Origin of the sequence: Erythrobacter sp. (genome assembly GCF_040217515.1) — a bacterium.
GTDB lineage: Bacteria > Pseudomonadota > Alphaproteobacteria > Sphingomonadales > Sphingomonadaceae > Erythrobacter.
On record NZ_JAVJPT010000005.1, the window covers coordinates 53882 to 276158 of the forward strand.

221 protein-coding genes, 2 tRNA genes and 1 other RNA gene (2 of these 224 cut by a window edge) are annotated in these 222277 nt (G+C 65.3%); 121 read left to right on the forward strand and 103 right to left on the reverse strand.

Features of this window, described 5'->3' with window-relative positions:
- Positions 1 to 306, forward strand: partial view of an ABC transporter permease gene (locus RIB52_RS06190; protein WP_350174765.1) — the 3' end only. It extends 513 nt beyond the left edge of the window; the window shows 306 of its 819 coding nt (coding positions 514-819); the start codon falls outside the window, past its left edge; the stop codon is at positions 304 to 306.
- Between the two features lie 100 nt (positions 307 to 406).
- On the opposite strand, the gene hspQ is transcribed toward RIB52_RS06190, so the two are convergent.
- Positions 407 to 787: a heat shock protein HspQ gene (gene hspQ / locus RIB52_RS06195; RefSeq protein ID WP_350174023.1), complete on the reverse strand. Its 381-nt coding sequence runs from the start codon at positions 785 to 787 to the stop codon at positions 407 to 409.
- 229 nt (positions 788 to 1016) lie between these two features.
- Here hspQ and RIB52_RS06200 point away from each other — a divergent pair.
- A tRNA-Ser gene (locus RIB52_RS06200) sits at positions 1017 to 1106 on the forward strand.
- A gap of 363 nt (positions 1107 to 1469) precedes the next feature.
- On the opposite strand, the gene RIB52_RS06205 is transcribed toward RIB52_RS06200, so the two are convergent.
- Both RIB52_RS06205 and RIB52_RS06210 read right to left on the reverse strand, forming a co-directional pair.
- Positions 1470 to 2807, reverse strand: coding sequence for an HlyD family type I secretion periplasmic adaptor subunit (locus tag RIB52_RS06205; protein ID WP_350174025.1), 1338 nt, complete (start codon positions 2805 to 2807; stop codon positions 1470 to 1472).
- Positions 2804 to 4522, reverse strand: coding sequence for a type I secretion system permease/ATPase (locus RIB52_RS06210; protein ID WP_350174027.1), 1719 nt, complete (start codon positions 4520 to 4522; stop codon positions 2804 to 2806). The genes RIB52_RS06205 and RIB52_RS06210 overlap by 4 nt, the downstream gene beginning before the upstream one ends.
- Before the next feature lie 927 nt (positions 4523 to 5449).
- Between RIB52_RS06210 and RIB52_RS06215 the strand changes: the two genes are divergently transcribed.
- Positions 5450 to 8824, forward strand: a complete 3375-nt coding sequence (locus RIB52_RS06215; protein WP_350174029.1) for a TonB-dependent receptor domain-containing protein — start codon at positions 5450 to 5452, stop codon at positions 8822 to 8824.
- Between the two features lie 110 nt (positions 8825 to 8934).
- On the opposite strand, the gene RIB52_RS06220 is transcribed toward RIB52_RS06215, so the two are convergent.
- The 4 genes from RIB52_RS06220 to RIB52_RS06235 form a co-directional block, all read right to left on the reverse strand.
- Positions 8935 to 11532 carry a M14 family metallopeptidase gene (locus RIB52_RS06220; protein ID WP_350174031.1) on the reverse strand — a complete coding sequence of 866 codons (2598 nt, stop codon included), beginning with the start codon at positions 11530 to 11532 and terminating at the stop codon, positions 8935 to 8937.
- 159 nt (positions 11533 to 11691) lie between these two features.
- The gene (locus RIB52_RS06225; RefSeq protein ID WP_350174033.1) at positions 11692 to 12924 is read right to left on the reverse strand and encodes a beta-propeller fold lactonase family protein; all 1233 of its coding nucleotides are present in this window, start codon (positions 12922 to 12924) and stop codon (positions 11692 to 11694) included.
- A 24-nt stretch (positions 12925 to 12948) separates the two neighbouring features.
- Positions 12949 to 14082 carry a pyridoxal phosphate-dependent aminotransferase gene (locus RIB52_RS06230; RefSeq protein WP_350174035.1) on the reverse strand — a complete coding sequence of 378 codons (1134 nt, stop codon included), beginning with the start codon at positions 14080 to 14082 and terminating at the stop codon, positions 12949 to 12951.
- A gap of 24 nt (positions 14083 to 14106) precedes the next feature.
- Complete coding sequence (locus RIB52_RS06235) at positions 14107 to 14925, reverse strand: sulfite exporter TauE/SafE family protein (RefSeq protein WP_350174037.1); 819 nt, start codon at positions 14923 to 14925, stop codon at positions 14107 to 14109.
- A gap of 128 nt (positions 14926 to 15053) precedes the next feature.
- On the opposite strand from RIB52_RS06235, the gene RIB52_RS06240 reads away from it, so the two are divergent.
- On the forward strand, positions 15054 to 15431 hold the full coding sequence (locus tag RIB52_RS06240; protein WP_350174039.1) for a thiol-disulfide oxidoreductase DCC family protein: 378 nt from the start codon (positions 15054 to 15056) through the stop codon (positions 15429 to 15431).
- 77 nt (positions 15432 to 15508) lie between these two features.
- Positions 15509 to 16675 (forward strand): alpha-hydroxy-acid oxidizing protein, encoded by a 1167-nt coding sequence (locus tag RIB52_RS06245; protein WP_350174041.1) that lies wholly within the window; start codon positions 15509 to 15511, stop codon positions 16673 to 16675.
- A gap of 387 nt (positions 16676 to 17062) precedes the next feature.
- Here RIB52_RS06245 and RIB52_RS06250 read toward each other — a convergent pair whose 3' ends face one another.
- Entirely contained in the window at positions 17063 to 18514 is a 1452-nt protein-coding gene (locus RIB52_RS06250) for an NAD-dependent succinate-semialdehyde dehydrogenase (RefSeq protein ID WP_350174043.1), read from the reverse strand.
- Positions 18515 to 18651: 137 nt separating this feature from the next.
- Between RIB52_RS06250 and ald the strand changes: the two genes are divergently transcribed.
- From ald to fghA, 3 genes are read left to right on the forward strand one after another with little or no spacing between them, the layout of a single operon-like run.
- A complete protein-coding gene (gene ald / locus RIB52_RS06255) occupies positions 18652 to 19734 on the forward strand; it encodes an alanine dehydrogenase (protein ID WP_350174045.1) in 1083 nt (360 codons plus the stop codon).
- Between the two features lie 22 nt (positions 19735 to 19756).
- The gene (locus RIB52_RS06260; RefSeq protein WP_350174047.1) at positions 19757 to 20863 is read left to right on the forward strand and encodes an S-(hydroxymethyl)glutathione dehydrogenase/class III alcohol dehydrogenase; all 1107 of its coding nucleotides are present in this window, start codon (positions 19757 to 19759) and stop codon (positions 20861 to 20863) included.
- Positions 20863 to 21699: an S-formylglutathione hydrolase gene (gene fghA, locus RIB52_RS06265; protein WP_350174049.1), complete on the forward strand. Its 837-nt coding sequence runs from the start codon at positions 20863 to 20865 to the stop codon at positions 21697 to 21699. The genes RIB52_RS06260 and fghA overlap by 1 nt, the downstream gene beginning before the upstream one ends.
- A gap of 10 nt (positions 21700 to 21709) precedes the next feature.
- Here the strand turns inward: fghA and RIB52_RS06270 are convergent, their stop codons facing one another.
- The 10 genes from RIB52_RS06270 to tsaD all read right to left on the reverse strand — a co-directional run bounded on the left by RIB52_RS06270 (position 21710) and on the right by tsaD (position 31745).
- Complete coding sequence (locus RIB52_RS06270; protein WP_350174051.1) at positions 21710 to 22720, reverse strand: fumarylacetoacetate hydrolase family protein; 1011 nt, start codon at positions 22718 to 22720, stop codon at positions 21710 to 21712.
- The gene (gene maiA, locus RIB52_RS06275; protein WP_350174053.1) at positions 22717 to 23364 is read right to left on the reverse strand and encodes a maleylacetoacetate isomerase; all 648 of its coding nucleotides are present in this window, start codon (positions 23362 to 23364) and stop codon (positions 22717 to 22719) included. The genes RIB52_RS06270 and maiA overlap by 4 nt, the downstream gene beginning before the upstream one ends.
- A 10-nt stretch (positions 23365 to 23374) precedes the next feature.
- Positions 23375 to 24604, reverse strand: coding sequence for an acyl-CoA dehydrogenase (locus RIB52_RS06280; protein WP_350174055.1), 1230 nt, complete (start codon positions 24602 to 24604; stop codon positions 23375 to 23377).
- Between the two features lie 87 nt (positions 24605 to 24691).
- Complete coding sequence (locus RIB52_RS06285) at positions 24692 to 25021, reverse strand: phage tail protein (RefSeq protein WP_350174057.1); 330 nt, start codon at positions 25019 to 25021, stop codon at positions 24692 to 24694.
- A gap of 74 nt (positions 25022 to 25095) precedes the next feature.
- A complete protein-coding gene (locus RIB52_RS06290) occupies positions 25096 to 25455 on the reverse strand; it encodes a response regulator (protein ID WP_350174059.1) in 360 nt (119 codons plus the stop codon).
- An 86-nt stretch (positions 25456 to 25541) separates the two neighbouring features.
- Complete coding sequence (locus RIB52_RS06295) at positions 25542 to 26156, reverse strand: helix-hairpin-helix domain-containing protein (RefSeq protein ID WP_350174061.1); 615 nt, start codon at positions 26154 to 26156, stop codon at positions 25542 to 25544.
- A 128-nt stretch (positions 26157 to 26284) separates the two neighbouring features.
- Positions 26285 to 27979: a vWA domain-containing protein gene (locus RIB52_RS06300; protein ID WP_350174063.1), complete on the reverse strand. Its 1695-nt coding sequence runs from the start codon at positions 27977 to 27979 to the stop codon at positions 26285 to 26287.
- Positions 27980 to 28120: 141 nt separating this feature from the next.
- The gene (locus RIB52_RS06305; protein WP_350174065.1) at positions 28121 to 29656 is read right to left on the reverse strand and encodes a lipopolysaccharide biosynthesis protein; all 1536 of its coding nucleotides are present in this window, start codon (positions 29654 to 29656) and stop codon (positions 28121 to 28123) included.
- A complete protein-coding gene (locus RIB52_RS06310) occupies positions 29656 to 30654 on the reverse strand; it encodes an NAD(P)H-dependent glycerol-3-phosphate dehydrogenase (protein ID WP_350174067.1) in 999 nt (332 codons plus the stop codon). The genes RIB52_RS06305 and RIB52_RS06310 overlap by 1 nt, the downstream gene beginning before the upstream one ends.
- Complete coding sequence (gene tsaD / locus RIB52_RS06315) at positions 30651 to 31745, reverse strand: tRNA (adenosine(37)-N6)-threonylcarbamoyltransferase complex transferase subunit TsaD (RefSeq protein ID WP_350174069.1); 1095 nt, start codon at positions 31743 to 31745, stop codon at positions 30651 to 30653. The genes RIB52_RS06310 and tsaD overlap by 4 nt, the downstream gene beginning before the upstream one ends.
- 44 nt (positions 31746 to 31789) lie before the next feature.
- Here tsaD and hemC point away from each other — a divergent pair, with 44 nt between their 5' ends.
- The 3 genes from hemC (at position 31790) to RIB52_RS06330 (ending at position 34476) form a co-directional block, all read left to right on the forward strand.
- Positions 31790 to 32755 carry a hydroxymethylbilane synthase gene (gene hemC / locus RIB52_RS06320; protein WP_350174071.1) on the forward strand — a complete coding sequence of 322 codons (966 nt, stop codon included), beginning with the start codon at positions 31790 to 31792 and terminating at the stop codon, positions 32753 to 32755.
- Entirely contained in the window at positions 32752 to 33429 is a 678-nt protein-coding gene (locus RIB52_RS06325) for a uroporphyrinogen-III synthase (protein ID WP_350174073.1), read from the forward strand. The genes hemC and RIB52_RS06325 overlap by 4 nt, the downstream gene beginning before the upstream one ends.
- Positions 33430 to 33525: 96 nt before the next feature.
- Positions 33526 to 34476, forward strand: a complete 951-nt coding sequence (locus RIB52_RS06330) for a hypothetical protein (RefSeq protein ID WP_350174075.1) — start codon at positions 33526 to 33528, stop codon at positions 34474 to 34476.
- Positions 34477 to 34488: 12 nt separating this feature from the next.
- Here the strand turns inward: RIB52_RS06330 and RIB52_RS06335 are convergent, their stop codons facing one another.
- The gene (locus RIB52_RS06335; protein WP_350174077.1) at positions 34489 to 35712 is read right to left on the reverse strand and encodes an FAD-dependent monooxygenase; all 1224 of its coding nucleotides are present in this window, start codon (positions 35710 to 35712) and stop codon (positions 34489 to 34491) included.
- A 114-nt stretch (positions 35713 to 35826) separates the two neighbouring features.
- Between RIB52_RS06335 and RIB52_RS06340 the strand changes: the two genes are divergently transcribed.
- Positions 35827 to 37947 carry a protein-disulfide reductase DsbD family protein gene (locus RIB52_RS06340; RefSeq protein WP_350174079.1) on the forward strand — a complete coding sequence of 707 codons (2121 nt, stop codon included), beginning with the start codon at positions 35827 to 35829 and terminating at the stop codon, positions 37945 to 37947.
- Here the strand turns inward: RIB52_RS06340 and RIB52_RS06345 are convergent.
- The 5 genes from RIB52_RS06345 to uvrB all read right to left on the reverse strand — a co-directional run bounded on the left by RIB52_RS06345 (position 37889) and on the right by uvrB (position 42818).
- On the reverse strand, positions 37889 to 38383 hold the full coding sequence (locus RIB52_RS06345; RefSeq protein WP_350174081.1) for a hypothetical protein: 495 nt from the start codon (positions 38381 to 38383) through the stop codon (positions 37889 to 37891). The genes RIB52_RS06340 and RIB52_RS06345 overlap by 59 nt on opposite strands.
- A gap of 23 nt (positions 38384 to 38406) precedes the next feature.
- Complete coding sequence (locus tag RIB52_RS06350; protein ID WP_350174083.1) at positions 38407 to 39921, reverse strand: S10 family peptidase; 1515 nt, start codon at positions 39919 to 39921, stop codon at positions 38407 to 38409.
- Between the two features lie 33 nt (positions 39922 to 39954).
- On the reverse strand, positions 39955 to 40275 hold the full coding sequence (locus tag RIB52_RS06355; protein WP_350174085.1) for a HigA family addiction module antitoxin: 321 nt from the start codon (positions 40273 to 40275) through the stop codon (positions 39955 to 39957).
- Positions 40247 to 40531: a type II toxin-antitoxin system RelE/ParE family toxin gene (locus RIB52_RS06360; protein ID WP_350174087.1), complete on the reverse strand. Its 285-nt coding sequence runs from the start codon at positions 40529 to 40531 to the stop codon at positions 40247 to 40249. The genes RIB52_RS06355 and RIB52_RS06360 overlap by 29 nt, the downstream gene beginning before the upstream one ends.
- A gap of 91 nt (positions 40532 to 40622) precedes the next feature.
- Positions 40623 to 42818, reverse strand: a complete 2196-nt coding sequence (gene uvrB / locus RIB52_RS06365) for an excinuclease ABC subunit UvrB (RefSeq protein ID WP_350174089.1) — start codon at positions 42816 to 42818, stop codon at positions 40623 to 40625.
- Positions 42819 to 42923: 105 nt separating this feature from the next.
- Here uvrB and RIB52_RS06370 point away from each other — a divergent pair, with 105 nt between their 5' ends.
- The 8 genes from RIB52_RS06370 to RIB52_RS06405 all read left to right on the forward strand — a co-directional run bounded on the left by RIB52_RS06370 (position 42924) and on the right by RIB52_RS06405 (position 49955).
- On the forward strand, positions 42924 to 43433 hold the full coding sequence (locus RIB52_RS06370; RefSeq protein ID WP_350174091.1) for a DUF3617 domain-containing protein: 510 nt from the start codon (positions 42924 to 42926) through the stop codon (positions 43431 to 43433).
- Positions 43434 to 43465: 32 nt separating this feature from the next.
- The gene (locus RIB52_RS06375) at positions 43466 to 44029 is read left to right on the forward strand and encodes a DUF3617 domain-containing protein (RefSeq protein WP_350174093.1); all 564 of its coding nucleotides are present in this window, start codon (positions 43466 to 43468) and stop codon (positions 44027 to 44029) included.
- Positions 44030 to 44116: 87 nt separating this feature from the next.
- A complete protein-coding gene (locus RIB52_RS06380) occupies positions 44117 to 44971 on the forward strand; it encodes an esterase/lipase family protein (RefSeq protein ID WP_350174095.1) in 855 nt (284 codons plus the stop codon).
- Positions 44972 to 45080: 109 nt separating this feature from the next.
- The gene (locus RIB52_RS06385; RefSeq protein WP_350174097.1) at positions 45081 to 46532 is read left to right on the forward strand and encodes a circularly permuted type 2 ATP-grasp protein; all 1452 of its coding nucleotides are present in this window, start codon (positions 45081 to 45083) and stop codon (positions 46530 to 46532) included.
- A 28-nt stretch (positions 46533 to 46560) separates the two neighbouring features.
- On the forward strand, positions 46561 to 47505 hold the full coding sequence (locus tag RIB52_RS06390) for an alpha-E domain-containing protein (RefSeq protein ID WP_350174099.1): 945 nt from the start codon (positions 46561 to 46563) through the stop codon (positions 47503 to 47505).
- Between the two features lie 9 nt (positions 47506 to 47514).
- Positions 47515 to 48336: a transglutaminase family protein gene (locus RIB52_RS06395; protein WP_350174101.1), complete on the forward strand. Its 822-nt coding sequence runs from the start codon at positions 47515 to 47517 to the stop codon at positions 48334 to 48336.
- Positions 48337 to 48394: 58 nt separating this feature from the next.
- Positions 48395 to 49165, forward strand: a complete 771-nt coding sequence (locus RIB52_RS06400) for a proteasome-type protease (RefSeq protein ID WP_350174103.1) — start codon at positions 48395 to 48397, stop codon at positions 49163 to 49165.
- A 169-nt stretch (positions 49166 to 49334) separates the two neighbouring features.
- The gene (locus RIB52_RS06405; RefSeq protein WP_350174105.1) at positions 49335 to 49955 is read left to right on the forward strand and encodes a response regulator transcription factor; all 621 of its coding nucleotides are present in this window, start codon (positions 49335 to 49337) and stop codon (positions 49953 to 49955) included.
- 348 nt (positions 49956 to 50303) lie between these two features.
- Here the strand turns inward: RIB52_RS06405 and RIB52_RS06410 are convergent, their stop codons facing one another.
- From RIB52_RS06410 to putP, 3 genes are all read right to left on the reverse strand, one after another.
- Positions 50304 to 51095, reverse strand: a complete 792-nt coding sequence (locus RIB52_RS06410) for an extensin family protein (RefSeq protein WP_502879485.1) — start codon at positions 51093 to 51095, stop codon at positions 50304 to 50306.
- Between the two features lie 110 nt (positions 51096 to 51205).
- Positions 51206 to 51595 (reverse strand): VOC family protein, encoded by a 390-nt coding sequence (locus RIB52_RS06415; protein WP_350174109.1) that lies wholly within the window; start codon positions 51593 to 51595, stop codon positions 51206 to 51208.
- 95 nt (positions 51596 to 51690) lie between these two features.
- Complete coding sequence (gene putP / locus RIB52_RS06420; RefSeq protein WP_350174111.1) at positions 51691 to 53178, reverse strand: sodium/proline symporter PutP; 1488 nt, start codon at positions 53176 to 53178, stop codon at positions 51691 to 51693.
- 226 nt (positions 53179 to 53404) lie between these two features.
- Between putP and RIB52_RS06425 the strand changes: the two genes are divergently transcribed.
- Positions 53405 to 53797: a hypothetical protein gene (locus RIB52_RS06425; RefSeq protein ID WP_350174113.1), complete on the forward strand. Its 393-nt coding sequence runs from the start codon at positions 53405 to 53407 to the stop codon at positions 53795 to 53797.
- Positions 53798 to 53806: 9 nt separating this feature from the next.
- Here the strand turns inward: RIB52_RS06425 and typA are convergent, their stop codons facing one another.
- Positions 53807 to 55663, reverse strand: a complete 1857-nt coding sequence (typA, locus tag RIB52_RS06430) for a translational GTPase TypA (protein ID WP_350174115.1) — start codon at positions 55661 to 55663, stop codon at positions 53807 to 53809.
- Positions 55664 to 55984: 321 nt separating this feature from the next.
- Here typA and RIB52_RS06435 point away from each other — a divergent pair, with 321 nt between their 5' ends.
- Both RIB52_RS06435 and RIB52_RS06440 read left to right on the forward strand, forming a co-directional pair.
- On the forward strand, positions 55985 to 58618 hold the full coding sequence (locus RIB52_RS06435) for a TonB-dependent receptor (protein WP_350174117.1): 2634 nt from the start codon (positions 55985 to 55987) through the stop codon (positions 58616 to 58618).
- A gap of 158 nt (positions 58619 to 58776) precedes the next feature.
- Complete coding sequence (locus RIB52_RS06440) at positions 58777 to 59223, forward strand: RDD family protein (RefSeq protein WP_350174119.1); 447 nt, start codon at positions 58777 to 58779, stop codon at positions 59221 to 59223.
- Positions 59224 to 59226: 3 nt separating this feature from the next.
- On the opposite strand, the gene RIB52_RS06445 is transcribed toward RIB52_RS06440, so the two are convergent.
- Together RIB52_RS06445 and RIB52_RS06450 are read right to left on the reverse strand one after the other, a co-directional pair.
- Positions 59227 to 61764: an ABC transporter permease gene (locus RIB52_RS06445; protein WP_350174121.1), complete on the reverse strand. Its 2538-nt coding sequence runs from the start codon at positions 61762 to 61764 to the stop codon at positions 59227 to 59229.
- Positions 61761 to 62471: an ABC transporter ATP-binding protein gene (locus tag RIB52_RS06450; protein ID WP_350174123.1), complete on the reverse strand. Its 711-nt coding sequence runs from the start codon at positions 62469 to 62471 to the stop codon at positions 61761 to 61763. Before RIB52_RS06450 ends, RIB52_RS06445 begins: the two co-directional genes overlap by 4 nt.
- Positions 62472 to 62527: 56 nt before the next feature.
- Here RIB52_RS06450 and RIB52_RS06455 point away from each other — a divergent pair, with 56 nt between their 5' ends.
- On the forward strand, positions 62528 to 63265 hold the full coding sequence (locus tag RIB52_RS06455; protein WP_350174125.1) for an arylesterase: 738 nt from the start codon (positions 62528 to 62530) through the stop codon (positions 63263 to 63265).
- A 10-nt stretch (positions 63266 to 63275) separates the two neighbouring features.
- Here the strand turns inward: RIB52_RS06455 and recF are convergent, their stop codons facing one another.
- Complete coding sequence (gene recF / locus RIB52_RS06460) at positions 63276 to 64376, reverse strand: DNA replication/repair protein RecF (RefSeq protein WP_350174127.1); 1101 nt, start codon at positions 64374 to 64376, stop codon at positions 63276 to 63278.
- A gap of 238 nt (positions 64377 to 64614) precedes the next feature.
- Between recF and RIB52_RS06465 the strand changes: the two genes are divergently transcribed.
- The 3 genes from RIB52_RS06465 (at position 64615) to RIB52_RS06475 (ending at position 65281) form a co-directional block, all read left to right on the forward strand.
- Entirely contained in the window at positions 64615 to 64725 is a 111-nt protein-coding gene (locus RIB52_RS06465; RefSeq protein WP_350174129.1) for an enoyl-CoA hydratase, read from the forward strand.
- Positions 64726 to 64763: 38 nt separating this feature from the next.
- Positions 64764 to 64874 carry an enoyl-CoA hydratase gene (locus RIB52_RS06470; protein WP_350174131.1) on the forward strand — a complete coding sequence of 37 codons (111 nt, stop codon included), beginning with the start codon at positions 64764 to 64766 and terminating at the stop codon, positions 64872 to 64874.
- A gap of 197 nt (positions 64875 to 65071) precedes the next feature.
- The gene (locus RIB52_RS06475; RefSeq protein ID WP_350174133.1) at positions 65072 to 65281 is read left to right on the forward strand and encodes a PspC domain-containing protein; all 210 of its coding nucleotides are present in this window, start codon (positions 65072 to 65074) and stop codon (positions 65279 to 65281) included.
- Positions 65282 to 65392: 111 nt separating this feature from the next.
- On the opposite strand, the gene RIB52_RS06480 is transcribed toward RIB52_RS06475, so the two are convergent.
- Genes RIB52_RS06480 through RIB52_RS06505 form a run of 6 tightly spaced genes read right to left on the reverse strand, consistent with a single transcriptional unit; the run spans position 65393 to position 69515 of the window.
- Positions 65393 to 66175: an SDR family oxidoreductase gene (locus RIB52_RS06480; RefSeq protein WP_350174135.1), complete on the reverse strand. Its 783-nt coding sequence runs from the start codon at positions 66173 to 66175 to the stop codon at positions 65393 to 65395.
- Complete coding sequence (locus tag RIB52_RS06485) at positions 66172 to 66768, reverse strand: NUDIX hydrolase (RefSeq protein WP_350174137.1); 597 nt, start codon at positions 66766 to 66768, stop codon at positions 66172 to 66174. The genes RIB52_RS06480 and RIB52_RS06485 overlap by 4 nt, the downstream gene beginning before the upstream one ends.
- 11 nt (positions 66769 to 66779) lie before the next feature.
- Complete coding sequence (locus RIB52_RS06490; RefSeq protein WP_350174139.1) at positions 66780 to 67454, reverse strand: TPM domain-containing protein; 675 nt, start codon at positions 67452 to 67454, stop codon at positions 66780 to 66782.
- 4 nt (positions 67455 to 67458) lie between these two features.
- Entirely contained in the window at positions 67459 to 68328 is an 870-nt protein-coding gene (locus RIB52_RS06495) for a TPM domain-containing protein (protein ID WP_350174141.1), read from the reverse strand.
- The gene (locus RIB52_RS06500) at positions 68325 to 68885 is read right to left on the reverse strand and encodes a TPM domain-containing protein (RefSeq protein WP_350174143.1); all 561 of its coding nucleotides are present in this window, start codon (positions 68883 to 68885) and stop codon (positions 68325 to 68327) included. The genes RIB52_RS06495 and RIB52_RS06500 overlap by 4 nt, the downstream gene beginning before the upstream one ends.
- A 27-nt stretch (positions 68886 to 68912) precedes the next feature.
- Positions 68913 to 69515 (reverse strand): LemA family protein, encoded by a 603-nt coding sequence (locus RIB52_RS06505; protein ID WP_350174145.1) that lies wholly within the window; start codon positions 69513 to 69515, stop codon positions 68913 to 68915.
- Positions 69516 to 69642: 127 nt separating this feature from the next.
- On the opposite strand from RIB52_RS06505, the gene ssrA reads away from it, so the two are divergent.
- From ssrA to RIB52_RS06520, 3 genes are all read left to right on the forward strand, one after another.
- Positions 69643 to 69985: a transfer-messenger RNA gene (ssrA, locus tag RIB52_RS06510) on the forward strand.
- A 76-nt stretch (positions 69986 to 70061) separates the two neighbouring features.
- Positions 70062 to 70769, forward strand: coding sequence for a hypothetical protein (locus RIB52_RS06515; protein WP_350174147.1), 708 nt, complete (start codon positions 70062 to 70064; stop codon positions 70767 to 70769).
- 95 nt (positions 70770 to 70864) lie between these two features.
- The gene (locus tag RIB52_RS06520; protein ID WP_350174149.1) at positions 70865 to 71173 is read left to right on the forward strand and encodes a hypothetical protein; all 309 of its coding nucleotides are present in this window, start codon (positions 70865 to 70867) and stop codon (positions 71171 to 71173) included.
- Between the two features lie 123 nt (positions 71174 to 71296).
- Here the strand turns inward: RIB52_RS06520 and RIB52_RS06525 are convergent, their stop codons facing one another.
- The 4 genes from RIB52_RS06525 to RIB52_RS06540 form a co-directional block, all read right to left on the reverse strand.
- Entirely contained in the window at positions 71297 to 71566 is a 270-nt protein-coding gene (locus RIB52_RS06525) for a hypothetical protein (protein ID WP_350174150.1), read from the reverse strand.
- 130 nt (positions 71567 to 71696) lie between these two features.
- Positions 71697 to 72950, reverse strand: coding sequence for an N-succinylarginine dihydrolase (locus tag RIB52_RS06530; protein ID WP_350174151.1), 1254 nt, complete (start codon positions 72948 to 72950; stop codon positions 71697 to 71699).
- Positions 72947 to 73975, reverse strand: coding sequence for an arginine N-succinyltransferase (locus RIB52_RS06535; RefSeq protein ID WP_350174152.1), 1029 nt, complete (start codon positions 73973 to 73975; stop codon positions 72947 to 72949). The genes RIB52_RS06530 and RIB52_RS06535 overlap by 4 nt, the downstream gene beginning before the upstream one ends.
- On the reverse strand, positions 73972 to 75195 hold the full coding sequence (locus RIB52_RS06540; protein ID WP_502879487.1) for a hydrolase: 1224 nt from the start codon (positions 75193 to 75195) through the stop codon (positions 73972 to 73974). The genes RIB52_RS06535 and RIB52_RS06540 overlap by 4 nt, the downstream gene beginning before the upstream one ends.
- Positions 75196 to 75336: 141 nt before the next feature.
- Between RIB52_RS06540 and RIB52_RS06545 the strand changes: the two genes are divergently transcribed.
- The 4 genes from RIB52_RS06545 to RIB52_RS06560 all read left to right on the forward strand — a co-directional run bounded on the left by RIB52_RS06545 (position 75337) and on the right by RIB52_RS06560 (position 79628).
- Positions 75337 to 77433, forward strand: a complete 2097-nt coding sequence (locus RIB52_RS06545) for a malate synthase G (protein ID WP_350174153.1) — start codon at positions 75337 to 75339, stop codon at positions 77431 to 77433.
- A gap of 82 nt (positions 77434 to 77515) precedes the next feature.
- Positions 77516 to 78232 (forward strand): tetratricopeptide repeat protein, encoded by a 717-nt coding sequence (locus RIB52_RS06550; protein ID WP_350174154.1) that lies wholly within the window; start codon positions 77516 to 77518, stop codon positions 78230 to 78232.
- Between the two features lie 133 nt (positions 78233 to 78365).
- Entirely contained in the window at positions 78366 to 79082 is a 717-nt protein-coding gene (locus RIB52_RS06555) for a tetratricopeptide repeat protein (RefSeq protein WP_350174155.1), read from the forward strand.
- Between the two features lie 108 nt (positions 79083 to 79190).
- Positions 79191 to 79628 (forward strand): ion channel, encoded by a 438-nt coding sequence (locus RIB52_RS06560; RefSeq protein WP_350174156.1) that lies wholly within the window; start codon positions 79191 to 79193, stop codon positions 79626 to 79628.
- Here RIB52_RS06560 and rsmA read toward each other — a convergent pair.
- The 4 genes from rsmA to RIB52_RS06580 all read right to left on the reverse strand — a co-directional run bounded on the left by rsmA (position 79618) and on the right by RIB52_RS06580 (position 85386).
- Complete coding sequence (rsmA, locus tag RIB52_RS06565) at positions 79618 to 80442, reverse strand: 16S rRNA (adenine(1518)-N(6)/adenine(1519)-N(6))-dimethyltransferase RsmA (protein ID WP_350174157.1); 825 nt, start codon at positions 80440 to 80442, stop codon at positions 79618 to 79620. The genes RIB52_RS06560 and rsmA overlap by 11 nt on opposite strands.
- Complete coding sequence (gene pdxA, locus RIB52_RS06570) at positions 80439 to 81461, reverse strand: 4-hydroxythreonine-4-phosphate dehydrogenase PdxA (RefSeq protein ID WP_350174159.1); 1023 nt, start codon at positions 81459 to 81461, stop codon at positions 80439 to 80441. Before pdxA ends, rsmA begins: the two co-directional genes overlap by 4 nt.
- Positions 81462 to 81465: 4 nt before the next feature.
- Positions 81466 to 82806, reverse strand: coding sequence for a peptidylprolyl isomerase (locus RIB52_RS06575; protein WP_350174161.1), 1341 nt, complete (start codon positions 82804 to 82806; stop codon positions 81466 to 81468).
- Between the two features lie 204 nt (positions 82807 to 83010).
- Positions 83011 to 85386, reverse strand: coding sequence for an LPS-assembly protein LptD (locus tag RIB52_RS06580; protein WP_350174163.1), 2376 nt, complete (start codon positions 85384 to 85386; stop codon positions 83011 to 83013).
- Positions 85387 to 85577: 191 nt separating this feature from the next.
- On the opposite strand from RIB52_RS06580, the gene RIB52_RS06585 reads away from it, so the two are divergent.
- From RIB52_RS06585 to ndk, 5 genes are all read left to right on the forward strand, one after another.
- Complete coding sequence (locus RIB52_RS06585) at positions 85578 to 87038, forward strand: leucyl aminopeptidase (RefSeq protein WP_350174165.1); 1461 nt, start codon at positions 85578 to 85580, stop codon at positions 87036 to 87038.
- Between the two features lie 12 nt (positions 87039 to 87050).
- Positions 87051 to 87218, forward strand: coding sequence for a DUF2256 domain-containing protein (locus tag RIB52_RS06590; RefSeq protein ID WP_350174167.1), 168 nt, complete (start codon positions 87051 to 87053; stop codon positions 87216 to 87218).
- Complete coding sequence (locus tag RIB52_RS06595) at positions 87215 to 87649, forward strand: DNA polymerase III subunit chi (protein WP_350174169.1); 435 nt, start codon at positions 87215 to 87217, stop codon at positions 87647 to 87649. Before RIB52_RS06590 ends, RIB52_RS06595 begins: the two co-directional genes overlap by 4 nt.
- A 67-nt stretch (positions 87650 to 87716) precedes the next feature.
- The gene (locus RIB52_RS06600; protein WP_350174171.1) at positions 87717 to 88226 is read left to right on the forward strand and encodes a hypothetical protein; all 510 of its coding nucleotides are present in this window, start codon (positions 87717 to 87719) and stop codon (positions 88224 to 88226) included.
- 154 nt (positions 88227 to 88380) lie between these two features.
- The gene (ndk, locus tag RIB52_RS06605; protein ID WP_350174173.1) at positions 88381 to 88803 is read left to right on the forward strand and encodes a nucleoside-diphosphate kinase; all 423 of its coding nucleotides are present in this window, start codon (positions 88381 to 88383) and stop codon (positions 88801 to 88803) included.
- 60 nt (positions 88804 to 88863) lie between these two features.
- Here ndk and RIB52_RS06610 read toward each other — a convergent pair whose 3' ends face one another.
- The 3 genes from RIB52_RS06610 to purM are packed head-to-tail and all read right to left on the reverse strand — an operon-like array spanning position 88864 to position 92157.
- Positions 88864 to 90078, reverse strand: coding sequence for a sulfotransferase (locus RIB52_RS06610; protein WP_350174175.1), 1215 nt, complete (start codon positions 90076 to 90078; stop codon positions 88864 to 88866).
- On the reverse strand, positions 90078 to 91055 hold the full coding sequence (gene purN / locus RIB52_RS06615) for a phosphoribosylglycinamide formyltransferase (RefSeq protein ID WP_350174177.1): 978 nt from the start codon (positions 91053 to 91055) through the stop codon (positions 90078 to 90080). Before purN ends, RIB52_RS06610 begins: the two co-directional genes overlap by 1 nt.
- Positions 91048 to 92157: a phosphoribosylformylglycinamidine cyclo-ligase gene (purM, locus tag RIB52_RS06620; RefSeq protein ID WP_350174179.1), complete on the reverse strand. Its 1110-nt coding sequence runs from the start codon at positions 92155 to 92157 to the stop codon at positions 91048 to 91050. The genes purN and purM overlap by 8 nt, the downstream gene beginning before the upstream one ends.
- A gap of 111 nt (positions 92158 to 92268) precedes the next feature.
- On the opposite strand from purM, the gene RIB52_RS06625 reads away from it, so the two are divergent.
- From RIB52_RS06625 to RIB52_RS06640, 4 genes are all read left to right on the forward strand, one after another.
- Positions 92269 to 93555: a heavy-metal-associated domain-containing protein gene (locus tag RIB52_RS06625; protein ID WP_350174181.1), complete on the forward strand. Its 1287-nt coding sequence runs from the start codon at positions 92269 to 92271 to the stop codon at positions 93553 to 93555.
- A 16-nt stretch (positions 93556 to 93571) separates the two neighbouring features.
- On the forward strand, positions 93572 to 94213 hold the full coding sequence (locus RIB52_RS06630; protein ID WP_350174183.1) for an HdaA/DnaA family protein: 642 nt from the start codon (positions 93572 to 93574) through the stop codon (positions 94211 to 94213).
- 67 nt (positions 94214 to 94280) lie between these two features.
- A complete protein-coding gene (gene epsC / locus RIB52_RS06635; RefSeq protein WP_350174185.1) occupies positions 94281 to 95012 on the forward strand; it encodes a serine O-acetyltransferase EpsC in 732 nt (243 codons plus the stop codon).
- Positions 95012 to 95380 (forward strand): DUF2794 domain-containing protein, encoded by a 369-nt coding sequence (locus RIB52_RS06640; RefSeq protein ID WP_350174187.1) that lies wholly within the window; start codon positions 95012 to 95014, stop codon positions 95378 to 95380. Before epsC ends, RIB52_RS06640 begins: the two co-directional genes overlap by 1 nt.
- 307 nt (positions 95381 to 95687) lie before the next feature.
- Here the strand turns inward: RIB52_RS06640 and RIB52_RS06645 are convergent, their stop codons facing one another.
- The gene (locus RIB52_RS06645; RefSeq protein WP_350174189.1) at positions 95688 to 96773 is read right to left on the reverse strand and encodes a helix-turn-helix transcriptional regulator; all 1086 of its coding nucleotides are present in this window, start codon (positions 96771 to 96773) and stop codon (positions 95688 to 95690) included.
- 204 nt (positions 96774 to 96977) lie between these two features.
- On the opposite strand from RIB52_RS06645, the gene RIB52_RS06650 reads away from it, so the two are divergent.
- From RIB52_RS06650 to RIB52_RS06675, 6 genes are all read left to right on the forward strand, one after another.
- Positions 96978 to 97763 (forward strand): hypothetical protein, encoded by a 786-nt coding sequence (locus tag RIB52_RS06650; protein ID WP_350174191.1) that lies wholly within the window; start codon positions 96978 to 96980, stop codon positions 97761 to 97763.
- 139 nt (positions 97764 to 97902) lie between these two features.
- Positions 97903 to 98520 carry a hypothetical protein gene (locus tag RIB52_RS06655; RefSeq protein WP_350174193.1) on the forward strand — a complete coding sequence of 206 codons (618 nt, stop codon included), beginning with the start codon at positions 97903 to 97905 and terminating at the stop codon, positions 98518 to 98520.
- A gap of 29 nt (positions 98521 to 98549) precedes the next feature.
- Positions 98550 to 98972 (forward strand): hypothetical protein, encoded by a 423-nt coding sequence (locus RIB52_RS06660; RefSeq protein ID WP_350174195.1) that lies wholly within the window; start codon positions 98550 to 98552, stop codon positions 98970 to 98972.
- A gap of 16 nt (positions 98973 to 98988) precedes the next feature.
- Positions 98989 to 99300, forward strand: a complete 312-nt coding sequence (locus RIB52_RS06665) for a hypothetical protein (protein WP_350174197.1) — start codon at positions 98989 to 98991, stop codon at positions 99298 to 99300.
- Positions 99297 to 99743: an META domain-containing protein gene (locus RIB52_RS06670; RefSeq protein ID WP_350174199.1), complete on the forward strand. Its 447-nt coding sequence runs from the start codon at positions 99297 to 99299 to the stop codon at positions 99741 to 99743. Before RIB52_RS06665 ends, RIB52_RS06670 begins: the two co-directional genes overlap by 4 nt.
- Before the next feature lie 45 nt (positions 99744 to 99788).
- A complete protein-coding gene (locus RIB52_RS06675) occupies positions 99789 to 100499 on the forward strand; it encodes a hypothetical protein (RefSeq protein WP_350174201.1) in 711 nt (236 codons plus the stop codon).
- A gap of 57 nt (positions 100500 to 100556) precedes the next feature.
- On the opposite strand, the gene RIB52_RS06680 is transcribed toward RIB52_RS06675, so the two are convergent.
- On the reverse strand, positions 100557 to 100793 hold the full coding sequence (locus RIB52_RS06680) for a hypothetical protein (protein ID WP_350174203.1): 237 nt from the start codon (positions 100791 to 100793) through the stop codon (positions 100557 to 100559).
- Between the two features lie 103 nt (positions 100794 to 100896).
- Between RIB52_RS06680 and RIB52_RS06685 the strand changes: the two genes are divergently transcribed.
- Entirely contained in the window at positions 100897 to 102309 is a 1413-nt protein-coding gene (locus tag RIB52_RS06685) for a mechanosensitive ion channel family protein (RefSeq protein ID WP_350174205.1), read from the forward strand.
- Positions 102309 to 102824, forward strand: a complete 516-nt coding sequence (locus RIB52_RS06690) for a hypothetical protein (protein ID WP_350174207.1) — start codon at positions 102309 to 102311, stop codon at positions 102822 to 102824. Before RIB52_RS06685 ends, RIB52_RS06690 begins: the two co-directional genes overlap by 1 nt.
- 10 nt (positions 102825 to 102834) lie before the next feature.
- Here RIB52_RS06690 and RIB52_RS06695 read toward each other — a convergent pair whose 3' ends face one another.
- From RIB52_RS06695 to RIB52_RS06705, 3 genes are all read right to left on the reverse strand, one after another.
- Positions 102835 to 104196 (reverse strand): MFS transporter, encoded by a 1362-nt coding sequence (locus RIB52_RS06695; RefSeq protein WP_350174209.1) that lies wholly within the window; start codon positions 104194 to 104196, stop codon positions 102835 to 102837.
- A gap of 456 nt (positions 104197 to 104652) precedes the next feature.
- On the reverse strand, positions 104653 to 105582 hold the full coding sequence (locus RIB52_RS06700) for an SDR family NAD(P)-dependent oxidoreductase (RefSeq protein ID WP_350174211.1): 930 nt from the start codon (positions 105580 to 105582) through the stop codon (positions 104653 to 104655).
- Between the two features lie 151 nt (positions 105583 to 105733).
- Positions 105734 to 106438 (reverse strand): HAD hydrolase-like protein, encoded by a 705-nt coding sequence (locus RIB52_RS06705; RefSeq protein ID WP_350174213.1) that lies wholly within the window; start codon positions 106436 to 106438, stop codon positions 105734 to 105736.
- An 88-nt stretch (positions 106439 to 106526) separates the two neighbouring features.
- Between RIB52_RS06705 and glmU the strand changes: the two genes are divergently transcribed.
- From glmU to RIB52_RS06725, 4 genes are read left to right on the forward strand one after another with little or no spacing between them, the layout of a single operon-like run.
- On the forward strand, positions 106527 to 107888 hold the full coding sequence (glmU, locus tag RIB52_RS06710) for a bifunctional UDP-N-acetylglucosamine diphosphorylase/glucosamine-1-phosphate N-acetyltransferase GlmU (RefSeq protein ID WP_350174215.1): 1362 nt from the start codon (positions 106527 to 106529) through the stop codon (positions 107886 to 107888).
- 3 nt (positions 107889 to 107891) lie between these two features.
- The gene (locus RIB52_RS06715; protein WP_350174217.1) at positions 107892 to 108257 is read left to right on the forward strand and encodes a VOC family protein; all 366 of its coding nucleotides are present in this window, start codon (positions 107892 to 107894) and stop codon (positions 108255 to 108257) included.
- Entirely contained in the window at positions 108254 to 108529 is a 276-nt protein-coding gene (locus RIB52_RS06720; RefSeq protein WP_350174219.1) for an HNH endonuclease, read from the forward strand. Before RIB52_RS06715 ends, RIB52_RS06720 begins: the two co-directional genes overlap by 4 nt.
- Before the next feature lie 43 nt (positions 108530 to 108572).
- The gene (locus RIB52_RS06725) at positions 108573 to 109223 is read left to right on the forward strand and encodes an SOUL family heme-binding protein (protein ID WP_350174221.1); all 651 of its coding nucleotides are present in this window, start codon (positions 108573 to 108575) and stop codon (positions 109221 to 109223) included.
- Positions 109224 to 109272: 49 nt separating this feature from the next.
- On the opposite strand, the gene RIB52_RS06730 is transcribed toward RIB52_RS06725, so the two are convergent.
- The 7 genes from RIB52_RS06730 to RIB52_RS06760 form a co-directional block, all read right to left on the reverse strand.
- Entirely contained in the window at positions 109273 to 111402 is a 2130-nt protein-coding gene (locus RIB52_RS06730; protein ID WP_350174223.1) for a prolyl oligopeptidase family serine peptidase, read from the reverse strand.
- Positions 111403 to 111569: 167 nt separating this feature from the next.
- Positions 111570 to 111827 (reverse strand): ATP synthase F1 subunit epsilon, encoded by a 258-nt coding sequence (locus tag RIB52_RS06735; RefSeq protein ID WP_350174225.1) that lies wholly within the window; start codon positions 111825 to 111827, stop codon positions 111570 to 111572.
- A gap of 5 nt (positions 111828 to 111832) precedes the next feature.
- On the reverse strand, positions 111833 to 113290 hold the full coding sequence (gene atpD / locus RIB52_RS06740; RefSeq protein WP_350174227.1) for a F0F1 ATP synthase subunit beta: 1458 nt from the start codon (positions 113288 to 113290) through the stop codon (positions 111833 to 111835).
- A 23-nt stretch (positions 113291 to 113313) separates the two neighbouring features.
- On the reverse strand, positions 113314 to 113715 hold the full coding sequence (locus RIB52_RS06745; RefSeq protein WP_350174229.1) for a hypothetical protein: 402 nt from the start codon (positions 113713 to 113715) through the stop codon (positions 113314 to 113316).
- Complete coding sequence (locus tag RIB52_RS06750; RefSeq protein ID WP_350174231.1) at positions 113715 to 114584, reverse strand: F0F1 ATP synthase subunit gamma; 870 nt, start codon at positions 114582 to 114584, stop codon at positions 113715 to 113717. The genes RIB52_RS06745 and RIB52_RS06750 overlap by 1 nt, the downstream gene beginning before the upstream one ends.
- Positions 114585 to 114596: 12 nt before the next feature.
- Positions 114597 to 116141 carry a F0F1 ATP synthase subunit alpha gene (atpA, locus tag RIB52_RS06755; protein ID WP_350174233.1) on the reverse strand — a complete coding sequence of 515 codons (1545 nt, stop codon included), beginning with the start codon at positions 116139 to 116141 and terminating at the stop codon, positions 114597 to 114599.
- A 36-nt stretch (positions 116142 to 116177) separates the two neighbouring features.
- Positions 116178 to 116732 (reverse strand): F0F1 ATP synthase subunit delta, encoded by a 555-nt coding sequence (locus RIB52_RS06760; RefSeq protein WP_350174235.1) that lies wholly within the window; start codon positions 116730 to 116732, stop codon positions 116178 to 116180.
- A 212-nt stretch (positions 116733 to 116944) separates the two neighbouring features.
- On the opposite strand from RIB52_RS06760, the gene RIB52_RS06765 reads away from it, so the two are divergent.
- Positions 116945 to 117766, forward strand: a complete 822-nt coding sequence (locus tag RIB52_RS06765) for a TauD/TfdA dioxygenase family protein (protein WP_350174237.1) — start codon at positions 116945 to 116947, stop codon at positions 117764 to 117766.
- A 131-nt stretch (positions 117767 to 117897) separates the two neighbouring features.
- Here RIB52_RS06765 and RIB52_RS06770 read toward each other — a convergent pair whose 3' ends face one another.
- On the reverse strand, positions 117898 to 119538 hold the full coding sequence (locus tag RIB52_RS06770) for a trypsin-like peptidase domain-containing protein (RefSeq protein WP_350174239.1): 1641 nt from the start codon (positions 119536 to 119538) through the stop codon (positions 117898 to 117900).
- 100 nt (positions 119539 to 119638) lie between these two features.
- Positions 119639 to 121348 (reverse strand): hypothetical protein, encoded by a 1710-nt coding sequence (locus tag RIB52_RS06775; protein ID WP_350174241.1) that lies wholly within the window; start codon positions 121346 to 121348, stop codon positions 119639 to 119641.
- Positions 121349 to 121557: 209 nt separating this feature from the next.
- Here RIB52_RS06775 and RIB52_RS06780 point away from each other — a divergent pair, with 209 nt between their 5' ends.
- The gene (locus RIB52_RS06780; protein WP_502879488.1) at positions 121558 to 122082 is read left to right on the forward strand and encodes a methylated-DNA--[protein]-cysteine S-methyltransferase; all 525 of its coding nucleotides are present in this window, start codon (positions 121558 to 121560) and stop codon (positions 122080 to 122082) included.
- A 97-nt stretch (positions 122083 to 122179) separates the two neighbouring features.
- Here RIB52_RS06780 and RIB52_RS06785 read toward each other — a convergent pair whose 3' ends face one another.
- From RIB52_RS06785 to RIB52_RS06820, 8 genes are all read right to left on the reverse strand, one after another.
- Positions 122180 to 122746 carry a DUF4142 domain-containing protein gene (locus tag RIB52_RS06785; RefSeq protein ID WP_350174243.1) on the reverse strand — a complete coding sequence of 189 codons (567 nt, stop codon included), beginning with the start codon at positions 122744 to 122746 and terminating at the stop codon, positions 122180 to 122182.
- A 161-nt stretch (positions 122747 to 122907) separates the two neighbouring features.
- Positions 122908 to 123825 carry a CHAD domain-containing protein gene (locus RIB52_RS06790; protein ID WP_350174245.1) on the reverse strand — a complete coding sequence of 306 codons (918 nt, stop codon included), beginning with the start codon at positions 123823 to 123825 and terminating at the stop codon, positions 122908 to 122910.
- Between the two features lie 65 nt (positions 123826 to 123890).
- On the reverse strand, positions 123891 to 124610 hold the full coding sequence (locus RIB52_RS06795) for a glutathione S-transferase family protein (RefSeq protein ID WP_350174247.1): 720 nt from the start codon (positions 124608 to 124610) through the stop codon (positions 123891 to 123893).
- Positions 124611 to 124755: 145 nt separating this feature from the next.
- The gene (locus RIB52_RS06800; RefSeq protein ID WP_350174249.1) at positions 124756 to 125592 is read right to left on the reverse strand and encodes a hypothetical protein; all 837 of its coding nucleotides are present in this window, start codon (positions 125590 to 125592) and stop codon (positions 124756 to 124758) included.
- A gap of 307 nt (positions 125593 to 125899) precedes the next feature.
- Entirely contained in the window at positions 125900 to 127468 is a 1569-nt protein-coding gene (locus tag RIB52_RS06805) for a cryptochrome/photolyase family protein (protein ID WP_350174251.1), read from the reverse strand.
- 61 nt (positions 127469 to 127529) lie between these two features.
- The gene (locus RIB52_RS06810) at positions 127530 to 129032 is read right to left on the reverse strand and encodes a tetratricopeptide repeat protein (RefSeq protein WP_350174253.1); all 1503 of its coding nucleotides are present in this window, start codon (positions 129030 to 129032) and stop codon (positions 127530 to 127532) included.
- Between the two features lie 39 nt (positions 129033 to 129071).
- Positions 129072 to 131240: a primosomal protein N' gene (locus RIB52_RS06815; RefSeq protein ID WP_350174255.1), complete on the reverse strand. Its 2169-nt coding sequence runs from the start codon at positions 131238 to 131240 to the stop codon at positions 129072 to 129074.
- A gap of 213 nt (positions 131241 to 131453) precedes the next feature.
- Positions 131454 to 132128, reverse strand: coding sequence for a DUF2490 domain-containing protein (locus RIB52_RS06820; protein WP_350174257.1), 675 nt, complete (start codon positions 132126 to 132128; stop codon positions 131454 to 131456).
- Positions 132129 to 132211: 83 nt separating this feature from the next.
- On the opposite strand from RIB52_RS06820, the gene fsa reads away from it, so the two are divergent.
- Genes fsa through RIB52_RS06845 form a run of 5 tightly spaced genes read left to right on the forward strand, consistent with a single transcriptional unit; the run spans position 132212 to position 136046 of the window.
- Positions 132212 to 132865, forward strand: coding sequence for a fructose-6-phosphate aldolase (gene fsa / locus RIB52_RS06825; RefSeq protein ID WP_350174259.1), 654 nt, complete (start codon positions 132212 to 132214; stop codon positions 132863 to 132865).
- Between the two features lie 22 nt (positions 132866 to 132887).
- A complete protein-coding gene (cobT, locus tag RIB52_RS06830; protein ID WP_350174261.1) occupies positions 132888 to 134741 on the forward strand; it encodes a cobaltochelatase subunit CobT in 1854 nt (617 codons plus the stop codon).
- Positions 134738 to 135022 (forward strand): hypothetical protein, encoded by a 285-nt coding sequence (locus RIB52_RS06835; protein WP_350174263.1) that lies wholly within the window; start codon positions 134738 to 134740, stop codon positions 135020 to 135022. Before cobT ends, RIB52_RS06835 begins: the two co-directional genes overlap by 4 nt.
- Positions 135019 to 135369: a hypothetical protein gene (locus RIB52_RS06840; RefSeq protein ID WP_350174265.1), complete on the forward strand. Its 351-nt coding sequence runs from the start codon at positions 135019 to 135021 to the stop codon at positions 135367 to 135369. The genes RIB52_RS06835 and RIB52_RS06840 overlap by 4 nt, the downstream gene beginning before the upstream one ends.
- A complete protein-coding gene (locus tag RIB52_RS06845) occupies positions 135366 to 136046 on the forward strand; it encodes a nitroreductase (RefSeq protein WP_350174267.1) in 681 nt (226 codons plus the stop codon). Before RIB52_RS06840 ends, RIB52_RS06845 begins: the two co-directional genes overlap by 4 nt.
- Here RIB52_RS06845 and RIB52_RS06850 read toward each other — a convergent pair.
- Positions 136043 to 136657 (reverse strand): DUF998 domain-containing protein, encoded by a 615-nt coding sequence (locus RIB52_RS06850; protein WP_350174269.1) that lies wholly within the window; start codon positions 136655 to 136657, stop codon positions 136043 to 136045. The genes RIB52_RS06845 and RIB52_RS06850 overlap by 4 nt on opposite strands.
- Positions 136658 to 136747: 90 nt before the next feature.
- Here RIB52_RS06850 and cysS point away from each other — a divergent pair, with 90 nt between their 5' ends.
- From cysS to RIB52_RS06870, 4 genes are all read left to right on the forward strand, one after another.
- Positions 136748 to 138208 carry a cysteine--tRNA ligase gene (gene cysS, locus RIB52_RS06855; RefSeq protein ID WP_350174271.1) on the forward strand — a complete coding sequence of 487 codons (1461 nt, stop codon included), beginning with the start codon at positions 136748 to 136750 and terminating at the stop codon, positions 138206 to 138208.
- Positions 138209 to 138210: 2 nt separating this feature from the next.
- The gene (locus tag RIB52_RS06860; protein WP_502879495.1) at positions 138211 to 139158 is read left to right on the forward strand and encodes a D-2-hydroxyacid dehydrogenase; all 948 of its coding nucleotides are present in this window, start codon (positions 138211 to 138213) and stop codon (positions 139156 to 139158) included.
- 129 nt (positions 139159 to 139287) lie between these two features.
- A complete protein-coding gene (locus RIB52_RS06865; protein ID WP_350174275.1) occupies positions 139288 to 140970 on the forward strand; it encodes an acetolactate synthase large subunit in 1683 nt (560 codons plus the stop codon).
- A gap of 23 nt (positions 140971 to 140993) precedes the next feature.
- Positions 140994 to 142436 carry an aldehyde dehydrogenase family protein gene (locus RIB52_RS06870; RefSeq protein WP_350174277.1) on the forward strand — a complete coding sequence of 481 codons (1443 nt, stop codon included), beginning with the start codon at positions 140994 to 140996 and terminating at the stop codon, positions 142434 to 142436.
- Between the two features lie 125 nt (positions 142437 to 142561).
- Here RIB52_RS06870 and RIB52_RS06875 read toward each other — a convergent pair whose 3' ends face one another.
- Together RIB52_RS06875 and RIB52_RS06880 are read right to left on the reverse strand one after the other, a co-directional pair.
- Positions 142562 to 142966, reverse strand: coding sequence for a VHS/ENTH/ANTH domain-containing protein (locus tag RIB52_RS06875; RefSeq protein ID WP_350174279.1), 405 nt, complete (start codon positions 142964 to 142966; stop codon positions 142562 to 142564).
- A complete protein-coding gene (locus RIB52_RS06880) occupies positions 142960 to 143208 on the reverse strand; it encodes a hypothetical protein (protein ID WP_350174281.1) in 249 nt (82 codons plus the stop codon). The genes RIB52_RS06875 and RIB52_RS06880 overlap by 7 nt, the downstream gene beginning before the upstream one ends.
- Positions 143209 to 143332: 124 nt before the next feature.
- Between RIB52_RS06880 and RIB52_RS06885 the strand changes: the two genes are divergently transcribed.
- From RIB52_RS06885 to RIB52_RS06895, 3 genes are all read left to right on the forward strand, one after another.
- Positions 143333 to 143998: a S24 family peptidase gene (locus RIB52_RS06885; RefSeq protein WP_350174283.1), complete on the forward strand. Its 666-nt coding sequence runs from the start codon at positions 143333 to 143335 to the stop codon at positions 143996 to 143998.
- 45 nt (positions 143999 to 144043) lie between these two features.
- On the forward strand, positions 144044 to 144808 hold the full coding sequence (locus RIB52_RS06890; protein WP_350174285.1) for a hypothetical protein: 765 nt from the start codon (positions 144044 to 144046) through the stop codon (positions 144806 to 144808).
- A gap of 128 nt (positions 144809 to 144936) precedes the next feature.
- Positions 144937 to 145578 (forward strand): MBL fold metallo-hydrolase, encoded by a 642-nt coding sequence (locus RIB52_RS06895; protein ID WP_502879496.1) that lies wholly within the window; start codon positions 144937 to 144939, stop codon positions 145576 to 145578.
- 124 nt (positions 145579 to 145702) lie between these two features.
- On the opposite strand, the gene RIB52_RS06900 is transcribed toward RIB52_RS06895, so the two are convergent.
- Positions 145703 to 146098, reverse strand: a complete 396-nt coding sequence (locus RIB52_RS06900) for an MAPEG family protein (protein ID WP_350174289.1) — start codon at positions 146096 to 146098, stop codon at positions 145703 to 145705.
- A gap of 220 nt (positions 146099 to 146318) precedes the next feature.
- Here RIB52_RS06900 and rpmF point away from each other — a divergent pair, with 220 nt between their 5' ends.
- The 5 genes from rpmF to RIB52_RS06925 all read left to right on the forward strand — a co-directional run bounded on the left by rpmF (position 146319) and on the right by RIB52_RS06925 (position 149448).
- Positions 146319 to 146501 (forward strand): 50S ribosomal protein L32, encoded by a 183-nt coding sequence (gene rpmF / locus RIB52_RS06905; RefSeq protein ID WP_350174291.1) that lies wholly within the window; start codon positions 146319 to 146321, stop codon positions 146499 to 146501.
- 27 nt (positions 146502 to 146528) lie between these two features.
- The gene (gene plsX, locus RIB52_RS06910) at positions 146529 to 147638 is read left to right on the forward strand and encodes a phosphate acyltransferase PlsX (protein ID WP_350174293.1); all 1110 of its coding nucleotides are present in this window, start codon (positions 146529 to 146531) and stop codon (positions 147636 to 147638) included.
- Positions 147635 to 148606, forward strand: a complete 972-nt coding sequence (locus RIB52_RS06915; protein WP_350174295.1) for a beta-ketoacyl-ACP synthase III — start codon at positions 147635 to 147637, stop codon at positions 148604 to 148606. Before plsX ends, RIB52_RS06915 begins: the two co-directional genes overlap by 4 nt.
- Before the next feature lie 105 nt (positions 148607 to 148711).
- A complete protein-coding gene (locus tag RIB52_RS06920) occupies positions 148712 to 149014 on the forward strand; it encodes an integration host factor subunit alpha (protein ID WP_350174297.1) in 303 nt (100 codons plus the stop codon).
- A 5-nt stretch (positions 149015 to 149019) separates the two neighbouring features.
- Positions 149020 to 149448, forward strand: coding sequence for a MerR family transcriptional regulator (locus RIB52_RS06925; protein WP_350174299.1), 429 nt, complete (start codon positions 149020 to 149022; stop codon positions 149446 to 149448).
- Between the two features lie 36 nt (positions 149449 to 149484).
- Here the strand turns inward: RIB52_RS06925 and RIB52_RS06930 are convergent, their stop codons facing one another.
- The 4 genes from RIB52_RS06930 to RIB52_RS06945 all read right to left on the reverse strand — a co-directional run bounded on the left by RIB52_RS06930 (position 149485) and on the right by RIB52_RS06945 (position 155114).
- Positions 149485 to 152907, reverse strand: a complete 3423-nt coding sequence (locus RIB52_RS06930) for an AAA family ATPase (RefSeq protein WP_350174301.1) — start codon at positions 152905 to 152907, stop codon at positions 149485 to 149487.
- A 12-nt stretch (positions 152908 to 152919) separates the two neighbouring features.
- Entirely contained in the window at positions 152920 to 153681 is a 762-nt protein-coding gene (locus RIB52_RS06935; protein WP_350174303.1) for a thioredoxin domain-containing protein, read from the reverse strand.
- 114 nt (positions 153682 to 153795) lie between these two features.
- Positions 153796 to 154548 carry a thioredoxin domain-containing protein gene (locus tag RIB52_RS06940; protein WP_350174305.1) on the reverse strand — a complete coding sequence of 251 codons (753 nt, stop codon included), beginning with the start codon at positions 154546 to 154548 and terminating at the stop codon, positions 153796 to 153798.
- Positions 154545 to 155114, reverse strand: a complete 570-nt coding sequence (locus RIB52_RS06945; RefSeq protein WP_502879490.1) for a DUF721 domain-containing protein — start codon at positions 155112 to 155114, stop codon at positions 154545 to 154547. The genes RIB52_RS06940 and RIB52_RS06945 overlap by 4 nt, the downstream gene beginning before the upstream one ends.
- Positions 155115 to 155128: 14 nt before the next feature.
- Here RIB52_RS06945 and RIB52_RS06950 point away from each other — a divergent pair, with 14 nt between their 5' ends.
- Entirely contained in the window at positions 155129 to 156181 is a 1053-nt protein-coding gene (locus tag RIB52_RS06950; RefSeq protein WP_350174307.1) for an A/G-specific adenine glycosylase, read from the forward strand.
- Here RIB52_RS06950 and RIB52_RS06955 read toward each other — a convergent pair.
- Positions 156178 to 156399 (reverse strand): hypothetical protein, encoded by a 222-nt coding sequence (locus RIB52_RS06955; RefSeq protein WP_350174309.1) that lies wholly within the window; start codon positions 156397 to 156399, stop codon positions 156178 to 156180. The genes RIB52_RS06950 and RIB52_RS06955 overlap by 4 nt on opposite strands.
- A gap of 121 nt (positions 156400 to 156520) precedes the next feature.
- On the opposite strand from RIB52_RS06955, the gene RIB52_RS06960 reads away from it, so the two are divergent.
- The 3 genes from RIB52_RS06960 to RIB52_RS06970 are packed head-to-tail and all read left to right on the forward strand — an operon-like array spanning position 156521 to position 159419.
- Positions 156521 to 157837, forward strand: coding sequence for a serine hydrolase domain-containing protein (locus RIB52_RS06960; RefSeq protein ID WP_350174311.1), 1317 nt, complete (start codon positions 156521 to 156523; stop codon positions 157835 to 157837).
- Positions 157837 to 158739 (forward strand): NAD(+) diphosphatase, encoded by a 903-nt coding sequence (gene nudC, locus RIB52_RS06965; protein WP_350174313.1) that lies wholly within the window; start codon positions 157837 to 157839, stop codon positions 158737 to 158739. The genes RIB52_RS06960 and nudC overlap by 1 nt, the downstream gene beginning before the upstream one ends.
- A complete protein-coding gene (locus RIB52_RS06970; protein ID WP_350174315.1) occupies positions 158736 to 159419 on the forward strand; it encodes a DsbA family oxidoreductase in 684 nt (227 codons plus the stop codon). The genes nudC and RIB52_RS06970 overlap by 4 nt, the downstream gene beginning before the upstream one ends.
- Here RIB52_RS06970 and RIB52_RS06975 read toward each other — a convergent pair.
- Entirely contained in the window at positions 159416 to 159811 is a 396-nt protein-coding gene (locus RIB52_RS06975) for a DUF6640 family protein (protein ID WP_350174317.1), read from the reverse strand. The genes RIB52_RS06970 and RIB52_RS06975 overlap by 4 nt on opposite strands.
- A gap of 37 nt (positions 159812 to 159848) precedes the next feature.
- A complete protein-coding gene (locus RIB52_RS06980) occupies positions 159849 to 160097 on the reverse strand; it encodes a hypothetical protein (RefSeq protein ID WP_350174319.1) in 249 nt (82 codons plus the stop codon).
- A gap of 183 nt (positions 160098 to 160280) precedes the next feature.
- Between RIB52_RS06980 and RIB52_RS06985 the strand changes: the two genes are divergently transcribed.
- On the forward strand, positions 160281 to 160952 hold the full coding sequence (locus RIB52_RS06985) for an HdeD family acid-resistance protein (protein WP_350174321.1): 672 nt from the start codon (positions 160281 to 160283) through the stop codon (positions 160950 to 160952).
- Here RIB52_RS06985 and RIB52_RS06990 read toward each other — a convergent pair.
- The 3 genes from RIB52_RS06990 to mgtE are packed head-to-tail and all read right to left on the reverse strand — an operon-like array spanning position 160949 to position 163628.
- On the reverse strand, positions 160949 to 161338 hold the full coding sequence (locus RIB52_RS06990) for a DUF1489 family protein (protein WP_350174323.1): 390 nt from the start codon (positions 161336 to 161338) through the stop codon (positions 160949 to 160951). The two genes, RIB52_RS06985 and RIB52_RS06990, sit on opposite strands and share 4 nt — an antisense overlap.
- Positions 161339 to 161369: 31 nt before the next feature.
- Positions 161370 to 162125: a glucose 1-dehydrogenase gene (locus RIB52_RS06995; protein WP_350174325.1), complete on the reverse strand. Its 756-nt coding sequence runs from the start codon at positions 162123 to 162125 to the stop codon at positions 161370 to 161372.
- 33 nt (positions 162126 to 162158) lie between these two features.
- Positions 162159 to 163628, reverse strand: a complete 1470-nt coding sequence (mgtE, locus tag RIB52_RS07000; RefSeq protein ID WP_350174327.1) for a magnesium transporter — start codon at positions 163626 to 163628, stop codon at positions 162159 to 162161.
- A gap of 114 nt (positions 163629 to 163742) precedes the next feature.
- On the opposite strand from mgtE, the gene RIB52_RS07005 reads away from it, so the two are divergent.
- The 6 genes from RIB52_RS07005 (at position 163743) to RIB52_RS07030 (ending at position 168116) form a co-directional block, all read left to right on the forward strand.
- A complete protein-coding gene (locus tag RIB52_RS07005; RefSeq protein ID WP_350174329.1) occupies positions 163743 to 164207 on the forward strand; it encodes a peptidylprolyl isomerase in 465 nt (154 codons plus the stop codon).
- A gap of 107 nt (positions 164208 to 164314) precedes the next feature.
- On the forward strand, positions 164315 to 165664 hold the full coding sequence (gene miaB / locus RIB52_RS07010; RefSeq protein WP_350174331.1) for a tRNA (N6-isopentenyl adenosine(37)-C2)-methylthiotransferase MiaB: 1350 nt from the start codon (positions 164315 to 164317) through the stop codon (positions 165662 to 165664).
- 205 nt (positions 165665 to 165869) lie between these two features.
- Positions 165870 to 166901: a PhoH family protein gene (locus RIB52_RS07015; RefSeq protein ID WP_350174333.1), complete on the forward strand. Its 1032-nt coding sequence runs from the start codon at positions 165870 to 165872 to the stop codon at positions 166899 to 166901.
- A 383-nt stretch (positions 166902 to 167284) separates the two neighbouring features.
- Entirely contained in the window at positions 167285 to 167569 is a 285-nt protein-coding gene (locus tag RIB52_RS07020; RefSeq protein ID WP_350174334.1) for a GIY-YIG nuclease family protein, read from the forward strand.
- Between the two features lie 142 nt (positions 167570 to 167711).
- On the forward strand, positions 167712 to 167930 hold the full coding sequence (locus RIB52_RS07025) for an rRNA maturation RNAse YbeY (protein ID WP_350174336.1): 219 nt from the start codon (positions 167712 to 167714) through the stop codon (positions 167928 to 167930).
- 39 nt (positions 167931 to 167969) lie between these two features.
- The gene (locus RIB52_RS07030) at positions 167970 to 168116 is read left to right on the forward strand and encodes a hypothetical protein (RefSeq protein WP_350174338.1); all 147 of its coding nucleotides are present in this window, start codon (positions 167970 to 167972) and stop codon (positions 168114 to 168116) included.
- 222 nt (positions 168117 to 168338) lie between these two features.
- Here the strand turns inward: RIB52_RS07030 and RIB52_RS07035 are convergent, their stop codons facing one another.
- On the reverse strand, positions 168339 to 169229 hold the full coding sequence (locus RIB52_RS07035; RefSeq protein ID WP_350174340.1) for a hypothetical protein: 891 nt from the start codon (positions 169227 to 169229) through the stop codon (positions 168339 to 168341).
- A gap of 460 nt (positions 169230 to 169689) precedes the next feature.
- Here RIB52_RS07035 and RIB52_RS07040 point away from each other — a divergent pair, with 460 nt between their 5' ends.
- The 8 genes from RIB52_RS07040 to RIB52_RS07075 all read left to right on the forward strand — a co-directional run bounded on the left by RIB52_RS07040 (position 169690) and on the right by RIB52_RS07075 (position 177871).
- On the forward strand, positions 169690 to 170754 hold the full coding sequence (locus RIB52_RS07040) for an AraC family transcriptional regulator (protein WP_350174342.1): 1065 nt from the start codon (positions 169690 to 169692) through the stop codon (positions 170752 to 170754).
- A 134-nt stretch (positions 170755 to 170888) separates the two neighbouring features.
- Positions 170889 to 172676, forward strand: coding sequence for an arylsulfatase (locus RIB52_RS07045; protein WP_350174344.1), 1788 nt, complete (start codon positions 170889 to 170891; stop codon positions 172674 to 172676).
- Positions 172677 to 172722: 46 nt separating this feature from the next.
- Complete coding sequence (locus RIB52_RS07050; protein WP_350174346.1) at positions 172723 to 173556, forward strand: type 1 glutamine amidotransferase domain-containing protein; 834 nt, start codon at positions 172723 to 172725, stop codon at positions 173554 to 173556.
- Between the two features lie 29 nt (positions 173557 to 173585).
- Complete coding sequence (locus RIB52_RS07055) at positions 173586 to 174095, forward strand: hypothetical protein (RefSeq protein WP_350174348.1); 510 nt, start codon at positions 173586 to 173588, stop codon at positions 174093 to 174095.
- 13 nt (positions 174096 to 174108) lie between these two features.
- Positions 174109 to 175014: a formylglycine-generating enzyme family protein gene (locus tag RIB52_RS07060; protein WP_350174350.1), complete on the forward strand. Its 906-nt coding sequence runs from the start codon at positions 174109 to 174111 to the stop codon at positions 175012 to 175014.
- Positions 175015 to 175415: 401 nt separating this feature from the next.
- Entirely contained in the window at positions 175416 to 175913 is a 498-nt protein-coding gene (gene ybeY, locus RIB52_RS07065) for an rRNA maturation RNase YbeY (RefSeq protein ID WP_350174352.1), read from the forward strand.
- Positions 175914 to 175933: 20 nt separating this feature from the next.
- Positions 175934 to 176893, forward strand: a complete 960-nt coding sequence (locus RIB52_RS07070) for a hemolysin family protein (RefSeq protein WP_350174354.1) — start codon at positions 175934 to 175936, stop codon at positions 176891 to 176893.
- A 93-nt stretch (positions 176894 to 176986) separates the two neighbouring features.
- Positions 176987 to 177871 (forward strand): LysR substrate-binding domain-containing protein, encoded by an 885-nt coding sequence (locus RIB52_RS07075; protein ID WP_350174356.1) that lies wholly within the window; start codon positions 176987 to 176989, stop codon positions 177869 to 177871.
- Positions 177872 to 177888: 17 nt separating this feature from the next.
- Here RIB52_RS07075 and RIB52_RS07080 read toward each other — a convergent pair whose 3' ends face one another.
- From RIB52_RS07080 to RIB52_RS07110, 7 genes are all read right to left on the reverse strand, one after another.
- Positions 177889 to 178815 carry a lysophospholipid acyltransferase family protein gene (locus RIB52_RS07080; protein WP_350174358.1) on the reverse strand — a complete coding sequence of 309 codons (927 nt, stop codon included), beginning with the start codon at positions 178813 to 178815 and terminating at the stop codon, positions 177889 to 177891.
- Positions 178808 to 179230 (reverse strand): Fur family transcriptional regulator, encoded by a 423-nt coding sequence (locus tag RIB52_RS07085; protein ID WP_350174360.1) that lies wholly within the window; start codon positions 179228 to 179230, stop codon positions 178808 to 178810. The genes RIB52_RS07080 and RIB52_RS07085 overlap by 8 nt, the downstream gene beginning before the upstream one ends.
- 181 nt (positions 179231 to 179411) lie before the next feature.
- A complete protein-coding gene (locus RIB52_RS07090; RefSeq protein ID WP_350174362.1) occupies positions 179412 to 179849 on the reverse strand; it encodes a Ros/MucR family transcriptional regulator in 438 nt (145 codons plus the stop codon).
- 126 nt (positions 179850 to 179975) lie between these two features.
- Positions 179976 to 180482: a GNAT family N-acetyltransferase gene (locus RIB52_RS07095; RefSeq protein WP_350174364.1), complete on the reverse strand. Its 507-nt coding sequence runs from the start codon at positions 180480 to 180482 to the stop codon at positions 179976 to 179978.
- Positions 180479 to 181153: a tRNA (adenosine(37)-N6)-threonylcarbamoyltransferase complex dimerization subunit type 1 TsaB gene (tsaB, locus tag RIB52_RS07100; protein ID WP_350174366.1), complete on the reverse strand. Its 675-nt coding sequence runs from the start codon at positions 181151 to 181153 to the stop codon at positions 180479 to 180481. Before tsaB ends, RIB52_RS07095 begins: the two co-directional genes overlap by 4 nt.
- A gap of 63 nt (positions 181154 to 181216) precedes the next feature.
- Complete coding sequence (locus RIB52_RS07105) at positions 181217 to 181825, reverse strand: malonic semialdehyde reductase (protein WP_350174368.1); 609 nt, start codon at positions 181823 to 181825, stop codon at positions 181217 to 181219.
- Between the two features lie 29 nt (positions 181826 to 181854).
- The gene (locus RIB52_RS07110) at positions 181855 to 182433 is read right to left on the reverse strand and encodes a NifU family protein (RefSeq protein WP_350174370.1); all 579 of its coding nucleotides are present in this window, start codon (positions 182431 to 182433) and stop codon (positions 181855 to 181857) included.
- A gap of 116 nt (positions 182434 to 182549) precedes the next feature.
- On the opposite strand from RIB52_RS07110, the gene RIB52_RS07115 reads away from it, so the two are divergent.
- The 7 genes from RIB52_RS07115 to RIB52_RS07145 all read left to right on the forward strand — a co-directional run bounded on the left by RIB52_RS07115 (position 182550) and on the right by RIB52_RS07145 (position 191599).
- Positions 182550 to 185588, forward strand: a complete 3039-nt coding sequence (locus RIB52_RS07115; RefSeq protein ID WP_350174372.1) for a M16 family metallopeptidase — start codon at positions 182550 to 182552, stop codon at positions 185586 to 185588.
- A gap of 112 nt (positions 185589 to 185700) precedes the next feature.
- Positions 185701 to 187086: a class II 3-deoxy-7-phosphoheptulonate synthase gene (locus RIB52_RS07120; protein ID WP_350174771.1), complete on the forward strand. Its 1386-nt coding sequence runs from the start codon at positions 185701 to 185703 to the stop codon at positions 187084 to 187086.
- 64 nt (positions 187087 to 187150) lie between these two features.
- Complete coding sequence (locus tag RIB52_RS07125; protein ID WP_350174374.1) at positions 187151 to 187336, forward strand: hypothetical protein; 186 nt, start codon at positions 187151 to 187153, stop codon at positions 187334 to 187336.
- 168 nt (positions 187337 to 187504) lie between these two features.
- The gene (egtB, locus tag RIB52_RS07130) at positions 187505 to 188773 is read left to right on the forward strand and encodes an ergothioneine biosynthesis protein EgtB (protein ID WP_350174773.1); all 1269 of its coding nucleotides are present in this window, start codon (positions 187505 to 187507) and stop codon (positions 188771 to 188773) included.
- Between the two features lie 3 nt (positions 188774 to 188776).
- On the forward strand, positions 188777 to 189763 hold the full coding sequence (gene egtD, locus RIB52_RS07135) for an L-histidine N(alpha)-methyltransferase (protein ID WP_350174376.1): 987 nt from the start codon (positions 188777 to 188779) through the stop codon (positions 189761 to 189763).
- A 40-nt stretch (positions 189764 to 189803) separates the two neighbouring features.
- Positions 189804 to 190757, forward strand: a complete 954-nt coding sequence (locus tag RIB52_RS07140) for an NAD(P)/FAD-dependent oxidoreductase (protein WP_350174378.1) — start codon at positions 189804 to 189806, stop codon at positions 190755 to 190757.
- A gap of 77 nt (positions 190758 to 190834) precedes the next feature.
- Positions 190835 to 191599, forward strand: a complete 765-nt coding sequence (locus RIB52_RS07145) for an SDR family NAD(P)-dependent oxidoreductase (RefSeq protein ID WP_350174380.1) — start codon at positions 190835 to 190837, stop codon at positions 191597 to 191599.
- A 64-nt stretch (positions 191600 to 191663) separates the two neighbouring features.
- Here the strand turns inward: RIB52_RS07145 and RIB52_RS07150 are convergent.
- Both RIB52_RS07150 and yghU read right to left on the reverse strand, forming a co-directional pair.
- Positions 191664 to 191738, reverse strand: a tRNA-Gln gene (locus RIB52_RS07150).
- A 49-nt stretch (positions 191739 to 191787) separates the two neighbouring features.
- The gene (gene yghU, locus RIB52_RS07155; protein WP_350174382.1) at positions 191788 to 192654 is read right to left on the reverse strand and encodes a glutathione-dependent disulfide-bond oxidoreductase; all 867 of its coding nucleotides are present in this window, start codon (positions 192652 to 192654) and stop codon (positions 191788 to 191790) included.
- 165 nt (positions 192655 to 192819) lie between these two features.
- Here yghU and RIB52_RS07160 point away from each other — a divergent pair, with 165 nt between their 5' ends.
- From RIB52_RS07160 to RIB52_RS07170, 3 genes are all read left to right on the forward strand, one after another.
- Positions 192820 to 194898 carry an NAD(+) synthase gene (locus RIB52_RS07160; RefSeq protein WP_350174384.1) on the forward strand — a complete coding sequence of 693 codons (2079 nt, stop codon included), beginning with the start codon at positions 192820 to 192822 and terminating at the stop codon, positions 194896 to 194898.
- Between the two features lie 33 nt (positions 194899 to 194931).
- Positions 194932 to 195804: a DMT family transporter gene (locus tag RIB52_RS07165; protein ID WP_350174386.1), complete on the forward strand. Its 873-nt coding sequence runs from the start codon at positions 194932 to 194934 to the stop codon at positions 195802 to 195804.
- A 95-nt stretch (positions 195805 to 195899) separates the two neighbouring features.
- Positions 195900 to 197273, forward strand: coding sequence for an MFS transporter (locus tag RIB52_RS07170; protein WP_350174388.1), 1374 nt, complete (start codon positions 195900 to 195902; stop codon positions 197271 to 197273).
- Between the two features lie 3 nt (positions 197274 to 197276).
- Here the strand turns inward: RIB52_RS07170 and RIB52_RS07175 are convergent, their stop codons facing one another.
- A complete protein-coding gene (locus RIB52_RS07175; protein ID WP_350174390.1) occupies positions 197277 to 197870 on the reverse strand; it encodes an FMN-dependent NADH-azoreductase in 594 nt (197 codons plus the stop codon).
- A 56-nt stretch (positions 197871 to 197926) separates the two neighbouring features.
- Positions 197927 to 198628, reverse strand: coding sequence for a pirin family protein (locus tag RIB52_RS07180; RefSeq protein WP_350174392.1), 702 nt, complete (start codon positions 198626 to 198628; stop codon positions 197927 to 197929).
- A gap of 130 nt (positions 198629 to 198758) precedes the next feature.
- On the opposite strand from RIB52_RS07180, the gene RIB52_RS07185 reads away from it, so the two are divergent.
- On the forward strand, positions 198759 to 199667 hold the full coding sequence (locus tag RIB52_RS07185; RefSeq protein ID WP_350174394.1) for a LysR family transcriptional regulator: 909 nt from the start codon (positions 198759 to 198761) through the stop codon (positions 199665 to 199667).
- On the opposite strand, the gene RIB52_RS07190 is transcribed toward RIB52_RS07185, so the two are convergent.
- From RIB52_RS07190 to RIB52_RS07200, 3 genes are all read right to left on the reverse strand, one after another.
- Entirely contained in the window at positions 199664 to 200044 is a 381-nt protein-coding gene (locus RIB52_RS07190) for an STAS/SEC14 domain-containing protein (RefSeq protein WP_350174396.1), read from the reverse strand. The genes RIB52_RS07185 and RIB52_RS07190 overlap by 4 nt on opposite strands.
- Positions 200045 to 200239: 195 nt before the next feature.
- The gene (locus tag RIB52_RS07195; RefSeq protein ID WP_350174398.1) at positions 200240 to 201319 is read right to left on the reverse strand and encodes a branched-chain amino acid aminotransferase; all 1080 of its coding nucleotides are present in this window, start codon (positions 201317 to 201319) and stop codon (positions 200240 to 200242) included.
- Between the two features lie 788 nt (positions 201320 to 202107).
- Positions 202108 to 202680, reverse strand: a complete 573-nt coding sequence (locus RIB52_RS07200) for a hypothetical protein (protein ID WP_350174400.1) — start codon at positions 202678 to 202680, stop codon at positions 202108 to 202110.
- A 34-nt stretch (positions 202681 to 202714) separates the two neighbouring features.
- Here RIB52_RS07200 and RIB52_RS07205 point away from each other — a divergent pair, with 34 nt between their 5' ends.
- A complete protein-coding gene (locus RIB52_RS07205) occupies positions 202715 to 203479 on the forward strand; it encodes a TlyA family RNA methyltransferase (RefSeq protein WP_350174402.1) in 765 nt (254 codons plus the stop codon).
- Between the two features lie 115 nt (positions 203480 to 203594).
- On the opposite strand, the gene RIB52_RS07210 is transcribed toward RIB52_RS07205, so the two are convergent.
- A complete protein-coding gene (locus tag RIB52_RS07210; protein ID WP_350174404.1) occupies positions 203595 to 203849 on the reverse strand; it encodes a hypothetical protein in 255 nt (84 codons plus the stop codon).
- A gap of 410 nt (positions 203850 to 204259) precedes the next feature.
- Between RIB52_RS07210 and RIB52_RS07215 the strand changes: the two genes are divergently transcribed.
- Genes RIB52_RS07215 through RIB52_RS07235 form a run of 5 tightly spaced genes read left to right on the forward strand, consistent with a single transcriptional unit; the run spans position 204260 to position 207929 of the window.
- Positions 204260 to 204808 carry a TspO/MBR family protein gene (locus tag RIB52_RS07215; protein WP_350174406.1) on the forward strand — a complete coding sequence of 183 codons (549 nt, stop codon included), beginning with the start codon at positions 204260 to 204262 and terminating at the stop codon, positions 204806 to 204808.
- A 45-nt stretch (positions 204809 to 204853) separates the two neighbouring features.
- Entirely contained in the window at positions 204854 to 205105 is a 252-nt protein-coding gene (locus tag RIB52_RS07220) for an accessory factor UbiK family protein (RefSeq protein ID WP_350174408.1), read from the forward strand.
- Positions 205106 to 205126: 21 nt separating this feature from the next.
- Positions 205127 to 205741 carry a DNA repair protein RecO gene (gene recO, locus RIB52_RS07225; RefSeq protein ID WP_350174410.1) on the forward strand — a complete coding sequence of 205 codons (615 nt, stop codon included), beginning with the start codon at positions 205127 to 205129 and terminating at the stop codon, positions 205739 to 205741.
- 9 nt (positions 205742 to 205750) lie between these two features.
- Positions 205751 to 206809: a 3-isopropylmalate dehydrogenase gene (gene leuB, locus RIB52_RS07230; RefSeq protein ID WP_350174412.1), complete on the forward strand. Its 1059-nt coding sequence runs from the start codon at positions 205751 to 205753 to the stop codon at positions 206807 to 206809.
- 31 nt (positions 206810 to 206840) lie between these two features.
- Complete coding sequence (locus RIB52_RS07235) at positions 206841 to 207929, forward strand: glycosyltransferase family 2 protein (protein ID WP_350174414.1); 1089 nt, start codon at positions 206841 to 206843, stop codon at positions 207927 to 207929.
- A gap of 123 nt (positions 207930 to 208052) precedes the next feature.
- On the opposite strand, the gene RIB52_RS07240 is transcribed toward RIB52_RS07235, so the two are convergent.
- Positions 208053 to 209396 (reverse strand): phospholipid carrier-dependent glycosyltransferase, encoded by a 1344-nt coding sequence (locus RIB52_RS07240; RefSeq protein WP_350174416.1) that lies wholly within the window; start codon positions 209394 to 209396, stop codon positions 208053 to 208055.
- A gap of 110 nt (positions 209397 to 209506) precedes the next feature.
- Between RIB52_RS07240 and metZ the strand changes: the two genes are divergently transcribed.
- The 6 genes from metZ to RIB52_RS07270 all read left to right on the forward strand — a co-directional run bounded on the left by metZ (position 209507) and on the right by RIB52_RS07270 (position 215375).
- The gene (gene metZ, locus RIB52_RS07245) at positions 209507 to 210724 is read left to right on the forward strand and encodes an O-succinylhomoserine sulfhydrylase (RefSeq protein WP_350174418.1); all 1218 of its coding nucleotides are present in this window, start codon (positions 209507 to 209509) and stop codon (positions 210722 to 210724) included.
- Between the two features lie 349 nt (positions 210725 to 211073).
- On the forward strand, positions 211074 to 212588 hold the full coding sequence (locus RIB52_RS07250) for a SulP family inorganic anion transporter (RefSeq protein WP_350174775.1): 1515 nt from the start codon (positions 211074 to 211076) through the stop codon (positions 212586 to 212588).
- Between the two features lie 121 nt (positions 212589 to 212709).
- Positions 212710 to 213327, forward strand: a complete 618-nt coding sequence (locus RIB52_RS07255; RefSeq protein ID WP_350174420.1) for a 2-hydroxychromene-2-carboxylate isomerase — start codon at positions 212710 to 212712, stop codon at positions 213325 to 213327.
- Between the two features lie 140 nt (positions 213328 to 213467).
- Entirely contained in the window at positions 213468 to 213881 is a 414-nt protein-coding gene (gene apaG / locus RIB52_RS07260) for a Co2+/Mg2+ efflux facilitator ApaG/CorD (protein WP_350174422.1), read from the forward strand.
- 139 nt (positions 213882 to 214020) lie between these two features.
- Complete coding sequence (locus tag RIB52_RS07265) at positions 214021 to 214821, forward strand: LysR family transcriptional regulator (protein ID WP_350174424.1); 801 nt, start codon at positions 214021 to 214023, stop codon at positions 214819 to 214821.
- Complete coding sequence (locus tag RIB52_RS07270) at positions 214818 to 215375, forward strand: GNAT family N-acetyltransferase (protein ID WP_350174427.1); 558 nt, start codon at positions 214818 to 214820, stop codon at positions 215373 to 215375. Before RIB52_RS07265 ends, RIB52_RS07270 begins: the two co-directional genes overlap by 4 nt.
- A gap of 20 nt (positions 215376 to 215395) precedes the next feature.
- On the opposite strand, the gene RIB52_RS07275 is transcribed toward RIB52_RS07270, so the two are convergent.
- On the reverse strand, positions 215396 to 217105 hold the full coding sequence (locus RIB52_RS07275) for a hypothetical protein (protein WP_350174429.1): 1710 nt from the start codon (positions 217103 to 217105) through the stop codon (positions 215396 to 215398).
- 535 nt (positions 217106 to 217640) lie between these two features.
- Here RIB52_RS07275 and RIB52_RS07280 point away from each other — a divergent pair.
- The gene (locus tag RIB52_RS07280; RefSeq protein ID WP_350174431.1) at positions 217641 to 218234 is read left to right on the forward strand and encodes a PilZ domain-containing protein; all 594 of its coding nucleotides are present in this window, start codon (positions 217641 to 217643) and stop codon (positions 218232 to 218234) included.
- A 31-nt stretch (positions 218235 to 218265) separates the two neighbouring features.
- On the opposite strand, the gene RIB52_RS07285 is transcribed toward RIB52_RS07280, so the two are convergent.
- Positions 218266 to 218985 (reverse strand): hypothetical protein, encoded by a 720-nt coding sequence (locus tag RIB52_RS07285; protein WP_350174433.1) that lies wholly within the window; start codon positions 218983 to 218985, stop codon positions 218266 to 218268.
- Positions 218986 to 219067: 82 nt separating this feature from the next.
- On the opposite strand from RIB52_RS07285, the gene RIB52_RS07290 reads away from it, so the two are divergent.
- The 4 genes from RIB52_RS07290 to fusA all read left to right on the forward strand — a co-directional run.
- Positions 219068 to 220324, forward strand: coding sequence for a tetratricopeptide repeat protein (locus RIB52_RS07290; protein WP_350174435.1), 1257 nt, complete (start codon positions 219068 to 219070; stop codon positions 220322 to 220324).
- Between the two features lie 658 nt (positions 220325 to 220982).
- Positions 220983 to 221354, forward strand: coding sequence for a 30S ribosomal protein S12 (gene rpsL, locus RIB52_RS07295; RefSeq protein WP_350174437.1), 372 nt, complete (start codon positions 220983 to 220985; stop codon positions 221352 to 221354).
- Positions 221355 to 221503: 149 nt separating this feature from the next.
- Positions 221504 to 221974 (forward strand): 30S ribosomal protein S7, encoded by a 471-nt coding sequence (rpsG, locus tag RIB52_RS07300; RefSeq protein ID WP_350174439.1) that lies wholly within the window; start codon positions 221504 to 221506, stop codon positions 221972 to 221974.
- A 160-nt stretch (positions 221975 to 222134) separates the two neighbouring features.
- Positions 222135 to 222277, forward strand: the start of a protein-coding gene (gene fusA / locus RIB52_RS07305; protein ID WP_350174441.1) for an elongation factor G. Its footprint extends 1951 nt past the window's final position; only the first 143 of its 2094 coding nucleotides appear in the window; the start codon lies at positions 222135 to 222137; its stop codon lies off the right edge, out of view.

Here is a 222277-nt window from a genome sequence, read left to right on the forward strand (position 1 = left end):
ACCTCGATCTGGGCTGAGAAGTTCGATCACAATGCCGCGATCACCAACTTCGTCATCGCTCCGCTCTCTTTGCTGTCCGGGACATTTTACGTGATCGACAACCTCGCGCCCGCATTCCAGGCGGTGAGCCGGGCCAATCCGTTTTTCTACGTTATCTCGGGCTTTCGCTACGGCTTTCTGGGCGAAAGTGATATTGGATCGGCGACCCAAGTGGTGTGGGCGGCGGTCGGCATGGGGGTGTTCAACGTGGTGCTCGCCTTGATCGTCTACACGATCCTGAGGTCCGGCTGGAAGCTGAAAAGCTAGGCCAAGGTCGCAGTGACGGGCTGAATATGGCAGCAGACTTGCTTACGCGTCCGCTGCGCCGAACGCCCGAAGACATTGCGGGGCGCAAACGCCGCCAATTTCAATGGGTCAGCGAGCGCCGCATCCGATAGCGACCGTCCTCGAAACTTTCGAACAATTGCGGGACTGTCGGATGGTCGATCGGCCCGCCTTTCGCATCGCCCACAAGATTGCCTTGGCTGACATAGGCGACATAGCTCGACTCGTCATTTTCGGCGAGGAGATGGTAGAACGGCTGATCACGGTCGGGACGAATGTCCTCCGGAATCGACTGATACCATTCCTCGCTATTGGCGAAAACCGGATCGATATCGAAGATCACTCCGCGAAAGCTGAACAGGCGGTGGCGGACCACATCGCCGATGCCGAAGCGGGTGCGGGTTTCAAGCGGGGCGTAGATCGTGCGCCCCGCCTGCGTCGAAAAGAACTGAGCACGTTCCATAGTGAGCAGGATATGGGTCCTTCGTCTGCCATGGCAAGGCGCGGTGCTGCGGCAGGCGCGAGATATGCCCGAATTTTGTCTGCGATCGGGACTTGGCAAGTGCCGGGCCATGGGGTAACGGGCCCGCTCCCGGCCAGCCCGCCGAAGCGTTGGACCGACGCGGAGGGATGGCCAGGGCTCGGTCGCCAGTCGCAGGAGCCAGCCGCTCTCGGCGTCCGCAACAGCCGTCGGAGAGGTGCCGGAGTGGTCGAACGGGGCGGTCTCGAAAACCGTTGTGCCTTCACAGGTACCGAGGGTTCGAATCCCTCCCTCTCCGCCAGCTACCCCCAGCACGAATGTGTGCTTCCTTGGGGCATGCCGAAGACGGCGGAACCGGCGGCTTTGCGTAGGGCGATCGCCCGACTAAACGGGGAACAGCGCTGCGGGAGATGTTCACCGAGTACACCGCGCGAGTGCCCGTACCCGATCCCTTCGCACCACAGGACCCGTAAGACAAACCGGACGACGGCCCCTCCCGCCGGATCCGCCGCAGCGGAGCGGAACTCGTTGTCCTCGCGTGAAAAAGGGCATTGCAGGCAAGAGGCGCAAGACCGTCCCGAAACACGTCAGGGGCGGAAAGGAAAAAGCATCCTTGCGCCCCGGCATTTCGAACAGGCCATGGCGTGGAGTGCCACTCTCCCGTTCAATCGCGAAAAGCGCGCTGAAACTGATCGACCAGCGGCTTTGTCACGTAAGACAGAATCGAACGGCTTCCAGTCTCGATGAAGAGTTCCGCCGGCATCCCAGATACGAGTTCTTTGCCCTCGGAAAGCCTGGGGCTCTGCCGGTTTATCGCCACTCTCACTCGAAAGAGCCGTGCTCCCGTGTTTTCTTCGGTCACGGGGTCAGCCGATACGAAGATCACTTTGCCTGTCAGTTCGGGCGTGGTCGCCTGATTGAACGCGGAAAGCCTGATTCGGACTGGCTGCCCCACCTCTACCCGGTCGATGTCGGTCGGAAGCACTAGGCCGTTGAACACTAGCCGATCTTCCCGAGGCACGATCTGCAATATCGTCTCGGCTGGTTGGACGACTTCACCAATCGCGCTGAAGGCAAGCTTGTCCACCGTTCCGGCATAGGACGAGCGTATCTCCGAACGACTGAACTTGTCCTTCGCACTGGCGCTGGCAACACGTTGCTCATTGATCGCGGATTCGACCCTTGCCAGATCTGCACTCGCCCGCGTCCGGGCCGTCTGGCCGACCTGTATGCGCTTCTCCTGTGCCTCTGCGATCCCGGCATTCGCTCTCGCGATACTGGCCCGCAGCGAACCGATAGAGCCATCGAGATCGATCGCTGTGCGCTCCATTTCGTTCAGTCGGCGGATCGTCACATAACCTTGCCCGTGCAGCTCGCGGACCATTTCAAGCTCTGGTTGGATCAGCCTTTGCTGCGCTTCGAGTGAGCCGATTTGTGCCCGGTAGCCGTCAATCTGGCGGTTCAGCTGATTGACCCTCTCATCAAGCTGCAAGCGCAAGTTGGACTGTTCCGCTCGGTTCAATTCGAAACGGCGCGCTTCGTTACGAATTGCCTCGCGCGCATCATCGCTTCTGTCGTTGAGCAGCTCTGCGGGAAAGCGAATGGCTCCAAGGTCGGCGACTTCCGCGGAGAGCCTCGCGCGCTGCGCGAGCAATTGTGCCAGGGAACGTTCGGAAAACTCGGCATTGACCGAACTCACCTGCGCATCCAGCCGAATGAGCAGGTCGCCTTTCTCCACCCTGTCGCCATCGGCGACGAGGATTTCCTCGATGACGCCGCCCGTCGGGTGGGCGATCCGTTTGATCCGTGTCTCGGGTGCGATCTCCGCAGTCGCAATCACGGCGCCCCCTATCGGCACGAGGAAGGCGCCGAACAGCACCAGACCCGCCAGAATGGCCGCCGCCGTTATCGCAAGGCGTGCTCGCCCCCGAGCGCTCTCATCATAGCTTTCGGCCAGAGCAAGTGGCTCCGCAGGAATGGCAATCGGCTGATGTGAATTCATGAACCTGCCCCTGCCGCGTCAGCACTAGGCAAAGCGGTGATTTGGGCGAGAATCGGATCGCGATCCCCAAATGCCGCCATGCGACCGTTCCGAAGCACCATCACCCTGTTTACCTGGCGCAGAGCCGATGGCCGATGCGCCACGATGGCCGTGATCGCGCCGCGTTCCCGCAAGCCCTTTATCGCCGTGTCGAGCGCCGCCTCGCCTTCGGAGTCGAGGTTGGAATTGGGTTCATCCAGAACAACCATGAATGGGTTTCCATAAAGCGCACGCGCCAATCCGATGCGTTGTCGTTGACCAGCCGAAAGCTGAGTACCGCCGACACCGATCATGGTGTCGTATCCGCTCTCGAGGGCGAGGACTATTTCGTGCACACCAGCTGACCTTGCAGCCGCGATGACCTTGTCAGATGGCATGATCGGATCGAAGCGCGCAATATTCTGCGCGATGGTACCATCGAACAGCTCGACATTTTGCGGCAGGTATCCGAGATGCTGGCCGATATTTTCGGGCGACCATTGATCGAGTCGAGCGCCGTCGAGCCGAACACTTCCGGCATATGGCGACCATAGCCCGATGAGCCCCCGCACCAGTGTCGTCTTGCCAGACGCGCTAGGGCCGATGATACCCACGGCATCGCCTGCCTGAAGTCGGAATGACACGCCTTCAATGACCGGGACTTCGGTTCCGGGCGGGGCAACAGCGAGGGCCTCGACATTCAAATGTTCGCTGGGTGGCGGCAATTGCGTGGTGTGGGGAGCCCGGTCGGGGACTGCGGATAGCAGCCGATCCAGCCTCGCCCAACCTTGGCGCGCAAGTGTGAATGATCCCCAGTGTGCGATGGCCTGGTCGATCGGCGCGAGCGCGCGCGCGGCCAGAATGGATGCTGCGAAAACTATGCCGCCACTTGCTTCTCCCGCAAGATACAGGAGCGCCCCGACGGAGAGAACAAGGCTCTGCAGAAAAAGGCGGAAGATCCGACTAATGCCGCTGATAAGTCCGCTCGTGCGTGCAACGTCGTGCTGTGCGGTATTGAGTTGGGCGTTGGCCGCTTGCCAACGCTCCATCATGCTTGGGCCCATGCCCAATGCATTGATGACTTCCATATGACGCTGCAAATCCATGGCCAGCTTCGATCGTGAAGCGCGTGACCGGCTGAGCTGCTGGCTCGGCTCGGAGGTCATCCGGTCGTTCAGATAGGTGAGCGACACGAGGATCAGGGCACCGACCAGAGCCGTCACGCCGAGCCATATGTGCAGGAGAGACAGCAGGCCTATGAAGAGCAGGAGCCAGGGCAGATCCATCAATGCTCCGGGCCCGGGCGAACTAAGGAAGCTCCTGACGCTGTCCAGATCACGCATGGGAGTCAGGCCGTCATTGCGTTCCTCACCGGCCTCGAGCGCGAGCCTCGAAATCAGTCTGTATACCTGACCTGTCATCCGGGCATCGAACGCCGCTGCCACATCGCCGAGAAGTCGGACCCGCAAAAGATCGAACAAGCCCTGAAAGACATAAACCACGATGACCATGGCGAAGAGGCCGAACAGGGTTGCCGTATTGCCGCTCGGCATAACGGAGTCGTAGATCAGCAGCATGTAGATCGGGCCGCCGAGCAGCAACACGTTGAGGATAGCGCTGAGAAACGCGACCGTCATGAGCGCGGATTGCGACTTCTTCAATGCGTCGCGAAGTTCAAGGCTGCCTGATTCTTGCATGCTCGAATTGGGTGCTAGCAGTTTGCGGGTACGGCGCGAGTCCCGAAGGCCCTTGGCTCCGTGTTGGTCCAGGGATTGTCCGAAATTGCGAGATCGTGGTCCGGGCCAAGACCGGCGGGCACCCGGGGGCCTCAGTCTGCACTTACCCGCTTATCGGGCTCCCCGTTTCCTCAGGAAAGTCGGACCATCGGTCCGGGTACGCGGCCTTGGCAATCGCCTCTGCCTCGTTCTGCGCACTGATGGTGTGCTCTTGCGAACCCCCCCGTCTTCTTCATGTCGCCCATTTTCGCCGGGACCGCCCGCCGAACGAACGTGTCCAACGCTAGGTGACACCCTCGTCGATAGCAATACGAGGCATCTTAAACACGAGGTACCGTGTGGGCGCGTCGCGACACGTGGTATCGGCCAAAGCCTCAGATTTCCGCCACGCGCCAGCGGCGCACTCGGCCAGTGTTGAAACGCGACGCATCTTGCATGTTGCATGCTCGCGCAGGCGCAGGCGCAAGCGCGGTAGCGGCTCTCTGAAGCAGGACCGTTGCTGTCAACTGTTCGGCTTGTGAACGCCAGAGTGGTGCCGCAGCAGCCCGTTGTTTTTCTCAAAGCATAAACATCGCCCAAGCGTTCTTTTCCAACGTTGAAGACGAGCTGCAGTGCTGGAAAGCGCTAGTCTTGGCAACCTCCGGGCGATGGGGCCAAGGCAGTCTGCCGACGCTTGGAACCTATCCGGGATTAAAGGTTGCAAGTGGCGCATTACCGCGCCCTCGCGGGTGCAGCAACATCGCCATCGGTGCGCGCAAAGCCAAGGCTGGCAAAATTGCAACAATCTTACGCGGATGATGTCTCCGGCATTACGATCTGGTGAAACGTTCTTGACACGCTTCGAGCCCGCATCAATCCTGACGCAGTGCAGCAAAGACAGGGGCAGCCATGACATTCACGAAGCTTTCTTCTCACGCTCTTCTCCTCGCCGCAGCGAGCGCGCTCCCGCAGGCGGCGCTCGCGCAGCAGGCTCCCGACAGCGATGGGCAATCCGACGATCAGGTCTCGATGGATGGCGCGATCGTTGTCACCGGCTCGCGCATCGCGACCGATTCCACCACTTCGCTGGCGAGCCCCGTGCAGGTCATCACCGCCGAACAGTTCAGGAATTCGGGCGAGATCAACGTCGCCCAGACCCTTCGCGAGATCCCGGCGCTGCAGGGCTCGGACCCTGCAACCCTGTCGAGCGCACAGGACCTTGCGCTGACCGGGGCGAGCACTCTCAACCTGCGCCAGCTCGGCACCAACCGGACCCTCGTGCTGCAGGACGGGCGCCGCCATGTCCCGGGCATCGCCGGAACCGCGACAGTCGATGTCGGGTCGATCCCGCAGGCGCTGATCGGCAGCGTCGAGGTGCTCACCGGCGGCGCATCGGCGGTCTATGGCGCGGATGCGGTGTCGGGCGTGGTCAACTATGTCATGCGCACGGGCCGGGATTTCGACGGGCTCGAATATCGGCTGCAGACCGGGATCAGCGATGAAGGCGATGCGGAGGAATTCTACGGCTCGGTCGCGGGCGGCGGGACATTCCAGGACGGGCGCGGCAGCGCGGTCTTCGCTGTCGAGTATAGCCATTCGACCGCGGTCCTGAACGGAGACAGGCCGAATTTCGCAGGCCCCGGCTTTTCGTCGCTCAACCCGAGCAACCCGTTCCTCAACGACATCCTCGGGCTCGATCCGAATGCGGAGCAAGCTTTCGTTCCCGACCGCAGGCTCCCGGTTTCCAGCGCCGGCTCGACCATCGCCGTCGATCCGACGCCGTTCGCCTTCCCGTTCGGCCAGCTCCTCTCCTTCGTCAACAATTTCAACCCGGCGACCGATACCGTGCCGAACATTCCGGGCACCGACATTCCGGTGCTGCAAGTGATCGACGAGAACGGCAATGTGCGGGCCTTCAACCCCGGCATTTCGACCGGCGCCTTCAATGCGAGCGGGGGGGACGGCATTTTCATCCAGGGAACCGCACCCGGACTGACTCTCATTCCCGAGCTTACCCAGGTGACCGCAGCGGCCGGCTTCGATTACGAGATCACGCCCACGCTCACATTCTTCGCGGATGCGAAGTTCTCATACACCGAGACATCCGACGTGTCGGGCATTCCGTTCTCCGACGACATCCCGATTGCGCTCGACAACCCGTTCCTTCCGACGGCAATCCAGAACCAAATTCCGGTTCTCGACGCGCTCTTGCCCGGCGAGACGCCCAGCATTTTCGTAGCGCGCGACAATGTCGGCTCGGAAACCAATTCGGGGACCAGCCTCGAGCGTTCGACCATCCGAGCGACCGGCGGGCTGCGCTGGGAAGCGCCCGACAGCAATGTCTCCTTCGAGGCTTTCTATGCTTGGGGCCGGACCGAAGTCGACGACACGTTCCGCAATGCACGGATCAATGACCGCTATTTTACCGCGATCGATGCCGTCGCCCTGACCGAAGCGGATCTCGACGGCACAAATCCGAATGTCGCGTTTGGCCCGGGCGGCGTGGGCACGCTCAATGCAATCCGCAACGGCGAGGACATCGAGATCACGCCGGGCACCGCGCAGGTCGGCGATATCGTCTGCCGCTCGGAGCTGACCGGGCTTCCGGCTCCGGCTTCGCAATTCGTCGGTGGTCCGCCGCTGTTTGCGCCCGGGACGACAATCAACGGGGTCGATGTCGGCGGGCTCACCCGATCCGTTACCTTCCAGGTCGGCGACGGCTCCTGCGCACCGATCAACATTCTCGGGCCCAACTCGATCGGCGGGGCCGGCGCAGACTTCGCTTTCATCGACCTGCTCGACAACACCGTGATCGAGCAGCAGCAATTCCTCGCCGTCCTTTCGGGCGATACGGGCCATTTCTTCGAACTGCCCGGCGGCCCGATCGGCTTTGCGGCGGGTTTCGAATATCGCCGCGACGAATCGCAGTTCACACGCGCCAACTTTTTCTCGATCGAACCCAATGTCGTCACGAACAACAGTGTGCCGCTGTTCGATTCGCCGACCGACGGGCAGGGGATCAGCGTGTATGAAGGCTTCGGCGAAATCCGCCTGCCGCTGCTCGCGGACATGCCCTTCGTCAACCTTTTGGAAGTGACCGCCTCGGGCCGTATCTCCGACTACAACACGATCGGCACGACTGAGACCTATTCGTTCGGTGCGATCTATTCGCCGGTCGAATGGCTGACCTTCCGCGGCACCTATTCGCGCGCGGTGCGGGCGCCCAATATCGGTGAGCTCTTCGCGCCGCAGGGCGCCGCGTTCATCGGCGTGGATGCCGACCCGTGCGATGACGGCAATATCAACAACGGAAGCTCCAACCGGCCCGACAACTGCCAGCAATTCGTCGCTCCGGGCTTCGATTCGTCCGACTTCCTGACGGCATTTGTCACCGGGACCACGGGCGGCAACCCCAACCTGAACGAGGAGACGTCGGACAGCTTCACGATTGGCGGCATCTTCCAGCCGCGGGGAATTCTCGGCGGCGCGCTGGATGGGCTCACGCTGATCGTGGACTATTACGACATCGAGATCGAGGATGCTGTTGGCAGCCTCACCGGTGCCGCCATCGCCGCAGCTTGCGTGGATCTTCCCTCAATCGACAACCAGTTCTGCGACGCGATCCAGCGCGATCCGAACAATGGCGGTGCGATCTCGGGGTTCACTTCGGGCAATATCAACCTCGCCGTGCTCCGGGCGCGGGGTATCGACTTCGAAGCGCGTTACCGCTTCGACGCGCCCTTCGGCGGGAATCGCGACTGGGGCTTCTTCGAGCTGCGGGCCGCGGGCACGCGTTTCCTTGAAAGGTTCACCGAAAGCGATCCCGTGATCGGCCAGACGATCGCGGACGAACCCGATCCGCTCCAGCAGGAATTGCTGATCGCCGACCAGGCCACCGTGAGCGACCTGCTCGGCGTGATCGGCAACCCGGAGTGGATCGTCAATTTCGGGGTCAACTGGACGATGGATCGGCTGAGCATCGGCTGGCGCGGCCGCTTCGAGGATTCCGCGCTCCAGTTTTCGAACGCGGACGCGACCGACGTCGAGATCGTCGATGGGGCGGTCGTCGTCTCGCCGAACGAAGGGCTGGCCGACCCGTCGCAGCTCACCACCGGCACCGGTTTCGAGCAGGACATAAATGTCAGCTATCGGATCACCGACGACATCGAGGTCTTCGGCGGTATCAACAACCTGTTCGACGTCGAGCCCTTCCTCGGCAGCCTCGCGCGTCCGGTCAGCCCGCGCGGACGGTTCTTCTTCCTCGGCGTGTCGGGGAATTTCTGAGCCGGGCTAGCGCTCACGCAGACGCACGAAAAGGGCGCGAGCGGATATTCCGCCCGCGCCCTTTTTCCTGCCTGCAAGCCAGCCTTGGCCGGACGATAATCGTGCGATGGTCAGCGCATGCGCGATGGAGCGACCAGCACCGCATTTGCGATCAACAGGTCGAGCCCGTCGAGATAGGCCCTCGTCGAAGGATCATAGGCGAACCCGATCGTCAGCCCGTCTCCGCTCGGCTGAGCCATCAGGTAGGGCTTGAAGGCGAGCTGCCGACGGTTCTCCTCCCACACATAGCCGCTGGCGATCAGGCTGTCGGCCGCGGCGAAACGCAGGACATTGGTTCCTTCGTCGCGGTCCAGAGGGGTGAAAATCCGCGAACCACTCGCCAGCACCACGGCACCGTCATCGTAGCCTGCCGAGAGGAAATTCTCCGTGTCGGCGACCGTGTTGAGCAGGGCGCCCGGTAGCGTATCCGGCAGCGCCTCCTGGTCGGCGATGACGTCCCGATAGGCTTCTTCGTCCGCAATCTCGACCGCTTGGGCGAGGCTGCTGTCCGTTTCCTCCTCGTCCTTTTCATCCTGCGGAGCGCGCCCGAGAGCGGCCTCGCGCTTGATCGAGAGCAGCGGGTCATCCCCGCCCGCTAAGGCACCCAGGCTGCCCTCGATGGCGACCAGCACCCCGCCGCGCTCTACGAACTCCGCGAGAGTGCCGAGCCCGCTGTCACCGAGCTGTTCGCGCGGAGAGCCATCGGGGATCACGACCACGTCGTAATCGGCAAGATCGGCGCGGGCCAAGCGGTCCGTCCGGATCGGCACGACCGGAAGGCCGAGGCGTCGCTCGAGCACGAAGCGCATCGCCCCGGCGCTGAGCTGGGAAATCCCCTCGTCCCACGCGAGCGCGACCCTGGGGAGGGTCAGCCGGACGAAGGCATCGCTGCCGAGATTGGGGCCATCCTCGACCCAGCTGTCGCCGAGCGCGACTGTTTCGGCTCCGGATTGGCTGGCCAGCACGCGCAGTCGCTGCATCTTTTCCGGAGTATTGTTCGCCGCCGGGAAGATCACCGTTCCGCGCGGGAAAATGCGGCCGCCCTTGGTGAAGGCCTCGTCGGTGATCCGCGCTTCGATCCCTTCGCGCAGGGCGAGCGCGACGAGGCGTGCCTGGCCACTATCGGTCCACGGCACGGCGACTGCGAAATCGCCCGATCCGCTGGTGAGCGCAGTTATCGGCGCGCTACCTGCCAGCGCTTCTCCGGGCACGGCAGCGTTGCACAATTCGGCGCTGACACCGGACATCAGCGCAACGGACCAGGCGGTCACGTCGTATAGTTCATGCGGCAGGTCTTTCGCGCGCCGCCGTTCCTGTTCGGCAATGAACCCGCGCGGCAGTTCGGTATCGCGGTCAAGCAGGCTGCGCACGAGCTTGGCAGCGGGCTGTGCCTGCGGAACCGCGATGTAGCCTTGGGGATAAGAGCGCCCGCATGCAGTCGCCGGGCCGGACCGGCGGAGCACTTCTATGCCCTGCGCGGCGAGCCGTCGCCCGAGGCTTTCCGCATTCCAGCGGCGGCTTGCGAGGTCGATGACATAGGCCCCGTCCCCGGCCTTTCCGCGCGTATTCGCAGCGCGGTAGGCAGCATAGTCGGCAAGGAAGCGATCGGAGTTCATCGCTACCGCTTCCGCTGTCGAGAGGCTGGCGACGAAGTGATTGCGTACCGCATCGGCATAGCTCAGCACGGTCCCGTCGCGGCGCTCCCAAACGAGGCCGCGCGGCGATCCCTGCTCGTAGGTCATGCCGATCGCACCCTGATGGGTGTTCCAGGTGTCGCCGTAGCCAGGATAGAACAGGTCATAGACCTCGCGGGTGAAATAAGGCTCGCCCATCCGGTCGAAATATCCCGCATTGTTGCGGCCGATGAGTTCGTAGAGCCGCAATTGTTCGGGCGTGATGTTGGGATTTACCGGGTCGGCGGCGGGGGCGAAGAAATAGGTGTCGTCGCCGCTCATTTCGTGCAGGTCGACGACGACGACCGGGTTCCATTCCCCGATCGCTGCGACCTTCCCGCGCGTCTCCGGCTGGCTCAGCGTGAACCAGTCGCGATTGAGGTCGAACATGTAGTGATTGACCCTGCCGCTCGGCCAGGTTTCATCGTGCTCCGCCGCCTGCCGATCGCCGATCGGCACCGTACCGAGCGCATCGCGGAAATGGTGGACGAACCGTGCGCGGCCATCCGGGTTCTGGACGGGATCGATGATCACCACCGTCTCGGACATGATCCTTTCCGCGCGCTCATCGGCCTTGGCGGCGAGCAGGTGATAGGCGGTCATCAGCGCCGCATCGGTCGAGGACACCTCGTTTCCGTGCACGCTATAGGCGAGCCAGGTGACGGGCAGCGCGTCGCCATTGCTTGGCCGACCGGCAGCGATATTGGCCATGTCCGCCCGGATGGCTTCTATCCGTGCCATATTTTGCGGCGCCGTCAGCACCAAATAGTGGAGCGGCCGACCCTGCCAGCTTGTCGCATAACGGACGAGCCGTGCTCGCTCCGGCGCAGCCTCGACCAAGGCCTTCAGATAGCTTTCGGTCTCTTCGGGCGAGGTGATCCTGCGTCCCGGCTCGTGCCCGACGATCTCGCTCAGGGTGGGAATGGCAGGGTCGAACTCCGCCTCGAGGAAGGACTGGGCGAGCGCGCTCCCGCCGATTGCGAAGCTGCAGAGCATAGCTGTGCATGCCGCGGCAACGCGGCGCCAAATCACGACCATTTTCTTGTCCCCGATTGTCCTCTTCGAATGCTCAAGCGTTCGAATAAACGTCTCCGCAGGTCAAGTGGGCCGGTCAGGTCTGCCCCAATTCGCGCACACTGGCACGGCGCGCGCGGATCATTCCTCATAGCCCTCGAAGACGAAGCGCTGGACGCGGCGGCCGGTGTTCACCTCGCTCGTGTAGACGTTCCCCTCGCTGTCGACATCGACACTGTGGAGCCAGATGAATTGCCCGGGATAGCGGCCGTTGCGACCAAACCAGCCGACGATCTCGTGATCCGCGCGGGTCAGGATCCAGACTCGCCCATTCATCATGTCGGCGACATAGACATAGGTGCCGTCCGGGCTGAAGGCGACATCGCTCGCGGTGCGGGTTCCTCCGGTTTCGGGCGCGATCACGACATTCTCTAGGAATTCGATCCCGTCGGGGCCTTCGCGGAAGACCTGCACCCGGTTGTTGCGGCGGTCGCAGACATAGACGGTGTCCTCCGGCCCGCGCACCACACAATGGACCATCGGCTCGAAATCCCCGGCTTGCGGGTCCGGCCCGCCCTCGGCGGTGCTTGTGGCCATCGACTGGTCGAAAGCTCCGCCGCGCGTGCCCGAGCCCGGTTCTGTCCCATAGGCGCCCCAGAGTTGTTCGAAGGATAGGTCCTCGCTCGCGAATGCGATCACTCGGGTGTTGGTGTAGCCGTCTGCGACCAGAACGCTCTTGCCGTCGTGCGCTATGTCGGCTGGATTACCGAGATAGGTCTCGGACAGGTTTCCTTTAGTCACCTGCCGCCGTCCGATCTGGCGGATGAATTCGCCGTCCTGCGTGAAATTGAGCACGACGTGATCGCCGTTACCGTTACCGCCGATCCAGACCGTGCCCGCCTCATCGACGTAGAGGCCGTGGACATTGGCGGGCCACTGTTCGTCGCCTTCTTCGACCCGGTCACGTCCTTCGCCGGTAAAGGCACTTTCGCCGGGCGCAAGGGCTGGACCGCCCCAACTGCGCAGGAGATTGCCGTCGCTGTCGAACTGGAGGACGTGCGGCGGCGCCTTGCAACAGGCGGCGGTCAGCGGCGGATCGTTCTCCCGACCGATTTCGGTCGGGTTGAGCGAATTGGGCCGCGTGAGGATCCAGATCGTGTCGTCGCTCGCTACCGCAAGGCCCGGAACCTGTCCCAGGATCAGGTCGCCGGGCAGTTTCGGCCAGCTCGCATCCACTTTGAAGGTGGGAAGCGGGACACCCTCCTTCACCCGCCCGTTTTCCACCTCGACCATTGCATCGGGGCCCGATCGTGCGGCGATGGCGCCGGGCATAAGGGCGAGAGCGCCTGCTAGCGCGATAATGGCTGCTTTCATCTTGTCCTCTTCCCGCGGGCGCATCTATCCGCTCATTTGCCCGATAATCTCCGGCAGGGCCTGCGCATAGCGTTCGACATCTTCCAGCCTGCCGGTGCTGACCCGCGACCATTGCTTCCACGGGCCGTAGGCACCCCTTATGCGCACGCCGCGCTGCTCCATTGCGGTGCGCACCGTATCGGCATCGGGGACCTTCACATAGACGAAATTGGTCTGCGAGGGCAGTGCGGTTAGCCCGGCTTTGCTGACCGCATCTAGGATCATTGCGCGCCCTTCCAGCACCTTGGCGCGCGAATCCGCGAGAAAACCAGTGTCATTATAGCTGGCGATCGCCGCGGCGACACCAGCGACATTTCCGCCGAAGCTCATCAGGTAGCCGCGGATGAGGTCGGCGTTTTCCTCAGTAGTGACCGCATAGCCGACCCGCATCCCGGCCATGCCGTAGATCTTGGAGAAGGTCCGGCACACGATCACGTCGCGTCCGGACCGGGCGAGGTCGATGAGCGTGTTGTCGCCCGGCGCGTCGGTCAGCTCGTTATATGCCTCGTCCACCAGCAGCGTGGCCGTGGGCGTTACGGTGTCGGCGAAGGCCCGCATTTCGGCCGAAGGTATGAGCATGCCGGTCGGGTTGTTGGGATTGCAGACCTGCACCAGCGCAATGCTGTCATCGAGCCTTGCGGTCATGGCGGCGAGGTCCACGCCCATGTCGGAGCCCAGCGATACGCGCACCGCCTCGACCCCCTGCCGCTCGCCGTAGCGCACGGTCGTGTCCCAGAACAGGTCCGGGCACAGCACCTTGCCTTTCGCCCCCCAGGCCAGCGCGATTGCGCACAGGATCTCGGTCGAGCCGCTGCCCAGGACGACCTGGCGCGGGCTCACCCGATGACGCTCGGCGATCATGTCGGCCAGTCGGCCTAGCCCGCGATCGGCGTAATAGCAGCCCATCCGCGCGCTTTCGGCGACGGCCCTGAGCGCCGAGGGGGCCGGGCCATAGGGATTTTCGTTGCGGCTTAGCAGCGCTTCGCCCCCGACCGGTCCGAAATCGCTCGCCGCCGTGGGTGCTGCAGCGGCCAGCGGAGACAGCGCCCCTCCTGCGAGCGGTGCGATTCCGGCCGACAGGCCCGCGCCGACGAGAAACGATCTTCGGTTGCTGTGCATGTCCACTGCTCCTTTGTTCGGGCTTTAGTATTTCGCGATCATCGTCGTCCCGACGAGGATGAGGTAAATGCCGAAAACCCGCCGCAGCAGGGCGGGCGAAAGCAGGTGCGCGGTCGCAACACCCAGCGGGGCGAACACGACCGAGGTCAGCACGATTACGAAAGCGGTGGGCAGGTTGACATAGCCGATCGAGCCCCAGGGCAGCCCTTGCTCGCCCATGCCGATCAGGAGAAATCCTATGCTGGCCGGGACCGCGATGATCGCGCCCATTCCCGCTGCCGTCCCGATCGCGCGGTGGATCGGCGTTCCGCACATGGTCATGGTGAGCGTGGCGATGGTCCCCCCGCCGATCCCCAGAAGCGCCGAGATTGCGCCCAGCGATCCGGCAAGGCCCAGCCGTGCAGCGCCGCCCGGCATGGCCGACAGAACGGGTTCCTCGCCGCGCTTGGGCAGCAGGAAATAGACCGCGAAACCGAGCACGCCGAGGCCGAAGATCACCGCCAGCGTCGCGCCGGAAATTCGGTCCGCGATCAGTGACCCCGCAACCGTGCCGAGCACAACCCAGGGCGCCCAGCTTTTCAGGATCGCGAAATCGACCGATCCGCGACGCGCATGGCTCTGGGTCGAACGGGCCGAGGTAAAGATGATGGTGGCGAGGCTCGTTCCCACCGCGATGTGCGGGACCTGATCGGCGCCGACCCCTAGCAGCGGCAGGATGAAGACGAGCGCCGGCACGACCACGAAGCCCCCGCCGATGCCGAAAAGCCCGGCGGCGAAACCGGCTCCCGCCCCAACGGCGAGAAGCACCGGGATGGCAAATGTCAGGGATGCAGCGTCGCCCACAGGATCTTTTGTAACGTGTATCCCCGCCCTGCCAAGCGAATTGTTGCAGCGCAGCACGGCTTGGTCTTGCGATCGGTTCCCCTCGGGGCCGCGTCGGAACGCGAGGCGCGAACTAGCATTTGTTAGCCATGAACAAGCTCAAGGGTTCCTCGACAATAGCGAAAGTCACCGTCTGGTATGACGGCGCATGCCCGCTCTGTCTGCGCGAGATCGCGCTGATGCGGCGGCTCGACAGGCGCCGTGCGATCCGCTTCGTCGACGTGTCCGAACATGGCGAGCCGGACTCGTGCCCGATCGACCGGGCAACGTTGCTCGAACGCTTCCACGCCTCTGAGGACGGCAGGCTCCTCGAAGGTGCGGCCGCCTTTGCCGCGATGTGGCGCGCTATTCCGCTGCTTCGCCCGCTCGGCCTCGCAGCGCGCTGGTCGCCGGTCCTGCGCATTCTCGAGGTCGGCTATCGCCGGTTTCTCAAGATCCGCCCGCGGCTCCAGCGCTTCTTTGCGTGAAGCGCGAATTGGCTCTTGCCCCGCGCCTTGCCTTGCTCTGAAGCGTGCGCGAGAGAGATAGGAGGAGAGGAGCCGCGATGAGCTATTTCGGCGCGATGCAGAACGAGATCTACAATGCCGGGTTGAAAGGCATCCTGCCCGATTACCCGGTCGATTTCGCCACGCTGGAAAAACGCGCGCACGAGGCGATGGGGTCAAGCCTGACCAATTACGTAGCGGGCGGTTGCGGCGACGAACACACGCAGGACCAGAATGCGGCGGCCTTTCATCATTGGGGCATGGTTCCGCGCATGATGGTCGATTGTTCGACCCGCGACCTTTCTGTCGAGCTGTTCGGGCAGACTTACGACACGCCGCTTTTCATGGCCCCGATCGGCCTCAACGGCGAAGCCTCGCAAGATCGCCACGGCGACATGGCCGCCGCGCGCGCCTCTGCCATGACGGGCGTGCCCTTTTGCGCCTCGACGCTGGCCAACGACCCGCTCGAGGACGTGAAGCAGGCCTGTGGCGAAACGCCCGCATGGTTCCAGCTTTATACGCCGCGCAACCGCGAGCTCGCCGAAAGCCTTATCCACCGGGCCGAGGAGGCGGGCTATTGCGCGCTCGTCGTCACTCTCGATACCTGGGTGACAGGCTGGCGACCGCGCGATCTCAATGCGTCGAATTTTCCCCAGCTGCGCGGCAAGGTGCTGCAGAACTACTTTACCGATCCGGTTTTCCGTTCGCTTTTGGCCAAGCCGCCCGAGGAGGATCCGGCAGCAGCGATCTTCACCTGGGCTGCGACTTTCGGTCAGGTGCTGACCTGGGACGACATGGAATGGTTCAAGTCGGTCACGGACCTGCCTATCATCCTCAAGGGCATCAACCATCCCGAAGATGCACGGCGTGCGGTCGATACCGGAGCGGATGCAGTCTATTGCTCCAACCATGGCGGGCGGCAGGCCAATGGCGGGATCGCGACGATCGACCTGCTCGCCGACGTGGTGGAGGCGGCGGGCGATATCCCGGTCCTGTTCGATTCGGGCGTGCGATCCGGAACCGACGCGGTCAAGGCGCTGGCGCTGGGGGCGAAGGCGGTCGGGGTCGGGCGTCCCTACACCTATGGCCTTGCGCTCGGCGGGGCGGACGGCGCGGCCTGGGTGCTGCGCACGATCCTGGCAGAGGCGGACCTGCTGATGGCGGTCAACGGCTATCCCACGCTTGCCGACGTGCGCGACGCGGGCGCGATACGGACCGATCGCTGAGTTTTTTGCTGCACCTGCTCATAGGGGTGGCAGGGCAAAAATATCGCACGGCCCAGAAATTACGAAACTAAGGGGAACTGCGGGCTTGACGCAAGGCGAAAAAGTTTCGCCAGCGGGTCAATTCCGACTCAAATTTCCACAGATTCGGTGTTAGTGTGCATTTGCTAACAATTTGCGAATCGGGGACGCAAAGATGGAAAGACCGACGATCTGGTCCAGCGGTCCGGATGCCATGGGCCGCACTGTCTGCACGCATGACGAACTGGGCCGCCGGGCCCATTATGGCCGAATTCAGCCGATGGAAGATTCGGGTCCGCTGCGCTCAATCCTGTCGCGGTTCATTTCCCTTTCCTGATCTGGTCGACTGGGATGTAAGGCTGCGACATCTTACTCGCCTGATTTCGCGACGGTGACCAGCTTGGTTTCGGTATAACCGAGATAGCCTTCAACGCCGCTTTCCGAGCCGAACCCGCTGTCGCCCGTCCCTCCGAACGGGGTTTCGGGCGACCCTACAGCGAAATGATTGATCGCGACCATTCCGGCCCGCAGTTCTCGCCCCAGGTAATGGCTCTCATCGAGCGAGGCGGTGAAGGCATAGGCTGCCAGACCGTAGCGCAGCGAGTTGGCGATGCGCACCGCATCCTCGATGTCGTGATAGGGCATGATCCCTGCGACGGGGCCGAAGGGCTCTTCCACCATCAAGCGGCTGTCCAATGATGGCGCAGCGATCACGGTCGGCTCGAAAAAATGCCCCGGCCCCTCGATCGGCTTGCCCCCGGTGACGATTTCGCCCTTCTTTCCGCCGAGCGAAGCCATCAATTCCTGCATCGCCGCGACCCGACCGCCATGGGCGAGGGGGCCCATATCAATAGTGTCGTCGTTGCTGGCATCGCCGACCTTGAGCTTGCTCGAGCGCTCGGCGAATTCGGCGACGAACCTATCGTAGACCCCGCGTGCGACGAGGAAGCGCGTGGGCGAGACGCAGACCTGCCCGGCATTGCGGAACTTGGTTGCCGCGCAAACCGCGACAGTGCGCTCGAAATCGGCGCTTTCGCCGATCACGACCGGCGCGTGGCCGCCCAGTTCGGGGGTGAAGCGTTTCATCCCCTGCGCCGCGAGCGCGCCGAGCCGCTTGCCCACCGCAGTGGAACCGGTGAAGCTCACCTTGCGGGTGACCGGCGATGCTATGAGATGCTCGGAAATCATCGCAGGGTCGCCATAGACGAGGTTCAGCACGCCTTCGGGCAGGCCTGCATCGACAAAGCATTCGACCAGCATCTGCGCGCTTGCGGGCGTGGTCTCGGCGGGCTTGAGGATCGCGCTGCATCCGGCCGCCAGCGCCCCGCCGATCTTCTTGGCCGGCAGGTTGATCGGAAAATTCCACGGGGTGAGCAGCACGGCTGGGCCCACCGGCTCTTGCGTTACGCGTTGTTCGAGAATGGCATGGCTGCGCGCCGGCACGATCCGCCCGCCCTGCCGCTTGGCTTCCTCGGCGAGAAAGTCGATAAGGTCCGCTGCCCCGGTGGTTTCGGCCATCGCCTGCCCGTGCGGCTTGCCCATTTCGAGTGTCACTACGCGCGCGATGCTTTCGGCCCGTTCGCGCAGCAGGTCGGCGGCGCGGCGAATGACACGGAAGCGCTCGATCGCGGGGGTCCGGCGCCACACTGGAAAACCATTCTCGGAGGCCTCGAGAGCGGCGTCGAGCTGCTCTGTCGAGGCTTTGGGCGCATGGCCGATCGCCTTTTCGGTGGCGGGATTGACCACAGGTATTGCGCCTTCGCCGCCGTCGGCGATCCACTCGCCGCCGATCAGCATGCGGACTTGGGGATAGGTGGTCATGCGGGTCTCCTTCGCGCGTTTCGTCTCATCCCGGCCCCTTTCAAACCCGGCGGCGCTTTGCAACCAAACTCGTTACGATTGTAACTTTGTTGCGCCTCTTCTAGCGGGAGCGGACAACTCATCCCCAGGAGCGAATCATGCTTGTCGGCGTGCCAAAGGAAATCAAGAATCACGAATACCGTGTTGGGCTGACCCCGGAGGCGGCGCGCGAATACATGGCCGCAGGCCATTCGGTTGTGGTCGAAGCGGGCGCGGGAACGGGCATCAGCCAGGACGACGAGGCCTACCGTGCCGCGGGCGCCGAAATCGTCGAAACGGCGGAGGAGGTCTTTGCCCGCGCCGACATGATCGTGAAGGTCAAGGAACCGCAGCCGAACGAATGGGTGCAGCTGCGCGAAGGGCAGATCCTCTACACCTACCTCCACCTCGCCCCCGATCCCGAGCAGGCGAAGGGGCTGATGGAAGCGGGCGTGTCGGCCATCGCCTATGAGACCGTCACCGGGCCGGGCGGCGGCCTGCCGCTGCTCGCCCCGATGAGCGAGGTCGCAGGCCGTCTCTCGATTGAGGCAGGGGCCCATGCGCTGCGGGCGAACAATGGCGGGCGCGGCACGCTGTTGGGCGGTGTTCCCGGCGTGCTTCCGGCCAAGGTCGTCGTGCTCGGCGGCGGCGTCGTCGGTACGCAGGCGGCGCGTATGGCGGTGGGTCTCGGCGCGAATGTCGAGATATTCGATCGATCGATCCCGCGCCTGCGCCAGCTCGACGAGATGTTTCAGGGCCGTGTCTCTACTCGTTTTTCGACCACCGGCACAATCGAGCAGGCCATATGCGATGCCGACATGGTCGTGGGTGCCGTTCTCATCCCAGGTGCAAGCGCGCCGCATCTCGTCACCCGCGACATGCTCGGCCTGATGAAGAACCGCTCGGTTCTTGTCGATGTGGCGATCGACCAGGGCGGCTGTTTCGAAACCAGCCACGCTACCACGCACGAGAACCCGACTTACGAGGTCGACGGGATCATCCATTACTGTGTCGCCAACATGCCGGGCGCTGTGCCGCTCACCTCGAGCTATGCGCTTGGTAACGCGACGCTGCCTTTCGGGCTTGCCCTTGCAGGCAAGGGCATTGCGGCGTGCGAGGAGGACCCGCACCTTGCGCCCGGCCTCAATGTGCATCAGGGCCGGATCGTGAACCGGGCCGTGGCGGAGAGCCTCGGCTTCTGAACTCAGAACGGAGACACGCCCCATGAAGACCAGAGCCGCCGTCGCCTTCGAACCGAAAAAGCCGCTCGAGATCGTCGAGCTCGACCTAGAGGGGCCGAAAGCGGGCGAGGTGCTGGTCGAGATCATGGCGACCGGCATCTGCCACACCGATGCCTACACGCTCGACGGGCTCGACAGCGAGGGCATCTTCCCCAGCATTCTCGGTCATGAGGGCGCAGGCATCGTGCGCGAAGTCGGCGCGGGGGTGACCAGCGTCGTCCCGGGCGATCACGTGATCCCGCTCTACACGCCCGAATGCCGCCAGTGCAAAATGTGCCTGTCGGGCAAGACCAACCTGTGCAGCGCGATCCGCACGACGCAGGGCAAGGGGTTGATGCCGGACGGAACATCGCGCTTCAGCTACCGGGGCGAGACGATCTACCACTACATGGGCTGTTCGACCTTCTCGAACTTCACCGTCCTGCCCGATATCGCGGTCGCGAAGATCCGCGAGGACGCGCCTTTCGAAACCAGCTGCTATGTCGGCTGCGGGGTCACGACGGGCGTGGGCGCGGTGGTCAACACGGCCAAGGTCGAGCCGGGTGACAATGTCGTCGTCTTCGGGCTCGGCGGGATCGGCCTCAACGTCATGCAGGGGGCGAAGATGGCGGGCGCGGACCGGATCGTCGGCGTCGACATAAACCCGGCCAAGCGCGAATGGGGCGAGAAGTTCGGCATGACGGACTTCGTCGATGCACGCGAGACGAAGGACGTGGTCACCCATATCGTCGAAATGCTCGACGGGGGCGCGGACTACTCCTTCGACTGCACCGGCAATGTCGAGGTGATGCGGCAGGCCTTGGAATGCTGCCATAAGGGCTGGGGCACCTCGATCATCATAGGCGTCGCCGAAGCGGGCAAGGAAATCGCGACCCGGCCCTTCCAGCTCGTCACCGGGCGCAACTGGCGCGGCACGGCTTTCGGCGGGGCGAAGGGCCGCACCGACGTGCCCAAGATCGTCGACTGGTACATGAACGGGAAGATCGCCATCGACCCGATGATCACCCACACCTTGAGCCTCGATGAGATCAACAAGGGCTTCGACCTGATGCATTCGGGCGAGAGCATCCGCAGCGTGGTGGTCTATTGATGGAGACGGTTTCCGAAAGCCGCAGCCATGGCGGCACGCAGGGTGTCTACACCCACGCCTCGCGCGAGACGGGCTGCGAGATGACCTTCGCCGTGTTCGTCCCGCCCCATGCGCCGGGCGAGACACTGCCGGTGCTATGGTATCTCTCGGGTCTTACCTGCACCCATGCGAATGTCATGGAAAAGGGTGAATACCGCGCCGCTTGCGCCGAGCACGGCGTGATCCTCGTCGCGCCCGACACCTCCCCGCGCGGCGAGCACGTGCCCGATGCGGCGGACGAATACGACTTCGGCAAGGGCGCAGGATTCTATCTCGATGCGACGCGCGAGCCGTGGGCGAAGCATTACCGGATGCGCTCCTATCTCGAGCGCGAACTGCCGGAACTCATCGCCGCGAATTTCCCTGCCGATATGGAGCGGCAGTCCATCACCGGCCATTCGATGGGCGGCCATGGCGCGCTCACCATGGCGCTGCGCGATCCCGCACGGTTCCGTTCGGTCAGCGCCTTCAGCCCGATCGTCGCGCCGTCACTTGTGCCGTGGGGCGAGAAGGCGTTCTCGCGCTATCTCGGCGAGGACCGGGCGGCGTGGCGCGAATACGATGCGGTCGCGCTGATCGAGGACGGTGCGCGCCATGACCACCTCCTCGTCGATCAGGGAACCGCCGACAATTTCCTCGAGGAGCAACTCCAGACGCACCGCCTTTCCGAGGCCTGCGAAGCCGCCGGGATGCGCGCGACGATCCGGATGCAGGAGGGTTACGACCACTCCTACTTTTTTGTCTCGACCTTCATGGCCGAGCACGTCGCCTTCCACGCCGAGCGGCTCAAGGCCTAGGCCTGCCCGCTCAGGCCTGCACGACTTCCTGCTCGATCGCGCCGAAGATCGAGTGATTGTCCGCATCGCGCATCTCCACCCGCACCGTGTCGCCCGGCGCCATGAAGCGGGTCGACGGCTCGCCGTCGCGGATCGTCTCGATCATGCGGATTTCCGCGATGCACGAATAGCCTAGGCCGCCGTCGGCGACCGGCTTTCCGGGGCCGCCGTCGGGATCGCGGTTCGAGATCGTGCCAGACCCGATGATCGAGCCCGCGCACAGCGAGCGCGTCTTCGCCGCGTGCGCTACCAGCTGCGCCATGTTGAAAGTCGCATCGACCCCGACCTCGGCCCGGCCGAAAGGCTCGCCGTTGTAATCGACCATCAGCGGCAGGTGGACGAGGCTGTCCTTCCAGGCTTCGCCCAGCTCGTCGGGCGTGACCGCAACGGGAGAGAAGGCGCTCGCCGGCTTGGACTGGAAGAAACCGAACCCCTTGGCGAGTTCGCCGGGGATGAGGCCTCGCAGGGACACGTCGTTGACCAGCATGACCAGCTTGATGTGGCCCGCCGCTTCCTCGTGGGAAACGCCCATAGGCACATCGTCTACGATCACGGCGACCTCGCCTTCCATGTCGCAGCCCCAGGCCACATCGCCCAAGGGAATGTCGCCGCGCGGGGGAAGGAAACCGTCCGAACCACCTTGGTACATCAGCGGGTCGTGATAGAAGCTTTCCGGCACTTCCGCCCCGCGCGCTTTGCGCACCAGTTCGACATGGTTGATATAGGCGCTGCCATCGGCCCATTGATAGGCGCGCGGCAGGGGCGAATGGGCGTCGCGTTCGTGGAAGCGTTCGCACGGCACCGCCTCGTGCTCGACATCGCGGGCGAGCACTTCCAGTTTCGGCGCGATCTCGGGCCAGTTGTCGAGCGCATATTGCAGCGTGGGGGCGATGTTGTCGGCGGCGCAGCAGCGGGTGAGGTCCTTCGAGACCACGACCAGCCTGCCGTCGCGTGTGCCGTCCTTGAGGGTTGCGACTTTCATGGTGTCTCCCTTTGCGGGTTGTCGCTCTGGTTGTCGGGGTGCGCGCGTCGGAACGGTTCGAGCGCGAGACAGGCCGCCTCGATCCGGGTCATGCGGGGGCTGGCGGACAGGTCGTAGTCGAACCGGCGCGCGTTGTAGAGCTGCGGGACAAGCACGGTCTCGAAAAGGCCGGGCGCATCGAACAGGAAATCGCCGGTGGCAAGCTGTTCGAGCCGTCGCTCGAGCGGGAGCAGAGTGCGCGCGAGCCAGTGGCGATACCACTCCCCGATCTCGCCTTGCGACTTGCCGAATTCCTCCTTGAGGTATTTGAGCACCGGCAGGTTCAGCGGCGCGTGCAGTTCGGTCGCGATCGCATAGGCCAGTTCGCGCGCGGTGTAACGCTCCTCGATATCAGCGGGCAGCAGCGGCTTTTCGGGATAGGCTTCGTCGAGCCATTCGATCAGCGCCATCGACTGCGCGCGGTCACGCCCGTCCGCCTCCAGCATCGGAACCGAACCGAAAGGGTTGCGGCTGGTAAAAGCCGCGCCCTTCTGCGCGCTTTCGAGAAGGTTTACCGGCACGTTCTCATAAGCGAGCGCTTTCAGTTCGAGCGCGATGCGCAGGCGATAGCTGGTCGAGCTGCGGTAGTAACCGTGGAGCTTCATGCCGCCCGGATCAGGCAAAGGCCGGGATGCCCGTGATCGCCCGGCCGAGGATCAGCGCGTGGACATCATGCGTGCCCTCATAGGTATTGACCGTCTCGAGATTCACCGCGTGGCGGATCACCTGATATTCTTCCGAAATGCCGTTGCCGCCATGCATGTCGCGCGCCATCCGCGCGATGTCGAGCGCCTTGCCGACATTGTTGCGCTTGACGATCGATATCATGTCCGGGCTGAAGCGGTGCTCGTCCATCAGTCGCCCGACGCGCAAGGACGCCTGAAGGCCCAGCGCGATATCGCTCATCATGTCGGCGAGCTTCTTCTGGAACAGCTGCGTCGCGGCCAGCGGTCGGCCGAACTGGTGCCGGTCGAGGCCATACTGACGGGCGGCGTGGAGGCAGAATTCTGCCGCTCCAAGCGCGCCCCACGAAATGCCGTAGCGCGCGCGGTTGAGGCAGCCGAACGGGCCCTTGAGCCCTTCGACATTGGGAAGAAGTCCATCGGCGGGCAGCTTCACTTCGTCCATCACGATCATGCCGGTGGTCGAGGCGCGCAGGGAAATCTTGCCTTCGATCTTGGGCGCAGAGAGGCCCTCCATGCCTTTCTCGAGGACGAAGCCGCGGATCGCACCGCCATGCTCTTCTGATTTGGCCCAGACGACGAAGACATCGGCAAACGGCGAGTTCGAAATCCAGGTCTTCGAGCCGGAGATCACGTAGCCATCGCCGTTTTTCCTGGCGAGTGTCTTCATGCCCGCCGGGTCCGAGCCCGCATCGGGTTCGGTCAGGCCGAAACAGCCGATCAGCTCGCCGCTGGCAAGGCCGGGGAGGTACTTGCGGCGCTGCTCTTCCGAGCCGTAGGCATAGATCGGGTGCATCACGAGGCTCGACTGCACGCTCGCCATCGAGCGATAACCGCTGTCCACGCGCTCGGTTTCGCGCGCGATCAGGCCATAGGCGACATAGGAGGCGCCCGCGCCGCCATATTCCTGAGGGATGGTTGCTCCGAGGAGCCCCGCTTCGCCCATCATCGGAAAGAGTTCGGGTGCATCCACTTCATTGCGGAACGCCTCGATCACGCGCGGCTGCAATTGCCCCTGCGCAAAGCCCTCTGCCGCATCGCGGATCATCCGCTCTTCCTCGGTCAACTGGCTTTCGAGGTCGAACGGGTCCTCCCAGTTGAAGGGGACGATGCCGCTTGCGGGTTTCGCAGGTGCCTGTTTATCGGGGGCGGGGCCGTGCATCTGGTTGCTCCTGAAACTTTTTCGCTTCTCTTGCAGGTGTCGCGGCCCGTCGCAAGTGCGCGCTCTCGACGCGCCCGTGCGCACCGCTCAACGCCGTGAGGGATAGATTCCCGCGACCACTACGCAGTACCGGATCGCCTCGCCCTGGGCCGGCTTGAGGCGCTCTGTCAGGTCAGGCAGTGCAAAGGTTTTCCGCCCATCGCCGCCATACTTCGTGCCGAGCAGCGAAAAAAGCGCGGTGTTTTGCGAGATCGCAAGCAGCCGTCCGTCGGCGGGCAGTGTGCCGCTTGGGCAAAAATTGCCCGCGACCGTGATGACCTGGCCGATATAGTATTCCTGCGCGCTGGCGGGCACCGCGGGCAGGGTGGATGCTGCAAAAGCGATCGCGCCGGTGAAAGCGGTGAGTGCCTTGTTCATGTCATTTTCCTCATGATCGGACCGGATCACTGGCGCGATCGAGAGGAAAGATCAATCGCTCGATGCGCCTTTCCTCAGGCGGCGGCGCCGAGCGCGTCGTTTACGGCCTCGATCACGTCTGCGGGCGGGCAGGGTTTTTCGAGAGTGCGCGCACCTGGGAAGCGGTTGGCGATTTCCTCGCGCGTGTGCAGCCCGGAATGGAAGATGATCGGCACGCCCTGTTCGGCGAGCTTGTCGGCGAATTCGAAAACCATACCGTCGTTCAGCTGGACGTCGAGAATGGCAAGGTCGGGTCGTTCCTTCTGGAAAGCGAACATTGCCGTAGAGATCCCGGCATGGGGACCTTCCACGCGGTAGCCCGCTTCCTCGACCGTGTCGCGCAGGTCGAAGGCGACGATCATCTCGTCTTCGGCGACGAGAATGCTCTGCGTCATGGGTTATCCTCCTATTATCGCGTGCGAGTGTAACACGGATCGCTCCGCGATGCAGGAGGGAGGCAATACGGAGGCTTTCGCGCCGGTCAGGCACCGCGTCCGAATTTGGCTTCGAAGGCGTCCTTGTCCCCTGAAACCAGCAGCTTGGCCTGTTCGACCCATTGGTCGCGGCGAATGCGGCCCTTGAACCGGCCGAGCTGCGAATCGATCCGGTCGATCTCGGCCTCGTCCCAGGCGGCGATCTGGTCGAATCGCGTGATTCCAAGCTCATTGAGCAAGCCCACGAGCTTTGGACCGACGCCCTTGATCCGCGAGAGGTCGTCGACTTCGACGCCTTGGGGGGTAGGGGCGGGGGACGAGACGTCCTGCGGTCGGGCCTCGGGTACCGGTTCGCCGACGGTCGGCGCGACGCTCACTCCGGCTTCGGCATCGGCGCTTTCGCCGGCGGTCGCGATCGCGTGGGCATTGGCGCTCGCCGACGTTTCGCCGAGCGTTTTCTCGACGGCGCGCGGGGAACTGATCAGGGCCTCGTTGCGGCGGGGCTTGCCTGTATCCTCGCCGGGCACTTCGCCCTGTCCGCGGTCATCGGAGCCGACCACCCTGGTTTTCTTGTTGGCGCGCATGAACAGCATGATCGCGATGACAAGGAAAACGAGGCCGATCAGGATCAGCGGCAGGGCGGAGGCAAAGCTATCGGACATGGGGGGTGTTCTTTCCTTCTCGCGCGGCGGAATCGCCTTTCACGGAAGCCCTTAGCAGCGCTTGCCTCTCCTGCCCAAGGGGGGCGGTGCAAGCCCGCTTGCGCCGCAGTCAAGCGCAGCTAGCGCCCTCAGCCGCCCTTCATAGCATCGGCGAGCTCGGTCAGCTTGAGGAATTCCTGCCGCCAGTAATCGTCCTGTTCACCGGCCAGCGCGCGCGTATCGGCGAAAGAAAAGCCGTTCATCAGCGTGTCGCCCCGCAGCAACTGGCCGAACGCCGCGACCGAGGAAGCGAAGGCGAAATCGCCCGACGGCGCGCGGGCCGAGCGGAAGGCGTCGCTCATCACCACAGCGTCGATGAGCCTGGAGGTGTCGCCATCCGGCAGCTTGTAGCGCAGCTTGACGTGCGCGGCCTCGGCCATGCGCAGCTTCGCCTCGCTCGCCGGGCGGTCTTCATAGCGTCGGGGTGCGATCCACCCTTTCGCGCCCGTCGGCACGACTTCGTAGATTGCGGTAACCTGGTGCCCCGCGCCGATATCGCCCGCATCCACGCGATCATTGTCGAAGTCCTCTTCGCGCAGGATACGGTTTTCGTAGCCCACGAGGCGATACTGGCTGATCACGGCGGGATTGAATTCGACCTGGATCTTGACGTCCTTGGCGATGGTGAAAAGCGTCGAGGTCATCTCGTCGCCGAGCACCTTCCTCGCCTCCAGCGCGTTGTCGATATAGGCGTAGTTGCCGTTCCCGTGATTGGCGATCTGCTCCATCAACGCCTCGTTGTAATTGCCTGTGCCGAAGCCGAGCGTCGTCAGCGTGATCCCGGAATCGCGCTTCGCCTCGATCATCTCGACAAGCGCCTCGCGGTTCGAGATACCGACATTGAAATCGCCGTCAGTGGCGAGGATCACGCGATTGACGCCCCCTTCGATGAAATTGTCTTCGGCCAGGTTGTAGGCGAGTTGCAGACCTGCACCGCCCGCGGTCGAGCCGCCTGCCGAGAGGCTGTCCAGCGCGCGCCGGATCTTCGCCGTGTCATTGGTCGGCTCGAGCACTAGCCCTGCCGCGCCCGCATAGACGACGATAGAGACGCGGTCGTCCTCGCCGAGCTCTCCAGCTAGCCCCGACAATGCCGTTTTCACCAAGGGTAGCTTGTCGGGCCGGTTCATCGAGCCCGAGACATCCATCAGGAAGACGAGATTGGCGGCCGGGCGTTCGTCGCGGGCGATATCGTAGCCGCGAAGGCCGATCCGCATGAGGTAGGTGTCCTCATTCCATGGCGTGCGCGCGACATCGGTAGTGACGCTGAAAGGCACCTCGCGGCTTTCGGGACGCGGATAGTCGTAACGGAAATAATTGATCATCTCCTCGGTCCGCACCGCCGCCTTGGGCGGCATCATGCCGGTGGTGAGGAAGCGCCGCGCATTGGCATAGGCGCCAGTATCGACATCGACAGAGAAGGTAGAGACCGGCTCTGTGCCCACCAGCCTGACTGGAGAGACTTCCTCGCCTTCGTACTGCTCGCGCCCCGGATCGGTCGCGACTCGCACCGGCGGCACATAGGTCGCATCCGGATTGGACCTGAGCGCTCCGGTCCGGTTTCGCGAGCCGGTGACCGTGACCAATTCCTGTGCCGCGATGGGCGGGGACGGCGGCGGCGGAGGAGGAGGGGGAGGAGGGGGAGGAGGAGGCGGTGGCGGAGCGCCTTCGGCCGTCCGGTCGGCAGCGCTGTCACCGGTGCTCGCGATCTCGCCACCCTGATTTGCGGCACAGCCCGCGAGTGCAGTCGCCAGAACAAACGCGCCCGTCAGCTTCGCGTATTTCATCGAGAAAATCTCCCCGTCTCCAATTCCGGCCCACATGAGGCCGCCAGGGCCGTGAATAGTGACTGAACGCGTCGTCAGCGAGGCTCGTCTCGCACGGCGTAGCGGGGATATCGCGGCGCGCCGTCAGGCCGCTTCGCCTTCTCACGCAGGGGTCGCGTTACGGCGAAAGATCACCTTGTCTTCTTCGTCGAAACCGCGCTTCCAGACCACGAAACCGTAGACGGCGAGAATCGCCGGGATGCCGAAGACGAGCTCGGTCCATTCAGGCAGCAGGGTGAAGGCGAACCCTACCACTACCGCAGGCGCTGCGGCATGAACGAGTGCCCAACGCCAGTTCGTTACGGGCGCCTTGAGAAGCCTTTTGAGCACTATCGCTTTCACGAGGCTGGACGTGGCGAGCGCCAGCACAAGAGCCAGCGCCGCGCCTGCCGCCTTGAAGCCTTCGTCGAGTCCGAGTGCATTTGCCGCGAGAATGAAACCGATCGTCAGCGCGGCCTGCAGGCCGATCACAGCGATCGATATGGCGAGATTGCGCTTCTTTGCGATATAGACCAGCACGCTTTCGGAGACGACCGCCATAGAGGCGGCCACCTCTGCGGCGAGGAGCAGCGCCAGCGCGCCCGTACCCCCGACGATGGCTGGCCCGCCAAGCCCCATCACCGCTTCGCCCGGAATACCGAGCGCCAGCGCGATTCCCACCTGTAGCGCGATGATCCAGAACCCCACCTGCCGCACCTGGGCCGCGATGGCGACGTAATTTCCGGTCTTCAGGTTCTTGGTGATGACGGGTGAGAGGATCGGCTCGAAACTCGTTTTCAGCTTTTGCGGCAGGCTCGCGATCTGTTGGGCGAAGAAGTAGATGCCGACGGCGGCCGAGGATGTGAACAGGCCAAGCAGGAAGACATCGAGCAGCCGCGTGCCGCGCTCGATCACATCCGCGCCTACCAGCGGCAAGGCGCGGCTCGTCATCTTGGCGAGATAGCGCGGCCGCGGCCGCCAGCCATTCGGCAAACCATAGGTGCGCAGGAACGACCATAGCGCCGTGGCGAGCGCGGCATAGATCGAGGCAAGGAAGGCCATAGCCAGTCCCGCCTCGCTGATCGCGGCGACATAGAAGAAACCGACCGCCGCGAGTGATCGGGTCCAAGGCTCGACGATCGCCCGGGCGCGCACCGTGGTCGCGATGTCGTATTTGTATGCCTGTGCCGCGAGCAGGATCTCGGTCAGCGCGAAAGCGGGAATTGCGGCGATCATCCAGATATCGAGCGCGCTGTTCGTGCCGTTGGGAAACATCACCTCCGGGAACAGCAACAGCACGCCGCAGATCACTGCCGAGACCAGCAGCGAGGCGAACATCCCGTCGAACACCAGATTGACCGCGCTCACCCCTTCCTCGTCCGCACCCTCGCTCAGCCGCTGGGCGAGGCCGCGCTTTTCGCCCAATGCGCAGACCAGCGCGACGATCTCGACAATGACGAAGGCCGAGGCGAAGCGCCCCATGTCTTCGACCCCGTAAAGGCGGTATCCCAAGAACAGGAACGGGATGCCGCCAAGCGCGCGGATCACGAAGCCCAGCGTGTTGGTCCGGCCGCCCTTGGCGAGCGTGGCAAGATCGTCGGTTCCCGTTACGTCGGGAGTCGCCGAGGATGCGCGTCGAACGGGGGGCGTGTCGCTCACTACCCGTGTTCCCGTTCGGACTTGAGCGGGCGGGCGAGCAGCTGCGCCACGATATCGCGCGGCGGTTCGCCATCGAGTATAGCGTTGACTGCGGCGACGATCGGCATGGCGATGCCTTGAACTTCGGCCAGGCCCGCTAGCACCGGGGCGGTGAAGGCCCCTTCCGCCACCGTGGTGCGGTCGGACATCAGATCTGCGGCACTCTGCCCTTCGCCAAGCGCCATGCCGAGCGAGAAATTGCGGCTTGAGGTCGAGGAACAGGTAAGCACGAGGTCGCCGAGGCCGCACAGGCCCGCAAGCGTTTCGGGCCGCGCGCCAAGCGCCTCGCCGAAGCGCAGCATCTCGGCATAGCCCCGCGCGATCAGCGCCGCGCGCGCATTCTGACCGAGGCCCAGCCCGTCGACGAGGCCGCAGGCGATGGCGAGCACGTTCTTGATCGCCCCGCCGATTTCCGCGCCAGTCACGTCATCGGAGTAATAGGGTCGGAAGGTCGGCCTGGCGATGGCGGGCATAAGCCGTTTCCATTGCTTCTCGCCCGCCGAACAGGCGAGCGTCACGGCGGTCGGCAGCCCGGCGGCGACCTCGTTCGCGAAGGTCGGGCCGGAAAGGACGGCGATCCGGCTCTGGGGGCAGGCTTCGCGGGCGACGTCGTTCATCAGCCGGCCGCTGCCCGCCTCGATCCCCTTCGAACACAGGACGAGATCGCGCGGGTCCTCGGACAGAGAGCCGAGCACTGTGCCGAGGACCTGTGCCGGCGTCACGGCAAGGACGATCCCGACCCCCGAAAGGTCCGCGAGATTGCCGGTCGCGCGGATGCCGGGAGAGAGCTCGACGCCCTTCAGGAACATGGGATTGGCGCGGCTTTCGTTGATCGCCGCGACCACTTCGCTCTCGTAGGCCCAGATCAGGACGTCGCGTCCGTCGCTTGCGACCAGCTGGGCGAGCGCGGTGCCCCATGCGCCCGCACCGATCACCGCGATATCGGGTTTGGCGCTCACGCTTTCACTCCCGCTCCGCGCACTGCTTCGGCCTGCGGATCGAGTGGCCAGCGCGGGCGCGCCTTGATGTCGAGCGGATCGCCTGCGTCCTTGCCATCCCTAGAAAGCCGCTCACAACCGGCCCAGGCGATCATCGCGGCATTGTCCGTGCAGAGCGCCAGCGGCGGGGCGACAAAGCGCATCGAATGGCGCGCGGACAGCGCCTCGAGCGCACCGCGCACCGCCTCGTTGGCTGCGACCCCGCCCGCTACGACGAGCGATGGTATCGCATCTATCCGACCCAATGCGTGTTCAAGCCGGTCGACAAGGCACTCGACAGCGGCTTGCTGAAACGCGGCGGCAATGTCCTCGGGCGCATGCTCGCCGCTTTCATGGGCGCGCAGGACCGCGCTCTTGAGGCCGGCAAAGGAGAAATGCGGTTCTTTCGAGCCCGCAAGCGGTCGCGGCAGGCGCAAGGCCTGTGGATCGCCCTCACGCGCGAGGCGCTCGACCGCAGGCCCGCCGGGATAGCCTAACCCGAGGATTTTCGCGGTCTTGTCGAAGGCTTCGCCCAGCGCATCGTCGATCGTCGTCGCAAGGCGGCGGTAGCGCCCGACCCCCTCGACCGCGAGAATCTGGCAATGCCCGCCCGAGACGAGCAGCAGGAGATAGGGAAAATCGAGCCCCGGATCGGCAAGACGCGGCGAGAGCGCGTGGCCTTCTAAATGGTTGACCGCCAGCAGCGGCTTGCCCGAGGCCATTGCGAGCGCCTTGCCACTGACGAGGCCCACCATCACCCCGCCGATCAGTCCCGGTCCGGCGGTCGCGGCGATCGCGTCCACCTCGGCGAGGTCGAGGCCCGCATCGGCCAGCACCGCCTCGGTCATGGGCGCGATCCGGTCGGCGTGGGCGCGCGCGGCTATTTCGGGCACGACACCGCCATAGGGCGCGTGCTCGGCCTGCTGGCTTGCAATGCGCTCGGAAAGTATCGTTCGGTCCGCCGTGACCAGCGCGACCGCCGTCTCGTCGCAGCTCGATTCGATGCCCAGCACGACAGGGCGCACTACCGGGCGCGCGGGTGGGCGTTTCGCCGTGGTGGAGGCATTGCTCATGGCACTTTCACTTAAGCCTTGTCGGGGCTAGAGCAAGCGCAGCCATGAGCCATTCACCGCAAGACAGCGCTTCCAGCCCTTATCGTATCCGCCTCGGCACGCGCGAATCCCCCCTCGCCATGGCCCAGGCCCACGAAACCCGTGCGCGGCTGTGCGCTGCGCATGGCTGGGACGAAAGCGAGGTCGAGATCGTCCCCGTCGTCGCCAGCGGCGACAAGGTTCTCGACCGTCCGCTCGCCGAGATCGGCGGCAAGGCCCTCTGGACAAAGGAGCTCGATGCCTGGCTCGGCGAGGGGCGGATCGACGCGGCGGTCCATTCGGCCAAGGATGTCGAGACGATCCGGCCAGACGCGTTTCATTTCGCCGCCTTCCTTCCGCGCGCGGACCGGCGCGATTGCATCGTCGGTGCGAAGAGCATTGCTGCGATCCCGAATGGCGCGATCGTCGGCACGAGCGCGCCGCGCCGCGCCTCGCAGCTTCTCAACCTGCGCCCCGATTGCCGGGTCGTGACTTTTCGCGGCAATGTCGCGACGCGGCTTGGCAAACTCGAGGCGGGCGAAGCCGACGTGACCTTCCTTGCTGCCGCCGGGCTAGAGCGGCTCGGGCAAAGCGCGGTCGGCCACGCACTCGAGATCGATGAGTGGGTCCCGGCCGCCGCACAGGGCGTGATCGCGATCGAATGCCGCGCCGATGCGCCCAAGGTGACGGCCATGCTGGCCGCAATCGACCACGCTTCGACACGCGCGGAACTCGAGGCCGAGCGTGCGCTGCTCGCAGCGCTGGGCGGCACCTGCCATTCGCCGGTCGCGGTTTTGTGCGTTGCGCAGAAGGGCAGCGATGACAATATGCTGGCCATGCGCGCCGTTCTCTTCAGTCCTGACGGAGGCGAACGGGTGGAGGGGACGGCTCGCTTCGCAGCGGGTGATCATGGTGTCGTTGCCGCGCTCGCCGATGACCTGCTCGCCAGGGCAAGCGGCGCTATCACCGAGCATTTCCGCCCGGGCGAATGATCCGGCAGGTGATCGCCGTGCGGCCCGAACCGGGGCTGGCCGCCACGCTGACCCGGGCGAGGGAGATGGGAATCGAGGCGGCGGGCGCGCCCCTGTTCGAAGTGCGGCCGCGCGACTGGGCCGCGCCCGATCCCCGCGATTTCGATGCCCTGCTGGTCGGTAGCGCCAATGCCTTCGTCCATGGCGGCGGACAGCTTTCCCTCTTCGCCGACAAGCCCGTGCATGTCGTAGGCGGTAAGACCGCCGAGGCCGCGCGCGCCGCCGGTTTTGCCGTGGCGACCACGGGCACGGGTGGGTTGCAATCCGTGCTCGGGGCGATCGCACCCCCAGCTAAGCTTCTGAGGGTCGCAGGAGCGACGCATGTCCCGCTGGAACCGCCCGAAGGTGTTTCGATCCGCACCGTCATCGCCTATGAAAGCGTCGCCCAGCCGCTCGCTGCGCATCTGGCGGCGTCGCTCGCGCAAGGAGGGCTTGTTCTCCTCCATTCGGGCGAGGCGGCGCGGCATTTCGCCGCCGAATGCGACCGGCTGGAGCTTTTGCGCAATCGCATCGCACTCGCCGCGCTGGCCCCTCGCATTGCCGAGGCGGCAGGCGAGGATTGGCGTGCGGTCCATGTCGCGAGCGAACCTTCCGATGCTGCGCTCCTCGATCTGGTGCGCTCGTTGGTGAGATGACATATGCGGATCACGGGTGCATAGGATGCATCAAACCTGCGCGGATGTGTAAGCGTCGGGCCGGCGCAGCGCACCGGGCGCGAGGGATCGGGTAGAATGGAAACGAAATACGGGAGCCGCCGCAAGTCCTCGCCCACCAGGAGCATCCTGCTGGGCGCGCTAGCGGCCTTCATTCTTGGCGCGCTGCTGTCGGGTTATGTCGTTTGGTACAATGTTGAAACCGCGCGGGAACGGATCGAGCGTGCGACCAGCGTCCCGCCCGAACCGGTCGAACAAGGTGGCGGCGAAGTTTCCTCGAGTCCGTTGCCAGCCGTCTCGCTCTCACCCAGTCCGAGCCCGCTTGCCGAGGCGATAGAGAGCGAGGATGCCGAGCGCGCGGTCGAGGCGGTAACCCGCGTCGCCGAGCAGCAGGGCGGGATCGAACAGCGCCTCGCTGCCGCCGAGCAACGCCTCACCCGGCTCGACCTTCAGGCGCAGGCGGCGGCCGGCAACGCTGCCCGGGCCGAGGCGCTGCTGATCGCCTTCGCGACTCGACGCCTGGTCGAGCGCGGCGATGAACTTGGCTATCTTGCCGACCAGCTGCGGCTGCGTTTCGGCGACGATCGTCCCAATGCCGTCAACACGATCATCACCTTCTCGCGCCGCGAGCAGCCGATCCGCCTTGACACGCTGATCGCCCGGCTCGACGGGCTGGGACCGCAATTGCGCAACAGCGCCGAGGGTCCGTCTTGGGAGCGGTTCCGGCGCGAATTGGCCCAGCTTTTCGTGATCCGCCGCGAAAGCACGCCTTCGCCCCAGCCCTTGCGGCGGCTCGAACGGGCGCGCTGGGCGCTCGAACAGGGGCGCATCGACAGCGCGATCGAGGAAGTGCGGGGCATGCCCGGGGCAGCCGGCGCCGAGGCGTGGATCCAGGATGCAGGGCGTTATCGTGACGTCATGATCGCCTTGGAAAACATCGAAAGCGCGGCGGTGCTGGACCAGCGTGGCCTTCGCGACCGCGAAGGCAATGGGGTCAACGAGCCGGGTCCGATTGGTGGAAGCGAATAGGCTCGCTTCCCGCTAGGCGCGCAAGAGTTGGGGAAGATCCCCCGAAACGCCGCGCGCTTCGTCCATGAAAAAGGTCTTCAGCGCCGGTGTGCGCTGGACGGCCGACATGCCGAGCCGACGCACAGCCGAGGCGGCAGCACCCGGCACTCCGAATAGCCTGGTGAGCCCATCGGTGGCGAGAGCGACCATGAAACTGTCGAGCCCGCGCCAATTCTCATAGCGCTTGAGCAATTGCGCATCGCCCGGATCGAGCCCGATCGCCGCGCCGTCCGCGAGCACTTCGACCAGCGCGCCGACATCGCGCAGGCCGAGATTCAGACCCTGGCCCGCGATCGGGTGAATCCCGTGCGCCGCATCCCCGACCAGCGCGAGCCGCTCGTCCGTGATCTTGGCCGTATGGTGGAAGCCCAGCGGCCAGCTCGACCGTGCGCCCACCGAAAGAACCTTGCCGAGCACACCGCCCATGCGCTTCTCCACCTCGGCAAGGAAGGCGCGGTCGCCGAGCTTCATCACGCCCCGGCCGTCCTCCTCCGATACGGTCCACACCAGCGATGAGCGATGCGTGCCGTCGGCATCGTCCTGCATCGGCAGAAGCGCAAAGGGACCGGCGGGGTAGAAGATCTCCCAGGCCACATTGTCATGCGGCCTTTCGTGGGTGAGCCCGGCGATGATCGCGCGGTGATGATAGTCCCACTTGGCGATCGTGATGCCCGCCTGTTCGCGGGTCGGTGAACCGCGGCCTTCGGCGGCCACCAGCAAGCGACCCTTCATGATGCGACCGTCGGTCAGGACGGCGGCGACACCGAATGCGTCGCGCTGCCGATCCGTCACTTCGGCCTTGGCGACCCAGTTGATCAGCGGTTCGGCGGCTGCCGCTTCGAACAGGGCGAGACGCAGGCGGCGATTGGGGAACATACGGCCCAGAGTGCCTTCATGGGGCTCGGGCTGGAAATCGAGCCGTCCCGGCCGATTCTGGTCGGTCACCGCTATCGAGGAGATGTCGCAGGCGAATTGCTCCAAGCCTTCGGCAATGCCGATATTCTCGAACAGATGCCAGCTCGCGGTCGAGATTGCGGTCGCCCGGTCGTCGAAGCCCTCGGCGGTGAGTTCAGCCGGATCGGCGCGGTCGACGACATGGCTTGACATGCCTTTCTTTGCTGCGGCGAGCGCCAGCGTCATCCCGACAAGGCCCCCGCCGAGGATCAGAAGGTCGCGGGTTTCGTCGTCTGCGCTCATCTCTTGCTCACCTGCAATCCGGTTCGGGTTCGGCCATTTGTCTTTGCGACGCAGGCATCCTATCTGGCCCGCACACGCCCCTCGTTTAGGGGTTTCAGGCGCATTGAGGCAAGATTGTTCGCTGCACCCCGTATTGCCGCTGCTGCATGGCTGAAGGCGCTCGCCGCGCTGTCGCTCGCCCTGTGCGCGGTGGTGGCGGCGGCGCAGGAGGAGCCTCTGGCCGAGCCGCGCTTTGGCGATGAGAACATCGCGGTCGACCTCTTCGCCGAGGGCGCGCCCGAGCCGGGCGAGGAATGGATGCTGGCGCTGCGCTTCACCCCCAGCGCGCCCGAGTGGCACGGCTACTGGCGCAATCCGGGCGATGCGGGGCAGGGGATGACGCTGGAGTTCGACCTGCCCCAGGGCTGGGAAGCTAGCGAGCCGCTCTATCCCGTGCCCGAGACGCTGGTGGTCGGCGGGCTGATGAACCACATCTACGAAGGGCGCTATGCCGTGCTCGTCCCGGTGCGCGTGCCCGAGGATGCCGCGGCCCCCCGACTGCCCGAGGTCCGGGTGCGGGTCGAATACCTTGCCTGCACCGACCGGGTCTGCGTGCCTCAGGACGCGGGTGTCACGGCGCGCCCCGGCGGCGATTTCGCGCGCTGGCGGGCTGAGGTCGCGCCGTTGCTCGACGCGCGGGCGCGCTTCGAGGTCGCGGGCGAGACGCTGCGCCTCGCGATTCCACTGCCCGCCTCGGTCGACCTGCCCGGGCCGCACGTCTTCATCGACAATGAACGCCTCGTCGACTACGCCGCGCCGCAGGTCTTCCGCCGCAAGGGCGACCTGCTGACCGCCGAAATCCCGCTTGACCAATACCGCGACGGCGATCCCCGAAGCGTCTCCGGCATAATCGCATTCGGCGGCGGTGCGGGTGTCCGTTTCGAGGCCGATCCGGGCGCGGTCCCGGTGGGCGGCGAAGTGATTGCCGGACCTGCCGCAGCCGCGACCCCGCCCCTCTGGACGCTCGCGCTCGGCGCGCTGGTCGGCGGGCTCATCCTCAACATCATGCCCTGTGTCTTTCCGATCCTCAGTCTCAAGGCGCTGAACCTAGCCCGTGCGGGCGAGAGCGAAACGGCGGCTCGGATCGAGGGAGTGGCCTATACAGCGGGAGTCGTGCTCGCCTGCGTCGGTCTGGGGGCGATCATGCTCGCCCTGCGCGCGGCGGGGGAGCAGGTCGGCTGGGCCTTTCAGTTGCAGGAGCCGGGCGTGGTCGTCGCGCTGCTGCTCCTCGCGAGCATCATCACGGCCAATTTCGCCGGCGTCTTCGAACTGCCGAGCATTTCCACAGGGCACGGCGCGCGGCGTGGCGCGGGCGGGGCTTTCGCGACCGGTCTCCTCGCCGCCTTCGCCGCGACACCCTGCACCGGGCCGTTCATGGCGGCGGCATTGGGCGCTGCGCTGCTGCTGCCCGCACCGCTCGCACTGCTGCTCTTCGCCATGCTGGGGCTCGGCCTGGCGCTCCCTTTCCTCCTGCTCGGCTTCATCCCCGCTTTGCGCCGCCGCCTGCCAAAGCCGGGTGCATGGATGGAGCGCTTTCGCCGGATCATGGCAATCCCGATGGGCCTGACTGCGCTCGCGCTGGTGTGGCTGACGGTGCAACTGGGCGGGCGCGGGTTCGGCCTGTTCGCGCTCGTGACCGTTTTCGGTGTCGTGCTTGCCTTGTGGATCGTGGGCCGCTTGCAGCAGGCGGGCAAGATGGCCTGGCCCGCTTTCGGACTAGTCGCTTCGCCCTTCCTCGTCTTCGGTGCCTTCGCGCTTCCGGCGGGCTACGAGCCGCGCGGTGATCGCATGGCCGAAAGCCTGCTCGACCCTGTACCCTTCTCGCGCGCTGCCCTGGCCGAGGCGCGCGCCACGGACAGGCCGGTCTTCGTTTGGTTCACCGCCGACTGGTGCGTCACCTGCAAGGTCAACGAAAGCGTGGCGATCGAGCGCGAGGCGACGAAGGAGGCTTTCGAGACAGCGGGAGTGGTGCCCATTGTCGGCGACTGGACCGTGCGCGATGAGGCGATCACGCGGTTCCTATCCGAGCGCGGCGCAGCGGGCGTGCCGCTCTACCTGTGGTACGAGCCGGGTTCTTCCGAGCCGGAAAAATTGCCACAGGTTCTCGGTCCCGACAGCCTCGTCGAGCGCGCGGCGATTAGCCGACAATCGAGCGACATCGCTCGATCAGTTCCATTGGCAGTGGGCTCGGATTGATTTCAACCGTGCCAGCGCCGGGCAATGTCGCGATCAGGCGCCGCGGGCCGGCAAGCGGTTCCCATTCCTCGCTTTTCGCGTCATGCGTGCCCTGCCAGATGTGGCGCTTTCCGACCTCGACCGCATCGACCGGAAGCCGTCCGGCATGGCCGTTACCGACCAGCGCCAGCATTGCCTGGGCCCCTTCGTCGGCCAGGCTGAAACGGCTGACAGAGAGCGTGCCCCGCTCCGTATCGCAGGCGAGGGAGATCAGCGCAGCTTCGCCCGGAACGCCGTAGACAATCCGCTTCTGTGCCCTCGCACTGTTCGCCCAAAGCGCCCCCTCGGTTCCGGGAGAAGGCAGCGGCCTGGAGGCAAAGGCGGGCTCCACCTCTGGCACCGCCCGCGTCAGCGTCTCGTCGGTCGGCGGCGGTTTGCAGGCGACAAGTGCCGCCACCAGGCAGAGAGCAAAAGCGACCTTCATCGTGCACGGATGAAGGCGCGCAGGTCCTGCGACAGCTTGCCGCGATCTTCGTTGCGCACATACATCATGTGGCCAGCATCGTAATATCGAAAGGTCAGCCTATCCTGCGGGATACCGGGGCGTCCGAGCGAATATTCCGCACCGAAGAAGGGCGTTGCGAAATCGTACCAGCCTTGTGCGTTGAACAGGCGCAATTCGCTGTTCTGGCGCATCGCCCGGCCGATAAAGGGGGCGACATTGAGATAGGCGTTGCGGCCCTGGCCAGCGAGGTTCCAGTCCCACTGACGCCCCGGATCGCGGCCGATCGAATTGTATTGCCGGTCTGTCTCGAAACCGAGCGTTTCGCGCGCCCAGGCATTGATCGCGGCGGTGTACCCACCATCGATCCCGTAAAAGCTCGGGTCGTTATCGGGATATTCGCCGGCATTATCGTAATCCTCGCCCGTGTAGCGCGCATCGAGCCGGCCTATGGTGAGCCCGCGGTCGCGCAGCAGCTCCTTGTAAAAACGCTGGCTTGTCACGCGCAGGTTCGCCTGTTCGAGATATTCTTCCGAAAGCCCTGTCAGACGCGACAGTTCGGCCCGGACCGCGGCACGCTCGGCCTGCGGCAGGTCCTGCCCCTTGAGCAGGGCAGTGGCGTAGGGCCCGATGGCGAATGCCCTCGCTTCTTCGGCGATTGCCTCGACCGATTCAGCCTCGGCCTTGCCGTGGTAATAGGCCGCCGTCGCCATGTTTGGCAGGGTGACGAGATAGGCCATCTCGTTGCCCGGCGTCGGCTCGCGCATGGCGAAATCGAGGATGGTGGAAATCAGGATCAGGCCGTTCAAACCGACATCGTTGTAGGTCCCGCCTTCGAGTTCATCGACCACCATGGCGGTGCGGGTCGTGCCGTAGCTTTCGCCGCCGAGATATTTGGGGCTGTTCCAGCGGCCATTGTCATTGATCCAGCGGCGGATCACCTCGGCCACGGCGCGCGCGTCCTGCCTCAGACCGTAATACTTTTCGGGGTCCGTGCCCTTGGTGAGATAGGAAAAGCCGGTGCCCGGCGGGTCGATGAAGACGAGGTCGGCGACGTCGAGCAGGCTGTCGGGGTTGTCGACAATCGGATAGGGCGGTGCGCCATCATCGCGCGCGTCCGAAGGGATCGCGACACGCTTCGGCCCGAACGCTCCCATCTGCAGCCAGACCGAACCCGAACCCGGCCCGCCATTGTAGAGGAAGAACACCGGGCGCGAGGGGTCCGCCGGGTCCTTCACATAGGAGGTGGTGACGATCACCGCTTCGGGCTTGCCTTCGTCCGATTTGAGGACCGTCTCTCGAATCGTCGCGGTGTAGTCGATCCGCTGCCCGCCGAAAGTGCCCGACAGCTTGCGCGTCTTGACCTGCGGGTCGATCTGGACGGGGTCGGATTTGGCGCTGCCTTTGTCCTGCGCGGCGAGGGGAGCGGCCATGGGAGCGGAAAGCGCGATAAGCGAGGCGGCGGCGAGCGCGCCGATCAGTCTGGTGGTCATGGGGCGGGGAGTGGCAGGAAAATTGATGCAGGGTCAAGCCGCGCGAGGCGTGATCCTGTCGAGTTCGCCATTGAGGGCGCGCTTGGCTGTGCGCAGTTCGGCGCTGGTCTGAAGACGCAGGAAAAACCCTTCGGACGTGCGGAAATAGCGCGAGAGGCGCAGGTCCATTTCGCCGTCGATCCGCGTCTCGCCGTCGATCATGGCCTGCAGGCGCGCAGGTTCGACCGCGATGGCATCGGCCAAAGCGGTGGTATCGAGCTCCAGTGGCTCCATGAACTCTGAGAGCAGCACTTCGCCCGCATCGGGTATGGGCAGCCAGTCCGGGCTAGTCGTAGTGGTTTGTGATCTCGACATCGTAGGCGTTTCCGTCGCTCCAGACGAAACATATACGCCATTTCATATTAATTGAAACCGAATGCTGCCCCGCGCGGTCGTTCCTGAGGTCATGCAGGCGATTGCTGGGAGGATGTTTCAGGTCGTCGAGTGTCTCTGCGGCATCGATCATGGCAAGCTTTGTGATTGCGCGTGACTGAATATCAGCAGGCAACTTGCGGCTCCGCCGACCGGACCAGATGCTTTCGGTTTCCTTGTCGGCGAAGGTAATGATCATGGCTGCCTCACGGTGGTGTCCGGCGAATCGCTAGCAGATGCGATGCCGGATCATCCAACCCTGGGCTGCGGACGTCGTCCGCTTCGTTGTCTCAAGGCTTCCCACCCATGCGTTTCGCCCTGATCTTGCCGTAGCGCGTCTTCCTCGTCCCCGGCTTGCCCTCGTTCGAGCGGCCAACGCGCGGCGCTTTCTTTTCCTCGTCGGGCAGGCCCAGCTCGTCGGCTTCGAGGCGGCGGATTTCGTCGCGCAGGCGGCCGGCTTCCTCGAATTCGAGGTTCGCGGCGGCATTGCGCATGCGCTTTTCGAGGTCCTCGATGTAGCTGCGCAAATTGTGCCCGACGAGGTTGTTGCGCTCTTCGTCGCCGGTTTCCACCACCACGCCATCTTGAGAGGCCGTGTCGGCGACGATGTCCGCGATCTGGCGCTTGATCGTCTGCGGGGTGATGCCGTGCTCCTCGTTGAAGGCTTCCTGCTTGGCCCGCCTGCGATCGGTTTCGGCCATGGCGCGTTCCATGCTGCCGGTGATGCGGTCGGCATAGAGGATCACGCGCCCGTCCACGTTGCGCGCGGCACGGCCGATGGTCTGCACCAGCGAGGTTTCCGATCGCAGGAAGCCCTCCTTGTCCGCATCGAGAATGCACACCAGCCCGCATTCGGGAATGTCCAGCCCCTCGCGCAGCAGGTTGATGCCGACCAGCACGTCATAGACCCCCATGCGAAGGTCGCGGATCAGCTCGATGCGCTCCAGCGTCTCGACATCGGAATGCATGTAGCGGACCTTGACGCCCGCCTCGTGCATGAATTCGGTGAGATCCTCGGCCATGCGCTTGGTCAGCGTGGTGACGAGCGTGCGATAGCCTTTCTCGGCGGTCTTGCGGCATTCCTCGATGCAGTCTTGAACCTGGTCCTCTACGGGTCTGATATCGACCGGCGGATCGATCAGGCCGGTCGGGCGGATAACCTGTTCGGCGAAGACGCCGCCGGTCTGCTCCATCTCCCAAGGACCGGGCGTGGCGGAAACGGCGAAGGTCTGCGGGCGCATCGCGTCCCATTCGTTGAAGCGAAGCGGGCGGTTGTCGATGCAGGACGGCAGGCGGAAGCCGTATTCGGCCAGCGTCAGCTTGCGCCGGTGGTCCCCGCGCGCCATCGCGCCGATCTGCGGCACCGTCTGGTGGCTTTCATCGACGAACAGCAGCGCGTTCTCGGGCAGATATTCGAACAGGGTGGGCGGCGGCTCGCCGGGCATGCGACCGGTGAGGAATCGGGAATAGTTCTCGATCCCGTTGCACGATCCGGTGGCCTGGATCATTTCGAGATCGAAATTGGTGCGCTGTTCCAGACGTTGGTGTTCGAGCAACTTGCCCTCGGCTTCCAGCTCCTTGAGCCGTTCGGCAAGTTCGAAGCGGATCGCCTCCGTCGCCTGCTTCATCGTCGGCCCCGGCGTGACATAGTGCGAATTGGCATAAACGCGCACCTTGTCGAGGCTGGCCCCCTTCTTGCCGGTGAGCGGATCGAACTCGCTGATCTCCTCGATCTCGTCGCCGAAGAAGCTCACGCGCCACGCGGTGTCTTCGTAGTGCGAGGGGAAGATTTCGAGACTGTCCCCGCGCACCCGGAAAGAGCCGCGTGTGAAAGCGGCATCGTTGCGCTTGTATTGCAGCGAGACGAGCTTGCGAATGAGCTCGCGCTGGTCGACCGTTTCTTCCTTCTTGATGTCGAATATCATTGCCGAATAGGTTTCGACCGAACCGATCCCGTAGAGGCATGAAACGCTCGCGACGATCACCACGTCGTCGCGTTCGAGCAGGGCGCGGGTTGCCGAGTGGCGCATCCGGTCGATCGCCTCGTTGATGGTCGATTCCTTGTGTATATAGGTGGCCGAGCGCGGAACGTGGGCTTCGGGCTGGTAGTAATCGTAATAGCTGACGAAATACTCGACCGCGTTTTCGGGAAAGAAGCTCTTGAATTCGCCATAGAGCTGGGCCGCCAGGATCTTGTTCGGGGCGAGGATCAGCGCGGGTCGCTGCAATTCCTCGATCACTTTCGCCATGGTGAAGGTCTTGCCCGACCCCGTCACGCCCAGCAGCACCTGCGTCTTGTCGCCCGCGCTCGCGCCTTCGACGAGTTCGCGGATCGCCGTCGGCTGGTCCCCCGCCGGTTCGTAGTCCGAAACGAGCTTGAATTTTTTTCCCGGCATCGACTTTTCGGGCCGGGCGGGGCGGTGCGGGGTGAAGTCCTCGCCGGTTTCGGGTTCCTCGAGGCCTCTGCGGATGACAAGCTGGCTCATGCCCGCGATATGCGGAGCGCGAGGCAGGTTGTGAAGTGGCTTGCATGCTTCTAGCCTTCGCCATCGAGCAATAAGCGCGTCGAACCCCGGCGCAATCGAGGGGGTATGAAAAAGATGAATGTCAGCAGCTTCGCCCTTGTCGCCGCCGGACTCGGACTGGCCGGTGCGATGGCTTTTTCAGACGGGCTTCTTGCGCAAGTCGACCCACCGGAAATGCGGCCCGAGACCGGCAAATACAGCGCCGACATAACCGTGCAGTCCGTCGATATCCCCGGAGCTCCGCCGCAAATGGCAGGCATGATGACACGAATGATGAGCCGACAGACGACCTATTGCCTGACCGAAGAGGATGTCGAGGAAGGCTATCGCGCCATTACGCGCCGCTCGCAGGGCGATGCCGGCGAGGACTGCACCTATGACCGCTTCAGCATGGAAGGCGGCGAACTGGACGCACAAATGAGCTGTCGCGTCGACGGCCGAACCATGACCATGACGATGGAGGGCAATGGCACGCCGACCTCGTCGGATATCGCGATGACGATGAGCGGGGACATGGGGGTCGGACCCGGAACGATCCGGATGCGCGTGCGTCACAAGCGGGTTGGCCCCTGTTGAGCCGGCCCGACAGCTCCTGGGAGGATGGAACAATGAAAAAACTTGTTTTTGCAGCCGCCGTCTCGGCATTGCTCGCAGCTTGCGGCGGAGAAACGCCGGACGGCGCCGACGACATTGCGACCGGAGATGAGGCGGGGGGCGACGAACTCAGCCTGGGTGAAGTCGCCGATCGTGCGCGCGCAGGCACGGTAAGGCCCCGGCCGGGCCAGTATCGCTCGCAGGTCGAACTGGTTGATCTCGACATACCCGGCGCACCTCCGCAGGCGGCGGAGATGATGCGCTCCAGCATGGCGCGCACGAGCGAATTCTGCCTCACGGAAGAAGATGTCGAGGATGGCTACCGCCAGCTTGCAAGCCAGCCGCAGGGAGACAATTGCAGCTTCTCGAAATTCGATGTCGATGACGGTGAAATCGATGCGGCGATGCGCTGCACCAATCCCGGCGGCGGCACGGTCGACATCACGATGCAGGGCACGGGGCGCGAGACCTCCTCCGAATTCACCATGAAAATGTCCGGCGATCTCGGAGGCACTGGAGAAGGTTCGATGACCATGAAGCAGACCAGCGAGCGGATCGGCGACTGTCCGGCGGGCTGAAGCGGCCCAGTCGTACCGCACACGCTTGTCGGCGCGCGAAACCAAAAGCTTCACCGTGCATTCAGTCGGGGGAGGTATTACGGTTGCATGACATCGAACGCCATTCTTGACGGCCTGAGCCGGATTGCCGCGCGCGCGACAGGCGGCGAAGCGAAGGACGACGGAGCCAGGAACGGTGGCGAGCATCGCGAGTGGCGGCTGACCTTCCCGGAAGGCGAGCTGTCGCGCCGGATTGCGCTTGCGCGGGGGGACTATCCCGAAGAGGAGCATGGCAAGCCCCCGCTGGCCCGGCTGGCCGGAGAACTCGATATCCTCGCCGAGCCGGTGCGGCGAAGTTTGCGGACGATCGAGGTCGATCCTTGCAACCGGCCCCGTACGGTGATGATCATGCCCGGCTTCGCGACGGCTCCGCGCCGGATGCGTTTCATGGCGCAGCATCTCGAGCGCGCCGGGCACACGGCGAAACGCTGGGGCCTTGGCTTCAACTGGGGTCCGAACGAAGCGAAACTCGAACGGTTGGAGCAGCGCCTGCTGGAGCTTAATCGCCGCGCGGGCGAACCGGTCGTTCTGCTCGGCTGGAGCCTGGGCGGGCTTTTCGCGCGCGAATTGGCGAAGCGCCAGCCGGATGCCGTGGCGAAAGTCATCACCATGGGATCGCCCTTTTCGGGAAGCCCGCGCGCCAACAATATGTGGCGCATTTACCAATTCATCACCGGACACAGGGTCGACCAGCCCCCGATCGACGTCGATCTTGCCGTTAAGCCACCCGTCGAGACGGTGGCAATCTGGAGTCCCAATGACGGCGCGATAGCCCCGCGCAGCGCAGCGGGATACCCGGGCGAGCGCGACAGGGCTATCGCCTTGCGCTGCACCCATATGGGTTACACCTATTCGCCCGAGGCGATCCGCGCCGTGCTCGCCGAGCTGCGTCGCCCCAATTGATCGGGTCCCCGCTTACTCCCTTTCTTTTTCCTCGCCGCCGGTTACACTGCCGTTTGACGGGCACAACATTCTTGCGTCCCGCCCGATCAATACGCAACCCGGGGAGCGAATGACGGCGAAGTCGCAGCAACAATCCGTCAATTTTGACGAGATGCACGATGCCGAGGGAAACACCCGCGAAGCCTATCGCTCCTATTGCGACTGGTTCGATGGGCAGGAACAGGCTTCGCTGCGCCGAAAGGACAAGGAAGCGGACGACACCTTTCGCCGCACGGGCATAACTTTCAACGTCTATGGGGAGGACGAGGCGGAGGAACGCCTGATTCCCTTCGACATCGTGCCGCGCATCATCACCGCGGGCGAATGGCGCCGTCTCAGCCGCGGGATCGAGCAACGGGTCCGGGCGCTCAATTCTTTTCTGTACGACATGTATCACCGCCAGGAGATCGTGCGCGCGGGGAGAGTGCCGGAGCGCCTTTTCCGCCATAATGACGCCTGGCTCGCCCACATGGTCGGTTTCACCCCGCCGGGTGGCATCTACACCCATATCGTGGGGATCGACCTCGTGCGCACAGGACCTGACCAGTTCTATGTGCTGGAGGATAACGCGCGCACCCCTTCGGGCGTCTCCTACATGCTTGAGAACCGCGAAACGATGATGGCGATGTTCCCCGACCTGTTCAGTCAGGTTCCGGTGGAGGCGGTATCCGATTATCCGCGCCGTCTCGCCCGCAGTCTGGCCGCTTGCGCCCCGCAAGGGCAGGCCAGCGGGGACGGCGGCAAGCCGACGGTCGCGGTGCTTACCCCCGGCATTTTCAACTCGGCCTATTTCGAACACGCCTTCCTCGCCGACCAGATGGGCGCGGAACTGGTCGAGGGCAGCGACCTGCGGGTGGTCGAGGGCAAGGTGCAGATGCGCACCACGCGCGGCTACAAGCCGATCGACGTGCTCTACCGCCGGGTCGACGACGACTATCTCGACCCGCTCACTTTCAATCCCGACAGCGTGCTGGGCGTGCCCGGGATCATGGATGTCTACCGCGCGGGCGGCATCACCATCGCCAATGCACCCGGCGCGGGGATCTGCGACGACAAGGCGATCTATTCCTTCATGCCCGACATCGTCGAATTCTACACCGGCGAGAAACCGCTCCTGCCCAATGTCGAGACGTGGCGCTGCGCCGATCGCGAAAGTCTCGCCTATGTGCTGGACAATCTTGACGAACTGGTGGTGAAGGAGGTTCACGGCTCGGGCGGTTACGGGATGCTGATCGGTCCGACCGCGACCAAGAAAGAGCTTGCAGAATTCCGCAAGAAGCTGGCAGCCGCGCCCCAAAACTATATCGCCCAGCCGACGCTTTCGCTTTCGACCTGTCCGGTCTTCACCCGTACGGGCCTCGCCCCGCGCCATGTGGATTTGAGGCCTTTCGTTCTGGTCAGCCCGAACGGGATCGAAATCACACCCGGCGGTCTCACCCGCGTTGCGTTGAAGAAGGGATCGCTCGTAGTCAATTCCTCGCAAGGGGGCGGCACCAAGGATACGTGGGTGCTGAAGGACTGATGGCGTTGTCGGTGGGAGATATGCACTGATGCTCGGCCGGATGGCGAACGCTTCCTTCTGGATGTTCCGCTATCTCGAGCGGGCCGAGAACACTGCACGCCTGCTCGAAGCGGCCCTGCGCATGGCTTTGACGAAGGATCTCGCCACCGCTGAAGAGGAATGGCGCTCGGTTATCGCTACGCTCGGCCTGACGGTGCTCTACGAGGCCGAGCATGACACCTATGACGGGCCGCGAGTGTGGAACTTCGTCCTGCGAGACCGCGCCAACCCTGCCAGCGTGCGGGCCATGTTCGCGGCGGTGCGCAACAATGCGCGCGCGGCGCGGACCTGTATCTCGAGCGAGGTCTGGGAAGCGGTCAACGAGAGCTGGATGGAACTCGATCGTCTGCTTGCCCGCCCGGTCGGCCAGGGCGTGCTGGGCAATATCGTAACGATAGTCCGTCGCGCCGGCGCACAGGTCCACGGCGCGGTCGACGGCTCGATGTTGAGGAGCGAAGGTTTCCACTTCGCCCGCGCGGGGACTTTTGTCGAACGCGGGGAATCGACCGCGCGTATTCTCGACATGAAATATTTCCTGCTGCTCCCCTCGCTATCCTACGTCGGATCGAGGCTTGATTCCGGGCAGTGGGACCAGGTCCTGCGTTCGGTCGCGGGTGCGCGCGCCTACAGTTGGCTCAACGCCGGCAATATCGACTCGCGCGGCATTGTTGAATTTCTCGTTCTCGACGAGCGGTTCCCGCGCAGCCTTGCCTTCAGCCGCATGGCTCTGCGACGCACGCTTTCCGCGCTCGCCCGGATGCACGGACGCGAGGGGACCAGCGACGCGCTGATGGCCGAGGCCGAAGCGCGCATCGGCGCGCTTACGGTCGACGATATTTTCGAGCAGGGGCTGCACGAATTCCTCGTCGACTTCATAGAGCGCAATGCCGCCATCGCCGAGGCGATCGTCGACGACTACCGATTTCTTGCCTAGGGTCCATCCATGCGCCTATCGATCCGGCACACGACCCATTATTCCTTCGCCCAGCCGGTGGTGCATGCCCTCCAGCGTCTGCGGCTCACGCCGAAGGAGACACAGGGCCAGCAGGTAATCCACTGGGACATGGAGTACGATCACGCGCACCCCGAATTCCAGTATGACGACCAGAACTTCAACCATGTCACCCTTGTCGCAGTCGAACCGGGGGCGAGCGAGGTCATGGTTACCTGTCATGGCACGGTGGAGACCAGCGATCACGCCGGGGTCATCGGCCATCACGCCGGGCACCTGCCGCTTTGGAGCTTCATCGGTCAGACACGGCTGACGCAGCCTGGTCCGAAGGCACGCGCCCTGGTCCGGGACCTGCCCTCTCCCGAGGACGAGGGGAGGCTGCCATTCCTTCATGCCCTGTCCAGCAAGATCCGCGACGAGATCGCCTACCAGACCGGGGCCACCACCGTGATGACCAGCGCCGAGCAGGCGGTCGCGCATGGATATGGCGTTTGCCAGGACCATGCCCATATCTTCATCGGTGCGGCGCGCGCGGCGGAGATTCCGGCGCGCTATGTTAGCGGATACCTGATGATGAACGACCGGGTCGAACAGGACGCGACCCATGCCTGGGCCGAGGCATATGTCGACGGGCTGGGCTGGGTCGGCTTCGACATTTCGAACGGCATCAGCCCCGATCCGCGCTATGTCCGCGTCGCCACGGGGCGCGATTACCGCGACGCCGCGCCGGTCACCGGGATCAGCTTCGGCTCGACGGAGGAATTGCTGACGGTCAATGTCGCGGTCGAGCAGCAGCGTCAGGATGAGCAGTAGAGACACGGCTCGCAATCTGCGCTACCGGCCTGCGCCGGTGACACGGAGATCTCCTTGAATGACCTATTGCGTCGGCATGATGCTCGAACGCGGACTGGTCCTGATGAGCGACACCCGCACCAATTCGGGTGTCGATAACATCTCGACCTTTCGCAAGATGTTTCACTGGCAGGTCCCGGGCGAGCGCATGATCGCGGTCATGTGCGCGGGAAATCTCGCCACCACCCAGGCCGTCATCAGCCAGCTCGAGGAACGTACGAAGGAGCCGGACGAGCGCGAGAACACGCTGATCCGCGGACGCACCATGTTCAACGTGGCGACCGAGATCGGGCGGCTGCTGCGCTCCACCATCGAGGACGCGCAGCGCAGCAATGGCGAGGCGGGCAAGGGGCGCTTCACGGCATCGATGATCCTTGCCGGGCAGATCAGCGGCATGAAGCCGCGCCTGTTCTTGATCTATCCCGAAGGCAATTTCATCGAAGCGAGCTGGGACACACCCTTTTTCCAGATCGGGGAAACCAAGTATGGTCGCCCGATCCTGATCCGTGGTTACGGACGCGACATGCGCTTCGAGGATGCGGTCAAGCTGCTGATGGTGAGCTTCGATTCGACCATCAAGGCGAATCTCTCGGTCGGGCTGCCGCTCGACCTGCTGGTGATCGGCAAGGATGAGTTTGCCCCCTTGCACGAACACCGCGTGACGGGCGAGGATGCCTTTTTCGAGACGATCTCGTCGAGCTGGGGCGCATCGCTTCGATCCGCGCTCGATGCGTTGCCGTCCTACAGCTTCGATTCGCAGGGCTCCGAAGCCGGCCCGCAGGGCCCCTAAGGGCGTTTGCGAAGGGGCTGCGTTCACCATGATCGAGCGTAATCGTATTCGTTTCGGAGCAATCGCGGGGCGGCTTTGCATGGTTTAGGCATGTGGTTAACCCGGTATTGCTCCGTATCGGGGTAAGTCCTGCGTGAAATGCTCGGCTGTCTGGTCAATCACAATGGCCATGACACGCAAAGCATCGCTCCACTTCATCGACTCCTCCAGCCGCCACCGCGCCGAACTGGCCCGGGTCGGGTTTTCGCTCGGCCACCATTCGGAAGTCTACGGCGACATGTCGGAGCTTTCCGTGCACCCGCCGCGCGAAGGGATCATCATCGCCCGCGACACAGCCGAAGAGGGCGGGGTGGCGATGATCCTCGAACGATTGAGCCGACTCGGTATCTGGCTGCCCTTGATTGCGGTCGATGTGCATCCAAGGCCAGGCCGCATCGTCGAGGCGATCAAGGCTGGGGCGCTGGACTATCTCTCGCTTCCTCTCGACCCTGAACGTTTCGCCCGCTGCCTTACCCGGATCGAGAAGGAGGCCGAACTGTTCGGAGCCCAACGACGCCGCATGATCGAAGCACGCGATCGCATCGCCAGCCTCTCGCAGCGCGAACGTGAAGTTCTCGACTGGCTGGCCGAGGGGTCGAGCAACAAGGTCATCGCCCGCGAGCTCGACATCAGTCCGCGGACTGTCGAAATTCACCGGGCCAACATGATGAGCAAGCTTGGCGCGCGCCATGCCGCCGAGGCCGTGCGCCTGAAGCTCGAGGCGAAACTGGAGCCACGCATCCAGGCCTGACGGTTCGCATCGTGCCTGTCTCGTTGCCTCCCCCTTGCGGGCGAGGCAGGCGAGGGATCGGGGGCACCGTGCAGTCCCCCGGGCTGCCTCGCTGGGATCGGTCGACTACCCCGACGCTTGCCTGGCATCAACCTGCCGAGAGAAGAGGCACCCAGTTTGCGCTAGGCGGTTTGCATTAACGGGTGTGAGCGCTGCCCTATATCTCGCATTTGGCGCCTCGTGTCCGGCCCGGGTTAAGATCGAAAGGGCGCACATATGAAGTCCGCCCGTAGAAACACCTACGAAATTGCAGGAGGTGTGCTTGCCGCAGTTGCTGAACGACATCGCGTACAGGCAGTACGCCGGTGATCAGCGGCAGAACCGAGGGCCGGTGCCTTCCAGGTGGAAGTGATCGCGATGCGCGGCATTGTATTGGGGGCCGAGCACAGTGCCAAAGCGCTTGCAGGCGCTGCGATGGACGACGCGCAGGAATTCCCGCTCTGCCGCTGTCCCGTCGTTCCAATCGCCCGAGAGCGTGATGCGCCTGCCGTCTTCAAGCACGAATCCCGAGACGTCGATCGCTTCCGCCCGTGCGTGGGCCGAGCGGCGGTCGGTGCCCGCGACATTGCGGCAGGCATAGCTTCCCATGGTCTCGATGCGCATCAACGGGCTTCCGAGGATCTGGCGCGCGGCTCGGTCGACCCCGAAGCGTGCCCAGTCAGTGAAGGCCTTGGCCGTACCGCATTTCACCGGTCCGAGATTGCTGATCCCGAACATGCCGTCATCGCCGGACAGCGCCGATAGCCGGACCGTGCCGAGCTTGTTGCATCCAGGGGCCGCGTAAGTGTCGGGCAGCGGTTCGAAGCGAGCGCCGCTCGCACCGAGGTCGGCAATGCAGTTCGCGACTGGACCTGATGACCGGTAACCACGAGGAGCCGAAGCAAGCCTGTTGGCGGGCCGGGTGATGGGGGGAGGGCTGGTGGCCGACGATGCGCTGACTGCGGCACCGGGTGCGACCCCGGCCGGGGCAGGAATCACCGATCCGCAACTCGCCAGCGCAAGAGCGGCAAGCGGTGCCGATGCAAACCTGAAAAGGGTTAGCTTCCGTTTCATGATTAAGGGGTTTTGCCGAGCCTCGCTTAACGCAGCGGGAATCGGCATACCTAATCCGGGCTTAACCCTGTTTTCGGCTCACAAATCCGCCTTGCTATCGGGACGGACTGGGTGATGAACGCTTCGCGCCTGCGGGGTGGTGCCATTTCCTCGCCCGCTCAGGGCAGCTCATCTACGACCTGTTCCCATAGCTCGATCTTCACGCCGTTGGGGTCGAGGATCCAGGCAAACTTGCCATAGCCTTCGTCTGCGGTGTCGAGCACCTCGACCTTCGCCTGTCGGAGCTTTTCCACGAAGCCATCGAGGTCATGAACGCGCAGATTGATCATGAAGCCATGCTGGCCCGGCTCGATGTAGCTCGCATCCTCGAAATGGCTGATAAGCGAATAGGGATGCATCTTCGGTTCGGCCTCCCAGGCGAATTGCGGACCATAGGGGCCTTCGATGCCGAGCACCTCGCGATACCATGCGCGTGTCGCCGCCGGATCCCTAGCTATGTAGAATACGCCGCCGAGGCCCGTCACCCGCGGCTCTTCGACGTCGCTCATCCGCTCCTCCCGATTCGTGCCGGACGCGAGAGTGAAGGAGGCCGCGCAGTTTGGGAAGAGTCCTGTCCCGTCCGTGTTGCTCCCCTGTCGGCAGGCTATTCTGCCGGCGCCTGTGCCCGGGTCGCGGCGCTCTGGGTGGTTGCCTTGCTCACAACCACGATGGCGATCCATGCCGCGATGAATCCGGGCACGATCTCATAGAGCCCTTCGCCGCCCAGGAAGCTGGAATTCCACTCGAGCGCGATCCATGCACCCGCGACCAACGCCCCCGAGACCAGCCCTGCAACCGCGCCCGCCCCTGTCATCCCACGCCAGGTCAAGGCGAGGATGATGAGCGGGCCGAAGGCTGCACCGAAGCCTGCCCAGGCATTTGCCACCAAGCCGAGCACCTCGCTGGTCGGATCGCTGCCGATGATGATCGCGGCGATGGCGACCAGCGCGACGCAGATGCGCCCGACATTCACCGCCTCGCGCTCGCTCGCGTTCTTGCGCAGGAAAAGGCGGTAGAAATCCTCGGTCAGCGAAGAGGACGAGACGAGCAGTTGCGAGGAAATCGTGCTCATGATCGCCGCAAGAAGAGCGGCGAAGAGGAAACCGGTGATTGCGGGGTGGAAAAGCAGATCGGCCAGGACGATGAAAATCGTCTCGGGATCATCGACCACCAGCCCGTTGCGCTCCGCATAAGCGCGTCCCGCTAGCCCCATGCCAAGCGCTCCGGCGAGCGAGATCGCCATCCAGGAAAGGCCGACATTGCGCGCTGTCTTGACCTTTTCGACCGTGTCGATCGCCATGAAGCGCACGATGATGTGAGGTTGCCCGAAATAGCCCAGGCCCCAGGTCACCGCACTGATGAAGCCGAGAAAGGTGAGCCCTTCCGTGAGGCTCAGGAATCCCTCGACCGGCACGTCGCCGAGCGATCCTCCCGCATCGCCGCCGCTGCCGAACATCACGACCAGCGGCATGATGACAAGCGCGACCATCATGATCACGCCCTGGACGAAATCGGTCAGGCTGACCGCGAGAAATCCCCCGATCATGGTATAGGCAAGCACGATGCCGGCGGTGATCACGATGCCGAGCATGTAATCGCTCATGCCTACATCCGGCAGAAGGCCGGCGAAGGCGGTCTCGAACAGTTTGCCCCCGCCCACCAGCCCGGCGGCGGTGTAGACGGTGAAGAACACGACGATGACGATCGCCGAAACGACGCGCAATGTCGTGCCCTGGTCGGGAAAGCGATTGGCGAGGAATTGCGGGATCGTCAGGGCGTTGCCATAACTCTCTGTCTGCTCGCGCAGGCGCGGGGCTACGATGATCCAGTTCGCCACCGCGCCGAGGAACAGCCCGATCCCGATCCACGCCTCGACCAGCCCGGCCGCATAGAGCGCGCCGGGAAGGCCGAGCAGCAGCCAACCCGACATGTCGGATGCTCCGGCGGACAACGCCGCGACGGCGGGCGGCAGGTTGCGCCCGGCTAGCAGGTAGCCTTCGGAGTCCTCGGTCGACTTTTTCCAGGCGTAAAGCCCGATGCCGATCATCGCGATGAAATAGACGGCGAGAGAAACGAGCGTTGCTGTGTCCATGTTGCAGGTGCGTAACAAGCGCATTGCGCCATGGCCACAGCGGCGGGCAAATTCGCAAGGATTGCCAAGGACCCGCAGCAAGGCGCTGAAAATGTTTCGCGCATCCCCCGGCTCAGGAAATTATGCTGCGCCCGCGAAGAGACGCGCCGTGTCCCCGGCGGGGCGGGCCGAGCGGGCCGGGTGAAAAGAAACCGCTCGTTCACCGCACCGTCGTAGGCTTGCGGCCATGCCACGTACGACCACCCTCACCGACGCTTTTGCATTCTTCGGCGCGAGCACGCACAACATTCGCCAGGCTTGGTCAGCGGTGAGTCCCGATGGCCGGACAGTCGTCATCACCTTGTGGGACCACGAGCGTGCGGCTGATGGATCGGTCAACTACTTTGATCCTGCCAATCGCTGGCGATGGGAGAGGCGCTGGGGCAACAAGGAGCGCATCCGGCACCTGAAGCATGCGCTTGACAATTGCAGCGGACGCTTTCGCGTCGTTCGTGTCGTTGCGAAGGACCCTGACGCTGATTCCAAGACTATCCGTGACCGTATCGCGGATCCGGACACGGTCATGAAGATCACCGGATTCGATGCTGCAACCGGCGAATTCGCCGCTCGGCCGGTCTGATCGGCCTCCTCACACGTCCTTCTTGCGGCGGGCCTTCTTGCGGTCGTGCGGGTCGAGGATTGCCTTTCGCAGGCGGATCGACTGGGGCGTGACTTCGACCATCTCGTCGTCGTCGATATAGGCGATAGCCTGTTCCAGCGTCATCCGGCGCGGCGGGGTGAGGCGGATCGCGTCGTCCTTGCCCGAACTGCGGATATTGGTGAGCTGCTTTGATTTGAGCGGATTGACTTCGAGGTCCTCCGGCTTGGCGTTCTCGCCGATGACCATGCCTTCGTAGATCTTCGCCTGCGGCTCGATGAACAGTTCGCCGCGTTCCTCGAGCGCATTGAGCGCATAGGCTACCGCCTCGCCGCTGGTGTTCGAGATCAGCACGCCGTTGATGCGGCCCTCGATTGGTCCCTTATAGGGGCCGTATTTCTCGAACAGGCGGTTCATGATCCCGGTGCCGCGCGTATCGGAGAGGAATTCGCCGTGATAGCCGATCAGCCCTCGCGAAGGCGCGGAAAAGGTGATGCGGGTCTTGCCCTGGCCCGAGGGGCGCATTTCGGTGAGGTCGGCCTTGCGGCGCTGCATCTTCTCGACGACCGTGCCCGAATGCTCGTCGTCGACGTCGATGACGACGGTTTCGTAAGGCTCCGTTCGCTGGCCGTCCTCTTCGTCGAACAGAACGCGCGGGCGCGATATGCCAAGCTCGAAGCCCTCGCGGCGCATCGTTTCGATAAGCACGCCGAGCTGCAATTCCCCGCGCCCGGCAACTTCGAAGGAATCCTTGTCTTCGGCCTCTGTGACGCGGATCGCGACATTTGTTTCGGCCTCGCGCATGAGGCGGTCGCGGATGAGGCGGCTGGTTACCTTGTCGCCTTCGCGCCCGGCGAGCGGGCTGTCATTGACGGCGAAACGCATGGCGAGCGTGGGCGGGTCGATCGGCTGGGCGGCGATGGGCTCGCTCACCGTCGGTTCGGCGATGGTATTCGCGACGGTCGCCTTTTCGAGCCCGGCAAGCGCAATGATGTCGCCCGCCTTGGCGTTGTCGACGGGAACGCGCTCGAGCCCCCGGAAGGACAGCAGCTTGGTCGCGCGGCCGGTCTCCACAACGTTGCCTTCGCGATCGATGGCGTGGATCGGATCGTTCACCTTGATCGTGCCAGACTGGACCCTGCCCGTCAGCACACGGCCCATGAACGGATCGCGGTCAAGCAGGGTGGCGAGGAAGCTGAACTGGCCGGAGGTATCGAGATCGGGCGGGGGAACGTGCCTCACGATCAGTTCGAACAAGGGCTGGAGGCTGCCTTCGCGCGTATGTTCGTCGGGAGAGGCATAGCCATCGCGCCCGCTGGCGAAGAGAGAGGGAAAGTCGAGCTGTTCGTCCGTGGCATCGAGGCTGGCGAACAGGTCGAAGATTTCGTCCAGGACCGCCTGCGGGCGACCGTCGGGGCGGTCGATCTTGTTGACGACCACGATCGGGCGTAGGCCGAGCGCGAGCGCCTTGCCCGTCACGAACTTGGTCTGCGGCATCGCGCCTTCGGCGCTGTCGACGAGCAGGATGACGCCGTCGACCATCGACAGGATGCGTTCGACCTCGGCCCCGAAATCGGCGTGGCCGGGTGTATCGACGATGTTGATGCGCGTCGTTTCGCCACCGTCCTTCGGCGTCCATTCGACACTGGTGCATTTGGCGAGGATCGTGATCCCGCGCTCCTTTTCAAGATCGCCCGAATCCATCGCACGTTCATCCACCCGCTGGTTGTCGCGGAACGTGCCCGATTGGCGGAAGAGCTGGTCGACGAGCGTGGTCTTCCCATGGTCGACGTGAGCGATGATCGCCACGTTCCTGAGCGAACCTGAGCCGGTGGGTGAGGCGGACATTGATGAGGCTTTCGAAGAGGGGTTCAGGCAGGCCGGCCGACTGCTTTCGCGCGGTCCTTGGCCCGTGCCTGCGGGCCTTAGGCAGGGCGGGGGCCAAAAGCAATCGAAACCGGGGCTGGCGGAAGGGATGGACCGCGCGGCTGCCAGTGTGACTGGCCTGCAACATAAGATGCGCTTACCCCCTTATGCGAACGCCTCAATGCTTGTCGCCGAAAATGCGCTCGCCTATCAGCGACAGTATCAGTCCGGCGGGGGCGCGGTTTGGGACGCGGCTTCCGATAACAGGCCGGACCTGAATGGGTTCAAGAGAGAGGAACTTCCATGCGCTCCATCATGCCCGGCTCTGCCGGTTCGTACCGATTCACCCTGCTTGCAGGCGCCGCCGCCTTCGCTTTGGGCGCTCATGGCGCGGCCAGTGCGCAGGACCTGCCCGATTCCGACGATGCCGACGAGTTCGTTCTCGAAGACGACGTGCCCAGCGCACCGGAATCGAACAACCAGATCATCGTTACCGCTTCCAAGCGCGAGCAGACGCTGCAGGAAGTGCCGATCTCGGTGTCGGTCACCAGCGGGGAGACCATCGAGCAGGCGCAGATCCGCGACGTGCTCGACCTGCAGACTGTCACGCCTTCGCTGCGAGTGAGCCAGCTGCAGACCTCTTCGGCGACGACCTTCATCATTCGCGGTTTCGGCAACGGGGACAACAATTTCGGCATCGAGCCTTCGGTCGGCGTGTTCATCGACGGCGTGTTCCGCTCGCGTTCGGCAGGCGCTCTGGGCGACCTCAACAACGTGCAGCGGATCGAGGTGCTGAACGGCCCGCAGTCGACCCTGTTCGGTAAGAACGCATCGGCCGGTGTCATCTCGGTCGTCACGCGTGAGCCGCAATACGAATTCGGCGGCATGGTCGAAGCCGTTTACGGCAATTTCAACCAGGTCTTCCTGCGCGGCGACATCACCGGGCCGATTACCGACAACATCGCCTTCTCGCTCGACGGCACCTATCAGCGCCGCGACGGGTTCGGCGAGATCGTCAATCTCGACGAGGAGATCAACAACCGCAACCGCTGGTCCACACGCGGACAATTGCTGATCGAGCCGACCCCGGACTTCAAGATCCGCGCGATCGCCGATTACGCCCGGATCGACGAGATCTGCTGCCAGACCGCGACGCTTGTCGCCGGACCCACGGCAGGGGCGATCCAGGCGCTGGGCGGCCAGTTCAGCACCGATTTCTTCGCCTATGAGAACTTTCTCAATGTCGTGCCGGTCAACGAGAACGACAATTACGGCGGCTCGGTCCAGATGGACTACCAGGCCGGGCCGATCTCCATCACATCGATCACGGCCTATCGCGAGCTGAAGAACTTCTTCAACCAGGACATCGATTTCACCAGCGCCGACATCGCGACCGAAACGCGCGACCAGGAAGTGCAGACCTTCACCCAGGAAATCCGCGTCGCGTCCGATTTCGACGGGCCGTTCAACTTCCTGCTGGGCGGGTTCTATTTCGACGAGACGATCGAGCAGATCTCCTCTGTCGAGAATGGCAGCGATTTCCGAGGCTTTGGTGACCTGCTTGGTGGTGGTCCGGGGACGCTCAGTTTTGTCGAGCAGCAGCTCGGCCTGCCGCAGAATTCGATCCTGTCGACCCCGCTGCTGACCTCCGAAAACTTCCGGATGGAGAACACCTCATGGTCGATCTTCGGTACGTTCGACCTCGAACCGGTCGACGGGCTCGTGTTCACGGTCGGCTTCAACTACACCGATGACGAGAAGGAGTTCGCGCTTAGCCAGACGAGCTTCGACCCGCTCGCGCAGGTCAACCTGGTCGATGCCTTCATTGTCGGCGGCATCGCCCAGGCTTTGCAGATCCCGCCGGGCCAGGTGACACCCGACGTCATCAACGGCTTTGCGACCGATCCGGCGACCGCCCCGATCTTCGATCAGATTGCCGGCGCCGCGATCGATCCTGCGACGAACGCGCTGCTTCCCCTTGCCGGGTTGCAGTTTCAGCCGCCCTTCCTGTCGGTCCCGAACGCGGTGGAACCCGGGCGCACCAATGACGACGAACTGACCTACCTGCTGCGCGCGAGCTACCAGATCTCGCCCGAGGTCAACGTCTATGCAAGCTATGCGACCGGCTTCAAGGCGAGCTCGGTCAATCTCTCGCGCGACAGCCGCCCGCTGCTGGGCGACTACGTCCCGGGGCCGGGGCTTTCGACGATTCTCGCCCCGCCTTCGCCTATTCTCGATGCGGGGCTGGCAACGCCGAACCTGACGACGGGCTCGCGCTTTGCCGGGCCGGAAGAGGCGGAAGTCTACGAAATCGGCATGAAGGCGCAGTGGGAAGGCTTCGGCTTCAACCTCGCGCTGTTCGACCAGACGATCGAGGGCTTCCAGAGCTTCGCCTTCACCGGTCTCGGCTTTGCGCTTGCCAATGCGGGCGAACAGTCGGTGAAGGGCTTCGAATTCGATGCCACGATCAATCCGGTCGACGGGCTGGTCCTGACCTTCGCGACGACCTACCTCGACGCGCTCTACGACGATTTCACCGGCAGCCCGCTGGGCGATCTGACCGGTCAGCGTCCGGGCGGCATTCCCGAATGGGCGATCGCGACTTCGGCGACCTACACCCACGAATTCGACAGCGGCTCGCGGATCATCACCCGAGTCGACTACAACCACGAGAGCAACCAGGACATCAACAACGGCCTGCCGACCTTCAATGCGCAGCTCGGCAACACGCAGATTTTCCGTCGCGAAGTGAACCTGGTGAACGCGTCGGCGACGCTGGCCCTGAACAACGGCCTCGAGATCGGGGCCTTCGCCCGCAATCTGCTCGACGACCAATATATCCTGACCGTGTTCGACGGCGTTGCGCAGGCCGGGACCGTGTCGGGCTATCCGAGCCCGCCCCGCACTTACGGTGGGGTGGTCCGGTTCCGCTTCTGACCCAGGTCGATTCGACAAGTGAGAGGGCCTCGCGCGGCGGCGCGCGGGGCCCCTTTTTCGCGCAGAGCATCTATTGCGGTTGAATTATTCGGGGCCAGCGTCATCATGAGGGCGGAAAGGTCCGGCTTGGGGCCAGACTATCGGGGGACAATTTGACGATGGATTATGCCGGTTTCTGGATCCGCGTTCTGGCCTACCTGATCGATGCCGTGATCCTTGGCTTGATCTCGGCGGCGCTTGCGCTGCTATCCGGCGGAGCGGTCATCGACCTTGAAGCGCAGCAAAGCCTTGGCATAACGGACTTTCTCGGCCTGATCGTCGGACTTGCCTATTTCATTGGCTTCGAAGGGTCGCAGATGCAGGCGACGCCGGGCAAGAAAGTGCTTGGCCTGATTGTCACCGACATGCAGGGTCGGCGCATTTCCTATCCAAGGGCGGCGGGTCGTTATTTCGGCAAGATCCTGTCGGGCTTCATCCTGCTGATCGGCTATATCATGGTCGCCTTCACCGAAAAGAAGCAGGGCCTGCACGACCTGCTCGCTTCCACACTCGTGGTTAAAGGCCAGCCGGGCATGGTCGGCTATGATCCCAGCGTGTTCGAATAGGGTCTAGAGTTCGCGCAAAGCACGGGCGGGTTTCGCTCGCAGGAGCGGAAGCGAGCCGCCCAGCGCAAAGCCGAGCACCATGACAAGGCCGAGCCCGAGAACGCCGAATATCGCTCCCCAGTCAGGCAGCCAGTCGAATTCGAACAATTGCGTAATGACAACCCAGCCGAGCAGGCTGCCCAGACCGAGGGCAACGAGCGCGAGCGTGCCGGCGATGAAGCCGTATTCTGCCAGTTGCATCAGCAGTATCTGCCGCCTGCTTGCCCCCAGCACTCGCAGGACGACCGTGTCATAGGTGCGCGAAGCGCGCGCCGCCGCGATCGCCCCCATCAGCACGGCAAGCCCCGCCAGCACTGCGACCGCCGCAGCCGCGAGCGTGGCAAGACCGACCTGCCGCAGGATCGTGCGCGCCTCTCCCAGCACCTCGCCCACCTCGACCACCGACGACGATGGGAATTCCTGCACCAGCGCGCGCAGCAATTCGCCGCGCGCCTGCCGGTCGGCATCGTCGGGCAGGTCGATCGTCGCGGCGAGATTGTGCGGGGCATCGCTGATCGCATTGCGGCTGAAAACGAGCAGGAAGTTGAAACCCATGCTTTCCCAGTCGATTTCCCGAAGGTTGGCGACCCGGGCTGTCCGTTCGACTCCGAGAATACCGATCGTCAAATAGTCGCCCACCTCTAGATCGAGCGCTCGCGCGAACTCGGCGTCGATCGAAACGAGCGGCTCGCCATTGTGGAGCGGGCTCCACCATTCGCCCTCGACTACGCGGTTGCCCTGCGGCAGTCGGTCGGCATAGGTCAGTCCACGCTCTCCGCGCAGGCCCCAGGCACCTTCGGGCAACTCCTCGAGCTCCGCGACGCGCACCATGTCGCCTTCCGGGCCATAGGCCAGAACAGCGCCGCGCAAGGTCGGGACTGTGCGCAGGCCCGCCTCCGGAAAGCGCTCTTGCACCATGTCGAAGAAACCCGTCTCCTTCGCGGGCGGCACATCGAGCACGAAATAATCGGGTGCCTCACGTGGTACGCGGCTGTCGATATTTCCTTCGATCGCGCTTTGGATCGCGGCGAGCAGGACGAAGGCAGCAAGGCCGAATCCGAGCGCGGTGACCAGTGCCCCCGTCGGCGCGCCGGGACGATATATGTTGGCGAGTGCGCTGCGCAGGATCGGGTTGGCCGGGCGCGGCAATCGGCGCGCGGCGGCCTGGATTGCAAAGCCGAGCCCGGCGAGCAGCGCCAGCGCTGCGCCCGCCCCGGCAAGGAATCCGCCCGACAGGCGCGGCTCGTCGGTCGTGGCGAGAGCGAGCGCACAGATCGCGGCCAGCCCCGCTGCCGTCGCGCCGAGCGCGCGGCGATCGCGCGCGAGCGGGACGATCCGCGAACGCATCAACGCCATTGCCGGAAAACTCCTTGCCCGCAGCAGAGGCGCGGCGGCGAAGGCGAAAGCGACCAGCATTCCGTAAGATCCGGCGAGCAGCAGCGGCGCGGGTTCGATGATGAAACCGCCCTCGACCGGCAGCAACCCCTGCAGCGCGGCGCCGAGCAGCGGTGTTACGAGCACGCCCACTGCGAGCCCCGCAAGGCTGCCGATGAGCGCGGCGACCGCGATCTGCAGCGCATAGATCCGCACGATATCGCGCGAGGAGGCGCCAAGAACCTTGAAGGTCGCGATACTGGCACGACGCTGGTCGAGATAGGATGAGACACCGCCCGCGATCCCGATACCCGCAATCACCAGCGCGGCCAGACCCACGAGCGTGAGAAAATCGCTCATTTGCGCAACGAAACGGTCCGCGCCCGGCGAGGCGCTGTCCCGAGTGCGGAAATCGAACCCCGCATTGGGAAAAGCGTCGCTCAGTTTCTCCTCGACCGCCTCGGGATCGCGCGAGCGATCGCTGAAAGCGACGCGGTACTTGCTCTGGTAGAGCGCGCCCGGTTGCAGCAGGCCCGCGCGGCGCGGTACGTCCTCGGCGACGATCACGGTCGGGCCGAGCTGGAAGCCTTCGGACAAGCGGTCGGGCTCGTCCTCGATCACGCCGGCCGCAATCAGTTCGACGGTGCCGATGGTGAACCGATCGCCGACCTCGATGGCGAGCCGATCCATAGCTCCTTGCGCCAACCACGCCTCGTTGCCTCGCGGCGCGGCCTCTTCGCGCCCGTCCGCCAGCGTGAGCACACCGTAAAGCGGCCAGTTCGAATCAACAGCCTTGAGTTCGACCGGCGCCGCGTTTTCGACCGCGCTCGCCATGGCCTGCAATCGCGTGCCGCCCGAAATCGTGCCATAATCCGACAGAGCCGCGCGCTCTTCCCCGGTAAGGTCGCGCTGCCAGACCTCGATTTCCAGATCGCCACCGAGCAATTCCTGCCCGCTCGCGGCGAGTTCGCGCTCGATCGCTGCGGTCAGGGTCCCGATTGCGGCGAGCGCTGCAGTCCCGAGGAAGATGCACACCAGCAGCAGGCGCAGCCCCTTGAACCGGCCGTTGAGATCGCGCCGTGCGATCCGCCACGCCGCGCTCCAGGAGAGGCCTGCCGCCGCGCTCATGCCGCCTCGCCTGCGGCGGCCGCCTTCGTGTCGGAGACGATCCGGCCGTCGGCCATCGTCAGCACCCGCTCGCATCGCTTCGCCAGGGTTTCGTCATGGGTGATGATGAGCAGAGTTGCACCGGTTTCGGCGCGGCGGGCGAGGAGCAGGTCGACGATCTCCTCGCCGGTCGCGACGTCGAGATTGCCGGTGGGCTCGTCCGCAAAGATCAGTTCCGGGCGCGGTGCGGTGGCGCGGGCGATGGCGACGCGCTGCTGCTCGCCGCCCGAGAGCTGCGTCGGATAATGGCCGGTGCGATGGCCCAGTCCGACCGCTTCGAGCTCGGCGACTGCTCGTTCGCGCGCATCGTCCGCTCCGGCAAGTTCCATTGGTGTCGCGACGTTTTCGGCCGCAGTCATGGTCGGAAGGAGGTGGAAGGCCTGCAGCACGATCCCGATCCGTCCCCGGCGCGCGGCGGCGAGGCCGTCTTCGTCGAGCGCGGTGAAATCCGCCCCCGCGACATCGAGGCTGCCGCCGCTCGCCCGCTCGAGGCCCGAAAGCACGGCCATGAGCGAGCTCTTGCCCGAACCGGAGGGGCCGAGCAGTGCGACCACCTCGCCGCGCGCAATGTCGAGATCGATGCCGCGCAGGATATCGACGGGCTTGCGGTCGGAACCGAGAGTGAGGGTGAGATTGCGGGCGGTGAGGGCGAGGGAAGGGCTTGTCACGCGGGCTCGATGGCATAGGTGGGAAAGGCAAACAAGATACGCGAGGGCGAGCGGGAATGATGCTTTGGCAGGTGATGGGCAGAATTGCGGGAGCGGGTCTGCTGGCGCTGGCTCTGGCAGGATGCGGCGGAGAGGCGACCGAGGACACCACGGTCCCGCCCGCTTCGGGCGCGGCGCGCACGCCCGCGGCCGACGAACCCCCGCCGATCCCGGTCATGGGCCCCGAGCGCGACATCCTTGCTTTCGGTGACAGTCTTTTCGCGGGCTATGGGCTGGAAGAGGGCGAAAGCTATCCCGCGCGGCTCGAGACGGCGCTGCGAGCGAGGGGGGTGAATGCCGATATCGCCAATGCAGGTGTGTCGGGCGACACGACCGCGGCGGGTCGGCAAAGGCTCGCCTTTACGCTCGATGCGCAGGACGAGAAACCCGATCTCGTCATTCTCGAACTTGGCGGTAATGACATGCTGCGCGGGCTTTCTCCCGCCGAGACGCGCGCGAACCTTGGCGCGATGCTTGATGAGCTGGCGCGCCGGGAGATACCTGTTCTCCTGATGGGCATGCGTGCTCCGCCCAATTACGGGCCCGAATACCAGCGGGATTTCGATGCGATCTACGCCGATCTGGCCAAGGAGTATGGGGCCGAGCTCGTGCCGTTCTGGCTTGAATCGATCTACGAGAAGCCGAGCCTGTTCCAGGCTGACCGCATACACCCGACGCGCGAGGGGATCGAACAGCTGGTCGACGCGACCTTGGGTGACGTGCGCGCAGCGCTGCCCGAGGAGGATCAGGGGTAGGCCGGCTTGGCTAGAGCGGTTCGATCGCACCGCCCGCGACTTTCCAGACCGCCGCTTCGCTGGCGATTTCGCTGAAGGCGGCGATTTCGGTCCCGGTCATCCACACTTGGGCGCGGCCCGCGCCAAGCCGCCGGAACAGTTCCGCCCGGCGCACCGGATCGAGATGGGCGGCGACCTCGTCCAGCAGCAGCACGCTCGGGCGCCCTGCGGCGGAAAGCACGCTCTGGGCGAGGGTGATGGCAATCAGCATCGCTTTCTGCTCACCAGTCGAGCAGGCCGCAGCCGGCTGGCCGGGCGATCCGTCGCTGCGCATCATCGTCACGCCGAGCTCGTCACGATGCGGACCCGCGAGCGCCCGGCCCGCCGCGCGATCGCGCGCGCGCCCGCGTACCAGCGTCGCGGCCAAGTCGTCGCGCACAGTCGGGCCTCCGGGGCGATAGGCGAGGATCGGGCGCGCGAACGGCTCGGGAGGCAGTGCGGAGAGTTCTTCGCCTAGACGCGAGACCAGGCGGGCGCGAGTCGCTGAAACTTGTGTGCCCGCATCGGCAAGCTGCGCCTCGACCGCGTCGAGCCAGCGCGCGTCTCTTCCTTCCTCGAGCAGGCGATTGCGCTCGCGCAGCGCCGCTTCGAGCTGGCCCACCGCTCTGGCATGTCCCGGCTCGATGGCGAGCGCCATCCGGTCGACGAAGCGACGCCGCGCGCCCGCGCTGTCGGTAAACAGGCCGTCCATCGCCGGAGTGAGCCAGCTGACGGCGTGCCATTCGGACAGCGCGGCGGCGGTCGCTTCGGCCCCGTTGATCCGCACCAGCCGGCGCCCCGGCTGCTCGCGCTTCGTATAGGTGCCCAGCCGGGCGGAGACCTGCTCCTGCTCCACGAGGTTCGCGCCGATCGCGAAGGGGCGCTTGACTTCCTCGGCACGCTCGCGCCGGGCGAGATCGGCAATTTGCGCCCGCCTCAGGCCTCGTCCGGGGGCCAGCAGCGATATTGCTTCGAGCACGTTGGTCTTGCCCGCCCCGTTCGGCCCCACCAGCAGGTTGAAATGCGCGGTTTCGACCAGCTCACTATGGGCGTGGTTGCGGAAGTCCTGAAGGGTGATCCTGGCAAGCGGCATGGGCGTTGCGCGGCGCTTAGCACGGTGCCTGCGAAAGACCATAGCGCGCGCACCGCAAGGCGCTATCCCAAGAGGTGGCGAAATTCCCCAAGCTTTCGGAAAGCTGAATGGATCCCCTGCCGTTCCGTAGAAGGTGAAGCCTGGTATTACGCCCTTTCTCAAGTTTGGCACGCCTCCTGCTGCCCGATGAGTGTCCCCCCGATGGGGTCATGCAAACACTCAGACTGGAGATAGAGACATGCTGACCGAAACCCTTAACCGCTTCACCGCCGCCGCCTTCTCGCTGTTCGCGACGGCCACCTTACTCGCCTATGCGATCCTTCCCGCCAGCCCCTCGTTGATGGCGTGATCGTTTTTCCCGACCCTTTGATGATGAAAGAAAACGCCATGTTCCGCAGCAAATTCGCCAACCAGCTCACAGCAGCCGCTTTCTCGGTGATCCTGTCCGCCTCGCTACTCGCCTACGCCATCGTCCCGGCCAGCCCCGGCCTCGCCTGATCGCGGCGGTGCTTGAAACCCTCCTGCAAACCGCGCAAAACCAAGGGAAAGACAATGTATACCTTCTTTGATCAGGCCGGACGCGGAACGCAGCGCGCTCTCGCAGTGGCCGGGTCGCTGATCGTGACCGTGTTTTTGATGGCCTCGGCGAACGTGCCGACGGGGCCCTTCGTCCCTCTCTTCACAGGAGTTCTCGCATGAACAAGATCACTCGCAACAATGGCGGAGGCCAGCCGGGTTTCCGCCTCGACAAGCGTAATGCGAAGCTTGCCGGCGTATGCGGCGGGATCGCGGATTACGCCAACGTCGACGCCACGATCGTGCGGATCGCCTTCGTCGTGGGAGCCTTCTTCAGCCTGGGCACGGCGGCGCTGATCTATCTCGCGATCGCTCTCATCGCCGACTGACCTCGCGGCACCGAAACCGGCTGCACGGTTTTCGTTCCTCGAGGCCCGTGGGCAGGAGGGTCCAGTCAACCGAAACCAGGCCGGGAGGGGCGCTTTTCGCCGCTCCTTTTCTCACATCGCCGAAATGCCGCCATCGAGCTTGATCTCGGCCCCGGTCATGAAACGACTTTCATCGCTCGCCAGGTAGACCACCGCATTGGCGATATCGTTCGGCTCGCCCACGAATTTGAGCGGGATCTGCCGCGCGAGCTTGTCCATCAGCACGTCCTTGTCGAGCGCGTGCGCCTTCGCGGTCCCGTCGAGGATCGGCGTGTCGACGAAAGTCGGATGGACCGAATTGCAGCGGATCTGCATGTTCTTCTTCGCGCAATGGAGCGCGATCGATTTCGACAGCATCCACACCGCCGCCTTGGTCGAATTATAGGCGGGCATTGTATCGCTCGCGATGAGGCCGGCAATGCTCGAGATGTTGACGATCGATCCCGGAGCGTGTTCGCGCATCAGCGGCAGGGCCTTCTGGCAGCCGTGGAAGATCGAATCCACATTCACCGAATAGCAGCGCTTCCAGTCGTCGAAGGTGCAGTCCTCGATACTACCAGCCACGCCAATCCCGGCATTGTTGACCAGCACGTTGAGGCCGCCAAGGTCATTACGAGCTGCATCCACCGCCGCTTCCCACTGGGCGGGGTCGGTCACGTCATGGGCGATGGCGAAGGCGGTCCCTGTGCCCATTTCGGCATTGATGATCGACGCGGTTTCCTCGGCACCGGCGCCGTTGACATCGGTCGCCAACACGCGCGCGCCTTCCTGCGCGAGCCGGATGCAATGCGCTCGGCCGAGGCCCTGCGCCCCGCCCGTGACCAGGGCCAGCTTGCCCTCGCAACGTTTCGTCATGTCAGTTTCTCTCCCAGGAAGCCCGGTGTCATGAGCATCGCTATGCGAACGTCGACCGCATGGCCTGCTTCGCGCCACTTCGCAACGTAATCGGCAAGGCCGGATAACGGCACGCGGTGTACGACGATGTTCTCGTCCGACACGCCGCCGCCTTCGCTCACCTTTTCGAGATCGGTCGCGCGCAACAAGGTGAAGCATTCCGAGACCATGCCGGGCGATGAATAGAACTCGCCGAGCACCTCCAGTTTCCCGGCGCGGTAGCCGGTTTCCTCCTCGAGTTCGCGCGCGGCGGCATCGATCGCCTGCTCGTTTTCGCTACCGTCATCGTCGCCCACGAGCCCGGCGGGAATCTCAAGACAGAAGCGCGAGAGCGGCACGCGATACTGGCTGACGAGGATGACATGGCGCGTGCCGTCCGCATCCTCGTCCAAAGCGAGCAGGGCCGCTGCACGGATGCCGCGCGCGCGGCCGACATATTCCCAGCGCCCCCGCGTCTTTGCCGTGAGGAAGCGGCCCTCCCAGCGGACCTCCTCCGGCAGGTCGGCATCACGATCCCTTTCGAACGAGGCGAATCCGTAATTGCTTTCCGTCATGCGGCGCGGGCCTAGACTTCGATCAGCCGGTCGGGAAGCTCGTTTTCGTCATCATCGGCGCGCGGGAAGTGCTGGGCGAGGACAAAGCCGACATCGCGCACGCCCACCGCGAGGCCTTCGGCGACTCGCCCTGCCGCAATTTGCTCGAGCATGTCGCCCATCGCCTCTCCCCAGACTTCCGGCTCGACCTTTTCCGCGATCGGGCGGTCGGCGACGATCTCGGCCCGGTGTTCGCTCATGGACAGGTAGATGAGGACCCCGGTGCGGCCATGGGTCCGGCCCTCGGCACCGACCTTGAACTGCCGCTGCGCCATTGCGTGGACCCGCGCGGTGCGAACCGGAGCGGGCACGAGCAGCCATTTGACCGGCTCCCACAATTGCACTGCCCAAGCGAGCGCGAAGGCGATGAGGCCGAGCCCGATCGTCATGCTCGCAAGTTCGCCCGTTGTCCATTCGTGGCTCCACCCGCCGATGAGGCTGTCCCACAGGTCCAGGAAGGGTAGGGGCAGGGCCGCGAACAGGCTCATCGCGGTAAAGGCCGCACCCGCCGCCCAGAGCAGAGCGATATCCGTGTAGTCGTCGGACCGTTCGGCAAGGACGGTCACGATTTCGCCCGAGGTGTGCATCTCCGCCTCGGCGACCGCATCGCTGACGCGCTTGTGACCGGCTTCGTCGAGATAGGCCATTTGGCTACCACCCCCCGGAGGCGCCGCCGCCCCCGAATGAACCGCCGCCGCCGGAAAAGCCCCCGCCGCCGAAACCGCCGCCGCCGAAACCGCCACCGAAGCCGCCTCCGCGCCCGCCGCCCAGCGCGCCGCGGGCGATGGCCGTGCCGACTTCCCACAGGATGATGTCGCGCGCGGTCCTGCCCCAGCCGCCCCCATAATCGTCGTCGTCATCGTCACGGTCGCCCCATGGACCCTTGCCCCGGGCGCGATATTTCCGGCGTCGGCCCGAGCGGATGATGGGCAGGACGAAAAAAATGAACATGAAAACGAGCCAGATCAGCATGCCGACCGGAAAACCGCCATCCTTCTCGTTCGCCTCGCCCGCTTCCCTCGCGATCCGGGCCGCTTCGTCGGGGGGGAGTTTCAACACCTCGATGATCGCATCGGTGCCCGCGACGATCCCACCGGCATAATCGCCGTCGCGAAATGCCGGCACGATCTGGTTCTCGATAATGAGTTTCGAGACCGCGTCGGTCAGCCAGCCTTCGACGCCATAGCCACTGGCGATATGAACGCGCCGTTCGTTCGGCGCGACGAGCAGCAGCGCCCCGTCATTGCGCTCCGCATCGCCAAGGCCCCAGTCGCGTCCGAGCCGGTAGCCGTAATCGGCAATTTCGTAGCCTTGGAGATCGCTCACCGTCGCGACGACGAGCTGGCGCTGCGACTGCGCCTCGAGTGCAGCGAGCTTCTGCGTGAGCTGCGCTTCGACATCGGGCGGGATGATGTTCGCTTGGTCGACCACGCGCCCGGCGAGGGGCGGGAAATCCTGCGCGGCGAGGGGCGCAGCAATCAGGGCAAGCAGGGCAGCAAGGAGCAAAAGTATCCGTCTCATGAAAGGCTTCGCCCCGAGTTTTCGCTATCGCTTTCCACCGCCTGGTCGAGCTTTGCCTCCAGTGCGTCCAAACCTGCGCGCATTCCCTCTTCCCAGCGCCCATCCTTGAAAAAAGGCGCGACCGACGAACCGATCGCTTGTTCGACCTGTTCGGCCAGAACGCGCTTCTCCCGCTCGGACACCACGTCTTCGATAGCGGTGCCTTCCGGCAGGTCGACGGGAGTGTAAAGCGCGCCTGAGAATTCACGTTCCGTGGGAGCGATCAGGAACACGACCCAGTGCGCCCGGATCTTGTCCGCTCCGCTCATGAGATCGCCGACCGTTTCCGCGACCACCGCCGAGTCTGCGCCCTCAAGGCTGGGCACGGTCATCAACAGTATCGAGACCTGAGCGCGATCCTCAATGCGGGCGATACGGGAATTGGTCCGTTCTTCGAACGCTTCCGAAAAAATCTCCGCACCGTCTGCAATCGCCCCGTCAAACTCCAAGCTGATCTTCTGCGCGGCGAGCGGGACAGCCGAGGCGGACGCGAGCAGCGTCCCCGCCAGCGCGAACATGAGGGCCGGCAAGCGTGACACGCCGGCTCAGTTGCTCGTCATGTCGATCGAAGGCGCAACCTCGGCGCCTTCGGTCACCGCCGAGTAGGGCACCATCGGCTCGGCACCGTGGATGATGTTCGCGCCGATCGTATCGGGGAAAGTGCGGATCGTGGTGTTATACTGACGAACCGCCTCGTTGTAGTCGCGGATTGCCACCGCAATGCGGTTTTCCGTGCCTTCGAGCTGGCTTTGCAGCGCGATGTAATTCTGGTTCGACTGGATCTGCGGATAGGCCTCGAAACTGGCGAGCAGGCGGCCGATGCCCTGCCCCAACTGGCCCTGCGCGGCGGCGAAGCTTTCCATCTTGGCCGGATCGTTGAGGTCCTCGGCGGAGACGTTGACGCTTGTCGCTCTGGCGCGCGCTTCGGTGACTTCGGTCAGGATCGAACGCTCGTTCTCTGCCGCGCCTTGCGCAACTTCGACCAAGTTGGGAATGAGGTTCGCCCGGCGCTGGAACTGCGCCTCGACGTCGGCCCATTTGGCCTTGGCGGTTTCTTCCGCTGCCGGAACCGAATTGATGCCGCAGGCGGCAAGGCTGAGCGCGGCCATGGCGGCAAGCGCGCCGCGTGCGATATTCTTGATCGTCATCGAAATCCCTCCGGATGGCGCGGCCGTGCTGTGCATGGAGCACGCGCGAACAAACCTGTATTGTCGATATAGCACACCGCGCCCACGCTTCAAGATTTGCGCGCGCTGGGAAGGGCAAGGCGCGCAGTCACTTTAAATTCATGATCGCAGCGCTATATGACCTGTGTCGGAGCGATCCGACTATGACGATAAAGTGCAGCGTGCAATAGGCACAACGGACCCGGGGGCAGTACCCGGCGGCTCCACCATAAACCCTGATACTTCAGGGGTTTCTGACGGGGCCGAACCAGGATCGACGTGGGCTGAAAAGCGTTGTTTTCGTCCGGGCTGAGTAACCCGTTAAAGGCTCAAATCCATAAGTGCCAACGATAACGAAGCACTCGCTCTTGCTGCGTAATTCTAGGGCCTAGCGGCCTGAATTTACAAAGCTAAAGCGCGGTTGGACCCACCGGGCAACAGAAGCGGATTCCGGGGGCCCGGGGGAGCCTAGCAACAGAATCCCCCACCTTCATTCATCCCTTCATCGGGGAGGCTGCTCTGTCTCGAATGGCTCTATCGTGCTGCGGGCTGGCCGCGCTTTTGATGCTTCCGGTGGCCGCGCTCGCGCAATCGCAACCCGAGAGCCGCGAGTCCTATCTTGCACGGCTGCGCGATGTCTGCGCGCCCGGTTGCCTGCCCCCACGCGAAACCTTGCGAAGCGCCCGCAAGCGTCGTGCCAGCGAAACGGGCGAAATCGCCGCGATCCTCGACATCCGCGAAGTGAGCCGCGAAGGCGACAGCTTTCGTCTCCATACCATGGCGCCGGTCGAGGCTGATTATTTCGACATGCAGCAATTCGACTTCGGGATGCCCCAGACCCGCAGTCGTCCGCTTACCAGCGTCAACGACATTATCGTCGCTTTCGATGAAGAGACCTTTGCCGACCTTTTGGACTTTCCGCAGAGGCCGCGCGAGGTCAGTGCCGGTGGAGAAGCGACCGGTCCGAACGGCGACATCGTCGTTGAGGGAGAGCGCGGCGAAACGGCAGAGCGTCCCACACTGGAGGCGCTTAGGAACCTGCTGCGCGGGCGGCGCATTGCCGTGCGCGGGGAGCCTGTCCTCACCCCGGTTTTTGTCGGGGCCCGGCGCGATTTCCGGCGCAAGCGGTTGACGATCGAGTTGGGCAATGCCGACGACCTGGTGATGCTGCCGCGCTATGACGAAAACGGCAAGCCGATCCTCGAAGGACCGCTTGCTGGTCTTGCTGCGCCCTGAGCCGCCGGGTCCGCGCCGACTTTCTCGAAACTTCGGGCCCCTGCTTCCGTTGATGGGGTTCAAGACGCTGCGCTCCGCCATCCAAGGCGGGCATAGTGCGCGGCGTAATGGAGGAGATACGAGAAATGAAACGACTGCTGAGATACACCGCCATTCCGGCACTCGCCGCACTTGCGGCATGTGGCCCGGATTCGCAACGCGAGGAAATGGGCGATCGGCTTGAAGAACGCGCCGACGCGATTGAGGATGTTGGCAATGACCGTGCAGAAGCCCTCGAGGAGCGCGCCGACGAGGCCGATACCGATGCACGCGAAGACATGCTCAACGAACGCGCCGAAGAAGTGGACGACATCGGCGATGAGGCTGCCGACAGCGTCAACGAGGTCGCCGACGAACTTGAATGATCAGGCTAAGGTCGAGAGAAGGGCTCCTGCGCTCCCGTGCGCCGGGGCCTTTTTCTTGCGCGCATACCCATCGGGAGCCTCGCAGGGAGAGGGATAAAGCGTCGCGCCGACCTGTCGCCGATATTATTTGGCCCCGGCCTCTTCGCCCGCATTGCCATCGTCGCCGCGCGCTTCGGCCAGTTCCTTCTCGAGCCTCAGGCAGTCAAGAATCTTTGCCCCGGCGAGAAAGACCGCACCGCTGGTCGCAAGAAACAGAAGCTGGCCGAAAATGCCGGGATATTCGGAGAGATAGGCCGCACCACGGGTCATCGCCCCGAGCGCGAGCGCATAGATGATCAGGAAGGCTTCGAACCTGTTCTTGATCACGAACAGCCTTCCGATCTTTTGCAGCATCGTCTCTCCCTTCCGTTAACTTGTCTTGTGCAAGCCACATGCCAAGCACGCGGCCCTGCCCGAGAGGCTGGTTAACATGCTTGCGAGTGTAAGCGCAGGCGACAGGGCAGGGCAAACGCGTTAACCATGATCAGGCGAGCTGCGAGAGGTCGAGCGCGTCCAGCAGTGCATGACGCGCGGCAATCACGTCGCGGGCGAGCGATTCCCGGCCGATATCGCGGGGGTCGATCTGTTCTGGCCAGTGAGCGGCGATGACCTGCCCGATTCCATCCGCCTTTTCCTCGTCGAGGAGAAAGCGTGAGTCCACGCTGGCAGGATCGCACACGACGCGCAGGCGCAGGCAGGCGGGGCCACCGCCATTAGCCATGCTCTGTCGGACATCGACAGGGATTACTTCGCGGATCGGGCCGTTCGATGCCATCAGCGCCTCGCAATATTGCCAGACCGATGCGCTCTCGCGGCACTCCTCTGGAACGATGAGCGCCATTCCGCCTGAAGGCAGGGTCAGGAGCTGGGCGTTGAAAAGATAGGTGCGGATTGCCTCCTCGAGGCTGACTTCGCTGGCCGGGACCTCGACCACCTCGAGCGGCGGGAAGGCCGCCCGGATCGCGTCGTAGGCCCTTCCGCGCTCGGCGAAGGCCTGTTCGTGAGCGAACAGAACCCGCCCGTTCGCTACCGCCACGACATCGTTGTGAAACGCTCCGGCGTCGATTGCCTCCGGGCTCTGTTCGACAAAGACGCATCTCGTCCGATCGAGCCGGTGCGCACGGGCGACAAGGCGGCTTGCCTGTTCATGCTGGCGCGCGGGAAAGCGGCCACCGGGACGGCCGTAGACAAACACTTCGACCCCGGCCTCACCGTGGTTCTCGCACAGCCGCATGTGATTGGCCGCTCCCTCGTCGCCGAAGCTGGGCGGGACGGGATCGTGAACCGCGAAATGCGCGCTATCGGCGAAGGCGAGGTCAAGCTGGCGTTTCGTGTCGGGCCATTCCTGCGCCCGGTGCAGCATGGTGACGAGGTTGGCAGGCGTCAAATGACAGCGCCCGTCGGCGGTGTCGGGGGCGGGGGAGACGGTCGCGGCATTGGCTGTCCACATGCTCGAGGCCGACCACGGTGCGGCCCGCAACGCAGGATCCTCGCTCCCGTCCAGCACAAGCCGTTCGGCGAGCGGGGTATTCGGCCGGGGCAGGGGCAGAAGAAAACCCTGAACGCCCAATCGCGCGAGATTGCCGCGCATCTTGGCGAGCCCCTGCAGCGCCGCGGCGCGGGGAAAGGACGGCTCGCCCCGGTGGTCGGCGCTCGCAATATTGCCGAGGCTGAGGCCCGCATAATTGTGCGAGGGGCCAACGATACCGTCGAAATTGATTTCGACGAGCTTGCTCATCGCGCGACGCTCCAGACCTCGTCGCCTTCGCCGACATCGAGCGCGTCCGCCGCCGCGCTGTCGATGGCAATGGTGAAACCGCTTTCCGCATCGCCCGACAGCGCCCGCGCGCCATAGCAGGCGCGAAAAGTTTCGAGCCGTCCGGTGGCGAGGATCGCGCGCTCGCCTGCGGCAAGGTCGACGTCCGCCACCGCCGCGCAAACGCTGTTCTTCACGCTGGTCACCTCGTCGGTGCGCGCGATCATGGTCGGTCCGCCGTCGAAGATGTCGACATAGCCTTCATAGCTGAAGCCCTCGTTTTCCAGCATCCGCATCGCCGCGCGCCCTGTGGGGTGAGGCACGCCGATGACGCTGCGCGCATCATCGCCTAGCATGGCGACATAAACCGGGTGCTTGGGCATCAGGTCGGCGATGAACTGATTGCCGTTGATCGCGTTGAAATAGTCCGCTTCCTGGAAGCTCATCCCGAAGAAGCGTCCCGCCACCCCGTTCCAGAAAGGCGATCCGCCGCGCTCGTCGATGATGCCGCGCAACTCGGCGAGCAGCTTGTCGGCAAACCGCGTGCGGTGCATCGCGATGAACAGATAGCGTGCGCGGGCGAGTAGCAGGCCGAGCCCGCCGGCGCGCTCGTTCGGATGGAGGAACAGCCCACCGACCTCGGCGAAGCCTTCGAGATCCGTGACGAGGCTCAGCATCTCGGCGCGCACGGTGCGGTCGAGTTCCTTGGAATACTGGGTCAACGTGTTGAGGCGATAGGAGTAGAACGGCCAGCGCTGACCGACCTGCGTCATCAGCTGGCTCGTGCCGCGCACCGCGCCGGTTTCGTGGTTCTCGAGCACCAGCACGAATTGTTCGGCGGTGAGATCCTGCGAAGTGTTGGCGAAAGCTCCGGCTGCGGCGTCAAGCTTCGTCCCCAGCGCCTTACGGTCCGGTGGAAGGTTGGTGAACCCGCCGCCGGTGAGTTTCGCCATCTCGTAAAGGTGTTCGAGATCGTTCGGGCGTGCGGCGCGCAGGCGGAATGTCACCGGGAGTCTCCTTCGCCCGATCCCTGTTCTCCCAGCGCGCCTTCGGCAAGCCGTTCGATCACCCGGGCGGAAAGCGCCGCGCGTTCGGCGAGGCTGGGCACGATCAGGAATTCGTCCGCAGAATGGATCGCGCCCCCACGCACGCCCATCGTGTCCACCACCGGGACCCCGCAGGCGGCGATATTGTTGCCGTCGCACACGCCGCCGGTCGATTTCCAGCGAATGTCCTGACCCAGTTCGGCCCCGCATTCGCGCACCAGGTCGAACAGCGCCTGGGCGCGCGTGTCGACCGGCTTGGGCGGGCGCGTGACGCCGCCATGGCGATGGACGGCGACATCGTGCGCGGACGCGATCTCGGCGAGAAGGTCGTCCAGCGCCGCATCGAAGCCCTCCATCGCACCGGTGGATTTCGGGCGGATGTTAAATCGCAGCAGGGAATGGTCGGGCACGACATTGTTCGGGCCGCCGCCTTCGAGCCGTGCCGGGTTCACGGTGATATCCTCGCGCTCCATACGTTTAAGCCGCATGATGAGGTCGGCCGCCGCGACGATCGCGTTCCTGCCGTCCTCGGGGTTGCGCCCGGCATGGGCGGACCGGCCCTTGACCGTGATCGAGTAGTTGCCCGTGCCTCCGCGTTCGTGGGCGAGCGTTCCGTCGGGAAGCGCGGCGGGTTCGTAGGTAAGGGCGGCGAGCTTGCCGGCCGCCATTTCTGCGATGAGAGGGGCGCTGGCGAGCGATCCGGTCTCCTCGTCGGAATTGATCATCACATCATAGCCGAGCGAGGAGGCCGCGCTGTCTTGTTCAAAGGCAAGCAAGGCATGGAGCATCACCGCGATCCCGCCCTTCATGTCGGCGACCCCGGGGCCGTTCAGCGTTTCGTCGTCCAGCCAGCGCTGCTCCTGAAACGGATGGTCGGGCGGGAAGACGGTATCCATGTGGCCGGTCAGCACGATGCGCCGGTTCGCGCCGGGTCTCACGCGGATTACAAGATGCTTTCCGTTGGCCTTCTCGTATTCGCGCCCGTCGCCTGCAATAGCCGTGACCGGCGCGGGGTCGACCAGCTCGACAGTGCCGGGCAGGGCCGAAAACGCTTCGGCGAGCATGTCGGCCTGCCGGGCGAGCCCTTCGAGATTGCCGGTTCCCGTGTTGATCGCGCTCCACGCCTCGACCTGTTCGAGCATGGCGGCGGCATCGATTACGGGAGAGGTTCGCATGTCCATTCCCGCTCCCTAGCCGCCCGCGCCTTTCGTTCCAACCCGCTCGCCTTCGGTGCCGGTTGCAAAGGGCGGGGCGCTTCGCCATAGGGCCAGCCGTCCTCCTCCCCGGGACCCGTTCACGCGAGTCATGAGGACACGAACATTATGGCAGAGATGATTACCCGCGCAGGCCTGTCGATAGACGGGCGGTTGGCGGATCTCCTCGAAACCGAAGTGCTGGCGCCGCTCGGCCGCGATCCGGAACGGTTCTGGCAAGGCTTCGCCAAGCTGCTGGCCGAGTTCGCGCCGCGCAATGCGGCCCTGCTCGAAAAGCGCGCGGACCTGCAGCGCACGATCGATGCCTGGCATGAGGAGCGGCGCGGCAGGGACCATGACGCCGCCGAATATCGGGCGTTTCTCGAGGAGATCGGATATCTCGTGCCCGAGCCGGGCGATTTTACGATCACGACCGAGAATGTCGATCCCGAGATCGCGACGATGGCCGGGCCGCAACTGGTGGTCCCGATCCTCAATGCGCGGTTCCTGCTGAACGCAGTCAATGCCCGCTGGGGCAGCCTGTACGATGCCTTTTACGGGACCGATGCGCTTGACGCTCCGCCTGCCCGTCCCGGTGGCTATGACGAGGAACGCGGCGCTGCCGTGATTGCCCGAGGCCGGGAATTTCTCGATGCGATGTTTCCGCTGAAGGATGGCAGCTGGAGTGACATTGCGGGCCCCGATGACATCGCGCTTGTTGATGAAACACAATACGCCGGCAGGACGCAAAATGGCCTGATGTTCGTCAACAATGGCCTTCATGTCGAATTGGTGTTGGATTCCACTACGCAGGTCGGCAAGTCCGACAGGGCTGGCATTTCCGATATCGTGATCGAGAGCGCGCTCACCACCATCGCCGATTGCGAGGATTCGGTCGCTGCGGTGGACGGCGAAGACAAGCTGCTCGCCTACACCAACTGGCTGGGCGTGATTCGGGGCGATCTGGAAGAGAGTTTCGAAAAGGGCGGGCGCACGTTCACGCGAAAGCTCGCGGGCGACAAGACGTTCTGCGCGCCCGACGGGACCGAGCACAACTTGCCGGGCCGCAGCCTGCTGTTCGTGCGCAATGTCGGGCACCTGATGACCAATCCGGCGATCCGTCTGCCCGATGGCTCCGAAGTGCCCGAAGGCCTGATGGACGCGGTTTTCACCAGCGCGATCAGTACATTGGATGTCGAAGGCCACGCGAAATACGGCAATAGCCGCCGCGGCAGCATCTACATCGTCAAGCCCAAGATGCACGGGCCCGAGGAATGCGCCTTCACCAACGACCTGTTCGATCGCGTCGAGGACCTGCTCGGCCTGCCGCGCCACACGATCAAGGTCGGCGTCATGGACGAGGAGCGCCGCACCAGCGCGAACCTGGCCGCCTGCATCCATGCGGTGAAGGACCGTATCGTCTTCATCAACACCGGCTTCCTCGACCGCACCGGGGACGAGATCCACACCTCGATGAAGGCGGGAGCGATGATGCGCAAGGGCGCGATGAAGGGCTCGGCCTGGCTCGAGGCCTACGAGGCGCGCAATGTCGCGATCGGCCTTCGCCACGGCCTTTCGGGCAAGGCGCAGATCGGCAAGGGGATGTGGGCCGCGCCCGATAGGATGGCCGAAATGATGGAACAGAAGATCGGCCACCTGCGCGCAGGGGCAAACACCGCCTGGGTCCCATCGCCCACCGCCGCGACGCTTCACGCGCTGCATTACCATGCCGAGAACGTATTCGAGATCCAGGCGCGCCTTCCCGAAGCGCCGGGCCTCGACGCGCTGCTGACCATTCCGCTCGCTGACGGTGTCAATTGGCCCGAAGACGAGCTCAAGGAAGAGCTCGACAACAATTGCCAGGGGCTATTGGGCTATGTCGTGCGCTGGATCGACCAGGGCGTGGGCTGTTCCAAGGTCCCGGACATCAACGATGTCGGCCTGATGGAGGACCGCGCGACCCTGCGCATTTCCTCGCAGCATATCGCCAACTGGCTCCAGCACGGGGTCGTCAGCGAGGATCAGGTGATGGATTCGCTCACCCGCATGGCCGCGAAGGTCGACGCGCAGAACGCGAACGACCCGCTCTATCGCCCGCTCATCGGCAACGAGGACGGCCCCGCCTTCAGCGCGGCGAAGGACCTCATCTTCAAGGGTGCCCAGCAGCCATCGGGCTACACCGAACCGCTGCTCCACCAGTGGCGGCAGGTCGCGAAGACCAGCTGATCCGTTTGTCGCATTCGTACAAAGTGATCCGCCGGCGGGCCGCTATTCTCAAGGCGATCGAACGGTGGAGGAGCGAATGCGGTTGTGGCGGACGGGCATTGTTGCGGTATTCTTGGCTGCGTCGGCCGCGGTCGGCGTTCTGCCCGCGCGCGCTCAGGACCAGCCGAAGAGGCCAACGATCGAACAATTGCTGGCTGCCTGCGACGAGACGGCTGACCTGCAGGACCGCAACCTGAAGGCCTGCACCGAGCTTGGCAGGCGCTATGTGGCCGGAGATGGCATCGCCATGGATTTCGAGGCAGCCAAGAAGTTTCTCTTCCCCGGCTGCTTCTCGGGTTCCGCGGAAATGGTGCCGAGAGCGTGTCACTATCTCGGGATGATGAGGGAGCAGGGTTTGGGATACCCGGAAGGAGACCCGAGATCCGAAGTGCTCTTCAGGAAGGCATGCGAGGCGAATTACGCGCGTTCCTGCGTGGCGATCGGGGCAAACAAGCGCGAGTCGCTAGGCGCGGCTGGAGTCTATGAATGGCTGGACAAGGCCTGCACGATCAGCGCTCGAGGGTGCTATCTCGCGACATCTGTGAAAATGCCGACTTACAAGACGCGGGCCTATCTCGAAAAGGCGTGCGAGGGCGATCTTGCCATAGGGTGCGCGAGCCTCGGCGCGCTCTATGAAACCGGGAAAGCCGGCAAGGGCGGTGCCGACACGGCGAAAGCCCGGGAATTGTATACGCGCGCCTGCGAGCTTGGCGAGCAGCGCGCATGCACGAGAGCGCTCGACCTCGAGGCGGGCGGCTAGGACGTCGCAGGAGGCGGGCCAAGTCAGTTAGCGCCGCGAGGAGCACCGGAACGAGGAGCGGTCGTGTTCGCAGGGCTTCATCGCTTTCGCGATCGCTACGCCCGCGAAAGGTAAGCGGCAGGAGGAGGAACGGATGAAAAGAGCGGCAGCAATTGGCGTCGCTGCGACGGCGGTGTTTGCCGGGCTGAGCGCCCCCACCATCGCCGAGCGGCCGGCTTTGCAGTCGGACATCGAACAGCTCGAAGCGGCCTGCGGCGGCCAATATGCCAAGCAGCGCGATACGCGGGCCTGCACGGAACTGGGACGCCGTCTTGCGAGCGGCGAGGGCGTGCCGAAGGACTTTGCGAGGGCGGAAGCGTTGTTCGTGAAGGGCTGTTTTTCGGGCAAGAACGAATTCGTTCCCGACGCCTGTTACTTCCTCGGAGCGATTTACGAGAACGGCCTTGCAGATGGCAAGAAGAAGCCACGAGAGGCCCAGACGCCCTATCGCATGGCATGCGAGGCGGATTATGCCGTTTCCTGCGTCGCGTTGGGAGGGGTCGTTGCAGGCCGTTCCGCGCGGGCGAAATGGTTCGACAAGGCGTGCGCCCTTGGCCCCGATCCCTGTGTTGCGGCCGGCGAGAAGGCGAAGCTCTGGCCGGAACAGCTCAAGTATTTCGGCATTGCGTGCGAGGGCGGCAATGCGCTCGGCTGCGCGCGGCTTGCGATCCTGCATCGCTTTGGACGCGGCACGCCGATCGACAAGGGCAAGGCGGCGGAATTGTTTGGGCGCTCATGTGCACTCGGTAATGCGAAGGCATGCGAAGACCGGGATGAATTACGCCGGGAAATCGCGCAGGAGGGTGCCTGATCCACCCCGGACCGGGCGAGCGACGCGCCTGCCCATGCCTCGGCGGAGCGTTTGGTAAGCGGGGTTGCAAGCGGAACAACTCGGCCGCCCGGGTCATTGGTCCGGGTGATGACCCAGGCGGAACTTCATGTCCTTGGCTATGGCGTTGCCCTGCTGTTCGCCTTCGGCCTTATCCACCTTCTCGGCCTCGAAGGCATCCGCTGGGCCAAGCCGCAGCGCCATCAGCACAGCCCCCTGGGTCTGCTGCTGACCTTCTGGGGGCTTGCGCTCCTCCACATGATCGAGATCGCGATCGCCGCCGTCGTCATCGCCACCCTGCTGGGCGAGCCGCAATACGGGATGCTGAGCGACGGGATGAACAGCAGCCTTGCGGCCGATTACCTCTATTTCGCCGGGATCAGCTTTTCCACGCTCGGCTATACCGGCATGGAGGCGCACGGGCCGATCCGGCTGATGGTGATGATGCTCTCGCTGTCGGGCTTCATGCTGATAACCTGGTCGGCGACCTTCATCTACACCATCTGGGGCGAGACCTTCAGGCAGTAAGGACGCGGGCGAGCGCGACGAATTCGACGACGCTCACCGTTTCGGCGCGGCGGGTCTCGTCGATGCCGAGCGTACCCAGCGCATCGAGCGCGCCGGGCACGCCTTTGAGGCTCTGGCGCAGCATCTTGCGGCGCTGGCCAAAGGCGGCTTCGGTGAGGCGTTCGACCATGCGTGCGGAGACCCCGGCGGGCATTTCGGCGGGCGTCACGTGGACCACTGCGCTCATCACCTTGGGCGGCGGGGTGAAGGCGCTGCGGTGGACCTTCATCGCAAGCTTCGCCCGGGCGCGCCACTGGGCGAGCACGGCAAGGCGGCCATAGGCGCCCGTACCCGGCGCGGCGACGATCCGCTCGGCCACCTCGCGCTGGAACATCAGCGTGAGCGAGGTCCATGCGGGCGGCCAGTCCTCGCCCGAGAGCCATTTCACGAACAGCGCCGTGCCGACATTATAGGGCAGGTTGGAAACCACCGCGAAGGGTTCGCCGCCCATGACAAGGGCGTGATCGAGCTTCATCGCGTCGCCTTCGATGACGGTGAGTTGCCCCGGAAAGGCTTCGCCGAGCTCTGCGAGAGCGGGGAGGCAGCGGCGGTCCATCTCGATCGCGGTGACGCGCGCCCCTGCGCGCAGCAGCGCGCGGGTGAGGCCACCGGGACCGGGGCCGACCTCGAGCACGGCCTTGTGTGAAAGATCGCCCGGTATCGCGGCGATGCGGGCGAGCAATTGCTCGTCCATGAGGAAGTTCTGCCCCATCGCTTTCGATGCCGAAAGGCCGTGGCGGGCGATCACCTCACGGATCGGGGGAAGGGGGGTCACGCCGCCGCCCGGACCGCTGCGCAGGTCGCCGCCATGCGGATGGCGGCAATCATCGCGCCGGGATCGGCGATCCCCTTGCCCGCGATGTCGAAAGCCGTCCCGTGGTCGGGCGAGGTGCGGATGATCGGCAGGCCGAGCGTGACGTTCACGCCCTCGTCGAATTCCAATGCCTTGAGCGGGATCAGCGCCTGATCGTGATACATGCACAGCGCCGCGTCATAGGTCCCGCGGACGCGCGAGGTGAACAGGGCGTCGCCGGGAACCGGGCCGGTGACGTCGAGCCCTTCGTCCGCGAGCGTGCGGATCGCGGGTTCGATGATCCGCGCTTCCTCGTCGCCGAACTTGCCCCCTTCGCCCGCGTGCGGGTTGAGCCCGGCGACGGCGAGGCGCGGGCGCTCGATCCCGAAATCGCGCGCCAGGCCGACGGCGACGATGCGCGCCTTGTGGACAATGAGGTCGGATGTGAGGAGTGACGGCACTTCGGCAAGCGCGCAGTGCACGGTCAGCGGCACGGTGCGCAAGCTCGGCCCGGCGAGCATCATCACCGCATCGCGATAGGGCAGGCGGCAGGCATCGGCGAGGAATTCGGTCTGGCCCGGATTGGCGAAGCCGACCTTGGCAAGCTCCGCCTTGGCGATGGGCGCGGTGACCAGCCCCGCCGCCACGTGCCCGAGCGCGAAACGGGTCGCATAGGCGAGCGAGGTCAGCGCGAGGCGCGCGCCCGCTTCCGACGGCTCACCCGGCGTGTAGGGCGCATCGAGCCCGGCCATGACCGGCAAGCCGGCGGAAAAGGCGAACAGCGCCTCGGTCGGCTCGGCGATGGGAACGATGGGGCAATCGAGCCCGCGCGCCTCGACCGCCGCGCGCAGCACCTCCGGCCCGCCGACAACGAAGAAGGGATGCGGCGCGCCGCCTGCGGGCGCGGTCCGGGCGCGCTGGACCCAGGCCTCGGCGATGATCTCCGGACCGATCCCGGCCGGATCGCCGAGCGCCAGCGCGATCGGGGCTTCGGGCGTCACCGGATCAGTTGTACTCGATATAGGCGTCGTTGCGCAGGTCGCGCAGGTAGCGCTGGGCGCGCTTGTTGATCCGCTCCTGCTCGATCTGGTCCATGATGTCGTCGAAGCTCGGCCCGCCGACCTGTTCCGGATCGTCGCGACCGCAGAGCATCAGCACCCGCACGCCTTCCTCCGGCGAGCCGAAGGGGGGGGTGGTCTGGCCGATCTGCAAGTTGAGGATGATCGCGCGCAGCTGTTCGGGCAGGTTCGCCGCGCGGATCTGGTCATTCGAGACGACCGTCGCGCCGAGCACGTCGCGCGCGCTTTCGGCATCGGCGCAACTGCGCAGGTTGCCCACGAATTGCGCGAACTGGTTTACCTTGGCCTCCGCCGCCTCCTGCGACACGTCGGGCTCGAAACTGATCGCGATCTGCTTCAGGCTGAGCAGGGCATCGGCGGGGTCGGCCATGGCGACCTTGCGCTTGTTGATAAGGTAGATGATCGAGAATCCGCCAGGGATCTCGATCGGGCCGTTCAATTGCCCCGGCTGCATCCGTTGCAGCTGGGCATCGAGCGCGGGAGGCAACTGGCCAAGCCTGATCCAGCCCAGATCGCCGCCGACAACGGCGGTGGTGGCTTCGGAGAATTGGCGGGCATAGGCGACGAAACTGCCACCCTGGCGCAACTGCTCCATGATGCGCTGGGCGTTCTGGAGCACGGCGGCGCGGTTTTCCTGAGTGGCGGAGAGATAGATCTCGCCGACCCGGTATTCGTCCTGACCGCGCGATTCCTCGAGCCTTTCGAGCACGTCGTTGACCTCTTCGGCCGAGACGTTGACGAAGGGCATGATGTTACGCCGCAGGAGATTTTCCCACGCGATCTCGCCTTCGATCTGGCGCTTGAGCGCGGCGGGCGAGGAACCGATCGAGACCAGGTATTCGGCCATCTTCTCGGGTTCCTGTCCGAAATTCTGGGCTGCGAGCTGGGCATAGGTCTGTTCCACCTCGGCCCGGCTGACCGGCATTTCGAGCGCTTCGGAAGCCTGGATCTTGAGCGTTTCGTCGATCAGGTTGCGCAGGACCTGCACGCGCAGGCGTTCCAGCTCCTGGTCGGACACCTCGGTCTCGGAGGCGGAGGTGACAAGCGCGACACGCTGTTCGATATCGGTCCCGGTGATGACATAGCCGTTGACCACCGCGGTCGCGGTGCGGGTGTCCGGGTTTTCCTTGCCGAGGATCTGGATGTCATCGGGAATGCCGAAGGGATTGTCTGCGGTCGGCACCGCCACCGTCTGAGCGGCTGCGGGCACGAGCGGTGCGGCGACGAGCACTGCCGAGCTGATAGCGGCACAGATTGTTTTCATCATGGTCTTCGAAATCACGCGCTTGTTCCGTCCTTATTCGTCGGCGAGCGGCGGCCCCACGCCCTATTCGCCGGTCGTTTTCCCTGCCTAAGCCGGGCTGAACCTGCGCTGAGTGAAAAGCTCTCGGCCCGGTTTTTCGGCCCGTGCATCGTCCGTTTCGCGGGCGCATGTAGCCCTTTTTTGCGCCGCTGCCAATTCGCCCGCGGGCTACCGGAAGCCGAGATTCCTGAGGGCGAAGAACAGCTGGAAGGAATTGCCCCGCGCCGCATCCCCGGCCGTGATGAAATCGCGTCGCCAAGTAAAGCCGAATTCGAGACATTCGTCCTGGTAGGAAACGCCCAGCCGCGTGCGGATAGGTTCGAACCCGTCGGGGGCGAAAACCGGGTCTTCCTCGGCGCTGGTGAGGTTGAACACGCCCGATCCGAACACCGCCCAGTTATTGGCGAAGGCGACTCGCGCTGCGGCGCGGAACTCCTCGCGGTCCTGCAAGTCCTCCACGGTCTGGATGTCGCGATTGAGGCGCAGGTAGCCGACCTCGAGATAGGTCCGGCGCGACCCGATTGCGGCATCGATCTCGTTGCGGCGGAAGGCAAGATTGTCCTTGTCGAGCCGGAAGCGGTGCGTGAAGGCGAGGAAATCGCGATAGCGCACCTCGGTCCGGCCCACGAAATCCGACACGCGTTCCGACAGGCCCGTGCCGTCGGGGAAGATCTCGTCCTTCTCTTCGAGCCTGTAGGACTGGCCGACTGTGGTCTTGACCCGCCAGCCGGGCTTCTGCAGCTCCCAGTCCAGGCCCCAGGTGATCCGCGTCCCGTCCTCGACCCTGTCGTAGCCGGGAAAGCGGTTAAGGGCGAAAAGGTTGGAGTCCTCCAGATCGATCGCGCGTGCGTCCTCGTTGGGCACGGCGAGGTTTTCGATCGAGGGACTTGCGACCAACTGCAGCCGGGGCTTGAGTACCTGTGTCCCGCCGAAGGCTTCGCCCACGAAAGGCCATTCGATGTCGATCGCCCCGATCGCGATCCCGCGCCCGGTCCAGCCTTCATTGCCGCGATAGATCTCGGTCAGGGTCGAGCGGGTGTTCGAGGTGTGATAGACATCCCCGCGCGCCAGCGCGCTGAAGGTTACGACCTGACCGAGCCCGGTCATCGTCCTGAGATCCCAGCGCGCCCCGGCAAAGGCGCGCTGGGTGTCCTGTCCATCGGTCCGCAGCAGCGCGAGCGTGTTCGCCTGAAGCTGGATTTCCCCGCCCAGCAGCGGGTCTTCGAGAATGCGGCGATAATCGAATGCGGGCAGTGCGATGGGGATCTGCCCCTGCCGGGCATTGATCCGCAGCGTCTGCGTCGCCCATCCCGCAAGGCTGAGGTAGGAATCCTCGTCAATCCGCTCGATATTCACTGTCGAGCGCAGCCGGTCGTCGCGGCTGAGATCGTAGCGGCGCAGGAAAGTCCGGTCGCTCGCGGCCCGGATCGAACCGGTCAGGCTCCAGTGCTCGGTGAACTGGAACCGGCCATTGGCGAACAGGTAACCGCGCGGGTCGCTTTCGGTCGTGGCCTGTCCGGTCAGGTCGGCGACACGGCTGCTCTGGGTCAGGTAGCCGGTCACCTGGTAGGCGCCCGTCCCGGTCAGGTGGCGCCATTCGGCGCTCACCATCGGCGCGACCGCAGAAAAGACATAGGCGCCCAGCCTCAGATCCTTGTTGTCTGCCAGGCGCCAGTAATAATCGCCCGACAATTCGAGCCCGTTGACCTGCGTCACGCGGATGTTCGGCACGAGAAAGCCGGACACCGCCTCACCGTCGGTGTTGAGCGAAAGGCCCGGCAGGGGCAGGATCCGTGCCCCGAACAATTCGAGCATGGCACCGCGAAAGCGCACCCGCGCCTCGTCCGGATCATAGATCACACGGTCGGCGGTGATGCGCCAGCTCGGATCCTTCGCGCAGCCGTCTTCGCCGGTCACCGGACAGGCCGTGTAGGCCGCCCGGTCGAGCAGAATGGTCCCGTCGTCGGCGCGGCTGGCCGAGCGGGCGGCAAGCCGTCCCCCGGCGCGCAGGGCGATGAGCAATTCCTCCATCGCGCCCGCTTCGAATTCGTCGGTCAACTCGATCTGGTCGGTGAACAGCTGGTTGCCGGTTTCATCGACGAAACGGATATTGCCGGTCGCGACGATGCGCCCGCTGTCGCGATACCAAACGACCTCGTCCGCGCGCACCGAGCGGTCTTCGCTGCGCAGCACGACCTCGCCGCTCGCAGTAACGATTTCGGCCTCGCTGTTATAGGCGAGCCGGTCGGCCTCGAACGCGAGGATCCGATCCTCGCCGACCAACTCCTCGCGCGATTGCGGGGCGGCGGGCAGGTCGAGCGGCGGGCCCTCGGCCTGCTCTGCCGAGGCAAGCAGGGGAGCAGGCACCGGATCGAGCACGGGATCGAGAGCCGCCGCCGGACTTGCCGGCACCAATGCTGCCGACCCGAACCCGCCCATCACGCACGCACGCAGCAGCGGCAGCGGGGAGGCGGCGCGGCGCAGCCGGGCGCGCGTCGCGCCGGGCGCGGCGATGCGCGCGTGCCCCGTGAAACCTGCCGTCATGCCTTGCCTATTGCACCGCTGGAGCCTAATCGCAATCGCCATTCAAGGCCCGGTCCGGCCACCGATCAGCCGCCCGCCATCGCGCTCTGCCTTGCGGGAGCGATCAGCTGTTTCGCGCGTTCGTCCGGCCGAGCCCAGAACTGCATTTCCGCCCGCCCGGAAGCATCCGGGAGGCCAAGTCGGGAGACCCCATGAAGATTCGTTTCAGCGACAACCCGCCCTCCAATGTCCGGCTCTATGCCCGTATCCTCAACCAGGGCGACATGCCTGCCGACCTCGATGCCGCGCTGGTCGACGGAGCCAATGCGGCGCGGTTCAAGGGGAGCGCGGGACAGGTCTTCGAAACCTTCTCCATGGAGGATGGCGCGCTGCGTCGGATCGCGCTCGCCGGAGCGGGCGAAACCGATGGCAGCAAGCGGCGGCTCGATATCGAAAAGGCGGGCGCCGCGCTCAGTGCCAAATATCTCGCCTCGGGCGAGACCGACATGGTGATCGATCTCGGCCATGCGGATCTTTCGGGCGAGGAGGCGGCGGCGGCGCTGCTCGGCCTGCGGCTGCGCGCATGGCGGATGGATACCTATCGCACCAAGCTTCCCGCCGACAAGCGGCCGAGCCTCCACACGGTCCATGTCGTCGGAGCGCCGGACGGTACCAAAGACGCCTGGGCCGAGGCCGAGGCGGTTGCCAAGGGGGTCGAATTCACGCGCACCCTCGTCACCGAACCGGCCAACAAGCTCTATCCCGAAAGCTTCGTCGCGATGTGCGAGGAAGCGTTCAAGGATACCGGCGCACAGTTGGTCGTGCTTGACAATGCGGCGATGGAAAAGCTCGGCATGGGCGCGCTGCTCGGTGTCGGGCAGGGATCGGACCAGCCGAGCCGGATCCTCGCCATCCGCTGGAACGGCGGGGCCGAGAGCGAAAAACCGACCGTTTTCGTCGGCAAGGGCGTGACCTTCGATACGGGCGGCATCTCGCTGAAACCGCCGCCCGGCATGGAAGACATGAAATGGGACATGGGCGGTGCCGGTGCGGTCGCGGGCGCGATGCTGGCGCTGGTCGGGCGCAAGGCGAAGGCGAACGTGATCGGCGTGGTCGGCCTCGTCGAGAACATGCCCGACGGCAAGGCCCAGCGTCCCGGCGATATCGTCACGACGATGAGCGGCCAGACGGTCGAGGTGCTCAACACCGATGCCGAAGGCCGGCTGGTGCTGTGCGACGCGCTGCACTGGGCGCAGGAGGAATTCGATCCCGCGCGCATCGTCGACCTCGCCACCCTGACCGGTGCGATGATCATCGCGCTCGGCAACGAGCATGGCGGGATGTTCGCCAATGACGACACGCTCGCCGGCCAGCTGGCCTGCGCGGGCGAAGGCGTCGGCGACAAGCTGTGGCGGCTGCCGCTCGCCCCGGCCTACGACAAGCTGATCGATTCGCCGATCGCCGACATGAAGAATGTGGGGCCCCGCGAGGCCGGTTCGATCACCGCGGCGCAGTTCCTCCAGCGCTTTATCAAGAAGGGCACGCCCTGGGCGCATCTCGATATTGCCGGGATGGTCTGGTCGACCAAGCCCGGCCATACGTGGGACAAGGGCGCGACCGGATACGGCGCGCGCCTGCTCGACCGCTTCGTGAAGGAAACCGTGGAGCAATAGCCCTTGGCGAAGATGCGCCGGAAAGCCGACTTGCCGACGAAGACCTGCGCGGCCTGCGGCCTGCCCTTCACCTGGCGCAAGAAATGGGCGCGCGACTGGGAGAACGTGCGCTATTGTTCCGAACGGTGCAGGCGCGGCAAGGGGCAGGGCGGCCATGCGACAGGCGGCACGGCGTCATGAAAGTCGATTTCTGGCAGCTTTCGCGCGATCCGCCCCCCCGGGTCGTGGCGCTCATCGCAGCGCGTGTCCTCGCGCAGGGCGAACGCCTGCTGGTCGTCAGCGACGATGCCGAACAGCGCCAGCTCATCGCCAATGCGCTGTGGGACGCCTCGCCCGAGAGCTTCCTTGCAAACGGCCACGCCGGCGACACCGGGCAGGAGCGGCAGCCGATCCTGCTCTCCGCCGAGCCGGTCGCGCCCAACGGGGCCAGCCACGTGGTCTTCGCCGACGGCATTTGGCGCGAATGCGAAGGATTCTCCCGGCTCTTCCTGCTTTTCGGCGAGGACACCATCGAGGCCGCGCGCGCGACGTGGCGTGCGCTCGACGGGCCGGTCGGGGTGGAGCGTTCCTTCTACCGCCAGGAGGGCGGAAAGTGGCGCAGGGTCGCGTGAGCCCTTGCACCCGATCGTGGCAGGGGCGATGCTCCGCCTTGGGCAGACGCGCCCATGGGAGGGGACAATGCAGGGAACACGGATCCTGACGGCGCTCGGACTTGCGCTGGTGCTGGCATCCTGCGGCGGGGCGCAGGAAAGCGGCGAATTCACGAGCGACGAGGGCAAGACGGGGGAATACACGATCGACCGTGAAACGGGCGAGGCGCGCATGTCGCTCGAGACGGAGGAGGGCACGGCCACGCTGCGTTCGGGCAAGGACGTGCCGGTCGAACTGCCGCCGGGCTTTTCACTCCATCCCGGAACGCGCGTGATCTCGAACTCGGTCATCGCCCAGGGCGAACGGACCGGCAGCATGATCCTTTTCGAAAGCGATGCCGCGCCCAAAGAGGTGATCGCCCATTATCGGGCACAGGCCGAAGCCGCAGGGGTCGAATTGCAGATGGATGCGACAATGGGCGAGACACTGATGCTGGCGGGAGAAAACGAGGTCGAGAGCCTCGCTTTCCAGGTCAGCGCCAACGTCTCCGGCGACACGACGAGCGGACAGCTCTTCATCGGTCGGCTGCCCGAATAGGCACCGAGACCGGCCCGGCGACCGCATCGGGCTTGAACTGGCGCGCGGCCGGGGCTAAGCGCGCGCCGAACCCGGCCGGGCGAGCCTGTCCCGCGCCGCTTCTCCTCCCTTTCGCCCGTCAGGGCCCCTTTTTCTAGTTCAAGGAACACCAAGCATGGCGGTCACCCGCACCTTTTCGATCATCAAACCCGATGCCACCAAGCGCAACCTGACCGGCGCGGTCACCAAGATGCTGGAAGAGGCTGGCCTGCGCGTCGTCGCTTCCAAGCGCATCCGCATGACCCGCGAACAGGCCGAAGGCTTCTACGCGGTCCACAAGGAGCGCCCCTTTTTCGGCGAACTGGTCGATTTCATGATGAGCGAACCCGTCGTCGTGCAGGTCCTCGAGGGCGAGGACGCGGTCAAGCGCAACCGCGACGTGATGGGCGCAACCAACCCGGCCGAAGCCGCCGAGGGCACGATCCGCAAGGAATTCGCGCTGTCGATCGGCGAGAACACCGTCCACGGCTCGGACAGCGAAGAGAACGCCAAGATCGAGATCGACTTCTTCTTCAGCGAAGACGAGATCGTCGGCTGAACCCGCTTTCCTGCCGCAGGACAGGGCCGTCCGCGCGGGGCGGCCCATTTTGCATGCGCTTTACCCCGCCCGCCGTTCGGCAAAGCGGGCGAGCTGGGCGGAGTGATCGCGGTGCGACCCGCGCGCGCTCTCGTCCATCATTGCCCGCATCGCAACCAGCGCACGCTCCGTCAGCGTCAGGCCGAGGTCGGCATAAGTGCGCCGGATCGAGGCTTCCCAGTCTTCATTGAGCGCATCGAAGTCCAGCCGTGTTACCGGTCCGTCCCAATTGCCCAGCGCCTCTGCCATGCGCGCCTCGCGCATGGCGATCTTGTGCCGCCACAGCGCCTCGATCCGGGCAAGGTCGCAGCTGTCCGACTGGATCGCCATCTGGTTCGCCGCCAGCGAGACCGCGCTTTTCAGCACCGCCTCCCGGTCTCGTTCGGCGATCACCAGCCGGGCATCGGGGAATTCGCCGAGCAGCGTGGCGAGATCCTCTGCAAATGCCGGCACTTTCATCACCCGCGGCCGTCCCGCATTGCCGCGATGGGCGGCGTCGGTCCGCAGGACACGCGCGAATTCGCGGTAGATCGGTGCGGGATCGCGGGCCTCGCTCCAGGCCGAAAAGCTGGGGATATGCCACTGCGATTCGTAGATCGAATGGTGCAGCGCGGCCGAGATCCAGGCGAGTTCCTCCTCCGCCCTTGCAGGCGCCATCGGGTGGATCGATTGCAGCCACGGATTGAGCGCGCCGAGCAGGGCGAGGTCGAGCGCGCTCTTCGCGCGGTTCACGCCGAAGCGCGAGGGGACCGGGTGATAGGCATCGCAATAGCGGGTGTGCGAATGGGCCGGGTCGGCGGCAAGCAGCTTGTGGATGCGGGTCGTGCCCGAACGCATGTGACCGATGACGATGATCGGGGGGGCGAGGGGGGTCTCGGCCATGGCCGGCCGCCGCGCCCATAGTGCGCCGAGCCGCAGGCGATTGCGCACCACCCTTACGAGCTGGCCGTGCGCCATGGCCCGGCCGAGCGGGTTCAGGTCGGCTTCCTCGCGCACGGCGGCGGCGAGCCTCTCGAAGCGTTCGCGGAAATCGGCCACCTCTCCCGCGCCCCGCCCGGCATGTTCGGCCGTCTCGGCCAAAGCACCAAGCGGCCTTGCGGCGATCTGCCAGATCTCCTGTGCGACGAGGGACGGTTCGGGCAGCCGGCGCTTCTGCCAGGCGCTCCCGAGCAGGGCGCTGGCCCTTTCGGCAAGCGGCGAGCGCGCCAGCGGGTGGTCGCGCGGCGGAACGCCCATCACACCGCATCCACCGCAAGGCGCAGCTTTGCCAGCCGCGTGGGCGCGACGCTGCGCCAACTGCGCTCGAGCCATTCGCCGACATGCGCCCAGTCGAGCCCCGGCCGGTCGAGGATTACGCCGACCCACCCGCTCGCCCCGTAATAGGCGGGCTTGAAATAGCTTTCGGGCTGGCTTTCGACGAGGTTGAGCAATTCGTCCATCCCGCTCGTCCTGACCAGCAGGGCGACATGTCCGCTGCCATGGTGACGGTCGGTGAAATGGGCGAAAAACCGGCCCGATTTTTCCGAGCCTACCCGAAAGCCCGGAGCGCCGTGGCTTTCGCGCTCGTGCGTTTCGGGCAGGGCAAGGGCCAGCGCGCGGACCCGCGCCAGCAGGTGCGCCGGATCGCGCCCGCGCGAAACATAGTCGGCGAGCGCGCGCGGATAGAGCTGGTGCTCGGCCAGCCGGACCCGCTCGGCGAGGCTCGCGGGCGTGTCTTGCGGATCGATGCGAACCTGCGCTTGCGCCAGCACCTCGCCCGAATCGAGTTCGTTCGTCACGAGGTGGACGCTCGCCCCGGCATGGCTGTCCCCCGCTTCGATCGCGCGGGCATAGGTGTCCAGCCCCTTGTATTTCGGCAGCAGCGAGGGGTGTATGTTGAGCATCCGGCCTTCCCAGCGCGTCACGAACTCCTCGGACAGGATGCGCATGTAGCCCGCAAGGACGATGTAATCCGCCCCGGCTTCTCGCGCCGCGGTTTCCATCGCTTCGTCCTGCACTGCGCGGCTGATGCCCTTGTGCGAATGGGCGAAGGTCGCCACGCCCTCGAGCCGGGCCAGCGCGAGCCCCTCGGCCTCGGGATTGTTGCTGGCGACGAGCACCACCTCGTAGCGCGCGCCCGGAAGGCGGCTGGCATAAAGCATCGCGGCCATGTTGGTCCCCGCGCCCGAGATGAAGATCGCGACCTTCGCCCGGGATCGGGTTGCCTCAGGCATGATGGCCCGCTTCGAAAGCCTCGCGCGCGCTCCACGTGCCGCGGCTGCCACTGACGGTGCAGCCGCGCGGGCCCGCGACGATACCGCCCACCCGGTGCGCGACTTCGCCCGCCGCCACAAGCCGCTCGATGACCTTGTCGGCCTTGTCCGGTGCGACCGCGAGCACCATGCCGAGGCCACAATTGAACGTCCGCGCGAGTTCCTCCGGCTCGATGTTGCCCTGGGCCTGGAGGAAGGCCATCAGCTCCGGCTGTTCCCAGCTGTCGGCATCGAGCCGTGCATGCGCGCCTTCGGGAAGCATCCGCGGAATGTTTTCGAGCAAACCGCCGCCGGTGATATGGGCAAGCGCATTGACGTAACCCTCTCGGATAAGCGGGAGCAGGCTTGCGACATAGATGCGCGTCGGTTCGATCAGCGCGTCGATAAGCAGGCGATCGCGATCGAAGACGGCCGGGCGATCCATCCTCCAGCCGAAATCGGCAGCGAGCCGACGGACCAGCGAATAGCCGTTCGAATGGACGCCCGAGGAAGCGAGGCCGATCAGCACGTCGCCCGGTGCGACCCGCTCGCCAGTGAGCTGCTCCCCACGCTCGACCGCGCCCACGCTGAAACCCGCAAGGTCGTAGTCGCCGGGCGCATACATTCCCGGCATCTCGGCCGTCTCCCCGCCGATCAACGCGCATCCGGCTTGCGTGCAGCCCTCGGCGATCCCGGCGATCACGCGCTCTGCGACACCCTCCTCGAGCTTGCCGGTCGCGAAATAGTCGAGGAAAAAGAGCGGCTCGGCACCCTGGACGACAAGATCGTTGACGCACATCGCGACAAGGTCGATTCCGACGCTGTCGTGCCGGTCGTGCTCGATCGCGAGCTTCAGCTTGGTCCCGACCCCGTCATTCGCCGCGACCAGCAAGGGGTCCGCATAACCCGCCGCCCTGGGATCGAAGAACCCTCCGAATCCGCCCAGCTCGCCGGAGGCTCCGGGCCGCGCGGTCGTCCTGGCGAGCGGGGCTATCGCCTTGACGAGACGATTGCCCGCCTCGATCGAGACGCCGGCTTGTTCATAGGTATAGGGGCTGTCGGAGGGTCGGGGCGGCTCGCTCATGCCCGTTCCTTAACCTTTCGCGCTTGGAATTCCACTCACCTTTGGGCAAAAGCGCGCTGGCTTTCCACCATGGTTGTGTTGTCTCCCATCCTGAACCGGCCCCGAGCCGGGATGCCGCTCCCTCCGCGCGGCTGGCTGCGCCATGTGGTCGCCGTGTTCGGCGCGCTTGCGCTGCTCGCCGGTGGCTATGCGTTGGTCCTGGCGCAGGTCTCCGGCGAACGCGGCATCGCGCCGACGGCCTCGAGCGCCGATATCGAAGTGCGCGGGATCGAGGTCGACGTCACTGGCGATACGGGCGAGGAAGCACGCCAGCAGGCCTGGCGCGAGGCCCAGCGCAAGGCATGGGACAAGGTCGGCGGTCCCGAAATCTCCGACGGCCAGCTATCCTCGATGGTTTCCGCGATCGTGATCGAGCGGGAAAATATCGGTCCCGAGCGGTATATCGCGACCCTTGGCGTGGTGTTCGACCGGCAGCGCGCGGGCCGCTATCTCGGCGGGCAGTCGCAGCAACGCGCCTCGGCACCAATGCTGCTCATCCCCGTCCTCGCCAGTGCAGGAAGCTATACAACCTTCGAACGGCGCAATGAATGGCAGCGCGCCTGGGCCGAGTTCAATCCGGGAACCAGCCGGATCGATTATGTCCGGCCGAGCGGTGCGGGGGGCGATTCGCTGCTGATCAATTTCGGCCAGACTGCGCGGCGCAGCCGGGCCTGGTGGCGCACGACGCTCGACCAGTACGGTGCGGCCGATGCTCTCGTGGCCGTGGCGCGGATCGACTACCAGTTCCCCGGCGGCCCCGCGCGCGGCATATTCACGGCGCGCTATGGCCCCGACAGCACGTTTCTCGGCGAATTCGAGCTCGCGGCGCAAAGCCCCGAGGATGTCCCGGCCATGCTGGCCGAGGCGGTTCGCCGTTTCGACCGGATGTTCGAGGGAGCGCTCGAAGAGGGCAAGCTCAAGCCCGACCCGACGCTGGAGGGCGGCGATACGGGCGACATCGACCCCGTGCTGCTCCGCCTGATCGAGATCGGGCGTGCGGTCCGGCAGCGTGATGCGGCAGCGGAGGAAGCGGGCGCGCAACAGGCGGGGACGCCTGCCCGACCCGAGGACGGCACGACCGAGACCGGGAATGTACCCGAGCCGACCGAGACCGAAGCCCCGGCGCGCGCGATCACGGTGCAATTCGCAACCCCCGATGCGGGCGCCTTCGATGCGACGCTCTCCGCCATGCGCGGGGTTCCGGGCGTGCGTTCCCTTGCCGTGACCAGCACCGCTATGGGTGGGACTTCGGTGATGAGCGTGCGCTATGCGGGCAGTCTCGACGAGCTTGCCGAGGCTCTTGTTCAGCGCGGTTTTGCGGTCAATCGCGGCGCGGGCGCGCTCGCCATCAGCCGCTGAGCGGGGCGTGTACGCCATGGCTCCGGCTCCCGATTCCCCTTCGCAGATCGCGCTTCCGCTGGCGCCCGGCACCGGAGGCGCGGGGCGGCGCATCGTGATCGGCAATGCCAATGCCGGGGTGATCGAGGCGCTGTCACACCCCGCGCGATGGCCATTCCACACCGCCGTCCTCACCGGGCCGCCGCGGTCGGGCAAGTCGCTGCTCGGCGAATGGGCGGCGGCACGCGGGATCGCGGTGATCGATCGCGCGGACGCATGGGACGAGGCCGACCTGTTCCATCGCTGGAATGATCGGCAGGAGGGCGGATCGCGCGCGGGCGAGCCGCTGTTGCTGATCGCCGACAGCCAGCCATGGACCATCGCGCTGCCCGATCTTGCTTCGCGCCTCGGCGGTTCGCTCCAGCTTGAGATCGGAGCTCCGGACGATGCCATGGCGGCGCAATTGATCGAGGCCATGGCTGAACAGCGCGGCCTCGCTCTGGCAGCCGGTGCGGCCGATTACCTCGTGCCCCGGACCGAGCGGAGCTTTGTCGATCTCGAACGGCTGGTCGCCGCAATCGACCGGATCAGCCTTGAACGGCAAGTCCCGGCCACCATGTCGGTCTGGCGAGCCGCGCTTGAGGCATTGCAGGGGCCCGAGCAAGGACGCCTGATCTGACGGTCAAGATCGCGGGTTCGGGTGAAGGGTTTGCAAAACGCCGCGTTTGATGGAAGATTGCTCTGGTATGTTCGATAAGCTCAAGGCCTATCTGGACTCCGTCCATGCGCGCGATCCGGCGCCGCGTTCGCGGTGGGAAATCCTGCTTTATCCCGGCGTCTGGGCGCTGGGCTTTCACCGCATCGCCCACTGGCTGTTCGAGGCGAAGCTCTATTTCCTCGCCCGGGTGGTCAACCATGTCAGCCGCGCGCTCACCGCGATCGACATCCATCCCGGTGCGACTATCGGGCGCAATTTCTTCATCGACCACGGCTTCACCGTCATCGGCGAAACGGCGGAAATCGGCGATAACGTGACCATCTACCAGTGTGTGACGCTGGGCGGGACCAATCCGGCCAACGGCAAAGGCGGCAAGCGCCACCCGACGATCGAGGACAATGTCATCATCGGTTCGGGTGCGCAGATCATCGGCCCGATCATCGTGGGCGAGCGCGCGCGCGTCGGGGCCAATGCCGTCGTGACAGAGGACGTCGCGCCGGGCGCGACGATGGTGGGGCTCAAGGCGCGCTCGACGCTGGTTCCGGCGGAGGAGTGGATCAAGGAATTCATTCCCTACGGCACGCCGTCCGACGATCCGTGCGAGCCGCGCAGCGACTGCATCGAAAAGCTCGAAAGCGATCTCAATGCGCTGAGGGCGGAACTCGCCGAATTGAAGGCCGCGCAGGCCCGCGCGAGCGAGGACGCATCCGCCCGGCAGGAAAGCCTCGATTTCGGCCGCAAGAGCGGGACCGCCGACTGATGGCAGCGGGCAAGGGCGCAGGGATCCTCGGACAGGTCGTTGCCTTTCCCGCGCGCGGACAGGCGGGCCAGGTCGGCTTCGAGCGCGAGGAACTGCAGCGCATTCTCGACCTCTATGGGCGCATGGTCGCGGCTGGCGAATGGCGCGATTACGCGATGGACTTCGATGCGAAATGCGCGACTTTCGCCGCCTTCCGCCGCACCGCCGAACGCCCGCAGGCGCGGCTGGAAAAGCGCCCCGCGCTGAGGAACAAGCAGGGCATGTGGACCCTGTTCGGCGAACACGGCCAGGTGATGAAGCGTGGGCACGACCTCGCCAATGTCCTCGCGCCGATGGAGCGGCGACTGGTGAAGGCGGTCGAGGACTAGGCGCGAGACAAGGCGCGGCCCGGCCCTGGAGCACCAGTGGCAGATTTGGAACGCTCGAGCCGCCTGTCCCGATGGCCGAAGATGGGTGGGAGGCGGTCGTTCGCGGCGCCGCGTATGCGATGCCAGGTAGTCCCCAGATCCTCTTCGAGGCCGCCTTTTGCCATTAAATGTGTTAACCGCTTTTCGACGGCGAAGCCGCAAGAGGATGCAGTGCGCCACTGAGCCCGGGTGGCTTCAAGTGCAGGTGCGTTCAGCGGCAAGGGCTCTGCGGCCCCGCCTGGTTCACCGTTCCTCCTTGGGCTGAGGCTTATGCTGCCATATCGCCTTTCGACGACGCGAGACGTTCGCCCTGACACCATCGCGCCGGCGAGATGCCGAAATGGCGCCGGAACGAGCGCACGAAAGACGAGTCGTCACTGTAACCCAGTCGGCTTGCCGCCTCAGTTACCGTCAGCCCTCCCCCGAGAAGGAGGTCTTGGGCCATCGTCATGCGGACGCGGTCGATCAGCTTGCGGTAGGTAACCCCCGCCTTTGCGAGGTCGCGTGCCAGCGTCCGCTCCGACCTGTCGAGCGAACGCGCAATCTCTGCGAATTGCAGCACGCGCCCATGATCGCGGAGCGCGATTGCCAGAGCCGCCTCGACCGCTTCGACAGCAGGGATCGGGCGACCCTCACGCTCACCCGGCCCACGCGCATTGCGGGTCAGGATCTCGTCCCACATCGCCGGGTTAAAGCCGGGGTTGGCGATGGCGAGGGCATCGCCGGTCAGCATCATGTAAGGGTCGCCCGGCGCCTGCACGACGCGGCAGGGGACCAGTCTCGCGAAGATTTCCGGCGAACACGCCGGGCCAAGAGTCACTTCGCGCAGCGCGTCGCGTTTATCGTCCTTCAGGCCGACGAACGAACGCACCACTCGGAAAAGGACGGCCATGACGACTTGTTCGTAGATTCGCCCGAATGGCTTTATCCGGGGATCGATCGCCCAAGAGAGGCGGGCGTCCCGACCGCTCTTCTTGAAATGGAGCTTGATCGGCGGGTTCGCCCGCTCGACGTTGCTCAGGAGATAGACAAGGGCAGCTTCGAGATCCGGCGCGGAAAGCACTGCGACGTCTCCCGGGAAACGGTCCCAGTCGAAGATCATTTCCACCAGCCGATCCTCGCCCACCTTCTCGATCAGGTTTCCGACGATCCTCAGGTCGTCGACCAGCCTGATCCGGGACGGCAGCTTGCGCGCCCCGGCGAAAGCCGTGCCCTCGGCCAGCCATTCGGGCCAACCGAGGCTCTCGGCCCAGAACGAACAGATGCCCGTCGGCACGTTGGCGAACGCCATGAAAGGGTCGCTTCGCGCCAATGCGGCGATGCAGACATCGAATCCAGCGGAGCAGTCATTCATGGCGCGATCCCCACACCGCAAGAAGGTTGTTGCGCAACGCGCCACAATTGGCGGGAAATGTCAACTTCGTGGCCGAAGGTGTCGATATATCTCCTTCCGATCATTGGTTAGTTTGCGAAACGGAAACCGAAAATTGTCCGAGGGGGACTCTTCGGTGGAGGAGAATATCCGGCGGCGCCTCGTCGGGGGAACTGGGAGCAGACCATGACCAATCGCATTACACGCATTCTAATATCGGCCTCGGTGTGCACGGCACTTGCCGCGACACCGGCGCTCGCTGAAAAGGCCGACCAGCTGATCGACGTCAACGGCATGAGCGCCGGGTCCGCAGAGCGCGAATTGCGCAATCGCGGTTTCGCCTTCGTCAGCCACGAAAGCAATTCGCAGGGTTACGATTACAGCTATTGGTGGGACGAGAGCTCGGACGATTGCGTCCGCGTCGAGGAATATAGCGGCCGCGTCCAGATGATCAACGATGCTAGCGACCAGGATTGCAACCACCACCTCAATTCGGGTGCGAAGGCGGCGTTGGGTGTTGCCGCAGGCGCCGCCATTCTCGGCGCGATCTTCGGCAGCAAGCACGATGACGACGACCGCGACGACGAAAGGCGCGAATCGGACCGCGAGTATGATCGCGGCTACACCGACGGGCTCCACAACGCGTCCTATCACAACCGGCGCGGGACCGATGAATACAGGCTCGGCTACGAAGCCGGCGTGAACCAGCGGAACGCCAACCTGCGGCACCATCACCGCCGCGGCGGCTATTCCCGGACGGTCGATTTCAAGGACCTGCGCGGTGCACGCGCTCGCGGTGCCATGAGCGATCTGGAGCGGCGCGGGTTCAGGCAGGTCGACAACTTCACCAGCGGGGATACTCGCTATTCGATCCAGTGGAGGCCGCAGTCGCGCCAGTGCCTGCAGGTGACCATCGCGGACGGCAAGGTCTACGACATCTCCGACATCAAGACGCATCCGAAGTGCCGCTGATCGGCCGGGGCGCATGACCCGGCCCAAGCGGGGGGCGGTTACGGACGCATCGGCGAGGCACAAGTCTTCGTCCGCGCCGCCCCCCGCGACCACTTTCGATGCCATGGGCCTCACGGGCAAATAGACAGGACTTTCAGACATGATGATGCGAATGATGATCGGCTCGGCAGCGGTTCTCGCGCTGTCGGCCTGCGGCGGAGCGGCGAGCGACGAAACGGCAGCCGGAGCGGGCGAAACCGAAACGGCTATGGCCGAAATTCCCGAAAGCCTCGCTCCCTTCGGCGACGGCTACCCGGAAAAGGGCGATGCCTGCCGACGGCTCGGCGAAAGCGCGGCGACCTCGAATTACCTTGACGACAGCGCGGTGCTCGTCGGCTGCCCCGACGAGACCTCTGCCCAAGCGCTGGGCGGTGAGATCGTGGGCAATGTCGAAGGCGTGCGCCTCGTCTCGGTTCCGATGGGCGATGCCAATGTCGGCATGGGCGAGAACGGCCCTGTCGAGGCGGCTCCCGCCACTTCCGCCGCCAGTGAAGAAGTCGCCATCCGTGGCCCGAATGGCCTCGAAAGCCTCTGTGCCGACACGGTCGCGCAGACGACGGGCGCGCGCGTGCTCGGGACCAACCGGATCGAGGAATCCGAGGCCGCGATCGCGATCTATATCAATGTCGAGGGGGCCCAGGCGCCGTGGCGCTGCCTCGCCAATCGCGACGGCACGATCGCCGAAGTGACATACGCCGGAGACGAGGGCGCGCTGTGATGCCCTCCTCCCGGATTGCTGGGCTTGAGATGAAACACCTGATCGCCCCTGTTTGCCTGCTCGGCGGCCTCGCGGCTTGTTCCGGTTCGGGGTACGGGGACGAACCGGCCTACGCAGACGGCCCGCCCGACGCGATGGTCCCCGACACCGATTACAATGCGACGACCGAGATACCCTGTGGGTTTGGCGGGGCTGCCCCGCGCCAGAGGTGTCCCGCCGGGGTGAAGCGCAATTGGGACGAGGATGGCAAGCATCTGGTTGAAATCACCAAGCCCGACGGGTTGAAGCGCGCGATCTACTTTAGCGGGACGATGCCCTATGGTTCGGATAGCGCTGAGGCGGATGGCTCGGCAGGCTGGACCTTCAATTCCACACGCAGCGGTGACCGGGTGACGATCAATTTCGGGCCGGAAACCTACGTCATCGTCGATGCCTTCGTCGAAGGCGGCTGAGGAAAGGCACAGCATAATGGGCAAATTCGCAATCGGGATCATCGCACTCGTCGTCGGGCTTATCGCAGGCGTGCTTATCGGTGGCCCGCTGATCGGCGGGGCCATGGCAGGGGCGGGCGCGGGCGTCGGCCTGTCGGCCGGCATCTGCTCGACCGTCGGGGCGGCTCAGGAACTCAATTACCTGACCGATGAGCAAGTCGACGAGGTGATGAAACGCGCGGCCGAGGATATTTCGGCCGAACCGATCGCCGATGGCCAGCAGATCGTTGGCAGCGCCGCTGCGTGCCGTGATGTCATGGCAAACTTCAAGAAAGCGGGGAACGAATGAACACGAACCACTCGCGCGCCCTTGGAGCGCTGCTGGCCGCCGGAGCGGCTCTCGCGCTGTCGGCGTGCTCGACCTCGTCCATGCCGCACCCGCTCGAAGGGACAAGCTGGCGGCTGGTCGATGTGGAGACCTCGGGCACTTCGACGACGCTGACGGACGAATTGTCGGCCCGTCACACGATAACCTTCGAGGAGGACCGCGCCTTCATGCGGCTCGACTGCAATCGCGGCAATGGCAACTGGTCTGCGGCGATGCCGAGGGACGGAAACGGCACGATCAGTTTCGGCCCGGTAGCGGCAACGCGTGCCTATTGCCCGCCGCCGAGCTTTGGCGAAGTCCTGGCTTCCGAACTGCCGAAAGCGACAGGTTTTACGCTGAAGCCCGACGAGGAGAGACTTCTCATCCGCAGCGAAGGCGCAGTCTACGTCTTCGCCCGCGACTAGGTGCAGCGAAACCCGGACGCTCCTGTCCTTCCTGGAGAACTCAAGATGAAGCGCTTTGCACTGATCCTTTCAGCCTTCGCCACCGCGGTCGCTGTGCCCGTCCATGCCCAGCACGTCGAACAGGTGCATTTCGCCCGCGGCGCGACCGGGACAACGATCGACGGGACCATCGTCGGGCGCGACTACATCGACTACCAATTGCGCCTGAGCGCGGGACAGATGCTCGCCGTTTCGCTGCAGAACCGGCAGGGAATGGCCTATTTCAACGTGATTGAGCCGGGCGCGGGCGATGTTGCGATCTACAACAGTTCGAGCGGGCAGCAGATGGAAGTCCGAACGTCGAAGAGCGGCGTCTACACCATCCGGGTTTACCAGTTCCGCGCGCAGGGTCGCCGCGGGGAGCGGGCGAGCTATCGCCTGACGATCTCGGCCACCGGCGCCGGGGCCAGCCACAGTTCGGACGCGCTCGTGTCCGGCACGCCATACCATGCGACCGCGATGATCCGCTGCGTCGCCGAACCGAACAAGCCGATGTCGACCTGTAACGTCGGGGTGATCCGGCGCGGCTCGAGCGTCACGGTCCATGTCGACACGCCCGATGGCGGTGAGCGCACGATCCTGTTCCGCGGCGGCAGGGCCGTCTCAAGCGATTCCGAGGGCGGCATCTATGCCGATCGCAAGGGCGACACGAACATCGTGCGAATCGGCACGGTCGAGGTCTACGAAATCCCCGACGCGCTCATTTTCGGTGGCTGATCGCCGCGGTCCGCCCGGTTACCGTTACCAGCTTCGGGCACGGCCCCGCCCGGAGGATCAACGCCGCCATATCCATAACAGGATGGCGGCGTTGATTGCCGGGGCGAGAATACCCAACCACGCGCCGGCAAGTCCGATGCGGTCGCCGATAAGGTTCCATGGCAGGCCGAGCGGCACAAGGAAAATGCCAGCAAGCGGATCGCGCTCCTGCCCGAACAGTCCGAAGGTGCCGACCAGAAGCAGGGCCAATGCGAGGGCGTATAGGCCGAGGAAGATCAGAAAGAGCCACTTCATTGTCACGTTCCCTCTCTAGCGAGAATGCGACGCGAACCGTGATCCGGTCAGCATCGAACGTGGCCCCGCCCGATACCCTAGCTGCAAGCGAGCGATTTACCAGATGCGCCTCGTCTTTTACCTGATCGCCTTTTTCCTGGCGGCTCTCGCTCCGCAAGCCCCTGCCATGGCGGCGCCCGGCAGTGGAGACGCCGAAGCTTCGGCAGGCGAGGAAGCCGAACTCTCCGCCGAAGCGGCCGAAGTGATCGAGCTGGCGGCCAACGGCAAGGAGGCGGGACCCGAAGGCCTGCCTGCACAACTGGTCGATCCCGGCATTTCCGAACTTGAACTCGAACACCGCCTCGTTCCGCTTACTCGCGATGAGCTCGCTCGGCTCGCCGATGCATGGCTCGCCATCGTGCGCGCCAAGACCGAGGAAGTCATGCAGGCGGAGATCGCGATCGACCGAACCGATGGCGAGGTGAAGGACGAGGTCCGCACCGCGCTCGCGGCGCTGATCTTCGAACGCAACACCCTTTTCGATCGCTTCTCGCAAGTGCTCGGATCATGGGAGCGCAAGGCAGCCGGGGCGGAGGAGGACGTTGCCCGGATCGCCGAATACCGCGCCTACCGCGACGCGGTGACGATCGACGAATTGCGCACCTCGGAATTTCAGGCGCTGGTTGAACAGGGATGGACCTGGCTGACCGCCCGCGAGGGAGGGATCGCACTCGCGCTTACCGCTCTTGCGGCTCTCGCGGCGCTGGTCGCGCTGGTCATCCTCGCACGCTTTATCCGCAGCGTATCGCGGCGCGGCTTCGCACGGATAGAGGGGCTGTCGATGGTGCTGCAGAACTTCCTCGCCGCAGCCGTGTTCTGGCTGGTTCTCGCCAGCGGGCTGATCGTCGCCTTTTCGCTGATCGGGTTGGACATCACCCCGCTTTTCGCGCTGATCGGGGCGGCCTCCTTCATCCTCGCTTTCGCCTTTCAGGATACGCTCGGAAACATCGCGAGCGGGATCATGATCATGATCAATCGCCCCTTCGACGTCGGCGATACGGTCGATCTCGATGGGGTGACGGGCAAGGTCGAGAGCTTTTCGATCATCGCGACACGCATCGTCACGTTCGACAACCAGGTGATCGTCATCCCCAACCGGAATGTATGGGGCAACATCATCCGCAACATGACCGCGACCTCGACGAGGCGCGTCGATCTTGTGTTCGGGATCGGTTACGGGGATCCGATCGAGGAGGCGCAAGCCGTGCTCGAGCAGATCGTGCGCGCCCATCCCGCCGTGCTGGAGGAGCCGGCCCCCGTCGTAAGGGTGCACGAGCTCGGCGAAAGTTCGGTGAATTTCATTTGCCGCCCGTGGGTTCGGACGGAGGATTACTGGGCTGTCCACTGGGATCTTACTGCCGGGGTAAAGCAGGCCTTCGACGAACGCGGCATCTCGATTCCCTTCCCCCAGCGCGACCTCCACCTGCACTTGCGAAAGGACGAGCAAGCGGCGCTTTCGGCAGCAGGAGGACAATGATGGCAAGAGTTCTTCTGGCTGCCCTCGCGCTCGCTTCGGGGGCACCCGCTGGCCACGCGCAGGAGCCAGCGCGCCCGACACCCCGCTGGGATTTCATCGCCTTCGAGGTCAAGGGGTGGGGCGAGCCGATCTCCTCGTGGCGCCTGACCGGCAAGGGCGGGGGAAGCTGGACCGAGACGCGCAAGGATGAGGGCGAGCCGCTCGGCAGCTACACGCTGGTCTGGCACGAAATCGAGGAGGACGCGCAGCTTTTCATCGCGCTCGAGAACATTCTGGCGAAGCTGCCCGAGCCTGCCCCTGACCCCAATGAATGCGCGAATTTCATGCCCGATCTTGCCTATGGCACGATCCGGCTGACGAAAGGGGCAACCACGACCGAGATTGCGTGGAATTCAGGCTGCATGGACGAGGATTACCGCGCCTTCATGGCAATGCTGAAGCGAGCCGACATGCTCGTGTCCGAGGCCGGGCGTAAAGGCAGTGTGCTGCGCGAGGAGCACTTTCCGCAGGGCTGAGCAGCCCTTGTCAGTCGAAACGCGGCGCGATCCCGCTCGCCTGCGGCAGGGCGGCGGAGGCGTTGTCGGCAGCGTCGTGCGAGCCTTCGGGAAGGCGCGTCCGGACCGCGTATAGGCTCGCCGCGCCGGTCGCCAAAGCTATCGCTGCGAACATCGCCTGCGGCGCGCCCGCTCCGTCCGCCGCGCTCGCGAGCCATGCGCCGAGCGGCCGCCCGGCTCCGCCCATTCCCATGTAGACCACGAACTGCGTCGCAGCGACACTCGGCACGCACAGCCGCATCGACACCGGCACGAGCGCGATCGTGTAGGTCATGATCGAAAGCTCGACCACGACGGTGAAGGCGATCAGGAAGGCAACGTCCTGCCACAGCATCGGCAAGGCGGCGAACAAGGCGTTCCACAAAGCGAGGATGGCAGTGCAGGCGATGTAGATCCGACGCTCGCCGAACCGCTCGACCAGCCGCCCGCCGAGCAGGATCGCGTAGAGCCCCGATACGACCGCCTGCAGCGCGAGCAGGCTGGTGAAGGTAGTCAGCGACCAGCCCAGCCCTCCGGTGAACAGCTTGGGCAAGAATGTCTCGTAAACTCCCGAAGGCAGGGCGCGCAGCAGCAGCAGAGGAACGAAGGCCAGCGACAGCGGGGCCAGCAGCGCGCGGAAGGCCCCGGCGATGAGCGGCCTCCAGTCAGCCACGTGCAATGCGCGGTTGCGCCTATGGGTTTCGCCCGCGCTCCACGGCAGGCGGCGTTCGCCGGGCCGCTCGAGGATGGCAAGACCATAGCCGATGGTCAGCAGCGGAACGAGCGCGACGACCAGCAGCGCCGCGGTCAGGCCGTAGGTCTCGATCATCCAGCCTGACGCCGCGACGGTCAGTGCGAGACCGACGACCTGTGCTCCCATCATCAGCCCGGCAGCCTGCGCCCGTTCCTCTTCGGGCATGAGGTCGATCGCCAGCGCGTCAATCCCCACGTCCTGGAAATTGACCGCGAGATTGGCGGCGAAGGCGAGCGCGGCGATCAGCGCGATCTCGCCCGGCTCCGGTGCGGCGAACGCGCCGGTCACCAGCACACAAAGCAGGGTCGCTTGCGCGCCGATGATCCAGACCCGCCGCCGCCCCATCGGCAGGAAGGTGTACCGATCGATCACGAAGCCGTTCAGGAACTTGAGCGTCCACGGCAAGCCCGCCGCGGCAACGACGGTCGCGATTCCCGCGGTCGAGACGCCGCCGACCGCCAGCCATGCGGGCAGCGCAAAGGCGAAGAAGCCCGGCGCGATGCCCTGGTTCAGGTAGAAGAGGAAGAGGGTGAAGAGTCGCAGGCCCCTGCGCTCGGCAAGGACCAGGCTGGTGATGAGCGAATCTTGGCGAGCCGTCATTCGAGCCCCTCCAGCCGATACACCGTCGAGGCACGGTGAGAGCGCAGCCTACGCTATCGCCCGCTCACTGCAACCCGTTGCTGGCGAACCCGGATCAATCTCGCGGGTCCAAAGCCGATGTCTTCCTCGCGGTCGCTAGCGGCCGGTCCGTTTTCCGGTAGCGTTCCCCCTAAGCCCGCCGCCGTTTCCTACCTTCCGCGGCCCCGCTAGAAGTCGCATCGCTCCTTCGCATCGTCGACCTCGCCACGCATGGGCCTTCGCTCCCGAAAAGGCCCCGCTCCCCCTGTCCGTCCGGTGGGCGGAGCAGGTTCTAAGCGCTTGTAATAAATACCGTATTGGGAGATTTGGAAAGTTGACAGGGTGTCAACTTTGTCACCTTTGTCCGCTTGAATGCAAAAAAGGCCCGCCCCCTTGCGAGGGCGGGCCTTTTCCGAATTCCGGCGCGAGAAGCGCAGATCAGCCGCGCGCGCTACTCGGCCCTTCGCCGGTGACCTTCTGCATGGCCTTGAGGATGTTGCCCGACTGCTCCGAACCGCTCTGCGGGGCCTGCAGGTTGGTGAAGGAATTGATCTCATCCCAGCGCGCCGCGAAGCCTTCGACCGTGCGGTCTTCGTCCTTGAGCCAGACGGCGTCGTTCATCACCACCCACGAGGAGTGGAAGCCGCCCGCGCCTGCGCCGACGATGGCATTGGTCGGCGCGTCCTCGCTGACGAGGAAGAGCGCGGCCGGGACGACGTTTTCCGGCGCGAAGAGCTTGAAGGCTTCCTCGGGGAAGAGGTCCTCGGTCATGCGCGTGCCGGCGACCGGCGACAAGGTGTTGACCTTGATGTTGTACTTCGCCCCTTCGAGCTGGAGCGTCTTGGTCAGGCCCGCAAGGCCGAGCTTCGCCGCGCCGTAATTCGCCTGGCCGAAATTGCCGAACAGCCCCGTAGAGGACGCGGTCATCAGGATGCGGCCATAGGACTGCTCGCGGAAGGTTTCCCAGCACGCCTTGGTGACGAAGGCCGAGCCGGTGAGGTGGACCTTCAATACGAATTCGAAATCGGCCGGGTCCATCTTGGCGAAGGTCTTGTCGCGCAGCACGCCCGCATTGTTGATGAGGACGTGGACGCCGCCCCACTTCTGCTTGGCATCGGCGACCATCTTTTCCATCTGCTCGTATTCGGTCACCGAGCCGCCATTGGCCATCGCCTCACCGCCGGCCTGCTCGATTTCCTCGACGACAGCCGCCGCCGCGTCGGATGTGCCGGTGCCGTCGCGCGAGCCGCCGAGGTCGTTGACCACGACCTTCGCGCCGCGCTTAGCCAGTTCGAGTGCATAGGCCTTGCCGAGCCCGCCGCCCGCGCCGGTGACGATGGCGACCTTGTCCTTGAAATCGATGCTCATGGATGTGTCCTCTCTGCTTGGGGGTGCGCGCGCCGACTTGACGCGAGCGTAAACCGCGATTGCCGCCGCTGCGTGGCACTTTTGGCCGGGGCTTGCAACCGCGAGAATTCGGGCCGCGAATGGCGCCTCGCTAGCCGTAGCGGCAGGCCGGTCAGAGTGCTTCGAGCGTCGGGATCAGCTCGCCCAGCGAATCGATCACCGCATCCGCACCCAGATCGCCGGGCGGGCGGTCGCAATAGCCGTATGCGGCCGCGACCACCTTTACGGCCGCTCCGCGTGCGGCCTTCATGTCATAGGTCGAATCGCCGATGAACACGAAGCGGTCGGCCCGAACAACACCGCAGCGTTTCTGCGCCTCGATGACGGGGGAGGGGTCGGGCTTGGAAATGTATTTGCCGTCCTTTCCCTTGCCCATCGTGTTGCCTCCTATGACCGTTTCGAACGGGTCGAGAAAGTCGAGTTCGGTCAGGATCGAGCGGGCGAATTCCTCGAACTTGTTGGTGACCACCGCCATCCTGACGCCGCGTTCTGCGAGCTGTGCCACGGCCTCGCGCGCACCATCATAGGGGCGCGTGTGAACGGCATTGTTGTCCGCGTAATATTGCAGCATCGCCTTGTAGAGCGCACGAAAATCGTCGCCCTCCAGCCCGGCGGCAAGACCACCCTGCGCCTGCACGGCCTGGGCGAGCATGATCTTGGCCCCGCCGCCGATCAGGTCTTTGGAAGAATCGACCGGGACCGGCGCGAAGCCCCCCAGCGAAAGCGCATAGTTCACCGCTGCGCCAAGGTCGCGGAACGTATCGAGCAAGGTGCCGTCGAGATCGAATCCGACAGCGTCGAAGGGAAAGTCCGTCATGGCGGCCCCCATACATCGGTGCGCGCCGCGATACGACTTCAAATCGCAAGCATTTGCGGGCAGGCAGGCTCCATCCTAAGGGGGACCCATGAGAGATTTCGCCGCTATCATCCTCGCCGCGGGCAAGGGCACCCGCATGAAGAGCGACCTGCACAAGGTGCTCCATCCGATAGCCGGTCGCGCAATGCTCGATCACCTGATGGCATCGGTCGATGAACTGGGCGCGGCGCGGCAGGTCGTGGTGGTCGGCGCAGGACGCGACCAGATCGAACGGGCCGTCGAGGGGAGGGCCGAAACCTGCCTGCAGGAACCGCAGCTCGGCACTGGCCATGCCGTGCAACAAGCCGAAGGCCTGCTCGAAGGCTTCGATGGCGATGTGATCGTGCTCTACGGCGACGTGCCTTTCGTGCGGGCGGAAACGATGCGCGCCATGCTCGACCGGTTGAACGCGCCCGATGCGCCCGCCGTGGTCGTTCTCGGTTTCGAACCTGAGGATCCGCTCGCCTATGGCCGCATAATTGCCGATGATGACGGCGCGATCATCAAGATGGTCGAATACAAGGACGCGGACGAGGGCGAGCGCGCCTGCCACCTATGTAATTCGGGGTTGATGGCGGCGAAGGCGAGCGATCTTTTCTCGCTTCTCGCGAGGGTCGGAAACGACAACGCGCAAGGCGAATATTACCTGCCCGACATAGTCAATATCGCGATCGGCGACGGGCGCGCCTGCGCGGTCGTCATCACGGACGAACCAGATGAAGTCGCCGGGATCAATTCGCGCTCCGAACTCGCACGAGTCGAGGCACGCTGGCAGGCCGCCCGGCGCGAACGGGCGATGGCGGACGGTGCGACCATGATTGCGCCCGCGACGGTCTTCTTCTGCTGGGATACGAAGATCGGCCGCGACGTTACGATCGAACCGCATGTCGTGTTCGGCCCCGGCGTCGAGATTGCCGACAAGGTCCGCATCAGAGCCTATTGCCACATAGAGGGCGCCACCATCGCAAGCGGCGCTGCGGTCGGCCCCTTTGCCCGCCTGCGTCCCGGCGCAGTGATGGAGGAGGGTAGCTTCGTCGGCAATTTCGTCGAGATGAAGAAGGCCGTGCTCGGCAAGGGCGCCAAGGCGAGCCACCTGTCCTACCTGGGCGATGCGACCGTGGGTGCGGGCGCAAACATCGGAGCGGGCACGATCACCTGCAATTACGACGGCTATTTCAAATACCAGACCCATATCGGCGAGCGCGCCTTCATCGGCTCGAACAGCGCGCTGGTCGCACCGGTCAATATCGGCTCCGATGCAATCGTCGCTGCGGGCTCGACCGTCAGCCGCGACGTGGCAGCGGGCGAGTTGCGCATGGTTCGCGCAGAGCAGCTGGTGAAGCCCGGCTGGGCGGATCGTTTTCATGACGCGATGAAGAAGAAGAAAGAGACGGCCAAGAAGGAGAGCTGAGCCATGACGCCGATCCTGTTCGTTGCCAGCGCCCGTCACGACGAGGCGCGCACCTTCTACGAGAGCGTAATGGGCTTTGCGCTTACGGGGGACAGTCCGTTCGCGCTCGAATTCGATGCAGCGGGAACGATGCTGCGGGTGCAGAAGGTCGGGACCTTCGAGCCCCAGCCGTTCACCGCAATCGGCTGGAAGGTGACCGACATCGCGGCGATGCGCGACGAACTGGCGGCACGCGGTGCGCGTTTCGTGCGTTACGAGTTTCTCGAGCAGGACGAGCGCGACGTGTGGACCGCGCCCGACGGGGCGCAGGTTTGCTGGCTGTCGGACCCCGATGGAAACATGCTTTCGCTTACCCAGCTGCCGGCTTGAACGAATGCGAGGATCTTGTCTGCTGGCTATGCGGCCGCCCGATCGAAACGCGGTTGCACTGGCATCACCCGGTCCCGAAATCGAAAAAGGGCCGCACCACCGTCCCCGTCCATCCGATCTGCCACAAGACGATACATGCCAATTTTACCAATGCCGAGCTGGCCCGCATCGGTGATGACCCCAAAGCGGTCCGCGCGAAGCCCGAGATCGCGAAATTCGTGCGCTGGGTAAGCACCAGGCCGCCCGATTTTCACGCGCCGACCCGGACCTGATGCGCCTGCGGGAACCTTAAACCGCCCGAGGTGCTTTACCGGCATGAGAAAGACAGTCTGGATCGCCGCGGGCACGGTGCTCGCCATTGCCGGAGCCGCCATGGCCTACGCCCAGTATCGCGACACCGAGGAGCCCGATTACGCTTCTGTCGCCGTCGACGGCGCGTTCGAGCTGCGCGACTATCCTGCGTTAGTCGTGGCCGAGATCACTCATTCCGGCACGCGGCAGGCGGCGAGTTCACGCAGCTTTCGTCGCCTTGCCGCCTATATCTTCGGGCAGGATCGCCCCCAGGGCGGGGAGCGGATTGCGATGACCTCGCCGGTCCTGCAGGACCGCGCGCCGCGCGATGAAAAGATCGCCATGACAGCGCCGGTCATGGAGGAGCAGATCGCCAAGGACACTTGGCGCATGCGCTTCGTCATGCCGGCGAAGTACACGCTCGACACCCTGCCCCAGCCGCCCGCCGACATCACGCTTACCGAAATCCCCGCTCGCCGCATGGCGACGGTTCGCTTTGCCGGGAACGCGCCGCAAGGGGACCTGGCCGACATGGAGCAAAAGCTTTCCGAATGGGTCGAGGCGCAGGGTCTGAAGCCGAAAGGCGCATTCGAATACGCTTTCTACAACGCGCCGATGGTACCCGGACCCATGCGCCGCAACGAGGTCATGATCGAGGTCGAGGAAGCCGGCTAGGGGCGTTGGGAACCGCCGACGCACGGCGAGGCGGCCACCTTATCCCGCATCAGCCGCCCGAGCGCTCGTCCATCAGGCGCTGCATCAGGTAGACGTGCTGCAGCGCCTGCAGCTTGGCGCGCTGTTCGTTATCCACGCCTCCCGAATGGCCGCCGGTCATGTCCTCGAAATAATAATAGTCGTGGCCCTGAGCCTTGAGCTTCGCCGCGCCCTTCCTCGCATGGGCAGGATGAGTGCGGTCGTCGGCGGTGGAGGCCCACAGGAAAGGCGCGGGATAATCCGCGTCCTCGGAAATCATCTGGTAGGGCGAATAGCCTTCGATCCAGGCGCGCTGTTCGGGAATCCGCGGGTCGCCGTATTCGCCGATCCACGAGGCACCTCGGCCGATCAGGTGATAGCGCAACATGTCGAACAGCGGGATCTGCACGATCGCCGCCCCGAACAGGTCGGGGCGCTGGGTGAAGGCCGTGCCGACGAGCAGCCCGCCCTGCGAGCCTCCCTGGATGCCGAGGTGTTCGGGGCTCGTGAAACCGCGCTCCACCAGGTCCTCGGCGACCGCGATGAAGTCGTCCCAGGTGCGCTGTTTGTTCTCGCGGATTGCGGTCTGGTGCCAGCCGGGCCCGAACTCGCCCCCGCCGCGCAGGTTGGCAAGGACATAGGCCCCGCCGCGTTCGAGCCACAGCTTGCCGGTCGAGCCCAGATAGCCGGGCAGGCGCGGGACCTGGAAGCCGCCATAGCCGGTCAACAGGGTCGCCGTATTGCCATCCATCTTCATCCCGGCGGGCTTGACGATGAAGTAGGGGATTTTCGTCCCGTCCTTGCTCACCGCCTCGTACTGTTCGACCTCCATCCCGGCCTTGTCGAAATAGGAGGGCGAGGTCTTGATGATCTCGGGCGCGCTGCTTCCATCCGAGTAATAGAGCGTCGTCGGATTGAGGAAGTCGGTCACGGTGAACATCACCTGGTCGGTCTCGTTCGAGCTCGCCGCGATTCCGACCGTGGCGTTGCCGGGCAGGGCGACTTCGCGGCTGACCCATTCGCCGCCCCCGTTTTCAGTGGCGACGTAATTGAATTCGAGCACCTTACCCACGACATTGTCGAGCAGGCCGACATAAAGCGCGTTCCCGGTAATCGAGCCTCCGCGCTTGGTCTGACGCTCGCCCGGTGCCCACACGAGCGTCTTGGCCGCGCCATTGGGGTCGGCTTTCCATTCCTCGAGATCAACCGCGATCAGGCTGTCGGCAGGGAAGGTCTGTCCCTGCGTTTCCCATTCGACATCGGTCGAGAACAACAGGTGCCCATCGACGATGCCATAGGGAGAGGCCTTTTTCGGGATGTCGAGTTCGAGCCACTCGCCGTCCTTCCAGACGTAATAGAGGCCTTCGTGAAAGCTCACCCCGCGGAAGGCCGTGCGCGCCTGCACCGTGCCGGTGGCATCCCGCAGCAGGCTCGCTCCCGCCCACACGTCGGAAGCCTCGCCGCGGAAGATTTCCTTGGCTTCGGAAAGAGGCGTGCCGCGCTTCCAGATGCGGCTGGTGAAGGGATATTCGCTTTCGGTCAGCGTGCCTTCTCCGAAATCGCGATTGACCAGCAACGTGTCCTCGTCGATCCACGAGACGCCCCCCTGGCTCTTTTCATCGAGGACGAATCCCCCTTCGACGAAACGCCCCGTCGAGGTGTCGAATTCGCGCATCACGGTCGCGTCCTCGCCCCCGTCGGAGAGCGCGATCATGCACTTGTTGAGCGCCGGGGGGAGGCAGGTCGAGCCCTTGTAGACCCATTCCCTGCCTTCGGCTGCGGCGAGCGCGTCGATGTCTAGGACGGTCTCCCATTCTGGATCGTCGGTGCGATAGCTTTCAAGGCTGGTGCGGCGCAGGAGCCCCTTGGGGTTTTCCTTGTCCTGCCAGAAATTGTAGAGGCCGTCCGGGCGGAACGAGACGTAAGGGATGCGGTCCTCGCTGTCATAGATCGACAGCGCTTCGGCCTTCAGTTCGTCAAAGCGCGGATCGCTCTCAAGAGCGGCGAGGGTACGCGCGTTCTCGGCGCGGACCCAGTCGAGCGCCTCTTCCGAGCGTGCTTCCTCGAGCCAGATGAAGGGGTCTTCCTCCGGGCCGGGCACGCCGGCGGCGGTACCGGCAGGGTCTTGCGCCTTCGTGGTCGTAGCGGCGGTCAGGGTCATAGCGGCTGCCAATGCAAGAGTGGATACAAGCTTCAAGTCTTCTCTCCGGAACGAATTGGGTCGACGCAGATGTGACCGGATGCGGCCGGGATGTGAAGGGTAGGAATCGAAAAAGGGCGACCCCTTGCGGGGCCGCCCTTGATCTTGGCATTCATAGTATTGCGCGGTCAGCCTTCGACATGCTCGGCCAGCACCGTCAGGCCGTTCTCGCCGACTTCGGCAAAGCCGCCGCGCACTTGAATCGTCTCGGGCGCTGCGCCGTCGCTCTTGTAGACCTGCACCGCGCCGTCGCGGATCGTCGACATGAAGGGCGCGTGGCCTTCCAGCACGCCGAATTCGCCTTCCGCGCCCGGGACGACGACCATGTGGACGTCTTCGGAGCGGACCAGCTTGGCCGGGGTGACGAGTTCGAAGTGGAGGGCCATGATGCTTACGCTTCCTCGGCCAGCTTGGCGGCCTTTTCGACCGCCTGATCGATCCCGCCGACCATGTAGAAGGCGGCTTCGGGCAGGTGGTCGTATTCGCCTTCGACGACCGCCTTGAAGCTCTTCACCGTGTCCTCGAGCTGGACGAAGACGCCGGGAATGTTGGTGAAGACCTCGGCCACGTGGAAGGGCTGCGAAAGGAAGCGCTGGATCTTGCGCGCGCGGGCGACGGTCAGCTTGTCCTCTTCCGACAGCTCATCCATCCCGAGAATGGCGATGATGTCCTGCAAGCTCTTGTACTTCTGCAGCGTTTCCTGAACCTTGCGCGCGACCTCGTAGTGCTCCTGGCCGACGACGCGCGGTTCGAGCACGCGGCTGGTGGAATCGAGCGGGTCGACCGCCGGGTAGATGCCGAGCTCCGAAATCGCGCGGCTCAGCGTGGTGGTCGCGTCAAGGTGCGCGAAGGAGGTTGCCGGAGCAGGGTCGGTAAGGTCGTCCGCCGGCACGTAGATCGCCTGCACCGAAGTGATCGAGCCCTTGGTGGTCGAGGTGATGCGTTCCTGCAGGTTGCCCATATCGGTCGCCAGCGTCGGCTGGTAACCCACCGCTGAGGGGATGCGGCCGAGCAGCGCCGACACTTCCGAACCCGCTTGGGTGAAGCGGAAGATGTTGTCGACGAAGAACAGCACGTCCTGGCCTTCCTGGTCGCGGAAATATTCGGCCATGGTGAGGCCCGAAAGCGCCACGCGGGCACGCGCGCCCGGAGGCTCGTTCATCTGCCCGAAGACGAGCGCCACCTTCGATCCTTCGCTGGTAGCGTTGCCATCGGCATCCTTGGCAATGACGCCTGCGTCGAGGAATTCGTGGTAGAGATCGTTCCCCTCACGGGTGCGTTCGCCGACGCCTGCAAAAACTGACACGCCGCCGTGACCCTTGGCGATGTTGTTGATGAGTTCCTGGATCAGCACGGTCTTGCCGACGCCCGCACCGCCGAACAGGCCGATCTTGCCGCCCTTCGCATAGGGGGCGAGCAGGTCGATGACCTTGATGCCGGTGACGAGAATGCTCGCATCGGTCGACTGGTCGATGAACTCCGGCGCTTCGGCGTGGATCGGGGCAGTCTGGTCGGCACCGATCGGGCCGCGTTCGTCGATCGCTTCGCCGACGACATTCATGATGCGCCCGAGCGTCTTGGGGCCGACCGGAACGCTGATCTGCCGCCCGGTGTTGACCACTTCCTGGCCCCGGACCAGCCCATCCGTGCCGTCCATCGCAATTGTACGCACGGTGTTTTCGCCAAGGTGCTGCGCGACTTCGAGGACAAGCGTGGTCTCGCCGTTCTTCGTTTCGAGCGCGGTCAGGATCGAGGGCAGTTCGCCTTCGAACTGGACGTCGACGACGGCGCCGATGACCTGGGCGATGGTGCCGTTCGTGGTCTGGTTCAATGCGGGTGCGGTTGCCATTTTCTCTGTTTCCTGTGGGATGGTTACTGCACGGGGCAGTCTTCAGGGATGTCGATGAGGGTGTAAGTGTCGCCGTCGGCGGCGATGAATGCCTCGCGCATCGTCTCTGGCGTGTCGCCGTCGAGGGAATAGACGCAGGTGAACTCGCTTGCAGCCTCGCTCGCGGTGCAGGTAGCGTCGATTACGTCCTGCTCGAAATTGCACTGAGCGAGCGCAACCTGCACTTCGGCAAGCCCGGGGACGTTTTCATCGGCCTCGAGCTCTGCCCCCTCGGCGATACCTTCTGGCTCGGCCGGTTCTTCCTCCAGCAGGGGAGGCGTGGTCGGCTCGGCGGCGACCTCCTCGAGCTTGTCCGGATCGACCGGGTCGCCGCAGGCGGCGAGGGCAAGGGGCAGGGCTAGGGCAAAAAAGACGGTCTTGCGCATTACAGGGCCTCCGCGCCGGCAATGATCTCAATCAACTCGGTGGTGATCGCGGCCTGGCGACTGCGATTGTATTCGATATTGAGATCCTTGATGAGCTCGCCCGCATTGCGGGTCGCATTGTCCATCGCTGTCATCGAGGCGCCTTGTTCCGAGGCCTCGCGTTCGAGCAGCGCGCCGAAGAGTTGTGTCTTGACGTAGCGGGGCAGCAATTCCTCGAGAATCTCCTCCTCGCCCGGCTCGTATTCGACCATGGCCTCGTTCGTGTTCGCGCTGTCGGGCGAGGGGACCGGGATGAGCTGGTTCACGGTCGGATCCTGCACCAGCGCCGACTTGAACGTCGGATAGATCAGGTGCGCTATGTCGAACTTGCCTGCCTCGAACATCTCGATCAGCTCGGCTGCGACCGCGTCGGCTTCCTCGAAACCGGGGGTTTTGACCTCGCTCGTGTCGTAGCCGCCGCCGATTTCGCTTGCGAAATCGCGCTTGAGCGGCGCGCGGCCCTTCTTTCCGACGAGGTAGAATTCGATCTGCTTGCCCTGTGCCAGCAATTCGCGCGCCTTGGCCTTGGCCGCCTTGACGAGATTGGCGTTGAGACCGCCGCAAAGACCCTTGTCCGTGTTGACGACCACGATCAGGTTGCGCTTGTCCGAGCCGGTCCCGGCGAGCAGTTTCGGCGCGTTGTCGCCCGAAACGCGTCCGGCAAGACTCGCCATGACACCGGCGAGCCGTTCGGCATAGGGCCGTGCGGCCTCGGCCGCACTCTGGGCACGTCGAAGCTTGGCCGCCGCGACCATCTGCTTGGCCTTGGTGATCTTCTGGGTCGACTTGACCGAGTTGATCCGGCCTTTGAGTTCCTTGAGGCTGGCCACGCGCGCGCTCCCTTACGCGAACTGCTTGGCGAAGGCGTCGAGCGCGGCCACGACCTTGGCCTTGGTGTCGTCCTCGAACTTCTGGGTGGTGCGGATTTCCTCCAGCACGTCGCCGTGTTCGGAGCGCATGAAGGCGAGCATCTGCTCTTCGTAATCGGTCACGCGATCGACGGGCACATTGTCGAGATAGCCGTTGGTCCCGGCATAGATCGACACGGTCTGCTCCTCGAACGGCATCGGCGAGAACTGCGGCTGCTTGAGCAGCTCGGTCAGGCGCGCACCGCGATTGAGCAGCTTTTGCGTTGCGGCATCGAGGTCCGAGCCGAACTGCGCAAAGGCCGCCATTTCGCGGTACTGGGCAAGGTCGAGCTTCATCGAACCGGACACCTTCTTCATCGCCTTGGTCTGCGCCGCACCGCCCACGCGCGACACCGAAAGGCCGACGTTAATCGCCGGGCGGACGCCCTGGTAGAACAAGTCGGTCTCGAGGAAGATCTGCCCGTCGGTGATCGAAATCACGTTGGTCGGGATGTAGGCCGATACGTCGCCGGCCTGGGTTTCAATGATGGGAAGCGCCGTGAGCGAGCCGGAACCGTTGTCCGCGTTCATCTTCGCCGCGCGTTCGAGCAGGCGTGAGTGGAGGTAGAACACGTCGCCCGGATAGGCTTCGCGGCCCGGAGGACGGCGCAGCAGGAGCGACATCTGGCGGTAGGCTACGGCCTGCTTGGAAAGGTCGTCATAGACGATCACGGCGTGCATGCCGTTGTCGCGGAAATATTCGCCCATCGCGCAGCCGGTATAGGGCGCGAGATACTGGAGCGGGGCGGGCTCCGAAGCGGTCGCGGCAACGACGATGGAATATTCCATCGCGCCGTTCTCCTCGAGCTGCTTGACGATCTGCGCGACGGTCGAACGCTTCTGGCCGACAGCGACATAGACGCAATAGAGCTTCTTGCCCTCGTCATCGCCTGCATTGACGCCCTTCTGGTTGATGAAGGTGTCGTTCGCGACCGCGGTCTTGCCGGTCTGGCGGTCGCCGATGATCAGTTCGCGCTGGCCGCGGCCCACGGGAACGAGCGCGTCGATCGCCTTGAGGCCCGACTGCACTGGCTCGGAGACGGATTCGCGCGGAATGATGCCCGGTGCCTTGACTTCGACGCGGCGGCGTTCGGCGGCTTCGATCGGGCCCTTGCCGTCGATCGGGTTGCCCAGCGCATCGACCACGCGGCCGAGCAGGCCCTTACCCACCGGCACGTCGACGATGGTGCCGGTCCGCTTGACGGTGTCGCCTTCCTTGATCGTGCTGTCCGAACCGAAGATCACGACCCCGACATTGTCGGCTTCGAGATTGAGCGCCATGCCCTGGATACCGGCCGCGCCGTCCTTGCCGACGAATTCGACCATCTCGCCGGCCTGCACCTTGTCGAGGCCGTGGATGCGGGCGATCCCGTCACCCACGCTGAGCACGGAGCCGACTTCGCTGACTTCGGCCTCGGTGCCGAAATTGGCGATCTGGTCCTTGATGACCTTGGAGATTTCTGCGGCGCGGATTTCCATGTTGCGTATTCCTTTGAGCCTTCGATGGCTGTCTGGTCAGGCCTTCATGGCCTGCGAAAGCGAGTTGAGACGGGTGCGGATCGAGGCGTCGATGCGCTGCGAGCCGATCGTGACGACGAGGCCGCCGAGAAGGTCCGGGTTGACATCGGCGGTGAGCATGACCGTGCGGCCCTCGCGCGCGGTCAGCTTGTCCTTGAGCCGGGCGAGCTGTTCGTCCGACAGCGGATGCGCGCTCGTGACGCTCGCGCTGACCTCGCCGCGCTGGGCCGCAGCGATAGCCTTGAACGCGGCGATCATGTCGGACAGTTTCGAAAGGCGGCGATTTTCGGCCAGCACGCCGAGGAAATTCGTCGTCAGCGGCGAGAGGCCGAGATGGCCCGCCACGCCCGAGATCGCCTGCCCCTGAGCCCCGCGCGAGAGTTGCGGATTGCTCGTAACCGCGCGCAATTCGGGCGATTCGGCGAGCGCCTGTCGCAGCGTTTCGAGATCCGTCTCGACAGCCGTGACGGTCCCGTTCTCGCTTGCAAGGTCGAATAGGGCAGCGGCGTAACGCCCCGCTAGGCTGGCCTGTATACCGGCGGAAATATCCACGCGCGAAAGATCCTCTTGGAGGTCCGAGAAAACGATGCTGCGCCAAGCGCGAAAAGCGGGCCCGTCAGACCCCTGCCGCAAGGCTGGCGCGCGCCTAGCACCGGGGGGGGGATGTTGCAAGCATGGGGCAGCGATTCTCTGGACGCCGCCCGCAAGGCACGGCAAGCTGCCCTTGGCGGCCGGGCGAGCCGCGAGGGAGAGAAACGATGCACATGAAACCCATGGCCCTGCATTGCGGGATCGAAATCGGAGATGTCGCGCTCGCTTCGTGCAGCGACGCGCAATTGCAGGCGATCAAGCAGGCGATCTACGAACGCGGCGTGGCCGTGTTCCGCGACCAGGATTTCACGCCGCGCGATCATATCGCCTTCGCAAAGAGGTGGGACGGGATCGACGTCAATGCCTATTTCCCTCTCGACCCGGCCTTTCCGGAAATCGCCCTGGTGAAGAAGGCGCCGGACCAACGGACGAATATCGGCGGAGCGTGGCACACCGACCATTCCTATGACCCTGTCCCGGCGATGGGCTCGATCCTCGTCGCGCGCGAACTGCCCCCGACAGGCGGGGACACGCTCTTCGCGCATATGGGGGCGGCCTATGATGCCCTGTCCGACGACTTGAAAGCCCGGATCGAAGGGCTCGAGGCATTCCACACCGCCGACCATGTCTACAGCCAAGGCGGGGTCTATGCCGGAACCGACCAGGCCGGCGAGCTGCGCGGCCAGGATGTGACCACCGGTGCGGTCCACCCGGTCGTGATCCGCCACCCGCAGACAGGGCGCAAGCTGCTTTACGTCAACGCCGCTTTCACGTTGCATTTCGTCGGCCAATCCCGGGAGGAAAGCCTGCCATTGCTGATGGAACTCACGAGCGCTGCGCTTGCCGCGGACAACCAGTGCCGGCTCGAATGGGAGGCCGGCACGGTGGCGATCTGGGACAACCGCACGACCTGGCACAATGCGATGAACGACTATCACGGCCATGCCCGCGAAATGCACCGCATCACGCTGACCGGGGAAACGCTGGCGGCGTAAGGGCAACTGGCCTGCGGCCGGGCGTTGGGCGGATTTGTGCCTTTCTGTGCGATCGATCCTTCCGCCGGAGCCTTGCGCGGCGAACACGCGGGAGGCCGGACAGGTTAAGCGTTCGAGGGTAAGGTCACTCGTCACCCGTCGTTCGCAGGACCGTCGGCGCCCTTCGGGCTGCACGAATAGATTAGCCGCTCGTTCGGGCGGTCGGGCAGGAGCGCGGTGACCGCCGATTGCTGCTCGGCGACGATGCGCGCGGCATTGGTGAGGCCACAGGCGGGCGGGTCGTAGGCATCGCGCACCCGCCGCGCGTCTTCCATCGCCTCGCGCCCGAGCAGGTAGCGATCGCTGCGGAAGGTGCGGCTCTCGGGATCGTAGATATTGACCGCGACCGCTTCCTCCTGATCGGGCACGAAGACCCGAGTCCATTCGCCGTCCATCAGGCCGTACTGGGTGCGCCCGTTGACGCAGCCATCGCCCGCCCAGTCGAATTGCACGTCGTCGGTCCGCGCGGTCACGATACGGCTGCGGTCGGGCACGAGCGAGCAAATCAGCGTGCCGTCGCGCGCCGAACTGGCGGGAGGTCCTTCGCCTGCTTCGGCGGAGGGATCGCGCACATCCGTCATTGCCGCTGCGACACGGTCCTCGACCTCGGCGAAGCCGGGCCGGGTGAGCCATGCCAGCATCGCGCCGATCAGCGCCGCCCCGGCGATCCCGGCGGCGGCAATCGCGGGGTTCTGGCTGCTGTCGCTGTCCAGCGCCCTGCGCCGCAACTGAGCCGCCATGAAGCCCGCGCCCCCGCCCAGCAAGAGCAGCAATGCGGCGATCGCCATGGCGTTCTCGCGCTCCTCGCTCACGTCCAGCAACGCCTCGATGCGGGCGTTCTCGCGGGCGTCGCGCAGTTCCTGTTCGCGCGCCCGCAGTTTTGCCTGCGCCTCGGCCCGCTGCGCATCGAAGCGCGCGCGCTCGGCCGCGTTCAATTCATCGATCGAGCGGCAGGGCAGGGCATTGACCCGCGGTTCGACCTCGTTCGCGCGCAGGAAGGGCAGCAATTCGCGCAAGGAAACCGCGAAATAGAATTCCGCATCCGACCCGTTCGAATCCGCCCCGAAGGAATTGACTCCCAACACACGCCCGCATCCATCCAGCAGCGGACCGCCCGAATTGCCGCGCGCGATCGGCGCGGTGTGGAGGATCGTGTCGAACTGCCGGCTCGGTCGCTCGCCCGACAGGAATCCGCGGCTCTTGACCGGCGGCTGGGCGCGGAAAATGTCCCCCAATTCGAGCCCCTGGGCAAGATCGACATTCATCGGATAGCCCACCGCCGATACCTCGGCCATGCCGCGTTGCGCCTCGCCCGAAAAGGTCAGCGGCGGAAGGCGCAGCGACCCGTTGACGATCTCGACCAGCGCAAGGTCGTTCCGCGGAGAGACCGCCACGGCGCGGCCATAGGCCCCATCATCGCCTTCGCTCGGGACGATCCCGATGCGCAAGCTATCGTCCTGCAGCGCCTCGCGGATGACATGGGCATTGGTGACGATCATGTTCGGCGTGACCGCAAAGCCGCTGCCATGGGTGACAGGGACGAGTTCCTCCCCGTCGCGCGCGATGAGCACCACGCGCACGACGCCTCGCGCGGCCGCATCGATATCGCCCGGATCGGCGCGCGCCGATCCGGGCAGCAGCGACGCTGCGAGCAGCAGCATGGCGAGCGCGCTGGCGAAACGCACCCGAGCGCCGCCGAGAGCGGCCGCAGCGGGGGAGGGGGGCATCGTCATCGGCAGCGTGATTGGGCCATATCGCGGCCCCGTTCAATCCCGCAATCGGGATGAGCGCGGGATTAACCTTGCGCTGCCCACGTGCGGGCGACACTCCGGTTCAACAGCCTCCAAATTCGACCATCTCGATGGTTTCGCTGCGTGCGTCCAGCGTCAGCGTAGCCCGCCCGGGGGTAAATCCATAGGCCGGGTTGTCGCTCATCATCGGTCCGGAGGGACGGAAGGCGAAAGCGATGCCCTGCGCCGCCCAGCGCCGCTCGCCCGCGCTTGCGAGGACGCGTTCGCGTCCGTCGATCACCAGCTTGAGCGAAGGGTTCATGGCGCCCGGCGCATCGATGAGGGTCGCCACCAGCGACTTCGGATTGCTGCGGGTAAAGCCGAACATCGCGCGCACATCGGCCACCAGCCCGCGACTTGCAGGGGCGAGATAGAAATGGCCGAAGCATTGCGCCGCGCCCCACGCTTCGCCTCGGACGGCGGAGAGTCGGGAGGCGATGGCGTTCGTGGAGGTCATCGCGGAGGCGGTAGCGGCCGTGGCGGCAGGCGGCGGGGCCCGCTTCCCGGTCTTGCGGCAATCGAGCCCCGCGCGGCTTTCTGTGCAGAACCATTCCGTCCACCCGCCGAGCCCGTCATACGCGCGCACGCTCGCCGCATTGTCGCTGCGCCGAGCGGTGCCGAGCGTGTCCGGTCCTTCCGGGCGCACGCCAACGAAATCGACCCCGCTCGCCTCGATCAGACGCTTGCCCGTCCGGCGCGTGCGCGCATCGACCGCATTGAGGACGAGGAAGCAGGCGCTCGTGCAGCCTTCGACGTCGTTCGGGACGACAAGATAGAGCATCGAACCGAGCAGGCGGGCATTGGCGACATCGCGATTGGCGGCATTGGCAAAGCCCGAAAGGCGCTGCCGCCCGAGTAGCGCCCGATTCTTGGAAACGGGGTTGAAATCGGCACGCCAGAACCCGTCGCCGAGAGGCTGCGGCGCGGATTGCGGGATTGCGCGCGTGGCCGGGCCGACCTTGCGGAACGCCCATTCCTCCCCGGTACGGACATAGCGCTTCTGGTAGACCATGCGATCGGCCGCCAGCGAGACGATGGGAAGGTCCCCGAACGCGCCGCTGTTCATCTCGCGGGTGCGGATGAAGGCACCATGGGGCGCGTCCTCGGCGGAGAGGCGAAGGACCTGCGCGAAGCGGCCATCGCCGTTCGTGCTGGAATGGACGACAAGGTCGCCCTCGGCGAGGAAATCATAGCGGTGCCGCCGCGCGTCGTCGGAGGCCGGTTCGACATATTCCCAGGCCGTGTCACGCAGCGCCGCGATCATCCGCTCGATATCGGCCAGGCTGCGCTTGCCCGGCTGCGACAGCCCAGCCGACGCTGCGGATGGCGCGGGGGCTGCGGACGGCGGCGGCGGGGTCGAGCGCGCCGGGTCGCTCGCGGCCGGTCCGAGAGGCATTCCGGGCCGCATGTTCTGCGGAACGCCCGGCAGCGGGTTGCCGGGAGTGATGCCCAAGCCCGCCATGGTGGCATCGGCGATGCACTGCGCCTTGACCTGCCAGAAGCGCCCGTATTGCGCCTCGCCGACCGGCTCCGAACGGCCGTCATCCCTGAACAGCGAAGCGAGTTCTTCATCCTTCAGCCCCGCCGCGCGGCCCTTGCTGAGCGTGCAGGGGCACGAATCGGGCGCGGTAACCTCGTTGGCGCGGCAGGCCGCCTCGAGCGCGGCATCGGCGCTTTCCTGGGAGGCAAGCGGGGCAGCGAGTAGCGCGGCGACGCCGCTCCCGGCAACGAAGAGAAGCGATTGCGCGTTCATCGGCGAATCCCATAAACGATCGGCTCGATCCGCCGACATGGGCGGTGTCCGGAACTAATGTGTCGGAATCATGAAGTCCGGGCAGTAGGGTGTCTCCGGCAAGGCGCACGCATGTCGCCTGTGACAAAGCATGCGGACAGGCGCGTCGATCCCCGCCCGGGGTCTTGACTGCCCGGCGGCTTTTCACGCGGACACGAACGGAGGCGATCATGACGGCAACGAACCTGCCGAGGGGCGGCCAAAGCAGCATCATTCGCTGGGCGGTGCTCGAGACCTCTCTCGCCGGGATGCTCGTCGCGGCGAACGACAAGGGGGTGTGCTGCCTGTCATTCGGGAAGGGCGAAGCGCACCTCGCCGCGCTCTTCCCCGAGGCGCGCCTGGTGCCGGCGGGTGAGGACACACGCCCCTTATTCGAAAACGTCATCGCTGCGGTCGAGCGGCCGGGATCGGCCGACGCCGCGATCCCGCTCGATATCGACGGGACGGCCTTCCAGACCCGTGTGTGGGAGGAGCTGCGCCGCATCCCGGCGGGCGAGACGCGCACCTATGGCGAACTTGCCGCCGCTATCGGCAAGCCGCAGGCGAGCCGCGCGGTGGGCGGGGCGAACGGGGCCAACCGGATCGCCGTGCTGATCCCGTGCCACCGGGTCGTCGCCGCCGACGGGTCGCTGGGCGGCTATGCCTATGGCACGGTGATCAAGGCGGAATTGCTGCGCCGTGAACGCGCCTTGTGAAGTGCACATGATGAGGCGCGCATTATGACGCGCACAGGATAAAGCGCGGGAAGGCTATCGCGGCCTTCCCGCGCCTAATATTTTCATTCGATCGTATTCAGCGCGGCATGTTTGTCTCGAGCCGCTTCATGTGGTCGAGGTGCCCCTCGATAATCGGTGAAACTTCGGTCGCGAAGCTGCGCAGGACCTGGCAATCGCCTTCGTCGCGGAAATTGTGCATCAGCCTGGTCGCCTCCTCGTGGGCCATGACCTGCTGCTTGAGGTAAGTCCGATCGAATTCGTCCGCCGGTGCTTCGCGCAGGTGGTCGAGCATTGTCTCGCGGCGCTTGTCGGGCTCGTTCGGGACTGCCGAGGGCTTGACCTTGGGGGATTGCCGGACCGCAGTCTCGAGCTTGGCCGAGCTGTCGGTGTGGTCGTCGATCATCTTCTGCGCCGCTTCGCGCACACTCGGGTTCTGCGTCCGGTCGAGCGCGATGCGGCTCGATTCGATCTCGTACATGTCGCTGATCGCAGCGCTCTGTGCGAATTGGTCGGCCTTGCTGGTGGTCGCGGCATCGGCCTGTCCCACCATCCCTCCGGCCGCATCGACGGCCTTGTTGAGCGTGTGCTTGACGCCGCCCGCTTCCTGCGTGTTCCTGCGGTCGGTTGCTTTATGGTCGGTCATGGGCGTCCTCTTCTTGGTATTTTCGTCTTGGGTTTCGTTCATGAAAGTCATCCGGGGGGACCGCGTTCCGGAAATCCCGGCACCCTTCGACGAGTTGTGATGAAGGATTGCCAAATCGTTGAAATATATAATTTTTGTTATCAAAATACGCATCGGCAACATCACGCGACACGGGCAGGCTCGCATTCGCTTTCCCACGCTTTCCACCACCGCCCCCAGCGCTCAACGAGCGCATCCGTCTCCTCGGCGAAAAGCCGCGTCCCCAGCGCATGGGCCCGCGCCGAGAGATCGGCGGCGCGTCGCTCGGCCATGCTCGCAAGAAGGGCGAGAGTGCGCTCGTCCCCGAAGGCATCGGGATCCTCGTCGAGCGCTTCGGCAAGCACATGGATGTCGTGATGGTCGCCCAGCAGGCCGGTCAGATGGTGCAACGTATCGGCACGCGGTGCCAGCGCCTGCTCGAAGGCGTGCTTCACCAGGCGGGTGTGATACCGGTGATATTTCGCCCGCTTGCGCCATTCGTGATGGGTGTCGCCGGTCGGCTCGTCGGTCGCCTTCGCCATGGCCTTGACCGCGCGGCCGTGGGTCTTGGCGATACCGGGTGCGATCGCCCCCCATCCGTCGCCCTCGATCCGCCAGTCGCTCGCCCGCTCGCGCGCGGCGCCCAGCCGTTCGCGCGCTTCCCCGCACAGCGCGGCCCAATCCGTACGCGCGAGCAAGGCCTTGCGACGGCGGGTCAGCTCGCGCCGCACGCCGGCAAAGGCCCCGCGTTCGACCTGCTCGTCGAAGGCGCCGAGCACGAGATCGTAGGTGTCCTGCATGACCTTCGCATCGCGCAGCTCCGCGAACAGGTGCGAGACATGGCGGAAGGCGGCATTTTCGTCCTTGTAGGGTTCGAAAGCGGGCCGCACGAGGCGAATGAGGCCGCGCAGTTTCTTGCAGCGCAGGCGCACCGCATGGACGATGTCCTCGCGCTGTTCGTCCGGGCGGTCCAGCTCGGCGAGCGCCGCGCCGATCTGGTAATCGGCGATGGCGCGCACCTGCCGCCCGATCCCGCCGGGCGCATCGAAACAATAGGTCATGGTGAACCGACGCATGGCCGAGCCGATGCGTTCCCGCAGGCCGCCCTATGCGGCGCGACGGGCGGTCAGTCGAGCTTGGGCGGGAAGCCGGGCTCGCACTTTTCCATCGCGCGGACATAGGCTTTGCGCGCGCCGATGCGTTTCAGGTAGGCCTTGAGGCTGGGCAGGTGGTCGATCGGCTGCTCACGGAACGCGCGGCTGGTGGTAAGCTGGAAGACCATCATGATGTCCGCCGTGGTGAGCCTCCTGCCGCCGAAATAGGCCGCGTCGCCCAGCCGCCGCTCGATCTGCTCCCACGCATTCGTCACGCGCTTCGCCAGTGGCGGGGGCATATCGGCGCCCACCGCACCGACGGCGATCTGCATCATGCCATTGGTCATGAACGTCGCGTTGGCGAAATGGAACCAGTACAGGTGATCGGCGAAATCCGGATCGTCGGGGCCGGGGACGAGATCGGTGTCCGGCGCATATTTGCCGACAATGTATTCGACGATCGCCCCGCTTTCGCCGAGCACGAGGTCGCCGTCCTCGATCACCGGCGCGATCTGCATCGGGTGGATCGCTTTCAATTCGCCGGGGGCGAGCCGTGTCTCGGGATCGCGGTCATACAGCTTGAGGTCGTAGTCGAGCCCCAGTTCCTCGCACAGCCAGACGATGCGTTCGGATTGCGAGATGCGCAGGTGATGGATGGTAAGAATGGTCTGTCTCCCCTTGGCCGCTTGTGGCCTGCCGATGCCTCCTAGGGCAGGGGCGGGCAGATCGAAACGAAAAAGCCTGGCAGGCATGCGCGGGCAAGGAGGAGGCAAGAAAAAGGGGGCCACCACCCCCCCTTCGCGTGCAGTCAATGGCTTTGCGGGCCTTCTCGCAGGGCCTCTTGCCTTGCGCGCCTTTGCGGTCCTCCCACCAGGGACCCGTCCACGCGCCGGCCGGTCAGGGCGCGGTCTTGAGCTCGCGCAGAGCCTCGGCTGCGGCCGAGAGCGCTTCGATCGCCCGGTCGATCTTCGCATCATCGCCCGAGGCGGCGGCCCGGGCGGCCCGGCTGGCGGCGTTTTCGGCCGAGGCGATCGGTGGGCGCGCGGCCTGTGAGGGCACATCCACCGTCTCAAGCGGTTCGGGCCGCGTTTGAGGCATGCTGCCCGGTGCGGTGTAGGTCGGCACGCCGTCCACGATCTGCGGCCTTTCCTCGCGCGCGGGTGCCGGAGCCGCGCGCTCCCAGCTCGGAGCCGGGAGACCGGCGAACGGATCGCGCTCGCGCATCGGGGGCACGAAGCGCGTCTGCGCGCGGCCCGTCGACAGGGCGCAGCTGCGCACCGCGCGATTGGTCACGAGCTTCGACAGGGTGGCGAGCTCTGCGTCGTCCGCGCGCTTGGCGAGGCGCATGAACGCGGTCGAATCCGCGCACAGTTCGCGCGTCGGCTGGACCTTGGAATGGTAGTTCGACAGACGCGTATTGTAGCTCTGGAATTCGGATTCGCCGCGCCTCGGGCCCAGTCTTTCGGCGAAATCGGCGCGCACACGCTTGCCGTGAAAGCTGAATTCGCCTTCGCGCCGGTCGAGTAGGTCGGTGTATTCGTGCAGGGTCGAGGGGCTGTCGAACCGGCATTTCAGCGCCGAGACCATCAGCATCACGCGCAGGTCGTGAATCCGGGCGGATTCGACCATGTCGTCGTCGAAGCATGGAAAGTCATAGGCATGGGCGGGCGCGGCGGTGGCGGCCAGCGCAGCGGCGGATAGCCCGGCGGCGAGCCGGGAGGACGGAAAAGCCACGATGATACTCCTACGTGGGTGGGGTGAAGGGTAGGAGCGCTCCGGGAGGATGATATATCACATTGCTTGCCGAACCGAAAGTGGTGTAAGTGAAATTCACATTGTGTTCAGATACTTGTCTTGAATCGTCAATCCGTGAACCCCGTCTGAATCCTCGCCTCTGTTCGGCGCGAAGATGGGGCGTTGCATCCCCTTTTCGCCGGGTGGGCGCGCGGCCGATGCTAATCTGCATCCATTCTGGATCCCGCGCGGCAAGGCCGGTGCGCGGCGGGATCCGCGTATCGAGCGCGAATCACCCCCCACGCCCTCATTCCTCGCGGGCCCAGCCCTTGCGGGCGGGCTGTAGCCCGTCGAGAAAGGCCTGGGCGCTGTCGAGATAGGCGCGCTGCTTTTCCTCGCCCATCCTGTCCCAGTTCGCGTAGATGCGCCCGACGCGGTGGTTGCTTTCAAGCCGGTCCCGGTGGCGGTCCATGAAATGCCAGTAGAGCGGGTTGAAGGGGCAGGCATCCTCGCCCGTCTTCTTGGACACCGAATAGCGGCATTGCTTGCAGTAATTTGACATCTTGTTGATGTAATTGCCGCTCGCGGCATAGGGCTTGGTCGCCAGCTTCCCGCCGTCGGCGTAGAGGATCATGCCCGACACGTTCGGCAGTTCGACCCATTGATAGGCATCGGCATAGACGACGAGATACCAGTCCTGCACTTCGCGCGGCTCGATCCCGGCGAGAAGGCAGAAATTGCCGAGCACCATGAGCCGCTGGATATGGTGGGCGTGCGCGTCCTCCCGGGTGGAACGGATGCAGTCGGCAAGACAGCGCATGTCGGTTTCGCCGGTCCAGAAGAATTCGGGCATGGCGCGCTGGGCGTTCAGCGCATTGTCGCTTTCGAGCCCGGGCATGAGCAGCCAGTAGAACCCGCGCACAAACTCGCGCCAGCCGATGATCTGGCGGATGAATCCCTCGACCGAATTGAGCGGGGCGCGGCCGTCCTCATAGGCCCGTTCGGCGCGGCGACACAGGTCTAGCGGATCGAGCAGCCCGCAATTGAGGCTGGTCGAGAGCATGGAATGGTAAAGGTCGTCCTGCCCGTGCACCATCGCGTCCTGGTAGGGGCCGAATTTCTCGATGCGCGCGGCGAAGAAGGCGTCGGCGGCCTGTTCCGCTTCGTCGGAAGTGACGGGCCAGCGAAAGGGTTCGAGATCGCCGAAATGGTCGGGGAATTGCTCGCCCACCAGATCGATCACCTCGCGCGTTATCGCGTCGGGTTCGAAATCGGGCACTTGCGGCGGGTCCATGCCCTTTTTCGGCGGCTTGCGGTTCTCGCTGTCGTAATTCCAGTCGCCGCCGACGGGCTTGCCATCCTCCGTCATCAGGATGTCGAGCCGCTTTCGCATCTCGCGGTAGAAATGCTCCATGGTCAGGTCCTTGCGCCCCTCGGCCCATTCGCGGAAATCGGCGATGGAGCAGACGAAGCGGTCATCGGGGAATAGCTCGACTGCGCAGGCGAATTTGTCCGGCCATTCCTCGATTTGCTGCTGGACGCGCCATTCGCCCGCCTCGGTGACATGGATTGCGCGCGGGGCATGGCGTTCGACGGCTCGGGCAACTTCCCCGGTGAAGCTGTGCGCATTGTCTGCATCGGTGAGCCTGACGTAATCGACCGTCCAGCCGGCCTCGCGCAGTTCGGCGGCGAAATGGCGCATGGCCGAGAAGATGAGAACGATCTTCTGCTTGTGATGCTTGACGTAGGTTGCCTCGTCCCAGACCTCCATCATGAGGATGACGGTGTCGTCCTTGGCCCGGCCGCGAAGGCTTGCGAGCGTGCGGGTTAGCTGGTCGCCGAGAATGGGCACGAGGATCGGATTTTCGCCTGGCATGGCCCGGCAACGCGCAGCGCGCCGCTTGGCTCCCGCGATCGGAGGAAAGGGCCGGCCCGCTTCAGTTCGCGTCCAGCGCGCGCTGCGCCGCGTCGCGGTAGTCGGGGGCGTTGAGCATCGAGGAAAGCAGGGTCCGCGCCGCATCCCTCTGCCCTGCACGCGACAGCGCGACCGCATAGGCGTAGCGAAACGCGCCGACCGACGGATTGGCGATGAAGGCCCGGCCGAGCAGGTCCACCGCATCGGCCGGCGGGGCTATACCCTGTTCGAGGAAGGACTGATAATGCAGCGCCGCCGCGAGCGGGTGGAGCTCGGCCTCGCGCGCGAGCGGTGCGAGCATGGCGCGCACCGCCTCGAAGCCTTCGTTCTCGTCGTCCTGCGCGGACCGGACAAGGCGCCCGAGCAGGATCTCCGCCTTTAGCATGCGCGCTGCGGGATGGTCGGGGTCGAGTTCGAGCGCCCGGTTCACCGCGCGCCACGCCTCGGCGTCGGGATGGGAATCGGCTACGACCAAGAGGGTTTCGCCATTGGGAAAGCCGAAGCCGCGAAAGACCGATCCGGGATTGCGGCTGTCGCGCACCCGCGCGAATTCGGTGGCGGCGTATTCGTACCATGTCGCCGCGCTTTCCCGGTGGCGTTCGGCCAGGCGGGCAAGCCGGCGCGCCGTGCGTTCGAGGTCGGTTTCGGCGAGCCTTTCCATCCGCGGGTGCACGAGGTCGATCTCGTCGCGGGTCATCGCCCGGATTACGATTCCGGCCTCCGTTCCGGGCGGGAGCGCGACTTGCCGCAGGGCCTTTGTCCGCTCCCTCGCGCGCGCATCAATGGCATCCGCAAGCGCTTCGAGATCGCCCAGTTCCGCCATCGCCGCCTCGGGCGAGCGCCCGGCAGTCCAGGAGGCCAGGTAGGCTTCGAGCCGGCCTGAAAAGGCGGGGTCGATCAGCAGCACCGTCGCGGTGGCACGGGCGAGCGCATTGGCCCGTGCGAAAGCACGCTGGCGATCGGGCCAGCTCTCCAGCAAAATCAATTCGGCGAGGTTTTTCGCGGAGGCGCGGGTCGGCTCACGTTGCAGAACATCGGGCGCGCCGAGAATGAAATGCTCGTCCTCGCCGCGATAGGCCGTCTTGAAAAAGGCGGGCACGCCGATCGCGACCCAGGGTGCGTGGCTGCGAAAATACGCATCGCCGATGAAGAGATGCGCCTGGCTGAAGAACAGCGGGTAATGGCGCACATGGCGCTCGCGCGATGGGTCGTCGAGCACATAGGCCGCTGCCATGTCGGGTTTCGCGCCAGAGATGCCCCCTATGCGCAGGGAAACGAGTTCACTGATCTTGCGGGCATCCTCCTCGAGCCAGATTCGCGCCTTGCGTTGCCGCTGGGTCTGGGTGGGGAGCAGGGTTTGCAGAAGGCGGTGAAAGTCTTCCATCAGGCGCACGATGTCGCGCAGGTTTTCGGGTCTCATCTGCGCATGGACGACGTAATTCTCGCTCTCGGCGCGATGCCAGTCGTCGGCGCGCGCGGGCGCGGCGAGGACAAGACAGGCAAGCAGCAGGGCAAGTATTCGCATAGGTTTTACGTAAGCCGGAAGCGCCGGCATTTTCAACGCCTAGACGAAGGAATAGGGGTCGATGTCGATGCCCACGCGCACGCCGGGGGCGAAATCGACCCGGGCAATCCATTCGCGCAGCGCCTTTTGCAGCCCCGCGCTGCGCTTCGCATTCACGAGGAAGCGGTAGCGATAGCGGCCCCGCAGCAGCGCGAGCGGGGCGGGGGCGGGGCCGAGGATCATGAGGTCGTCCATGTGCGGGCGCGCATCGCCCAGCCGGACCCCCGCCTCGCGCGCCTCGAGTTCGTCCTCGGATGACAGGATGATCGCTGCCCAGCGCCCGAAGGGCGGAGCGCCTGCATCGCGGCGGGCCTCGGTTTCGGCGGCGTAGAAGGCGGCGCGGTCGCCGTCCGCCAGCGCGGCGATGACGGGCGCGTCCTTGTGGCGGGTCTGGATCAGCACTTCGCCCGGCTTGCTGCCGCGCCCCGCGCGCCCGGCGACCTGCGCGACCTGCTGGTAGGTCCGCTCGGCCGCGCGCAGGTCGCCGCCTTCGAGGCCGAGGTCGGCATCGACCACACCGACAAGCGTGAGGTCGGGAAAGTGAAATCCCTTGGTGACGAGCTGCGTACCGACGATCACGTCGATCGCCTTCGCCTCGGCCTCGGCGATGAATTGCGCTGCGCGTTCGGGATTGCCGAGCGTGTCGGACGTCGCGACCGCCGCGCGGGCTTCGGGGAAGAGTTCGGCGACTTCGTCGGCGATCCGCTCCACGCCCGGTCCGCAGGCGACGAGGCAATCGCTCTCGCCGCATTCGGGGCAGGCTTCGGGAACCTGGGTCTCCAGCCCGCAATGGTGGCAGGCGAGGCGGGCGGAGAGGCGATGCTCGACCAGCCACGCGCTGCAATGGGGGCATTTGAAGCGGTGCCCGCAATTGCGGCACAGGGTGAGCGGGGCATAGCCGCGGCGATTGAGGAAGAGGAGCGACTGTTCGCCGCGCTCCAGCCGCGCCGCGAGGCCGTCCACCAAGGGCTGCGCCAGCCAGCGCCCGCGCGGCGGCTTTTCGCGCGTCAGGTCGAGGATGTGGATCGCCGGGAGTTCCGCTCCGCCGAACCGGCTTGGCAGTTCGAGGCGCTCGTAGACGCCGATTTCGGCCATGTGCAGGCTTTCGAGCGCAGGCGTGGCGCTGGCGAGCACCACCGGCAGCCCCTCGAAGCGCGCGCGCATCACCGACACGTCGCGGGCATTGTAGCGTACGCCGTCATCCTGCTTGAAACTGACCTCGTGCGCCTCGTCGACGACGATCAGGCCAAGGTCGGCATAGGGCAGGAACAGCGCCGAACGCGCGCCGACCACGACCTGCGCGCTACCCTGTGAAATCGCGCGCCATGCCCGGCGGCGCTCGGTCGATTTGAGCGAGGAATGCCACAGCACAGGTGCCGCGCCGAAGCGGTGTTCGAAACGGGCGAGGAAATTCTCGGTCAGCGCGATTTCGGGAAGCAGGACGAGCACCTGTCGCCCCATGCGCAGGGCCTCGGCGACGGGTTCGAAATAGGTCTCGGTCTTGCCCGAACCGGTCACCCCGTCGAGCAGAAAGGGCGCGTATTCGCGTGCGCGCACCGCTTCGACCAGCCGCCCGGCGACTTCGCTCTGGTCGGGGGTGAGGCTGGGCACGTCATGGTCGGGATCGGCGGGGGGGTAGGGGCGGTCGATCGCGACCTCGACCGGCTCGATCAGGCCAGCGCCGACCATGCCGCGCAGCACGCCTTCGGAGACCTCGGCTGTGCTTGCGAGTTCGCGGATCGTCCCCTGCTCGCCTGCCAGCATCTCGAGCGCCTGCTTCCTCTGCGCGGTCAGGCGCCCCTCAGGCTCGCCGCCTGCCAGCCGGTATTCAGTCGTCGTGGTCGGCCCGCCCAGCGCGCCGCCGCTGGAGAGCACCATGCGCGCGACGCTGGCGAGGGCGGCGCAATAATAGTCGGCGGTCCATTCGATGAGTCGGCGCAGCGGCTTCGACAAAGGTGGGACCGGCACGAGGCCGAGGATGGGTCGCAGCTTTTCCGCCGGGACTTCGCCTCCGGGCAGCCGGTCTTCATCCCACACGATCCCCGTCACCTTTCGCGGACCGAGCGGTGCGATCACGACGCTGCCCGGGCACGCCTCGATACCGTCCGGCACGGTGTAGTCGAGCGGGCCGAGCGCGGCGTTGAGGACGAGGAGACGGATGCGGGCCATGAGTTAAGCCGGTTATGGGGCGGGTGCGGGCCCTGCTGCAAGAAGTGCCCGCTCGAAATGCGCATTGCGGAAACCCGGCAAGGCCTCGTTCGGCGGGCAGGAGTGCGGAAGCCAAGGGATGCGAACCGGGCGGCAACGACGGGTGCGCCCTGCACGACCCCGGGCAGTCGCCGGCCGTGTCGCGACAGCCGGCGCAAGCTCGGGTCAACCTTTCTAGAAGCGCCAGTCGATGCTCGCCTGCGGCACATGGGCATAGCGTGCACGGCGCTCCGCACGCTCATCGTAGATCGCGAGATAGGCAATCCCGACCGTCAGCCGACGGCCCCTTCCTCGTTCGAAAACGACATGGTCCAGCGCGAGCCGCGCGCGCCACTGGTCGCGGTTCTGCGGCCCCCCGGGATCGCGCGTGCGCACGAGATGGAGCCATTCGCCGTCCACGCTCGCGCGGGTGCGGGCGGTAAAGGCATGGGCATAGCCAAGGCGCTGGCGAAAGCGCATTTCCATGCGCGGTGCGCCGTCGAGGAAACGTTGCTCGAGCCGGGTGCGCGCCGACAACCCCCCGCGCGCAAGGGTGATCTGCTGGTGCGGCCGAATCTCGGTTGCGCCGCCCGCCGCTTCCCAAATCCCGCCGCCGCCACCGATCACCACCCCTGCGGCGATTTCGCGCTCCATGGTCAGGCGGATCGTCCTTTCCTCGCCCCCGCGCGGATCCTCGCGCAACCGGATCGACCCGTCGAGCGTCGCGCCTGTCCGCGCGCCGAAATCGGTGCGCACCGACCCGATCACCCAAAGCTGCACGTTCTCGTCCGCAGCCCGCGCGATCGACGGTTGCCAAGCCGCGAAGAGGCAGGCAATCAGCGCGGGCAGGGTTATAAGGGTCCGGGTCATGGGCGCTGCCCCTTAAGCTGCGCGCGCGCAGTGCGCCATTATCTTCGTGTTGATCCGGCCCACATGTTCAAAGGATGCAGATCATGAAATTCTTCGTCGATACCGCCGAGATCGATGCCATTCGCGAGCTTGCCGAGACCGGCCTGCTGGACGGGGTGACGACCAATCCTTCGCTGATCGCCAAGTCGGGCCGCGACTTCATGGAAGTGACCAGGGAGATCTGCTCCATCGTCGACGGACCGGTCTCCGCCGAGGTCGTCGCGCTCGATCACGCGACGATGATGAAGGAGGCCGAAAAGCTCCGCAGGATTGCCGACAATGTGTGCATCAAGGTGCCGCTGACAGTGGATGGCCTCAAGACCTGCCGAAAGCTCACCGGCGACGGGACGATGGTGAATGTCACCCTGTGCTTTTCCGCGAACCAGGCGCTGCTCGCGGCGAAGGCGGGGGCGACCTTCATCTCGCCCTTCGTCGGGCGGCACGACGATAACGGCACGGACGGGATGGACCTGATCCGCGACATCCGCCTGATCTACGACAATTACGCCTTCGACACCGAGATCCTGGTGGCCAGCGTGCGCCACGTCACCCATGTCCTCGAAAGCGCGCGCATCGGCGCCGACGTGATGACCGCGCCGCCCAAGGTGATCTTCGCGCTGTTCGACCACGTGCTGACGGAAAAGGGGATTGAGGGTTTCCTCAAGGATTGGGAAAAGACCGGTCAGTCGATCCTTTAACGCATCCCTCAATCGAGAATACATGTCCGAAGAATCCCCCCTCGATCGTTTCAAGCAGGCACTGACCGGCGCCTCTCGCGCGCTGGCGAAGGATGCGGAGGTCGAGGTCGCGTGGAGCGCCGACGTTCCGGGACAGAGCGGCAATCGCTTTCGCGTGCCCCTGCCGGGCCGCGACCTGCCGAGCGAACAGGTCACCGAGGCACGCGGGTTCGCCGATTCCTTCGCGCTCAAGCTGCGCCACCACGATGCGGGGCTCCATGCCACCGGCGCCCCGCCCGAGCCGGTCGCGCGGGCGTGCTATGACGCGATCGAGCAGGTCCGCTGGGAGGCGCTGGGGGCGAACCGTTTCGACGGGATCAAGGCCAATCTCGACGCTGCGACCGAGATGCGCACCGCCTCCGACCAGATCGTGCGGGCGCAGAATTCCTCCGAAGTGCCGATCCAGACCGCGCTCTCGCTGATGCTGCGCGAACAATTGACCGGTGAGGCGATCCCCGAAAAGGCGCGCTCGGGCGTCGATCTCGTGCGTGAATTCGTCGAGGATAAGGTGGGCAAGGATTTCTCGGCCCTGTCCGATAGCCTGTACGACCAGGAGGCCTTTCAGCGCCTCGCGCTCGACATGCTGCGCGAGCTCGACCTCACCCGCCCGACCGACCAGCCGGAAAACAACGAGGACGAGGACGGCGAGGACGACGACGGCGAAGAACAGGACCAGGAAGGCGAGGACGAGCAGCAGGACGGCTCGAACGAACCGCAGAGCGCCGAAATGGCCGGCGACATGGCCGAGGGCGAAGGCGAGGGCGAGGCCGACAGCGAACTGTCCGCCGAGGACGAGATGCAGGACGGTGAACCGGGCGAGGACGGCGATGCCTCCAGCGCCCCGGTCAAACCGAACCGCCCGCAGGACGACATCCCTGAAGGCCTGGACTACAAGGCCTTCACCGAGACATTCGACGAGATCACCGATGCGCCCGAATTGTGCGATGCGGAGGAGCTGGACCGGCTGCGCGCCTATCTCGACAGCCAGCTGACGGGTTTGCAGGGCGTCGTCACCCGGCTCGCCAACCGGCTGCAAAGACGGCTGATGGCGCAGCAGAACCGCAGCTGGGATTTCGACCAGGAGGAAGGCGTTCTGGACGCGGCGCGCCTCAGCCGAGTGATCGTCTCGCCCGGCACGGCATTGAGCTACAAGGTCGAGCGCGACATCGAGTTCAAGGATACGGTGGTCACGCTGCTGATCGACAATTCGGGCTCGATGCGCGGGCGGCCCATTTCGATCGCCGCGATCAGCGCCGACATCCTCGCGCGCACGCTGGAGCGTTGCGGGGTCAAGACCGAGATCCTCGGCTTCACCACCCGCGCATGGAAGGGCGGGCAGAGCCGCGAAGCATGGCTCGCCGACGGAAAGCCGCCCAGCCCCGGGCGCCTCAACGACCTTCGCCACATCATCTACAAGCAGGCCGACGAGCCGTGGCGACGCGCGCGTCGCAATCTCGGCCTGATGATGCGCGAAGGGCTGCTGAAGGAAAACATCGACGGCGAGGCGCTGCTGTGGGCGCATAGCCGCCTGCTGGGACGGCCCGAGGAACGGCGCATCCTGATGGTGATTTCGGACGGCGCGCCGGTCGACGATTCGACGCTCTCGGTGAATTCGGCGGGCTATCTCGAGGCGCACCTGCGCGGCGTGATCGACTGGGTGGAGAAGGTTTCGCCCGTCCAGCTCGTCGCCATCGGGATCGGCCACGATGTCACACGCTACTACCGCCGCGCGGTGACGATCATGGACGTGGAGCAGCTTGGCGGGACGATCATGGAACAGCTTGCGGAGCTGTTCGAGGACGAGAAGGGACCGAAGCGGGGGGTGCGGCGGCGGTGAGCGATGTCGATGGGCTGATGCTGGGGCTGGGTTTGATGTTGGCCGGAACCTCACTGGGCGCGGTCTTGCGCCCGGACCTACTCGTGAAGGAATCGCACCGCAATCGCGATGCTCGCCTGCGTGAACTCGATGCCGGTGCGCCGGAGGCCTTCTTCGAGGAGCGCCGCGAACTCGAAGCCTATACGCCGCGCTTTGACCTTTCTCACCGCGCGCTTCGCATTCTCGGAGCCGTCGGGCTGGCGCTCGGAATTGGCGCAGTCTTCGCAGGGTTTGCGCGGTGAAGCCAGGCCTCCTGTTCATCATCGCTTTGGCGCTAGGCCTCGCGCTGTGGACCCTCGCAACTTTCATCGACGGCGTTCGCGAGCCATGGGACGGGGGCAGTTTCTGGATCTTCTACGTGACCGCGCTCGCGCTTGCCGCGATGCTCGGGGTGTTCGCCGAGCGGCTTGCGTGGCTCGCGGGCGCCGCGGTGATCTTCGCCATGCTGCCGGTCATGCTCGTCGCCACGGGCGTCGGCTCGTTGATCGTGCTTGGCGTCATTTTGCTCGCCTTCATGGCCCTTCCGGCGATCGCGACCGCGCAGGTCGCTTTCGCGCTCGCCCACAGGAAAACGGGGAATCCCACATGAACGTAACCGAAGCCGTGACCACCCGCCGCTCGATCCGGGCCTTTCTCGACACGCCGGTGGAGTTCGAGACAATCCGCCGCGTCATGGACACCGCGCGCTGGGCCGCTTCGGGGTGCAATTACCAGCCGTGGGAAGCGACGATCCTCACCGGGCAGCCGCTCAAGGATCTGCAGGCGAAGATCACCACCACCCCTCCGCAGGAAGCCGAATACGACTGGACCGCACCCGGCAATGTCGATTGCTACAAGGAACGCCTCAACGGCGTGTCGCGCGGAATGTTCGGCGCGATGGGCATCGCGCGCGAGGACAAGGAAGGGCGCATGAAGGCTATGGCGAGGAACGCCACCAGCTTCGGAGCGCCCGCGCTGCTGCTGTGCTATTTCCCGCGTTTCATGAAGGAGGCGCAGTGGTCGGACACCGGCATGTGGCTCCAGACCGTCGCCCTGCTGCTGCGCGAGGAGGGGCTCGATAGCTGCTACCAGGAATTCATGGCGCTCTATGCCAATGTGATCCGCGATTTCCTCGGCCTTGACCACGAAAAGACCATGTTCTTCTGCGGTATGGCGATCGGCTATCGCGATCCCGAAGCCCCCGTGAACAATTTCGAGCGCGAGCGCGTGCCGCTCGAGGAACACGTGCATTTCATGGGTTGGGAAGAAGCCAAGGCGACCGCCTAGCTGCGCTCGTCCTTGGGGATATGGCGGTGCGTGTCGGGATCGCGCCAGATCATCGCGCCCATCGCCAGGAACCAGCCGAGCATCAGCGCGGCGAGCAGGCGTTCATAGGCTCCGTCCCACGCGGTCGGGACCACGAACAGGAATGGCGCGGCCACGGCCCATATCGCTCCCAGCGCATAAAGCGCGATGCCGAGCCGGCTATCGATACGGTAGAACTGGCCCGCCGTCAGCAGGACGGTGAGCGGGAACGCGCCGCCCAGCACATAGACCAGCTTGTAATGGATCACCGGGCCTTCGCCGCTGGTATAGGCCTCGTATCCCGCGATCAGTGCGACGCAGATCGCCACCACGACGAGAAGGAAAGCGCCGATCTTCCAGTCGAGCCGCTCGATCCGCCAGCGCAGCAGCCCCCATGTCGTTGCCAGCACTGCTATGACGAAGGCGTAGAGCCCGGTATCGGCGAGCTCGTCGACCGGCGTGTTCGCTCCTTCGGCGGCGGCGAGATTGCTGATCGTGTCGCTGATCATGCCGACCCGGTCCGACAGTCCGGCCCCGACGAGGTCGAGCACCACGGCGACAAGGCATCCGGCGATGACGAGCGCGCCCAGCAATTTCGCCGTGGTCCCGCTCTCGCCCTTGTCGAAGATGGTGCTACCCTCGCATTCTTGCGCCGTCCTGCCGTTTGTCGCATGGCGCGCCCCATGACCGATAATCCGCTCAGGCTGTTCAATTCCCTCAACCGGGCACAGGAGGACTTTGTTCCGGTCTATCCCGGAGAAGCGCGGGTCTATACCTGCGGCCCGACAGTCTACAATTACGCCCATATCGGCAATATGCGCGCCTATGTCTTTGCCGACGTGCTGGGGCGTGCGCTCAGCTGGAAGGGCTACAGGCTCACCCATGTCATCAACATCACCGATGTCGGCCACTTGACCGACGATGCCGACGCGGGCGAGGACAAGCTGGAGAAGGCGGCGGCCAAGTCGCAGCGCTCGATCTGGGACATCGCGGCGCATTACACCGAAGCCTTCAAGGCCGATGTGAAGGCGCTCAACATCCGCGAGCCGGCGCGCTGGTCGGTTGCGACCGATTACATCGACGAGATGATCGCCTTCGCGAAGAGCATTGCGGAAAGGCACTGCTACCAGCTGCCCGGCGGGCTCTATTTCGACGTTTCGACGGTCGAGGATTACGGGCGGCTGGCGCGCGCGGTGACCGAGGAAGGGGAAGGCCGGATCGAGACGGTCGAGGGCAAGCGCAACGCCGCCGATTTCGCGATCTGGCGCACCACGCCCGCCGGAGAGACGCGGCAGATGGAATGGGACAGCCCGTGGGGCCGGGGCGCGCCGGGCTGGCATCTCGAATGTTCGGTCATGGGCGAGAAGCTGCTCGGCTTTCCCTTCGACATCCACACCGGCGGGATCGACCACCGCGAGATTCACCACCCGAACGAGATCGCCCAGAACCAGGCTTTCTGCGGCTGCGGCGGGCTGGACGAGGCGACCCATTCGGGCGCGAAGATCTGGATGCACAACAACTTCCTCGTCGAACGCTCCGGCAAGATGTCGAAAAGGTCGGGCGAATTCCTGCGCCTGCCTTTACTCGTCGAGAAGGGCTTCCACCCGCTCGCCTACCGGATGATGTGCCTGCAGGCGCATTACCGCAGCGAGCTGGAATTCAGCTGGGAGGGGCTCGAGGCGGCGCTCACGCGGCTGAAGCGCATGGTGATGGCGGTGGAGCGGCTCGCCGATGCGCCTTCCGGGGGAGCAGCGGAACACCCGAAATTCGCTCCCGCGCTCGCCAAGTTTGATGAGGCGATCAGCGACGACCTCAATACGCCCATCGCGCTCACCGCGTTGGAAGACGCGCTGGCGGTGAAGAAGGTCGACCCGGCGATCAAGCGCGCCGTGGTGGAGCGCATGGATGCGGTCCTCGGCCTCGGCCTGTTCGCACTCACCCGAAAGGACCTGCGCCTGAAGCCCGCTTCCGCCGCAATCACCGAGGGCGGGATCGAAGCCGCCCTGGCCGAGCGCAAACAGGCTCGCGCGGCCAAGGACTTCGCGCGTTCCGATGCGATCCGCGACGAACTTGCGGCGAAGGGCGTCGAGGTGATGGACGGCGACCCGCTGGGCTGGGAATGGAAATTGGGGGAAAAAACATGACCATGCGCCCGACCACATTGGCGATCTCGGGCCTTATACGCCCGCTGCTCGAACCGCGCCTACCCGATGACGTCGATGTGCGCTGGTTCATGACGCACGAAGAAGCGCTCGACGCGGTCAAGGGCGCCGAGATTGGCTGGTTCGACATGAACGACACCGATGCCATGGTCGCCACCTTGCGCGCCGCGACCGACCTCAAATGGCTCAATTCGATCTATGCCGGGCTCGACTTCATGCCGATGGACCTGCTGATCGAGCGCGGTATTACCGTCACCAACGGGGCGGGCATCAACGCGATCACCATTGCCGAATATGTCGTCATGGGGATGCTCAACATCGCGAAGGGCTACCGGGAGGTGGTCCGCGCGCAGGACCGGCACGAATGGCTCAGCGAAAGCCCGGGCAAGCGCGAGCTGGCGGGTTCGAAGGCGCTGCTGCTCGGCTATGGGGCAATCGGCAAGCTGATCCAGCCGCGGCTCGAAGCCTTCGATGTCGAGGTCAGCGTCGTGCGGCGCTCGGCCCAAGGCGAGGGCGTACTCGGCCCCGACGAATGGCGCGGGCGCTTGAGCGAATTCGACTGGGTGATTATCGCCGTGCCCGCAACACCCGAAACCGAAGGCATGATCGGCGCGGACGAGCTTGCGGCGATGAAGAGCGAGGCGGTGCTCGTCAACATCGCGCGCGGCAGCGTGGTGGACCAGTCGGCGCTGGTCGAGGCGCTGGAGAACAAGGCGATCCATGCCGCCTTCCTCGATGTGACAACGCCCGAGCCCCTCCCGGCGGATCACACTCTCTGGACGCTCGATAACGCCCACATCACCATGCACCTGTCGGGCCGGGCGCAAGACAGGATGTTCGTGCGCTCCGCCGATCGCTTTCTCGAAAACCTCGCCAATTACCGTGCGGGGAAGCGGCTTTCCCCGATCTTCGACCCGGCCCGCGGCTATTGACGCGCCTCTTTGGCGCGTTCCTGCAATTCCCGCGCGCCCTTGCGTGGCATAATGCGCCGGTCATAAGGTGGCGCTATCGGTGCGCCGCTGGAAGGCCGGCGCATCCGGCATTAGGGGGGGAATTGCGAAATGAGCGAGAGCAAGAAGGCTTCGGACCTGTTCATCGAGTGTCTCGAGGCGGAAGGCGTCGAATACATCTTCGGCGTGCCGGGGGAGGAGAATCTCGATTTCCTCGAAAGCCTCTCGGATTCCGAACAGATCAAGCTGATCCTCACCCGCCATGAACAGGGCGCGGGCTTCATGGCGGCGACCTATGGCCGGCACACCGGCAAGACAGGCGTATGCATCGCGACGCTCGGCCCGGGCGCGACCAATTTCGTGACTGCCGCGGCCTATGCGCAGCTCGGCGGAATGCCGATCATGATGATCACCGGGCAGAAGCCGATCAAGAAATCGAAGCAGGGCCGTTTCCAGATCCTCGACGTGGTCGACATGATGGGGCCGATCACGAAATTCACCCACCAGCTCGCCAGCGGCGACAACATCCCCAGCCGCGTGCGCGAGGCGATCCGGCTGGCCGAGGAGGAAAAGCCCGGCGCGGTCCATCTCGAATTCCCCGAGGATATCGCCGAGGAGAAGACCACCAGCCGCCCCATCGCGCCCTCGCTCGCGCGGCGTCCCTCGGCCGAGCCCAAGGCGGTGCGCCAAGCGGTGAGCGCGATCGAACAGGCCAAGTCGCCGATCCTCGTCATCGGTGCGGGCGCGAACCGCAAGATGACCGGGCGCATGCTCCACCAGTTCATCGAGAAGACCGGCATCCCCTTCGTCACGACGCAGATGGGCAAGGGCGTGATCGACGAACGCCACCCGCTGTTCCTCGGCTGCGCGGCGCTATCGGCGGGGGATTTCTGCCACCGGGCGATCGAGGATGCGGACTGCATCGTCAATGTCGGCCACGACGTGATCGAAAAGCCGCCCTTCTTCATGCACAATGACGAGGAAGGTGCCGTCGGGTCGGACAGCCCGCCCAAGGTGATCCACGTCTCCTATCGGACGGCAGAGGTGGACCCTGTCTATTTCCCGCAGGTCGAGGTGATCGGCGACATTGCGAACGCGATCTGGCAGATCAAGGAAGACATCGTGCCGCAGGGCAAGTGGGACTTTGCCCGCATGCTCGAATACCGCAAGGCCGAGCTTGCCCATACCGAACCGCTTGCGGACGACGCGCGCTTTCCCATTTTCCCGCCGCATCTGGTGAAGCAGGTGCGCGGCGCGATGCCCGAGGACGGGATCATCTGCCTCGACAATGGGGTCTACAAGATCTGGTTCGCGCGCGGCTACACCGCCTACCTCCCCAACACCGTCCTGCTCGACAACGCGCTCGCCACGATGGGCGCAGGGCTGCCATCCGCGATGATGAGCGCGATGCTCTATCCCGAACGCAAGGTCATGGCGATCTGCGGCGACGGCGGCTTCATGATGAATTCGCAGGAGATGGAAACCGCCGTCCGATTGGGCCTCAATCTCACCGTGCTGATCCTGCGCGACGATGCCTATGGCATGATCCGCTGGAAACAGGCGAACATGGGTTTCAAGGATTTCGGCCTGACCTATGACAATCCCGATTTCGTCGCCTATGCCGAAAGCTACGGCGCAAAGGGCCACCGGGTGACCTCGAGCGAACATCTCGCCGATGTCCTCGCCGAGACGCGCGACACGCCTGGCGTCCATCTGATCGACTGCCCGGTCGATTACAGCGAGAACGACCAGATCCTGAACCATGATATCAAGCGGCTGAGCGCGGAGCTGTAGAACCCCCTCGACAGGAGAGACACATGCCCGAGCTCAAGGACACCTACCCGCTCTATCTCAACAACAGGGCCGCGCAGCCGAACACGGACCTCGAGGTCACCGACAAGTTCACCGGCGAGGTCGCCTTCCGCACCGCGCTCGCGACGCCCGACGTGATCGAGGAAGGCATCGCCGGGGCCGTGCGCTCGGCAGAACCGATGGCGAAGCTTGCGAGTTACGAACGCCAGGACGTGCTGATGCATTGCGTCCAGCGGTTCCGCGAACGCTTCGACGAGCTTGCCTATGCCCTGTGCGTCGAGGCGGGCAAGCCGATCAATGATGCCGAAGGCGAGGTCACGCGCCTCATCGACACCTTCCGCATCGCAGCGGAAGAGACGGTTCGGAATTACGGCGAGGTCCAGCCGCTCGACATCTCGGCGCGGGCCAAGGGATACATGGGAATGTGGAAGCGCGTGCCCATCGGACCGTGCAGCTTCATCTCGCCGTTCAATTTCCCCCTCAACCTCGCCGCGCACAAGATCGCGCCCGCCATCGCGATCGGCTGCCCCTTCGTGATGAAACCCGCCTCGAAGACGCCCTTGGGCGCGCTCATCATGGGCGAGGTTCTGGCCGAATGCGACATACTGCCCGAAGGCGCCTTCAGCATCCTGCCCGCCAGCCGCGACGGGGCGGACCTGTTCACCGAGGACGAGCGATTGAAGCTCCTCTCATTCACCGGCTCTCCGGGCGTGGGCTGGGACCTGAAGGCGAAGGCGGGCAAGAAAAAGGTCGTGCTCGAACTCGGCGGCAATGCCGCGGTGGTGATCGACAAGGACGCCGACCTGGAAGACGCGCTGGACCGTGTGATCTTCGGCGCCTTCTACCAGTCGGGCCAGTCCTGCATCGGGGTCCAGCGCATCCTGATCCATTCCGAGGTCTACGACCGATTCAAGGCCATGCTCGTCGAAAAGACCAAGACGCTGAAAGCGGGCGATCCCAAGGACCGGGAAACCTTCATCGGCCCGATGATCTCGGACAAGGAGGCAAGCCGGCTAAAGGGCTGGATCGACGAGGCGGTGGACGGGGGCGCGAGCCTGCTCGTCGGCGGCAGCTTGTCGAACGGCAATATGCTCGAGGCGACCCTGCTCGAAAACGTGCCCGACGACTGCGCGGCCCGGAACGAGGAAGCCTTCGGCCCGCTCGCGATCCTGCGGCCCTTCGACAGTTTCGACGAGGCGCTGGAACAGGTGAACGATTCGAAGTTCGGCCTGCAGGCGGGCCTCTTCACCCGCGACCTGTTCCAGGTGCTCGATGCATGGGACCGGCTCGACGTCGGCGGCGTGGTGGTGAACGACGTGCCGAGCTACCGGGTCGACAACATGCCCTATGGCGGGGTTAAGGACTCCGGGCTGGGGCGCGAAGGCATCCGTTTCGCCATGGAGGACATGAGCGAGATCCGGAACCTCGTCGTCAGGAGAACTTCCTGATTGGCACGGGCCCATCCGGGCCCGTGTCCTCGGTGCTGTTCCCTCCGCTACGCTGCGGGGCACCTGCGGGCGCGCGGTCGCGCTTGCCGACCGCGCAGAGCGGCCGGTACTCGCGCGCCGTGCCCTCAACCCTCCTCCAGCAGCAGTAGCACCGCCGTGACCACCAGCCGCTCGTCAGCGCCGAACCGGTGGTCGACCTCGCGCACGGTCGCATCGGCCACCAGCTGCCCCGGGATACGGAATTCGTGTTCCGGCAGCTCGTCGATGAACTCCTCGCCCGCTGCGACTGCGTCGGCGCCTTCGAAATCGAGCCGCACCTCGTGGCGCGTGCCCGAAAAGGTGATCGAGGCCCAGGCGGTTTCCTCGTGGGTGAGCAGGCTCGCCTTGCCCTGCGCCAGCGTCATAAGCGCATCGCGCACCCGGTCGCCGGTCGATCGGCGCGTGCGCGGGCGTGGCGTCCGGGGGTGGGGCGGGCCGCCTGCCGATTTCGTTTCAAGGTTCGCGGGAAGGGTCGGCGGCTCGATCAGCATGATGCGAATTCCTTCTTCTCGGAGGCTGCGGTCCCAGCGGAAGGGCAGGCCTTGGCACAAGCCTCGGCCCTCGCCTCGTAGCCCTTCATCCAGGCCCGGGTGCGCGCCTCGGTGGAGGGGCGGGGCAGGCGGCCCATGCGCAGGTCGAGCACGAAGCGCGGATCGTGCGCGGCGAGGCGGCCGAACTTGGTGGCGGGCATGTCGTGTCGGCGAAGGAAGGTCTCGATGGTCCTGATCAGCATGGTTTGTCCCCTCATCTGGCTGCGTCCTGATGGCGGCACCGCGCGGCGAATCGCTCGGCGTTCCCTATTCGTTCCATCGAAAATCCTACTTGTCTAGGAAAAATCCTATGTGTAGGATGCGTCCATGGCAAAGTCCGACACCGACATTCCCGCAGGTGCCCGCAGGCGGTTGCTCGCACTCGCACAGGAGCGTGGGGCAAGCCTTGCCGGACTGTCGGAATTGCTGGGGCGAAACCCGAGCTACCTCCAGCAGTTCATCCGCAAGGGCTCGCCGCGCAAGCTCGAGGAGGGCGACCGGCGCACGCTGGCGCGATTCTTCGGCGTCGACGAGGGTGAACTCGCCGAAGCTAGGGAAAAATCCTATGGTGCGACTCCTCCGCTCGGCGCAGGCTGGGTCGAGGTGCCGCGGCTCGACATCGGCGCGTCGGCCGGGCCGGGCGCGCTGCCGGCGGGCGAGGGCGCCTTCGATGCCTTCCGCTTCTCGCGCCGCTGGCTGGCCGAGCACGGCCTCGAAGGCGCGCGCCTGTCCGCGATCACGGTCGAGGGCGATTCGATGGAGCCGCTCCTCAACGACGGCGACGAGATCCTCGTCGACTGCACCGAGCGCCCCTTTCGCGACGGCATCCACGTGGTGCGCCTCGGCGAAAGCCTGATGGTGAAGCGCGTCGCGAGTGCGGGAGGAGGGCGGCTCTCGCTGCTCTCGCAGAACCTCGCCTATCCGCCGGTCAGCGTCGACGTTGCCGATGTCGATATCATCGGCCGGGTCGTGTGGAAGGGCGGTCGGATCTGAATTCGAAACGGTTGCCTGCGCAATTCGAACGGGCATAGTCGTCGAATGCTTCAGTTAGCGCTTGTGCTCCTTTTGATGATAATTGCAGGTCTTGTCCTGCAAGGTCTGATCCTGCTCATTGGCGGTGCAGTGCGAAGTGTTCTGCGACGGGCTGCTCCCCTTCTGCTCGCCTCGGCGTCCGCTCTGGCAGTCGGCGTCTCGATGCCTCTCGCGCCCTTGCTTGCGACGGGTCCGGAGACGGGCATTTTGCTATCACTTTCCATCGCGCTCGTGGTTTTCGTGGCGGTATACCTTGCCCTTCGCCGGCTCCTGAGAAGGGATTTGCGCGAGCCGCCGGCGACACAACGACCATTGTCTCCGGCACCGGTCATCTCTGGTGGATCGGTATCGAGGCAACATCTCCCGTACGAGCCTCTTCCGGACCGACGAAAGTTCTGGAAGCGGGAGCCCGTTCCACAAGAAGAGCGTTTCAAGCATACGGTCGCTTATCTCCGGATGGCCGTGGAAGATCAGCGGGCCAGCCTCGATTTTTCCGAGCAAGCCATCGTCGATCTGTGGCGTCGCGGCTCTCCTTCCCTGGAGGCGGCCAATGCCGCTGCCGCTAGTTCGATTGCCGTCTGGCTCAACGAATGCGAACGCACCCTGCCGGAGACCAGCAGAATGAGCAGGGCGCAGCATCTGCTCCAATGCGAGCGTCTAGTAGACAATCTCCTCAGGATTGCCGTGACGTCGCAGGCTCGGCTTCGTAAGGGCGAAAATTCGATGAGCGAGATATTGGCCGCTCGATCAGACCGGCTCGGAGAATTGTGAGCATGCGCAGCTTGGCCGCAGATATGCGACTCCAATCCTCGTCGACATCGCCGTTTTGCCCGGACTTGCAATCGCGCAGGCGCGGCGGCACATCTCCCCTCATGACCGACGCTCCCACCACGCCCCCGATGAAGGCCGCGATCCTTCCCGTCACGCCGCTGCAGCAGAACTGCTCGCTGATCTGGTGCACCGCCACGGGCAAGGCCGCGCTGGTCGATCCGGGCGGCGATCTCGACAAGCTCAAGGCCGGGGTCGCCAAGGCCGGCGTCGAGCTTGAAAAGATCCTCATCACCCACGGCCATCTCGACCATTGCGGGCAGGCCGGGACGCTGGCCCAGGAAATGGGCTTGCCGATCGAAGGCCCGCACGAGGACGACCGGTTCTGGATTTCCCGCCTCGACGACGACGGCGCGCGCTTCGGGATGCAGGCGGCGAGCTTCGAGCCGGACCGATGGCTGCAGCACGGCGACACCGTTACCGTCGGCGACCTCACGCTCGACGTGATCCACTGCCCTGGCCACACGCCGGGCCACGTCGTTTTCCACCACGCGCCCAGCCGCTTCGCGATCGTGGGCGACGTATTGTTCAAGGGCTCGATCGGGCGCACCGATTTCCCGCGTGGAAATCATCAGGACCTGATTGATTCGATCACCGAGCGGCTCTGGCCGCTCGGCGAGGACGTGACCTTCATCCCCGGTCACGGGCCGACCAGCACTTTCGGGATGGAGCGCAAGACCAACGCCTTCGTGAGCGATTACGCGTTGTCGTGAGGGTTCGCCCATCCGGGCGAACTCCTCGGTGCTGTTCCTCCGCCCGGGCGGGCCCGGGCTCCGGGCACCTGCGGGCGCGCAGTCACGCTTGCGGTGGCTGTGCCGCCGAGCGTCGCGGGCCGGTCTAGAGCACGCCGGCCGCCACCAGCGCCGCCACCACCGCCAGCCCCAGCAGCGTCAGCATCGTGATGAGCGTGCCGACCATGCGCCCGACCTGCTTCGACCCGCCGTCCATGCCAAAACCGTGCGCGATGCGGCCGATAATGTAGAGCGCTGCGACATATTGCAGCCACCAGCTCCCCGCGCCCGCCAGCTCGATCCCCGCGACCAGGACCAGCACGAAGGGCGTGTTCTCGACGAAGTTCGCCTGCGCCCGCATCCGCCTCTGCAGCGGCTCGCTCCCGCCGTCGCCGACGCTGATCCCGGTCGCCTGCCGGACTGTCCCGATGCGGACCATCAGCCAGATGTTGAGAATGGCGGCGGCCGCGCAGGCCGCAAGCGTCACGGGTAGAATGGTCATCGATGGATTCCCTGCCTGTTGCCCGCCTGCTGCTAGGCGGCGCGCGCAAGGCTTGCAACGCTTCGATTTTTCGCTATAGCGCCCGCCTTCCCGCCAATTCAGCGAGGACCCGTGCACGCTCACGCTTGTGCGCGTGCCCGCCTTGCCGTAAGGGCGGCATCTGAACAAGCGGCGCTGCGAAAGCGCAAGACACGATTTTACCTGAGGAATTGGCGTAGCCATGGCTGTCCCCAAGAGAAAAGTATCGCCCCATCGCCGCGGCAATCGCCGGGCGCACGATTCGCTCAAGGTCGAGGCGTTCCACGAATGCTCGAATTGCGGCGAACTGAAGCGTCCGCACCACATGTGCGGCCATTGCGGGTTCTATAACGGCCGCGAAGTGATGGTGCCCAAGGGCATCTGACCCTCACTTGACTGGAGGAAACAGCGCATGAGCCTCCCGCGTATCGCAGTCGACGCGATGGGCGGCGATGAAGGCGTGCGCGTCATGATAGAGGGTGCCGCCATCGCCCGTCGCCGACACGAGGATTTCAAGTTCCTCCTCGTCGGCGACGAGCAGCGGATCAAACAGGCTCTGGAAAATCATCCCGGCATGGCCGGCGCCTCCGAAATCCTGCATTGCGAGGATGTCGTGGGCGGCGACGAATTGCCGAGCCGCGCGATCCGCCGGGCCAAGACGACCAGCATGGGGCTGGCCGTGGGGGCGGTGAAATCGGGCGATGCCGGGGCGGCGGTCAGCGCGGGGAATACCGGCGCGCTGATGGCGATGAGCAAGATCGCGCTGCGCACTCTGCCGGGCATCGATCGCCCCGCGCTCGCCGCGCTGCTACCGACCTTGCAGGAACACGATGTCGTGATGCTCGATCTCGGCGCCAACACCGAGGCCGATGCGCGCAACCTCGTCCAGTTCGCGGTCATGGGCGCGGCCTATTCGCGCATCGTCAACGGGTTCGAGCGCCCGCGCGTGCGGCTGCTCAATATCGGCACGGAGGAAATCAAGGGCACCGATGCGCTGCGCGATGCCGCCGCGCGTCTCTCGGCGGCAACCTCGCGCGAGGACAGCGAGGTCGCCCTGGAATTCGACGGTTTCGTCGAATCCGACAAGATCAACCGCGGCGAAACCCATGTCGTCGTCACCGACGGTTTTTCCGGCAATATCGCGCTCAAGGCGATCGAGGGCTCGGCGCGCTTCGTCACCGATCTTCTCAAACAGGCCTTCACCAGTTCGCTGCGGTCCAAGATCGGCTTTCTCGTGTCGCGCCCGGCGACCGAATTGCTGAAGCACCACCTCGACCCGAACAATCACAACGGAGCCGTCTTTCTCGGGCTGAACGGCGTTGTCGTGAAAAGCCATGGCAGCGCGACTGCGGGCGGGGTCGCCCATGCCGTGGCAGTCGCCGCGCGGCTGCTTGAGAACAAGCTGACCGAACGCATCGCCCACGATCTCGCCGAAATCGGTGAGGACGCGCTCAAGGAAAACGGGCAAGAGAACGACGCGGAGCGATCCCGGGGCGACAAGGGCGACGAGGCGGCGGCGTGAGCGGCTCGCGCCTGCTCGGCTCGGGTTCTGCGCTGCCGCGGCGCGTCGTCACCAACGAAGAACTCGCGGCGACAGTCGATACCAGCGACGAATGGATCGTCGAACGCACCGGGATCCGCCAGCGCTACATCGCGGGCGAGGGCGAAACCACGGCGAGCCTCGCCACTGATGCGGCGCGCGCGGCTCTCGCCGATTGCGGGCTCGAGCCGGGAGATATCGATCTCATCGTCCTCGCCACCGCGACGCCCGACAACACCTTCCCCGCCACCGCGACGAAGGTCCAGCACGCGCTGGGCTGCAATGGCGGCATCGCCTTCGACGTGGCGGCGGTTTGCTCGGGCTTTCTCTATGCACTGAGCGTCGCCGATTCGATGCTGCGCAGCGGGATGGCGCGCCGCGCCCTTGTCATCGGGGCGGAGACTTTCAGCCGCATCCTTGACTGGGAAGACCGCACCACCTGCGTCCTGTTCGGCGACGGGTCGGGGGCGGTCGTGCTCGAGGCTGCGGGCGAGCGCGCTGGCGATGCGCCAGCCGGCGTGCTCGCAACGCGGCTCCATGCCGACGGGGCGCAGCACGACCTCCTCTATGTCGATGGCGGCCCTTCGACCACCCGCACGGTCGGGCACCTGCGCATGAAAGGCCGCGAAGTGTTCCGCCATGCGGTCGTCAACCTCTCCGAAGTCCTGGGCGAAGTGCTTGAGCAAGCGAAGGTTTCCGTCGATGAAATCGACTGGGTCGTGCCGCACCAGGCGAACCGCAGGATTCTCGATGCGACCGCGAAGAAGCTCGGTATCCCACCCGAGAAAGTGATCGTGACGGTCGATGTCCATGCCAACACATCGGCCGCCTCGGTCCCGCTCGCCTTCGACACGGCGCGCCGCGACGGGCGCATCGGTCCGGGCGATCTGGTGATGTTCGAGGCGATGGGCGGCGGTTTCACCTGGGGGGCGAGCCTCGTCCGACTCTAGCGCGCCTTCGTCGACCGGCGGTGCACGGGGGCGGCGGATTGCCAAAATGGCTCAGACCATTATGATGCCATCCCTGCGAGGGTCGCGCCGCGGAGGAGATTGGGCATGATGCGTTCGGTTGGAACCTTGACCCGCGCCGATCTGGCGGAAACGATCAATCGTAAGATGGGCCTTAGCCGGGCGGAATCGCTCGACATGGTCGAGGCGATCCTTGAAAAGATGTGCGATGCGCTCGCTGATGGCGAAAACGTCAAGATCTCGGGCTTTGGCAGTTTCGTGCTGCGCGACAAGAACGAACGGATCGGGCGCAATCCCAAGACCGGGGTCGAGGTCCCGATTACCCCGCGCCGGGTGATGACGTTCCGCGCCAGCCAGCTTCTCAAGGAACGGATCGCCAAGGGCGGCTGACATTCATGCCCGAATTCGAGGACGGCAAGGACGATGGCGCGCTGCGCACGATCGGCGAAGTCTCCGACGCGTTGGGTATCAAACCCCACGTTCTGCGCTACTGGGAACAGCAGTTCAGCCTGCTGAAACCGCTGAAGCGCAGCGGCGGGCGGCGCTATTACCGGGCGAGCGATGTCGCGCTGGTCGAACGGATCGACCGGCTGGTGAACGAGGAAGGCTATACGCTCAAGGGCGCCGAAGCTGTGCTGCGCGCCTCGGCGAAATCCGAACATGACCGACGCCGCGGTGGCGATCGCCGCGCTGGCGACCGGCGCGCCGCCAGCGACCAGCCCGCATCGAACGCGCGCGCCCCCGAGAGCACGCGGAAGCTTGCCGATACCCTCGAGGGGCTGAAAAAGATTCGCGCTCGCCTGGCGAACGCGCTGGAGGCTTGAGCGCTTCAGAGCTTTCAGTATCCCCGGGCGCGCGCCCTATTCGGCCGCCATCAGCTCGGCTTCGCCCAGATCCACGCTGACCAGGCGCGAAATGCCCTTTTCCGCCATGGTTACGCCGAACAGGCGATGCATCCGGCTCATCGTCACCGCATTGTGAGTGACGATGAGATAGCGGGTTCTGGTGGTGCGGACCATCGAGTCGAGCAGGTCGCAGAAACGTTCGACATTGGCATCGTCGAGCGGCGCGTCGACCTCGTCGAGCACGCAGATCGGCGCCGGGTTGGTCAGGAACAGGGCGAAAATCAGAGCCGTCGCCGTCAGCGCCTGTTCGCCGCCGGACAGCAGCGAGAGCGATTGCAGCCGCTTGCCCGGCGGCTGGGCATAGATCTCGAGTCCCGCTTCGAGCGGATCGTCCGAATCGACCAGCGCGAGATGCGCCTGCCCGCCCTGGAACAGCCGCGTGAACAGGACACGGAAATGCCCGTCGACCTCCTCGAAAGCGGCGCGCAGGCGTTCGCGGCCCTCGCGGTTGAGATTGCCGATCGATCCGCGCAGGCGGGCCACCGCTTCGGTAAGCTCGGCCTGTTCGTTCGCATTCGTGCCATGCTCCTCCTCGATACGGGCGAGTTCGTCGCCGGCGACGAGATTGACCGGGCCGATCCGTTCGCGGCTGGCGACAAGCTTGTCGAGCGCTTCGGATTCCGCGCTCGCGGGCTTCACTCCATCTTCTTCAAAGCCGAACTTTTCCACCAGCAGCGGGGGCGGGCACTGGAAGCGCTCGCCCGAAATGCGCGCCATCTCGCTGCGACGGGCTTCCTCGTTCTCGGCTCGCGCGGCAAGTGTGGCGCGCCCCTCGCGCGCTTGGGCGAGCGTTTCGGTCGCCTCGGCCAGCACCCGCTCGACATCGCCGAGCGCGTCCTGCGCGACCTGCATCGCCTGTTCGGCGTCGGCGAGTTCCTTCGCGAGCCTCTCGCGCACCGCATCGCCCTGTTCGATCTCGGTCCTGAGCGTCTCGGGCTTGGCCGCGATGACGGCGTATTCCTCCTCGATCTCCTCCAGCCTGCGGTCGGCCTCGGCCATGCGCCGGGCGGCATCGGAAGAGCGCGCCTGCCAGCTCGCATGATCGGATTTCTGCGCCGCCAGACGCTCGCGCGCAACGGCGAGCGACTGATCGTGCGAGGCCAGTTCGGCAAGCGTCGCCTGCACGGCGGAGCGCGCAGCCTCGTTCTTGGCCTGGGCCGCTTCGAGCGCGGCCCGGCCCGCATCGGGAGAGGGAAGCTCGGCGCGCTTGGCCCGTGCGGCTTCGAGTTCCTCGCGCGCAGAGACAAGCTGATCGGCGAGTTCGCCCTCGCTGTCCTCCAGTTCCGCCAGCCGCGCGGCGACCCGCTCCTTCGCCGCCTCGGCCTGATCGAGCGCGCGCCAGGCCTGCCGCTCGGCCTCGATCGCGCCCGCCAGGTCGCGTTCGAGGGCGACCAGGGCGGATTGCAGCGCGGACAATTCCTCGCGCGCGGCGGTCTCGCGCGCACCCGCTTCCTCGGCGGCCGAACGCAGGGCGGGGAGTTGGCCTTCGAGTTCGGCGAGCCGGTTCGCCGCCTCGAGCCGCGCCGCCTCGGCCGAACCTTCCCCGCGGGCTAGGAAACCGTCCCAGCGTCTCAGGTGGCCGGCGATCGTGACGAGCCATTCGCCGGGGGCGAGGGCGCGGCCGTCATCGTCTTGCGCCACATGGACGAGCGCTAGTCGAGCGGCGAGTTCGGCGGGGCAATCGGTGACATGGGCAAGCAGGCTGTCGGCGACGGCCTGCGGCGGCTCGCTCCCGCTCCAGAAACGTCCTTCCGACCCGGCTTCGGGGGTTCCCAGCGGCGATTTTGCGTCCCGACCCAGAACAGCGGCGAGCGCGCGTTCATAGCCCTTTTCAACGCTCACCCGATCGAGCGCCGCGGGCAGGCCGGCGCGCCCCTTTTCCCGCTTGGCACGCGCATCGCGGTCGCGGGCGAGGGCATTGTATTCGCGCTCGATCCCGGCGAGTTCGGCCTTCGCCCGGGCAAGCCCGGAGGCCGCCTCGTCGCGCGCGGCGATCAGTTCCGCCTTGCGCGCCTGGTCCTCCTCGAGCTTCGCGCGCATCCGTGCGACATCGCTTGCCGCCTCGTCCACCGCTTCGCGCGCGGCGATCACGGCCGCCTCGAGACCCTCGGCCCCTTCGAGCTCGCCGCGGGCGCGACCCAGCCGTTTGCGCTCGGCCTCGAGCCGGGCGAGTCGGCTTTCCGCCTGTTCGATCGCGGCTTCGGCGACGCGCCATTCGGCTTCCACCCCGGCATGGTCGGCCGTCGCCTGCGCAAGCGCGAGTTCGGCTGTGCGGCTGGCGCGTTCGGCTTCTTCGGATTTGCGGGCGATCCCGGGCCGCGCGGCCTCGGCCTCCTCGACCGCCGCACGGCTCGCCTCGAGCTGGCGTGAGAGCCGCCCGAGCGCCTCGACCGCATCGCTGGTCAGCCGGTCGGCATCCGCGCGATCCGTCTCGATCCGTTCGCGCTGGCGGGTGAGGTCGGCGAGCCGGGCTTCGGCGGTTTCGAGCTTTTCCGAAAGCGCCGCCATGCGGTGGCCGTGCGCGCTCGCATCGTCGCGGCGGTCGGCGAGCTCGTCGCGCGCGGTGGCGAGCGCCTCGGCCGCCTCGGCCTGTTCCGCCTGCGCCTCGGCAACCTTTGCCTGCGCTTCGGCAACGCGGGCCTCCGCCCCTTCGGCCGCCGCGCGCGCTTCCTTTGCCGAACGCGCCGCATCCCGCCAGCGGGCGAACAGCAGCCGCGCCTCGGCGGTGGCGATTTCCTCGCTGAGCGCCTTGTATCGTTCGGCCTGCCGTGCCTGCCGGCGGAGCGAATTCATCTGCGCGTCGAGCCCGGCCATCAGGTCCTCGAGCCGGGCGAGGTTGGCTTCGGTCTGGCGCAGCTTGCTTTCGGCATCCTTGCGCCGGACATGCAGCCCGGCGATTCCCGCCGCTTCCTCCAGCATGCCGCGCCGTTCGGCGGGCTTTGCGGCGATCACCTGCGCGATCTTGCCTTGGCTGACAAGGGCGGGGGAATGCGCGCCGGTCGCGGCATCGGCAAAAGTCAGCGCGACATCCTTTGCCCGCACGTCGCGCCCGTTGACACGGTAGGCGCTACCCGCCCCGCGTTCGATCCGGCGGGTGACGACCAGATCCTCGTCGTCCTCGTCGTGGGCGTGGAGCACGACTTCGGCGAAATCGCGCGGCGGGCGCGACGAGGTGCCCGCGAAGATCACGTCCTCCATCCCGCCAGAACGCATGGATTTCGGGCTGTTCTCGCCCATGACCCAGCGGATCGCTTCGAGCAGGTTCGACTTGCCGCAGCCATTGGGGCCGACAATGCCGGTCAGGCCCGGTTCGATACGCAGTTCGGCTGGCTCGACGAAGCTCTTGAAGCCGCTGAGCTTGAGCCGGCTGATCTGCATCGAGGCGTCCGCTTACTCGGCCGGCCGCGCGCCGGCGTTCTGCAGCGCGGGCTCGACCGCGCCCCACTGCGTACCGTCGACACGGTTGCCGTTGAGAAGGAAGGTCGGCGTGCCTGTGACCTCGTCTTCCTGCGCGAGCGCATCGAGTTCGCGCACCATAGTCTCGATCGCATTGGCATCCGAAAGGCAGATCCGCGCCTCGTCCGCCGAAAGACCGCGCGCGGCAAAGAATTCGAGGAAGCCTGCGAGTTCGGCGATCCGAACGAAGCGCTGCTCGATCGGCAGGTTGCCCGCCGCCTGAATCGCCTCACCGTTCTGCTGCACCCCGCTCATTACCTGCTGCAGGTTGCCCCAGACCTCGTCCGAGAGTGCATGCACCCGTTCGGGCGGGCCGCACTGGATCATCGTCGCGAGCACCACGTCGAACGTGTTGAGGAACACCTCGCGTTGTTCGATGCTCACCACGCCGGTCGAGATATAGTCCCGCTTGAGCGGGGGCTTGCCCTGCGTCGCGAAGGCGGCGCAGGCGCCGCAGGTGTGCGAGGCATATTCAATCAGCTTGAGCGGCGCGTCGGGATTGCCGAGCACATGACCGCCGTCATCGGAGACGGTCACGGTCTCGGTCCATGAGGTTCCCTCCGGCGCTTCAATCGCCGTTATCGGTTCGCCCGGATTGGCCGGCATGTCGCTTTCCTCTCCGCCGCATGCGGCAAGCGCGAGGGCGAGCGGGGCGGCGAGGACATGCCGGTGGAACGGGATGCGGGTCGGGATCATGTCGAAGCGGTCCTTGTCGTGATTGGGGAGGTTACAGGGTCGGCCCTGCGGCTCAATAGCGTCGAAGGGCGAGCTTGTGCACAAATATGTGGGCAGTCCGGCGCGAAACGGGCGCTATTGTTGCGCGCCGTCGGCGCCCGCTTGCCCATAATGCGAGGCGAGGACACCGCGCAGTTGCTGCCAGGCATGGACATTTTCCAGCAATTCGCCGTCGAGCGCGAAGCTGGGCGTGCCGCGAACGCCCATTTCCTCGCGGTCGGCATCGCTGTTGGCGAGCAGCCGCTTCGCCGCCGCATCGTCCGCCAGGCAGGCGTTGATCTCGGCCCGGTTCATGCCCCGGTTCACCAGCCTATCGTCGAGATCGAGCGCGCGCGCCGCATTGAGCCGCGCTTCGGCCGTGCCGCGGGCCCAGGCGGCCTGCTGGCTGCGCGGGGCGTTGGCCGCACGCGCGAGCCATTCGTCCTGGGTGTAGAGGAACAGGCGGTGGCGGTCCTTGAAACCAGCCGGATCTCCGCATCCGGCGAGCAGGCTGACCGTCACGTCGAGCCAGTTGCGGATGAACGGGCGCACCTCGACCCCCAGCTTGCCCGGTGCGACCAGGACGAGGTCCATCGCGGGTCCCGCTTCCCTGGCGAAATCGGCGCAATGGGGGCAGGTATAGCTGATGAACTCGGTCAGCCGCGCCTCGGCATCGGGATTGCCGATCAGGTGCCCGCGCTCGGTCGGCTCGATCTCGGCCTGCCAGGCCTTCTTCGGTGTGGTGTCGATAAAGTCGCTGTCGGGATTGGAAAGGTTCTGCTCCTGCCCCGTCGCGGGTGCGGCCAGCGCGGCAAGGCCCGCCGCGAGCGCCATCAAACCTGCCTTCACGTCTCGTCCTTCCTGCTCTGCTCTTTCGCATCGAAGCTGCGCGCGAGAGATTCGAGCACGGCGCGCAGCTCCGGATCGCCGATATCGCGCAAGCTGTCACCGAGTTCCATCGGGATCGGCCTTAACGAAGGCGGCGGCTTGGCCGGCCTGTCGGCAGACGGCGCCTTAACCGCGCCTTGCCGGATCTTCACCCGGGCGACCGCGCGATAGCCGAAGAAGCGATTGACCCGCTCGATGATCTCGGGCGTTACCTGCTGGATCAGCGGGGCCCGGGCGGGCGCCACGACGAGGTGGAGCGTTCCTTCGGCGCGATCGCCGGGCGGGAAGCGGATCGCTTCGGGGCTGCACACCCTCGCGTGATCGAGCCCGACGATCTCGTGCCAGCGGGTAACGACCGAGCTTTGCACGAAGCCGAAGCGGCGAAAGGCGGTGCGCCCGATTTCGGGCATGAGATCGCCGATCGCCTTCGCTCCGCCGCCGCGGGGCCTCTGATAGGGCGTCGCGGTTTTCTTGCCGCCCTTCGACCTGCGCTTTTCACTGTCGCTTCCCATGACGCGTCGAGCCATGCCATAGGCGAGGCGTGACCGCCAGCATCTCCGACCCGCTTCTCGACTGGTATGATCGCAATGCCCGCGCCCTGCCTTGGCGCAATCCGCCCGGCGCGCCGCTGCCTGCGGATCCGGCCTGGCCCTATCGCGTGTGGTTGTCAGAAGTCATGTTGCAGCAGACGACGGTCGCGGCTGTGAAACCCTATTTCGAAGCCTTCACGGCGCGCTGGCCGGACGTCGAGGCGCTCGCTGCGGCGGGCGAGGACGAGGTCATGGCGGCCTGGGCCGGGCTTGGCTATTATTCGCGCGCACGCAACCTCGTGAAAGCGGCCCGCGAAGTCGCTGCGCGCGGTGGCTTTCCCGATAGTGAGGAGGATCTGCGCAAGCTGCCCGGCCTCGGAGCCTACACCGCCGCCGCCATCGCCGCGATCGCCTTCGGGCGGTGCGCCGTCGTGGTCGATGCGAATGTCGAGCGTGTGGTCGCGCGGCTCTTCGGGATCCGCGAGCCTTTGCCGGGCGCGCGAAAGCAAATTCGCGAGCGGGCGGGAGCGATCACGCCGGATACCCGCGCGGGCGATTTCGCGCAGGCCATGATGGATCTCGGATCGCAGGTTTGCACCACGAAGGCACCGCGCTGCCTGCTGTGTCCGTTGTCGGCGCAGTGCGATGGACGCGAGAAGGGCATCGCCGAGAGCCTGCCGGTCAAGCCCGCGAAGACGGCCAAGCCCGAACGCCGCGGGACCGCCTTCTGGATCGAGCGAACGGGAGAGGCGGGCCGCGAGGTTTGGCTTGTCACGCGGCCGGGCAGGGGCATGCTGGGCGGTATGCGCGCATTGCCGGACGACGGCTGGTCGGCGCAGGCGGATGGCTCGGGCCAGCCGCCGCTCGCGGGAGAATGGGAAGATCTCGGCGCGGTGCGGCATACCTTTACCCATGCGCACCTGACGCTAGCGGTGAGGCGGGCGCAGGCGCAGGGCGAACCGACGGGCGACGGGGAATGGTGGCCGCTCGCGCGGCTCGACGAAGCGGGTCTCCCAACCCTGTTTGCCAAGGCCGCGCGGCTCGCGCTGGCCCGCGCTGGCTAGAAAATGCCGCCGCCCAGCATCAACCGCACCACCGCGATCAGCAGCACGACGAGGCAGAAATTGCGCCCACCGTCCTTGGATGAGAGGGCTCCCAGCACCACGCCGACCACGACGATCGGGAGCGCGATCCAATTGGCCCAGCCGAGCAGCGGGATTTGCCCCGGGATGACGATGACAAGGCTGAGCAGGCCGACGAGATAGGCGAGGGCATTGAGCATGTGTGTTATATAGATAGAACACCGTGCTTGCGCAAGCCGAAGCCGCCGATTGACCCATCGCCCCAAGTCCCGCACACAACACGCAGACCCATCAGGACCACCATCCCGGAGATTCGCCACGATGGCTTTCCGCGACTTCGATTCGCCCGATCTCTCGCGCCGCTCCCTCCTGCGCCTCGGCGGTTATGGCGCTGCCGCCGCCGCGCTGTCGGGCCTGCCCTTGGGCCGTGCCCTGATGGCTCACGACGTGTCCGAAAGCTGGCCGAATGTTGCCGCGCTCGCCGAACGCTATGTCTCGCAGGGCAAGGTCGCCAACATGATGCTGACATTCGGCAGGGGGTCGGACCCGCACGCCCACACAATTGCGCGCGGCGCGCCGACTGCCGGGGCCGGGGGCGCGGTCGACGAGAATTCGCTTTACCGCATCTATTCGATGACCAAGCCGATCACCGGCATGGCGGCGATGATCCTCGTTGACGAGGGCAAGATCGGCCTCGACCAGCCGCTGCACGACATCCTGCCGGCGTTCCGCGACATGCAGGTCCTCCTCGATCCCGAGGGCCCGCTGGACGAGGTCGAACCCGCGACCCGCCCGATCACGATCCGCCAGCTGATGACGCACACTTCCGGGCTCGGCTACGACATCGTCGCGAAGGGCCCGCTGCAAAAGGCCTACCAGGAGGCGGGCGTTGTCGGCGGACAGGTCAGCAAGATGCCGATTCCCGGCTTTCCCGACGTGACGCCCGCACCCGGGCTGGAAGACTTTGCCGACCGTCTGGCCGAAATCCCGCTGATGCACCAGCCGGCGACGAAATGGAGCTATTCCTTCGGGCTCGACGTTCTGGGCCGCGTCATCGAGGTCGTCGCGGGGCAGGATTTCGATGCCTTCCTGAAGGAGCGCATTTTCGATCCACTCGGCATGACCAGCACCTTTTTCCGCGTGCCTGAAAGCGAGGTCTCCCGCCTCACCACCAATTACGGCATATTGAACGGCACGCCGCTGCCGCTCGACCTCGCCGGAAATTCGATCTTCGCCGAGGAGCCGCCGATTCTGTGGGGCGGGTCGGGCCTTGTGTCCTCCCCGCGCGATTACGACCGGTTCCTCAACATGGTGCTGGGTTACGGCATGTTCGAAGGCCGACGTGTGATGGGCGAACTGGCGGTGCGCGTGGGCACGTCGGACCTCATCCCCGCGACGGTGGACAAGACCGGCTCATGGTCGGAAAACGAGGGCCATGGTGCCGGTGGACGCGTGCAGGGGCGCACTTTCGGATGGGGCGGTGCGGCGGGAACCATCGCCGCGGTCGATTACGGCATGTCGCTGCGCACGGCTTTGTTCACCCAGTACATGCCGAGCGAAGCCTATCCGGTGCGCGAGGAATTCCTCGCCGCCCTCGAAGCCGACCTTTCCGGCAAGCGGATGGAGAAAGCGGCCTGATGCCTCATCCCGCGCCCGCCGATACGCCCGCTGCAGCGCCCATTGCCTTTGCCGGTTCGCCGATCGACCGCGCCGACCACATCCGCACCGATCCCGAGGCGCTCGGCAATCTCATGAACTGGCGCGCGCGGGTGATGAATCTCGACGGCCTGTTGCCCGAATTCGACGATGAGGGGCAGCTCATGTGGCACACGATCGCCGATGTGGACGAGGATGCCGAGTTGGTCTTTCTCGGCCTGCTCGAAGGCAAGGCGCATTTTGCGCCCGTGCCCGGCGCCGGTTCGTCGGCACCGGCCATGCCGCGTGCATGGCAGGTCATGCAGATGCTCCGGCCGGAGGAACTGGCGCTCTATGGCGGGGCGAAATCGCTCGTCGACTGGCATGCGCGCCACCGCTTCTGCGCCAATTGCGGCTCGCCGACACGGCTTGCCAAGGGCGGCTGGCAGCGGAATTGTGCGAATTGCGGCGCGCAGCATTTCCCGCGCACCGATCCGGTCACGATCATGCTGGTGGAGCATGAAGACCGCCTCCTGCTGGGGCGCCAGCCGCGTTTTCCGCCGCGCATGTATTCCGCACTCGCCGGTTTCGTCGAGCCGGGCGAGACGATCGAGGAAGCGGTCGCGCGCGAAGTCCACGAGGAAGCGGGCGTTGCCGTGCGCGACGTGCGCTATCTCGCCAGCCAGCCCTGGCCCTTTCCGAGCCAACTGATGATCGGCTGCACGAGCATTGCGGACGATCCCGAACTCGAAATCGACCGCACCGAGCTCGACGATGCCCGCTGGTTCACCCGCGAGGAGCTCGAGGATGCGCGCCGCGCCGGCCCGCAGGGTAACGAGACGCTCATCTTCCCGCAGGAATTCGCGATCGCCCATCGCCTCATCACATGGTGGCTCGACCGATGACCGACACTGTTTCGATCGACATCTATTCCGACGTGGTCTGCCCGTGGTGCGTGATCGGGTATGGCCAGCTGACGAAGGCGCTCGGAGAGCTGGAAGGCGAGATCGAGGCGGAGCTGCGCTGGCGTCCGTTCGAACTCAATCCCGACATGGCGGCAGGAGGCGAGGACATGGAAGAGCACCTCTCCCGCAAATATGGCCGCTCGACCGAGGAAGGCGCGGCGATGCGCAGCCGGATGAAGGAAATCGCCGCCGGTGCGGGCGTGTCGCTGTCCTTCGAAGGGGAGGGCGAGGCCCCGCCGCAGCGCATGTGGAACACGCGCGATTGCCACAAGCTAATGGCATTCGCGCTCGAACAGGCCGGGCCGCAGGTCCAGACGCGGCTCAAGCTCGCGCTGTTCAGGGCGCATTTCAATCTCCGTGCGGACCTCTCCGATCGCGGGACGCTGCTCGATGTCGCCGCAGGGGCAGGTTTGCACCGCGAAGCGGCGAAGGCGGCGCTGGACGATGCCGCTCTCGAAGCGCGCGTCCTGGCCGAGGAGCGGCAGGCCTGGGACCTCAACATAACCGGCGTTCCGGCGATGCTCGTCAATGGCAAGTTCCTCATTCCCGGCGCGCAGGCCCCCGAAACCTATGTCAACGCTTTGCGAAGGGTGGCGGAAAAGAGCCGGGCGGCACCCTAGCGCCGGCGCATGACGAGCCATGTGGCGACGGCGAGCATTCCCGCCGCAAGTCCGAAGCCCATGAGGTTGCTGTTCAACCCGAGCACGGCGATCTCGTGACCCGGAGCCGATAAGGCTCCGCCATAGACCGGCATGGCCAGCGCGGCGAGGCCGAAGGGCAGGATCGCGACCCAGCCGAGCGCTGTGGCGAAGGCAAGGTTACCGCGCGCATCATCCTTGTTACCGCGCCACGTCAAGACCAGCATGGCAAGCGCCAGCGCGGCGAGCACGCCGACCAGCCAGACCGTATGGAACCGCGCATGGGCCGGCCATGCCGGGTTGAAGGCGTGGCTCGTCGAGAGGTCCATGACGAACGGCGCAAGGCCGAAGCCGAGCGCGATCGCGCTGAGCAATAGCCGGGCGAGAAGCACTGCAACGCCGGGGGACGCGTCAGCCGTCCTGTTCGCCCCGCTTGATCTTGTTCATCGTCTTGGGACCCTTCCTCGCATCGTCCTCGGGATTGTCCGCGCCGGTTTCGGGCTCGCGATTGTCGGGATCGGTCGCGCGGACGGCCTCGTCGCGCTTGCCGACCCGGCGATTGACCTCGCCGCCCGAGGAGCCGGACTGCGAAGGAGTTTCGCCTTCGGTCAGGTCATCGATGAGGTCGTTATCGGGATGGCGGCTCTGGCGTTCGGGCATATCGGTCACTCCTTTACCGAACCAATGGGCGGGCCGGGGGCGATGTTCCGAAGCGACTACGCCTCCTGCGCCGCAGCGAGGATACAATCGCCGCCCTTATGCGTTCGGGCGGTATGACAAGGGGCTCGAAAGTCGACCCGGCGCTCGGGAGGCGGCCCTCATTCATTCCATGGGAGGAGAGCCATGAACACGACCACCAGCGATGCGCAAGGCGGCCCTTCCGCCGATCTTTCGGGGACAACGCCCACTGTGAAAAGCGACACGACCGATCCCGTTGTCGGTGCGATGCCCGATCCGAGCCGCGTCATCCCGAGGCAGGGCGAGCTGGGGCGCGGCTGGTTCATCGCGCTCGGCATCCTGCTCGTCCTGACCGGGACGGGGGCCCTGATCTTCCCACTCGCCATGGCGCTGTCGGTCAACCTGCTGGTCGGCATCACGTTGCTTGTGGGAGGAGGCCTGACGCTCGCCCACGCGATCCGGGCAAAGGGTTGGAAGGGCCGCACGCTGACCGCGCTTCTCGGCCTGCTTTATCTGGGCGGCGGGGTGTTCTTCCTCGCCAACCCTCTTGCGGGATTGTTCACACTGGCGATCATGCTCGGCGCCTTCTTCGCCGCGGACGGAGTGGCGCGGCTGATGCTCGCTTTCAAGTTGCGGCCCGAGGGTGCGTGGTGGCTGTTCCTCGCCTCGGGCCTGCTCTCTCTGCTGATCGGGGTGATGCTGTTCTTCGGAATGGCAACCGGCATCTCGGTCGCATTCCTCGGCATCCTCGTGGGCGTGAACCTGATTTTCGCGGGCGTGTCCTATGTTTGCTGCCGGGGCGTGGACGGCGACCGCGAGGAAAGCGCCACCGCCTAGATCAGCGCCAGCTTCTCGAGCTTGGCGGCGAGCTTGCCGGGCAGGGTGTCGCCGATATCCTCTCCCTCGGCAAGGTCGCGCGGCGGTTCGCCCTTGAGATAGCGCCAGCCCTGGTGCGCGCGCTTGCGCACCGGATGGACGCGGACGAGGACGGGTTCGAGCTCGATGTCCCAGCGCCCGTCGCTCGTTTCCGAAAAGCCGAGAATGCGCGAACGGGCGACAAGCTGGTGATTGAGAATCCAGTAAAGCGAGCCGCCGACCAGTTCCTCGTGCCGCTTCGGCCGGTTGCGGGTGGTAAGAGCGATGCGCGAGCGGCCCTCGTACCAGCCCGCAAGGTCGGCATAGCTTTTCGCCCCGAAGGCGATCTTGGTCATGTGGAGCGGCATGGCCACCAATGTGGCGGCTTGGCGCGGGCGATCAAGCGATCGACAGCCCGCCATCCACAATGAAGGGCGCACCGGTGGCGAACCGGCTTTCATCGCTGGCGAGATAAACGATCAGGTGCGCGATATCCTCGGGCTCGCCCATATGGCCGACCGGCTGGGCGATCGAGAATGCCTCGCGCGTGGCGTCCGGATCGGGTGTGCCGGCGATGACGCTTTCGACATTGGGGGTGAGGATGGTGCCCGGCTGGACGCTGTTCACCCGCACGCCATTCTTCTCGCGCGCGCAATAGAGCGCGATCGACTTGGTGAGCATCGGCACGGCCGCCTTGGCGCTGTTATAGGCGGCGAGGTCCGCATTCGGCTTGTTCGCGGCGGCGGATGAGAAATTGACGATCGACCCGCCGCCCGATTTCGCCATCAGCGGGATCGCCGCCTTGCAGCCCATGAAGATCGAATCGACGTCGACGGTGTAGCAGCGGCGGAAATCTTCCACCGAGATGTCCATGATCGATCCGAAGACGGTGATCGCGGCATTGTTCACCAGAACGTCGAGCCGACCGTGATCGCGCTCGACCTGGTCGATCACGGCGAGCCAGCGATCCCAGTCGGTCACGTCCTGCGCGATGAAATCGCAGCCCAGCTCGCTCGCCGTGGCAGCGCCCGCATCCTCGTCGTAATCGGAAATGATGACGCTCGCACCTTCGGCAATCAGCGCTTTCGCCGCCGCCTTGCCCAGTCCCATCGCGCCCCCCGTCAGCAGCACCACCTTGCCCGAAACCCGTCCCATTCCTCTCTCCTCCAATGATCCGAGGAAAAGGAGCTAGAGCGAGGCGAGGCCGCTTGCCACTGCCAAACCTAGGAAGGCGAAAAAGCCCATCGAATCGGTGATCATGGTGACGAAGACGGACGAAGCCACCGCCGGGTCCTGTCCCAGCCGCTCGAATACGACCGGCACGAGCACTCCCGCGAGCCCCGCCACGGCTATGTTGATAACCATCGCTGCCGCGATCACGGCGCCCATCATGGGCGAGAACAGAACGCCTGCCGCGATCCCGATCAGCACCGCCACCGTCATCCCGTTGAGCATCGCGACGCGCATTTCGCGCCACAGGATTCGCCGCGTGTTCGACCTCGTCAGCTGGTTGGTGGCGATCGCGCGGACCGACACGGCCATCGTCTGCGTGCCCGCATTGCCGCCGATGCTGGCGACGATCGGCATGAGCACGGCGAGCGCCACCAGTTCCTCGATCGCCGCGCCGAACAGCGCGATGATCGCGCTTGCCACCACCGCCGTTCCGAGATTGGCGACCAGCCAGCGCACGCGGGCCGAATAGGCCTCGCGGATCGGTTCGTTGATGTCGCCGTCGCCCGCGCCCGACATCAGCAGCGCGTCCTCGCCCGCTTCTTCCGAGATGATGTGGACCACGTCGTCGACCGTCATCTGTCCGACAAGCCGCTCGTTTTCGTCCACCACCGCAGCCGAGATCAGCGCGTACTTCTGGAACATCAGCGCGACTTCCTCCTGGTCCATCGTGACCGGGATAAGGGTCTGGTCGCGCTTCATGATGTCGGTCAGGCGAACCCAGCGCGGGGCGGTGAGAATCCAGTTGAGGGCGCAGGAGCCGACCGGGTGATGCGCCGCATCGATCACGAAGACTTCGTGAAAATCATGCACGAAATCGCCGTTCTCGCGCAGGTAATCGATGAGATCGCCGACGGTGAGGTGTTCGGGCACCGCCATCACGTGGCGGTTCATCAGGCGGCCGGCGGTTTCCTCCGGATAGGACAGCGCCGAATTGACCACGACCTGCGTTTCGGGCTGCAGGTTGGCGATGATCGCCTTCTGGTCCTCCTCGTCGAGGTCTTCGAGCAACTGGACCGCATCGTCGGTTTCGAGCTGCTGCGCGATCAGCGCGACGGCCTGGGCTGGCAGGGCGGTCATCATCTCGCCGCGGACGAAATCGTTGAGTTCGGCGATGACGTCGACCGTCATCAGGTCGGTGATGGCGGAGGCCAGTTCCTCGCGCTCGTCGCGGCCCAGCAGTTCGAGCAGGTCCGCGATATCGGCCGGGTGGAGCGGCTCGACAAGGTCATAGACCGGGCCCTTGCTGCCTTCCCCCAGCGCCTCGCGCACGGCGTCGACATATTCGGGCTTGAGCCGGTTCTCCTCGTCATGACGTTCGTCGTCGATCCGGTCGTCCGGGCGCACGTCGTCCTCGAGCGCGTCGGCCAGCAGGACCGCGTCACCCTCGGACCTGTCTCGGGACTGGTTGTCGGCGGGTTCGACCATGCGCCCGGTCTAGGCATGGGGCCCGGAAAAGCAAGCGGAGCGAGCCGGGGCGGGGGTGACTCGGCGGCTCAAGCCACTATACCCGCAAGCGAAACCGAAACGGGAGATTCTCGAATGGCCGACGACACGCTCACCCTCACCCTCGACACCGGCGACGGCGAAAACAAGGACGTGGTGATCACACTGCGCCCCGACCTTGCCCCCGGCCATGTCGAGCGGATCACCGAACTGGCGAAAGAGGGCTTTTACGACGGCGTCGTCTTCCATCGCGTGATCCCCGGCTTCATGGCGCAGGGCGGCGATCCGACCGGAACCGGCACGGGTGGCAGCGACCGGCCCGATCTCAAGGCGGAATTCAGCGAAGAACCGCATGTGCGCGGCGTGTGCTCGATGGCCCGCACGCCGAACCCCGACAGCGCCAATTCGCAGTTCTTCATCGTGTTCGACGACGCGTCCTTCCTCGACAAGCAGTACACCGTCTGGGGCAAGGTCGAATCCGGCATGGAACATGTCGACGCCCTGCCCAAGGGCGAACCGCCGGCCAATCCGGGCAAGATCGTGAAGGCGAGCGTTTCCTGACAATCGATAGAGTCGCCGCGAAGGTGGGGAGTCCCCGATCGGCTGGTCGAAGAGGGGGCGCGTGGGTTGTTGAATGAAAGGCCCATCGGCGCTAAGGCGCGCGCCTCATGAAATCGCAAACGCCCCCCAAAACCTTCCGGGTCAAGAGCTTCGGCTGCCAGATGAACGTCTATGACGGCGAGCGCATGGGCGAACTGCTGGGCGCGCGCGGCATCCGGCCTGCCGCCGAGGGCGAAGAGGCGGACCTCGTCGTCCTCAACACCTGCCATATCCGCGAGAAGGCCGCCGAAAAGGTCTATTCGGACATCGGAAGGCTGGTGAAAGCGGGCGAGGAAGCGGGCAAGGCGCCGATGATCGCGGTCGCGGGCTGCGTCGCGCAGGCCGAGGGCGAGGAGATCATGGCGCGCGCCCCGTCGGTGAGCATGGTGGTCGGCCCGCAGGCCTATCACCGACTGCCCGAAATGCTCGACAAGGCGGTGCAGGGCGAACGCGCGACCGACACCGACATGCCGGCCATCGCCAAGTTCGACGCGCTGCCCCAGCGCAGGCGGCGCGCGCCGAACGCATTCCTCACCGTGCAGGAAGGCTGCGACAAGTTCTGCACCTATTGCGTCGTGCCCTATACGCGCGGCGCGGAAATCTCCCGCCCGTTCAAGGATCTTGGCGAAGAAGCTCGCAAGCTCGTCGAGGCCGGGGCGAGGGAGATCACGCTGCTCGGCCAGAACGTCAATGCGTGGCGCGGCGAGGATGGAAAGGGACGCGCCGTGGGGCTTGCAGGGCTGATCCGGGCGCTGGCGGAAATCGACGGGCTCGAGCGTATCCGTTACACCACCTCGCATCCCAACGACATGGAAGACGACCTCATTGCCGCGCATGGCGAGGTGGACAAGCTCATGCCTTATTTGCACCTGCCCGTGCAGGCCGGGAGCGACCGGGTGCTCAAGGCGATGAACCGCCAGCATACGGCCGAAAGCTATCTCAAACTGCTCGAACGCTTCCGCGAAGCACGCCCGGACATCGCGCTGTCGGGCGATTTCATCGTCGGCTTTCCCGGAGAGACAGAGGCGGAATTCGAAGAGACGCTGGGCCTCGTGGACGCGGTCCGCTACGCCCATGCCTTCAGCTTCAAATATTCCCCGCGCCCCGGAACGCCCGCCGCGACGATGGAAGGCCAGCTCCCGCGCGAGATCATGGACGATCGGCTCCAGCGCCTGCAGGCGCGCCTCAACCGCGACCAGTTGGCCTTCAACGAGGCCAGCGTCGGCAAGGCCTGTACCGTCCTGGTCGAACGCAAGGGGAAGCATCCCGGCCAATGGCTCGGCAAGTCGCCTTGGCTGCAGAGCGTGTGGTTCGAGGGATCGGGGCAGATCGGCGACATCGTGGAGGTCGAACTTGCCGAAGCCGGGCCCAATTCGATGCGCGGAAAACTGCTCGAGCCCGTCCTCGCCGCAGGTTGATCCGTCACTTTCGCACGGGCCGAGGGCCAACCCCCGGCATCACACCGGTGACGCTGGATTCCGCCTGCGCGGCGATGACGGATTCGTGTCTGCGCCGTGTCGCGCGCATGACTTTCCACCGTCGTGAAATGGCCCCGCGCTTGCTTTGCGCCAGCCGCGCCCTACGTTGAAAGGACGACACGCGAGTCCGCACGCGAAGGAGCCTATGGGCCGAAAGCCATCCCGCGCAGCCGATCCGGCGATCTCGCCCGATCCCCCCCGCAATGCCGCCCCCCGGCGCGCACAGGCGGAACTCTCCTTCGAAAACCAGTCGCTGCTGGGCCCCCTGTTCGGCCAGTTCGACGCCAATCTCGTGCAGGTCGAAAACCGTCTCGGCGTCTTCATCCACGCGCGCGGCGACAAGGTCATGATCGAAGGCCCCGAGGACGCCGTCGCCCGCGCGCGCGAGACGCTGACCACCATGTATGATCGCCTCGCCATGGGGCAGGATCTCGATAGCGGCGCGATCGAATCGCTCATCGCCATGTCCAACGAGCCGACGCTCGAAGGCATCATCTCGGGCGAGGCGAAAGAGCCGCCGATCATGATCCGCACCCGGCGCAAGACGATCGTGCCGCGCTCGGCCACGCAGATCGCCTATATGCGCAGTCTCCAGCGCGACGATATCGTCTTTGCGCTGGGCCCGGCCGGGACGGGCAAGACCTATCTCGCGGTCGCGCAGGCGGTCAGCCAGCTGATGACCGGCAGCGTCCAGCGCCTGATCCTGTCGCGCCCCGCGGTCGAGGCGGGGGAGAAGATCGGCTTCCTGCCCGGCGACATGAAGGAGAAGGTCGATCCCTATCTGCGTCCGCTCTACGACGCGCTCTACGACTGCATGCCGCCCGAACAGGTCGAACGGCGGATCATGAGCGGCGAGATCGAGATCGCGCCGATCGCTTTCATGCGCGGGCGCACGCTGGCCGATGCCTTCGTCATCCTCGACGAGGCGCAGAACACCACGCGCGAACAGATGAAGATGTTCCTCACCCGCTTCGGCCAGAACAGCCGGATGGTGATCTGCGGCGACCCGCGCCAGGTCGACATTCCCGGCGGGACGGGCATGAGCGGGCTGAACGACGCGGTCGGGCGGCTAGAGGGCGTCGAGGGCTTCGGCACGATCCGCTTCACCGCCGCCGACGTTGTGCGCCACCCGATCGTGGGGCGCATCGTCGAGGCCTATGAGGGCGAGGGCGCCTGAGCGAGGGCGCCTGAGCGAGGGTACGCCTTCGCGGGGCGTTTCGCGCCTTAAGCGGACAAAGGTGACACCCTGTCAACTTTCCAATCTTCCGGATAATTCATTTATAACAGGCGTTTGAATGCCGTTCCGTCCACCGGACGGACAGGGGAAGCGGGGCCTTTTCGGCGCGAAGGCCGGCGCGCGGCGTGGTCGACGATGCGAAGGAGCGACGCGAAGACTAGCGGGCGCGGCGGATGTAGGAAACGGCGGCGGCGGGTTTTTGGGGGAACGCAATCGGAAGCGGACTTTCCGCTCGCGACTCCCTTGCAGACTTTCTCCATCGCTCACATTCGTCATCCCAGCGAAAGCTGGGATCGTCCTCGACATAGTGTTAGCTCGCGGCAATGGGCGGCTGGGTCTACATCATGACCAATAAGCGCGACGGTGTGCTGTATATCGGCGTCACCGGCGACCTCTCCGCGCGAGTGTCGCAACACAAGCAAGGGAAGGGCGCAGCTTTCTGCCGTCGTTACGGCCTTGATAGTCTGGTCTTTGCAGAGCCTCACGCTGAAATCACCGACGCGATCGCCAGAGAAAAAGCGATGAAGGCATGGAAGCGTGCCTGGAAGATCGAGCAGATAGAAAAGAAAAACCCTGATTGGGATGACCTGTTCGAGAAGATTCCCTGATCGACAGCGATCCCAGCTTTCGCTGGGATGACGGAATAGGCAATGGCAGCTCCCCACCCACATCACGCCACCGGCACACGGAGTGGCCTCGCTTCACAGCCGACGTTCCAACCCCGGCCAATCCACGCTACTGCGGCGCGCGATGCAACTCGATATCGATGTCGAAGACTGGCCCACCGGGCAATGGGAGGATCTTGCCGGGCGTGCGGCTCTGGCGGCGGGTGAGGTCACGCCCGAGCTTGCCAATGCGCGCCTTGCAATGAGCGTGCTGTTCACGATCGACGAAGAGGTCCACGAACTCAACCGCGAATGGCGCGACCGCGACGGGCCGACCAATGTGCTCTCCTTCCCCATGCTCTAACGCACGGACCTCCTCGCCCTCGCGCCCGAAGGACCGCCGGTGCTGCTCGGCGACGTTGCTCTCGCACACGGCGTCTGCGCGCGCGAGGCCGAGACGAAAGGGATTGCGCTCGAAACCCACGCCGCAGCTCGGAGCCTGAGAAAACTGGCCAAGATGCAGCCGATACCGGGGCTCGCACCCGCCTGACCGGATCGGGGCCTCCGCTCGTCCGCTATCCGCAGCCTCCTTTAGCCCGCGCCAGCCGCGAGTTCTTCAACAGAATACACCCGGAGCGGACGTTCGGTTGCGACCCGCCTCCTCCTGAAAGTAGCCGTATATTCATGAAGCTTAGAACAGCTGAAATTGGAGCATTCTCTTGATTATGCTTCATACCGCCGGGGCGAACAGCAATTGCATTGCGCGGCCTTCTTAGTCTTGAACGACGACTGACGTGGCGGGATTGAGGTCATCATTGGGATCGGTCAGGATTCCCGCAGGAAAAGCCACTGAGATCGGCTTGTCCTGCGTGTCCAGACACAGAAGGTGGTTGTTGTCCCCGTCGCCCAGATCGGCCAGCGCGACCGGCACAACCTCCCGACGCTTTCCTTCCGCCGACTGGGAGGTCACTTTGTACAGCTCGCGTTCTTTGTCGCCGGGTTCATCACCGTTCTCGAGAGTTACGCCGCCCGCCCAGACAACCCGCACTTTTTGGGCGATGCCTTGTGCTGGACACTCGCTTCCCTTGGTGCGTGGCAGGCCCAGCCCCATGTCTTCTTCATCATCCGAAACGATTTGCGCCATGACGAGCGTTGGACCCGGCTCGAGCGGCGTGACCTTGATGCTTGACCCCTTGAAATCGAGCGTACCGTCAATCGACTCCACATGCCCGATGATCTCTACCCTTGCAGGCGGATCATCACTCGCGTTCCCGAACTCGCCCACAAGCAGCACGGTGCGCAGTTCTCCCGCATCGGTCGCGGGAAGCAACGAGACGCAGTGGACCACACCCGTTTCACCTGAACGGGTCGTGACCTTGAAATCGCCCGCCTGCATCGTTGTGTGGTCGATCTCGGTCGAAAAGATGACCGGCATGCCGTCTTTGCCAGGCGCGCCTGTGCATATGAGATTGGCAAGCGGAGGGAGAGTGTTGTCGAGCCCAAAAAACGCAGAAAGCATCTCGGCGCGCTGGCCTTCGGCCTCGCGCGGGATTTTCCTGTCGGCGGTTGTGTCGGTCGGCTCGTCACTGGTGACCCCGGACGCGCACCCGGTGAGCGCGGCAAGTGCGACGACAATTCCAAAAAGTCCTTCGCGGCAGATCATCCAGTCCATCCTCTTAGTCGGAATACAGCGCGAACTACAGACTGCGACCACAGAAGCATGCGCCAGCGGAAAGAGTGTCTCCCTTTCGGAGTGACGGTCCCATCACCATCGCAGTCGATGCCCGTCGCCAAACGAGCGATCGCTGCGTGAGCGGCAAAATCGAATTGAGCCGCCCGACCGCAATGAATCGAAGCCCAGACGACTGCATATCCATATGCAGCGGTCTCGCCTTACCCGCTGAAGATCTGAAGCGCCGGATCGGCCAGAAACTATTCAATTCTGACCCGATTGCGTCTACAAGCCTGATGGATTCAAGCCCCTGGCCCTAACCTCGGTTGACTTCTCTTCGATGGCGATGGGCCGGGACAATATCTCGGAAGCGGGATGGTAACCGATAAGGTCTTTGGCCGGGTGCTGTTCGAACAAGGCGGCGCTGTCCGAGCAGGGGTGAAGTCTCGCTATGAAACACAGAACCTTCACGCTCGAAAACCGTGCGCTGCCAATGCATTATCCCGGCTTCGTTTTTCGCACCTTGTGCGACGACGGCTATCCTGACAGCGCGCTGCTTGCCGGAACCGATCTTACGAAGGCCAATCTTACGGATCCGGATTTCCGGTGCGGGTTGGCCAGTCTCCAGAAGTTCTATCGCAACACGATAAGTGTAAGCGGCGATCCTCATATCGGCCTGAGGCTCGCAATGCGGTTCGAACCGACGACTGCGGGATTGCCGCTCCTGGCGGCGATGAACGCGGCATCTTTGGGCGAGGCATTGCGTGTCTTCAGCCGTTTCGCCTTTCTTACGTACCCGGTGATCGAGTTCACCCTGCTCGATCGCTTCGATGGCGCTGGCCCTGAAGAATGCGCGTTATGCATCCGCATGCGCTTGCCGCTGGGGGACATATCCTATTTTTCCGCTGGGAGCGCGCTTTTGGCCTGCGATGTCCTGATGCGGATGATCGTGGGCCGGGAGCGGGTGTCGCACCGCGCCCAGATCGCGATAGAGGCACCCTCCGATTGGCACACGATTGCCGGGGAATTACCCTTCCCGTTTGAATTTGGCGCGGACGAAAACCGGCTGATCTTCCCTGCCGAGCTGCTTGACGCGCCGCTGCCCGGGAGCGACCCTCTCAACCATCGCCACCTTGTATCTCTGTGCGAACGCATGGCGCAGCAGGCGAACTACGACTCCACGCTGGCGCATGTCGTCTCGCAATTCCTCGAGGGTGAGGGCAACCTCGGCTCGTCCCTCGCCGAAACGGCGAACGCGCTGGGCATTTCGCAACGCGGGCTGCGCCGCCAACTCGAACAGACCGGGACATCGTTTCGCCGACTTTCGCGGGAGAGGCGGGAGCGCCATGCGCGCAAGCAACTCGCGCACAGCAACAAGTCCATCCAGGTGATCGCGTTCGAGCTCGGCTTCGACAGCGCATCCAATTTCTCGCGCAGTTTCAAGCGCTGGACCGGCGTTACGCCCAGCGCGTTCAGGGCAGGCCAGATCGGACGGAAGCCCGCCGGTCAAAATTGAATACTTTTTGGCCGAAGCTGAACTTCAGTTTGTTCGCAGTTGCGGCATTTAACGCGCGCTGAGGCTTCCAGTCGCGCGCCCGTTGGCATGCTCACCGGTGCGTCTTGGCTGACGTTTGCACAAGGGGCGCTGCGATGAAAACCTTTTCCCATCTTGCGGTCAGCTTTGCCGCGGTCGCGCTTTTGGCCGGACCGGCGGGCGGACAGGAGACGCCGAGACCCCCAGAAGCGCGGCCCAACATTCTGCTGATCCTGTTCGACGATGTCGGCTTCATGGATTTCGGGGTTTACGGCAGCAATTCGCGCACGCCCAATATCGATCGCGTGGCTGCAAATGGCACCATGCTCTCGCGCTATTACACCTCGCCCTTCTGCGGGCCCAGCCGGGCCATGCTGATGACCGGAATGGACAATCACCAGGTGGGCATGGGCACGCTGGTCGAGACCCTGAGCCCGGCAATGGAGGGCCTGCCGGGCTATTCGATGTCCTGGAAGAGAAGCCAGCAGACCATGGGCACGCTGTTCTCGGCGGCGGGCTATCGGACCTATGTCACCGGCAAATGGGGCATCGGCGAAGTGGGGGCAAACCTGCCTAACGCGTTCGGGTTTGACCGCTCCTACGTGATGGACGCGACCGGCGGCAGCAATTACGACAATTCGTCCTACCTGCCCGCCCATGACGAAAGCGCCTGGTTCGAAGACGGCAAGCCGATCAAGCTGCCAGCCGACTACTATTCGTCGCGCTCGCTTGTCGACAAGATGATCGAATATATCGACGCTGGCGACAGCCAGAAGCCGTTCCTCGGCTTCCTGTCGTTGCAGGCGGTGCACATTCCCGTGCAAGCGCCCGTGTCGTTCATTGATGGGTATAACGGGACGTTCGACGCGGGCTGGGACGTGATGCGCGAGCAGCGATACCGGCGCGCGCTCGAACTGGGGATCGTTCCGCCGAGCACCAAACTTCAGGCAGCCCCCGATGCGCACCGCGCCTGGGACGATCTCACTGCCGAAGAGATGGCCATCGCCTCGCGCGAGATGCAGGTCAATGCGGGCATGATGGAAGCGGCCGATTTCCACATCGGCCGGCTGATGAAACATCTTGAAGATGCCGGGCAGCTAGAAAACACGATTGTCGTCATAACCTCGGACAACGGGCCGGAATCGGGTGTGACGCGGTTCGAAGGTCTGACCGGCTATGCTGTGGACCTGGTCAACTGGATCGAGGGTCGCGATACCTCGCCCGCAAACATGGGCCAGCCGGGCAGCCTGACGGCCATCGGTCCTGAATGGGCCGCAGTGTCGGCGGCGCCCTTCAACCTCTACAAGTTCTACGCCAGCGAAGGCGGCCTGCGCGTTCCGCTGGTGGTAGCGGGGCCGGGTATCGGCGAGCAGGGGATCGTGGATGCGCCGGTCCATGTCGCCGACCTCGTGCCGACGCTGCTGCAAGCGGCGGATATCGAATACGATCCGGGAAGCTTCTATGGACAGAGCGCGTTCCCGATGCTCTCGGGCGCATCCGGCGAGACCTATGGGAACGATGACAGTTTCGGCTTCGAGGTGAGCGGCAATGCCGCCCTCTATCGGGGCAACTGGAAGATCACCCGCAATTTCCCACCGCGCGGCGATGGCGAGTGGCGGCTGTTCGACATCTCGGTCGATCCGGGCGAGACGACCGATCTGTCTGCTGAAAATGCCGAATTGTTCGAAAGCATGAAGGCCGAATACGCCGCTTATACGCGGGAGGTCGGCGTGGTCGAACTCGATGCGGGCGACTCGGCCATGAAGCAACTCACGAACAAGCTGGTTTCGGGCGTTCTCGAGAAATACTGGCCCCTTTTGCTCGGCCTGGTCCTCGGGTTTGCCGCGCTTTTCTACCTCGCGCTGCGCACGCTGAGAAAAGCCTTCCCGCAGCAGGCGGCCTGACCCCCCGGCTATCCCCAGCCGGACCATCTTTCCTACGGAGTGAACCATGACCGGGCTCATCATTGCTTTGATCGTCGCTGTTCTCTTGATCGCGATTGTAGTCGCCAATCTCCCTGCGATCCTGCGGATCATGGGGCTGCACCGCCACTACACGATCCCCGACTTCGACTTGCGAGGAAAGCGGGCGCTGGTCGTATGCACAAGCCACGACAAACTGGACCCGACCGGAAAGGACACGGGCGCCTTCGGTTCGGAATTTACCGTGCCCTATTATGCCTTCATCAATGCCGGGCTCGATGTCGACATGGCCTCGATCAAGGGCGGCGAGATCCCGATCCAGCCCTATTCGTGGTCGTGGCCGCTGGCTTGCGATGACGACAAGCGTTTCATGTCCGATTCGGACGCCATGGGGAAGCTGAAGAACTCGATCCCCATCAACGACATCAACCCCGACGACTACGACGTGATCTTCATGGCGGGCGGTTGGGGCGCGGCCTACGATCTGATGCAGAGCGACGTGCTGGCCGATATCGTCACCCGCGCCAACGCGCAGGGCAAGATCCTGGGATCGGTATGCCACGGCGCGCTTGGACTGTGCAGCGCGAAGGGCATTGATGGTGAATTACTGGTCAAGGGACGGCGCGTCACCGGTGTGACGAATGGTCAGATCAACACGTTCGGGATCGCAGTCACGCCCAAGCACCCTGAAGAAGAGCTGCGCAAGGCCGGGGCGATCTACGAATGCCAGCACGCTTTCCGCGATCCGTTTGCAACCCATACGACCATCGACGGCAATCTGATCACCGGCCAGAACCAGAACAGCGGCTACGAAACGTCGCACCGCATTCTGGAAAAGCTTGCGACCGGCCATAACCGCTGACCGAGCAGAAAGGGACCATGTCGCACCAAATGCTTTCCCGGATCCGTCATCCTCACCTCGACTGGCGACCGGTAGAGCGGCTTGCCTTCGGGCTGATCTATGGCGCGATCCTCGTGCTGAGCCTGCTCATGGCGGCGGGCGAAAGCACGGACATGAAGGTGAAGACCGCGCTGGTCCTGTTCGGTTCGGTGCTGGCGGTCACGCTGGCCAGAGGGTTTGCCGAGCTCGTGGCCCACGCGATCGAAACGGGCGAACGGATGTTGACGCCGCGGGCACTTTGCTCAGCATGGAACGGCAGTCACCCAACGCTGGCGGTTGTGGTGCTGCCAACAGCCCTGTTCCTTGCTGCCGGGCTTGGCCTGTGCTCCTCGGGGCTCGCTACCTTGCTTTCGCAGGCATACTGCATCGCCATTCTTGTGCTGTTCGGAGCTCGCGTCGGCTGGGTTATCGGGCACGGTCCCTGGCTGGGCATTGCCGGAGCCCTGTTCGCAGGCGCGATAGGCAGCGCGCTTGCGGCGATGAAATACCTGCTTCAGTAGTGGGCTGGTTGCTATGAAATACGCCCTTGGCATAGCGATTTTCACGTTCGTGTGCGGCGGTGCAATCATGCTGGCCGATCCCTTTGGGAACAGGCAGCCCGAAGGTGTTTCTTGCGGTCTGACCAAGGACGATCTGGGCACCTTCGTCGACATCCCCGGCGGTGGCTTCGTTCAAGGTGACAGCGCGCGTTATCCCGAAGAGGGCCCGCCGCGAAAGGCCTTCGTGTCGCCATTCCGCTTGCTGTCGCACGAAGTCACCAACAGCCAATTTGCTGCATTCGTGGCGGCAACGGGCTATGTCACCGAGGCTGAGCGCGGCCAAGGCTCGGCCCGGTTCGAGGTGAGCGACACGCCCGAGATTGCAATGTCGTGGTGGTCGCTCGATCCTGCTTCGACCTGGCGCACTCCCGACGGCAAAGGGTCTGATCTTGCTGGGCGGGAATTGCATCCGGTAACCCATGTCACGCTCAATGATGCCCGCGCCTATGCCAGATGGGCGGGCGGTCGCATCCCGACCGAGGTGGAATGGGAATATGCGGCGAGCCTGGGCCTGTTCGATGCCGATGACCCCGAATCCGGAATGCGAAGCCCCGAGGGCGACGCACGCGCAAATGTCTGGAACGGTCCGTTTCCCGTGCGTGACCTCGGCGAAGACGGGTTCAAGGGTCTCGCACCCGTCGGCTGTTTCGAGCCGGGGCTGACGGGCGCCTACGACATGATCGGCAATGTCTGGGAATGGACCGAAAGCCCTTTCGGCTCATCCGAGCCTCGCTTCACAATCAAGGGCGGATCATTTCTCTGCAGCGACAGCTATTGCCGCAGATACCGCGCCGCCGCACGGCAGGGCATGGAAGGCGATTTCAGTTCGGCGCATGTGGGCTTTCGCATTGTCGAAAGCGTTGACACGCGCGCCGAGTGAGATGCAGACAATTCCACAGATTTCAGGAGGATTGCGGGGCCGGGATGCTGATGGGCCAAGCGCGTTCTGATTGACCGGAATAGCCGAACAGAATGCGCACCCTTGGCCGCCAACGGCTGAGCCGCCAGGTTTTGCACGAAGGCGCCGTTTTGACGGCCCGCTTCGGAACGTCATGCGGCAAGTTCTGTCAGGAGCAAGCATTCGCGCGAAATGATTTGAACGACCGGTCTGGGTCGAGAGGCGACGCACTGCTCGGTTGCGATCAACGGCAGCTATTGCGTTGTGGCGCCCGAAAGCGGGCAGGCAGCTTCCCACCCAATGTCAGGCCACCGGCACATGGTGCGGTCTCGCTTCACAGCGGACGTTCCAACCCCGGCCGATCCGCGCTAGGGCCGGGCGCGATGCAACTCGATATCGACGTCGAAGACTGGCCCGCCGGGCAATGGGACGATCTTGCCGGGCGCGCGGCGCTGGCGGCGGGTGAAGTCGCGCCGGAGCTTGCCAATGCGCGCCTCGCCGTAAGCGTCCTGTTCACTTCGGACGAGGAAGTCCACACGCTCAACCGCGAATGGCGCGACCGCGACAGGCCGACCAATGTGCTCTCCTTCCCCATGCTCGAACGCACGGACCTCCTCGCCCTAGCGCCCGAAGGCCCGCCGGTCCTGCTCGGCGATATCGCTCTCGCACATGGCGTCTGCGCGCGCGAGGCCGAGGCGAAAGGGATTGCGCTAGAAACCCACGCCGCGCATCTTCTCGTTCATGGGCTCCTCCACCTTGCCGGCCACGACCACGTCGACTCCGACAAACAGGCCGAGGCGATGGAGGCGCTCGAAATCGCGGCTCTTGCAAAAATGGGCATTGCGGACCCATATGGGGACCGCGATACGAGCACTGCGTAAAGGAGCCGAGTGCAAGGGCCATGCCCGATTCCCCATCCCCCTCCGGAGACGCGGAGAGTAGCGGCGGATTGTGGTCCAGTCTGGGACCGGCAATCCGCAAGGCACTGAAACTCGACGAAGGCGACCGCAGCCTTCGCGCCCAGCTCGAAGAGGCGATCGACGAGCACGAGGACGAGAACGAGGACGAGGAGCATCACGAAAGCTCTGCCGGGAACGGCGACCTGTCCCCGGTCGAGCGGCAGATGCTGCGCAACCTCCTGCATTTCTCCGACAACGACGCCGACGATGTCGCCGTGCCGCGCGGCGAGATCGTCGCGGTCGAGGCGGGGATCAGTTGGGACGAGTTGGTCGAAATCTTCTCCGAACACGGCCATTCGCGCATGCCGGTCTATCGCGGCACGCTCGACGACGTGATCGGGATGATCCACATCAAGGACGTGTTCGGATACCTCGCGAACGGGAAGACCCCGCCGCGCGACTGGACCGTGCTGATGCGCCAGCCGCTCTACGTGCCCCAGGCGAGGGGGGCATTGGACGTGCTCGCCGACATGCGCGCGCGCCGGGTGCATCTCGCCATCGTGCTCGACGAATTTTCCGGCACGGACGGGATCATCACGATCGAGGACCTGGTCGAGGAAATCGTCGGCGAGATCGAGGACGAGCACGACGAGACGCCCGAGGCGCTGATCGTTCCGATCGGCGACGGGATGTGGGATTGCGATGCGCGCGCCGAGCTCAAGGATGTCGGCCTGCATGTCGATCCGCGCCTTGCCGAAGTCGAGGAATCGGTCGATACGCTGGGCGGGCTCGCCTTCGTGCTGGGCGAGGCGGTTCCCCCGGTCGGCGCGGTGCTGGAACATTCCAGCGGATGGCGCATTGAGGTGACCGAAGGCGACGAGACACACGTCAAGCGTATTCGCTTGCATGCACCGCATACGCGCCCGACCGCGCCCCTCCCAGATGCGAATGAATTGCAGTAATCGCACGCGCCGGGCGAAAAATTCGCTCGACCTTCGATTTTTTGCATCCATTTCGCTCACCAAGCGTATCTCCTCCCACCAAGGAGTTCGCTCATGCCGTCACGTCGTTTGCCACCCCTTCGTGCGCTCGAAGCCTTCATGCGCACCGTCCGTCTCGGTTCCGCGCGCGCTGCGGCCGAAGAGATCGGATTGAGCCCGTCCGCGCTGTCGCGCCGGATCACCAATCTCGAGGAATTCGTCGGCAAGAAACTGTTCACGCGCGCGCGCCAGTCGATGCAGCTGACCGATGAAGGGCAGGCCTTCTACGAGGCAGTAAACCCGCATCTCGAAGCGCTCGCGCGGGCGGTGGAGAGCCAGTCGGACAATGTTTCTCTGCTCCGCCTGCGCCTCGGCGTGCTCCCGATGTTCGGCAGCCAGCGGCTGTTCCCGCGGCTCGGCGAACTGCGCAAGCGCCATCCGCTGCTCCATATCGACATCGACACCGCGCCGCACCTGGAGGACCGGGTGGGCGATACGCTCGATGCGGCGATCATCCTTTCGCGCGGTCCGGCGTCGGGCCTGCATGCGGTGCGGCTCGACCACAATCTCGTCCATGCGATCTGTTCGCGCGACGTGGCCGAGACGATCGGCGGCGAGATCGCGCCCGAATCGCTGTCCCGGCAGACGTTCCTCATTCATAACGAGCTGCCCGAAAGCTTCGCTGCCTGGAAAACGGCGAATAATCTCGACGAGATGGATCCGGCCGCGATCGACCACTACGATTCGGGCCAGCTCATGCTCGAAGCGGCCGCACAGGGCCTCGGCATTGCGATCATGCATGATGATCACCTGCGCCGCGCGGCCGATCCGCGGCTGACCAACCTGCCCGGAGCGGAGGTGCAGAGCCCCTATTCCTATTGGTTCGTGTGCAAGCCGACCGCGCTCGAGATGCGGCCCGTACGGCTGTTTCACGACTGGCTGGTGCGCGCGGGGCTCTGAGCGGCCGGGCGGCTTTCTTACTGGAAGGGTTCCGGCGCGGGCGTGGCCGCTTTGCCTTGCCCCTGATAGCGTATCGGCGGGACGTCATGGGCGAAATCGCGCAGCGGTTTGCCCAGCGCGTCGCACAGCGCCTCCTCGATCCGGCGTCGCGCTTCGAGGCTGATCGCCTTGCGACCGCGAAAATCCTCCGGGCTGAAAGGTTCGAGGAAATGGATCCGCAGCCGGAACGAGCCCTTGCGCGCCAGCACCCGCTTGGCGTTGTTGAGGCCGCCTTCCTCGCCGATCCAGCCGATCCATTCCGCGACCGCGCCGTAATCGAGCAGGACGGGCTGGACCAGCACGCCGGGCGGTGGCGGCTCGAGCACGCTCAGCATGCTCGTCTTGAACGGAAGCAGCGACTGCCCGTCGGTCGTGGTGCCTTCGGGAAAGACCGTGACCGACCAGTTGTCGGCGAGCGCTTCCTTGAGCGCATTGATCTGCTCGGCAACGCCCATGCGGTGTTCCCGTTTCACGAAGACCGTGCGATTGAGCGAGGCGAGCCAGCCGACCAGCGGCGCCTGCGCCAGTTCAGCCTTGGCCACGAAGGCCGTTCCCGACGCGCCGGCGAGGCTGAGGATGTCGATCCAGGAGACATGGTTGGCGACGTAAAAGACATCGCGCTTGAGATGCGTCCCGACCACTTCGACCCGCGCGCCCGATACCCGCGCCGCATAGCGCAGGAACAGCATCGGGAAAGGCGAACCGTAGGCGAACAGGCGAAAGGCGTAATGAAGCGGCACGAAGACCAGCATCAGCACCGCGAGGGCGAGCGTGCGCGCCGCGATCCGCAGCCAGCCTGCCGGCGAAATCGGTGTCGTCTCCCCGCGCGCGGCGGCGACCCGCAGGTCCCATTGCGCCGCGTCCCGGCCGCAGCCTGCATAGCCCTCCAAAGATCCGTCAGTCATCGCGCGACAGCCGCACCCCGTAAAGCTCCATGCGGTGATCGACCAGCCTGTAGCCCAGCTTTTCCGCGATCTGGCGCTGGAGCGATTCGACCTCCGGGTCGACGAATTCGACGACCTTGCCGGTCTCCACGTCGATCAGGTGATCGTGATGCGCCTCGGGCACGGGTTCGTAGCGCGAGCGCCCGTCGCCGAAATCGTGGCGGTCGAGAATGCCGGCCTCCTCGAAAAGGCGTACGGTGCGATAGACGGTCGCGATCGAGATCTTGGGATCGATCGCGCTGGCGCGGCTGTGGAGCAGCTCGACATCGGGATGGTCGTCGCTTTCCGAAAGCACCCTGGCGATGACGCGCCGCTGCTCCGTGATTCGCAGGCCCTTCTCCGCGCACAATTGTTCAAGATCGATTCTCTGGCTCAAGGCTTTCTCCCTCGCCACGGGGCAGGGCGTGCCTGCAGGAAGGCTCGTGCCCGGACCCGTTTGGCGTGAACCTTACCGGGACCGGACAGATTGCTCAAGCAGGGCCGGGCCGAAAGCGGCGGAAGGACGGCACGACCCGAAGAACGTCCTTCCGCCCGTATCGCGGTCCCTCAGTGGACTGTCACGACGTTTTCTTGCGCCCGCGACCCGAACCCGGCTTGCGCCCGAGGCCGATCTTCTTGGCGAGTTCGCGGCGCGTTTCGGCATAATTGGGCGCGACCATCGGATAATCGGAGGGAAGGTTCCACCGCTTGCGATATTCTTCCGGGGTCATGTTGTAATTGGTGCGCAGGTAGCGCTTGAGCATTTTCAGCTTTTTGCCGTCTTCGAGGCAGACGATGTAATCGGGCTTGACCGAGGCTCGGATCGAAACCGCAGGTTCGGGCGGTTCCGCTTGCGTCTCGTACTCTTCGCCAAGTTGAGAGAGCGCACCGAAAACACTCGTGATGAGAGCGGGCACATCGGCCACCGCGACATCGTTGTTGCTGACATGGGCGGCGACAATATCGCTCGTCAGCGTGATAAGTGTTTCCTTCATGTCGTTTTCAAGATTCTGCATGAGTTCCTCTTTATTCTCGGGTTTTCCCGCTTTCGGTGTTTTACCGATTCCGGCGCAATGAAGCAGTGCTGTCTGCATTGCAAGCAGGCATTGCAGATATTGTGAATTATTAAGTGGAGAGCCGGACTAGATCGACCGGCCGAAAGTAATGGCATCGACCCGGCTGCCATTGGCAAGCCGGTAATAGTTGGGGCGTTCGCCGATCGGTTCGAAGCCGACCTTGCGATAAAGGTTGATCGCCGGATTGCCGCGCCGCATTTCGAGGAAGATCCGCGTCGCCCCGCGCGCGCGGGCCGCGTCGAACAGGCGGTCGATCAGCATCTGGCCGAGCCCGCGCCGACGATGGCCCGGCACCACCCCGATCAGCAGCAATTCCTCCTCGCCCGCCCCGTGGCGGGTAAGGACGAAGCCCGCGGGCGATCGGGCCTGGTCCTGCGCGCTCCATTCGCCATGCCCGGTACGGTCGCTCGAAGCGATGATATTCCCGCCCGCATCGAGCACGAGCGCATGGGTGCTCGGCAGGACCAGCGCGTCGGCGACCTGGCGGCGGTTCCACGCTTCGCCGAATGCCGGATCGAAGGCGGCTTCCATCACTTCCATGATCTGGTCGACGAGCTGGTCGCGGGGGCTCATGTCGCGGCGCTCGCGGGCTTGGCGGTCGATGATTGCGGCTGCGCGTCCGGAGGGCGCCCGTAGATCGCGCCGACTTCGTCCGTCACGAGCTCGCCCGGTAGTTCGGGCAGCGCGCTCGCATCGGGCAGGAGCTCGGTCGCAGAGTGTCCCCTGTCCGGCCGCAGCTGCGCCAAATCGCGTGCCCGACTCCCGGCGAGGATGCGGTGGGCGGGGCGCCGCGCGGCCGCCTCGGGGGCGAGCGAGGCGAGGGGCCCCTCGGCTTTGCCGTCGGGTCCGAAATCCGCAACGAACCATTCGCCGTGCCCGCCCGTCATGCACACCGTCACCGGCTGGCCGGGATCGTCCCTGCGCGCCATGGCGGCGACGAGGGCGAGCGTGGGATAGCCGCAGACCCGCCCCCCCCAGGCAAGGCCCAGCGCGCGCGCCGCCGCGATGCCGATGCGCGTGCCGGTGAAGCTGCCCGGCCCGCGCGAGACGCAGATGCGATCCGCCCGCCCGCGCTCCGGCAACTGGGCGATCATGGGCACGAGCCGTTCGGCATGGCCGCGCCCGAGGACTTCGTGCGCGTGTGCGAGAAGCGCGCCGTTGTCGAACAGGGCGACCGAGCAGGCCTCGCTCGCGGTCTCGATTACGAGAGTGCGTGGGGCAAGGATGCGTGACGGCCCGGACATGCGGCAGCCGATGCCCCAAGCCGCGCCCCTTCGCAAGATGCTAGAGCGCCCGGGACGAGGCGATCAGGCGATGCGGTTGAACCGGTCGAAATCGGGCCGCGGGCTGCGCTCGAAGATGGTTTCCGGGTCGCCATAGCCGATCGAGCAGAGGAAATTCGCGCGGTGACGCGGCTGGTCGGCGAAGAAAGCCTTGTTCACCGCTTCGGGGTCGAAGCCCGACATCGGCCCGCAATCGAGCCCCATCGCGCGGGCGGCGAGGATCAGATAGGCGCCCTGGAGCGAGGAATTGCGGAACGCGCCCTCCCTGCGGCCATCTTCGTCACCCTCGAACCAGCTCTTCGCATCGGTGTGCGGGAAGAGCCACGGCAGTTCCTCGTGGAAATCGATGTCGTAGCCGATGATCGCGGTAACGGGAGCGGCGCGGATCTTGTCCTTGTTGCCCTCCATCGCGCATTCGGCGAGCTTGTCCTTGGCCTCATCGCTCTTTGCCCAGACGATGCGCACGGGCTGCATGTTGGCCGAAGTCGGCGCCATCTTCACGAGGTCCCAGATCGCGTGCAGCTGTTCATCGGTGACCGGCTTGTCGAGCCAGCCATTATAGGTGCGCGCTTCGTTGAAGATCTGGTCGAGCGCATCGTCCGACAGGACGTGCCCGTGAAACTGCTTGGTCATGTGTGGCCCCGGGTCAATGAAGGTGAGAGTCAGGCGGCTCGCACTTCAACGACTTCGGGGACGTAATGTTTCAGCAGGCTTTCGATTCCCTGCTTGAGCGTCGCCGTGCTCGACGGGCAGCCCGAACACGCGCCTTGCAGGGTGAGATATACGACCCCGTCCTTGAACCCGCGATAGGCGATGTCGCCGCCATCGCCCGCAACGGCTGGGCGCACCCGGGTTTCGAGCAATTCGTTGATCGCGGAGACCGTTTCGGCATCCGCTTCGTCATCCTCGACCACCATTTCGTCTTCGGGCGGAACGGCGATGCCGTCGGCGCTGCCACCCGCGAAAAGCGGGGCTTCGGAGACGAAATGATCGAGCAGGATGGCAACCACCTGCGGCTTGAGCGCGCTCCATTCGACCCCCGGCGCGGCCGTGACGGTGATGAAGTTCCAGCCATAGAACACGTTGACGACCTCGCCGGTATCGAACAGCGCGGTCGCGAGCGGGCTGGCCGCCGCAGCTTCGGGCGAGGCGAATTCGCGCGTGCCCGAGGGCATGACGGTCTGGCCCGGCAGGAATTTGAGGCTGGAGGGGTTCGGGGTGGTTTCGGTCTCGATGAACATGGATGTAACATAATCACCCCGTCGCCTCCTGCCAACTGCCTGATTTGCGAAAAACGCATGGCAGCGCGGCTGCATTCACTGGTCCTTCATGGGGCCCTTGCCTATAGGCGGGCGTCATGAACGTGTTTGTCCGGGCCATTGCTGCCCTTTCCCTCATTGCCGCCCCGGCAGTTCTCGCTGATCCCGCGCTCGCACAGGAGGCCGCGCCGGACGCATCGCAGGCTGCGCTCGACCTGCCCGAAATCCCCGAGCCGCGCGCGCTGCAATCGGGCGATGAGACACCATGGCTTTACGAGGGCAGCAATGTGCCCGTAGACCGCGAATGGCTTTTCGGTGCCATGGACAACGGCCTTCGTTATGCCGTGCGCCGCAACGGCGTGCCGCCCGGCCAGGTCTCGATCCGGGTGCGGATCGATGCGGGCTCTCTGCACGAGCGCGATAACGAACAGGGCTTTGCCCACCTTCTCGAACACCTGCTGTTCCGCGAAAGCAAGTATCTCGGCCAGGCCGAGGCGATCGCGGCCTGGCAGCGGCTGGGCGCGACGTTCGGCAGCGATGCCAATGCCGAGACCAGCCCGACCCACACCGCCTACCGGCTCGACATCCCGAATATCGACCGCGCGAAACTGGTCGAGAGCTTCAGGCTGTTGTCCGGCATGATCCGCGAGCCGGTGCTGAGCGAGGAGAACGTCGCCGCCGAACGCCCTATCGTCCTCGCCGAAAAGCGCGAGCGGGGCGGGGCGGGCCAGCGCGTCGCCGATCTGACGCGGCGCACCTTCTTCGCCGGCCAGCGCCTTGCGACCCGCAACCCCATCGGCACGGTCGCAACGCTCGGAGCCGCCGATGCGAAAAGCGTGCAGGCCTTTTACGATCGCTGGTACCGGCCCGAGAACACGGTGATCGTGGTCGCGGGCGATGCCGATCCGCAGGTCCTTGCCGGGCTGGTCGAACAGTGGTTCGGCGACTGGCAGGGCACGGGCGAGCCGGGCACGCCGCCGGATTTCGGCGATCCGCTGCCGCCCGAGGGCGCCGCGCAGAGCCCGGTGCTCGGCGCGCCCATCGGCGAACTCGGCATCGCGACCGAGCCCGACCTGCCGCGCAACCTGACCTATGCCGTGATGCGTCCATGGCGCAAGGTCGACGACACCATCGTCTACAATGAAGGCCTGCTGCTCGACGCGATCGCGCAGGCGATCGTCAACCGCCGGCTCGAGGCGCGGGCGCGCGCCGGGGGCAGTTTCCTTTACGCGGCCGTCAGGCAGGAGGACATCTCGCGCTCGACCGATGCGACCTTCGTCAGCTTCGCGCCGCTTACCGCCGACTGGCAGGCCGCCCTTGCCGAGGTGCGCGCGGTGATCGCCGATGCGCTCGCCAATCCGCCGACGCAGGAGGAGATCGACCGCGAGGCGGCGGAATTCGAAGTCGTCTTCGCCAACGAGGTCGAAACCCGCAGCGTCAAGGCGGGCAGCGAACTCGCCGACAACCTCGTCAATGCGGTCGACATCCGCGAGACCGTTGCCGCGCCCGAAGTGGTGCTCGAGGTGTTTCGCGGGATGAAGGACCGGCTCAACCCGGCCGAAGTGCTCGAGCATACGCGCGCCCTGTTCGAGGGCAGCGTGATGCGTTCGGTCTATGTCACGCCCGAACTGGGCGAGGCGGACGAGGGCCGGCTGAAGCTTGCGCTGTCGGCCCCGGTCGAAATCGATTCGGGCGCGCGCCTTGCCGCGCAGACTATCGATTTCGCCGACCTGCCTCCCGTCGGCGAGGCGGGCACGATTATCGGCCGCGAGCCGGTGGGCCTGCTCGAGGTGGAGAAGATCGAATTCGACAATGGCGTCAAGGCGCTGCTCTGGGCGAACGATGCCGAGCCCGGCCGGGTGACGGTGCGCGTGCGCTTCGGCGCGGGCTATCGCGCGTTCGACGAGGACAGCGCGGTCTACGCGCCGCTGGGCGAGGTCGCGCTGGTCGGCTCGGGGCTGGGCGAGCTCGGACAGGAGGAAATCGATCGGCTGGCGACGGGGCGCAAGCTCGGCTTTGAATTCGCTATCGACGACGCGGTTTTCACCCTTACGGCGCAGACCCGTTCCGAAGATGTCGCCGACCAGCTTTACCTGTTCGCGGCCAAGCTCGGCATGCCGCGCTGGGACCCCGAGCCGGTGAAGCGCGCGAAGGCGGCGGCGGAGCTCGCCTACAAGACTTTCGCGACGAGCCCGGGGGGCGTGCTGGCGCGCGATCTGGAATATATCCAGACCGACATGGACCCGCGCTTCGCGACACCGGATCCGGAGGCGCTGGAGACGGTCACGCCCGAGGGCTTCCGCGCGGTATGGGAACCGCTGCTCGCCGAGGGACCGGTCGAGGTGCTGGTGTTCGGCCAGTTCGACAAGGAAGCGATCGTCGAGAAACTGCGCACCACTTTCGGCGCGCTTCCGGCACGCGCGCCGATCGCCCCCGAAGTGGCCGCCCGCATGCCCGATTTTCCCGCTGTCGGCGGTGAGCCCGTCGTCCGCTTCCACCGCGGGGATGAAAACCAGGCGGCGGCGGTCGTCACCTGGCCGAGCGCCGGCGGCATGGCCCGCATCCGCGAGGCGCGCCAGCTCGAGATCCTGACGCAGGTGTTCAACAACCGCCTGATGGAAGCCCTGCGCGAACAGGCCGGCGCGAGCTATTCGCCGCAGGTCTTCTCGAAATGGCCGGAGGACCTTGCAGGCGGCGGGCGAATCACCGCGCTTGCCCAGCTCGAGCCCGAATTCGTGCCGTTCTTCTTCGCCGCGGCGGACAAGATCGCGACCGACCTGGCGGCCAATCCGCCCACGCCCGACGAGCTCGAGCGAGTCACCGCGCCGCTGGCCGAACGGGTCCGGCGGGCTTCGACCGGGAACCAGTTCTGGCTCTACAATCTCGAGGGCGCGACCACCGACCCGGCGCGCGTCAATCTCGTGCGCTCGCTGCTGGCGGATTACTCGCAGACCACGCCGCAGATCATGCTGCTGCTTGCGAACCGCTATTTCGTGCGCAAGACCCCGCTCAAGCTCGCGATCATTCCCGAAGGACAGGAGCTTGCCGAGACCCCGCCGGCAAGCGCGATCCCCGACGTGGCACCTGACCCGGCCCCGGTCGCCGAGCCCGCGCGCGCCGAGGTGATGGGACGCTGAGCGGGCGCGAAACGATGTTGCCGGAAGGGGCCTTGCGGCTTTACACTCGTGGCGCGGGGGCCTAGGCGCGCCATCCCTGGAACATGATCGAAAAGATGCGGACATATTGAACGTGGCGAAGGACTGGACACCCGAAAGCTGGAAAGCCCACGAGGCGCGGCACCTGCCGCTTTACGAGGACGCGGCCGAGCTCGCCGCTGCCGAAGCCACGCTCGGCAGCTATCCCCCGCTCGTCTTTGCGGGCGAGGCGCGCGCGCTCAAGGCCGACCTTGCCGATGTCGCGAACGGCCACGGTTTCCTGCTGCAGGGCGGGGACTGCGCCGAAAGCTTTGCCGAATTTCATCCGAACAATATCCGCGACACCTTCCGCGTGCTGCTGCAGATGGCGGTGGTCATGACCTTCGCCAGCAAGCGGCCGGTGGTGAAGGTGGGGCGCATGGCGGGCCAGTTCGCCAAGCCGCGCTCCTCGCCCACGGAAACGATCGGCGACATGACGCTGCCGAGTTATTTCGGCGACAACATCAACGGGATCGAATTCGATCCCGCACAGCGCCGCAACGATCCCCAGCGCATGCTGCGCGCCTATTCGCAGGCGGCCGCGACATTGAACCTGCTGCGCGCCTTTGCCGGCGGGGGCTATGCGAACCTGCGCCAGGTCCACCAGTGGACGCTCGATTTCATGGGGCGCACGCCGTGGACCGAAAAATTCAGCCGCACCGCCGACCGGATCGGCGAAGCGCTGGATTTCATGGAAGCCTGCGGGATCGACCCGGCGACGGTCCCGCAATTGCAGGGCACCAGCTTCTACACCAGCCACGAGGGCCTGCTGTTGCCCTATGAAGAGGCGCTTACGCGGCAGGATTCGCTGACCGGTGAATGGTACGCCACATCCGCGCACATGCTGTGGATCGGCGACCGCACCCGCTTTCCCGGCAGCGCGCATATCGAATTCGCGCGCGGGATCGGCAATCCGCTCGGCATGAAATGCGGCCCCAGTCTCGAACCCGACGACCTGCTGCGCCTGCTCGACACGCTCGATCCGCAGCGCGAGCCGGGGCGGATCACGCTCATCAGCCGGTTCGGGCACGAGAAGGTCGAGGACGGGCTCCCGCGGCTGGTTCAGGCGGTCAAGCGCGAAGGACACCCGGTGGTGTGGAGCTGCGATCCGATGCACGGCAATGTCGTGAAATCGGAGACCGGCTTCAAGACGCGGCCCTTCGACCGGATCCTGAGAGAGGTGAAGGGCTTTTTCGCCGTCCACCGCGAGGAAGGCACGCATCCGGGCGGCATCCATATCGAGATGACCGGGCAGGACGTGACCGAATGCGTCGGCGGCGCGGTCGCGATCACCGAGGAACGGCTCGGCGACCGCTACCACACGCACTGCGACCCGCGGCTCAATGCCGAACAGTCGCTCGAACTCGCTTTCCTCATTGCCGAAATGCTCAATGAGGCGGCGAATGAGCGCGGGGGCAGCGCGAAAGCCGACGCGGCCTAGGCCCTAAACCCGGGGGCGGCATTTGCTTGCTGCCAAGCATGATCGCGGTAGGCTTGGGCCCGTCATGTCCGTGTCCGATCCGTTCCTCTTTGCCTCCAGCCTTGCGTTGGGCTGCCTGGCGCTCGCCTTGATGCGTCCGATCATCGCCGCGCGCCGCGCCGCGCGCACCGCCGCGCGCGCGGCGCGGCAGCGCGCAAGGCGCGAGCACGCGGAGATAGAGGCGCTGCGCGAGGCGCTTCGACGCGGCTGAACCGAGCGGGCTTGGCACGGTCCGGCTCACGGCAGGCACGGTGCGTCTCGCCGCTCAATCCGCCAGCAACCCTTTCAATCGAACCGCGTTTGCTCCATGTCGGCATCCGAACGGGCCCACCCCCTTGCGGCCCGGGCCGATGTGAGGAGGTCCTGTTTGACCCGATCCATGCCGACCAAGGCGCCTTCGATTCCCGCCGCAAGCAGCGAAGAAGTATCGCTGGCTCAAAGCTTTACCGCGACACGCGCGCTGAGCGAGGCGCTGGCCCGCCCCCTTTCCGATGCCGATGCGACGATCCAGTCGATGGAGGATGCGAGTCCGGCCAAGTGGCATCTCGCGCACACGACCTGGTTCTGGGAGACCTTCCTGCTGCGCGACCACGTTCCCGGCTATGAACGCCATGATGCCGATTGGCCGTTCCTGTTCAATTCCTATTACGAGGCCGAGGGCGAGCGGATCGCGCGCTTTACGCGCGGATTGCTGTCCCGCCCGACGCTCGAGGAGGTGCTCGAGTGGCGCGCGGCCGTGACCGAGGCGATGCAGCCGCTGCTCTCCGATCCCGCCTGCGAAGACCTGATCCGGCTCGGCATCGCACATGAACAGCAGCACATCGAATTGCTGCTGACCGACATCAAGCACGCGCTGTGGCACAACCCGCTCGGCCCGGCGATGTGGGCCGCGGAGCCAGAGCCTTGCGCGCCCGCGGGCGAGACGTGCTGGCACGAACACCCCGGCGGCGTCGCGCTGATCGGCCATGACGCAGAAGGCTTCGCTTTCGACAATGAAGGCCCGCGCCACCGCGTGTTGCTCGAACCCTTCGCGCTCGCCGACCGGCTGGTGACGAACGGCGAATGGGCCGAATTCATTGCAGATGGCGGCTATGAAACCGCCTCGCTCTGGCTCTCCGACGGCTGGGCCTGGGTCAAGGCGACGGGGGCGCGCGCACCGCTATACTGGCGCGAGGACGAGGCCTTCACCCATGCCGGCTGGAAGCGCCGCGATCCGGATGCGCCCGTCACCCACATCAACTATTTCGAGGCCGATGCCTTCGCCAGCTGGGCGGGCGCGCGGCTGCCGACCGAGTTCGAATGGGAAGCGATCGCGCGCGGGCAGGACGGCTCGGAAAAGCGGCCCGCGCATGATGCGGGCGCGGGCAACCAGCTCGATACCGCCGCCCCGCCGCTCCCTCGCGGAGGCACGGACCTGTTTGGCGATTGCTGGCAGTTCACCCGCTCGGCCTACCTGCCCTATCCGCGCTTCCGGCCCGCGGCGGGCGCGGTGGGCGAGTATAACGGCAAGTTCATGAGCGGGCAGTTCGTCCTGAAGGGCGCGAGCTGCGCGACCGTGCGCGGCCATTCGCGCGCGTCCTATCGCAATTTCTTCTACCCGCACCAGCAATGGCAATTCACCGGGCTCAGGCTCGCAAGGGATCTTTGACGAATGACGACGAACAAGGGACTGGCACTGGTCGAGCGCGACGAGAGCGGGGTCGATCTGGCTTTCCGGGCGAATGTGCTCGACGGCCTGCGCGCCTCGCCCAAGGCGATCCCGGCGCGCTGGCTTTATGACGATGCCGGATCGCAATTGTTCGAGGACATAACCAAGGTCCCCGAATATTACCCGACCCGCGCCGAGACCGAGATCCTGAAAACGCGCAGCGGAGAATTCGCCGCGCTTGTGGGGCCCGGCAGGGCGGTGGTCGAATTCGGCTCCGGCTCCTCGGTCAAGACCCCGCTGCTGCTTTCGGCGATCGAGCCTGCGTCCTATGTCCCGCTCGACATTGCGGGCGATTTCCTGCGCGCGGCGGCTGCCGACCTTGCGGAGAAATTCCCCGGCCTGCCGGTCCACCCGGTCGAGGCCGATTTCATGCGCAGGGTCGAATTGCCCGGTGAGGTCGCGGACCAGCCCAAGCTCGGCTTCTTCCCCGGCTCGACGATCGGCAACATGGTCGCGCGCACGGCGGTCGACCTGCTGCGCTCGATGCGCGAGACCCTTGGGACGGGTGCGCGCCTGCTGATCGGGATGGACCTCATCAAGGACGAGGAGGTGCTGGTCGCCGCCTATGACGATGCGGGCGGCGTCACGGCGGAATTCAATTACAACCTCGTGCGGCGGATCAACCGCGAACTCGAAGGCGACATTCCGCTCGACAAGCTGCGCCACGACGCGCGCTGGAACGACGATTATGCCCGGGTGGAGATGCATCTCGTCGCCCAAGAGACACTCGCCTTCACCGTCAGCGGCGAGGCCTTCGGGATGGAAAAGGGCGAGACGATCCACACCGAGAACAGCCATAAGTTCAACCGCCGGACCTCGAACATGCTGCTGCTCGCCGGTGGGTGGGAACCGGTCGAACGCTGGACCGATGAGCAGGGGCGCTTCTCGATGATCCTTGCCGAGGCGCGGCCCCCGCGCTCCGCGCCCTGATTCGCGGGAAACCGCACGCCCGCGCACGCGTTGGGGCGGGATGACCACGCAGACCCATGAAATTCTCGTCATCGGCGCGGGCATGGCCGGCCTCGCCTGCGCCACCCGCCTTGCCGAAGCGGGGCGCGATGTCGCGCTGATCGACAAGGGCCGCGGCCCCGGCGGGCGCATGGCCGCGCGCCGCGCCGAGATCGACGGCGAGACCGTGCGCTTCGACCACGGGGCGCAATATTTCACCGCCCGCGACCCGGCCTTCCGCGAGGCGGTCGCCGAGTGGGAAAAGGCAAGCGCGGCCGCGCGCTGGCCGGAAGCCGGGGAGGACGCCTTCGTCGGAACGCCCGGCATGAATGGTCCGATCAAGGCGATGGCGAGCGAGGTCCCGGTGCACTGGTCCGTCCGCGCCGAACGCGTCATGCGTGAGGACGACCTCTGGCGCGTCGAGACGGAAGCGGGCACGCTCACCGCACGCACGCTGCTGGTCGCGATCCCCGCCGAACAGACCGCCGCGCTACTCGCCGATGCCGCGCCCGATCTCGCGGCGCTGGCGGGCGAGGTCGTCTCCGAACCGTGCTGGGCGGTCATGGCGGGCTTCGCCGGGCGGCTGGGCATCGATGGCGACACGTTCCGAGGGGGCGGGCCCATCGCCTGGGCCGCGCGCAATTCTGCCAAGCCGGGCAGGACAGGAGCCGAGACCTGGGTCATCCATGCTGCTCCCTCGCGCAGCCGCGAATTGCTGGACGTGGACAAGGACGAGGCCGCCAAGCGCCTGCTCGCCGATTTCTTCGCCGCGTGCCGCACCACGCCGCAAGCACCCGATCACCTCGCAGCGCATCGCTGGCTCTACGCTATGCCCGCCAGCCTTGCAGGCGATCCGGCGCGTTACGATGCGGCGGCGCGGATCGGCGTTGCGGGTGACTGGCTGCATTCGCCGCGGGTCGAAGGTGCCTTCCTGTCGGGCCGCGCGCTTGCCGAGAGCGTGCTCGCGCGAGGCTGACAGGCTTGCGAAAAGGCTAGTGGCGCGGCTCTCCCCCGGCGCGTAGCCCTGTCGCCCTTAGAAAAGGGGGAGAGACCATGCACGACCTGTTCGACCTATCGGGCAAGACCGCCGTCGTCACCGGAGCTGGGCGCGGGATCGGGGAGGGCATCGCCGCGCTGCTCGCCGAAGCGGGCGCGAACGTGGTGTGCGCCGCGCGCTCGATCGACCAGATCGAGCGGGTCGCCGCCGCGATCAATGCGTCCGACGCGCCCGGCCGCGCGATCGCGCAGGTCACCGACGTGTCGAGCGCCGCAGCGATGGACGCGCTTGCGAGCCGGGCGGTGGACGAATTCGGACGGCTCGACATCTGGGTCAACAATGCCGGCGGCTCGCTCGTCTCCGCGCCGATCGTGGAGCTCGACCCGGAGGAGTGGGAAACAACGCTTTCGGTCAATCTCACCTCGGTCTTTCATGGCGTGCGCGCGGCGGTCGGACACATGGGCGAGGGCGGCAGCATCGTGAACACCTCGTCCATGGCCGGGCGCGACCCCTTCCCGGGCAGCGGCCATTACAGCGCGGCCAAGGCGGGCGTAAATATGCTGACCAAGACGCTCGCGATGGAACTGGGCGAGAAGAAAATCCGCGTGAACGCGATCCTGCCCGGCTTCGTGCCGACCGACACGGTGAAAAAGGCGCTGTCGATGAGCGACGAGGATTTCGGCCCGCTGCTCGAACAGCTGAACCTGCCTGCAGGACGTCTCGGCACGCCGCGCGATATCGCCGCGTGTGTGCTCTATCTGGTGGGCGATTCGGGCGAATGGGTGACTGGCCAGTGCCTGACGGTGGCGGGGACGGTGTGAATCACCGCACCTGACCGGGCCGGCTGGGTGCTTCGGTCCGCAGCGACCGTGGTCCCGGGGGAATTGGCTGGGGTGGCAGGATTCGAACCTGCGCATGGCGGTACCAAAAACCGCTGCCTTACCGCTTGGCTACACCCCAGCAGGAGCGGCGCTCTATAGCGTCTCGTTCGTGTATGTGAAGGGGGCCTTCAGAAGCTCCAGTCGAGATTCTTGCCCTCGAAATCGGACCGCCCGTGGCGTTCGAGCAGCTTGGTGTCGTCCTCGCCCCAGGTCTTGTTGACGATCCGCCCGCGCAGCACTGCCGGGCGCGCGGCGATCTCACGGGCCCAGCGCGCGACATGTTCGTAATCGTCGATCGAAAGGAAGGTCTTCGCGTCGTTGTAGATCTGCCCGGCGACAAAAGGCGCGAGCCACGGAAAGTTCGCCATGTCGGCGATGGTGTAATCCTCGCCGCCGAGATAGCGGGTTACGGCCAGTCGCTTGTCCGCGACGTCGAAAATGCGCTTCACCTCCATGGCGTAGCGGTCGATCGGATATTCGTATTTCTCCGGCGCATAGGCGTAGAAATGGCCGAAGCCGCCGCCGATAAAGGGGCCGGTGCCGACCTGCCAGAACACCCAGGAGAGGACTTCGGCCCGGGCGGCCGGGTCGGTGGGGAGGAATTCGCCGAATTTCTCGGCAAGGTGGACGAGGATCGCCCCGCTTTCGAAAACGCGGAAGGGCTCCGGACCGCTGCGGTCGATGAGGGCGGGGATCTTGGAATTGGGATTGATCGCGACGAAGCCGCTGGTGAACTGCTCGCCTTCGGAGATGTTCACCGTGTAGGCGTCGTATTCGGCGCCCGTGTGGCCCTTTTCGAGCAGCTCTTCGAGCATGATCGTCACCTTCACCCCGTTGGGCGTGGCGAGCGAGTGAAGCTGGAAGGGATTGTCGCCCTCGGGCAGCTCCTTCTCCTCGCGCGCGCCCGCGGTCGGGCGATTGATCCCGGCAAAGCGCCCGCCCGAAACGGTTTCGGGGTTCCAGACCTTGGGCGGGGTATAGGTGGGATCGGCCATGAATCGGGTCTCCTCGCATCTCGTGGGTATCGCGTGCGCGCCGAGACGTGCCGCGCATCGCGGCGGAGCGCAAGGGCGACCTCGCGATGCCTCCCTAGGAAGTGCGCGCGATAGCCGCTAGAGGAAGCGCGAGGCCGCAACTGGCGAAGGACGAAACCGCCCACCATGGCAGCAACGACGCATCCCTTCTTCGACATGCATGCCCACGGTCTCGTGCGCGTCGCCACCGCGACGCCCGCGAGCCGCACCGGCGATGTCGCCTTCAACACTGCGGGTGTTCTGGCCGAGGCGGCGCGGGCGCACGAGGCCAATGTCGATCTCGTCGTATTTCCCGAACTGACTCTCTCCTCTTACGCGATCGACGATCTGCACCTGCAGCAGGCGATGCTGGAGCGGGTCGAACGCGCAGTCGCCGAAATGGTCGAGGCGTCGGACGATTTCACTCCGGTGCTGGTGCTCGGCGCGCCGATGCGACGCGGGGACAAGGTCTACAATTGCGCCCTCGTGATCGCCGGGGGCGAACTGCTCGGCGTGGTGCCGAAAAGCTACCTGCCGAATTACCGGGAATTCTACGAAAAACGCTATTTCGCCCATGGCCGGGGCTGCGAGGACATGTGGATCGCGGTGAACGGGGAGGAAGTGCCCTTCGGCACCGACCTTGTCTTTGCCGCCGCCAACCTGCCCGGCTTCACCTTCGGGGTCGAGATCTGCGAGGATTTCTGGGCCCCGCTGCCCCCCGGCAACATGGCCGCGCTGGCGGGCGCGCATATCCTGTGCAACCTTTCGGCCTCGCCCATCACCATCGGGCGGGCGGACGATCGCCACCTGCATTGCCGCTCGTCCTCGTCCCGCGCGATCTGTGCCTATGTCTATTCGGCGAGCGGGCACGGTGAAAGCACGACCGACCTCGCCTGGGACGGGCAGGGCGTGATCTACGAACTGGGCGACCTGATGAACGAGAGCGTGCGCTTCGATCTCGAGCCCGCTTTGTGCGTGGTCGATGTCGATACCGACCGCATCATCGCCGAGCGCACCCGCAACCAGACCTTCGCCGATGCCGCCGAGGCGCATGGTCGGCCGGAGGATCGCTATCGCCGGATCGTGTTCGAGCATGCCTTCAGCGAGGGCGATATCGGCCTGAAGCGCCCGGTGCGGCGGTTCCCCTTCGTCCCGAACAATCCGGGGACACTGGATGCGGATTGCTACGAGGCTTTCAACATCCAGGTCGATGCGCTGATGCGGCGGATCCAGGCGACGAAGGCCAGGAGCCTGGTGATCGGCATTTCGGGCGGGCTCGATTCGACCCATGCCCTGATCGTCGCCGCCAAGGCCTGCGACCGGCTGGGCCTGCCGAGGACGACGATCCGCGGATACACCATGCCCGGCTTCGCCACTTCGCGCGAGACGAAGGACAATGCCTGGAAGCTGATGGAGGCCTTCGGCATCACCGCCGAGGAGATCGACATCCGCCCGGCGGCGACGAAAATGCTGGAGGACATGGGCCACCCCTATGCGGACGGAGAGGCGCATTACGACGTAACCTTCGAGAACGTGCAGGCGGGGCTGCGCACCGATTACCTCTTTCGCCTCGCCGGCCTGCATGGCGGTTTCGTGATCGGGACGGGCGACCTGTCGGAGCTGGCGCTGGGCTGGTGTACCTACGGGGTGGGCGACCAGATGAGCCATTACGGGGTCAATGCGGGCGTGCCCAAGACGCTGATCCGCTATCTCATCCGCTGGACGATCCAGACCGGGCAGTTCGACGAGGCCTGCGCCGAAGTGTTGCAGGCGGTCCACGACACGGTGATCTCGCCAGAGCTTGTCCCGGCGGGCGAGGACGGCGCGATCCAGTCGACCGAGGAGGTGATCGGGCCCTACGAATTGAACGACTTCTTCCTCCACCATTGCATCCGTTTCGGCCAGCGCCCCTCGAAGATCGCGTTCCTCGCCTTTCACGCGTGGAAGGACCGCGAGGCGGGCGAATGGCCGGTCGATTTTCCCGAGGACACCCGCAACGAATACGATCTTGCGACAATCGCCCACTGGCTGGAGAATTTCTGCCGCCGTTTCTTCGGTTTCTCCCAATTCAAGCGCAGCGCGCTGCCCAACGGGCCCAAGGTGTCCTCGGGCGGGGCGCTGTCCCCGCGCGGCGACTGGCGTGCGCCGTCCGATGCCGTTGCGGACGTATGGATCGAGGAATTGCGCGAGAGCCTGCCGGGTGATGCCTTTGCGGGTGGGGGCTGACGAAAACTGCCCGGCTCGCTCCCCTTTTCCGCGGTGCTGGTCCTGCTCGCCGTCAACGTGTTCTGGGCGCTCAACGTGGTGGTCTCCAAGATCGCCGTCGATGACCTTGCGCTGCCGCCGCTGTTCTATGCCGCGCTGCGCTCGGCGCTGGTGGTGCTCGCGCTTGCCCCGCTGCTGGGGCGCGTCCCGGAAAACCTGCCGCGCGTGCTGGCGATCGGGCTGGCGATCAGCGGCGGCTCCTTCGCGCTGCTTTTCGTAGGCCTGCAGAGCGCTTCGCCCTCGGCAGCCGGGATCGTGGGCCTTGCCGGGGCGCCGCTGACCGTGCTGTTCGCGATCCTCTTCCTCAAGGAACAGGTGCGCTGGCGGCGTGCGCTGGGCATCGCGCTGACCTTTGTCGGGGTGGCAATCGCGATCGGTTCGCCCTCGGGGCTGGAAAGCGGGTGGGGGCTGGGCTTCGTCTTTGCCTCGTCCGTGATCGGCGCGCTCGGTTCGGTCTTTTTCAAGCGATTGAGCATTGGCGCGGTCACCATGCAGGCATGGGCGGGGCTCGCATCGGTCATCGTTCTCCTGCCGCTCTCCTTCGCGCTCGAAAGCGGGCAGGGCGCGGCGCTTGCGGCCTCTCCGCTGGCCGTGGCCGGCTGCGTCGCCTTTGCCGGGCTGGTCGTGTCGGTGGGCGCGCATTCGAGCTATTACCGCATCCTGAGGCAGCACGATGCCAATCTCGTCGCACCCTTCACGCTGCTTACGCCGCTGCTCACCATCGGTTTCGGCGCATGGCTCACCGGGGACCCGATCGGCTGGCCCCTGCTGGGCGGGGCGGCGCTTGCCATGCTCGGCGTTGCGATCATCGTGCTCAGGCCCAGCCGCGCCCTGTTCAAGCCGCTGCTGGTCCGTCCCCGACTCTAGCGCGGCGCGCGATTTGGAATTTTGCCGGGCTGCGGTTACAGTCCGGTCCCATCGGGTCGCCCGGACCGCACGGAATTGCGGTGGGGCGAAGGCACATGGATACCGTATACGGCGCGCGCGGGGGGCTCGTGCTGGAAAACAGCCGCCCCTTGCGGCTCTTCACGCTTTTCATCCTCTATGTCGGGCAGGGCATGCCGATCGGCCTGTTCTGGTTCGCCGTGCCGGCCTGGATGGCGGTCAGCGGGGCTTCGGCGGGCGATGTCGGCACGGTCGCCGCCTTCACCGCGCTGCCGTGGTCGCTGAAACTGGTGAACGGCTTCATCATGGACCGCTATACCTTCCTGCCGATGGGGCGCAGGCGGGCCTGGCTGCTGGGCGCACAGGGGCTGATGATCGCAAGCCTCCTCGTCGCCGCCGCCATCGCACCCGAGGCGGGCGACGTCTCCTTCCTCGCCGCGATCGGTTTCACCGTGAACATGGCGACGACCTTCCAGGACGTGGCCGTCGATGGCCTCGCCGTCGACATCATGAGCGAGGACGAGCGCGCGCGCGGCAGCGGCATGATGTTCGGCGGACAGGCGATCGGCATCGCCGCGGCATCGGCGATCTGCGGCTTCGTGATCGAGGACTTCGGCGCTCCGGCCGCCTTCATCGTGATCGCCGCACTGATCGGCCTATTGTGCGCCTATATCGCCGCATTTGCCGAGCGCGAGGGCGAACGCCGCCTGCCGTGGAGCGAGGGCGGGGCGCATGAACGCAACCTCGCGGTCCAGATCGAAGCCTGGGCGCCGCTGCTCGCATCGACCTTCGCCGCGCTGACCAAGGCGGTCAGCCTGCTGTGGCTGCCGATCCTTTTTTCGCGCGGGATCCTCTATGGCGGGCTGACCGGGGCGACGCCGCTGATCGGAGCGAATGACGCGGGCTGGGACACGAGCGCGATTTCGAGCCTGACGGCGACCGCGGGCCTCGTCGGGGGCGTGCTGGCGATGACACTGGGCGGCTGGCTCGGCGATCGGTTCGGTGCGAAGCGGATCGGGATCGTGTGGCTTAGTGTCCAGATCGCCGGGCTTGCGGCGATGTATTTCGGGCAGGGCCTGTGGGGCAATCCGGCGGTCTTCATCGCCTTCGTGATCGGCTGGGTCGCGCTCGACCTGCTGCTGACGGTCGCGCTGCTGCCGGTATCGATGCGGCTGTGCGAACCGAGTGTCGCGGCGACCCAGTTCACGATCTACATGGCGGTATCCAATTTCGGGATTTCCTTCGGCGCCTTCATGCTGGGCCGCACCGACGCGATGGGCGGCCTCGCCTCGATCTTCCTCGTGGTCGGCGCCGGCTGCGCGGTTGCCCTCGCGCTGCTGGTGACGGTGCGATATCCGCGCCGCCCGGAATATTACGCGCGCGACACCGAGGCCGCGATGGTGTTCGACAGCGCCGCGCCGCTCCCGGAGGACCGGCGCGGCCCCGCCTAGGTGTTATCCCGCGATATGCCCGGCCTTTTCGCGGGCGGCGGCGATGATGTCCTCACCATCACGCCCCATGACCCCGTCGGCGGCGACGATCTCGATGTCGGTGATCCCGAGAAAGCCGAGGAAGAAGGTCAGCCAGGGGCTCATGAAATCGATCTCGCTGCCCATTTTCGTGCCCCCGGATGCGACCGCAAGATAGGCCTTCTTGCCCTCGAGCAGGCCGACGGGTCCGGTCTCGGTATATTTGAAGGTCCGCCCGGCGCGTGCGACGAGATCGGCCCAGGCTTTCAGGCTGGCGGGGATGGTGAAATTGTAGACCGGGCTGGAAATGACGATGGTGTCGGCCGCCTCGAGTTCTTCGATCAATTGGTCGGAGATCGCCGCGAGTTCGGCCTGCTCGGCAGTGCGTTGCTCGACGGGTGCGAGGTTTGCGGCAAAACGCTCGGCGCTGACGAAGGGCACGTCCTCGGCCGCAAGGTCGCGGGTGGTGACGCGCGCCTCGCCCTTTGCGCTGAGCCCCGCGACGATCCGGTCGCCGAGCTGGTTCGAAATGCTTTCATCGCCGCGGATGCTGGCCTTGATGTGGAGGATATGGGTCATGGCATTGGTCCTTTCAGGTGTCGTGCCCTCCTCCCCGGTGGGGAGGAGGGATATGATCAGGCCGCGTCGACCAGGACGAGTTCGGCATCCTCGAGCGCGATGACGGTGATGTCGTCCAATGCGGTGATGGCGATGCCGTCGCGCGCCTTCGCCTCGACATCCGCGACCCGGACCCTGCCGGTCGCGGGAACGAGATAGAGGTGACGATCCGCCGAGCGCGGTGCATAGGTCACGCTGTCGCCCGCCTTGACGCTCGCGCCCAGGACACGGGCATCGGCCCGGATCGGCAGGGCATCCGCATCGCCTTCGAGGCCGCTTGCGAGGGGCACGAAGATGCCGCTGCGTTCGCCCCTCGGAAATGTCCGCGCGCCCCAGCCGGGCTCGCCGCCGCGCTCATCCGGGATGATCCAGATCTGGAACAGCGTCGTGTCGGTATCCTCGAGATTGTATTCCGAATGGCGCACGCCGGTCCCCGCGCTCATCACCTGCACGTCGCCCGCTTCGGTGCGGCCTTCATTGCCCATGCTGTCGCGGTGCGTGATCGCGCCGGTGCGGACATAGGTGATGATCTCCATGTCGCTGTGCGGATGGGTCGGGAAGCCCGTGCCCGGCGCGATGCGGTCGTCGTTCCACACCCGCAAGGCGCCCCAGTGGACGCGCGCCGGATCGTGATAGCCGGCGAAGCTGAAATGGTGATGCGCATCGAGCCAGCCGTGATTGGCCGCGCCGAGGCTTTCGAAAGGACGCAGTTCGATCATTGCTCTGTCTCCTGTTCTCAGCGGACCCGATTGGGGGCTCGCCTGTCGCAACGGGAGATAGGGCGATCGGTTCAAACGGATAAGTGCGATAAAACTTGCCAAGATGTTCGGATAATCCGAACATCGGCGAATGAAACTCGGCGAACCCGGCATCGACCAGATCCGCATCTTCCTGGCCGTGGCCGAGCATGGCAGTTTCGGCGGCGCAGCGCGCGCAATGGGACGCGCGGTTTCGGCGATCAGCTATGGCATTGCGCAGCTGGAGGCGCAGCTTGCCGTCACCCTGTTCGAGCGCGAAGGTTCGCGCCGACCCGTCCTGACCGAGGCGGGCGAGGGCCTCATGCCCGAAGCGCGCGCCGTGGCTGACCGGGTCGATGCCTTGCTCGCCAAGGCACAGGGCTTGCACGCCGGGCTCGAATCCTCGGTCCGGCTGGTCATCGACGTGATGGTTCCGGGCGAGGTGACGGCCGACGTGCTGCGCGAATTCCGGCGGATGTTCCCGACAAGTGCGCTGACGCTCAATGTCGAGGCGCTGGGCGCGGTGGCGGCCTGCCTGCTTGACGAGGACGCCGATCTTGCCATTGGCGGGCCGGTTATCGCAGAGCATCCCGCGCTCGAGCGGCAGGCGGTGGGCGAGGTCGAGCTCGTGCCCGTGGCCGCGCCCGATCACCCGCTCGCCCGGGCGAGCGCCGCGGGCGATGCGGCGCCGGGAGAGAGCCGCCGCCACCTGCAACTGGTGCTCGCCGACCGGTCCCGCCTTACCGAGGGACGCGAATTCTCGGTCCTCAGCCCGTTGACCTGGCGGTTGGGCGACCTTGGCGCAAAGCACACGCTGCTGCTGGAGGGGCTGGGCTGGGGCAATATGCCGCGCGCGATGGTGGCGGGCGGCCTGGCCGAGGGGCGGCTGGTCGAGCTCGATCTGCCGGAGCGGCCCGGGGCGCATTACCGGCTGAGCGCGATGTGGCGGCGCAATGCTCGGCTGGGCCCGGCGACGCGCTGGATTATCGACGCCTTCCGCGATCGGCTGGCGGCGAGCTAGGCGCTGCGCAGCCAGCGCCGCGCTTCGTCGGGCGCGTCGAAGAATTCGACCTCGACCCCGTCGGTGATGCGGCGATACTGCATCCGCACCAGAGGCGCGGAGGAGACCACGGCAAAGCGGGTGAGGCCGTTATCGCGCGCAACGAGGAGCGAATCGCGGATAACCTGGGCGGTCTGGCGGTCCTGCGGCACGAAATCCCTGAGATCGCCGAGCGCGCTGAACGGCGCGCGGTCGCGCAGGAAGGGCTTCACCTTCTCGCGCAGTTCGACGAGGAAATCCTGCATGCTCGCCACGGTCCACAGCCCGCTGATCGCGAAATGGAGTTCCGCGTGGTGTCTATCGACCGAGATCGAATGCGAGGGAGCGAGCGAAGCCATGGGAAATGACGTAACGCCGCCTGAGTAAAAATACCCATAACGCTGGCGAATTTTCTTTGATTTTCATGGTATAGGCTCTTCAGGTCGTCCGAGGGCGCGCGACCGTGCTCAGGCGGCGCAATGTCGCGCATACCGAAATGTCGCGCATACCGAAATGTCGCGCCCACCGAAATGTCGCGCCCACCGAATTGGGCGTCAGAGCCGCATCACCCAGCCATGCGGGTCGGGCGCCGTGCCGCGCTGGATGCCAACGAGGCGTTCGCGGATCTTCGTCGTCAGCTGCCCGGTCCCCCCTGCGCCGATGGTGAATTCGCCTTGCGGAGAGGCGACCGTGCCGACCGGCGTGACCACCGCGGCCGTGCCGCAGGCCATCGTCTCGAGCAGGTGCCCGCTTTCCGCCTCTTCGCGCCACTTCTCGAGCGAATAGGGCTCCTCGCGCACGTCGAGCCCCTCTTCGGAAAGCAGCGCGATCAGGCTGTCGCGGGTGATGCCGGGCAGGATCGTTCCGGTGAGCGGCGGGGTGATGACGCTGCCGTCGCGGCGCACGAAGAACAGGTTCATGCCGCCCAGTTCCTCGATCCACTTGTTCTCCACCGCGTCCAGGAAGACGACCTGGTCGCAGCCGTGCCGGGTGGCCTGCGCCTGGGGGACGAGGCTGGCGGCGTAATTGCCGCCGGTCTTGGCCGCGCCCGTCCCGCCGGGTGCGGCGCGGACATAGCCTTGCGCGACCCAGATCTTCACCGGGGCGACGCCGCCCTTGAAATAGCTGCCGGCCGCCGAGAGCAGGACGATGAACTTGTACTGTTTTGCCGGGCGCACGCCGAGAAACGCTTCGGAGGCGAACATGAAGGGACGGATGTAAAGCGAGCCGCCCTCGATGTCCGGCAGCCAGCCGGCATCGGCGGCAACCGCCTCGCGCACGGCGGCGAGGAAGGTTTCCTCCGGCAGTTCGGGCATCGCCATGCGCCGCGCGCTGGCGTTGAAACGGCGTGCATTCGCCTCGGGCCGGAACAGGGCGAGGCCGCCATCGGCATGGGCGTAGGCCTTCATCCCCTCGAAGATTTCCTGCGCATAATGCAGCACGCTTGCCGCCGGGTCGAGCGCGATGGGCTCGCGCGGGCCGATGGTCGGACCCTGCCAGCCGCCTTTCGCCTCGTCATAGTCGATCACCACCATGTGATCGGTGAAGACCGCGCCGAAACCGGGATCGGCGATCAGCGCGGCGCGCCGCTCGGGCGGAGTGGGCGAGGGATGGGGCAGGCGGGTGAAGTGCATGGCGGGCGGTTAATATGGCGCGCGGGATCGGGCAAGCGGGGAGTGATTTGTTTGCGCGGAGTCCTTTTCTGCGCACACTATCGGGCGTGCGATATCCTCGGCCCTGACGGGCCTGCGGGCGGGCTTGCAGGTGTGCTTTGCACGTCTGCGGCTTCGGCTTCGACTCCGCCCTTGCGGCCCTTCGGACCGAACCAGCGCGCTTAGCCTGCGTTGAGCTGGGATCCGTTCGGCAAAAGGGACACCGATCGGCGGCAAAGCCGCCGCAAGCGCGACCGCGCGCCCGCAGCTGCCCCGAAGCGAAGCGCAGGGATCAGCAGCGAGGTCGATCGCCCGGATGGGCGATCGAAAGGAACGAAATGAAAAGGGCGACCCGGCCCGTCGGCGGATCGCCCTTTCATGGTCAGCGGCCAGGAAGTGCCGCTCACGAAGCCTCTAAGGGTACCGTCTTACCGATAGTGCTCCGCGCGGAAACTTGCCGACCTCTCTGCTGGACCATGAGACATCGGATCACCTCCTTTCGCGCTAGTGTGCCAAGACCTGCCCGTATCACCGGGGGCCGAGAGCCGCGTTCGCCGCTGGCCTCGCCACCCTATGTGAATCATGCAGTTCACCGGCGCAAGACTTGAAAAAATGTTTTCCCGCGTCAGAATGGGTCGCCGTTGCATTGAGGCTTTTGCATCGAGGCCTAGCGGGCGTCCGGGCGAATTTCCGGACGCCCTTTCTTTGTTACATGCGCATGACCGGCGAATAGGTATTCGCGACTGTGGATAACTGCGAATCGCCCGGCTTTAGCGGCAATCCTCGATCACGCGGCTCACTTCGACCCAGGCCGGCAGGTAGAGCGTGCGTTCGCCCTCCACGGCGACGGCAAAGCGCCCTTTGGTGATCGCTATCGCGTCGAGCACGTCATCGCGAGGGTCAACCACTGCAGCAAGGATCATCGGGTTTTCGCGCACGGGGCTCGCTTCAAGCGTGCGCCTGCCGGTTTCCGCCGTGATGCTCATCGAACGCGGCGCGGTTTGATCGGTGTCGAGCACCCGTGCAAGCGCCACCTCACCGCGGGCGCAGCGAATAACGAATACCGGCTTTCGAACCGATGTCCCGAACACAGCCAGCGTCTCGCCCGGTTCTTTCGCATAATCCCAATCGCCTGCAGTCTGCGGGGCATCGAGATAGTTCTCGTAGACCGGCTCCGACACGGGCGGCGGCGGGGCTGGCTGCGTCGTCGGGGCGGGCGCCGGGGTCGCGGCCGGAGCGGGCGGCGGCGGCGGTGGCAGCGGCACGTCGGGTTCGGGTATGCAGGCGGCGAGCGCCGCGGTCAGCGCAAGCGCACCGGCGGCGGTAAGATAGGTCGCTTTCATGGTTCCTAAATGCGCGCTAAGCCCGCGCGCGTCCATGGCCAATCCGGCGAAACCCTCTTCCAAGGCGGCGAAACGGCGCGCCGATCACCTGCTGGTCGAGCGCGGCCTTGCCCCTAGCCGCAGCCGCGCCCAGGCGTTGATCATGGCGGGCGTGGTCTATGCGGGCGATGCGAAGGTCGGCAAGCCCGGCCAGCAAATGCCGCAGGATGCGCCGCTCGAAGTGCGCGGGCGCGACCATCCCTGGGTCAGCCGCGGCGGGGTCAAGCTCGATCACGCGCTATCCCGTTTCGCGATCGATGTGGCCGGGATCACGGCGATGGATATCGGTTCGTCCACCGGTGGTTTCACGGATGTCCTTCTCACGAGAGGGGCGGCGCATGTTTTTGCGGTCGATTCGGGGACCAATCAGCTTGCCTGGAAATTGCGGCAGGACCCGCGAGTCACCGTGCTCGAGCAGACCAGCGCGCGGATCCTCTCACCCGACCAGATCGACCGGGAATGCGGCCTCGTGGTGTGCGATGCGAGCTTTATCGGCCTTGCCAAGGTGCTCGAACGCCCGCTCGAAATCGCCGCGCGCGAATGCCGCGTCGTCGCGCTTATCAAGCCGCAATTCGAAGTCCAACGCCACGAGGTCGGCAAGGGCGGCGTGGTGCGCGATCCCGCCCTTCACGAGCGCGTGTGCGGCGAAGTGCGCGCATGGCTCGGGGCGCGCGGCTTTACGGTCGAGGGCATCGTGACAAGCCCGATCACCGGGCCCCAGGGCAATGTCGAATTCCTGGTGAGCGCGCTGCGGGGCTGAGTGCGGGAACGCGCGCCGCCGCCCTGGCGGGGTAGCCACAACGAAAGCGGCCGGTGGCAGAACGAACTGCCACCGGCCGCCTGATTGCGCGAGAATTGGTCGCGCGAAGGGGAGCTTACTCCTCTTCGGCCATTTCCTCGGACATTTCGCCTTCGACGGCTTCCTCGGTTTCTTCCATGGCTTCTTCGGTTTCTTCCATGGCCTCGTCCGCCATCATTTCACCTTCGGCCATCGCCTCTTCGGTGCTTTCCTCGACGCTCATGGCATCGGCTTCGGTTTCGGTGGCTTCGTCGGCCGGCTCGGCGCAGGCAGCGGTAAGAGCGAGGCCGCCGGCGACGGCGATCAGCGAGAAAAGATTGTTGGTCTTCATGTGGTGTTCCCCTTAAAACCCCGAAACAGGGTCATGATTGAACCGGGACGCGCACTGCGTTTCCTGCCGCTCAGCGCCCCGAATCGCGGCAAGAATGTGGCGGTGGTAGCAGAATGCGCGCGCGGCGCTAATGGGAATCAACATATTTTCGCCTCAATTTGCCCGGGAGCACCGGACAGGCGCGGGCTGATGTACGCACATGCACGGTTGCGCTGCAGGCCGGCGATGGTTGAGGGAAGGCTCCCGGCGAGCGATTGGCGCGGGGGCGCGGCTTGTGTATCGCCGCTTTCACCGCGATCCGTGGGCGAGTCGCCCGGGCGACGGCAACGCTTCTCGGGTCTGGGCTTGCGGTCAGTGCGTGCGGTCAGTGCGTGCTGTCAGTGCTCGGGGGACGGGCTTGGGGAGGGACGATGCATACACTTGCTTCAAAGGGCCAATTGCGCGCGAGCTTCATTCGCTGGTCGCTGTTCTTCGTGCCGCTCATCGTGCTGCTCGGCTTCGTCTCGGGCGAATTCGGCGGCGCCGACACGCCGTGGTTCGCCAGCCTCGAAAAGCCCGCGATCTTTCCACCGCCTGCCGTTTTCGGGATCGTGTGGGGCCTGCTTTACGTGATGATCGGCCTCGCCGGCGCACTGGTGGCGAGCGCCTGGGGCGCGCGCGGGCGAGCGTTGGCGCTCGGCGCCTTCGCGGTGCATTTCATCGGGCCGCTGGCATGGACACCGGTCTTTTTCGGGCTGCAGGAAATGCGCATCGCGCTCGCCATTCTCGCCTATTCGGTGGTGAGCCTCCTGGTCGTACTCGCCCTCTACTGGCGGGTGCGCAAATGGGCGGGGATCCTTCTGCTTCCCTATCTCGCCTGGGCGAGCTTCGCGACCGTGCTCAATTACCAGTTCATCGCCGAGAACCCGGATGGCGGCGCGGGCGATTCCAGCGGGGCCGTCGAGCGGTTCGAATTGTAAGCGCACAATCTGGACAAATGCGGCGCGCGTGACCAAATACACCCTATGCAGAGCCAGAACCCGATCATCGCCGATTTCGTCAAACTCGCCAACAGCGCCGCCGGGACCGTCGCCGGCATGAGCCGCGAAGCGCGCGACAATGCCCGCGAACGCCTGCGCGAGCGGCTGGGCGGCATCGATTTTGTCAGCCGCGAGGAATTCGAGACCGTCAAGGCCATGGCGACCAAGGCCCGCGAACAGGCCGATGCGCTCGAGGCCAAGGTCGCCGAGCTCGAGGCCAAGCTCGCCAAGAAGTGATCCGCTGAAGGCGCGCTCGGCATGCACCTGCGCGCCCCGGCCATTCTCGTCGCGTCGCGCGCACACGGCGAAACCGCCGCGATCGCGCGCCTGATGACCGAACAATACGGCCTCGTCGCCGCCTATGTCGCCGGTGGGCGCGGGCGGCGCATGCGTCCCGTCGTGATACCGGGCAACCGCGTCGCGCTTGATCTCAGCGCGAAATCCGACAGCCAGCTGCCCTTCGCGCGGCTCGAACTCGAGGAAAGCCGCGCGCCCTGGATGAGCGAGCCGCTGCCCGCTGCCGCGATCCAGTGGGCCTGCACGCTCACGGCCTCGGCCCTGCCCGAGCGCAATCCCTATCCCGCGCTTCACTCCGCGCTCGATGCACTGCTCGGCGCGGTCTGCCATGCGCCTTCGGCGCGCGGCTGGCTGGGCGCGATGGTCGGTTACGAAGCGCTGCTGCTGCGCGAGATGGGGTATGGCACGCCGCTGGGTGAGGCCGCGCCGTCGCTCGATGCCCCGCTGGCCGACCAGTTCGAGGCCTTCCGCGCGCTCCATCGCCCCATGGGCCGTCATGCCCTTGCAGGCGCGGCGGGCGATGGTATGGCCGCGCGCGTGCTGCTGGGCGAACGGCTTGCCCGGATGGTGAGATAGGGGCTGGTCATGAAGATTGCGGTGCTGCCCGGCGACGGGATCGGGCCAGAGGTGACGCGCGAGGCGGTGCGCGTGCTCGAACGCCTGGACCTGCCGCAGCTTACCCTGTTCGAAGGCGATGTCGGCGGCATCGCCTGTAAACGCCACGGCGTGCCGCTCCCGCCCGAGACGCTGGAAATGGCGCATCATGCCGATGCGGTGCTGTTCGGTGCGGTGGGGGATCCGTCGTGCGACAATCTGGAGCGGCACCTGCGCCCCGAACAGGCGATCCTGTCCTTGCGCAAGGAACTGGGCCTGTTCGCCAATCTGCGCCCGGCGAAAGTGTTCGAGGGCCTCGAACATCTCTCCCCGCTGCGCGGCGAAATCGCGCGAAGCCTCGACATGCTGATCGTGCGCGAGCTGACCGGCGATGTCTATTTCGGGAAGAAGGGCGAGCGCACGACCGATGACGGCGAACGCGAGGGCTGGGACGAAATGGCCTATAGCGCGCCCGAAATCCGCCGCATCGCCCATGTCGCCTTCCGCGCGGCCAAGGCGGCCGGGACGGGGCTGACCAGCGTGGACAAGGCAAACGTGCTGGAGACCAGCCAGGTCTGGCGCGACGTGGTTTGCGAAGTCGCGCATGGCTACCGCGAGGTGGAGCTGGCCCACATGTATGTCGACAATGCCGCGATGCAGGTGATCGCCAATCCGGCGCAGTTCCGGGTGATGCTGACGGGCAACCTGTTCGGCGATATCCTGTCCGATCTCGCCAGCGCGGCGGTCGGCTCGATCGGGCTGCTGCCGAGCGCCTCGCTGGGCGAACGGCAGACCGGATACGGCACTTTCGGCCTATACGAGCCGATCCACGGCAGCGCGCCGGACATTGCGGGAGAGGGCAAGGCGAACCCGATGGCGACGATCCTTTCGGCGGCGATGATGCTGCGCCATTCCTTTGGCCGCGAAGATGACGCCGCGCGGATCGAGGCGGCGGTGGCGAAAGCGCTCGCCGACGGGATACGCGGCGGCGACCTCGGCGGGGATCACGGCACCGAGGCGATCGGTGCGGCGGTGCGCGAGCGGCTCTGAAGCCGAGACGCGGCCCGTGCTCGAACGTCCCATGCTGGAATTGGCCATCATCCTGCCGACGCTGAACGAGCGCGGCAATCTCGCGCCGCTGGTGGGGCGGATAGAGACGGCGCTGGGAAGCGCGGGCTGGGAGGTCCTGATCGTAGACGACGACAGCCGCGACGGCACGGCAGACGAAGCGCGTGCGCTCGCGCTCACCGATGCCCGGGTGCGGGTGATCCAGCGGATCGGACGGCGCGGTCTTGCCAGCGCGGCAATGGAGGGTTTCTGCGCCACCGCCGCCCCCTATTGCGCGGTGATGGATGCCGACCACCAGCACGACCCCGCGCTGCTGCCGAAAATGCTCGCGGCTCTGAAGGCGGGCGAGGCGGACATCTGCGTCGCCAGCCGCTTCGCCGAAGGGGCGAGCACGGCAAACTGGGCGAACCCGGAGCGCGAGCGGCTATCGGGCCTTGCCAATCGCATCGCGCGCGGCCTGACCGGCGTGGACCTCACCGACCCGATGAGCGGCTATTTCATGCTTCCCACCGCGACAGCGCGCGCGCTCGTGCCGCGCCTGTCGGGGATCGGCTTCAAGATCCTGCTCGACCTGCTCGCCACATCGGACACGCCGATGCGGGTGCGCGAATTCCCGCTCGATTTCGCCGCCCGGCGCGAAGGAACAAGCAAGCTCGACCGCGCCATCCTGTTCGACTTTCTCGCCGGGCTCTATGACAAGACCATGGGCCGCCTGATCCCCACCCGCTTCGCCCTGTTCGGCACGGTCGGCGCGCTGGGCGTGATCGTCCATTTCGCGGTGCTGACCGCGCTGCTGTTCGTGTTCGAGGAAGGCTTCACGCTGGCGCAGGGCGCGGCGGTGCTGGTGGCGATGAGCTTCAATTTCTGGCTCAACAATTACCTCACCTATCGCGACCAGCGGTTGAAGGGCTGGGGCGCGGTGCTGCGCGGCTGGGTCGGATTCTGCCTGACCTGCGCGGTGGGCGCATTCGCCAATGTGGCGGTGGCGACCTTACTGGAGAGCCGGGGCGTGTTCTGGGCGCTCGCCGCGCTTGCCGGCATCCTGATCGGATCGGTCTGGAACTATGCGCTGTCCAGCCGCTTCGTCTGGGGGCGGTTCTGAAAAGCCGGAATAAGCCAATCGGATGCGGCGCATCCGCAAGGGCGACCGCCCGCCCGCAGCGATGCGGCCGTCAGGCCGCGTGAGCGAGGATATCGCGCGCCGGATGGCGTGCGGAAAAAGCAATCACCGCCAGCCCGCGATCCAGGTCCAGTCGGCGAAGCTCATCGGACCGTCGAGCGGCGCGGCGGTCAGCACCTTCCAGAACAGCGCGAAGATGCCGATGCTCGCAACCGGGACCGCCCAGCCGAGCCAGCGCAGGCGCTCGACCTGCCGCAGCTCCGACAGCGCCAGGGCGAGCGCCGCCAGCTGGAACACCGACGGCATCATGTAGTGATAGTAGAACTGCACCGGCTTGGGCGCGACCACCCACAGGCCGAGGCTCGCGGCATAGCCCACGACCACGCCGACCTTAGCCCATTCGCGCCGCCAGAAGCCGGTGGCCGCGCACCACGCCAGCGCCGGAAGCCCCAGCAGCATCGTCAGCGGATTGCCGATCAAGAGCACCCCGCGCTGCGCGCCGTCGGCGAATTCGTAAAGATACCAGATGCCGCGCGTGTTGGTGACCCATTGCGGCCAGGTGCTCTGGTAATTGTGCGGCGCCATGACCGATTTCTGCAGTTCGAGGATTTCGGCGTGAAGCTCGACGAGGCCGAAGGGAAACAGCTCCCCGGCAAGCGGCGAGGGGTGGAATTGGGTGCCCAGCCAGTATCCCGGCAGGAAGGTCAGCGCATAGACGCCAAGCGGGACGACGCCGAGCCAGACGAAGGCTTCGATGAGGCTCACCCCCGGCACCGGGACACCCCGCCGGCTGGTGAGCAGGCGGCGGCGCCCGGCGGACATGCGCGCCCCGAAAAAGGCGAGGCCCGGCAGCATGGCAAGCGGAATCGCGTTCCATTTCGAGCCCAGCGCGCAGCCGATGGCCACGCCGCAGGCCGCCAGTCGCCAGCGCCCGGTTTCCGGCTCGCGGATCGCGGCGGCGAAAGCCCACGCGGCGAGGCTAAGGAAAACGGCCATGAAGATATCGAGCATGGCGATGCGCGCCTGCACGAAGAGGTGAAACCCGCTCGCCAGCAGCGCTCCGAAAGCGATCGTGGCGTAGCGATCGAGGCTCGCATGCCACAGCGCGCGCATCGCCGCGCCCACGGCAATCGTCCCGGCGACAAGCGGCATGATCCGCCAGCCCAGCGGCCCGTCGTCGAAGAGCCATATCCCGAGCGCGATCAGCTCCTTGGCCAAAAGCGGGTGTTCTCGGTTCATGTATTGCCCGCCTTCGAGCAGCGCGCGCGCGGCGGGGAGGTAATGCACCTCGTCGAAATAGGGCTGGGACAGGACGGTGAGCCGCACGCTCGCCAGTAGAGCGAAGAGCGCCGGGACGATCAGGCACCACAGCCACGGATCTCGCACAGGCTCCGGCGGGCCGATCGCGTCGCCGGTGACGGCGGCAGGCGGGGATGCGACCTCTTGCATGGCTGAACGCGCGCTTACGAAAGCGGTGCGCGCTTGCCAAGCGGCTTGGTGCGCCCGGCATGGCGCGATCCGCTTGTAAGCCACGCCGCCAGAGCCTAATCGCTTGCCCCATGAAGAAGACGACCGGAATGGACCGCAAGGTCACCCAGAAATGGCGTCCCGCGACGCAGGCCGTGCGCGGGGGCACGTGGCGCTCGCAGCAGGGCGAGACGAGCGAGGCGATGTTCCTCACCTCGGGCTATTCCTACGACGATGCGCAAACGGTTGCGGACCGTTTCGCGGGCGAGGCGGAAGGCATGACCTATTCGCGCCTCCAGAATCCGACCGTCGCCATGCTGGAGGAACGCATTGCCCTCATCGAAGGGGCCGAGGCCGCCCGCGCGCAGGCGAGCGGGATGGCGGCGATGACCGCGGCGCTCCTGTGCCAATTGTCGGTCGGCGACCACTGCGTTTCCGCGCGTGCGGCCTTCGGTTCGTGCCGCTGGCTGGTCGATCAATTGCTGCCCCGCTTCGGGATCGAGACAACGGTGATCGACAGCGCCGACAATGCCGCGTGGGAAGCTGCAATCCGGCCCAACACCAAGGTCTTCTTCTTCGAGACCCCGGCCAACCCGACGCTCGACATCGTGGACCTGCAATTTGTCTGCGACCTCGCCCGTTCACACGGGATCACCACTGTGGTCGACAACGCCTTCGCCACCCCCGTGTTGCAACGCCCGATGGAATTCGGCGCGGACGTGGTGGCCTATTCGGCGACCAAGATGATGGACGGGCAGGGCCGGGTGCTGGCGGGCGCGATCTGTTCGTCGAAACAGTGGATCGACGAGGTGCTGATGCCGTTCCAGCGCAACACCGGGCCGACGCTTTCGGCCTTCAACGCTTGGGTGGTCCTGAAGGGCCTCGAAACGCTCGAACTGCGCGCGCACCGCCAGAGCGAGAACGCCGTCGCGCTGGGCCGTTTCATGGAAGAGCGTGTCACGAAGGTCGCCGGACGGATGCTCCATCCGGGCCTGCCGAGCCACCCGCGCCATGCGCTTGCCAAACAGCAGATGGACGCGACGGGGCCGATCTTCGCCTTCGACGTGGGCACGCGCGAGCGGGCCTTTGCGCTGCTCGATGCGCTCGAACTGATCGACATTTCGAACAATATCGGCGATGCCAAGACCTTGATGTGCCACCCGGCTTCGACCACCCATGCCAATATGGGCGAAGAAGCGCGCGACGAAATGGGCGTGACGGACGGGCTCATCCGCATCAATGTCGGGCTGGAGGACATTGCCGATCTCACCGAGGACATGGACCGTGCTCTCGGCGCGGCGGGAATGTAGGGGGAAGGACAAGGACAGTGTCCGGGGGCCGGGCCGCCCGCCTGTGCCTCGACTGGGAGAGCGGACGGCCCGGCCGATGCACACGGCGCCTGCCCGGGGGCAAGACCGCTCGGAAACGACCTGTCAGGAACCCCTGCCTCATCAGGCCGACCGGTTCCCGAAGACCTGACCTTCCTGCAGCCTTTCGCCTAAGCGAATGCGAAAGGGTTCGGGTAATGGCGCGTCAACCATGATCTCGAATCTTGTGCCCGGTTGTGCGTTGCAGCAAGAACCTGTAGAAGCCGTTTGGTTTTAACGCGCCTGCCGGTATCGAGCGGGCCCCAGACGTTTTCGGAAAAATATGTCCGCCATGATCCCAGACCGCTCCTTCGCGGCCCGGCTGCGCGCCGATTTGCACCGCGACTGGCTTGCCCAGCCGCGCGCCGACATCCTTGCCGGGATCGTCGTCGCGCTCGCTCTCATCCCCGAGGCGATCGGCTTCGCCCTCATCGCGGGCGTGGACCCGAGCGTCGGGCTCTATGCGAGCGTGGTGATCGCGATGGTCATCGCCTTCACCGGCGGGCGGCCCGGCATGATTTCGGCGGCGACTGCGGCGGTCGCGGTCGTGGTCATCCCGCTGGTGCGCGAATACGGGGTCGAATATCTCTTCGCAGCGACGATCCTGATGGGCGTGTTCCAGGCAATCGCGGCCCTCCTGCGGCTCGACCTGCTGATGCAGTTCGTCAGCCGCAGCGTCATCACCGGTTTCGTCAACGCGCTCGCCATCCTCATCTTCATGGCGCAGATCCCGCAGCTCACCGGGGTGGGGGTGGAAACCTATGTCATGGTCGCGGCGGGCCTTGCGATCATCTATCTCCTGCCGCGCGTGACCAAGGCCGTGCCGAGCCCGCTGGTCGCGATCCTGCTGCTGACGGGAGCGGCGATATGGTGGGGCCTGCCGGTCAACACGGTCGCGGGCGAGGGCGAGCTGCCCGATGGCCTGCCCTTCTTCCGCCTGCCGGATGTGCCGCTGACGATGGAGACGCTGCGCATCATCGCGCCTTTTTCGCTCACCATGGCGGCGGTCGGCTTGCTCGAAAGCCTGCTCACCGCGCAGATCGTCGACGACATGACCCATACCGACAGCGACAAGCGCCGCGAGAGCGCGGGGCAGGGCGGGGCGAACATCGCCGCGGCCTTCTTCGGCGGGATGGGCGGTTGCGCGATGATCGGGCAGTCGGTCATCAATGTCGCGAGCGGCGGACGCGGGCGGCTGTCGACCTTCACCGCCGGGGCCTTCCTGCTGTTCCTGCTCACGGTGCTGGGCGACTGGGTCGGGCAGGTGCCGATGCCCGCGCTGGTCGCGGTGATGATCATGGTGTCGATCGGGACGTTCTCGTGGAACTCGATCCCCAACCTGCGCCGCCACCCGCCAACCTCGAGCGCGGTCATGATCGCGACCGTGGTGGTTGTCGTGTGGACCCATGACCTTGCCCTCGGAGTCCTCACCGGCGTGCTGCTGTCGGGCATCTTCTTCGCAGGGAAAGTGCGCAATCTCTTCGATGTCGAGCGCATACGCCGGCCCCATTCGGCGGTCTATGTCGTCACCGGCGAGATCTTCTTCGCCAGCGTCGACAAGTTCATCGCAAAGCTCGGCCCCGAAAGCGGATACGAGGACGCGGCGCACAATGTGGTGATCGACGTGTCCAAGGCGCATTTCTGGGACATTTCGGCGATCGGCGCGCTCGAAAAGGTGGTCGAGCGAATGCGCCGCAACGGGCGTCATACACGCGTCGTCGGGCTCAACCGGGCGAGCGCGGACCTGTTCGACCGATATGCGCTGGAGGACCGCACCGGGCTGGAGCTCGGTCTGGCTCCGCATTGATTTCTTGCGCAGCCCATCCGGGCTGCGATGTCCTCGCGCCTTTCGGCGCTGCGCGCCGGGGGCTTGTTGACGCTGACATGGGACAGTGTAATCGGATCCTGCAATCGGGGGGAGCATCCGCATGGCCAAGAGCGTCGAACTGGTGTTCGATTTCGTCAGCCCCAACGCCTACCTCGTCTGGTGGCCGCTGAGGGAGTTGTGCGCGCGCCGCGGGGCCGAGCTTGTCGTCACCCCCGTCTTCCTCGCCGGCATGCACCGCATCACCGGCAACGCCCCGCCGATGATCCGCGACAAGGAGGTGCGCGGCAAGAACGAATACGCCCAGCTCGAGATGGAGCGTTTCATCGCCAGGCACGGCCTCGCGAAATACCGCCTGCACCCGCAATTCCCCTTCAATTCGATCACGCTGCAACGCATGTTGGTGGCCGCCTGCGAGGACGGGCGCGGCGTGGACTTTGCCGAGGGGCTGCTGCGCCCGATCTGGGAGGAGGGCATCGACATCGCCGATCCGCAGGCGCTGGGCGCGGCCATTGGCGCGGCGGGTTTCGATCCCGAGGCTCTGTTCGCCCGGGCGCAGGCCGATGCGATCAAGCAGCGCCTCGCCGATACCACCGATGCCGTGGTGGAACGCGGCGCTTTCGGCATCCCGACGCTGTTCGTGCCCGCAGGCGGGGGGCGCGAATCGATGTTCTTCGGCAAGGAGCGCCTCGGCCAGGTCGAAGAGGCGCTCGTCGCCTGATCCGCGGGCGCGTTGCGGGTGCGAAACGCCCGCGTGCTGCGTTGCAAAAATGCCATTCTCCCGCGGCTTCGGGACCCGGTGGTGAAATCGCGCGTTGAGCCCCTTGTGACCCGGTCGGGAATCGTTACCTTGGAGCCACTATGAAAGAGCTGTTCGAACACGCTGCCGTAACCGACGGGGTCACCGTCCGGGTCGCCGTAAACTTCCTGCCGGAACAATCGCATCCCGAAGCCGGCAAATGGTTCTGGGTCTATCACATCCGGATCGAGAACGGCTCGCACGATTCGATCCAGCTGCGCACCCGCCACTGGCGCATCACCGATGCGCGCGGCATGGTGAACCATGTCGACGGCGAAGGCGTGGTCGGCGAACAGCCCGTCCTCGCGCCCGGTGAAAGCCACGATTACGTCTCGGGCTGCCCGCTCACGACGCCGCACGGCTCGATGGAAGGGTTCTACACCTTCACCCGCGCCGACGGCGCGCCCTTCGAAGTGCGAATCCCCTTCTTCCCGCTCGCCGCGCCCGAAACGGCGGACGGGCGCTCCTCCGCCTGATCGCTTCCCCGACAGGGGATGCGTTCGCCCGGCAGCCGGTTCGCCTGACCGATCGCCTGGCAGGGCGCGGCACGGCCGGCCGTGGTGCGCGAAGCCCACGCTTGCCTAGCGCGGGGGCGCTGGCTACTCGCTTGTGCCCGTGAAGCGCACCCATCTTCCCCTCAATGCCCTGCGCGTCTTCGATGCGGCGGCGCGGCACCTTTCGTTCACCCGTGCGGCGGACGAACTGGCCGTCACGCCCGCTGCGGTGGGCCAGCAGATCCGGGCGCTCGAGGATCATCTCGGCGTGGTCCTGTTCCGCCGGACGTCGAAGGGCCTCGAACTCACCTCCGAAGGCGAAGCCGGGCTCGACCCCTTGCGCGAAGGATTCCTGCGTTTCGAGGAGAGCGTGCAGGCGATGCAGGCGGGCCAGGCATCCGACCGCTACACCATCGCCGCGCCGCGCGAATTCTACTCGGTCTGGCTCGCCGCGCGCCTTGCGCGGTTCCGGGCAGGGCGGCCCGATATCCGTTTCATCCTCGCAAGCCACGAAGCCACCGATTTCACCGAGGCCAACCTCGATCTCGCCGTGCGTCTCACCGATGGTCCGGGCGATCTCGAAGGCGTGCAGCTCACCCCCGCGCGCCGTATCACCGTCGCCGCGCCCGGTGCGTCGGCGGAAACCCGTGAGGCGTGGATCGACTGGCCCGGCGCGGCCCTGCCCGAAGGGAGCGACCCCGCGATCCGCGCGGCCAATCCGGGACAGGCGCTCTCCAGCGCCCTTGCCGGGATGGGGCGCACCGTCCTGCCGCTTGCGCTCGCCGAGGGTGCGCTGGCCGATGGCAGGCTCGAAGCGCTCGGCGAGAGCGAGGAGAGCCGCCGCGCCTACTGGCTCCTCGCCCCGCTGCCGCAATGGCGCCAGAAAAAGGTGCGCGCGCTGATCGAATTCCTGACCGCATGACCCGGGTCATGCGCCGCGTCGCCGAACTCGCAACGGATCGGTTCCACCTGCGCGCGCTGCGCCGCTCTGACCTGGCGGCGCTTTATCCGACCATGGCGGACGAAGAGACGGCGCTCTATCTCACCCGCCCCGCCTTCACCTCGCATGGCGAATTGTGGCACTGGCTGGCCGCGCGTGGCTGGCCGGGGCGCACATGGATCGCCGAGGACCGCGAAAGCGGCACGGTCGCCGGGCGCTTCACTGCGGTCCCGGCGAGGCAGGAGGGGGTCGAGGAGATCGGCTATATCGTCTGCCTCGACCGCCGCGGGCAGGGCGTGGCGCGCGAATGCACCGCGGCGCTGGTGCGCCACCTGTTTTCCGATGCGGGCGGGGCCGCGCGCAAGCTCGTCGCCGAGGTCGATACGCGCAACGCGGCCTCGGTCGGCCTGCTCGAATGGCTCGGCTTCACCCGCGAGGCGCATCTGCGCGAATACGAGGAAACCCATGCGGGCATGTGCGACGTCTATCTCTATGGCCTGCTCGCGGCCGAGATCGACCGCGTGCCGCGCGGCTGAGCCCGTGCCCGAGGCCGGTTTCAGGCGCGGCGGCTTGCCAAGGTTTCCATGACCTTCTCGATCGCGGCGTCCGACCATATGAAGAGTTCAAGATCGCGCCTCATCCGGGCCTCGTTCGCGCTGGCGAATTCGGGTTTCTCGAGCGATTCATGCAGCATGTCGGTCAGCCGCGCGCGGATGCCGTCGCCCGCCTCGGCATGGGAGCGCGCTGTCAACGTGGCGGCGCTGTGCATGTCGTCGGCGGCGACCGCGGCGGTGAGCATCACGAGATATTCGAGCGGGCTGGGCGAGGGATTGCTTGCGATCATGCGCGCCAGTTCCGCCCGCGACATGCCGATTTCCGGGCCGTAGCCGGGGCATCCCTGCGCCTCTATATCGATCGCGCCAAGCAGGATCGGATTGGTCCGCGCACGTTCGGTCGCGATCTGCATGTTCAGCTCGGCCGCTTCGCAGCCGTCCTCGCGCAGCAGCAGCTTGGCGACGATGAAATTGGCCCAGGGATCGTAGGGATCCTGTTGCAGCGCGCGATTGAGATCGGCCCAGCCGGGTCCGGCCCGGCGCACGGGCAGGTCCTGCCTGATCCGGTCCTGGTAATAGGCCAGCGCCCGGCGCGCGCGGAAGAACGGCATATAGGCGCTGTCCTGGTGGCGGCTTGCGCATTCATCCAGCAGGTCGTCGACCGCGCGGGCGATATCGCGGCGCGCCTCGATCGCAAGGAAGCACCCATATCCGCTCGCCAGCGGGTCTTCGAGGCTGGCGAACCGATCGTCGGCGACGATGCCGTTGGGCGAAACCACGGTCACGATCGAGGCTTTCACGGTTTCGACGAAGGCATCGGGCCGGGCTCGATCGTATTGCGCGCGGGATCGGAACATCACGTCGCCGTCCCGGTCGGTGAGGATGACGAAGGCGCGCAGGTCTTCACCCGGAGCCTGAACGAAGTTGAGATCGATCCGGTAATCGGGATTTTCCTCGCTGTCCGGGGCGGCGATCCGCGAGACGAGCGAATAGGATGCCATGATCTCGGCATGGCGCGCGGCGAGCTCGGCCATGTCGAGATCGGCATCGCCATTGCCTTCGAGCCCGGAGAAGTCGGAGGCGATGGCGATGGTCGGTTCACCCGTCGGCGGCTCGGGGTCCCTTCCGGACAGCCAGCCGCCGCCGAAAGCCATGGCGGTGGCGAAGGCGCTGAGGAAGGCGATCAGGGCATAACCCGCGACCCGGCGCAGCGTGCCGCCGCGTTCGCCGGGCGGCGCAGGGGGCGCGCCTGCGGAAATGGCCGGGGCATTGGCAGAATAGAGGACCGGGTAGGCTGGGTCATCCGGCTCGGCCTGGGCGAACACGGTGCCGCTGGCGGCCGCTTTTGCCGGGTCCTGCCCGGCGGCTGCCGCGGCGCCGGGCATTTCCACCGGGACCAGCTTGAGCGTGTATTCGCCCGGCTCGATCGTCAGCCGCCGGCCCGCATGGGGCAGGTTGCGGGCATAGTAATTGTCGAGGTTGTTGCGCAGGCGCGAGACCTGGACGCGCGGATAGCTGTCGTTGGAGAGATCGAAATCCGCCGGCTTGCCGAGGCCTTCCACCGCGATATCGTATTGCGTGGGCGGCGGGGCGTTGCGGACGGTGCGTTCGACGAGATATCGCAGCAGCCGCGCCTGTGTCGGAGAGCGCCGGAAGACGTGGTCGTCGAGCACCATGTCGGCTTCGCGAATCACATGATCGGCGAAGGTCATTTTGTGGTACTCGAACTCGTCACGACCCGTGTCCTAAAAGTTAATGCTATGTAAACTTACCGTGTAACGTGCGTTACCGATTGCTCGATTTCCCGAAAGCCGACGGCGATACGGGACGTTACTTACACCGTTTCAAACTGACATAGCCAGCTTTTTCGGCAGACAATGCGGCCCATGCAGTACGCTGCGGTGCCATGCCTCTGCCTTGCCGTTTTCGGCCTCACGACAGGACATGATGCCTGCGCCCGGGATGCGCAACGGGCCGAAGTCTCCAAGCCTTCGGCGGTCGCATCCGGCACGGCGACTGTGCGGATCCTTTCGGGTGTCCGGCTGGACTGGTCCCCGGCCGGCCCCGAAGGGATCCGGATCACCGTGCACGGCCGCGAGATAAGCGCCGGCATATCAAGGTCAAGGGTCGTCCGACATCGCGCGGCGGACGGGAAAAGGGAGGTCTGTCGCTATGTCGATTTCGCATGAACGCCCCGTTCGATCGCCGCAGCAGGGTCCGTCCCGCTCCGAAATACGGGAATCCATCATGGATGGCCCGTGCGAGCGGCGCGGGGACAACCGCGTCAAGTCCGCCTATCGCCCCGGCTGCGTGCTGCTGCCCGGGCGCATGGTGCTGGGCGTGATCCGCAACCTGTCCAAAGGCGGGGCGATGATCGAGCTCGACGAGCGGATCGAGCCGGGCACCGAGGTGCGCTATTTCTGGGACGAGACGAACATCATGGACGCCGTCGTCGCCTGGGCCGACGGGCGCGCGCACGGGCTCGAGAACGCCGAGCATGCGCGTCCTTTCGACAACCCGTTCCCCTATCGCTCGGTCCGCGTGCCCTGCGCGATGCGGGCCGAGCTGTGGGTCGGCGGGCAGCGCCGGTTCGCCGATATCGAGAACCTGTCGCTGGGCGGCGTGTGCCTGCGCGGCCTCGCCGCCTGCCGGGGCGCTTTGCTGACGGTCAAGCTCGGCGATGTCGAATTGTGCAATGCCACCGTGCGCTGGGTGCGCGAAGGGGTTGCCGGGGTGCGTTTCGAAAGGCCGCTCACGCGCGGCGACCTCGCCCGCATCCTGCGCGGCTTCGGCGAGGAAGCCGCGCTGGTCGAGGGCATCGACGCCGCCCACCGCGAGTGAGCCGCCGCCGCCGGGCCCGCAGCGGCGCCGCCTAGTCCGCGCCGTCCTCCTCCGCCGCCGCGGCCTCCGCCTCGTCCCCCTTCACCGCGCGTTCGAGGTCGAGCGCCATCGCCCGCACCTTGGCATCGATCGCCGCGCGCACCCGCGCGATCTGCGCCGGGTCGTTCGCCCGTTCGCGGTTCTCCTCCTCGATCTCGCGGCGGATGCGTTCATAGACCGGGTGGCCGGGCGCGATATGCGCGCTGGGAGCATAGCGGTCCGCCAGCCGCGCGCGCAGGAAGAACATCACCAGCGCATCGTTATAGCGCCGCTCGCTCCCTACGATTTCCCCGCGATGGAGGATCGGCTTTTCCTCCCCGTGAAGCGCGCGGGCGAGCGCCGAATCCTCCAGCCGCGTCATCGCCCTGTCGAGCGCCGCATCCCACGCCGCGCGAAAGCCCTCGGCCCCCGGCCTCTGGCGCAGCTTGTAAAGCGCCTCGAGGCTCTTGCCGACATGGCGAGCGGCCTCCTTGACGATGCCGGTCGCGGCGAGGTGCGTGATGAAGGCGCGCTGCACGTCCGGCGTGATCGAGTTGCGGCGCGGGGAGACATGCGGCACCGGCACGAAATCGAGCAGCGGATCATCGGGCGCAGGCGGCGCGATTTCGAACGCGGTGGTCGAGGTCGCCTGGCGCGGGACGGCGCGCTTGTTGCGCAGGATGGGACGATTGGGATCGCGCGAGATCGGCGCTGTGGAGCGGGGTTTGGTCATAGCCTGCGGGGAGATTGCAGATTTTTGCAGGGTAGGAAAATGGAGTCTTGTCAAAGGCGCTCGCATCAGCATTTTGCTCGTCATGCGACTGACTTACCCTTTGATCTGCTATTCTCTTAGCCTTTTACTGCTCGCCCTGACGGTTGGGATCTTTCAACTTGGTGGATCGGACGATGTTGTCGGGTCGGCTAGTCCGGGTGATGCGCAGATTGAGGTGTCCAATAAAGAGGCCGAAGGCGTGATCGATCAGTTGAGATACGAGCGTGATATCGCAAACATCCGCGCGGATGTTCTCAGCCAACAATCATCGTGGTTCGAAATCCTGATAGCGGCGTTCGGCATCTTGATTAGTGTAATCGTGATCTACTTCGCATTCCGATTTGGTAACGCGGCCGTTGCCGAGGCGAAATTGGCAGCATTGCAGGCCACAGAAACCGAACGACAAACTCTTCTCGATATGGTCGAGGAGGCCAAAACGAAGCTGAAAGAGATCGAGGATCATCGTTCGGCGGCGGAAGCTCTCGCAAATACGCCTCTTGGAGAAGAGCCCAAGGATGATGAGAACCGACAGTCAATTAGAGAAATCGCAAAAGCTGCCATTGCAAAACCTAAGGCCGAAAGAACGGTTGACGACTTTCGGGCGCTGATTGTTCAAGCTGTCATGGACAAGGACTGGCCCTGTGTGCTGCGGCGCGCGCGAGCGATGGAGTATCTTTTTGATGAAGCGGACCCGAAAGATGCAGTTTTTGCATTGTTCTACCGAGGCGTTGCTCATTCGATGCTTGAGCAATTTCATGCGGGGCTTGACGCCTACACCGAGCTAGTTGAGCGATTTGGAGAAACCGAAGACGAAGGAACGCGCAGCGCATTTGCAGCGGCGCTGGTGAACAAGGGCATCACCCTTGGCCAGCTTGAGAAGCCCGAGGATGAAATCGCGGTCTATGACGATCTGGTCCGTCGCTTCGGCGAAAGCGAGGAGCCTGCCCTGCGCGAACAGGTTGCCATGGCGCTGGTGAACAAGGGGGTGGCGCTTGCAAGAATGAAAAAACTCGACGATGCAAGATTGGTATTTGAGGAAACGGCAATACGCTTCGAAAAATCAGATGAGACAGGTGTACGAAAGCAGGTTACAGATGCCCTGTTCAATTTAGCTTGTGTGCACGCGCTTAAGGGCAGGGTCGCGGATACGATTGATGCCCTCAAGCGCTTGGCCGCTCAGCAGGGTTTTCTCGATTGCGATAGGATCAAAAACGATCCCGATTTCGATCTTGTTCGTGACCGCGCGACCTTCAAAAGGTATCTGGTGAGTCAGGGTTGCGAGCCAGACCAAGCCTCCTAAGCTCTATCCACACCCTTGACCCCGCCCCAAATCCAACATAAAGGCCCGCTCGTTCGGTGAGCGTTGGCCTTTGCGCCGTTCGCTCAAGCCGAAAGACATAGAGCTGAACAATGGCGGTCCTCGTCCCTTCGGCCCGTGCCTCGCATGCGAGGCGGGCCTTTCGTGTTTGGGGCAGCCGTCAGAGTAACCCTTCGGTGGCCTGGTGGGCCGTTCAGGTGGGTGGAGCGTTTCGGCTTGTTCCTCGCGAGCTCCTGCGCAGGCAGGAGCCTCCCGGACGCAGGCGGAGCGCTTGCGGCATGAGGTCCCTGCCTCCGCAGGGACTCACGGGTGGGAGCAAGGCTGGTCCTTTCCACACATCGACGGTTTCGACTGGTCGCCGGTCCGGCCAGCGCCCTCGGGCGCGCGCCGCGAATATGAATTTGTGGGTTCTCCTCCCGCGTCGAAGCCAGCGGCAAGCGCCGCGCCCCTTCGGCGAAAATGGGGACCGCCCCCGCCCTCGGGCTGGTGCAACAGAATTGAGGATTATCGAACCTCATCAGGAAAAGTGGGCACCACTTTTCCGCCCGGATGAGGTGACAAAAAGGATTACCTCATCAGGAAAAGTGGCTCCCACTTTTCCGCCCGGATGAGGTGAGCAAGCGAGGAACGAGCGAAAAACATGCCGACTATCAACCAGCTGGTCCGCAAGGGCCGCATCCCGCAGAAGGCCAAGAGCAAGGTCCCTGCGATGGAGCAGAACCCGCAGAAGCGCGGCGTGTGCACCCGTGTCTATACGACGACCCCGAAGAAGCCGAACTCCGCGCTGCGGAAAGTCGCCAAGGTGCGTCTCACCAACCAGCGCGAGGTCATCTCCTACATCCCGGGCGAGGGCCACAACCTGCAGGAGCACTCGGTCGTGCTGATCCGCGGCGGGCGTGTGCGCGACCTTCCCGGCGTGCGCTACCACGTGCTGCGCGGCGTTCTCGACACGCAGGGCGTGAAGGATCGCAAGCAATCGCGTTCGAAGTACGGGGCCAAGCGGCCGAAGTAAGAGTTTTTGTTGGGGGCGCTTTCGGCATCCGCCGAAAGCGCGTGCCTTGCCGGCCCTCTCCCCCGCCCTTCCGCCCTTGAGGTTACACTTCCGGGTGGATGGGGGGGGGAGAGGGCCGGCAAGGCCCCACTCCGAAGGAGTAGAAGAAGATGTCACGTCGTCGTCGTCCCGAAAAGCGGGAAATCCTGCCCGATCCCAAGTTCAAGGATCAGGTGCTCTCGAAGTTCATGAACAACCTCATGTATGACGGGAAAAAGGCCGTTGCCGAGAAGATCGTCTATGGCGCGCTCGACACGGTCGAGGCCAAGGCCAAGGCCGATCCGGTGCAGCTGTTCCACGATGCGCTCAACAACGTGAAGCCGCAGGTCGAGGTGCGCTCCCGCCGGGTTGGCGGTGCGACCTACCAGGTTCCCGTCGAAGTGCGTCCCGAGCGTGCCCAGGCTCTCGCGATCCGCTGGCTGATCACGGCCGCGCGCGGGCGTCCGGAGACGACCATGGCCGCGCGCCTGTCGGGCGAGCTGATGGATGCGGCCAACAATCGCGGCAATGCGGTCAAGAAGCGTGAGGACACGCACCGGATGGCCGATGCGAACCGTGCGTTCTCGCACTACCGCTGGTAGGCGAGGCGTGCGCCGGCTGAGGCGGGGGCTGTCGATAATGGCGCTCCCCGTCTTACCGCCGTCACAATAATCCCTATATGGGGCGCGCTCGGACCATGGGGTCCGGTGAGGGGCTGGAGGAAATCGGCCCGGCGCTCCAACAAAGCTTGAGGAAACCACCATGGCACGCAGCCATCCGATCGAACGCTACCGCAATATCGGTATCATGGCGCATATCGACGCCGGCAAGACCACTACGACCGAGCGGATCCTGTATTACACCGGCAAGTCCTACAAGATTGGCGAAGTGCACGATGGCGCCGC

What these genes read in the sequence shown, in the direction of transcription:
- atpA (WP_350174233.1), bottom strand. Translation starts at nt 116,141, where the DNA reads ATGGAAATCCGCGCCGCAGAAATCTCCAAGGTCATCAAGGACCAGATC.
- RIB52_RS06980 (WP_350174319.1), bottom strand. Translation starts at nt 160,097, where the DNA reads ATGCCCGAACGCCAGAGCCGCCATCCCGATAACGACCTCATCGATGAC.
- rpsL (WP_350174437.1), top strand. Translation starts at nt 220,983, where the DNA reads ATGCCGACTATCAACCAGCTGGTCCGCAAGGGCCGCATCCCGCAGAAG.
- RIB52_RS07090 (WP_350174362.1), bottom strand. Translation starts at nt 179,849, where the DNA reads ATGCAGAATCTTGAAAACGACATGAAGGAAACACTTATCACGCTGACG.
- RIB52_RS06680 (WP_350174203.1), bottom strand. Translation starts at nt 100,793, where the DNA reads ATGAAGTGGCTCTTTCTGATCTTCCTCGGCCTATACGCCCTCGCATTG.
- miaB (WP_350174331.1), top strand. Translation starts at nt 164,315, where the DNA reads ATGAAATCGCAAACGCCCCCCAAAACCTTCCGGGTCAAGAGCTTCGGC.
- RIB52_RS06495 (WP_350174141.1), bottom strand. Translation starts at nt 68,328, where the DNA reads ATGAGACGGATACTTTTGCTCCTTGCTGCCCTGCTTGCCCTGATTGCT.
- RIB52_RS06455 (WP_350174125.1), top strand. Translation starts at nt 62,528, where the DNA reads ATGATGCTTTGGCAGGTGATGGGCAGAATTGCGGGAGCGGGTCTGCTG.
- RIB52_RS06485 (WP_350174137.1), bottom strand. Translation starts at nt 66,768, where the DNA reads ATGACGGAAAGCAATTACGGATTCGCCTCGTTCGAAAGGGATCGTGAT.
- RIB52_RS06920 (WP_350174297.1), top strand. Translation starts at nt 148,712, where the DNA reads ATGATGCGTTCGGTTGGAACCTTGACCCGCGCCGATCTGGCGGAAACG.
- RIB52_RS06585 (WP_350174165.1), top strand. Translation starts at nt 85,578, where the DNA reads ATGAAGATTCGTTTCAGCGACAACCCGCCCTCCAATGTCCGGCTCTAT.
- RIB52_RS06815 (WP_350174255.1), bottom strand. Translation starts at nt 131,240, where the DNA reads ATGGCCCGCATCCGTCTCCTCGTCCTCAACGCCGCGCTCGGCCCGCTC.
- RIB52_RS06690 (WP_350174207.1), top strand. Translation starts at nt 102,309, where the DNA reads ATGGCAAGAGTTCTTCTGGCTGCCCTCGCGCTCGCTTCGGGGGCACCC.
- RIB52_RS07005 (WP_350174329.1), top strand. Translation starts at nt 163,743, where the DNA reads ATGGCCGACGACACGCTCACCCTCACCCTCGACACCGGCGACGGCGAA.
- RIB52_RS06675 (WP_350174201.1), top strand. Translation starts at nt 99,789, where the DNA reads ATGAAGCGCTTTGCACTGATCCTTTCAGCCTTCGCCACCGCGGTCGCT.
- cysS (WP_350174271.1), top strand. Translation starts at nt 136,748, where the DNA reads ATGACCGATAATCCGCTCAGGCTGTTCAATTCCCTCAACCGGGCACAG.
- RIB52_RS06700 (WP_350174211.1), bottom strand. Translation starts at nt 105,582, where the DNA reads ATGAGCATCGATTTCAAGGACAAGGTCGCCATCGTCACCGGCGCGGGC.
- RIB52_RS06665 (WP_350174197.1), top strand. Translation starts at nt 98,989, where the DNA reads ATGGGCAAATTCGCAATCGGGATCATCGCACTCGTCGTCGGGCTTATC.
- RIB52_RS07170 (WP_350174388.1), top strand. Translation starts at nt 195,900, where the DNA reads ATGGATACCGTATACGGCGCGCGCGGGGGGCTCGTGCTGGAAAACAGC.
- RIB52_RS06650 (WP_350174191.1), top strand. Translation starts at nt 96,978, where the DNA reads ATGACCAATCGCATTACACGCATTCTAATATCGGCCTCGGTGTGCACG.
- RIB52_RS06870 (WP_350174277.1), top strand. Translation starts at nt 140,994, where the DNA reads ATGCCCGAGCTCAAGGACACCTACCCGCTCTATCTCAACAACAGGGCC.
- RIB52_RS06350 (WP_350174083.1), bottom strand. Translation starts at nt 39,921, where the DNA reads ATGACCACCAGACTGATCGGCGCGCTCGCCGCCGCCTCGCTTATCGCG.
- hspQ (WP_350174023.1), bottom strand. Translation starts at nt 787, where the DNA reads ATGGAACGTGCTCAGTTCTTTTCGACGCAGGCGGGGCGCACGATCTAC.
- RIB52_RS07105 (WP_350174368.1), bottom strand. Translation starts at nt 181,825, where the DNA reads ATGACCAAGCAGTTTCACGGGCACGTCCTGTCGGACGATGCGCTCGAC.
- RIB52_RS06360 (WP_350174087.1), bottom strand. Translation starts at nt 40,531, where the DNA reads ATGATCATTACCTTCGCCGACAAGGAAACCGAAAGCATCTGGTCCGGT.
- typA (WP_350174115.1), bottom strand. Translation starts at nt 55,663, where the DNA reads ATGTCCGCCTCACCCACCGGCTCAGGTTCGCTCAGGAACGTGGCGATC.
- RIB52_RS06820 (WP_350174257.1), bottom strand. Translation starts at nt 132,128, where the DNA reads ATGACCCGGACCCTTATAACCCTGCCCGCGCTGATTGCCTGCCTCTTC.
- atpD (WP_350174227.1), bottom strand. Translation starts at nt 113,290, where the DNA reads ATGGCAACCGCACCCGCATTGAACCAGACCACGAACGGCACCATCGCC.
- RIB52_RS06250 (WP_350174043.1), bottom strand. Translation starts at nt 18,514, where the DNA reads ATGACCACCTATCCCCAAGTCCGCATGCTGATCGGCGGCGAGTGGATC.
- apaG (WP_350174422.1), top strand. Translation starts at nt 213,468, where the DNA reads ATGAAAGAGCTGTTCGAACACGCTGCCGTAACCGACGGGGTCACCGTC.
- RIB52_RS06555 (WP_350174155.1), top strand. Translation starts at nt 78,366, where the DNA reads ATGAAAAGAGCGGCAGCAATTGGCGTCGCTGCGACGGCGGTGTTTGCC.
- RIB52_RS07235 (WP_350174414.1), top strand. Translation starts at nt 206,841, where the DNA reads ATGCTGGAATTGGCCATCATCCTGCCGACGCTGAACGAGCGCGGCAAT.
- RIB52_RS07145 (WP_350174380.1), top strand. Translation starts at nt 190,835, where the DNA reads ATGCACGACCTGTTCGACCTATCGGGCAAGACCGCCGTCGTCACCGGA.
- RIB52_RS06295 (WP_350174061.1), bottom strand. Translation starts at nt 26,156, where the DNA reads ATGTCCGATAGCTTTGCCTCCGCCCTGCCGCTGATCCTGATCGGCCTC.
- RIB52_RS06930 (WP_350174301.1), bottom strand. Translation starts at nt 152,907, where the DNA reads ATGCAGATCAGCCGGCTCAAGCTCAGCGGCTTCAAGAGCTTCGTCGAG.
- RIB52_RS06935 (WP_350174303.1), bottom strand. Translation starts at nt 153,681, where the DNA reads ATGATCCCGACCCGCATCCCGTTCCACCGGCATGTCCTCGCCGCCCCG.
- RIB52_RS06210 (WP_350174027.1), bottom strand. Translation starts at nt 4,522, where the DNA reads ATGCAAGAATCAGGCAGCCTTGAACTTCGCGACGCATTGAAGAAGTCG.
- RIB52_RS06380 (WP_350174095.1), top strand. Translation starts at nt 44,117, where the DNA reads ATGACATCGAACGCCATTCTTGACGGCCTGAGCCGGATTGCCGCGCGC.
- ndk (WP_350174173.1), top strand. Translation starts at nt 88,381, where the DNA reads ATGGCGGTCACCCGCACCTTTTCGATCATCAAACCCGATGCCACCAAG.
- RIB52_RS06895 (WP_502879496.1), top strand. Translation starts at nt 144,937, where the DNA reads ATGAAGGCCGCGATCCTTCCCGTCACGCCGCTGCAGCAGAACTGCTCG.
- RIB52_RS06390 (WP_350174099.1), top strand. Translation starts at nt 46,561, where the DNA reads ATGCTCGGCCGGATGGCGAACGCTTCCTTCTGGATGTTCCGCTATCTC.
- RIB52_RS06395 (WP_350174101.1), top strand. Translation starts at nt 47,515, where the DNA reads ATGCGCCTATCGATCCGGCACACGACCCATTATTCCTTCGCCCAGCCG.
- RIB52_RS06370 (WP_350174091.1), top strand. Translation starts at nt 42,924, where the DNA reads ATGAAAAAGATGAATGTCAGCAGCTTCGCCCTTGTCGCCGCCGGACTC.
- RIB52_RS07040 (WP_350174342.1), top strand. Translation starts at nt 169,690, where the DNA reads ATGAAACACAGAACCTTCACGCTCGAAAACCGTGCGCTGCCAATGCAT.
- fsa (WP_350174259.1), top strand. Translation starts at nt 132,212, where the DNA reads ATGAAATTCTTCGTCGATACCGCCGAGATCGATGCCATTCGCGAGCTT.
- RIB52_RS07255 (WP_350174420.1), top strand. Translation starts at nt 212,710, where the DNA reads ATGGCCAAGAGCGTCGAACTGGTGTTCGATTTCGTCAGCCCCAACGCC.
- RIB52_RS06765 (WP_350174237.1), top strand. Translation starts at nt 116,945, where the DNA reads ATGAAACCCATGGCCCTGCATTGCGGGATCGAAATCGGAGATGTCGCG.
- RIB52_RS06505 (WP_350174145.1), bottom strand. Translation starts at nt 69,515, where the DNA reads ATGACGATCAAGAATATCGCACGCGGCGCGCTTGCCGCCATGGCCGCG.
- purN (WP_350174177.1), bottom strand. Translation starts at nt 91,055, where the DNA reads ATGCCTGAGGCAACCCGATCCCGGGCGAAGGTCGCGATCTTCATCTCG.
- RIB52_RS07115 (WP_350174372.1), top strand. Translation starts at nt 182,550, where the DNA reads ATGAACGTGTTTGTCCGGGCCATTGCTGCCCTTTCCCTCATTGCCGCC.
- ald (WP_350174045.1), top strand. Translation starts at nt 18,652, where the DNA reads ATGCTTGTCGGCGTGCCAAAGGAAATCAAGAATCACGAATACCGTGTT.
- RIB52_RS07035 (WP_350174340.1), bottom strand. Translation starts at nt 169,229, where the DNA reads ATGATCTGCCGCGAAGGACTTTTTGGAATTGTCGTCGCACTTGCCGCG.
- RIB52_RS07055 (WP_350174348.1), top strand. Translation starts at nt 173,586, where the DNA reads ATGCTTTCCCGGATCCGTCATCCTCACCTCGACTGGCGACCGGTAGAG.
- RIB52_RS06225 (WP_350174033.1), bottom strand. Translation starts at nt 12,924, where the DNA reads ATGAAAGCAGCCATTATCGCGCTAGCAGGCGCTCTCGCCCTTATGCCC.
- RIB52_RS06545 (WP_350174153.1), top strand. Translation starts at nt 75,337, where the DNA reads ATGGCAGAGATGATTACCCGCGCAGGCCTGTCGATAGACGGGCGGTTG.
- RIB52_RS06770 (WP_350174239.1), bottom strand. Translation starts at nt 119,538, where the DNA reads ATGACGATGCCCCCCTCCCCCGCTGCGGCCGCTCTCGGCGGCGCTCGG.
- putP (WP_350174111.1), bottom strand. Translation starts at nt 53,178, where the DNA reads ATGGACACAGCAACGCTCGTTTCTCTCGCCGTCTATTTCATCGCGATG.
- egtD (WP_350174376.1), top strand. Translation starts at nt 188,777, where the DNA reads ATGACGACGAACAAGGGACTGGCACTGGTCGAGCGCGACGAGAGCGGG.
- RIB52_RS06530 (WP_350174151.1), bottom strand. Translation starts at nt 72,950, where the DNA reads ATGAGCAAGCTCGTCGAAATCAATTTCGACGGTATCGTTGGCCCCTCG.
- recF (WP_350174127.1), bottom strand. Translation starts at nt 64,376, where the DNA reads ATGCCGCTTGCCAGGATCACCCTTCAGGACTTCCGCAACCACGCCCAT.
- RIB52_RS06745 (WP_350174229.1), bottom strand. Translation starts at nt 113,715, where the DNA reads ATGCGCAAGACCGTCTTTTTTGCCCTAGCCCTGCCCCTTGCCCTCGCC.
- RIB52_RS06805 (WP_350174251.1), bottom strand. Translation starts at nt 127,468, where the DNA reads ATGCCAGGCGAAAATCCGATCCTCGTGCCCATTCTCGGCGACCAGCTA.
- RIB52_RS06290 (WP_350174059.1), bottom strand. Translation starts at nt 25,455, where the DNA reads ATGACGCAGAGCATTCTCGTCGCCGAAGACGAGATGATCGTCGCCTTC.
- RIB52_RS06375 (WP_350174093.1), top strand. Translation starts at nt 43,466, where the DNA reads ATGAAAAAACTTGTTTTTGCAGCCGCCGTCTCGGCATTGCTCGCAGCT.
- RIB52_RS06230 (WP_350174035.1), bottom strand. Translation starts at nt 14,082, where the DNA reads ATGCACAGCAACCGAAGATCGTTTCTCGTCGGCGCGGGCCTGTCGGCC.
- RIB52_RS06580 (WP_350174163.1), bottom strand. Translation starts at nt 85,386, where the DNA reads ATGACGGCAGGTTTCACGGGGCACGCGCGCATCGCCGCGCCCGGCGCG.
- RIB52_RS06955 (WP_350174309.1), bottom strand. Translation starts at nt 156,399, where the DNA reads ATGCTCAATGCCCTCGCCTATCTCGTCGGCCTGCTCAGCCTTGTCATC.
- uvrB (WP_350174089.1), bottom strand. Translation starts at nt 42,818, where the DNA reads ATGAGCCAGCTTGTCATCCGCAGAGGCCTCGAGGAACCCGAAACCGGC.
- RIB52_RS06285 (WP_350174057.1), bottom strand. Translation starts at nt 25,021, where the DNA reads ATGAACAAGGCACTCACCGCTTTCACCGGCGCGATCGCTTTTGCAGCA.
- hemC (WP_350174071.1), top strand. Translation starts at nt 31,790, where the DNA reads ATGAGCCATTCACCGCAAGACAGCGCTTCCAGCCCTTATCGTATCCGC.
- RIB52_RS06945 (WP_502879490.1), bottom strand. Translation starts at nt 155,114, where the DNA reads ATGGCTCGACGCGTCATGGGAAGCGACAGTGAAAAGCGCAGGTCGAAG.
- glmU (WP_350174215.1), top strand. Translation starts at nt 106,527, where the DNA reads ATGAGAGATTTCGCCGCTATCATCCTCGCCGCGGGCAAGGGCACCCGC.
- RIB52_RS07270 (WP_350174427.1), top strand. Translation starts at nt 214,818, where the DNA reads ATGACCCGGGTCATGCGCCGCGTCGCCGAACTCGCAACGGATCGGTTC.
- RIB52_RS06205 (WP_350174025.1), bottom strand. Translation starts at nt 2,807, where the DNA reads ATGAATTCACATCAGCCGATTGCCATTCCTGCGGAGCCACTTGCTCTG.
- RIB52_RS07110 (WP_350174370.1), bottom strand. Translation starts at nt 182,433, where the DNA reads ATGTTCATCGAGACCGAAACCACCCCGAACCCCTCCAGCCTCAAATTC.
- RIB52_RS06780 (WP_502879488.1), top strand. Translation starts at nt 121,558, where the DNA reads ATGACGGCAACGAACCTGCCGAGGGGCGGCCAAAGCAGCATCATTCGC.
- RIB52_RS06245 (WP_350174041.1), top strand. Translation starts at nt 15,509, where the DNA reads ATGAGCTATTTCGGCGCGATGCAGAACGAGATCTACAATGCCGGGTTG.
- RIB52_RS07215 (WP_350174406.1), top strand. Translation starts at nt 204,260, where the DNA reads ATGCATACACTTGCTTCAAAGGGCCAATTGCGCGCGAGCTTCATTCGC.
- RIB52_RS06785 (WP_350174243.1), bottom strand. Translation starts at nt 122,746, where the DNA reads ATGACCGACCATAAAGCAACCGACCGCAGGAACACGCAGGAAGCGGGC.
- RIB52_RS06480 (WP_350174135.1), bottom strand. Translation starts at nt 66,175, where the DNA reads ATGACGAAACGTTGCGAGGGCAAGCTGGCCCTGGTCACGGGCGGGGCG.
- maiA (WP_350174053.1), bottom strand. Translation starts at nt 23,364, where the DNA reads ATGAAGCTCCACGGTTACTACCGCAGCTCGACCAGCTATCGCCTGCGC.
- tsaD (WP_350174069.1), bottom strand. Translation starts at nt 31,745, where the DNA reads ATGAGCAATGCCTCCACCACGGCGAAACGCCCACCCGCGCGCCCGGTA.
- RIB52_RS06735 (WP_350174225.1), bottom strand. Translation starts at nt 111,827, where the DNA reads ATGGCCCTCCACTTCGAACTCGTCACCCCGGCCAAGCTGGTCCGCTCC.
- leuB (WP_350174412.1), top strand. Translation starts at nt 205,751, where the DNA reads ATGAAGATTGCGGTGCTGCCCGGCGACGGGATCGGGCCAGAGGTGACG.
- RIB52_RS06325 (WP_350174073.1), top strand. Translation starts at nt 32,752, where the DNA reads ATGATCCGGCAGGTGATCGCCGTGCGGCCCGAACCGGGGCTGGCCGCC.
- RIB52_RS06885 (WP_350174283.1), top strand. Translation starts at nt 143,333, where the DNA reads ATGGCAAAGTCCGACACCGACATTCCCGCAGGTGCCCGCAGGCGGTTG.
- RIB52_RS07060 (WP_350174350.1), top strand. Translation starts at nt 174,109, where the DNA reads ATGAAATACGCCCTTGGCATAGCGATTTTCACGTTCGTGTGCGGCGGT.
- RIB52_RS07080 (WP_350174358.1), bottom strand. Translation starts at nt 178,815, where the DNA reads ATGACTGACGGATCTTTGGAGGGCTATGCAGGCTGCGGCCGGGACGCG.
- RIB52_RS07050 (WP_350174346.1), top strand. Translation starts at nt 172,723, where the DNA reads ATGACCGGGCTCATCATTGCTTTGATCGTCGCTGTTCTCTTGATCGCG.
- RIB52_RS07185 (WP_350174394.1), top strand. Translation starts at nt 198,759, where the DNA reads ATGAAACTCGGCGAACCCGGCATCGACCAGATCCGCATCTTCCTGGCC.
- RIB52_RS07275 (WP_350174429.1), bottom strand. Translation starts at nt 217,105, where the DNA reads ATGACCTTCGCCGATCATGTGATTCGCGAAGCCGACATGGTGCTCGAC.
- RIB52_RS06890 (WP_350174285.1), top strand. Translation starts at nt 144,044, where the DNA reads ATGCTTCAGTTAGCGCTTGTGCTCCTTTTGATGATAATTGCAGGTCTT.
- RIB52_RS06610 (WP_350174175.1), bottom strand. Translation starts at nt 90,078, where the DNA reads ATGGGCGTTCCGCCGCGCGACCACCCGCTGGCGCGCTCGCCGCTTGCC.
- RIB52_RS07190 (WP_350174396.1), bottom strand. Translation starts at nt 200,044, where the DNA reads ATGGCTTCGCTCGCTCCCTCGCATTCGATCTCGGTCGATAGACACCAC.
- RIB52_RS06985 (WP_350174321.1), top strand. Translation starts at nt 160,281, where the DNA reads ATGAACACGACCACCAGCGATGCGCAAGGCGGCCCTTCCGCCGATCTT.
- RIB52_RS06215 (WP_350174029.1), top strand. Translation starts at nt 5,450, where the DNA reads ATGACATTCACGAAGCTTTCTTCTCACGCTCTTCTCCTCGCCGCAGCG.
- RIB52_RS06335 (WP_350174077.1), bottom strand. Translation starts at nt 35,712, where the DNA reads ATGAGCGCAGACGACGAAACCCGCGACCTTCTGATCCTCGGCGGGGGC.
- RIB52_RS06355 (WP_350174085.1), bottom strand. Translation starts at nt 40,275, where the DNA reads ATGTCGAGATCACAAACCACTACGACTAGCCCGGACTGGCTGCCCATA.
- RIB52_RS06300 (WP_350174063.1), bottom strand. Translation starts at nt 27,979, where the DNA reads ATGAAATACGCGAAGCTGACGGGCGCGTTTGTTCTGGCGACTGCACTC.
- RIB52_RS06995 (WP_350174325.1), bottom strand. Translation starts at nt 162,125, where the DNA reads ATGGGACGGGTTTCGGGCAAGGTGGTGCTGCTGACGGGGGGCGCGATG.
- RIB52_RS07140 (WP_350174378.1), top strand. Translation starts at nt 189,804, where the DNA reads ATGACCACGCAGACCCATGAAATTCTCGTCATCGGCGCGGGCATGGCC.
- RIB52_RS07095 (WP_350174364.1), bottom strand. Translation starts at nt 180,482, where the DNA reads ATGAGCCCCCGCGACCAGCTCGTCGACCAGATCATGGAAGTGATGGAA.
- RIB52_RS06500 (WP_350174143.1), bottom strand. Translation starts at nt 68,885, where the DNA reads ATGTTCGCGCTGGCGGGGACGCTGCTCGCGTCCGCCTCGGCTGTCCCG.
- RIB52_RS07280 (WP_350174431.1), top strand. Translation starts at nt 217,641, where the DNA reads ATGGATGGCCCGTGCGAGCGGCGCGGGGACAACCGCGTCAAGTCCGCC.
- RIB52_RS06575 (WP_350174161.1), bottom strand. Translation starts at nt 82,806, where the DNA reads ATGATGAAAACAATCTGTGCCGCTATCAGCTCGGCAGTGCTCGTCGCC.
- RIB52_RS06630 (WP_350174183.1), top strand. Translation starts at nt 93,572, where the DNA reads ATGGCTCCGGCTCCCGATTCCCCTTCGCAGATCGCGCTTCCGCTGGCG.
- RIB52_RS06465 (WP_350174129.1), top strand. Translation starts at nt 64,615, where the DNA reads ATGCTGACCGAAACCCTTAACCGCTTCACCGCCGCCGCCTTCTCGCTG.
- RIB52_RS06695 (WP_350174209.1), bottom strand. Translation starts at nt 104,196, where the DNA reads ATGACGGCTCGCCAAGATTCGCTCATCACCAGCCTGGTCCTTGCCGAG.
- RIB52_RS07160 (WP_350174384.1), top strand. Translation starts at nt 192,820, where the DNA reads ATGGCAGCAACGACGCATCCCTTCTTCGACATGCATGCCCACGGTCTC.
- RIB52_RS06790 (WP_350174245.1), bottom strand. Translation starts at nt 123,825, where the DNA reads ATGACCTATTGTTTCGATGCGCCCGGCGGGATCGGGCGGCAGGTGCGC.
- RIB52_RS06810 (WP_350174253.1), bottom strand. Translation starts at nt 129,032, where the DNA reads ATGCGAATACTTGCCCTGCTGCTTGCCTGTCTTGTCCTCGCCGCGCCC.
- RIB52_RS06330 (WP_350174075.1), top strand. Translation starts at nt 33,526, where the DNA reads ATGGAAACGAAATACGGGAGCCGCCGCAAGTCCTCGCCCACCAGGAGC.
- RIB52_RS06560 (WP_350174156.1), top strand. Translation starts at nt 79,191, where the DNA reads ATGACCCAGGCGGAACTTCATGTCCTTGGCTATGGCGTTGCCCTGCTG.
- RIB52_RS07075 (WP_350174356.1), top strand. Translation starts at nt 176,987, where the DNA reads ATGCCGTCACGTCGTTTGCCACCCCTTCGTGCGCTCGAAGCCTTCATG.
- RIB52_RS06730 (WP_350174223.1), bottom strand. Translation starts at nt 111,402, where the DNA reads ATGACCCTGACCGCCGCTACGACCACGAAGGCGCAAGACCCTGCCGGT.
- RIB52_RS06640 (WP_350174187.1), top strand. Translation starts at nt 95,012, where the DNA reads ATGGCAGCGGGCAAGGGCGCAGGGATCCTCGGACAGGTCGTTGCCTTT.
- RIB52_RS06490 (WP_350174139.1), bottom strand. Translation starts at nt 67,454, where the DNA reads ATGGCCTATCTCGACGAAGCCGGTCACAAGCGCGTCAGCGATGCGGTC.
- RIB52_RS07210 (WP_350174404.1), bottom strand. Translation starts at nt 203,849, where the DNA reads ATGAAGACCAACAATCTTTTCTCGCTGATCGCCGTCGCCGGCGGCCTC.
- RIB52_RS07290 (WP_350174435.1), top strand. Translation starts at nt 219,068, where the DNA reads ATGCGACTGACTTACCCTTTGATCTGCTATTCTCTTAGCCTTTTACTG.
- RIB52_RS06515 (WP_350174147.1), top strand. Translation starts at nt 70,062, where the DNA reads ATGGCTCTATCGTGCTGCGGGCTGGCCGCGCTTTTGATGCTTCCGGTG.
- RIB52_RS06385 (WP_350174097.1), top strand. Translation starts at nt 45,081, where the DNA reads ATGACGGCGAAGTCGCAGCAACAATCCGTCAATTTTGACGAGATGCAC.
- RIB52_RS06860 (WP_502879495.1), top strand. Translation starts at nt 138,211, where the DNA reads ATGCGCCCGACCACATTGGCGATCTCGGGCCTTATACGCCCGCTGCTC.
- RIB52_RS06875 (WP_350174279.1), bottom strand. Translation starts at nt 142,966, where the DNA reads ATGCTGATCGAGCCGCCGACCCTTCCCGCGAACCTTGAAACGAAATCG.
- RIB52_RS06645 (WP_350174189.1), bottom strand. Translation starts at nt 96,773, where the DNA reads ATGAATGACTGCTCCGCTGGATTCGATGTCTGCATCGCCGCATTGGCG.
- cobT (WP_350174261.1), top strand. Translation starts at nt 132,888, where the DNA reads ATGTCCGAAGAATCCCCCCTCGATCGTTTCAAGCAGGCACTGACCGGC.
- RIB52_RS06475 (WP_350174133.1), top strand. Translation starts at nt 65,072, where the DNA reads ATGAACAAGATCACTCGCAACAATGGCGGAGGCCAGCCGGGTTTCCGC.
- metZ (WP_350174418.1), top strand. Translation starts at nt 209,507, where the DNA reads ATGAAGAAGACGACCGGAATGGACCGCAAGGTCACCCAGAAATGGCGT.
- RIB52_RS06220 (WP_350174031.1), bottom strand. Translation starts at nt 11,532, where the DNA reads ATGCTCTGCAGCTTCGCAATCGGCGGGAGCGCGCTCGCCCAGTCCTTC.
- RIB52_RS06240 (WP_350174039.1), top strand. Translation starts at nt 15,054, where the DNA reads ATGAACAAGCTCAAGGGTTCCTCGACAATAGCGAAAGTCACCGTCTGG.
- RIB52_RS06685 (WP_350174205.1), top strand. Translation starts at nt 100,897, where the DNA reads ATGCGCCTCGTCTTTTACCTGATCGCCTTTTTCCTGGCGGCTCTCGCT.
- RIB52_RS06625 (WP_350174181.1), top strand. Translation starts at nt 92,269, where the DNA reads ATGCCGCTCCCTCCGCGCGGCTGGCTGCGCCATGTGGTCGCCGTGTTC.
- RIB52_RS06260 (WP_350174047.1), top strand. Translation starts at nt 19,757, where the DNA reads ATGAAGACCAGAGCCGCCGTCGCCTTCGAACCGAAAAAGCCGCTCGAG.
- RIB52_RS06880 (WP_350174281.1), bottom strand. Translation starts at nt 143,208, where the DNA reads ATGCTGATCAGGACCATCGAGACCTTCCTTCGCCGACACGACATGCCC.
- RIB52_RS07240 (WP_350174416.1), bottom strand. Translation starts at nt 209,396, where the DNA reads ATGCAAGAGGTCGCATCCCCGCCTGCCGCCGTCACCGGCGACGCGATC.
- rpmF (WP_350174291.1), top strand. Translation starts at nt 146,319, where the DNA reads ATGGCTGTCCCCAAGAGAAAAGTATCGCCCCATCGCCGCGGCAATCGC.
- RIB52_RS07195 (WP_350174398.1), bottom strand. Translation starts at nt 201,319, where the DNA reads ATGCACTTCACCCGCCTGCCCCATCCCTCGCCCACTCCGCCCGAGCGG.
- RIB52_RS06670 (WP_350174199.1), top strand. Translation starts at nt 99,297, where the DNA reads ATGAACACGAACCACTCGCGCGCCCTTGGAGCGCTGCTGGCCGCCGGA.
- epsC (WP_350174185.1), top strand. Translation starts at nt 94,281, where the DNA reads ATGTTCGATAAGCTCAAGGCCTATCTGGACTCCGTCCATGCGCGCGAT.
- RIB52_RS07180 (WP_350174392.1), bottom strand. Translation starts at nt 198,628, where the DNA reads ATGATCGAACTGCGTCCTTTCGAAAGCCTCGGCGCGGCCAATCACGGC.
- RIB52_RS07205 (WP_350174402.1), top strand. Translation starts at nt 202,715, where the DNA reads ATGGCCAATCCGGCGAAACCCTCTTCCAAGGCGGCGAAACGGCGCGCC.
- RIB52_RS07250 (WP_350174775.1), top strand. Translation starts at nt 211,074, where the DNA reads ATGATCCCAGACCGCTCCTTCGCGGCCCGGCTGCGCGCCGATTTGCAC.
- RIB52_RS06440 (WP_350174119.1), top strand. Translation starts at nt 58,777, where the DNA reads ATGGATTATGCCGGTTTCTGGATCCGCGTTCTGGCCTACCTGATCGAT.
- RIB52_RS06270 (WP_350174051.1), bottom strand. Translation starts at nt 22,720, where the DNA reads ATGAAAGTCGCAACCCTCAAGGACGGCACACGCGACGGCAGGCTGGTC.
- RIB52_RS06280 (WP_350174055.1), bottom strand. Translation starts at nt 24,604, where the DNA reads ATGCACGGCCCCGCCCCCGATAAACAGGCACCTGCGAAACCCGCAAGC.
- RIB52_RS06435 (WP_350174117.1), top strand. Translation starts at nt 55,985, where the DNA reads ATGCGCTCCATCATGCCCGGCTCTGCCGGTTCGTACCGATTCACCCTG.
- rpsG (WP_350174439.1), top strand. Translation starts at nt 221,504, where the DNA reads ATGTCACGTCGTCGTCGTCCCGAAAAGCGGGAAATCCTGCCCGATCCC.
- RIB52_RS06445 (WP_350174121.1), bottom strand. Translation starts at nt 61,764, where the DNA reads ATGAGCGCGGCGGCAGGCCTCTCCTGGAGCGCGGCGTGGCGGATCGCA.
- RIB52_RS06540 (WP_502879487.1), bottom strand. Translation starts at nt 75,195, where the DNA reads ATGGACATGCGAACCTCTCCCGTAATCGATGCCGCCGCCATGCTCGAA.
- plsX (WP_350174293.1), top strand. Translation starts at nt 146,529, where the DNA reads ATGAGCCTCCCGCGTATCGCAGTCGACGCGATGGGCGGCGATGAAGGC.
- RIB52_RS06425 (WP_350174113.1), top strand. Translation starts at nt 53,405, where the DNA reads ATGCCACGTACGACCACCCTCACCGACGCTTTTGCATTCTTCGGCGCG.
- RIB52_RS06795 (WP_350174247.1), bottom strand. Translation starts at nt 124,610, where the DNA reads ATGCCTGCCAGGCTTTTTCGTTTCGATCTGCCCGCCCCTGCCCTAGGA.
- RIB52_RS07020 (WP_350174334.1), top strand. Translation starts at nt 167,285, where the DNA reads ATGGGCGGCTGGGTCTACATCATGACCAATAAGCGCGACGGTGTGCTG.
- RIB52_RS06970 (WP_350174315.1), top strand. Translation starts at nt 158,736, where the DNA reads ATGACCGACACTGTTTCGATCGACATCTATTCCGACGTGGTCTGCCCG.
- RIB52_RS06705 (WP_350174213.1), bottom strand. Translation starts at nt 106,438, where the DNA reads ATGACGGACTTTCCCTTCGACGCTGTCGGATTCGATCTCGACGGCACC.
- RIB52_RS07125 (WP_350174374.1), top strand. Translation starts at nt 187,151, where the DNA reads ATGTCCGTGTCCGATCCGTTCCTCTTTGCCTCCAGCCTTGCGTTGGGC.
- recO (WP_350174410.1), top strand. Translation starts at nt 205,127, where the DNA reads ATGCACCTGCGCGCCCCGGCCATTCTCGTCGCGTCGCGCGCACACGGC.
- RIB52_RS06525 (WP_350174150.1), bottom strand. Translation starts at nt 71,566, where the DNA reads ATGCTGCAAAAGATCGGAAGGCTGTTCGTGATCAAGAACAGGTTCGAA.
- fghA (WP_350174049.1), top strand. Translation starts at nt 20,863, where the DNA reads ATGGAGACGGTTTCCGAAAGCCGCAGCCATGGCGGCACGCAGGGTGTC.
- RIB52_RS06845 (WP_350174267.1), top strand. Translation starts at nt 135,366, where the DNA reads ATGAACGTAACCGAAGCCGTGACCACCCGCCGCTCGATCCGGGCCTTT.
- RIB52_RS06900 (WP_350174289.1), bottom strand. Translation starts at nt 146,098, where the DNA reads ATGACCATTCTACCCGTGACGCTTGCGGCCTGCGCGGCCGCCGCCATT.
- RIB52_RS06660 (WP_350174195.1), top strand. Translation starts at nt 98,550, where the DNA reads ATGAAACACCTGATCGCCCCTGTTTGCCTGCTCGGCGGCCTCGCGGCT.
- tsaB (WP_350174366.1), bottom strand. Translation starts at nt 181,153, where the DNA reads ATGTCCGGGCCGTCACGCATCCTTGCCCCACGCACTCTCGTAATCGAG.
- RIB52_RS06600 (WP_350174171.1), top strand. Translation starts at nt 87,717, where the DNA reads ATGCAGGGAACACGGATCCTGACGGCGCTCGGACTTGCGCTGGTGCTG.
- RIB52_RS07175 (WP_350174390.1), bottom strand. Translation starts at nt 197,870, where the DNA reads ATGACCCATATCCTCCACATCAAGGCCAGCATCCGCGGCGATGAAAGC.
- RIB52_RS06655 (WP_350174193.1), top strand. Translation starts at nt 97,903, where the DNA reads ATGATGATGCGAATGATGATCGGCTCGGCAGCGGTTCTCGCGCTGTCG.
- RIB52_RS06400 (WP_350174103.1), top strand. Translation starts at nt 48,395, where the DNA reads ATGACCTATTGCGTCGGCATGATGCTCGAACGCGGACTGGTCCTGATG.
- RIB52_RS06415 (WP_350174109.1), bottom strand. Translation starts at nt 51,595, where the DNA reads ATGAGCGACGTCGAAGAGCCGCGGGTGACGGGCCTCGGCGGCGTATTC.
- RIB52_RS07025 (WP_350174336.1), top strand. Translation starts at nt 167,712, where the DNA reads ATGCAACTCGATATCGATGTCGAAGACTGGCCCACCGGGCAATGGGAG.
- RIB52_RS07220 (WP_350174408.1), top strand. Translation starts at nt 204,854, where the DNA reads ATGCAGAGCCAGAACCCGATCATCGCCGATTTCGTCAAACTCGCCAAC.
- RIB52_RS06990 (WP_350174323.1), bottom strand. Translation starts at nt 161,338, where the DNA reads ATGCCGCTCCACATGACCAAGATCGCCTTCGGGGCGAAAAGCTATGCC.
- RIB52_RS06865 (WP_350174275.1), top strand. Translation starts at nt 139,288, where the DNA reads ATGAGCGAGAGCAAGAAGGCTTCGGACCTGTTCATCGAGTGTCTCGAG.
- RIB52_RS06590 (WP_350174167.1), top strand. Translation starts at nt 87,051, where the DNA reads ATGCGCCGGAAAGCCGACTTGCCGACGAAGACCTGCGCGGCCTGCGGC.
- nudC (WP_350174313.1), top strand. Translation starts at nt 157,837, where the DNA reads ATGCCTCATCCCGCGCCCGCCGATACGCCCGCTGCAGCGCCCATTGCC.
- egtB (WP_350174773.1), top strand. Translation starts at nt 187,505, where the DNA reads ATGCCGACCAAGGCGCCTTCGATTCCCGCCGCAAGCAGCGAAGAAGTA.
- RIB52_RS06725 (WP_350174221.1), top strand. Translation starts at nt 108,573, where the DNA reads ATGAGAAAGACAGTCTGGATCGCCGCGGGCACGGTGCTCGCCATTGCC.
- RIB52_RS07200 (WP_350174400.1), bottom strand. Translation starts at nt 202,680, where the DNA reads ATGAAAGCGACCTATCTTACCGCCGCCGGTGCGCTTGCGCTGACCGCG.
- RIB52_RS07070 (WP_350174354.1), top strand. Translation starts at nt 175,934, where the DNA reads ATGCCCGATTCCCCATCCCCCTCCGGAGACGCGGAGAGTAGCGGCGGA.
- RIB52_RS07045 (WP_350174344.1), top strand. Translation starts at nt 170,889, where the DNA reads ATGAAAACCTTTTCCCATCTTGCGGTCAGCTTTGCCGCGGTCGCGCTT.
- mgtE (WP_350174327.1), bottom strand. Translation starts at nt 163,628, where the DNA reads ATGGTCGAACCCGCCGACAACCAGTCCCGAGACAGGTCCGAGGGTGAC.
- RIB52_RS07015 (WP_350174333.1), top strand. Translation starts at nt 165,870, where the DNA reads ATGGGCCGAAAGCCATCCCGCGCAGCCGATCCGGCGATCTCGCCCGAT.
- yghU (WP_350174382.1), bottom strand. Translation starts at nt 192,654, where the DNA reads ATGGCCGATCCCACCTATACCCCGCCCAAGGTCTGGAACCCCGAAACC.
- RIB52_RS06925 (WP_350174299.1), top strand. Translation starts at nt 149,020, where the DNA reads ATGCCCGAATTCGAGGACGGCAAGGACGATGGCGCGCTGCGCACGATC.
- RIB52_RS06405 (WP_350174105.1), top strand. Translation starts at nt 49,335, where the DNA reads ATGACACGCAAAGCATCGCTCCACTTCATCGACTCCTCCAGCCGCCAC.
- RIB52_RS06960 (WP_350174311.1), top strand. Translation starts at nt 156,521, where the DNA reads ATGGCTTTCCGCGACTTCGATTCGCCCGATCTCTCGCGCCGCTCCCTC.
- RIB52_RS06775 (WP_350174241.1), bottom strand. Translation starts at nt 121,348, where the DNA reads ATGAACGCGCAATCGCTTCTCTTCGTTGCCGGGAGCGGCGTCGCCGCG.
- RIB52_RS07285 (WP_350174433.1), bottom strand. Translation starts at nt 218,985, where the DNA reads ATGACCAAACCCCGCTCCACAGCGCCGATCTCGCGCGATCCCAATCGT.
- RIB52_RS06410 (WP_502879485.1), bottom strand. Translation starts at nt 51,095, where the DNA reads ATGCCGATTCCCGCTGCGTTAAGCGAGGCTCGGCAAAACCCCTTAATC.
- RIB52_RS06470 (WP_350174131.1), top strand. Translation starts at nt 64,764, where the DNA reads ATGTTCCGCAGCAAATTCGCCAACCAGCTCACAGCAGCCGCTTTCTCG.
- RIB52_RS06715 (WP_350174217.1), top strand. Translation starts at nt 107,892, where the DNA reads ATGACGCCGATCCTGTTCGTTGCCAGCGCCCGTCACGACGAGGCGCGC.
- RIB52_RS06595 (WP_350174169.1), top strand. Translation starts at nt 87,215, where the DNA reads ATGAAAGTCGATTTCTGGCAGCTTTCGCGCGATCCGCCCCCCCGGGTC.
- purM (WP_350174179.1), bottom strand. Translation starts at nt 92,157, where the DNA reads ATGAGCGAGCCGCCCCGACCCTCCGACAGCCCCTATACCTATGAACAA.
- ybeY (WP_350174352.1), top strand. Translation starts at nt 175,416, where the DNA reads ATGCAACTCGATATCGACGTCGAAGACTGGCCCGCCGGGCAATGGGAC.